168 protein-coding genes and 2 pseudogenes are annotated in these 181,666 nt (G+C 72.2%); 80 read left to right on the forward strand and 90 right to left on the reverse strand.

Going from position 1 to position 181,666, the window contains the following annotated elements; all coding sequences use genetic code 11:
* Together OM076_RS14740 and OM076_RS14745 are read right to left on the reverse strand one after the other, a co-directional pair.
* On the reverse strand, positions 1–1,214 hold a 1,214-nt coding region (locus OM076_RS14740; protein WP_270040760.1), incomplete at its 3' end, for a hypothetical protein.
* A 19-nt stretch (positions 1,215–1,233) separates the two neighbouring features.
* On the reverse strand, positions 1,234–2,373 hold the full coding sequence (locus tag OM076_RS14745; RefSeq protein ID WP_270040761.1) for an ABC transporter substrate-binding protein: 1,140 nt from the start codon (positions 2,371–2,373) through the stop codon (positions 1,234–1,236).
* 117 nt (positions 2,374–2,490) lie between these two features.
* On the opposite strand from OM076_RS14745, the gene OM076_RS14750 reads away from it, so the two are divergent.
* The 4 genes from OM076_RS14750 to OM076_RS14765 are packed head-to-tail and all read left to right on the forward strand — an operon-like array spanning position 2,491 to position 6,064.
* Entirely contained in the window at positions 2,491–3,117 is a 627-nt protein-coding gene (locus OM076_RS14750; protein WP_270040762.1) for a hypothetical protein, read from the forward strand.
* 1 nt (position 3,118) lies between these two features.
* Positions 3,119–4,015: a branched-chain amino acid ABC transporter permease gene (locus tag OM076_RS14755; protein ID WP_270040763.1), complete on the forward strand. Its 897-nt coding sequence runs from the start codon at positions 3,119–3,121 to the stop codon at positions 4,013–4,015.
* Positions 4,012–5,448, forward strand: a complete 1,437-nt coding sequence (locus OM076_RS14760) for an ATP-binding cassette domain-containing protein (RefSeq protein ID WP_270040764.1) — start codon at positions 4,012–4,014, stop codon at positions 5,446–5,448. Before OM076_RS14755 ends, OM076_RS14760 begins: the two co-directional genes overlap by 4 nt.
* Before the next feature lie 43 nt (positions 5,449–5,491).
* Positions 5,492–6,064: an ATP-binding cassette domain-containing protein gene (locus tag OM076_RS14765; protein WP_270040765.1), complete on the forward strand. Its 573-nt coding sequence runs from the start codon at positions 5,492–5,494 to the stop codon at positions 6,062–6,064.
* Here OM076_RS14765 and OM076_RS14770 read toward each other — a convergent pair.
* Positions 6,039–8,846, reverse strand: a complete 2,808-nt coding sequence (locus OM076_RS14770; protein ID WP_270040766.1) for a WD40/YVTN/BNR-like repeat-containing protein — start codon at positions 8,844–8,846, stop codon at positions 6,039–6,041. The genes OM076_RS14765 and OM076_RS14770 overlap by 26 nt on opposite strands.
* 86 nt (positions 8,847–8,932) lie before the next feature.
* Between OM076_RS14770 and OM076_RS14775 the strand changes: the two genes are divergently transcribed.
* A complete protein-coding gene (locus OM076_RS14775; RefSeq protein WP_270040767.1) occupies positions 8,933–9,295 on the forward strand; it encodes a VOC family protein in 363 nt (120 codons plus the stop codon).
* Positions 9,296–9,585: 290 nt separating this feature from the next.
* Entirely contained in the window at positions 9,586–9,954 is a 369-nt protein-coding gene (locus OM076_RS14780; RefSeq protein ID WP_270040768.1) for a cupin domain-containing protein, read from the forward strand.
* On the opposite strand, the gene OM076_RS14785 is transcribed toward OM076_RS14780, so the two are convergent.
* The 5 genes from OM076_RS14785 to OM076_RS14805 all read right to left on the reverse strand — a co-directional run bounded on the left by OM076_RS14785 (position 9,932) and on the right by OM076_RS14805 (position 14,387).
* Complete coding sequence (locus tag OM076_RS14785) at positions 9,932–10,969, reverse strand: alcohol dehydrogenase catalytic domain-containing protein (protein WP_270040769.1); 1,038 nt, start codon at positions 10,967–10,969, stop codon at positions 9,932–9,934. The two genes, OM076_RS14780 and OM076_RS14785, sit on opposite strands and share 23 nt — an antisense overlap.
* Complete coding sequence (locus tag OM076_RS14790) at positions 10,966–11,979, reverse strand: alcohol dehydrogenase catalytic domain-containing protein (RefSeq protein ID WP_270040770.1); 1,014 nt, start codon at positions 11,977–11,979, stop codon at positions 10,966–10,968. Before OM076_RS14790 ends, OM076_RS14785 begins: the two co-directional genes overlap by 4 nt.
* The gene (gene mtnA / locus OM076_RS14795) at positions 11,976–12,929 is read right to left on the reverse strand and encodes an S-methyl-5-thioribose-1-phosphate isomerase (protein WP_272598018.1); all 954 of its coding nucleotides are present in this window, start codon (positions 12,927–12,929) and stop codon (positions 11,976–11,978) included. The genes OM076_RS14790 and mtnA overlap by 4 nt, the downstream gene beginning before the upstream one ends.
* Positions 12,930–12,946: 17 nt before the next feature.
* Positions 12,947–13,447 carry an OsmC family protein gene (locus OM076_RS14800; protein ID WP_270040772.1) on the reverse strand — a complete coding sequence of 167 codons (501 nt, stop codon included), beginning with the start codon at positions 13,445–13,447 and terminating at the stop codon, positions 12,947–12,949.
* A 76-nt stretch (positions 13,448–13,523) separates the two neighbouring features.
* A complete protein-coding gene (locus OM076_RS14805) occupies positions 13,524–14,387 on the reverse strand; it encodes an NmrA family NAD(P)-binding protein (RefSeq protein WP_270040773.1) in 864 nt (287 codons plus the stop codon).
* 76 nt (positions 14,388–14,463) lie between these two features.
* On the opposite strand from OM076_RS14805, the gene OM076_RS14810 reads away from it, so the two are divergent.
* Positions 14,464–15,432, forward strand: a complete 969-nt coding sequence (locus tag OM076_RS14810) for an AraC family transcriptional regulator (RefSeq protein ID WP_270040774.1) — start codon at positions 14,464–14,466, stop codon at positions 15,430–15,432.
* Here the strand turns inward: OM076_RS14810 and OM076_RS14815 are convergent.
* Positions 15,362–16,132 carry a VOC family protein gene (locus OM076_RS14815; protein ID WP_270040775.1) on the reverse strand — a complete coding sequence of 257 codons (771 nt, stop codon included), beginning with the start codon at positions 16,130–16,132 and terminating at the stop codon, positions 15,362–15,364. The two genes, OM076_RS14810 and OM076_RS14815, sit on opposite strands and share 71 nt — an antisense overlap.
* Between OM076_RS14815 and OM076_RS14820 the strand changes: the two genes are divergently transcribed.
* The 3 genes from OM076_RS14820 to OM076_RS14830 are packed head-to-tail and all read left to right on the forward strand — an operon-like array spanning position 16,131 to position 18,420.
* Positions 16,131–16,538 carry an SDR family NAD(P)-dependent oxidoreductase gene (locus tag OM076_RS14820; RefSeq protein WP_270040776.1) on the forward strand — a complete coding sequence of 136 codons (408 nt, stop codon included), beginning with the start codon at positions 16,131–16,133 and terminating at the stop codon, positions 16,536–16,538. The genes OM076_RS14815 and OM076_RS14820 overlap by 2 nt on opposite strands.
* A gap of 39 nt (positions 16,539–16,577) precedes the next feature.
* Entirely contained in the window at positions 16,578–17,351 is a 774-nt protein-coding gene (locus OM076_RS14825) for an SDR family oxidoreductase (RefSeq protein ID WP_270040777.1), read from the forward strand.
* Positions 17,352–17,376: 25 nt separating this feature from the next.
* On the forward strand, positions 17,377–18,420 hold the full coding sequence (locus OM076_RS14830) for a hypothetical protein (protein ID WP_270040778.1): 1,044 nt from the start codon (positions 17,377–17,379) through the stop codon (positions 18,418–18,420).
* Here OM076_RS14830 and OM076_RS14835 read toward each other — a convergent pair whose 3' ends face one another.
* Positions 18,421–19,614 carry a threonine/serine exporter family protein gene (locus OM076_RS14835; protein WP_270040779.1) on the reverse strand — a complete coding sequence of 398 codons (1,194 nt, stop codon included), beginning with the start codon at positions 19,612–19,614 and terminating at the stop codon, positions 18,421–18,423.
* Between the two features lie 57 nt (positions 19,615–19,671).
* Between OM076_RS14835 and OM076_RS14840 the strand changes: the two genes are divergently transcribed.
* Entirely contained in the window at positions 19,672–19,809 is a 138-nt protein-coding gene (locus OM076_RS14840; RefSeq protein WP_270040780.1) for a hypothetical protein, read from the forward strand.
* Here OM076_RS14840 and OM076_RS14845 read toward each other — a convergent pair.
* Positions 19,806–20,390, reverse strand: a complete 585-nt coding sequence (locus tag OM076_RS14845) for a TetR/AcrR family transcriptional regulator (protein ID WP_270040781.1) — start codon at positions 20,388–20,390, stop codon at positions 19,806–19,808. The two genes, OM076_RS14840 and OM076_RS14845, sit on opposite strands and share 4 nt — an antisense overlap.
* A gap of 15 nt (positions 20,391–20,405) precedes the next feature.
* The gene (locus OM076_RS14850) at positions 20,406–21,188 is read right to left on the reverse strand and encodes an oxidoreductase (protein WP_270040782.1); all 783 of its coding nucleotides are present in this window, start codon (positions 21,186–21,188) and stop codon (positions 20,406–20,408) included.
* Positions 21,189–21,257: 69 nt separating this feature from the next.
* Between OM076_RS14850 and OM076_RS14855 the strand changes: the two genes are divergently transcribed.
* From OM076_RS14855 to OM076_RS14865, 3 genes are read left to right on the forward strand one after another with little or no spacing between them, the layout of a single operon-like run.
* Positions 21,258–21,968, forward strand: coding sequence for an SDR family NAD(P)-dependent oxidoreductase (locus tag OM076_RS14855; RefSeq protein ID WP_270040783.1), 711 nt, complete (start codon positions 21,258–21,260; stop codon positions 21,966–21,968).
* A 4-nt stretch (positions 21,969–21,972) separates the two neighbouring features.
* Positions 21,973–22,854, forward strand: coding sequence for an alpha/beta fold hydrolase (locus tag OM076_RS14860; RefSeq protein WP_270040784.1), 882 nt, complete (start codon positions 21,973–21,975; stop codon positions 22,852–22,854).
* A gap of 24 nt (positions 22,855–22,878) precedes the next feature.
* Positions 22,879–23,430 carry a hypothetical protein gene (locus OM076_RS14865; RefSeq protein WP_270040785.1) on the forward strand — a complete coding sequence of 184 codons (552 nt, stop codon included), beginning with the start codon at positions 22,879–22,881 and terminating at the stop codon, positions 23,428–23,430.
* Positions 23,431–23,433: 3 nt separating this feature from the next.
* Here OM076_RS14865 and OM076_RS14870 read toward each other — a convergent pair whose 3' ends face one another.
* Positions 23,434–23,607 (reverse strand): CsbD family protein, encoded by a 174-nt coding sequence (locus OM076_RS14870; protein ID WP_270040786.1) that lies wholly within the window; start codon positions 23,605–23,607, stop codon positions 23,434–23,436.
* A 31-nt stretch (positions 23,608–23,638) separates the two neighbouring features.
* Positions 23,639–24,406, reverse strand: coding sequence for a glycoside hydrolase family 5 protein (locus OM076_RS14875; RefSeq protein WP_270040787.1), 768 nt, complete (start codon positions 24,404–24,406; stop codon positions 23,639–23,641).
* Between the two features lie 6 nt (positions 24,407–24,412).
* Here OM076_RS14875 and OM076_RS14880 point away from each other — a divergent pair, with 6 nt between their 5' ends.
* Positions 24,413–25,204, forward strand: coding sequence for an arginase family protein (locus OM076_RS14880; protein ID WP_270040788.1), 792 nt, complete (start codon positions 24,413–24,415; stop codon positions 25,202–25,204).
* Here OM076_RS14880 and OM076_RS14885 read toward each other — a convergent pair.
* The 7 genes from OM076_RS14885 to OM076_RS14915 form a co-directional block, all read right to left on the reverse strand.
* Positions 25,097–25,822 carry a hypothetical protein gene (locus OM076_RS14885; RefSeq protein ID WP_270040789.1) on the reverse strand — a complete coding sequence of 242 codons (726 nt, stop codon included), beginning with the start codon at positions 25,820–25,822 and terminating at the stop codon, positions 25,097–25,099. The two genes, OM076_RS14880 and OM076_RS14885, sit on opposite strands and share 108 nt — an antisense overlap.
* A complete protein-coding gene (locus tag OM076_RS14890) occupies positions 25,819–26,994 on the reverse strand; it encodes a branched-chain amino acid ABC transporter substrate-binding protein (protein WP_270040790.1) in 1,176 nt (391 codons plus the stop codon). The genes OM076_RS14885 and OM076_RS14890 overlap by 4 nt, the downstream gene beginning before the upstream one ends.
* Before the next feature lie 79 nt (positions 26,995–27,073).
* Positions 27,074–29,392: an LVIVD repeat-containing protein gene (locus OM076_RS14895; protein ID WP_270040791.1), complete on the reverse strand. Its 2,319-nt coding sequence runs from the start codon at positions 29,390–29,392 to the stop codon at positions 27,074–27,076.
* Positions 29,393–29,570: 178 nt separating this feature from the next.
* Positions 29,571–31,253, reverse strand: a complete 1,683-nt coding sequence (locus tag OM076_RS14900; RefSeq protein ID WP_270040792.1) for a copper resistance CopC/CopD family protein — start codon at positions 31,251–31,253, stop codon at positions 29,571–29,573.
* Positions 31,250–31,846 carry a DUF1775 domain-containing protein gene (locus tag OM076_RS14905; RefSeq protein ID WP_270040793.1) on the reverse strand — a complete coding sequence of 199 codons (597 nt, stop codon included), beginning with the start codon at positions 31,844–31,846 and terminating at the stop codon, positions 31,250–31,252. Before OM076_RS14905 ends, OM076_RS14900 begins: the two co-directional genes overlap by 4 nt.
* Before the next feature lie 38 nt (positions 31,847–31,884).
* The gene (locus tag OM076_RS14910; protein ID WP_270040794.1) at positions 31,885–32,478 is read right to left on the reverse strand and encodes a hypothetical protein; all 594 of its coding nucleotides are present in this window, start codon (positions 32,476–32,478) and stop codon (positions 31,885–31,887) included.
* A gap of 2 nt (positions 32,479–32,480) precedes the next feature.
* On the reverse strand, positions 32,481–33,350 hold the full coding sequence (locus tag OM076_RS14915; RefSeq protein WP_270040795.1) for a DUF8832 domain-containing protein: 870 nt from the start codon (positions 33,348–33,350) through the stop codon (positions 32,481–32,483).
* A 19-nt stretch (positions 33,351–33,369) separates the two neighbouring features.
* Between OM076_RS14915 and OM076_RS14920 the strand changes: the two genes are divergently transcribed.
* A complete protein-coding gene (locus OM076_RS14920; protein ID WP_270040796.1) occupies positions 33,370–33,960 on the forward strand; it encodes a hypothetical protein in 591 nt (196 codons plus the stop codon).
* Here the strand turns inward: OM076_RS14920 and OM076_RS14925 are convergent.
* Positions 33,957–34,859 carry a LysR family transcriptional regulator gene (locus OM076_RS14925; RefSeq protein WP_270040797.1) on the reverse strand — a complete coding sequence of 301 codons (903 nt, stop codon included), beginning with the start codon at positions 34,857–34,859 and terminating at the stop codon, positions 33,957–33,959. The two genes, OM076_RS14920 and OM076_RS14925, sit on opposite strands and share 4 nt — an antisense overlap.
* A gap of 58 nt (positions 34,860–34,917) precedes the next feature.
* On the opposite strand from OM076_RS14925, the gene OM076_RS14930 reads away from it, so the two are divergent.
* Complete coding sequence (locus OM076_RS14930) at positions 34,918–35,784, forward strand: SDR family NAD(P)-dependent oxidoreductase (RefSeq protein WP_270040798.1); 867 nt, start codon at positions 34,918–34,920, stop codon at positions 35,782–35,784.
* On the opposite strand, the gene OM076_RS14935 is transcribed toward OM076_RS14930, so the two are convergent.
* The 5 genes from OM076_RS14935 to OM076_RS14955 all read right to left on the reverse strand — a co-directional run bounded on the left by OM076_RS14935 (position 35,721) and on the right by OM076_RS14955 (position 40,416).
* Positions 35,721–36,812: an AI-2E family transporter gene (locus tag OM076_RS14935; protein WP_270040799.1), complete on the reverse strand. Its 1,092-nt coding sequence runs from the start codon at positions 36,810–36,812 to the stop codon at positions 35,721–35,723. The genes OM076_RS14930 and OM076_RS14935 overlap by 64 nt on opposite strands.
* Positions 36,813–36,830: 18 nt before the next feature.
* The gene (locus OM076_RS14940; protein ID WP_270040800.1) at positions 36,831–37,376 is read right to left on the reverse strand and encodes a hypothetical protein; all 546 of its coding nucleotides are present in this window, start codon (positions 37,374–37,376) and stop codon (positions 36,831–36,833) included.
* Positions 37,373–37,861: a hypothetical protein gene (locus OM076_RS14945; protein ID WP_270040801.1), complete on the reverse strand. Its 489-nt coding sequence runs from the start codon at positions 37,859–37,861 to the stop codon at positions 37,373–37,375. The genes OM076_RS14940 and OM076_RS14945 overlap by 4 nt, the downstream gene beginning before the upstream one ends.
* 75 nt (positions 37,862–37,936) lie before the next feature.
* Complete coding sequence (locus tag OM076_RS14950) at positions 37,937–38,587, reverse strand: response regulator transcription factor (RefSeq protein ID WP_270040802.1); 651 nt, start codon at positions 38,585–38,587, stop codon at positions 37,937–37,939.
* Positions 38,575–40,416 carry a sensor histidine kinase gene (locus tag OM076_RS14955; RefSeq protein ID WP_270040803.1) on the reverse strand — a complete coding sequence of 614 codons (1,842 nt, stop codon included), beginning with the start codon at positions 40,414–40,416 and terminating at the stop codon, positions 38,575–38,577. The genes OM076_RS14950 and OM076_RS14955 overlap by 13 nt, the downstream gene beginning before the upstream one ends.
* A gap of 221 nt (positions 40,417–40,637) precedes the next feature.
* On the opposite strand from OM076_RS14955, the gene OM076_RS14960 reads away from it, so the two are divergent.
* The 10 genes from OM076_RS14960 to OM076_RS15005 all read left to right on the forward strand — a co-directional run bounded on the left by OM076_RS14960 (position 40,638) and on the right by OM076_RS15005 (position 49,926).
* Positions 40,638–41,738 carry a glycosyltransferase family 4 protein gene (locus tag OM076_RS14960; protein ID WP_270040804.1) on the forward strand — a complete coding sequence of 367 codons (1,101 nt, stop codon included), beginning with the start codon at positions 40,638–40,640 and terminating at the stop codon, positions 41,736–41,738.
* The gene (locus tag OM076_RS14965; RefSeq protein ID WP_270040805.1) at positions 41,735–42,496 is read left to right on the forward strand and encodes a hypothetical protein; all 762 of its coding nucleotides are present in this window, start codon (positions 41,735–41,737) and stop codon (positions 42,494–42,496) included. The genes OM076_RS14960 and OM076_RS14965 overlap by 4 nt, the downstream gene beginning before the upstream one ends.
* Complete coding sequence (locus tag OM076_RS14970) at positions 42,493–42,879, forward strand: hypothetical protein (RefSeq protein ID WP_270040806.1); 387 nt, start codon at positions 42,493–42,495, stop codon at positions 42,877–42,879. Before OM076_RS14965 ends, OM076_RS14970 begins: the two co-directional genes overlap by 4 nt.
* Positions 42,857–44,023: a glycosyltransferase family 4 protein gene (locus tag OM076_RS14975; protein WP_270040807.1), complete on the forward strand. Its 1,167-nt coding sequence runs from the start codon at positions 42,857–42,859 to the stop codon at positions 44,021–44,023. Before OM076_RS14970 ends, OM076_RS14975 begins: the two co-directional genes overlap by 23 nt.
* Entirely contained in the window at positions 44,020–44,769 is a 750-nt protein-coding gene (locus OM076_RS14980) for a hypothetical protein (protein WP_270040808.1), read from the forward strand. Before OM076_RS14975 ends, OM076_RS14980 begins: the two co-directional genes overlap by 4 nt.
* Before the next feature lie 147 nt (positions 44,770–44,916).
* Positions 44,917–45,963, forward strand: coding sequence for a substrate-binding domain-containing protein (locus tag OM076_RS14985; protein WP_270040809.1), 1,047 nt, complete (start codon positions 44,917–44,919; stop codon positions 45,961–45,963).
* Between the two features lie 3 nt (positions 45,964–45,966).
* The gene (locus tag OM076_RS14990; RefSeq protein WP_270040810.1) at positions 45,967–46,983 is read left to right on the forward strand and encodes an ABC transporter permease; all 1,017 of its coding nucleotides are present in this window, start codon (positions 45,967–45,969) and stop codon (positions 46,981–46,983) included.
* Positions 46,980–47,804 carry an ATP-binding cassette domain-containing protein gene (locus OM076_RS14995; protein ID WP_270040811.1) on the forward strand — a complete coding sequence of 275 codons (825 nt, stop codon included), beginning with the start codon at positions 46,980–46,982 and terminating at the stop codon, positions 47,802–47,804. The genes OM076_RS14990 and OM076_RS14995 overlap by 4 nt, the downstream gene beginning before the upstream one ends.
* Positions 47,805–47,847: 43 nt before the next feature.
* Positions 47,848–48,855 carry a LacI family DNA-binding transcriptional regulator gene (locus OM076_RS15000; RefSeq protein WP_270040812.1) on the forward strand — a complete coding sequence of 336 codons (1,008 nt, stop codon included), beginning with the start codon at positions 47,848–47,850 and terminating at the stop codon, positions 48,853–48,855.
* An 84-nt stretch (positions 48,856–48,939) separates the two neighbouring features.
* Entirely contained in the window at positions 48,940–49,926 is a 987-nt protein-coding gene (locus OM076_RS15005) for a LacI family DNA-binding transcriptional regulator (protein WP_372518044.1), read from the forward strand.
* On the opposite strand, the gene OM076_RS15010 is transcribed toward OM076_RS15005, so the two are convergent.
* From OM076_RS15010 to OM076_RS15025, 4 genes are all read right to left on the reverse strand, one after another.
* Positions 49,923–51,554: an SGNH/GDSL hydrolase family protein gene (locus OM076_RS15010; RefSeq protein ID WP_270040814.1), complete on the reverse strand. Its 1,632-nt coding sequence runs from the start codon at positions 51,552–51,554 to the stop codon at positions 49,923–49,925. The two genes, OM076_RS15005 and OM076_RS15010, sit on opposite strands and share 4 nt — an antisense overlap.
* Before the next feature lie 16 nt (positions 51,555–51,570).
* Entirely contained in the window at positions 51,571–53,715 is a 2,145-nt protein-coding gene (locus tag OM076_RS15015) for a polysaccharide deacetylase family protein (protein ID WP_270040815.1), read from the reverse strand.
* Between the two features lie 87 nt (positions 53,716–53,802).
* Positions 53,803–54,759, reverse strand: a complete 957-nt coding sequence (locus tag OM076_RS15020; protein ID WP_270040816.1) for an NAD-dependent epimerase/dehydratase family protein — start codon at positions 54,757–54,759, stop codon at positions 53,803–53,805.
* A gap of 24 nt (positions 54,760–54,783) precedes the next feature.
* On the reverse strand, positions 54,784–54,978 hold the full coding sequence (locus OM076_RS15025) for a hypothetical protein (RefSeq protein WP_270040817.1): 195 nt from the start codon (positions 54,976–54,978) through the stop codon (positions 54,784–54,786).
* A gap of 811 nt (positions 54,979–55,789) precedes the next feature.
* Between OM076_RS15025 and OM076_RS47125 the strand changes: the two genes are divergently transcribed.
* From OM076_RS47125 to OM076_RS15040, 3 genes are all read left to right on the forward strand, one after another.
* On the forward strand, positions 55,790–56,368 hold the full coding sequence (locus OM076_RS47125) for a methyl-accepting chemotaxis protein (protein ID WP_272598034.1): 579 nt from the start codon (positions 55,790–55,792) through the stop codon (positions 56,366–56,368).
* A 63-nt stretch (positions 56,369–56,431) separates the two neighbouring features.
* Positions 56,432–56,641 carry a hypothetical protein gene (locus OM076_RS15035; protein ID WP_270040819.1) on the forward strand — a complete coding sequence of 70 codons (210 nt, stop codon included), beginning with the start codon at positions 56,432–56,434 and terminating at the stop codon, positions 56,639–56,641.
* Complete coding sequence (locus OM076_RS15040; protein ID WP_270040820.1) at positions 56,638–57,018, forward strand: flagellar basal body-associated FliL family protein; 381 nt, start codon at positions 56,638–56,640, stop codon at positions 57,016–57,018. The genes OM076_RS15035 and OM076_RS15040 overlap by 4 nt, the downstream gene beginning before the upstream one ends.
* Here the strand turns inward: OM076_RS15040 and OM076_RS15045 are convergent.
* From OM076_RS15045 to OM076_RS15055, 3 genes are read right to left on the reverse strand one after another with little or no spacing between them, the layout of a single operon-like run.
* Positions 57,005–58,222 carry an MFS transporter gene (locus tag OM076_RS15045; RefSeq protein ID WP_372518045.1) on the reverse strand — a complete coding sequence of 406 codons (1,218 nt, stop codon included), beginning with the start codon at positions 58,220–58,222 and terminating at the stop codon, positions 57,005–57,007. The two genes, OM076_RS15040 and OM076_RS15045, sit on opposite strands and share 14 nt — an antisense overlap.
* Complete coding sequence (locus OM076_RS15050) at positions 58,186–58,938, reverse strand: DeoR/GlpR family DNA-binding transcription regulator (protein WP_270040822.1); 753 nt, start codon at positions 58,936–58,938, stop codon at positions 58,186–58,188. The genes OM076_RS15045 and OM076_RS15050 overlap by 37 nt, the downstream gene beginning before the upstream one ends.
* 59 nt (positions 58,939–58,997) lie before the next feature.
* Positions 58,998–59,588 (reverse strand): ArsR/SmtB family transcription factor, encoded by a 591-nt coding sequence (locus tag OM076_RS15055; RefSeq protein WP_270040823.1) that lies wholly within the window; start codon positions 59,586–59,588, stop codon positions 58,998–59,000.
* Positions 59,589–59,738: 150 nt separating this feature from the next.
* Between OM076_RS15055 and OM076_RS15060 the strand changes: the two genes are divergently transcribed.
* A complete protein-coding gene (locus OM076_RS15060; protein ID WP_270040824.1) occupies positions 59,739–60,890 on the forward strand; it encodes an HD domain-containing phosphohydrolase in 1,152 nt (383 codons plus the stop codon).
* Between the two features lie 161 nt (positions 60,891–61,051).
* Here the strand turns inward: OM076_RS15060 and OM076_RS15065 are convergent, their stop codons facing one another.
* The 3 genes from OM076_RS15065 to OM076_RS15075 are packed head-to-tail and all read right to left on the reverse strand — an operon-like array spanning position 61,052 to position 63,206.
* A complete protein-coding gene (locus tag OM076_RS15065) occupies positions 61,052–61,549 on the reverse strand; it encodes a GNAT family N-acetyltransferase (RefSeq protein ID WP_270040825.1) in 498 nt (165 codons plus the stop codon).
* The gene (locus tag OM076_RS15070) at positions 61,546–62,739 is read right to left on the reverse strand and encodes a cation:proton antiporter domain-containing protein (RefSeq protein ID WP_270040826.1); all 1,194 of its coding nucleotides are present in this window, start codon (positions 62,737–62,739) and stop codon (positions 61,546–61,548) included. Before OM076_RS15070 ends, OM076_RS15065 begins: the two co-directional genes overlap by 4 nt.
* The gene (locus tag OM076_RS15075) at positions 62,700–63,206 is read right to left on the reverse strand and encodes a methylated-DNA--[protein]-cysteine S-methyltransferase (RefSeq protein WP_270040827.1); all 507 of its coding nucleotides are present in this window, start codon (positions 63,204–63,206) and stop codon (positions 62,700–62,702) included. Before OM076_RS15075 ends, OM076_RS15070 begins: the two co-directional genes overlap by 40 nt.
* 57 nt (positions 63,207–63,263) lie before the next feature.
* On the opposite strand from OM076_RS15075, the gene OM076_RS15080 reads away from it, so the two are divergent.
* The gene (locus tag OM076_RS15080; RefSeq protein WP_270040828.1) at positions 63,264–64,952 is read left to right on the forward strand and encodes a dihydroxy-acid dehydratase; all 1,689 of its coding nucleotides are present in this window, start codon (positions 63,264–63,266) and stop codon (positions 64,950–64,952) included.
* 162 nt (positions 64,953–65,114) lie between these two features.
* Positions 65,115–65,912, forward strand: a complete 798-nt coding sequence (locus OM076_RS15085; RefSeq protein ID WP_270040829.1) for a polysaccharide deacetylase family protein — start codon at positions 65,115–65,117, stop codon at positions 65,910–65,912.
* 29 nt (positions 65,913–65,941) lie between these two features.
* On the opposite strand, the gene OM076_RS15090 is transcribed toward OM076_RS15085, so the two are convergent.
* Positions 65,942–67,117, reverse strand: a complete 1,176-nt coding sequence (locus OM076_RS15090; protein WP_270040830.1) for an ROK family transcriptional regulator — start codon at positions 67,115–67,117, stop codon at positions 65,942–65,944.
* Positions 67,114–68,307, reverse strand: a complete 1,194-nt coding sequence (locus tag OM076_RS15095; protein WP_270040831.1) for an ROK family protein — start codon at positions 68,305–68,307, stop codon at positions 67,114–67,116. The genes OM076_RS15090 and OM076_RS15095 overlap by 4 nt, the downstream gene beginning before the upstream one ends.
* Between OM076_RS15095 and OM076_RS15100 the strand changes: the two genes are divergently transcribed.
* Together OM076_RS15100 and OM076_RS15105 are read left to right on the forward strand one after the other, a co-directional pair.
* On the forward strand, positions 68,288–69,448 hold the full coding sequence (locus OM076_RS15100) for a glycoside hydrolase family 3 N-terminal domain-containing protein (RefSeq protein WP_270040832.1): 1,161 nt from the start codon (positions 68,288–68,290) through the stop codon (positions 69,446–69,448). The genes OM076_RS15095 and OM076_RS15100 overlap by 20 nt on opposite strands.
* A gap of 292 nt (positions 69,449–69,740) precedes the next feature.
* Entirely contained in the window at positions 69,741–72,071 is a 2,331-nt protein-coding gene (locus OM076_RS15105) for a glycoside hydrolase family 3 C-terminal domain-containing protein (RefSeq protein WP_270040925.1), read from the forward strand.
* Here the strand turns inward: OM076_RS15105 and OM076_RS15110 are convergent.
* Together OM076_RS15110 and OM076_RS15115 are read right to left on the reverse strand one after the other, a co-directional pair.
* Positions 72,068–73,525: an LCP family protein gene (locus tag OM076_RS15110; protein ID WP_270040833.1), complete on the reverse strand. Its 1,458-nt coding sequence runs from the start codon at positions 73,523–73,525 to the stop codon at positions 72,068–72,070. The genes OM076_RS15105 and OM076_RS15110 overlap by 4 nt on opposite strands.
* A gap of 86 nt (positions 73,526–73,611) precedes the next feature.
* Complete coding sequence (locus tag OM076_RS15115; RefSeq protein WP_270040834.1) at positions 73,612–74,049, reverse strand: hypothetical protein; 438 nt, start codon at positions 74,047–74,049, stop codon at positions 73,612–73,614.
* An 86-nt stretch (positions 74,050–74,135) separates the two neighbouring features.
* Between OM076_RS15115 and OM076_RS15120 the strand changes: the two genes are divergently transcribed.
* Positions 74,136–75,056, forward strand: a complete 921-nt coding sequence (locus tag OM076_RS15120) for an SDR family NAD(P)-dependent oxidoreductase (protein WP_270040835.1) — start codon at positions 74,136–74,138, stop codon at positions 75,054–75,056.
* A 3-nt stretch (positions 75,057–75,059) separates the two neighbouring features.
* Here OM076_RS15120 and OM076_RS15125 read toward each other — a convergent pair whose 3' ends face one another.
* Positions 75,060–75,617 carry a hypothetical protein gene (locus tag OM076_RS15125; RefSeq protein WP_270040836.1) on the reverse strand — a complete coding sequence of 186 codons (558 nt, stop codon included), beginning with the start codon at positions 75,615–75,617 and terminating at the stop codon, positions 75,060–75,062.
* Positions 75,618–75,725: 108 nt separating this feature from the next.
* On the opposite strand from OM076_RS15125, the gene OM076_RS15130 reads away from it, so the two are divergent.
* Positions 75,726–76,904, forward strand: coding sequence for an ROK family transcriptional regulator (locus tag OM076_RS15130; protein WP_270040837.1), 1,179 nt, complete (start codon positions 75,726–75,728; stop codon positions 76,902–76,904).
* Between the two features lie 141 nt (positions 76,905–77,045).
* Here the strand turns inward: OM076_RS15130 and OM076_RS15135 are convergent, their stop codons facing one another.
* From OM076_RS15135 to OM076_RS15145, 3 genes are read right to left on the reverse strand one after another with little or no spacing between them, the layout of a single operon-like run.
* Positions 77,046–77,657, reverse strand: coding sequence for a LutC/YkgG family protein (locus OM076_RS15135; protein ID WP_270040838.1), 612 nt, complete (start codon positions 77,655–77,657; stop codon positions 77,046–77,048).
* Entirely contained in the window at positions 77,654–79,051 is a 1,398-nt protein-coding gene (locus OM076_RS15140; RefSeq protein ID WP_270040839.1) for a lactate utilization protein B, read from the reverse strand. Before OM076_RS15140 ends, OM076_RS15135 begins: the two co-directional genes overlap by 4 nt.
* On the reverse strand, positions 79,048–79,728 hold the full coding sequence (locus OM076_RS15145) for a (Fe-S)-binding protein (RefSeq protein ID WP_270040840.1): 681 nt from the start codon (positions 79,726–79,728) through the stop codon (positions 79,048–79,050). The genes OM076_RS15140 and OM076_RS15145 overlap by 4 nt, the downstream gene beginning before the upstream one ends.
* Before the next feature lie 78 nt (positions 79,729–79,806).
* On the opposite strand from OM076_RS15145, the gene OM076_RS15150 reads away from it, so the two are divergent.
* Entirely contained in the window at positions 79,807–80,571 is a 765-nt protein-coding gene (locus tag OM076_RS15150) for a DeoR/GlpR family DNA-binding transcription regulator (protein WP_270040841.1), read from the forward strand.
* A gap of 6 nt (positions 80,572–80,577) precedes the next feature.
* Here the strand turns inward: OM076_RS15150 and OM076_RS15155 are convergent, their stop codons facing one another.
* The 8 genes from OM076_RS15155 to OM076_RS15190 form a co-directional block, all read right to left on the reverse strand.
* Complete coding sequence (locus OM076_RS15155; protein WP_270040842.1) at positions 80,578–82,647, reverse strand: bifunctional aldolase/short-chain dehydrogenase; 2,070 nt, start codon at positions 82,645–82,647, stop codon at positions 80,578–80,580.
* Positions 82,644–83,780: an L-rhamnose isomerase gene (gene rhaI / locus OM076_RS15160; RefSeq protein ID WP_270040843.1), complete on the reverse strand. Its 1,137-nt coding sequence runs from the start codon at positions 83,778–83,780 to the stop codon at positions 82,644–82,646. Before rhaI ends, OM076_RS15155 begins: the two co-directional genes overlap by 4 nt.
* Positions 83,777–85,117 carry a rhamnulokinase gene (locus OM076_RS15165; protein WP_270040844.1) on the reverse strand — a complete coding sequence of 447 codons (1,341 nt, stop codon included), beginning with the start codon at positions 85,115–85,117 and terminating at the stop codon, positions 83,777–83,779. The genes rhaI and OM076_RS15165 overlap by 4 nt, the downstream gene beginning before the upstream one ends.
* A complete protein-coding gene (locus tag OM076_RS15170) occupies positions 85,110–85,412 on the reverse strand; it encodes an L-rhamnose mutarotase (RefSeq protein ID WP_270040845.1) in 303 nt (100 codons plus the stop codon). The genes OM076_RS15165 and OM076_RS15170 overlap by 8 nt, the downstream gene beginning before the upstream one ends.
* A gap of 19 nt (positions 85,413–85,431) precedes the next feature.
* The gene (gene rhaS / locus OM076_RS15175) at positions 85,432–86,532 is read right to left on the reverse strand and encodes a rhamnose ABC transporter substrate-binding protein (protein WP_372518043.1); all 1,101 of its coding nucleotides are present in this window, start codon (positions 86,530–86,532) and stop codon (positions 85,432–85,434) included.
* Positions 86,501–87,502, reverse strand: coding sequence for an ABC transporter permease (locus tag OM076_RS15180; protein ID WP_270040847.1), 1,002 nt, complete (start codon positions 87,500–87,502; stop codon positions 86,501–86,503). The genes rhaS and OM076_RS15180 overlap by 32 nt, the downstream gene beginning before the upstream one ends.
* Positions 87,495–88,541 (reverse strand): ABC transporter permease, encoded by a 1,047-nt coding sequence (locus OM076_RS15185; protein WP_270040848.1) that lies wholly within the window; start codon positions 88,539–88,541, stop codon positions 87,495–87,497. The genes OM076_RS15180 and OM076_RS15185 overlap by 8 nt, the downstream gene beginning before the upstream one ends.
* 67 nt (positions 88,542–88,608) lie before the next feature.
* Positions 88,609–90,123, reverse strand: coding sequence for a sugar ABC transporter ATP-binding protein (locus tag OM076_RS15190; protein ID WP_372518046.1), 1,515 nt, complete (start codon positions 90,121–90,123; stop codon positions 88,609–88,611).
* 209 nt (positions 90,124–90,332) lie between these two features.
* Between OM076_RS15190 and OM076_RS15195 the strand changes: the two genes are divergently transcribed.
* The 3 genes from OM076_RS15195 to OM076_RS15205 all read left to right on the forward strand — a co-directional run bounded on the left by OM076_RS15195 (position 90,333) and on the right by OM076_RS15205 (position 93,090).
* Complete coding sequence (locus tag OM076_RS15195; protein ID WP_270040850.1) at positions 90,333–91,100, forward strand: DeoR/GlpR family DNA-binding transcription regulator; 768 nt, start codon at positions 90,333–90,335, stop codon at positions 91,098–91,100.
* A 160-nt stretch (positions 91,101–91,260) separates the two neighbouring features.
* Entirely contained in the window at positions 91,261–92,400 is a 1,140-nt protein-coding gene (locus OM076_RS15200) for an MGDG synthase family glycosyltransferase (RefSeq protein ID WP_270040851.1), read from the forward strand.
* A gap of 3 nt (positions 92,401–92,403) precedes the next feature.
* Positions 92,404–93,090, forward strand: a complete 687-nt coding sequence (locus tag OM076_RS15205) for a polysaccharide deacetylase family protein (RefSeq protein ID WP_270040852.1) — start codon at positions 92,404–92,406, stop codon at positions 93,088–93,090.
* Here OM076_RS15205 and OM076_RS15210 read toward each other — a convergent pair.
* From OM076_RS15210 to OM076_RS15255, 10 genes are all read right to left on the reverse strand, one after another.
* Positions 93,031–94,065 carry a DegT/DnrJ/EryC1/StrS family aminotransferase gene (locus tag OM076_RS15210; protein ID WP_270040853.1) on the reverse strand — a complete coding sequence of 345 codons (1,035 nt, stop codon included), beginning with the start codon at positions 94,063–94,065 and terminating at the stop codon, positions 93,031–93,033. The genes OM076_RS15205 and OM076_RS15210 overlap by 60 nt on opposite strands.
* The gene (locus OM076_RS15215; protein WP_270040854.1) at positions 94,062–95,396 is read right to left on the reverse strand and encodes an NAD-dependent epimerase/dehydratase family protein; all 1,335 of its coding nucleotides are present in this window, start codon (positions 95,394–95,396) and stop codon (positions 94,062–94,064) included. The genes OM076_RS15210 and OM076_RS15215 overlap by 4 nt, the downstream gene beginning before the upstream one ends.
* Before the next feature lie 16 nt (positions 95,397–95,412).
* The gene (locus OM076_RS15220; protein ID WP_270040855.1) at positions 95,413–96,225 is read right to left on the reverse strand and encodes a COG4705 family protein; all 813 of its coding nucleotides are present in this window, start codon (positions 96,223–96,225) and stop codon (positions 95,413–95,415) included.
* Between the two features lie 69 nt (positions 96,226–96,294).
* Positions 96,295–96,954, reverse strand: a complete 660-nt coding sequence (locus OM076_RS15225; protein WP_270040856.1) for a response regulator — start codon at positions 96,952–96,954, stop codon at positions 96,295–96,297.
* Complete coding sequence (locus OM076_RS15230; protein WP_270040857.1) at positions 96,951–98,111, reverse strand: sensor histidine kinase; 1,161 nt, start codon at positions 98,109–98,111, stop codon at positions 96,951–96,953. Before OM076_RS15230 ends, OM076_RS15225 begins: the two co-directional genes overlap by 4 nt.
* Before the next feature lie 41 nt (positions 98,112–98,152).
* Entirely contained in the window at positions 98,153–98,965 is an 813-nt protein-coding gene (locus tag OM076_RS15235) for an ABC transporter permease subunit (protein WP_270040858.1), read from the reverse strand.
* Positions 98,962–99,897: an ATP-binding cassette domain-containing protein gene (locus OM076_RS15240; protein ID WP_270040859.1), complete on the reverse strand. Its 936-nt coding sequence runs from the start codon at positions 99,895–99,897 to the stop codon at positions 98,962–98,964. The genes OM076_RS15235 and OM076_RS15240 overlap by 4 nt, the downstream gene beginning before the upstream one ends.
* Positions 99,898–99,985: 88 nt before the next feature.
* A complete protein-coding gene (locus OM076_RS15245; RefSeq protein WP_270040860.1) occupies positions 99,986–100,765 on the reverse strand; it encodes a COG4705 family protein in 780 nt (259 codons plus the stop codon).
* A 39-nt stretch (positions 100,766–100,804) separates the two neighbouring features.
* Positions 100,805–102,091 carry a sensor histidine kinase gene (locus OM076_RS15250; protein WP_270040861.1) on the reverse strand — a complete coding sequence of 429 codons (1,287 nt, stop codon included), beginning with the start codon at positions 102,089–102,091 and terminating at the stop codon, positions 100,805–100,807.
* Positions 102,088–102,750: a response regulator transcription factor gene (locus OM076_RS15255; protein WP_270040862.1), complete on the reverse strand. Its 663-nt coding sequence runs from the start codon at positions 102,748–102,750 to the stop codon at positions 102,088–102,090. The genes OM076_RS15250 and OM076_RS15255 overlap by 4 nt, the downstream gene beginning before the upstream one ends.
* 94 nt (positions 102,751–102,844) lie before the next feature.
* Here OM076_RS15255 and OM076_RS15260 point away from each other — a divergent pair, with 94 nt between their 5' ends.
* On the forward strand, positions 102,845–103,489 hold the full coding sequence (locus tag OM076_RS15260; protein WP_270040863.1) for a DedA family protein: 645 nt from the start codon (positions 102,845–102,847) through the stop codon (positions 103,487–103,489).
* 240 nt (positions 103,490–103,729) lie between these two features.
* Here the strand turns inward: OM076_RS15260 and OM076_RS15265 are convergent, their stop codons facing one another.
* From OM076_RS15265 to OM076_RS15280, 4 genes are read right to left on the reverse strand one after another with little or no spacing between them, the layout of a single operon-like run.
* Positions 103,730–106,372 carry an ABC transporter permease gene (locus OM076_RS15265; RefSeq protein ID WP_270040864.1) on the reverse strand — a complete coding sequence of 881 codons (2,643 nt, stop codon included), beginning with the start codon at positions 106,370–106,372 and terminating at the stop codon, positions 103,730–103,732.
* Positions 106,360–106,995 carry an ABC transporter ATP-binding protein gene (locus tag OM076_RS15270; protein ID WP_443732131.1) on the reverse strand — a complete coding sequence of 212 codons (636 nt, stop codon included), beginning with the start codon at positions 106,993–106,995 and terminating at the stop codon, positions 106,360–106,362. The genes OM076_RS15265 and OM076_RS15270 overlap by 13 nt, the downstream gene beginning before the upstream one ends.
* On the reverse strand, positions 106,995–107,651 hold the full coding sequence (locus OM076_RS15275; protein WP_270040866.1) for an ABC transporter ATP-binding protein: 657 nt from the start codon (positions 107,649–107,651) through the stop codon (positions 106,995–106,997). The genes OM076_RS15270 and OM076_RS15275 overlap by 1 nt, the downstream gene beginning before the upstream one ends.
* Positions 107,648–108,184 carry a hypothetical protein gene (locus OM076_RS15280; RefSeq protein ID WP_270040867.1) on the reverse strand — a complete coding sequence of 179 codons (537 nt, stop codon included), beginning with the start codon at positions 108,182–108,184 and terminating at the stop codon, positions 107,648–107,650. The genes OM076_RS15275 and OM076_RS15280 overlap by 4 nt, the downstream gene beginning before the upstream one ends.
* Positions 108,185–108,287: 103 nt before the next feature.
* Between OM076_RS15280 and OM076_RS15285 the strand changes: the two genes are divergently transcribed.
* Genes OM076_RS15285 through OM076_RS15295 form a run of 3 tightly spaced genes read left to right on the forward strand, consistent with a single transcriptional unit; the run spans position 108,288 to position 111,277 of the window.
* Entirely contained in the window at positions 108,288–108,953 is a 666-nt protein-coding gene (locus tag OM076_RS15285; RefSeq protein WP_270040868.1) for a response regulator transcription factor, read from the forward strand.
* Positions 108,950–110,215 (forward strand): sensor histidine kinase, encoded by a 1,266-nt coding sequence (locus OM076_RS15290; protein WP_270040869.1) that lies wholly within the window; start codon positions 108,950–108,952, stop codon positions 110,213–110,215. The genes OM076_RS15285 and OM076_RS15290 overlap by 4 nt, the downstream gene beginning before the upstream one ends.
* A 54-nt stretch (positions 110,216–110,269) precedes the next feature.
* Positions 110,270–111,277: an FTR1 family protein gene (locus OM076_RS15295; protein WP_270040870.1), complete on the forward strand. Its 1,008-nt coding sequence runs from the start codon at positions 110,270–110,272 to the stop codon at positions 111,275–111,277.
* Here OM076_RS15295 and OM076_RS15300 read toward each other — a convergent pair.
* The 5 genes from OM076_RS15300 to OM076_RS15320 form a co-directional block, all read right to left on the reverse strand.
* Positions 111,274–111,777 (reverse strand): FMN-binding protein, encoded by a 504-nt coding sequence (locus tag OM076_RS15300; RefSeq protein ID WP_270040871.1) that lies wholly within the window; start codon positions 111,775–111,777, stop codon positions 111,274–111,276. The genes OM076_RS15295 and OM076_RS15300 overlap by 4 nt on opposite strands.
* Before the next feature lie 14 nt (positions 111,778–111,791).
* Positions 111,792–113,261 (reverse strand): ferredoxin reductase family protein, encoded by a 1,470-nt coding sequence (locus tag OM076_RS15305; RefSeq protein ID WP_270040872.1) that lies wholly within the window; start codon positions 113,259–113,261, stop codon positions 111,792–111,794.
* On the reverse strand, positions 113,258–114,019 hold the full coding sequence (locus OM076_RS15310) for an FAD:protein FMN transferase (protein WP_270040873.1): 762 nt from the start codon (positions 114,017–114,019) through the stop codon (positions 113,258–113,260). Before OM076_RS15310 ends, OM076_RS15305 begins: the two co-directional genes overlap by 4 nt.
* Positions 114,020–114,095: 76 nt before the next feature.
* Positions 114,096–114,800, reverse strand: coding sequence for a VIT1/CCC1 transporter family protein (locus OM076_RS15315; protein WP_270040874.1), 705 nt, complete (start codon positions 114,798–114,800; stop codon positions 114,096–114,098).
* Positions 114,801–114,825: 25 nt separating this feature from the next.
* Positions 114,826–115,569 (reverse strand): DUF2231 domain-containing protein, encoded by a 744-nt coding sequence (locus tag OM076_RS15320; protein WP_270040875.1) that lies wholly within the window; start codon positions 115,567–115,569, stop codon positions 114,826–114,828.
* Positions 115,570–115,627: 58 nt separating this feature from the next.
* On the opposite strand from OM076_RS15320, the gene OM076_RS15325 reads away from it, so the two are divergent.
* The 5 genes from OM076_RS15325 to OM076_RS15345 are packed head-to-tail and all read left to right on the forward strand — an operon-like array spanning position 115,628 to position 119,047.
* Positions 115,628–116,281 (forward strand): response regulator transcription factor, encoded by a 654-nt coding sequence (locus OM076_RS15325; protein WP_270040876.1) that lies wholly within the window; start codon positions 115,628–115,630, stop codon positions 116,279–116,281.
* Positions 116,281–117,507 (forward strand): sensor histidine kinase, encoded by a 1,227-nt coding sequence (locus OM076_RS15330; RefSeq protein ID WP_270040877.1) that lies wholly within the window; start codon positions 116,281–116,283, stop codon positions 117,505–117,507. Before OM076_RS15325 ends, OM076_RS15330 begins: the two co-directional genes overlap by 1 nt.
* 38 nt (positions 117,508–117,545) lie before the next feature.
* Entirely contained in the window at positions 117,546–118,133 is a 588-nt protein-coding gene (locus OM076_RS15335; protein ID WP_270040878.1) for a phosphatase PAP2 family protein, read from the forward strand.
* Complete coding sequence (locus OM076_RS15340; RefSeq protein WP_270040879.1) at positions 118,134–118,850, forward strand: hypothetical protein; 717 nt, start codon at positions 118,134–118,136, stop codon at positions 118,848–118,850.
* Positions 118,847–119,047, forward strand: coding sequence for a hypothetical protein (locus tag OM076_RS15345; RefSeq protein ID WP_270040880.1), 201 nt, complete (start codon positions 118,847–118,849; stop codon positions 119,045–119,047). The genes OM076_RS15340 and OM076_RS15345 overlap by 4 nt, the downstream gene beginning before the upstream one ends.
* Here OM076_RS15345 and OM076_RS15350 read toward each other — a convergent pair.
* Complete coding sequence (locus OM076_RS15350; RefSeq protein ID WP_270040881.1) at positions 119,031–120,050, reverse strand: zinc-dependent alcohol dehydrogenase; 1,020 nt, start codon at positions 120,048–120,050, stop codon at positions 119,031–119,033. The two genes, OM076_RS15345 and OM076_RS15350, sit on opposite strands and share 17 nt — an antisense overlap.
* Positions 120,051–120,067: 17 nt before the next feature.
* On the reverse strand, positions 120,068–120,913 hold the full coding sequence (locus OM076_RS15355; protein ID WP_270040882.1) for a MarR family transcriptional regulator: 846 nt from the start codon (positions 120,911–120,913) through the stop codon (positions 120,068–120,070).
* A gap of 38 nt (positions 120,914–120,951) precedes the next feature.
* Here OM076_RS15355 and OM076_RS15360 point away from each other — a divergent pair, with 38 nt between their 5' ends.
* Entirely contained in the window at positions 120,952–121,632 is a 681-nt protein-coding gene (locus tag OM076_RS15360) for an NADPH-dependent F420 reductase (RefSeq protein WP_270040883.1), read from the forward strand.
* On the opposite strand, the gene OM076_RS15365 is transcribed toward OM076_RS15360, so the two are convergent.
* Positions 121,626–122,447, reverse strand: a complete 822-nt coding sequence (locus OM076_RS15365; RefSeq protein WP_270040884.1) for a siderophore-interacting protein — start codon at positions 122,445–122,447, stop codon at positions 121,626–121,628. The genes OM076_RS15360 and OM076_RS15365 overlap by 7 nt on opposite strands.
* A gap of 64 nt (positions 122,448–122,511) precedes the next feature.
* Between OM076_RS15365 and OM076_RS15370 the strand changes: the two genes are divergently transcribed.
* Positions 122,512–122,898: a plastocyanin/azurin family copper-binding protein gene (locus tag OM076_RS15370; protein ID WP_270040885.1), complete on the forward strand. Its 387-nt coding sequence runs from the start codon at positions 122,512–122,514 to the stop codon at positions 122,896–122,898.
* 47 nt (positions 122,899–122,945) lie between these two features.
* Here the strand turns inward: OM076_RS15370 and OM076_RS15375 are convergent, their stop codons facing one another.
* Together OM076_RS15375 and OM076_RS15380 are read right to left on the reverse strand one after the other, a co-directional pair.
* Positions 122,946–123,452: a hypothetical protein gene (locus OM076_RS15375; protein ID WP_270040886.1), complete on the reverse strand. Its 507-nt coding sequence runs from the start codon at positions 123,450–123,452 to the stop codon at positions 122,946–122,948.
* Positions 123,449–123,958 carry a redoxin domain-containing protein gene (locus OM076_RS15380; RefSeq protein ID WP_270040887.1) on the reverse strand — a complete coding sequence of 170 codons (510 nt, stop codon included), beginning with the start codon at positions 123,956–123,958 and terminating at the stop codon, positions 123,449–123,451. Before OM076_RS15380 ends, OM076_RS15375 begins: the two co-directional genes overlap by 4 nt.
* Positions 123,959–124,040: 82 nt before the next feature.
* Between OM076_RS15380 and OM076_RS15385 the strand changes: the two genes are divergently transcribed.
* The 4 genes from OM076_RS15385 to OM076_RS15400 are packed head-to-tail and all read left to right on the forward strand — an operon-like array spanning position 124,041 to position 127,776.
* The gene (locus OM076_RS15385) at positions 124,041–125,249 is read left to right on the forward strand and encodes an MFS transporter (RefSeq protein WP_270040888.1); all 1,209 of its coding nucleotides are present in this window, start codon (positions 124,041–124,043) and stop codon (positions 125,247–125,249) included.
* Positions 125,230–125,631 (forward strand): hypothetical protein, encoded by a 402-nt coding sequence (locus OM076_RS15390; protein WP_270040889.1) that lies wholly within the window; start codon positions 125,230–125,232, stop codon positions 125,629–125,631. The genes OM076_RS15385 and OM076_RS15390 overlap by 20 nt, the downstream gene beginning before the upstream one ends.
* Positions 125,632–125,661: 30 nt before the next feature.
* The gene (locus tag OM076_RS15395; RefSeq protein ID WP_270040890.1) at positions 125,662–126,882 is read left to right on the forward strand and encodes a cation:proton antiporter; all 1,221 of its coding nucleotides are present in this window, start codon (positions 125,662–125,664) and stop codon (positions 126,880–126,882) included.
* A gap of 36 nt (positions 126,883–126,918) precedes the next feature.
* Positions 126,919–127,776 (forward strand): GNAT family N-acetyltransferase, encoded by an 858-nt coding sequence (locus tag OM076_RS15400; RefSeq protein ID WP_270040891.1) that lies wholly within the window; start codon positions 126,919–126,921, stop codon positions 127,774–127,776.
* On the opposite strand, the gene OM076_RS15405 is transcribed toward OM076_RS15400, so the two are convergent.
* Positions 127,726–128,319 (reverse strand): LmbU family transcriptional regulator, encoded by a 594-nt coding sequence (locus OM076_RS15405; protein ID WP_270040892.1) that lies wholly within the window; start codon positions 128,317–128,319, stop codon positions 127,726–127,728. The genes OM076_RS15400 and OM076_RS15405 overlap by 51 nt on opposite strands.
* Before the next feature lie 257 nt (positions 128,320–128,576).
* On the opposite strand from OM076_RS15405, the gene OM076_RS15410 reads away from it, so the two are divergent.
* The 4 genes from OM076_RS15410 (at position 128,577) to OM076_RS15425 (ending at position 131,368) form a co-directional block, all read left to right on the forward strand.
* Positions 128,577–129,248: a D-alanyl-D-alanine carboxypeptidase family protein gene (locus OM076_RS15410; protein WP_270040926.1), complete on the forward strand. Its 672-nt coding sequence runs from the start codon at positions 128,577–128,579 to the stop codon at positions 129,246–129,248.
* 1 nt (position 129,249) lies between these two features.
* Complete coding sequence (locus tag OM076_RS15415; RefSeq protein ID WP_270040893.1) at positions 129,250–129,393, forward strand: hypothetical protein; 144 nt, start codon at positions 129,250–129,252, stop codon at positions 129,391–129,393.
* Between the two features lie 112 nt (positions 129,394–129,505).
* Positions 129,506–130,306 (forward strand): glycoside hydrolase family 19 protein, encoded by an 801-nt coding sequence (locus OM076_RS15420; protein WP_270040894.1) that lies wholly within the window; start codon positions 129,506–129,508, stop codon positions 130,304–130,306.
* Between the two features lie 165 nt (positions 130,307–130,471).
* Positions 130,472–131,368 carry a CE1 family esterase gene (locus tag OM076_RS15425; protein WP_270040895.1) on the forward strand — a complete coding sequence of 299 codons (897 nt, stop codon included), beginning with the start codon at positions 130,472–130,474 and terminating at the stop codon, positions 131,366–131,368.
* Here the strand turns inward: OM076_RS15425 and OM076_RS15430 are convergent.
* From OM076_RS15430 to OM076_RS15440, 3 genes are read right to left on the reverse strand one after another with little or no spacing between them, the layout of a single operon-like run.
* Complete coding sequence (locus OM076_RS15430; RefSeq protein WP_270040896.1) at positions 131,351–132,580, reverse strand: hypothetical protein; 1,230 nt, start codon at positions 132,578–132,580, stop codon at positions 131,351–131,353. The two genes, OM076_RS15425 and OM076_RS15430, sit on opposite strands and share 18 nt — an antisense overlap.
* A gap of 56 nt (positions 132,581–132,636) precedes the next feature.
* Positions 132,637–134,055 (reverse strand): sensor histidine kinase, encoded by a 1,419-nt coding sequence (locus OM076_RS15435; protein WP_270040897.1) that lies wholly within the window; start codon positions 134,053–134,055, stop codon positions 132,637–132,639.
* Entirely contained in the window at positions 134,052–134,753 is a 702-nt protein-coding gene (locus OM076_RS15440) for a response regulator transcription factor (RefSeq protein WP_270040898.1), read from the reverse strand. Before OM076_RS15440 ends, OM076_RS15435 begins: the two co-directional genes overlap by 4 nt.
* 131 nt (positions 134,754–134,884) lie before the next feature.
* Here OM076_RS15440 and OM076_RS15445 point away from each other — a divergent pair, with 131 nt between their 5' ends.
* Genes OM076_RS15445 through OM076_RS15460 form a run of 4 tightly spaced genes read left to right on the forward strand, consistent with a single transcriptional unit; the run spans position 134,885 to position 139,339 of the window.
* Positions 134,885–135,658 carry a glycosyltransferase family 2 protein gene (locus tag OM076_RS15445; RefSeq protein ID WP_270040899.1) on the forward strand — a complete coding sequence of 258 codons (774 nt, stop codon included), beginning with the start codon at positions 134,885–134,887 and terminating at the stop codon, positions 135,656–135,658.
* Positions 135,655–137,526, forward strand: a complete 1,872-nt coding sequence (locus OM076_RS15450) for a glycosyltransferase family 39 protein (protein WP_270040900.1) — start codon at positions 135,655–135,657, stop codon at positions 137,524–137,526. Before OM076_RS15445 ends, OM076_RS15450 begins: the two co-directional genes overlap by 4 nt.
* Positions 137,523–138,947, forward strand: coding sequence for an MptA/MptB family glycosyltransferase (locus OM076_RS15455; RefSeq protein ID WP_270040901.1), 1,425 nt, complete (start codon positions 137,523–137,525; stop codon positions 138,945–138,947). The genes OM076_RS15450 and OM076_RS15455 overlap by 4 nt, the downstream gene beginning before the upstream one ends.
* Complete coding sequence (locus tag OM076_RS15460; protein ID WP_270040902.1) at positions 138,944–139,339, forward strand: GtrA family protein; 396 nt, start codon at positions 138,944–138,946, stop codon at positions 139,337–139,339. The genes OM076_RS15455 and OM076_RS15460 overlap by 4 nt, the downstream gene beginning before the upstream one ends.
* A gap of 10 nt (positions 139,340–139,349) precedes the next feature.
* Here the strand turns inward: OM076_RS15460 and OM076_RS15465 are convergent, their stop codons facing one another.
* From OM076_RS15465 to OM076_RS15475, 3 genes are read right to left on the reverse strand one after another with little or no spacing between them, the layout of a single operon-like run.
* Positions 139,350–139,727: a PIN domain-containing protein gene (locus OM076_RS15465; RefSeq protein WP_270040903.1), complete on the reverse strand. Its 378-nt coding sequence runs from the start codon at positions 139,725–139,727 to the stop codon at positions 139,350–139,352.
* Positions 139,728–139,970, reverse strand: a complete 243-nt coding sequence (locus tag OM076_RS15470; protein WP_270040904.1) for a type II toxin-antitoxin system Phd/YefM family antitoxin — start codon at positions 139,968–139,970, stop codon at positions 139,728–139,730. It abuts the gene before it with no gap.
* 37 nt (positions 139,971–140,007) lie between these two features.
* Positions 140,008–142,230, reverse strand: coding sequence for an FUSC family protein (locus OM076_RS15475; protein WP_270040905.1), 2,223 nt, complete (start codon positions 142,228–142,230; stop codon positions 140,008–140,010).
* A gap of 87 nt (positions 142,231–142,317) precedes the next feature.
* Here OM076_RS15475 and OM076_RS15480 point away from each other — a divergent pair, with 87 nt between their 5' ends.
* The 5 genes from OM076_RS15480 to OM076_RS15500 are packed head-to-tail and all read left to right on the forward strand — an operon-like array spanning position 142,318 to position 157,613.
* On the forward strand, positions 142,318–144,753 hold the full coding sequence (locus OM076_RS15480; RefSeq protein ID WP_270040906.1) for a metallophosphoesterase family protein: 2,436 nt from the start codon (positions 142,318–142,320) through the stop codon (positions 144,751–144,753).
* The gene (locus OM076_RS15485; RefSeq protein ID WP_270040907.1) at positions 144,750–147,959 is read left to right on the forward strand and encodes a DUF6603 domain-containing protein; all 3,210 of its coding nucleotides are present in this window, start codon (positions 144,750–144,752) and stop codon (positions 147,957–147,959) included. Before OM076_RS15480 ends, OM076_RS15485 begins: the two co-directional genes overlap by 4 nt.
* On the forward strand, positions 147,956–150,517 hold the full coding sequence (locus OM076_RS15490) for a hypothetical protein (RefSeq protein ID WP_270040908.1): 2,562 nt from the start codon (positions 147,956–147,958) through the stop codon (positions 150,515–150,517). Before OM076_RS15485 ends, OM076_RS15490 begins: the two co-directional genes overlap by 4 nt.
* Positions 150,514–155,919, forward strand: coding sequence for a hypothetical protein (locus OM076_RS15495; RefSeq protein ID WP_270040909.1), 5,406 nt, complete (start codon positions 150,514–150,516; stop codon positions 155,917–155,919). Before OM076_RS15490 ends, OM076_RS15495 begins: the two co-directional genes overlap by 4 nt.
* A complete protein-coding gene (locus OM076_RS15500) occupies positions 155,919–157,613 on the forward strand; it encodes a hypothetical protein (RefSeq protein WP_270040910.1) in 1,695 nt (564 codons plus the stop codon). The genes OM076_RS15495 and OM076_RS15500 overlap by 1 nt, the downstream gene beginning before the upstream one ends.
* Before the next feature lie 50 nt (positions 157,614–157,663).
* On the opposite strand, the gene OM076_RS15505 is transcribed toward OM076_RS15500, so the two are convergent.
* The 3 genes from OM076_RS15505 to OM076_RS15515 all read right to left on the reverse strand — a co-directional run bounded on the left by OM076_RS15505 (position 157,664) and on the right by OM076_RS15515 (position 166,962).
* Positions 157,664–161,635 carry a glycoside hydrolase family 3 C-terminal domain-containing protein gene (locus tag OM076_RS15505; protein ID WP_270040911.1) on the reverse strand — a complete coding sequence of 1,324 codons (3,972 nt, stop codon included), beginning with the start codon at positions 161,633–161,635 and terminating at the stop codon, positions 157,664–157,666.
* 159 nt (positions 161,636–161,794) lie between these two features.
* Positions 161,795–165,361 (reverse strand): DNA-directed RNA polymerase subunit beta, encoded by a 3,567-nt coding sequence (gene rpoB / locus OM076_RS15510; protein ID WP_270040912.1) that lies wholly within the window; start codon positions 165,359–165,361, stop codon positions 161,795–161,797.
* 164 nt (positions 165,362–165,525) lie between these two features.
* Positions 165,526–166,962, reverse strand: a complete 1,437-nt coding sequence (locus OM076_RS15515) for a long-chain-fatty-acid--CoA ligase (protein ID WP_270040913.1) — start codon at positions 166,960–166,962, stop codon at positions 165,526–165,528.
* Between the two features lie 92 nt (positions 166,963–167,054).
* Between OM076_RS15515 and OM076_RS15520 the strand changes: the two genes are divergently transcribed.
* The 4 genes from OM076_RS15520 (at position 167,055) to OM076_RS15535 (ending at position 171,852) form a co-directional block, all read left to right on the forward strand.
* A complete protein-coding gene (locus tag OM076_RS15520; protein WP_270040914.1) occupies positions 167,055–168,191 on the forward strand; it encodes a PucR family transcriptional regulator in 1,137 nt (378 codons plus the stop codon).
* Positions 168,188–168,952: an alpha/beta fold hydrolase gene (locus OM076_RS15525; RefSeq protein ID WP_270040915.1), complete on the forward strand. Its 765-nt coding sequence runs from the start codon at positions 168,188–168,190 to the stop codon at positions 168,950–168,952. Before OM076_RS15520 ends, OM076_RS15525 begins: the two co-directional genes overlap by 4 nt.
* 79 nt (positions 168,953–169,031) lie before the next feature.
* A complete protein-coding gene (locus tag OM076_RS15530) occupies positions 169,032–170,666 on the forward strand; it encodes a PHA/PHB synthase family protein (RefSeq protein ID WP_270040916.1) in 1,635 nt (544 codons plus the stop codon).
* Positions 170,656–171,852 (forward strand): acyl-CoA dehydrogenase family protein, encoded by a 1,197-nt coding sequence (locus OM076_RS15535; protein WP_270040917.1) that lies wholly within the window; start codon positions 170,656–170,658, stop codon positions 171,850–171,852. Before OM076_RS15530 ends, OM076_RS15535 begins: the two co-directional genes overlap by 11 nt.
* Here OM076_RS15535 and OM076_RS15540 read toward each other — a convergent pair.
* Together OM076_RS15540 and OM076_RS15545 are read right to left on the reverse strand one after the other, a co-directional pair.
* Positions 171,824–172,348: a DsbA family protein gene (locus OM076_RS15540; RefSeq protein WP_270040918.1), complete on the reverse strand. Its 525-nt coding sequence runs from the start codon at positions 172,346–172,348 to the stop codon at positions 171,824–171,826. The genes OM076_RS15535 and OM076_RS15540 overlap by 29 nt on opposite strands.
* 14 nt (positions 172,349–172,362) lie before the next feature.
* A complete protein-coding gene (locus OM076_RS15545; RefSeq protein WP_270040919.1) occupies positions 172,363–172,869 on the reverse strand; it encodes a VOC family protein in 507 nt (168 codons plus the stop codon).
* Between the two features lie 433 nt (positions 172,870–173,302).
* On the opposite strand from OM076_RS15545, the gene OM076_RS15550 reads away from it, so the two are divergent.
* Both OM076_RS15550 and OM076_RS46095 read left to right on the forward strand, forming a co-directional pair.
* A complete protein-coding gene (locus tag OM076_RS15550; RefSeq protein ID WP_270040920.1) occupies positions 173,303–174,460 on the forward strand; it encodes an FAD-dependent oxidoreductase in 1,158 nt (385 codons plus the stop codon).
* Between the two features lie 37 nt (positions 174,461–174,497).
* The gene (locus OM076_RS46095) at positions 174,498–175,421 is read left to right on the forward strand and encodes a universal stress protein (RefSeq protein ID WP_270040921.1); all 924 of its coding nucleotides are present in this window, start codon (positions 174,498–174,500) and stop codon (positions 175,419–175,421) included.
* Positions 175,422–175,464: 43 nt separating this feature from the next.
* Here OM076_RS46095 and OM076_RS15560 read toward each other — a convergent pair whose 3' ends face one another.
* The gene (locus tag OM076_RS15560; RefSeq protein ID WP_270040922.1) at positions 175,465–176,385 is read right to left on the reverse strand and encodes a universal stress protein; all 921 of its coding nucleotides are present in this window, start codon (positions 176,383–176,385) and stop codon (positions 175,465–175,467) included.
* Positions 176,386–176,545: 160 nt separating this feature from the next.
* Between OM076_RS15560 and OM076_RS15565 the strand changes: the two are divergent.
* The 5 genes and pseudogenes from OM076_RS15565 to OM076_RS15585 form a co-directional block, all read left to right on the forward strand.
* A pseudogene (locus tag OM076_RS15565) lies at positions 176,546–177,073 on the forward strand (Rossmann-fold NAD(P)-binding domain-containing protein); the annotation flags it as partial.
* An 88-nt stretch (positions 177,074–177,161) separates the two neighbouring features.
* Positions 177,162–177,389, forward strand: a pseudogene (locus OM076_RS15570) (ornithine carbamoyltransferase); the annotation flags it as partial.
* Complete coding sequence (locus OM076_RS15575) at positions 177,332–179,098, forward strand: bifunctional aminoglycoside phosphotransferase/ATP-binding protein (protein ID WP_505017720.1); 1,767 nt, start codon at positions 177,332–177,334, stop codon at positions 179,096–179,098. The pseudogene OM076_RS15570 and the gene OM076_RS15575, both read left to right, overlap by 58 nt.
* Positions 179,099–179,212: a LuxR C-terminal-related transcriptional regulator gene (locus tag OM076_RS15580; RefSeq protein ID WP_270040923.1), complete on the forward strand. Its 114-nt coding sequence runs from the start codon at positions 179,099–179,101 to the stop codon at positions 179,210–179,212.
* Positions 179,213–179,216: 4 nt separating this feature from the next.
* Positions 179,217–181,595 (forward strand): phosphoketolase family protein, encoded by a 2,379-nt coding sequence (locus OM076_RS15585; RefSeq protein ID WP_270040924.1) that lies wholly within the window; start codon positions 179,217–179,219, stop codon positions 181,593–181,595.
* Positions 181,596–181,666 lie beyond the last annotated feature (71 nt).

Here is a 181,666-nt window from a genome sequence, read left to right on the forward strand (position 1 = left end):
GGAGCGGCTCCGGCGGGGGCGGCCCCGGCCGGCGCCGGCGCGGCCCCGCCCGCTGCGGCGGCCGCCGCGGCGCGAGCCGCGTGGAACGTGTGGAAGTGCCCGCGGACCGTCGCGAGCTTCGGGTTGCCCGGGTTGTGCTGGCGGGCGGCGTTGTCGCAGACCTGGTCGTCCGTCGCCGCGGGGTTGGCGGCGAGGAACTGCTCGTTGATGCGGGCGATCCGGGCGCGGCCGAGTTGGAGGCCGCCGTCGGCGGTCGCCGCGGTCTCCAGGCGCGCGCCGACCGTCCCGCCGGGAGGCTGGCGGCCGACCGCGACGCGCATCCACGCGACCTTGTCCTCCGCGTAGTTGGAGCCGCCGCCCACGGGCCGGTAGGCGTTGATCGTCCCCGCCGGGATGCCCAGGGTCGTGGCGGGCGTGCCCGCGGCGACGGCGTCGACCGCCTCGCGGCGCGCGATGATCGGCGCGAGCGCGTTGCGCCGCGCGTCGGTCATCTGCCCCACCCGCGGCGCGCCCACGCGGCTGCGCTCGCGGGCCGTGGCGAGCGCCCACACGTCCGCCGGCGCCATCGCCGTCAGCGCGGTCGTGCGCGGCGGCACCTCGGTCGTGAGCCGGTTCTCCAGATCCGCCCGCAGGTCGCGGAACAGGAACATGCGGTCGATGTCCGCCCGCAGCAGCCCGGCGGCGCCGATCTGCGTGGCGTGCGCGGTCATGAACGCGGCCGCGTCCGACCCGACCGCGGTCGCCATCGCCGCGTCCCACACCGCGCCCGCCGCCACGGCCCGCGCGTTGGCGTCGCGAAGCTCGGCACGGGTCAGCCCGAAGGCGGCCAGGCGGGTGTCGTCGAGCGCCTGGAGCGCGGAGATCGTCCACCCCGCGGTGGCCTGGACCTGGGACGCGTAGCTGGCGCGCACGCCGGCGCTCGTCCGCATCGCCGACTCGACCGCGGTGCGGCCGGTCTCCTTCTCCGCGATCGCCTGCGTGATGTCCTCGTCGAGGTCGGCGATCTGCTGTGCGGTCCGCGCCGGCGGCGGTGCCTGCTGGCGCGCCAGCGCCCGTCTCGCCGCCAAGGCGCGGCTGACCGCGACGTTCCCCGCGGTCGCCTGCAACCGCAGGACCTGGGACACGCCGCCGCCCACTGCCCCCGCCGGAGCGACGCCTGGCGCGACGACCGGGGCGGCCTCCACGGTCTCGACTGCCGGCGCCTGCTCCTTCATGCCCTGACCATACGCCAGCTCACCCGAGCTGGTTGACAACAGGGAGTGATCCCGACAGCGGATCGTCGGTCACGGGAACGAACGTGAAGCCCTTGAACTGGGCGAAGTACATGTCCTGCGGCGAGACGCCCTCGTGATACTGCGCGTTGTAGCTGCGCTGGTCGCCGTTGGCGCCGGTGATCCGCGCACCGTCGTTGATCGTCTGCAGCATCGGCGCCCCCAGCACGCCGGCCTCCGAGATCGCCTCACGGACGAGCATCAGCGCGTCGTACGGGTACATCGCCCAGTCGGGCGGCTGGATCACGTCGCGGCCGTCCTGCTTGACGCCGACCTTGTCCACCCCCAGCGCCTTCTCGTAGCGCGCGCGGAACGCGTTGAACGGCTTCGGCCCCATCTCGGCCGTGATCCGGGAGGAGACGAAGCGCAGTGACGCCAGCCAGTCGGGATGCGCCACCAGCCGCTGGCGGACCAGCGGGTCCTCGCCGGTCTGGCCGGAGATCACCGGCACGTTCCAGCCCGCGACGTGTATCGCCTGCAGCACCGCGGCGACGTCGGCGGCGCTCGCCCACACGATCAGCTTGTCGGCGCCCGCGCGGCGGGCGGCGAGGATCTGCGGGGCGAGATCCGTCGCGCGGTGCGGGATCACCTGGTCGGAGACGACTTGCACCTCGTCCACCCCGAACGCGTCCCGCAACGCGGCGCGTCCCTGCTCGCCGTAGCCCGAGTCGTCGGTCAGCATCGCGACCTTCGGCCGGGCGTTGGCGATGTAGTCGGCGAGCCGGCGGGTCATGATCGCGTCGGCGGGCGCGAGCCGGAACAGCGACGGGTGCGCCTGCGGGTTGATCAGGTCGGTCCCGCCCTCGAAGAGCACGAACACCGGCAGCTTCGCCGGGTCGGTGACCGAGGCGACGCTCACCGCTCCGGTCCCATCCGTGAGCAGCGCGGCCGCGTGCTTGTCGACCGCCTCGCGGGCGTTGGCGAGCGCGGTCGCGGGCGAGGAGCCGTTGTCGAGCACGACGAGCTTGAGCTTCTTCTTGCCCGCCTTGAGCCCGACGCCGCCGTCCGCGTTGATCTCGTCGACGGCCAATCGCGCGCCACGCTCGATCGATTTGGCGATCCACGGCTCGGTTGAAACCGGCGCGCTGACGACGACGGGCACCGTGTCACCGTCTCCCCCGCATCCGCTCAGCCCGATGAGGAGTATGAGGACTACCAATCCCGCTTTGATCATCGTCCGTCATCATGGCGAGAAACCTTGGGTCCTGGAGGGGTTCTCATGAGTGTTCGACCGGCCACGCTGGCCGCTTTGCTGTTCTCCGTTCTTGCTCTCGCCGTCGCCGCCTGCGGCGGCGACGACACCGAGACCACCGCGAAATCCACACCGGCCGCGACCGAAGCGGCGACCGAGGCCGCGACGGAGACGCCAGACGCAGACGCCGACGCCGACGCCGACGCGCAGAGCGAGGAGAGCGAAGGCAAAGATGCGGACGCCGGCGGCGACGGCGACTCCGAGGCCGAGCGCGAGCGCGAGGAGCAGGAGTCCGAGGGCGCCGCGGACAAGGACTGCGACGAGGTCGGCGACGACCTCACCGGCAATCCGAAGGAGAAGATGCCGTCCGACATCGGCCCGCTCAGCTACGCCCACCTGTACAAGTCCGAAGGGCCGTTCGGCAAGACCGAGCGCTTCTACGCCGTGCTCGACGGCACGCCGGAGGAGCTCGCCTCCCGCCGCGACGACGTCCAGAACGAACTGGTCCAGAACTGGGGCTTCGCGTCGCTGAGCACCGACCAGGAGGAAGGCTCCGAGGCCGAGGCGCACCTGAAGGGCGCCAAGCACACGGTCGACGTCCAGGTCGTCCCGCTGTGCAAGGGCAAGCTGCGGATCCGGTACACGGTTCAGTGATTTGAGCGGGCCGGTCGCGGTCCAGGCGCTCGTGACCGGACTGGCCACGGGCGCCGCCTACGGCCTGATCGCGCTCGGGTTCACGCTGGTTCAGCGCCTGACCGGCGTGCTGGCGTTCGCCCACGGCGACGTGCTCATCGGCGCCGTGTTCGTTGCGGTGCTCGCGGTGATCGGGACGATGCCGGTCGCCGCGCCGCTCGGATTCGGCTCGGTGATCCTGCTCGCGGTCGTCGCCGTGGTAGCGGGCGCCGCGCTCTCCGCGACGGTGTACGCGGTCGCGATCCGGCCGTTCCGCGGCGACGTCCTCGGGTGGGTGGCGAGCAGCTTGGCCGCCGGCCTGCTCGTGCGCGAGCTGGTGGGAATGCCGTTCGCGCAGCAGGCCTACGCGCTGCCCGACCCGCTCGGCTCGCCCGGCTCGATCGGCCTCGGCGGCGGCGTGACGGTGCCGGTGCGGGCGCTGGAGGTCCTGGCGCTGGGGCTGCTGGTGGGTGTGGCGGTGGAGCGGGCGCTGGCCACGACCGGCGCCGGTGCCGTGATGCGGGCGGTCGCCGACGACGCCCGCGCCGCCGCGCTGCTGGGCGTTCCGACCGAGCGGGTCGTGATCATCGCGTTCCTGCTGGCGGGCGCGCTGGCCGGGTTCGCGGGGCTCCTGATCGCGCCGCAGGCGCCGATCGGCCTCCAGGACGGCGTCCTGCTCGGCCTGAAGGGGATGACCGCCGCGCTGCTCGGCCGGCTCGGCTCGCTGCGCCTGGCGCTGGCGGGCGGGCTGGTGCTCGGCGTGCTCGAGGGCTTCATCCTCGCGTCGTCGTCGCTGGGCGCTCGGTGGGCCGACACCATCGTCTTGGCGCTCCTGGCGGTGCTGGCGGCGACGCGGCCGCGAGGGCTGCTGGCGAGATGAGCGTGAGCGAGGCCGCCCGCGACCTCTACCTGCTCGTCGCGGTCTTCGGGCTCGTCCCCGCCGTGCGGCTGGCGGGCCTGCCGGTCCTCGCCGCGAGCGCGTTCGCGGCGATCGGCGGCGTCGGCGCGCTGCAGTTGGAGCGCGCGGGGCTGCCGATCGGCGGTGCCGTGCTGGCGGCGATCGTCGCCGGGGCGGTCGCCGGAGCGGCGACCGGCGCGCTCGTCGCGCGGGCGGCGCCGCCGTTCGTCGCGCTGACGACGTGGGCGCTGGCGTGGCTGGCGTACACGGTGCTGCTCGGGTTCCCGTCGCTCTCCGGCGGTGGGCAGGGACTCACGCGCCCCGCGCTGGACACGGTCGAGACGCCGATCGGGGTCACCTTCACGCTCACGCCCCGGCTCCACCTGGTCTTCGCGGCCGTCCTGTGCGTGCTCGTCTACGCGTTCTCGGTGTGGGTGACGCGGTCGCGAGCAGGGATGGAGGCGACCGCGGCGCGCGACGATCATGCGCTCGCCGCATCCCTGCGGATCCCCTCCCGGCGGGTGGAGACGCTGGCGCTCGCCGGAGGCGCGGCGGCCGCCGCGGGAGCCGGAGCCTCGGTGCTGCTCGGGGTCGCGGCGCCCGCTGACGTCTCCCCGCTGCTCGCGCTGCAGCTGTTCGCCGCGGCGCTGGCCGCGACCCGCAGCCCGCTGCTCGGCGTCGCGGTGATCGTCGCTCTCCCCCACGTCGCGGACTGGCTCACGGCGGTCCTGCTGCTGGCCGCGGTGGCGGTGCGCGGTCGGCCGCGCGTCGCGGCGGGCGCGGATGAGCTGAAGCCGCCGGGCGAGTTGCCGGCGACGAGCGGCGAGCTGCACGCCCGCGACCTGCACGTGACGCTCGGCGGCCGGGAGATCCTGCGCGGGCTCGACCTCGACGTGCGCGCGGGTGAGATCCACGCGCTGATCGGCCCCAACGGCAGCGGCAAGACGACCGCGCTCAACGCGCTGCACCTGACGCGAACCTTCCAGCGCGACGCGGGCTTTCCCGCGCTCACGCCGCTGCAGCAGCTCGCGCTCGTCTCCGACGACCCCTCCACCTACCTCGCGCTCGTCGGTCTCCTCGAGCGGGCGAACAGCGCGCCGGCAGCGCTGACCACCGGCGAGCGGCGCCTGCTCGCGGTGGCGCGCGCGGCGGCGACCGAAGCTCCCGTGCTCGCGTTCGACGAGCCGGCGGCGGGCATGTCGGCCGCGGAGCGCGAGTCCCTGATCGCGGTCCTGCGCGCACTCGCGCAAGCCGGCCGCGCCGTGCTGGTCGTCGAGCACGATCTGCGGCTGGTGGCGGCGACCGCCGACGTCGTCACGGTGCTGGATGACGGCGTCGCGATCGCGCATGGCGCCCCGGACGCGGTGATCGCCGACGAGACGGTGCAGCGCGTCTACCTGGGGGCGGCGGCGTGACGCGCGGTGCGGCCGGACCGACCCGCCCGATCGGGGTGACGGCGTGATCGCGGTGGCTCCCGGCACGATCGTCGCCGTCGTCGGGCACGACGGCGGGCCCGCGCGGGTCGCCGAGCGGGTCGCCTCGGAGTTCGCCGGGCGGCTCGGGCATGTCGCCGCGGGCCGGCCCGTCTTCGGCTCCCTCACCGTGGCCGAGAACCTCGCGGTCGGCGCGTACCGGGACCGAAGCGACAAGCGCCTCGTGGCGGAACGTCTCGCGACCGTCCACGCGCGGTTCCCCCGCCTCGCCGAGCGCGCGCAGCAACTCGCGGGCACGCTCTCCGGCGGCGAGCAGCAGCTGCTCGTGATCGCCCGCGCACTGATGGGCGCGCCCGAGTTGCTGATCCTCGAGGATCCCTCGGCCGGGCTCGCCCCGCCCGCCGTCAACGCGGTCGCCGAGGCCCTGGCGGGGCTCACGGTGCTGATCGCCGACGAACAGCTCGCCCTCGCCCGCCGCGCCGACCGGATCGTCCTCGTCGAGAACGACGCGATCGTGCTCGACCGACCGAAAGCCCAGGCGCTCGCGGACGAGCGCCTGGGCGTCGGCTACATCACGGGTTCGTCGTCGAGAGCGTGAACGTCAGCGTCTTGCTGTAGTTGCCCGTCCGCAGCGGGTCGGTGGCGCCGATGTGCTGCTTGAACGTGACGGTCACCGGGTCGTTGGAGACCGGCGCGTCCCAGGTCGACTTCGACAGGTCCACCGAGAGCGGCGACGGCAGCGCGAAGGTGCCGTTCGTCAGGTGGCCGGGATCGGACACGCTGAGCGTCGCGTCGCCCGCCGAGGAGATCACGTTCGCGGTCGTGGAGGCCGTGTAGTCCTTCTCCACGCCCGGCTGGAACGCGCCGAAGGAGGCCGACCCGCCCACGGTCAGCGCCAGCGTCGCCGGCACGGACCCGCCGGTTCCGCCGCCGTCGGTGGCATCGACGGACAGCGGCAGCTTCCACACACTGCGTCCGAACGTCGCCGCGAAGACGTACTTCCCGTCCCCGCTCAGCTTGACGTCGAGCACGGGCACGTTCGGCAGCCCGACGCTGATCTTGTACCAGGCCGAATCGCCGTCCTTGCGGTCGAACACGCCGACGTCGGTGGCCGCGTAGAGCACGTCGTGGGCGGCGTCGTAGGTGATCATCTCGACCGGCCCGTTGGGCAGGTTCTGCGAGATGTTCGCCCACGTCGCGCCACCATCGTGGCTCTCGTAGACGTTCGCCGCGTCCGAGCCTTCGCGGTAGCCCGAGAACGCCGCGTAGACGTGATTCTCGTCGGCGGGATCGACGACGATCGCGTTCACCCAGCGCTCCGGCACGCCCGTCAGCCGCGTCCAGTGCGCGCCCGCATCGGTCGTCTTCCACACGCGGCCGGTGTCCGTGCCCACGTAGAGCGTCTGCGCATACGGCACCGTCGTCGCCGACTTCGCCGGCGCGATCGAGGTGATCGTCGCGTACTCGTTGGCGTAGAACGGGCCGAGGTCGTTCTCGTCGGCCGGCACCGGGCCGGGCAGCGAGTTCGCGTCATCGGCGGGCGAGATCATCGTGAACGCGCCGCCGCGGTTGGCCGAGCGGCCGAGGACCGTCCCGCCGAGGTAGATCACAGCGTCGTTGTTGGGGTCGACGACGATCGGCGTGTCGGTCGTCCAGCGCTGGTTGGCCGGCCAGCCGTTGTTGGAGATCGTCAGGTTCGTCGTGCCGGTGGCCGTGTCGTGGAACCCACCGCAGGAATGACGCGGCGGCGACGGCTGGAAGCACTCGTAGTAGTAGCTCTGGTCGACGGGATCGATGACGTTCCAGTGCCCGTCGCCGCCGCCGTAGGAGTTCCAGTTCGTCAGCGCCGGGTCGGTCGGCGAGGGCGCCGCCGCGGTCCAGGAGCGAACCGAGCCGTTGTCCTGCAGGCCGGTCGCGAGCCGCTGCGAATCCTGCTGGGACACGGCGAGGTGGTACGACTGGTTCCACGGCTGGTTGGACGCCTTGATCCACGTGCCGGCGCCCACGCCGTTGGTGTCGGAGCGGTACATGCCGCCGTCGTTGCCGAGGTAGACGCGGCCGGGCTGATGCGGGTCCCAGTCCATCGCGTGCTGGTCGGAGTGCGGGCCGCTGACCGCGGTCCAGGTCTGGCCGCCGTTGGTCGACGTGCGGAGGTTCACGTCCGCGTTGAAGAGGTGGTTCTTGTCGAGCGGATCGACCCACAGGCGCCCGAACCACCACTGGTAGCCGCTCGAGGTCTGGTAGGCGCGCCCGCCGACGTGGAAGCTGTCGCCGCCGTCGTCGGAGTAGTAGAAGCCCTTGTCCGGGCCGTACGGGGAGCCCGTGACCACGTAGACGCGGTTCGGGTCGCTCGGCGCGATCGTCACGCCGATCCGGCCCAGGCTCGCGTCCTGCTTGAGCCCGCTCTGCGCGGTGTCATACGCCGGCAGCGGGTCGACGATGTTCTGCAGGCGCTCCCACGTGTCGCCGCCGTCCTTGCTGCGGAAGAGGCCGGAGCCGACGCCGCCGTAGACGCGCGCGCCGTTGTTGCGCGTGTGATCCCACAGCGCCGCGTAGACGATCTGCGGGTTCGTGGGATTGATCGCCACGTCGATCGCGCCGGTCGTCGGCGTGGTCGGGGCGAGGACGAGCTGCCAGCTCTTGCCGCCGTCTTCCGTGCGATAGAGGCCGCGCTGCGCGGCCGAGCGCGAGACGTTGCCCGCGGCCGCCGCGAACACCTTGTCGGGGTTGGAGGGGTCGATGGCGATCCGCCCGATCGACGCGCTCTCGCGCAGGCCGACGTTGGTCCAGTGCGCGCCCTGGTCGGTGGACTTGTAGACGCCGTCGCCGAAGTAGGTCAGGCCGCCGCCGGGCGGGTTGGCCTCACCCGTCCCCGCCCACAGCGTGCCGTTCGCGTCCTGGGCCAGCGCGCCCATCGTCTGGGTCTGGTCGTTGGGCCAGACGGGGTTCCAGTTCACGCCGGCGTCGGCACTGTGCCAGACGCCGCCGCCCGAGACGGCCGCGTAGACGCCGTTGGCCGCCAGCTTGTCGGCCTGGACGTCGACCACGCGCCCGCCCACGTTGTACGGCCCGAGCTGCTGCCACGCGATCCCGCCGGCCGCGGCCGGGACGTCGGCCGCCTGCGCCTGCGCCTGCTTGACCTGCCCCTCGGTGACCGGGCTGGCCGAGCTCTGCTTGAGGTCCAGGTACTCGTCCGGATCGGTCTGGCCGGCGGCGATCGACTCGACCTCCGGCGGGACGACGAGGCCGGCGACGGAGCTCTTCGACGGCAGCGAGCTCGTGGAGCGCGTGAGCGCGAGCATCACCACCGCGTTGAGGAGCACGAGCGCGCCGAGTATTGCCGCGGTCAGCTTGACCTTGGACCGTTTCTTGGTCCGCATTTGCGAGTCCCTCCAGACTGGACCTGTACGTCCGCTTTATGATCGCGAACCCGGATGAGAAATCGGGCCGAGGTAACGTCCCGGCGATGCTGCAACACGTCACGCTCGAGGTCAGGCAGGCACAGATCCGTGATTGCGTCGCCTTCTGGGAGCTGCTCGGCTTCAGCGAGATGGAGCCGCCGCCCATGCTGCGCGATCGCTTCACGTGGGTCGAGCGCGCGGGCACGCAGATCCACCTCGTCCCGGTCGACGCGCCGGTCGTCGCGCACGAGGGCCACGTCGCCGTGCTGGCGGACGACTACGACGCCACGCTGGCGCGCCTGTCGGACAACGGGTTCGAGCTGCGCCCGGGCTCAAACGCCTGGAACGCCCCGCGGACGTTCGTCCTGGATCCGGCCGGCCACCGCGTCGAGGTCATGTCGAAACCGCCCCACCCGCCCTGGCCGTAGCTCGAAAGTGGTGCGCCCGCTGAGCCGGTCGGTCAGGACGAGGGGTCAGCTCGTTCGGGGTCGCCGTTCGCAGTAGGCGGAAACGGGCTTTCGGCTCGCGGGCGCAGAGCCTCTATCCCTCGGATCGACCGCGTTCAAACGGTCGACGCATTCGGACGCGCCAGAACGTCATCCCGCGGACAGTCCGGTACGCTCGCGACATCCGCAGGGCCGCTTTCGATCCCACCGCCTTCCGCTGGGAGGGCGTCGACGCTCGCGCGTACAAGGACGATCCGGGCACCGCTCGCGGCATGGCGTGGCGAGGGCTGTCGCGGCACACGCTGGTGCGGGCGCCCGAGGCGGGCGTGTCGTTCGAGGTGCGCTACTTCGAGATCGCGCCGGGCGGGTTCTCTTCGCTGGAGAAGCACGCGCACGTCCACGTCGTGTTCGCGGCCCGGGGCCGCGGACGCGCCTTGATCGGCGATCAGGTCGTCGACCTGGACCCGCTCGATCTGGTCGAGACGCCGCCGTTCGCGCCGCACCGGTGGGTCAACGCGGGCGAGGAGCCGTTCGGGTTCCTCTGCACCGTCGAGGGCGAACGCGACCGCCCGCAGCCGCTCGACGACGCCGAGTGGGACGCGCTGCTGGCGAACCCGCTCACGGCGCCGTTCGCGTACTGACGGAGTACTTCGCGGGCACGGGATCGTGCAGGCGGCCCGCGAGCGCGGCGGGCAGCTCGTCGAGGGTGATCTCGGGGCCGAGGAGCTCGTGCCACGGGTGCTCGGCCGCGGCGAGTACCTCCAGCGCGTGCGCGAGGTAGCGGGGCGCGTGGTGGTAGGTGCCGAGCAGGGTCACCTCCTCGTAGTGCACGCGTGCCGTCGGCACGGTGAAGGTGCTGTCGCGAGCGCACCCGCCGAACAGATTGACGGTCCCGCCGGGAGCCGCCATCGCGACCGCGAGCTCCCAGCTTTCGGGTCGCCCGACCGCCTCGACCACGAGCTCCGCGCCGCGGCCGGCGGTCAGCCCGCGCACCCGTTGCGCGTCCGCGCTGGCGCGGGTCGCGAGGATCGTCTCCGCCGCCCCGAACCTCGTCGCCTGCGCGAGCCGCTCGGGGTGCGGGTCGAGCACGATCGGCGCGCCGCCCGCAGAGGCGACGAGGGCGGCGAGCATCAGCCCGAGCGAGCCGCCGCCGAGGATCGCCACCGGGTCGCCGGCGCGGAGGTCGACCGCGTCGAGCGCGTGCACGGCACAGGCGAGCGGCTCGGCCAGCGGGGCCAGCGCGAGCGGCACGCCGGCGGGGAGTCGATGGAGGTTCTTCGCGACCACCCGCTCCGGGATCAGCAGCTTCTCGGCGAACCCGCCGAGCAGATACAGCAGGTCCTCGCACAGGCTCTCGCGCCCGCGCACGCACTGGTGGCAGACGCCGCACGGCGCGGAGTTGGCGCAGAAGACGACGTCACCGGCCGCGACCGTGGTCACACCCTCGCCGACCGACTCCACCGTGCCCGCGAACTCGTGCCCGAGCCGGGCGGGATAGCCGGCGATCGACGGGTGCCCGCGCTTGACGCTCTTGACGTCGGTCGCGCAGGAGGTCGCCGCCCCGATCGCGAGCACGATCTCGCCGGGCCCGGCGACCGGCTCGGCGACGTCCTCGATCCGCAGATCCCCGGGGCCGTGGAGCACGGCCGCCCTCACGACGCGGTCACGATCACCTTGATGCCCTCGCGGCTGCGGGCCATCGCGAGCGCGGCGGCCGTGTCCTCGAGCGCGAAGCGATGCGTGATCAGCGGCTCGGCGCGCACCGCGCCCGAGGCGAGCAGCGCGAGCGCGGCGCGGGTGTCGCGCGGGCCCGCGGAGTAGCTGGCCTGGAACTCGAGCTCCTTGAAGAAGAGCGCGTTGATATCGAACGCGGCCTGCTGACCGGGCTTGGCCGGGGCGAAGCACTGGATGACCGCGCCCTTGTCGGCGGCGGAGAGAGCGAGATCCCAGGCCGCGGGCGCGCCGGTGGCGAGGATCACGACGGTGGGTGGGGCGGCCGCGGCGACGGGCGGCGCAGCCGCGACCTCCTCGGGCGTCACCGCGCGGGCGCCGAGCGAGGCGGCGAGCGCGCGGCGCGCGGGCAGCGGCTCCGCCACCGTCACCTCTGCGCCCCGCGCGAGCGCCGCCTGCGCGAGCAGCAGGCCCATCTGGCCGCCGCCGATGACCAGCAGGCGGGTCGTCGCGTCGACCCGCGCGCGGTCGAGCGCGCGGACGCAGCAGGCGAGCGGCTCGATCACGGTCGCCGCCTCGTCGCTCACCGCGTCGGGCAGCGCCAGCAAGTCCAAAGCCGCGTTCAACGCGGGCACGAGGATCAGCTCCGAGAAGCCGCCCGGCTCGATCCGCGTCGCCTTGAACTGCGCGCACAGCGTCTCGTGGCCGCGCGCGCAGTACTCGCACTCGCCGCACGGGACGTGGTGGTGGACGAACACCCGCGTGCCCGGCGCGGGCAGCGGCGCGTCCAGCTCCGCACCCGCCTCGACGACCACGCCCGCCGGTTCGTGGCCCAGCACGGCCGGGGCCTTCTGCGCGACGTACCACTCCATGAGATCCGAGCCGCAGATCCCGCACGCGCGCATCGCGACGAGCACCTCGCCCGGCCCCGGACGCGGCACCGGGCGCTCCTCGATCCGCACCTCGCCGCCGGCGAGGTAGACCGCCGCCCTCAAAGCACTCCCGCGATCGCGGGTCCGAACGGCGCGCGGAGCACGCCCGCGTCGGTGATCAGGCCGGTGATGAGCGCAGCCGGGGTCACGTCGAAGGCAGGGTTCCAGACGGCGGTCGTGACGTCGAGGCCGGCGATGGCACGGACCTCTCCCCCGTCGCGCTGCTCGATCTCGATCTCCGCTCCGGTCGGCGTCGCGGCGTCGAGCGTGGAACGCGGGCCGGCGACGTAGAACGGCACGCCGTGGTGGTGGGCGGCGATCGCCAGCGCGTAGGTGCCGATCTTGTTCGCCACGTCACCGTTGGCCGCGACGCGGTCGCAGCCGACGATCACGGCGTCGATCGCGCCGCGGGCGAGGAGCGCCGGGGCCGCGCCGTCCGGCAGGACCGTGACCGGGATGCCGGCGTCGGCCAGCTCCCACGCCGTCAGCCGCGCGCCCTGCAGCAGCGGGCGGGTCTCGCACGCGAAGACCTCGACCCGCTCACCCGCCTCGGCCTTGGCGTAGACGACGGCCAGCGCGGTGCCGATGCCCGCCGTCGCCAGCCGCCCCGCGTTGCAGACGGTCAGGATCCGCGACGCGCCCGCCAGCTCGGCACGGCCGTGCGCGCCGATCGCCCGGCACGCCTCGACGTCCTCGGCCAGGATCGCGAGCGCCTCGGCGGTCCAGTCCTCGGACGCCAGCACCCGCTCGACCGCCCAGCGCAGGTTCACGGCGGTCGGGCGGGCAGCGGCGATCCGCTCGGCCGCCGCACGGTCGCCGCCCGTCAAGAGCACCCCGAGCGCGCCGGCGACGCCGATCGCCGGCGCGCCCCGCACCGCGAGGCGCTGGATCGCGTCGACGACGTCGTCCACCGTGCGCAGCCGGATCACCCGCTCCTCGGTGGGCAGGAGCGTCTGATCGATGATCTCGATCGCTTCGCCGGTCCAGGCCACCGCGGGTCGCACGGTGACCATCCTCGCGCACCCGCCGGCTACGCGGTCACGGCAAGCCGCCGTTCGACCGGCGTGGCGTTGACGAACAGGTCGAGCACCGGGCAGTGCGCATCGACGGCATCGGCCAGTTCGCGGTAGCGCTCGGCGCTCTCCGGTCCGATCGGCGTGACGTCGAGCCGGATGCCCGTGAAGCCCGGCCGGATGGCTGAGTCGAGCCCGAAGAAGCCGTGGAGGTCGAGGTCGCCCTCGGCGGCCACCTCGAGGCCGTCAAGGGCGATGCCGAGCTTCGCGGCCCAGAAGCGGTACGTGATCGCCTGGCAGGAGGCGAGCGAGGCCAGCGCGTACTCGACCGGGTTGGCGAACTGGTCGGTGCCGCCCAGCACGTCGGGCTCGTCGACCTCGAGCGCGTGGTCGCGGCTGACGAGCTTCACGTGCGTCGGCCCGGCGAGCGAGCCCTCGGTCTTGAAGACGACGCGGGCGCGGCCGGCGTCGCCCCCGATGGCCTCTTCGTTGGCCGAGATGGCGGCGGTGATCGACATGGCGCGTTGACCTCCTGCGAGTGGGCGAAGACCCGAATGACATGAAAGTCAGTCGGATTTAACGCGTACCGTACACCTACGCAGCGCCCACCGCACTCGGGGCGATCCATGCCGACACCGTCGCCGGGTCGGCCAGGTAGTCGTCGAAGCTGCGCGGGGCGTGACCGGTGACGCGCTCGACGTCGTCGGTGCTCGCCGCGTTGGTGCTGGCCCGGATGGCGTCGAAGAGCCAGCCGAGGATCTGTCCGTAGTCGGCCGGGATGCCGCCCGCGATCGCCGACTCGATCCAGTCGGCGACGGGCGGGTCGACGTGGGCGACCGGCTTGCCCGCGGCCACGGAGATCTTCTCGGCGACCTGCGCGAAGGTGAGCGCGCCCGGGCCGGTCAGCGCGTACTCGCCGCGGTGGTGGCCGGCGGGGTCCAGCAGGGTCGCGGTGGCGACGTCGGCGATGTCGTCGGCGTGGACGAACGCCTCCGCCCCATCGCCGGTGGGTGCGATGAGCAGCCCGTCGGCCGCGATCGCCGGCTGGAAGAAGTACTCGTCGAAGTCCTGCATGAACCAGCCGGGGCGAAGGATGCTGTACGTCAAGTCCGACCGCCCTTCGAGGTCCTTCTCGATCGCACGCAGCATCATCTCCTCGGGCGCGAGCTCGACGCCGCGCGCCGAGAGGAATGTGACGTGGCTGACGCCGGCGCCCTGGGCGCGGTCGAGAAACGCCTTGACCGCCGGTGCGGCGTCCAGCCGCAGCGCCGGCGGCACGAGGTAGAGCGCGTGCACGTCCGCGAGCGCCGGGTCGTGGGTCGAGACGTCGTCCCAGTCGAAGTGGACGTCCGCGCCGCTGCGGGCTGCGGTCCGGACGGCGGCGCCGGCGGCGCGCAGGCGGGGAGCGATGCGGCGCGCGGTCTTGCCCGTGCCGCCCAGAAGCAGGATCTTGGTCATGGAGAGCAGTTCAGCGTGCGCAGGTGTGCATTTCCATGCTGGAATCGCGCGTTCACATATGCCATCGTCTTGCGTCGTGGACGTACTCACCGACATGCTGGAGCGCTCGCGGGCGCGTGGCGCCGCGTTCTCGCATTCGCAGATCCGCGGCCCGTGGGGGCTCTTCTTCGACGGTGTACCGGGCCTGGCGGTGCACACGATCGTCGAGGGCGAGCTGTTCCTGTGGACCGAGGACGAGACGCTGCAACTGCTGCCGGGCGACATCGTGCTGGTGCGCGGCGGGCTCGATCACTCGCTCGCGAGCGAGCCGCACCGCCGCTGCATCCCGCTGACGGAGTACATGGCGCAGGCGCGGGTGGCGGGCTCGCCGCGACGGTTCGCGTCGGGCGCGGGCGGCGAGACGTCCGAGTTCTTCTGCGGCGCCTACGTCTTCGAGGGCGACATCTGCGAGCGGCTGCTCTCGCTGCTGCCGGACACGCTGCGCCTGCGCCCGGGCGCCGGAAGCGCGCTGCGGGCGACGATGGACCTGCTGGCACGCGAGATGGACCAGGACGATCCCGGGCAGCAGACGCTGCTCGACCGGCTGCTCGACGTCGCGCTCGTGCAGGTGCTGCGCGAGCACTTCGGCGCGGTGGGCGAGGCCGCGCCGGCGTGGTTTCGCGCCTCCGCCGACCCGCAGATCGGCCCGGCGCTACGGGCCCTGCACGCAGACCCGTCGCGCCGCTGGACGGTCGAGGACCTGGCGGCCGAGGCGACGCTCTCGCGCGCCGCGTTCGCCCGCCGCTTCAGCGCGCTGCTCGGCGTCGCACCGCTCGCGTACCTGACCGGCTGGCGGATGGCGCTCGCACGCGAGCGGCTGCGCGACTCCGACGACGGGATCGCCGGAGTCGCCGACGCGCTCGGCTACGCGTCGGAGTTCTCCTTCGCCGCCGCGTTCAAGCGCCACCACGGCGTGGCGCCGGGACGCTGGCGGGTCAGCGCGCGAAGACCAGCTGACTCACCGAGAACACCGCTCCTTGCGGATCGGCCAGCACGGCGTTCCTGAAGCCCGGCGTGTCGAACGGGCCTTCGATGACGGCGCCGCCGAGGCTCGCGGTCAGCTCGGCGGTGAGGTCGGCGTCGGAGATCTGGAAGTTCACGTTCCAGTGCGGTGGGATGTCGGGGGCGGGCGGGGCCATCACGGCGACCACGTCACGCGGGACGGGCTGCTTCGCGCGGCCGCCGATGTAGCCCTCGAGGCGCAGCAGCGTCATCGAGCCCCGCGGCTCGGACTCCCAGCCGAACAGCGCGCCGTAGAACGCGCTCGCGGCGGCGGGATCGGGGGTGTGGAGCGAGCTCATCGTCCACGTCCCCGCCTCGTTGACCAGCTCCGCGCCCTCGCGCTCGCGCGCCTCCCAGATCGCGAAGGCCGCCCCGGTGGGGTCGACGATCACCGCGAGCCGGCCCGCGGGCAGCGCGTCCATCGGCTCGACCAGCACCGTGGCTCCGTCCTCCGCCGCGCGCTCCGCGGCGGCGTCGACGCTCTCGACACGGATGTAGGTGTTCCACGACGGCAGCGCCTGCGCGACGCCGAGGCCGGCCACATCGCGGCCCATGACGCGGGCGACGCGGTAGCCGTTGGGTCCGGGGTCGGTGAAGTCCCAGCCGAACAGGTCGCCGTAGAACGTGAGAACGGCGTCGGGATCCGGGACGAGAACGTCGACCCAGCAGGGAACGCCGGCGGGGTACTCGTGTCGCTCGCTCATGGGTCGGCACGTTACGCTCGGCGGCGAGATGGTGCGGTCGTTCGTGGTCACCGGCGGAACACGCGGGGTCGGCCGCGCGATCGCGGAGCGCCTGCGGGCGGAGGGCCGGGTGGTGGTCGTCGATCTCGCGGGCGGGGACGTGGTGGGTGACGCGTCCGACGACGCCGTCCTCGAACGGGCGGTCGCACTGGCGAGCGAGGGCGGCGCGACGCTGAGCGGGTGGGTGAACAACGCGGCGGTGTTCCGCGACGCGGCGCTCCACGAGGTGCCGTCGGAAGCGCTCGTCGCGCTGGTCGCGGCGCATCTGCTCTCCCCCGCGGCGTCGTTCGTCAACGGCGCGGTGGTCCCGGTCGACGGCGGGCGGGCGGCACTGGGAATCGATCCGGAGGCGACCAACGTCGTTTGACGGATGCTCACGGCGTCGCGCTTTGCGAGGCTGCGGGGCATGGACATGGAACTGGCGGGCAAGCAGGCGGTCGTCACCGGGGCGAGCAAGGGGATCGGGCTGGCGATCGTCGAGGCGCTCGTCGCCGAGGGCGTGAGCGTGATCGCCGGTGCGCGCCACTTCGGGGCGCTGCCGGAGGGTGTGCACGCGGTGCCGGTCGACCTTTCCACCGCCGAGGGCGCGATCGAGCTGATCGCCGCCGCCGGCGAGGCCTTCGGCGGCGGGCTGGACGTGCTGGTCAACAACGTCGGCGCGGTCACGCCGCGCACGGGCGGGTTCCGCTCGGTCACCGACGACGAATGGCTCGCGACGCTGACCCTCGACTTCCTCTCCGCGGTCCGTGTCACCCGCGCCGCGCTGGACCTGCTGGAGGCGCGTGGCGGTGGCACGATCGTCTCGATCAACTCGGTCAACGCGACGCTGGCCGACCCGCTGGTGATCGACTACTGCACGGCCAAGGCCGCCGTCGCGAGTTTCAGCAAGTCGCTCGCCAAAGAGGTCGCGCCGCTGGGGATCCGCGTCAACACGGTCTCTCCCGGCCCGGTCGCCACGGACCTCTGGCTGGGCGGCGGGGGCGTCGCGGAGTCGGTGGCCAAGGCGGTCGGCGGTGACGCGTCCGACGTCGCCGCGGGCGCGGCCCGCCAGTCGCCCACGGGGCGCTTCACGCAGCCGGCCGAGGTCGCGGATCTCGTCGTCCTGCTGGCGAGCGGGCGCGCCGGAAACGTGACCGGCGCGGACATCGTCATCGACGGCGGACTGATTCCCACGCACTGATCCGGCGGCGGTATGTTCGGTGCAGATGCGACGCCGAACCGCCGAACGCGAACGCCAACCCGAACGCGAGGACGAGGCGCCCGCCACGGCCGTGGCGCCTCCGGCCGCCGTGATCACCCGCCTGCAGCAGACCGCGGGCAACCACGCCGTGGCCGCGTTCCTCACTCGCCAGCCGGCCGAGGCGACCGCCGGACCGGCGCCGGGCGAGCTGGACACCGAGCCCCACGAGGGCGGTGACGCCTCGGGCCTGCTCGCGCTGCTCGGTCCGCAGGAGGACTCGACCTTCGACGCCGTGCCGGAGCTCGCCGACCAGGCCGATCAGGCCGCGGCGCCGCAGCTCGAGGCCGACCCGGTCGCCGACTGGATGGCCAAGGCGCCCACGACCAACGCGGAGTACGCGCAGTGGATCGTCGACGGCGTCACCCACGGCTTCGTGCTGTGGACGGGCAAGGACTCCAAGGCGCAGATGGAGAAGCTCGCCGCGGGCGAGAAGGTCGGCTCGACCGACCCGTCCAAGGCCGAGATCCTCGGCGCGCTGAAGACCATCCGCGCGCTCGTCTCGGCCAAGGCCACCAAGTGGACGGGCGACAAGACCAAGGCGAAGGAGACGATCGGCGTCGGCAGCTTCATCCGCGGCGCCTCGCCGCACGACGGCCGCGCGATCGACATCAACAAGCTCGACTGGACCGGCACCAATGGGCCGGTGCAGGTCGAGGAGGCGCTGCGCGCGCTGCCCGCCGGGTCCTACGGGATCGGCCTCCCGTTCCAGGGCCAGTTCTTCCCCAAGGACGAGTGGCTCGACGAGCGCAAGAAGGCCGCGGTGGCGGCGGCGGGCGAAGGCGGGACGCCGGCGGCGATCACCGAGGCGTCGCTGCAGAAGTGGGTCGGGACGCGCTACACGGCGACGTACGCCGACGGCAAGTGGGTCGACGCGAAGACCAGCGGCCAGGCGATCGACCGCCTCAAGAGCGCGACGCTGAAGGCCGCGATCACCGAGCTCAACGGCAAGGGCTACAAGATCTACGTCTTCCCGGACAACGACAACCACATCCACATCCAGAACCCGTGATCAACGGCTGAGAGCACGGCCGAGCGCCGAGCCGACGAGCACCCCGAGGGCGATGGTGACGATGACCGCGATCGCGCCCGAGGCCGTCGCGAAGCCGTCGCCGGTCTCGGTGGCGAGCTGCGTCGTGCCGATCAGGCCGAGGCTGCCGGGGACGAGCAGCCAGAACGACGGGAGGAAGACGACGAGCGTGGGCGGCCCGCCGCGCCAGCGGATGACGGCCGCGCCGAGCGCCGCGGTCAACCCGCCCGCGAAGCCGCCGAACGGCGCACCATAGGCCTCCTGTCCAGCGGACTGCGCCAGGAACGTGAGCGCGAGCAGCGCGAGGATGTAGGGCAGGACCGCGCTCGGCGCGCTGAGGTTCAGGCACACCCCGACGCCGAGCAGCACGAGCCCCACCCACGCCGCCCAGTTGCCCAGCTCCTCGACGCGCACATTCGCCAGCTCCCCCGCCGGCACGCCGACGACCCGCGCCGCGGCCAACACCCCGGCGGAGAACAGCAACAGCTGCACGGTGCCGAAGACCAGCCGCGACGTGCCCGCCACCATCGCGCCCGCGGCGAGCTCGGACATGCCGGTGACGATCAGCGCGCCCGGCAGCAGCACCGCGAGCGGAGCGAGCAGGGTGCGCAGCGGCCCGTCGAGGAGGTCGGCGCGCGCGGCGAGGAAGATCGCGCAGCCGACGGTGAACGCCGCGACGACCGGGAGCAGCGTCAGCGCCAGCCGCGAGCGGGTCGCGACCTCGATCAGCACCGCGACGAGCACGCTGCAGAGCACCGCGGCGAGCAGGTTCTCCGGCGCCGGCTGGAGGATCAGCCCGATCCCCGCCGAGACCGGGATCAAGCCCGCCGCGGCCGCCCAGCGCGGCACCAGCGGCGCCGCGGCGAGGACGGCATCGAGACGCTCGATCGCGTCGTCGGGGTCGCAGCCGCCCGCGAGCACCGCGTCGACGATCCGTGAGACCCCCGAGGATTGATCGAACCGCAGCGGCGCCCCGACCGCGTGGAAGCCCGCGGCCTCATCCGGGCCCAGCGAGACGAACAGCCCGGTCGGCGTCGCGGCGCACTGCACGCCGGCCTCGCCGAGCGCCCGCCCCATGCGTCGCAGCTCGGACTCGACCTCGTCGACCGGCCGCCCGCTCGCGAGCCCGGCGGCGCCGAGCAGGAGCAGACAGCGCCGCACGTGGGCTTTCGGCATCGCGGCAGTCTCCCAATCGCGTCAAGTTCAGCGACGGCCGGCCGACCATTCGGGGCGATGATGAACGCGCTCGCACGCACCGTGAAGATGGTCTTCGCCGGCGTCTTCCTGGCCGCGGGGCTCGCCCTGGGCGGCGAGCTGGCCGCCGTCGGCGGCCTGATGGCCGCCGCCTGCTTCTTCGGCGCCGTCGTCTAGCGCGATCGCAGCGAGGCCAGGAAGGTCTCGACCAGCGTCCGCAGCGCCGGCTCCTCCGCACCGCCGCGGCCGAGCGCCTCGGTGCCGCGGTGCACCGCGAGGATGAGGTCGCCGACGGCGCGCGGATCGGTGGACGGGTCGAGGTCCCCCGCCCGCTGAGCGCCCTCGACCGCGCGCGCGAACACCGCGCTCAGGCCCTCGTAGGCGCATTTGGCCCGGGCGGCGACCTCCGGGTCCGCGTTGGCCAGCTCGGACGTCCCGCGCGCGAGCAGGCACCCGCGCGGGTTGCCGGCCGAGCCGCTCGCGTTGGCCAGCAGGTAGGCGCGGATACGCTCGAAGGCGCCCGCGTCGGACCCGTCGAGCTCGGCCTCCGCGCTCTTCACCGCGCCCGTCGAGTACTCGTCGAAGATCCGCATGAAGAGCGCGTGCTTGTCGCCGAACGCGCCGTAGAGGCTCGTCTTGCCCACGCCCGTGGCCTCGGAGAGGTCGGTCATCGAGGTGGCGGCATAGCCGGCGTCCCAGAAGCGCTCGCGGGCTGCGCGCACCACCGCTTCCTCGTCGAATTCGCGCGGGCGGGCCATGATCGACGGTTGAGGCTAGGCAGTTTCTCCGCCGTCGGCGACGAAGTTCGCGCCGGTGACGAACGAGGCCCGGTCGGAGACGAGGAACGTGACGAGCTCGGCGAGCTCGGACGGCAGCCCGATGCGGCCGAGTGGGTTGCCGGCGTTGATCGCCTCGACGGGGATGCCGAAGCGGTCGGCGAGGGCGTCGCGGACCTCGTTGCCACCTTGCGTGGTGACGTTGCCCGGCGTGACGGTGTTGACGCGGATCCCGGCCGGGCCGAGCTCCTTCGCCAGGCCGGCGCCGTAGGCGATCAGCGCGGCCTTGGCCGAGCCGTAGTGCAACAGCGGGCCGGGCTTGGCCAGCGCCGCCGTCGAGCTGAGGTTCACGACGGCGCCGCCGGTCCCGCGCTCGATCATCCCCGGCAGCAGCGCGGCGTTGATCCGCACGGCGGAGAGGAAGTTGAGGTCGAGCGCGTCGATCCACTCCGCATCCGGGATGGTCAGCGAGCCGTCGACGTAGGTGCGGGTCGCGGCGGCGTTGTTGATGATGATGTCGATGCCGCCCAGCGCCTCGACGGCGCTCGCGGCGATCTCGCGGGCGCCGGCCTCGGTGCTGACGTCGCCGTTGAAGAACGTCGCCTCGGCGGGTGCGGAATCAGGCGTGGTGCGGGCCGTGCTGACGACCTGCGCGCCGGCGTCGAGCAGGCGCTGGACGATCGCGGCGCCGATGCCGCGGCTGCCGCCGGTAACGAGGGCGCGCTTGCCCTCGAGGTCGCGCGGTGCGATGAGGGTCTGCGATGCAGAGGTGGTTGCCATGCGAACTACCGTAGCACTGTTTTGTTCTGGTCGGACAAGAATAGATATCAACCGGTAGCGTCCCGCCGCGTGAGCATCGCCTTGATCACCGGCGCGTCGCGCGGCATCGGCCGTGCGACCGCGCTCCGACTCGCCGCCGAAGGCCACACCGTCGCCGCCGGCTACGGCGCGAACCGTGAAGCCGCTGAAGGCCTGGCCGCCTCGCTCCCGGGGGCGATCGCCGTGGGCGGCGATCTGCGCGACCCGGCCACGCCTGCCCGTCTGGTCGACGCGGTCGAGGCCGGGCTCGGCCCGGTCGAGATCCTGATCGCCAACGCCGGCATGGGCAGCCCGCCGCGCCGGCTCGAAGAGATCCCGCTGGCCGAGTGGGACGACCTGCACGCGGTCAATCTGCGGGCCTCGTTCCTGCTCGCGCAGCGGGTGCTGCCGGGGATGATCGAGCGCGGCTTCGGCCGGATCGTCTTCGTGTCGTCGGTCGCCGCGTTCACCGGCGGCATCATCGGCGCCCACTACGCCTCCTCGAAGGCCGGATTGCACGCCCTGGCCCACAGCATCTCCCAGCAGGCGGCGGCGCACGGTGTGACCGCGAACGTCGTCGCGCCCGCCCTGATCGAGAGCGACATGCTGCCCGCCGGAAGCCGTGAGGCGCTGGCCGCAAAGCTGCCCGTCGGCCGGCTCGGGCGGGTCGAGGAGGTCGCGGACCTGATCGCCGCCGTCGTGGCCAACGGCTACCTCACCAACCAGTCGATCGTCCTGGACGGCGGCTGGCACCCGTCATGATGGTGTGACGCCTTTCGTAGCCCACGAGCTCTCGCTGCACGGGCAGTCGGTGACCTACAGGACGGCGGGCAGCGGCCCGGTCCTGTTGCTGCTGCATGGGATCACGAACTCCTCGGAGACCTGGGAGCCTGCCGTCGGCCCGCTCGCGGACCGCTTCCGGATCATCGCGCCCGACCTGCTCGGGCACGGCCATTCGGCCACGCCGCGCGGCGACTACTCGCTCGGCGCGCACGCCAGCGGCGTCCGTGATCTGCTGAGCGCTTTGGACGTCGACCGCGCGACCGTCGTCGGCCACTCGCTGGGCGGCGGGATCGCGATGCAGTTCGCCTACCAGTTCCCGGAGCGCTGCGAGCGGCTCGTGCTCGTCTCCAGCGGCGGGCTCGGCCGCGAGGTCCACCTGCTCCTGCGCGCCGCCGCTCTCCCGGGCGCGGACTGGGTCCTGCCGCTGCTGACCTCGCGCGGCGCGCGCGGGCTGGGCAACGGGATCAAGGCCACGCTCCGCCTCGGGCGCATCGCCCCGAGCGCGGACGTCGAGGTGCTCACGAGCGGGTTCGGGTCGCTGGACAATGCGGGCTCGCGGTCCGCGTTCCTGCACACGGTGCGCTCCGTGATCGACACCCACGGCCAGCGGGTGAGCGCCCAGGACCGGCTGCACCTCGCCGCGGTGCTCCCCACGCTGATCGTCTGGGGCGAGCAGGACTCGATCATCCCGGCCGATCACGGCCGCGCCGCCCACGACGCGATGCCCGGCAGCCGGCTCGAGCTCTTCCCCGGCGCCGGCCACATGCCCCACCACCAGGACCCCGAGCGCTTCGCCGCCGTGCTGGCCGACTTCTGCTCGACCACCGAGGCGGCCACCCTCACCGCCGACCACTGGCGGCCGTGAGCAGGCATCATTCGAATGACGACGATGGATCCAGGACCGTTCATCCAGACCCTGTCAGGGCGCCGGATCAACCCGCTCGACGCGGCGCCGGAGGACATCGATCCCGGGGATATCGCGGGCGCGCTGGCGAACCTGTGCCGGTTCGGCGGGCACAGCCGCGGGTTCTACTCGGTCGCGCAGCACTCGCTGATCGTCTGTGACCTGCTCGACCAACAGGGCGCGACGCCGGACGAGCTGATGGCCGCGCTGCTGCACGACGCGGCGGAGGCCTATCTGGGCGATCTGCCGCACCCGATCAAGCACCGCAGCGACCTGGGCGCGGTGTTCCGGGTGGCCGAGAAGCAGCTCGAGGCGGTGATCGAGGCGCGGTTCGCGCTGCCCGACGCCTCGGCCCGGATCAAGCCGCTGGACCGCGCGCTGCTGGCCACCGAGCGGCGGATCTTCAGCACGGTCAGCTGGGAATGGCCCGAGCTCGACGGCGTCGAGCCGCTCGAGCTGGAGATCGAGCCGTGGCTGCCCGACCGGGCGCGTGAGGCCTTCACGCGCCGGTTCGAGCAGCTCGAAGCGCTGCGCTGAGCGTCAGTCGCGGCGGATGGCGTCCTTGAGCTTGTCGCTCGCGTCGCCGACCTTGTCCTTCACCGTGCCGGTGGCGCGGTCGACCTTGCCCTCGCGCTTGAGGTCCTTGTCGCCGGTGAGGTCGCCGGCGGCTTCCTTCGTGCGGCCCTTGAGCTCGTCTGCCGTTCCATCGCCCATGTTGATTCTCCCTTTCGAGTGTGTTCCGGGCCTACCCGAACAGGGCCGCTTTCAAGGGTTCCCGCCATTGCCGGGTGGTCAGATCGAAGGCACCGAAGTCGGTCGCGAAGTCCCAGTAGGCCCAACTGAGGCCGAGCCGTTCGGCCTCGGAACGCACCGTCTTCGTCCAGGCGGCGCGATCGGCCATCGGGGCCGTCTCGAGCGTCCCGAACTCGCCGAGGAACAGCGGCCGGGGGTGCGCCCAGGCCACCGCGGCTTCGAGTTCCTCGCGGACACGCGCGCGTGCGGGTTCACTCCCCCAGCCCGTCCCGACCCATCCATCGGCGCCCGCAATCCAGCTCGCACCCTGGTGGGTGAAGCGAAACGGCGAGTAGTAGTGCACCGTGACGATCAGGTCCTCGTCGGGCGGGAGCACCAGCGCGGGTAGCGCACCGACCGTGTTCCAGCGTCCTGGCCCGACGATCACCGGCCGACGCGGCACGACTTCGAGCACCCGCGGCAGCAGCGCGTTCCACCACTCCGCGTCCACCGGCTCGTTGAGGAGCTCGAAGGTCACGCCCTCGAACCGCAAGCCCAGCTCACGCCAGAGCGCGACCAGGGCAGCTCCATCCCCGGCGAAGTGGTGAACGTCGAGCACGACCTCGAACCCGCGGCGCAACGCCGCCTCGACCGTGCGCTCGACCTGCGCGCGGTCGGCGACCTCCCAGCGCACCGGCAGCCGCACCAGGTCGAACCCCGCTTCGCCGACGATGTCGAGGTGCTCCTCGTGAACAACGCCGGAGAGGTTGATGCCCTTCATCCTCTGATGATGCATCTCACGGCCGTCGAGGCGAGGATCTCCGAGGACACGCCGCGCGACCTGCGCGGCGTGCGGGAGCTCAAGCAGCGTCTCGCGCGCGTGTATGGCGTCGAGCCGGTGACGGTCAGCGGGCGCCAGGGCCCGTTCGAGCGCACGCACTGGCGCGATGACCTCGCCGCGTCGGAGGCCGTCCTGCGCCAGGCGGGCGAGCTCATGGCAACCGCCGGCGAGCGCGCGATCACGCTCGCCTCGGACTGCGCGCTCGCGCTCGGCACGCTCCCGCGCACGACGGCCACGATCCTGTGGCTCGACGCCCACGCCGACTACGACACACCCACCACGCAGACCTACGACTTCCTCGGGTGCATGAGCCTCGCTGGCGCCTGCGGTGCCTGGCCGAGCCCGCTCGGGAGCATCGATCCCGGCCGCGTCGTCCACGTCGGCGCCCGGTCGCAACCCGGAGACTTCGACCACGCCGGCCAGGAGCAGGGCCGCAGAGAACTGCGCGCGATGCTGCCCGCGGACACGCCGACCCCCCAGATCCTCGAAGCGGTGGGCGATGGCCCAGTCTACGTGCACTTCGACCCGGACGTCCTGGACCCGACGGTCAACCCGATCCCCTACGGGCGGCCGGGCGGGATGTCCCTTGAAGGCGCGCTCGCGATCGCGCGCGCCATCGACCCCATCGGGCTAGAGGTCTGCGCCTTCCACTCCGCCGACGACGCTCCCACCCGCGGGCGCGTGGCCGACCTGCTGGTCGACCTCGTGACGGCCTTCCTTCCGCCCGCGCCGGCGTAGGAGCAGGAGCCCGCCGCCCGCCAGCACCAGCACCACCACCGCTGCGCCGAGGATCTTCGGCAGCGGCGACGCGAAGCTGGCGCCGTGCAACTCGGCGAGGCGCTTGACCGCCACGTCGGCGGCCGCGGCGTAGTCCTGCCGCGACTTCTCGACGGTCGGGAGTGATCGCAGCAGCTTCTCGTCGGCGCCGGCCGGCGCTCCCGCCTCGCACGGGTCGGTGTAGCCGCCCGCGCGCTTCTTGCCCACGCAGTGGTAGATCCCGTAGCCGTTGGGCATCACGATCAGCACCCAGTCGGCGTTGAACTGCGCGAGCTCCTGGGCGAGGAACTTCGCGTAGATCTGCGGCTTGCGGTTGAGCAGGCCGACGGAGCCCATGTCGAACTCGTCGGCGATCATCGCCACGCGGACGGAGTAGCCCTTCCCCTTCGCGGACGCGATCGTCTTCTCCAGCGCCGACGCGGAGGCCTTCGGAACCTTGGCCTGGTACGGGTAGAAGACCCGCTCCTTGATCAGGATGTCGCTGGCGGGGTCGCCGTCGGCGCGCGCCAAGGCCGGCGCCCAGAGGACACCGACCACCAACAAGAGGAAGAGCGCGGCCGCGCGCCGGCCGTAGCTCACCCCAGCGAGTCTGTGCGCAGCGACCGCTCCCAAGTGAAGGCTCCGTTCTTCACCTTCAGGATGACGCGGTTGTCGTAGAGCAGCGTGTGATCGTGGGCGAAGCGCACGACGCCCAGCGAGTTGACGAAGTTGGCGTCCAGCGTGGTGATCTGCTTGACGACCTTCGGCCCGGCGGTGGACTTGGCCTTCTGGATCGCGTGCGCGAGGACGCGGACGGAGTCGTAGGCCTGCTGGGCGTCGAAGCCCGGCTCGCGCTGGTAACGGGCCTTGAAGCTCGCGCCCCAGCGCTCGGCCATCGGGGTGTTGGCCGCGGTCGAGGTCGCCAGCACGTAGGCGCCGTCACCGGCCGCCCCGGCGGCGGTGAGGAAGTCCGGGGACTCCGACGCCGCGGTTGCGGTGAACGTGCCCTTGAAGCCGGCGGCGCGCAGCGCCTTGACCAGCTCGCCGCCCGGGCGGGCGGCGCCGGTCCAGAGGATGAAGTTCGCTTTAGAGGCGACCGCCGCGGCGGCGATCGTCTTCATGTCCTGCCCGCCCGGCTCGACGGTCTGCAGCGAGACGAGCTTGGGCGTCCCCTCGATGAGCGCGACCGCCTCGCGCGCGAGTGCCTTGGACTCGGCCGAATCGTCCTGGACGACGGCGAGGCGCTGGGCCTCCTTGTAGTTCATCCAGTACGTCGAGGACAGCCCCTGCTGATAGACGCTGCCGTTCATCGTGAACGTGGACTGCAGGTCCGCGGAGACCAGGCCGTTCTGCGTGGCGGAGGTCACCAGGAACGGGATGCCGGTCGAGTCGACGACGCCGATCTCGCGGTCCGCGGCGGCGTCGCACATGCCACCGACCACGCCGGCGGTCTGGTTCGCGCCATCGGAAAGGAACGTCTTGGCGGCCTCGTAAGCGACCTGCGGGTCGCAGGCGTCGTCGACCGCGTCGAGTTCGACCTTCTTGCCGAGCACCCCGCCCTTGGCGTTGAGCTCGTCGACGGCCAGCTGCGCGCCGTCCATGAGGTCCTTCGCGCGCACGCCGAGCTCGCCCTGGTGCTCCGTGGGAGCGAGGACGCCGAAGGAGAGCGTGCCCTTCAGCTCCGGCTTGTCCGCCTGCTTCTTGCCGCCGCAGCCGCCGACGGCCAGACCCGCCGTCAGCACCAGCGCCGCGATGGCGCCTTTCCGTACCACGTTGCACCTTCTCCTTACTGCCTTCACAAAGAAACGCGGGCCGCTCCGTTTCGGAGCGGCCCGCGCGCACGTCAGACGTCTACGGCGTCGTGGTCGACAGGGTAAACGTCAGGGTCTTGTTGTACGCACCCGTGCGGAGCGCGTCGTTGGCCGAGACGTGCTGGCCGAACGTGATCGTCGCCGCGTCGTTGCTCGTCGGGCCGCTGTAGGTCAGCAGCTTCGTCGGAGCGGCGGAGCCGCCGACATCCGCGAGCGCGCTTCCGACGCCGGCCGCGCTGGTGGCCTTGGCCTGCAGCAGCGACGGCAGCGAGAACGTGCCGTTGAGCAGGTGACCGGTCGCCGTCGCCGACGGGTCGGCCACGCTGAGCGCGGCGTCACCGGCGGTCGAGATGACGTTGGCCGTCGTGTTGGCCGTGTAGTCCTTCGCGATGCCCGGCGTGAACGCGCCGAACGTGGCCGGCGTGCCCATCGTCAGGGCGAGCGTGGCCGGAACGGCGCCACCGGCGCCACCGGTCTGGACGTCCGCGACCTTCGGCGGCGTCTGCGACTTGTCGCAGGAGTTCCAGCAGACGAGCGGCTGCACGACGCCCTTGATCGGGTCCGTGTAGCGGAGCACGTCGATGCCGCGGGTGTAGTCGGCGACGTAGATGAAGCCGTTGTGCCAGTAGGCGGCCGACGTGTTGTTGGCCAGCTGCGCCGGGGTGCTCCCCGAAGCCGCGATGGCCGGCACGCGGAAGTAGCCCGCCTGCTTGATGTCGGTCGGGTCGGACACGTCGAGGACGCGCGTGCCCTGGCCGTAGAAGCCGATCGCGACCATGTCGCCGACGACCGAGAACCAGTGTGCCGAGCAGCCCGCGCTCGGGTTCGCGCCCGGCTGGCCCGTCGGCGTGTAGTCGTCGAGCTTCTCGAGGAAGTAGCGCTTGGTCGGATCCGTGGCGCTCCACTGCGGGTCCCAGGCCTTGCCGCCGTAGCTGCCGGCGAGGCTGGTGGTGACGAAGCGGCCCGCGCCGCCGCCGCTGGTCGACGTGCAGCTGACCGTGTTCTCCTGCGTGACGTACTGCAGGTCGGTCTTGTTGATCGTGCGCCCGCCGGCCGTCGTGACCGTCTTCGGGGACGTGTCCGAAGGCGCCTGCGTGCGGTGGTAGGAGTTGTGCTCGAGGCTGAACTGCGCGTACTGCGCGTCGGACTCCAGCGAGACGACGCCGCCGCCCGCGTACGGGATCGGGTCGGTCGCGGTCGCCCAGCGATCCGTGTTCGACACGACGTCGTGATGGAAGCCGTTGGTGTAGTAGCCGCGCACGCCGCCGAAGCCGGAGGTCCAGGCGAGGCCGTCCTGATCGACGTCGACGGAGTGGGTGTACGCCGTCGTGTTGTTGTTGCGCTTGGTGTCCACCGGGTTGGCGTACACGTACGGGTGGTTCGGGTCACGGACGTCGGTGACGAACGTCGGGACGCCGGTCCACTCCGGGTGCAGCACGCCCGCGGCGTCCTGCGGCTGGCCGTTGACGTGCGAGCCGTTGTTGGCCGGGCCGACGCTCCAGAGGTAGCGGCAGTCGTTGATGCACGTGGCGGTGTGGCCCGCGGGGACCCAGGTGTAGCTGATGACCTGCGGGTGCCACGGGTCCTTGACGTCCACGATGTAGAGGCCGGTGCGGCCGTTCGGGTGGCCGCTTGAGCCGAAGGAGCGCGGGTCGCGGGCCAGGAAGGCCAGCTTGCGGCGAGAGTCGACGGTGGGGTTCTCACCCTCGTAGAAGCGGGCCTGCGTGTCGGCCGGGCCGTGCGAGTCGGCCGGCTGGACCAACGACGTGGCGGAGACGCCGCCGACGAACAGCGGCTTGTCCGGGCTCTTGAGCGACCAGATCGACAGGCCGCCGGTGCCGTCACCGAGCAGGAAGTCGTAGCCGAGGTTCTCGAAGTGCATGAACGTCGCGCCGGCGTAGTTGCCGTTCGCGGCGGTCGGGTTGGTCGCCGAGTTGGAGAGACCGCGCGAGTTCGAGACCCACTGCATGTTGTCGCTCTTGACCGCGCCCTCGGCGGTCTGATGCGCGTCGGTCGGCAGCGTCGGGTTCACCGGCTCGGTGGCGATGCCGCCGTTGACGCCCGCCAGCGAAGCGGACTCCTTGTCGGCGTTCGCGGTCGCCGTCGCGCACTTGGCCGCGTCGGCGGCGGCGGTCGCCTGCTTGGCGACGTTGCCCGGATCCGCGGCCGCGGCGGCGGCGGAGGCCGTCGCGGCGTCGCACGCCAGCTTCTTCAGGTCATTCGCGCGATTGACCGTGGCCTGCGACGTCGCCGCCTGCGTCTCGGGCGCGTCGCCCGGCCCTTCCGGTGCTGTCTGCGCGAGCGCCGACCCAGCGCCCACGGTTCCCAGCAGGATCGCTGCAGACAGCAGCGATCCCACAACCCTACGACCCTCCATGCAATTCCCCCTCGTACGACCCAAGAACTGTCATCTGAGCCTAATGGGAGGCTTAAGCGCGGTCAATGAAGCGCCGTGTTGAGGAGGCTCAACGCGACGATTGCCGCAATCACGCCTACACAAAGGGCGAGCAAAGCAAGCAGGAGTCGCGTCCGGACGCTCATCCGTTTGCCATGTCGAGGAGGGTCACGGTGAATGGCGCGCCGTCGGGCGGCTCGACGTCGAACGTCAGGCCCCAATGGCCGACCATCACGAGCGCCGGAGCTTCCCGGCCGTAGGTGCCCGGCGCGGTCTCCTCGAGCTTGTAGGACTGCGTCCCCATCTCCATGTCGAGCATGGCGAACCCGGTCGTGATCGTCGCGCCCTCGACCGGCCGGCCGCCCTTGGTCAGGCGCACCTGGAAGCGGTTGGGCACGGCGGCGCGGTTGGGCGTGACGTCCAGCGCGAGCTGGTAGCCGGAGCGCGTGACCGTCTCCTTGACGGCGCCGGGCCCGACCTTCGCCGCGGGCTTGCCGAGGTCGGCGACGGCTTTGGCCGGAGGGGCGAGGCTCGTGAGCACGGCGGCGGCGAACACGGCGCCGGCGACGACGATCACCTCTCCCCCGACCAGCCGGCGCAGCAACTGCGCGGCGGGAGCCTGACGGGCGAGCAGCCGCGGGCGGGTGCGCAGGAGGTTGACGGCGGCGAGCAGCAGCGCCACGCACAGCAGCCCGATCTTGATCAGCAGCGCCTGGCCGTAGCCGGTCTGCCACAGCGAGGAGAGCGTCGGGAGCTGCAGGATCGCGGCGACGGTGCCGGTCGCGATCAGCGCGAGGACGGACCCGAACGCGACGTTGGAGAAGCGCGGGACGACGACGCGGAGCCCGTCGAGGCGCCTCGGCATCGCCCACCAGAGGACCAGGAGCCCGATCAGGCCGCCGATCCAGACGGCGCCGGCGCTGAGGTGGATGACGTCGAGCGCGACCGCGAGACCGCGCGGCGAGGTCTGGCTCGGGTGGCCGGACACGCCGGGGATCAGCAGCACGGCGCCCGCCGCGAGCAGCGCCCCGGTCGTGGCGAGGATCTCGGCCACCGAGCGTCTCGCGCGGTCAGGGCGATCGACCGCGACGGCGATTCCCGCAGCGACGCCGAACAGCGCCAGGCAGAGCTCGAGGCGCAGGTAGCCGCGCCCGAACGCGCTGACGTCCAGCAGCGGCGCCAGCGCGCTGAAGTCGGTCGCCTTGCGCAGCGAGAACTGGGCCGTCGAGAAGAGCAGGTACACCGGAGCGGCGACGAGCGCGGCGACGACGGCGACGCCGCACGCGACCGCCACGGCCTTCAGACCTTGCCGGGCCGGGCGGGCGATCAGCATCCGCATGACGAACAGGCCGATCGCGGCCATCGCGGCGAGGATCGTGATCCAGCGCGCGGCGACCAGGCGCGGTGTGGCCGCCGTTTCGGAGATCGAGGGCACGACGAACTGCGGCGCCGGGCCGGCGTTCGGGCCCACCGCGAACGTGAACGCGCCGCGGACGGGATGCCCGTCGACCGAGATCACGCGCCAGTAGACGAGGTACCAGCCCTCTTGGAGGTCCTTGAGCGGGATCGTCACCGTGGTCGGGTCGCCGGCCTTGCGGCGCGGGTTGCCGTTCGTGACCGGGTTGCCGTCGGCGTCGCTGATCGAGACCGCGGCGAAACGCGGCTCGATCGGCTCGCTGAAGGTCAGCGCGACCTCCTTGGGCGCGGGCGTGACGATGCCCGCCGCCGACGGGACGGTCCGCACGAGCGCGGCGTGGGCGAACGCGCTCGTCGCGGGCAGCGCGAGGAGCAGGACCAGCGTGGCGGCGACGACGCGCCGGATCACGCCAGCTCTCTCCCCTCGCCCGCCTTGAGCAGCAGCGCGATCGCGGCCGCGACCAGCGCCAGCGTGGCGATCACGAAGGCGATCGTCGCCAGCGTCGAGCTCCCGCCCCCGCCCAGCGAGGTCTTGGCCTCGATCTTGGGGGCGGGCGTGTCGCTGCCGGTCGCGCCGGTCCAGTCGACGACGGTGCCGTCGGAGTAAGTCTGGCGGACCTTGAAGACGTAGTCCTTGGCGGCGCCGACGTCGCCGACGAACTGCAGCAGCGCCGCCTCCCCGGTCGGCACCGTCCCGCCGGACCAGGTCACCTTGCGGATCTCGACCTCTTCGCCCTCGCCGCTCTGGTCGGTCTTGCGCGTCCAGCCGGGCGCGGCCGCGAAGGAGTCGATCCCGAAGCCGGCCGGGGGCGTGAGCTCGATCTGGACCGTCGTCGCGCCCTCCTTCTCGGTCGGCACGGCGAGCGTGAAGACCTGGCTCGTGCGGGCGAGGACGGTCGACGGCGAGATGATGGCGTGCGCGGAGGCGCTGTCGGTGAACGCGAGCGCGGCGACGACCGGCAGAAGCGCCAGCCAGCGCCCGCGCGCGAGCGGGCGGTTCAAGTTCGTTGGTCCTTTCGGGAATACGGGTCGTTCGTGGGTTACGCCACGACGACCGGCGGCCCGCGGGCGCCGTGCGGCCGGCTTGGAGCGCGGCCAGGTGATGCGGTGTACGCGAAGGTCGGCACGGCGCGGCGCTTCGGCGCCGGGCGGCGGTCGCGGCGCAGGGCGGCGATCGTCCGCCGCATCCAGGCGATCACGTGATCCAGTGCCGCGCCGAGCGCGGTCGCGATGACCGCGAGCGAGGCGAGGATCGGCAGCGCGTCGCGGTGCACCGGGCCGAGCAGGCAGCTCAGGCCATGGAGGCCGAGACCGGCGCGGGCGTGCAGGTAGGACTCGAGCACCGTGAAGACCAGCGCGCTCGCGGTGAAGTGCGTCGCGGCCTTGCGCGGAAGCGTGGTGAGGCGCAGGCGCGGCGCCCGCGCTCGCGGCTCGAGCAGGCGGCGCTCATTGACGCCGAGGGCGGCGAGCCAGAGGACGGCGGCGGCGATCGCGAGGGCGAGCGCGCCGCTGATCAGCGCGATCAGCGGCAGCTCCGGTCCCCCCGTCGCGTGGGCGAGCGGGTCGTCGACGAGCGCGTACGCCAGCGCGCGGCCCGTCAGCACGATCAGCGCGACGGCGGCCGCGGTTCGCATCTTCAGGTCACGGTGAGCGTGAACGGCGCCGTCAGCACCTTGCCGCCCACCTTGGTCTGGATGAACAGGCGCCACGTGCCCGCGACGGGCAGCAGCACGCCGATCTCGAGGTCGCCGGGCGTGGCCGAGGTGCCGGTCACCGACGCGCCGCCGAGCTGGCTCGTGCACCCGGTCGCGCCGGGGGCGCAGACATGGGTGTGGAAGTAGTCGAGCGAGTCGGCGCGGAAGAAGATCGCGTGCGCCAGCGCCCCGTAGTAGGGCGTGAACGTGGCCGGCTTGCCGGCCGGATCGGTCACGGTGACCTTCAGAAGCGTGGCCTGGACGGCCTTCAGCTGCGGCGATCCTTCCATCTTGAACGTGTAGCCGCCGACCTTCTGGGTGGCCTGGAACGGGGGCAGCGGCGCTGTCTTGGCGGCGCCGGCGACGTCCATGAAGCGGAAGAGCTGGAAGTTCTTCAGCGACCCGGTGGCCTTCGGGTAGGCGTCGACGACGACCCGGTAGCGGCCGGGCTCCTTGAAGGTCACCTTGTCGTCGATCGTCCCGTCGGGGTTGACGGGCGGATGGCGGTGGATGATCGTCGAGAGGTCGTCGCGGACGAACAGCAGGTGCACGCCGGTGTGCGGGCCGCTGCCGGTCGCGTAGTCGGTCAGCGCCTTTCCGCTCGGCTGCTTGATCTCGAACGACACGTCCGCCGGAGCGCCCGCCTTCGGCGCCTGACCGGGCTGGAAATCCGCGAGCGCGAACTGCTTCGCGGGCTCGGCCTGCGGCAGCCGGACGGCGCCGCCGTCGTCGCCGCTTGAACCGCAGCCGCCGACGGCCAGCACGACGCCGACGACCGCCACCGCGGCAAGCCGCTTCGACCAAGACCCCATCGCTAGCAACAATAGCCTCGTGTCGCGCGCCCGGACAATCGCCGCTCTCTTCGCGCTGGCCCTCTGTACAGGGTGCGGCCAGACCCCTGTCGCGCCCGAGCCCGGCCTCGACCCGGCCGTCGCCGCCCGCGAGGGTCTGCTCCCCACGTCGATCGGCCGCGGGCCGGAGTTCGTGCCGGCGGCGGGTGCGGTCGGACCGTGCTCGGCGGGCGCCGTCCAGGGCCGCTACCGCGCGCACCTCGAGCTCTTCGGCCGCCGCCACGCGGTTGTGATCCCCGCCGGGATCGGGCTCCGCCCGCCGCTCGCCCGCGAGCAGCACCGGATCGTCGATGCCTCGTGTCGCGGGGTGGCCCGCACGCTCGAACCCACGGGCGTGATCGACTTCGACCGCACCGGCCTGACCCTCGGCGATCTCTTCGCCGTCTGGGGCGAACCGCTGTCCTCGCGGCGGATGGCCGGGTTCGCGGGACCGGTCAGCGCGTTCGTCGCGGGCCGGCGGGTGAGCGGGGACCCCGCGTCGATCCCGCTGCGCGACGGGGCCCAGATCGTCCTGCAAGTGGGCGGGTACATCCCGCCCCACCGGCAGTTCCGCTTCCCACCGCGCGGCTAGAGCGCCGCGGCCTCCTCGCGCAGCGCGGTGATCGTCGCGGCGGCCGACGGGGAACGGTCGGCGCGGGTGACGGCGACGGCGACGCGGCGGATCGGGATCGGCTCGTCGACGGCGACGAGGGCGACGCCGGGGCCGACGGTGGTCGCGTGCATGCCCGGGACGACGGCGATGCCGAAGCCGTTGGCGACGAGTGCGAGGCGAGCGGGCCAGTCGCGGACGGAGTGGGCGATGCGGGGCGATTTCAGGCCCGGCCAGGCCCCGAAGGGCGAGTCGCCCGCGCCGGAGTCGCCCACGATCCAGGGCTCCGTCGCGAGCTCGCCGACGTCGACCGTGCCTCGCTGGGCGAAGCGGTGGGTCTCGGCGACCGCGAGCAGCAGGCCGCCCTCGTAGACGACATCGGCGCTGAGGTCCTGCACGGTGTCGAGGGCGTCCGGGTCGAGGGCGACGACCGCCAGCTCGAGGCGGCCGGCGCGGACGCGGCGCAGGTGGGTCGGCGTCGTGCCCTCACGCAGGGTCACGGTGATCGCCGGGTGGGCGGCGCGCAGGCGGGCGAGGGCGCGCGGGACGAGCACCGCCAGCGCGGTCGGATAGGCGCCGAGCGCGAGCCGGCCCTCCAGGCGGTCGCGGAGGCCGCCGAGCTCCAGGCGGGCGGTGTCGACGCGCTCGAGCACCGGCCCGGCGTGACGCAGCAGCACGGTCCCGGCGAGCGTCGGCCGCACGCCGCGGGCGTGGCGCTCGAACAGCGGCGCGCCCGCCGCGGCCTCCATCGCCGCGACCTGGCGCGAGATCGCCGACTGGGTGTAGCCGAGCACATCGGCGGCCGCGGTGAACGAGCCGCGGGCGGCGACCTCCTGCACGACGCGCAGGCCGGTGAGCGTCAAGTCATGCGTGTTGCGCATGGTAGACGTGCGAGACCGTCGCTTGTGGAATCGCTCGGCGAGCCTACCGTGACCTGGCATGACGAAGACCTGGTTCATCACCGGCGCCTCCCGCGGCTTCGGCCGCGAGTGGACCGAGGCCGCGCTGGAGCGGGGCGACCGCGTCGCCGCGACGGCCCGGAACACCGACACGCTCGGCGACCTCGTCGACACCTACGGCGACGCCGTCCTCCCGCTCACCCTGGACGTCACCGACCGCGCCGCGGCCTTTGCCGCCGTCGAACGCGCCGCGACGTATTTCGGGCGCCTCGACGTCGTGGTCAACAATGCCGGCTACGGCCATTTCGGGATGGTCGAGGAGCTCACCGAGGACGAGATCCGCGCGTCGCTGGAGACCAACTTCTTCGGTGCCCTCTGGGTCACGCAGGCGGCATTGCCGATCCTGCGCGCCCAGGGCGCCGGCCACATCGTGCAGGTCTCAAGCGTCGGCGGCGTGACCGCCTACCCGTCGATCGGCGCCTATCACGCGGCCAAGTGGGCGCTGGAGGGCCTCACCCAGTCGCTGATCGGCGAGGTCGAGCCGCTCGGCATCCACGTCACGATCGTCGAGCCGGGAGGGTTCTCGACCGACTGGGCCGGGCCGTCGGCCTCACGCAGCGCCGAGCTGGCGGACTACGCGCCCGTCCGTAACGGATTCGCGGATGACTGGGCCGACGCCCCTGGCGACCCGACCGCCACCCGCGGCGCGATCCTGAAGGTCGTCGACGCGGCGCGCCCGCCCCAGCGCATCTTCTTCGGCCGGTCCGCGCTCGCGACGGTCACCAAGGACTATCTGCAGCGGCTGCTGACCTGGAACGAATGGCAGCCCGTGTCGGTGGAGGCCTACGGCGCGCCGTTGGAGACCATCACGCCGCGCCGCGCGGGCGGCCGCGACAGCGCGACCTGATCGCGTCGGTCGCGCCAGTAGCTGAGCGCGGCTGAGCAGACGGTCGCGACCGGCACGGCCAGGAACGCGCCCGAGATTCCCGCCAAGGTCCCGCCGAGCGCCACGGCGAGCAGCACGACGATCGGGTGCAGGCGCAGCCGCGGGCCCACCACCACCGGGTAGAGGACGTTGCCCTCGATCTGCTGGACGAGGACGATCGCGGCCAGCACGATCAGGGCCGATGTCGGGCCGTTGGCGACGAGCGCGACGAGCACGGCCGCGGCGCCCGCGGTGACCGCGCCGACGATCGGGAAGAACGCCGCCAGCCAGGTCAGCACGATCAAGGGCAGCGCCAGCGGGACGCCGACGAGCAGCAGCGCGGCGCCGATCAGCACCGCGTCGACGGTGGCCACGAAGACGACGCCGCGGGTGTAGGCGGTGAGGACGGTCCAGGCTCGCTCCCCCACCTCATCGACCGAGTCGCGCCGTGACTCCGGCAGCAGGTCGACCACGTACCGCCAGAGGCGGCGGCCGTCCTTTACGAGGAAGAAGGACAGGAACGCGATCAGGACGAGGCTCGCGAGCGCGCCGGCGGCCGATGTGACGCCGGCCATCGCGGTCCCGCCGAGGCGGTCGCGGACGCGCGTGACGGCGTTGTCGATCGTCCGGTCGACCTCGCGGTGGCTCATCCCGGCGACGCGGTCGCCGACCTCATAGGCGACCCGGTGCGCTCCCTCCTGGACGCTCGTCCCGAGCTCGGTGAGCCGGGAGATGAACGGCGGCAGGATGAGCGTGAGCAGCAGCGCGAGCACCACGACGGCGAGCCCGACCGCGGCGATCGCCGCCAGCGCCGGCCGGACGCCGCGGCGCTCGAGCGCCGCGGCCGCCGGGCGCAGCAGCGTCGTCAGCAGGATCGCGATCACGAACGGCAGGAAGACCGCCATCAGCCGCCCGAGCGCCCACCCGGAGACGAGGACGAGCGCGATGATCCCGAGCAACGCCCAGGCGGTCGTGCCGGCCCGGGTGAGGGTGCCGCTGGAAGGGGCCATGCCGCGGGTCTTCCCCGCTCACGGTCGCTTCACGCGTGCGCCGTCACCGTCCCTTGACGAGGGCTCGGCGGTCGCGGCGCGGAACCACTCCAGGAACGCGGGGTCCTTGCCCAGCGTGGCCGCGTCGAGCTCGACGAAGCGGATCAGGAGCTCGCGGTCGGGCGCCCACGAGAGCACCTGCTCGAGCAGCTCGAGATCGCCGCCGCGACGGTGCCAGACCCAGTACGGCGCGTCGTGGAGCGCCAACGTGTCCGCGATCCGCTTCGGACAGCCGTGGCGCTCCGCGAAGCGCTTGGCGAGCTGCGCGTGGTCCGTGTCGGGGGAGTACGGCAGGCCCTCGCGCGCGTTGACCTTGAACGTGTCGTGCAGGAGGGTCAGCAGGCGCAGGTCGCGGCGGAGCGGGTCGTCGGGCGCGATCTCGTCGAGCATCTGCGCCACGTGCCGCCCGACGGCGCCTTCGGGATGGCCGTGCCTGGGGCTCCCCCACGCCCATCCGCGCTGGAGCTCAGGGTCCTCGAGGAGCCGGTGCTCCAGGTCGGATTCAGGCACGAACCATTCGATCACCGCACCGATTTTGACGCGCGCAGCGTGATCTTGGCCACGACGTCGGAGTCGTTGCTGTCGCCGACGGTCTTGTTCGAGACCACGCGGCCGGTCGCGCCGAGGTACTTGCCGGCGCCGCCGATCACCACCGCGGGATCGCCGTGGAAGACGAGCAGCGAGCCGCCCAAGGCCACGTGGGACGTGCAGTCGGGCTCCGGCGAGGCGGCGGTGAACAGGCAGACGACGTGCTCGGAGGCCGTGGCCTTCTTCGCGTGGCGCTTGTGGTCGCCGGCGAAGTCGGAGGCATAGATGTCGAGCCGGTCGCCGGCGACGGGCGGCGTCGACAGGTCCGTGACGACCGTCCCGTCGGCGTGGGTGTGCGTGATCTGGTCGGTCTTGGAGAAGAAGCGCAGCGTCTCGGTCTTGCCCGCGGCGGAGGCGGAAGCGGCCGGGATGAGTGCGAGGGCGGCAGCGGCGGCGACGGTGCGAAGGGTGTGATTTAGCATGCTGCGGACGCTACGTTTGGCTCTGGCCCGCCGCATCTGGGCCAGCACCGGTTTTCTGACGGCCGCCTTTGAGGGCTAGCCCTTAAGGACGCGCAGGTAGGCGAGGACGGCGAGGACGCGACGGTGATCGTCGTCGTTCATCGGCAGGCCGAGCTTCATCAGGATCGTGCGGACGTGGGACTCGACCGTCTTCTCGGTCAGCCACAGGCGTTTGGCGATGCCCGCGTTGGTGCGCCCCTCGGCCATCAGCCCGAGGACCTCGCGCTCGCGCGGCGAGAGCTCGTTCAAGGCGCTCACCGGCCGCGGCGCGCCGATCAGCGTCGCGACGACCTGCGGGTCCAGGGCGGAGCCGCCGTCGGCGACGCGGCGCGCGGCGTCGAGGAAGTCGTCGACGTCGAGCACGCGGTCCTTGAGCAGGTAGCCGAAGCCGCCGCCGGCGGTCACGAGCTCGACGATGTGGCGGGTCTCGACGTGCTGGGAGAGCACGAGCACGGCGGTCTCGGGGTGCGTGGTGCGGATCGTCGCGGCCGCGCGCGTGCCCTCGTCGTCGTAGCCGGGCGGCATGCGGACGTCGACGACCGCGAGCTCCGGCTCGTGCTCGGCGACGAGCGCGAGCAGCGTCTCGGCGTCGCCCGCCTTGCCCACGACCTCGTGGCCGGCGTCCTCGAGCAGCCCGGCAAGCCCCTCGCGCAGCAGCACGGTGTCCTCCGCGATCACGATCCGCACGGCAGCTCCACGGCGATCCGCGTACCCGAGCCGGGCGGGCTCTCGATCGCGAGCGTGCCGCCCTGGGCCGCGACGCGATCGCGCATGCCGGGCAGTGCCACCGCGCCGCCGACGCCGTCGTCGGCGATCGTCATCCGCAGCACGTCGTTCTCGCGGGCGGTCTCGACGACCACGCGCGACGGCGACGCGTGCTTGACCGCGTTGGTGAGCGCCTCGCACGCGACGAAGTACGCCGTCGCTTCGATCTCCGGCGGTGCGCGGTCTTCGGTCGCGGCGACCTCGACCGGGATCGCCGCCCCGCGGGCGAGGTCCGCGAGCGCGGCGGCGAGGCCCTCGTCGAGCCGTGGCGGGCGGACGCCGGCCGCGATCGTGCGCAGATCGGCGATCGAGGCCGCGACCTCGTCGACGGCGGCGTCCAGCGCCGGGACGAGCATCTGCGCCTCGCGCGGGAGCGAGCGCTGCAGGCGCCGGAGCACGATGCCGAGCGTCACGAGCCGCTGCTGCGCGCCGTCGTGCAGGTCGCGCTCCAGCCGCCGCCGCTCCTCGTAGCCGGCCTGGGCGATCCGCGCCCGCGAGGACTCGACCTCGGCCAACTGCAGGCGCAGCTCGACCCGCAGGCGGGCCAGTTCGACCGGCACCGCCGCGACGTCGAGGACGCTGCGCAGGAGGTCGGGCGCGGCGGGGGCGTGGAGCAGGACGCCGAGGTCGCGCCCGATGACCGACCGCTCGCGGCCGTCTTCCGGCAGCTCGACGATCCGGCCGTGGCGGTCGGCGTAGGCGGCGGTCTCGGGCAGCCCGAACAGCAGCGTCGCGCCGGGGTCGCCGAGCGCGAGCGCCAGCACCGCGCCCACGTCCTCCGGCTCCGCGTGCCCGTCGCGCACCTCGTCGAGGAAGTCGCGCACCAGCCGCACGGCCTCGAAGCGCCGGCGGGCGAAGCGGCGGTCGACCAGCGTCTGCAGCCGGTCGCGCAGCGGCAGGAAGGCCAGCGCCGCCGCGACGGTCGCCAGCGAGGCGGTCAGCTTCGAGCCGCCGATCAGCAACCCAGCGAGCAGGAGCGCGAGGGCGTACGTGGCGACCAGCAGCGCGGTCAGCGCCACGTAGACGAGCGTGCGGTTGACGAGCCGGTCGATCGAGTAGAGCCCGTGGCGGGTGATGGCGATCAGGACCGCGATCGCCGGCCACGCCTGCAGGATCGTGAGCGTGACGGCGTCGGTCGCGTCGCTCGAGAACCCGATCACCCCCAGCAGCGACGTTCCTCCGAGCCAGGTCGGGATCAGCAGCGCGCCGTAGGCGAGCCACAGCACCTGGCGGCGCAGAAGGTCGTCGCCCGCCTTGTAGCGCGCCCGCATCGCCGCCGCGCCCGCGAACAGGGACAGCAGCAGCCCGGCCCAGAAGACCCAGAAGATCGGGATCGCCCAGTCGCCGATCCGCAGCGGCAGCGGGCTGGGCAGGTCGCCGCCGTCGACGTAGTGCGTCTCGGCGAAGATCAACAGGAAGACGATGCCCGCGCCGTCGAACGCCGCCGCCCACGCCACCGGCCGCCACCGCCGCGACGGCAACGCCCCGTCCGGGAACACGAACGCGAGCGCCAGCGGCCAGAGGAAGATCACCGGCCACGGCGCCGCGACCGTCGCCGCCCACCGCCCCAGCGTCGTGTCCCCCTCGTGCTCGGCGACCGCGCTGGCGATCATCACCACCGCCACCGACAGCGACCCAAGCAGCAAGATCCACGCGACCGGGTTCCCGGGCCTGCGCAGCGCGACGAACAGCCCCACCACCGCCGGCGTGAGGATCCCGGCCACCAGGAACGGAACGAAGACCCAGGACACGCCACCGATCCTCTCCGATCCCGCACCCCCTTGCCTACGGTGCTACCACCGAACCTAAAGGGACTGTCCCTTTAGGTTCGCGGGGATGCCGGGCGAGGGCCGGGCGGGGCCGGCGAAGATAAAGGGACTGTCCCTTTAGGATCGCCCGCGTGATTCCGGCTTGTGGGCATCGGGCGTTGTATGCGGCGTTTGATCGGTTTCCGTCGCGGAAGGGCAGCGCGGTGCACATCGACCGGTTCGCGCGGGCGTTGTTCGAGCAGGCGGGTGGTGGGCTGCTGTATGTGCTGGGTGGGGACACGCTGCCCGCGTATCAGCGCGAGGGGGACGTCGAGATCGTGCGGTACCTGCGGGAGGCCGAGCACGTGCTCGAGCGGGCGGCCGGGTACGGGGCGCGGTTGGCGACGCTGCTCGACCGGCTGCCGGACCTGGAGCTCGTGCACTTCCGCGACCCGTGGGGCGGGGCGCCGATCGTCGAGCGCCCGAAGCGGCGCTACACCGCCGTGTATGAGGTCAACGGGCTGCCGTCGATCGAGCTGCCGTTCCTGTATCCCTCGATCCCGCCCGTGCTGCTCGAGAGCGTGCACGCGCTCGAGCAGCGCTGCCTTGAAGGAGCCGACGTCGTCATCACGCCCTCCGACGTGACCGCCGCCCGGCTCGCCGAAAGGGGCATCGCGGCCCAGGTCATCCGCAACGGCGCCGATCTCCCCCAGCCGGCGCCGCCGCCGGACGGCCCGTCGAACTACCTCCTCTACTTCGGCGCGCTGCAGCCGTGGCAGGGCGTCGACACCGCACTGCGCGCGTTCGCCCGCCTCCAGGACCTCGACGACCTCGACCTCGTGATCTGCGCCTCGGTCCACCAGCGCCGGGCGAAGGCGTACCGGAAGTTCGCCGAGAAGCTCCAGATCGCCGACCGCGTGCACTGGCACTTCGCGCTGCCCGAGCACGAGCTCGCGCGCTGGCGCGAGCACGCGCTGCTGAGCCTCGCCCCCCTGAAGGACTGCAGCCGCAACGTCGTCCAGGGCTGCGCGCCGCTGAAGATCCTCGAGTCGATGGCGTCCGGGACGCCGGTGGTCGCCTCCGACCTGCCCGCGGTGCGGGAGCTCCTGACCGACGGCGAGCACGGCCGGCTGGTCGCGCCCGACCGGCCCGGCGAGCTGGCGCGCGCGATCCGCGTCCTCCTCGACTTCCCCGACCGCCGCGCGAGCATGGGCGAAAGCGCCCGCGCCCACGTCGCGCAGCACCTCAGCTGGGAGCGCAGCGTGGGCCAGCTTCGCGACCTCTACACCGCCCACGGGCTGCAAGCTGATTGGATTGCGGCGTGAGCGACGTCAAGTCCGCCTTCAAGGCGCTCACCGCCGAGCAGCAGGCGATCGTCCGTGAGCGCCGGGTCGCCGGCGAGCGCAGCCCGGACGACTGGCTGGCGCTGCTGGGCCCGGTGGCCGAGTACGACCGCCAGGCCGACGCCGTCCGGGAGGGCGGCGGCGGTTTCTGGGCGCGCCGCTATGCGCGCAAGCACGACGTGCCCAACGGCCTGCGCTGGTTCGCGGTGCCGCTGACGTTGATCCTGCGCGAGGACCAGGACCCCGAGAAGCCGCTCGCGCTCAAGATCGACCTGTCGGGCCCGATGCAGCCGCAGAAGCTCGTGACCACGAGCGACCCGTACAAGAAGGGCGCCTACCACAAGGTCGTCGACTCCTTCTACGACGACGTCTGGCTCGAAGGCCACGCCCACTTCGCCGACGGCGCGGACGTCCACTTCACGGTCACCGACCACGTGCGCACCTCGAACAAGACCAAGCGCAGCGCGAGCGGCAAGACCAAACGCAAGACCAAGAGCAAGAAGAAGAGCGAGCTGAGCGTCACGCTCTCGGTCCCCAAGCGCAACTACACCGTCGCCGCCGCCACGGGCCGCGACGTGCCGAAGGAGACCGTCAAGGACGGCGAGAGCCGGACCGTCGTCAAGCTCGCCGGCACGATGGTGCAGCCCAACGCCGACGCCGTCCCGCCGATCCGGATGCTGCTCGAGCTGATCTCGGGCGCCTACGAGCGCATCGAGCCGGCACGCAGGAAGAAGCTGTGAGCGCGCCCCTCGGCGGTCTCGACTGGTGCGCCTGCAAGCGCGGGTTCTTCACGCTGCGCAACTGCACCAACGCCGCGGTGACGAGTTGCACGAGCTGCACCCGGCGCATCTGCCAGGAGCACACGGCGCCGGAGAACCTCTGCGTCGAATGCGCCGCCAAGCGCGACGAGGAGCGCGACGTCGACTCACCCGACCGCGTCGATCTCTCCCCCACGCGCAGCGCCGTCCGCTACCGCACCCACTGGTACTCCTCCAGCGGCTACGAGCCCATGTACTGGGGCACCTACGACTCCTACTACAACGACACCGACTACCGCTGGTACGACGACCCCAACGCGAGCGACGACAACGACGACGACGGTGGCGGGTTCGACGACTCCTGAACCGCTGCGGGCGCTCTGGCTGACCGAGACCTACCCGCCTTCGCGCGGTGGGATGGCGACGTCGTGCGACCGGATCGTCCGCGGCCTGCGCCGCCGCGGAGTGCTGGTCGACGTCCTGCACTTCATGCCGCAGCCGCGCGCCGGGCGGCCGTGGGCGATCGAGACCCAGGCGGGTGGGCGCTACCTGGCGTGCCCGATGGAGGACGATCCCGCGCACGCCCTCAACCGCGCGTGGAGCACCCTGCAATCCGCCCCGCAGGCCTACACCCACGTCGTCGCCTTCGGCGGCTCGCGGCCGATCATGGCCGGCCCGGTGTTCGCCGCGTGGCTCGGCGTGCCGCTGATCACGTTGATCCGCGGCAACGACTTCGACGCGGCGGTCTTCTCCACCCGCCGCCGCCCGATCCTCGACCAGGCCTTCGCGGCGAGCGAGCTGATCTGCGCCGTCTCGCGGGACAAGGTCGACAAGATCGCGGCGCTGCATCCCCGCGCGAACGTGCGCTGGATCCCGAACGGCATCGACCGCTCCGACTGGGAGCTCGCGCCGAGCGACGCCGCCCGCGCGGCGCGCTGGCGCGCTGAGACGCTCGGCGATGGCCGGCGCGTCCTCGGCCTCTTCGGCCAGCTCAAAGCCAAGAAGGGCGGCGTCTTCCTGCTCGACGCGCTGCATCGCTCCGGCGTCGCCGACCGCTTCCACGTGCTGCTGGCCGGGTGGATGGCGCCGGACATGGAGCGGTGGCTGGCCGAGCACGAGCTCGAGCACACCACGCTCCCGTTCCTGGACCGCTTCGAGCTGCTGCCGTGGTACGCGGCGTGCGACTGGCTGGCGATCCCCTCCTTCTACGACGGGCTGCCGAACGTGCTCACCGAGGCGGCGGCGCTCGGCGTGCCGATGGTCGCCGCGCGGGCCGGCGGGATGGTCGACGTGCTCGAGGACGGCCGCACCGCGTTCCTCTTCGACCCCGGTGACGAGGCCCGCTGCGCCTGGGCGCTGCAGGCCGCCGCACGGCTGGACGAGCGCCGGCGCCTGGAGATGAGCGCCGCCTGCCGCGCGCTCGCCGAGACCGAGCTCGATGCCGCGCTCGAGATCGACCGCTACGTCGAGGCGCTCACGCAGACGAGCCGCGCGCGCCTCGCGGCGTGATCCTCTACTACGCGCTGGGCGGCGGCCTCGGCCACCTGACCCGGGCGCGCAAAGTGCTGGAGGCGCTCGACCTCACCCGTGACGCCGTCCTGCTGACCGCGAGCCCGTTCGGCGCTGACCCGCGCGTGACCGGCGCAATCCCGGTTCTCAAGGTCCCGCGCCGGCTCGGGCATGACCGCGACGCGTTCCGCGCGTGGCTGGCCCCACTCCTGCGCGAAGCCGACGAGCTGCTGGTCGACAGCTTCCCCGCCGGCATCCTCGGCGAGCTGTCGGGAATGACGCTCCCTCCCGCCCGCCACGTCGCCCGCCTGTTGCGCTGGGACGCCTACGCCACCCGCCTCGACGGTCCGCTCCCGAGTTACGACGTCATCTACGCGCTCGAGCCGCTGACGCACGACCTCGGGCCGACGCAGCCGCTCCAGCTGCCGGAGACCCCGATCGGCGAGCCGCTGGTCGAGGAGCCGCACTGGCTGGTGGTGCACTCCGGTCCCCAGAGCGAGATCGACGAGCTGCTCACCCACGCCGAGGGCGCGCCGAAGCTGGTCGTCGTGAGCCCGCGCCACACCGACGTCTACCCCGTCGCGCCCCACCTCGCCCACGCCGAGCGCGTCATCACCGGCGCCGGCTTCAACGCGGTGCATGAGAACGCGCGCTGGAGGGAACGTCACACCCCGGTGCCGTTCGCGCGTCCCTTCGACGATCAGTTCGCGCGTGCGGAAAAGGTTCTCAGACATAAGGCGCTTTAGCTCGCAGTAGAACTAAGAAACCTTCTTGACAACGTTTTCTCAGAGGAGTACCTTCACCGCTGTCTACAACGGTCTGTAGATCCAGAGCGAGAGCAACTGGCGGCGCGGTTTGAGGGACCACCCCGACGCGGCCGAAGGAGGAGAGTCATGAGCACGTCTCGTCTGCGCCTCGGGCGTATGTCGTCGCGCGTCGCCGTCGCCGGTGCCGTGGGTGCTATCGCGGTCGGCATCGTCGCCTGCGGCAGCGACAGCGGATCCGACAGCAGCAGCGGCAGCAGCGGATCGTCCGGAGGTGGCGGCGGCGACAAAGTCGTCGTCGGCCTGATCACCAAGACGGAGTCCAACCCCTTCTTCGTGAAGATGAAGGAGGCGGCGCAGAAGGCCGCAGATGCCAACAACGCGGAGCTCGTCACCGCGGCGGGCAAGCAGGACACGGACAACCAGAGCCAGGTCACCGCGATCGAGAACATGACGACGCGCGGTGCCAAGGGCATCCTGATCACGCCGGCGGACTCCAAGGCGATCGTGCCGTCGATCAAGAAGGCCCGCGACGCGGGCGTGACGGTGATCGCGCTCGACACCCCGACTGAGCCGCAGGACGCCGCCGACGCGCTCTTCGCCACCGACAACATGAAGGCCGGCGAGCTGATCGGCGCCTGGGCCAAGGCCAAGTTCGCCAAGGACAACAAGCAGCCCAAGATCGTCACGATCGACCTCGCCCCCGGCATCTCCGTCGGCGTGCTGCGCCACAACGGCTTCCTCAAGGGCTTCGGGGCCACCGACAAGGACGTGCTCGGCCACGCCGACGCGATCGGCGACCAGACCAAGGCGCAGGCGGCGATGGAGAACCTGCTGCAGAAGGTGCCGGACGTGAACCTCGTCTACACGATCAATGAGCCGTCGGCGTTCGGCGCCTACACCGCGCTGAAGGCGGCGGGCAAGGAGAAGCAGGCGACGATCGTGTCCGTCGACGGCGGCTGCGAGGCGATCGCCAAGGGCATCAAGCCGGGCGTGATCGCCGCGACGTCTCAGCAGTACCCGCAGAACATGGCCAAGCTCGGCGTCGAGGCCATCGCCAAGGGCGAGAAGGTCTCCGGCTACAAGGACACCGGCGTGACGCTGATCACCGACGATCCGCAGGACGGTGTCGACTCCAAGGACTCGACGTTCGGCGCTGCGAACTGCTGGGGCTAGACGATGGCCACGCAGATCGAGTCGGCGGCGCAGATGGCGCCGCCGACTCCCGGCGAAGACAAGAAAGGCGGACTGTTCAGCGGTGAGCGGTTCGCCACGCTCGGGCCGCTGCTGGCGCTGCTGCTCGTCTGCGCGTTCTTCACGACGCAGAGCGATCGCTTTCTCTCGGGACAGAACTTCTCGCTGATCTTCCAGCAGGTGATGGTGATCGGCACGCTGGCGATCGGCCAGACGCTGATCATCCTGACGGCCGGTATCGACCTGGCGTGCGGGGCGATCATGGCCTTCGGCGGGATCGTCATGACCAAGCTCGCGGTCACGGGCGGCGTGCCGCCGTTCCTGGCCCTCCTGATCGGCATCGCGGCCTGCGGCGCGTTCGGCCTGCTGCACGGCGTGCTGGTCACGCGGGTGAACCTGCCGCCGTTCATCGTGACCTTGGGCACGTTGAACATCGCGTTCGCGCTGACGCACATCTACTCCAAGGACGAGACGATCTCCGATCTCCCGTCCCTTTTCACGGCGCTCGGAAACTCGTTCAAGATCGGCTCGACCTCTATCACCTACGGCTCGCTGCTGTGCCTGGGGTTGTTCATCCTCGCCTGGTTCGTGCTGTCGCAGACGACCTGGGGCCGGCGCATCTTCGCCATCGGCGACAACCCCGAGGCGACGCGCCTGATGGGCATCAACGTCAAGCGCCACCTGGTCATGATCTACCTCGTCGCCACCGTGATCTACGGCATCGCGGCGCTGCTGCTGATCTCGCGCACGGGCGTCGGCGACCCCAACGCCGGCCAGACGGAGAACCTCGAGGCGATCACCGCGGTCGTGCTCGGCGGCACTTCGCTGTTCGGCGGGCGCGGCACCGTGATCGGGACGCTGATCGGCGCGCTGATCGTCGGCGTGCTGCGCAACGGCCTCGTCCTGATGGGCGTGGCCTCGATCTACCAGGTGCTGATCACCGGCATCCTGGTCATCCTCGCGGTGACCGTCGACCAAATCGCGCGAGGGAGGGCCAAGTGACCGCCGCTACGGAAACGCGTCAGCCGATCCTGCAGGCCAAGGGACTGGTCAAGCGCTACGGTCACGTGACCGCCATCGACGGCGCGGACTTCGAGCTCTACCCGGGCGAGATCCTCGCGGTCATCGGCGACAACGGCGCCGGCAAGTCGAGCCTGATCAAGGCGCTCTCCGGGGCCACGATCCCGGACTCCGGCGAGATCTTCCTCGACGGCAAGCCGGCGAAGTTCCGCTCGCCCTTGGATGCCCGCGCGGCGGGGATCGAGACGGTGTACCAGGACCTCGCGGTCGCCCCCGCGCTGGACATCGCCACCAACCTGTTCCTCGGGCGCGAGCAGCGCCGCAAGGGCCCGCTCGGCTCGGTGTTCCGGATGGTCGACAAGCCCGACATGAAGAAGCAGGCGGCCGAGCACATGCAGCGGCTGCAGATCGGCATCCGCTCGATGAGCCAGGCGGTGGAGACGCTCTCGGGCGGCCAGCGGCAGGGCGTCGCGGTGGCGCGCGCGGCCGCGTGGGCGAAGAAGCTCGTGATCATGGACGAGCCGACGGCCGCGCTCGGCGTGCGCGAGTCCGCGCAGGTGCTGGAGCTGATCCGGCGCGTGCGCGACGCCGGGCTGCCGGTGATCCTGATCAGCCACAACATGCCGCACGTGTTCGAGATCGCCGACCGGATCCACATCCACCGGCTCGGGCGACGCGCCGCGGTGGTGGATCCCAAGACGCACACGATGCACGAGGTCGTGGGGATCATGACCGGCGCCGTAGTGCACGACCTCGAGCACCCCGACGCGCCCAACGGCGGCAAGGCCAAGACCTCCGCCTGAGACCGACCGGCGGGCGGCACGCGCCGCCCGCCGACCAGCTCCCATGAGTACTCGCCGGCCCACGATGAAGGACGTCGCGGCGGTGGCCGGGGTCAGCCTCGCCACCGTGTCGCGGGTCGTCAACGACGTCCCGGTCGACCCGGTCCTCGCCGGCCGTGTGCAGGATGCGGTCACCCGGCTCGGCTACCGCCGCGACGCCGCGGCGGCCGGGCTGCGCCGGGCGAACCGCAGCTCGGCCAGTATCGGGATCGTCCTCGACGACGTGGCGAACCCGTTCTTCTCGGCCGTGCACCGCGGGCTCGAGGAGGTCGCGCGGGCGCGCGGCGTGCTGATCTTCTCCGGCAGCTCCGACGACGACCCCGCGCTCGAGCGCGACCTCGCGCTGTCGTTCAGCGCCCACGGCGTCGACGGGCTCGTGATCGTCCCGGCGGGGACGGATCACCGCTACCTCGAGCGTGAGCGCGCCGCCGGGATCGCGCTGGTCTTCGTTGACCGCCCGCCGCAGCGGATCCTCGCCGACGCGGTGCTCACCGACAACGCCGGCGGGGTCCGCGACGCCGTCGCGCACCTGCTCGCGGCCGGCCACCGGCGGATCGGCTACCTCGGCGACCGCAGCCACATCTTCACCGCCGCCGAGCGCCTCGGCGGCTACCTGGCGAGGGGCGAGGAGTCGCTGGTGCGGATGGACCTCGTCGGCAGCGAGGCCGCCGAGCGCGGTGCGCTCGAGCTGTTGCAGGGCCCCGACCCGCCGACCGCGCTCATCTGCGGGCAGAACCATCTGACGATCGGCGCGCTCTACGCCCTGCGCGCGCTCGGCCTCGAGGCCGAGGTCGCCCTCGTCGGGTTCGACGACATTCCGCTCGGCGGGCTCGTGCGGCCGGGCGTGACCGTCGTCGCGCAGGACCCGGTGGCCCTGGGCCGCCACGCCGCCGAGTTGCTGTTCGCCCGTCTGGAGGGCGACGACTCGCCGCCGCGGCGGATCGTGGTCCCGACGCGGCTGATCGCCCGCGGGTCGGGGGAGATCCGTCCGAGCGACCGGATGAGATCCTGAGCCAAGAGTGAGGTCCGCAGGCGGCTCGCCTCCGCTACGGTCGCGCAAGTGAACCTGGTCCCTCCAAACGGCCGCAGGCCGACGATGAAGGACGTCGCGGCGATGGCGGGCGTTAGCCTCAGCACGGTCTCGCGCGTCGTCAACGGCAGCCCGCCGGTCGCACCCGAGCTCGCCGTCAAGGTCGAGCGGGCGGTCGAGATGCTCGGCTACCGGCACAATCACACCGCGGGCACGCTGCGCCGCGCGAACGGCCTGTCGGGCTCGCTCGGCCTGATCATCGAGGACGTCTCGAATCCGTTCTTCTCCGCCGTGCACCGCGGGATCGAGGAAGTGGCCCGCACGCGTTCGGTGGTCACGTTCGCCGGCAGCTCCGACGAGGACGCCGAGCGCGAGCACGCGCTGATCGAGGCCGTGCTCGCGCGCCGGGTCGACGGGCTGATCGTCGTCCCGACCGCCGCCGATCACACCTACCTGCTGCGCGACGTCGCCAACGGCCTCGGCCTCGTGTTCGTCGACCGCCCGGCGCAGTCGATCGACGCCGACAGCGTGCTCAGCGATAACCGCGGCGGCGCGCAGCGGGCGGTCGAGCACCTGCTCGCCCACGGGCATCGCCGGATCGCCTTCGTCGGTCCGCCGCCGACGCTCTACACCGCCCGCGAGCGGCTGGCCGGGTACCGCGCGGCGCTCGCTCCGGCAGGGCTCAGCGAGCTCGTGCGCCACGCGGTGGAACCGGCCGACGCCTACGGCGCCGTGCTCGGGCTGCTCGACTCAGACCACGCGCCGACGGCGCTCTTCACGAGCCAGAACCTGATCACGATCGAGGCGCTGCGCGCGCTGCACGGGCGCGGCCGCCAGCATGAGATCGCGCACGTGGGCTTCGACGACATCGTGCTCGCCTCCGCCATCGATCCCGCCGTGACCGTCATCGCGCAGGACCCGGTCGGCCTCGGCCGCGCCGCCGCGGAGCTGCTGTTCTCGCGGCTGGACGGCTTCGTCGGCCCGTCGCGGCGGGTCGAGCTCCCCACTCCGCTGGTCGTGCGCGGGAGCGGGGAGCTCCGACCGCCGGGCTAAGGGCTCGTCGTCGACAAGGTGAACGTCAGCGTCTTCGAGTACACGCCCGTGCGGAGCGGGTCGGCGGCGTCGACGTGCTGCGCGAAGCCGATCGCGACGGCCTCGTTGGCCACCGGTGCGGACCACGCGGTCTTGGCGAGCTTCACGATCAGCGGTGACGGCAGCGCGAACGCGCCGTTGACCAAGTGGCCGGGATCGGAGACCGTGAGCGCGGCGTCGGCCGCGGTCGAAGTCACCGTGGCCGTCGTCGAGGCGCTGTAGTCCTTGGTCACGCCCGGCACGAGCGTGCCGAAGGACGGTGCCGGGCCGAGGGTCAGCGCCAGCGTCGCGGGCACCGCGGCCCCGACGGTCGTCGCGGGCGCGCTGATCGGGAGCGAGGGATCGTCGAGCCAGGTGACCGCGTCGGCGAGGGCCTTCATCCCTGTGTCGTTGGGGTGTAGGTGGTCGCCGCTGTCGTAGGCGGGCAGCAGCCGCAGCGGATTCGCCGGATCGGCGAGCGCCGCTTCGAAGTCGACGATCCCGTCCCAGTAGGGAGCGGTACGGATGAACTGGTTGATCGCCATCCGCTTGGCGTCCTTCTCGACGCTGTAGTAGCCCGCGAGGGTGGCGTTCTGAAACGGCGTGAGCGTGGCCATGATCACCTTCAGGCCCGCGCGGTGCAGCCGGTCGGCGAGCTGGCGCATGCCGTCCGTGATGTCGTCGACGACGACGGTCTCGTTCGAGTAGTTGCCGATGTCGTTGATGCCGAGGGCGACGATCACGGTGCTGACGCCGTCGTGGGAGATCACGTCCCGGTCCAGGCGCGAGAGGCCGCTCGGATTGCCGCCGCAGCAGTTGTAGTCCTTGAGCACCGAATTGCCGCTGATGCCCTCGTTGACGACGCCGCGCACGCCGACGCGGTTGCCGACCGCATTCAGCCGGGCGGCGAGATAGTCGGGCCAGCGGTGATTGGTGTTCGAGGTCGAGTTGGCGCCCTCGGTGATCGAGTCCCCCAACGCGACGACCGCGCCGATCGAATCGCCGGTCTCGACGCTCACCGCGTCCAGGAACCACCAGCTGTTGGTGATGCTCGTGAACCCGGTCGCGTCCATCTGCGCCGCGCGGTCGCCACCGCCGGCCGGCGTCATGTAGGAGCGCTGACGCGCGCCGCTGTGGTAGCTGGCATTGGGCGTCGTGCCCGGGACGAAGATCGAGATCGCGAGGTTGTCTCCGTCGCCCACCGGCAGTGCGACCGGGTCCGACACGACGTCGCTGTCCGGTGAGATCTTGACCGTCGGGCGCCCGCCGAACGTGACCTGCGTCTGCGTCCCGGGCACCACCGCGGCGGTGGTCCCGGACTGGCGCCCGACGTAGACGCTGCCGATCTGCAACGCCGTCGCGTCCAGGAAGGCGTCGCCGGCCGCGGCCGGGTAGGCGCCGAACGCGTTCGAGATGCGCAGGCGCACCTTGCTCCCGCCCACGCTGATGTGGACGATCTGACGGATCGTGAGGTTGGTGAGCGTGCGCCGGGAGTCCGGCTGCGTGCTCGCGCCCCACGTCGTGACCCAGTGCGTGCCGGCGGCATGTGCCGGCGCCGCGGCGAGCAGCGTGGTGGCGGCCGCCAGCGCGGCCGCGAGCTTGACCTTCATCGACGTTCTCCCCCGGTTACGGCGTCGTGGTGGACAGCGTGAAGCCGAGCGTCCGGCTGTAGGCGCCCGTGCGCAGCGCGTCGGTGGCCTCGACTCGCTGCCTGAACGTGATCGCCACCGCCTCGTTGGCGACGGGTCCGTCCCAACTGGCCTTGGCGAGCTCGACGCGCAACGGCTGCGGCAGCGCGAAGACCCCGTTGGTCAGGTGGCCGGGGTCGCTCACGGTCAGCGCCGCGTCCCCCGCGCTCGACGTGACCGTGGCAGTGGTGGACGCCACGTAGTCCTTCGCCACCCCTGGCGCGAAGGCCCCGAAGGTGGGCGGCGCGCCGAGTGTGAGCGAGAGCGTCGCCGGCACCGACCCGCCGACGTCGCCCGGCACGGGTGCCGCCGTGCTGATGCGATCGGCGGCCGTGTCGACCCACACGTTGCCGCTGCGGCCGGTCACCTTCGGCGCGGTCGTCAGTACCGGACCGGCCGTGCTCGCGACGCGGACGCCGATGGCGATCGGCGGGAACGTCGCGCCCGGCGCGAGGACGTCGTTGCGGGTGCACGTGATCGTCGCGGTGCCCGTGCACGTCCACCCCGTCCCGTTCGCGCCGGTCGCGGTGAGCCCGGCGGGGATCGCCTGCGTGACCGTCGTCGTGCTGCCGTCGGTCGGCCCGTCGGTCGGGTTGGACACCGCCAGCGTGAGCGTCCCGGTCTCGCCGCGCACGAACACCGCGGGGCTGTGGGTCGCGGCGAGCTTGAGCGGCTGCGGGACCGTGACGGCCGGCGCCGGAGCGCTGCCGGGATAGGCGAGCGGCAGATACGGGACCGGGTTGGTGACGGTGGGGATCGGCGCGCCGGAGGACACGTAGCGGTTCGCGACGACCTGGCCGGCGCGGTCGACGGTGCCGAAGCAGTACCCGCGGGCGCGCGCGGCGTCGATGATCAGCGGCACCGCGTCGACGGTCGCCTGCCCGGCAGGCGAGTCGACCGGACCGTCATGGAGCAGGATCGCGACCCCCGGGCGCAGCGCGTTGACGATCCCGTCGCGGATCTGCGCCGCCGAGCGCGCGGGGTCCCAGTCGGTGGCGGAGATGGGATTCGGCGTGACGGTGAAGCCCATGGCCGCCAGCGCGGCCGTCGTGGCCGCGTTGACCGAGAGGAACGGCGGCCGTAGGACGTTGAACGAGTACGGCGCGCCGTTCGCCGCGAAGCGCGCGGCGGTGTCGGTGACCTCGAAGGCCAGGACGTTCGCGGGGATCGAGCCCAGGTTGGGGTGATCCCAGCTGTGGCCGAGCAGCGTGTGGCCCTCGGCGAGCTCGAAGCGGCTGAGCTGCGGATTGGCCTCCAGCCGCATGCCGACGTCGAAGAACGTGACCGGGACGCCCTTCGCCCGCAGGTGCGCCAGGGTCTGGGCCCGGTAGACGGACGGTCCATCGTCGAAGGTCAGGGCGATCCGCGTGTTGCACGAGTTGTCCGGTCCCGCGGTCGGGGCCTTGATCGCGGCGACGATCGCCGCCGCCGAGCTGCCCGGGAACTGCGCGGCGATTTCGTCGACCCTCGCGACGAATGCGGCGTCGTCGGCGAACGGCTCTCCCTCCCACACGAGGTCGAGCAGCGTGCAACCGTCCGGGCGCTCCGGGTTCAGCGGTCCGCTCGCCCACCCGTTCGGGCACGCGTCGGCTGCGACGGGGATGTCGTCGGTGGCGCTCGCCCCCGCCGCGTCTCCGCCGCCGGTGAGCGTCGGCGCGGTGCGCACGGTCGTCCCGGCGGAGCTCGCCACCGAGACCGTGATGGTGATCGGCGGGTAGCCGCCTCCCGGTGCGAGCACGTCGCTGCGAGTACAGCGGCTCGTGGTCGTGCCGGTGCATGTCCAGCCCGGCCCTGACGCGGCGGTGGGCCCCGCTCCGGCGCCCGGGTTGTTCGTCAGCGCGCCCAGTCCGGCCGGCAGCGTCTCGGTGACGGTGACCACGCTTCCGTCGGTCGCATCGGCTCCGCCATTGGTGACGCGGAGGGTCAGGGTGCCGGCGTACAGCGTCGTGTTCGGTGCCTGTGCCCGTAGGAACGTCGGGCTCGCGTGCGACGCCGAGAGCGTCAGGTCAGGCGCCGCCGCAGCCGGCGCCGCGGGCAGCATCAACAGCGCTGCCGTGACCCACAGCGCGCGATGAGCGTTCATTGAAGCGTCCTCTCCTCCGCTTGACGCGAGTGAGGCTAAGCACGCGATTTATCGGTGTCAACAACAAATCGATGCCCATCGAATGTTTCAGGGGTCGATCGTCCCGCTGGAGAGCAGCCAGCCAAGCGCTTCGTGGAGCGCGTCGAGCGAGCTGTAGCGCGGGGCGTAGCCGAGTATCGACCGCGCGCGGTCGATACTCGCCGCGATGCCACGTGCGACGTGGTCGTGGGTGACGCGGGCGTGCTCCTCCCCCACCCGGCGCTCGTACTCCAGCCAGTCGACGAACTCGAGGTTCGCCTCGCGGCCGAACCAGCGAGCCACGCCTTGAGCAAGCCCGCGCAGGGTCATCGCCTGCGCGGAGACGACGTGGAAGCTGGCGCCGATCGCGGCCGGGCGGGTGAGCGCCTGCTCGAACGCCTGGGCGACGTCGTCGGCGTGGACGTGGTGCAGGACGCCGAGGCCGAGATCGGGGAGCGGCAGCGGCTCGCCGTGCGCGAGCTTGTGCCACGTCGAGGGATCGAGGTTGCCGGCGGGGGTGATCACCGGCCAGCCCGGTCCGGTGATGTGGCCGGGGTGCAGGATCACGCTCGGCACGCCGCCGGCGAGCGTCTCGCGCTGCAGCAGCGCTTCGATCTCCGCCTTGCCGACGCCGTAGTCGCCGTAGGCGGTGCGTGGCTCGTCCTCGGTGACCGGCACCCGCAGCGCCGGCCCGTGGACCCAGATCGTCCCGCAGTGCACGAGCAAGGGCCGGGTCGGGCGCAGCGCATCGACGAGCTGCCGCGCCGAGGCCGCGCCGAAGCAGATCATGTCGATCACCGCGTCGGCGTCCAGCGCGGCGATCCGCTCGCCGAACGTGCCGGCGGCGTCCTCGGCCTCGCGGTCGATCGCGATCCGCTGGACCGCCCGCCATTCGGCCGCGGGCGAATACGGCTCGCGCTCGCCGCGGCTGAGGGCGATCACTTCATGGCCCGCGCGGACGAGCCGCGGGACGAGGTAGGTGCCCACGTGACCCGTGGCACCGATGACGACGATGCGACGGCGCATCGCCGGAACGCTACTGCGCGGGGCTCAGCGGGTCCTGAACCGCGTGCCGGCGATCGGCAGCGCGTCGTGCGTGCGGCCGTAGCGATCGTGGATCAGCACCGAGGCGGCGCCGTGTCGCCACGCCGCGCGCTCGGCGTCGGTCGCGGTGGTGTGTTCGGAAAGGGGCCGGCTCTCCGCTTCGTCGTCCAGGACGCGCCAGTGTCCCTGCGCGTCGGCCACTACGTGCAAAGTCGCGGTCATCGACACTTCTTTGTACACCTCTGGCAATGAGATCTCAGCGGGTGTGGTCCCCACAATGACCACTGATGGTCGCACCGTTCGGGGCGGGGGTTCTTTCCATCTCGTTACCAAGCCGCGACGGTGAAAGAACGCTGACCGTCGGCTCAAGCGTGAGCGGGCACGCGCCGAGAAATCCCGCGTGTCCCTCCTCCGCCGCGCTTCTGCACCCGTCGCCTCCGCACCTGATCCAGTCGCCGCCGAGCTGCGCTCGCGCCTGCAGAGCCTGAACGATCACTGCCTCACCAACCTGGTCGCGGGCCTGGACGCGATGAACCGCGGGGACCTGACCGTGCACGTCGCCCCCGCGACGCAGCCGATCACGACGAAGTCCGAGAACCCGGAGACACAGGAACTGGTCGCGCTCTTCAACTCGATGCTGGCGAAGGCCCAGACGGCGCTGGAGGGCTACAACGGCGTGCGCGAGACGATGCGCTCCGCGCTCGGCGACCGCTCGTGCCTCGACGACCTGCAGGATCGCCTCAACAGCATGAGCGACCATTGCTTGACCGGCCTCGGCGAGGGGCTCGTCGCGATGGCCGACGGCGACCTGACCGTGATCGTCCACCCCGCCACCACGCCGCTGCCCACCGCGCGCGGTGCGCAGCTCGGCAGCCTCGGCGAGACCTTCAACGTGATGCTCGGCAAGGCCCAGGGCGGCCTGGAGGCCTACAACGCGACGCGCACCAGCGTCGCCACGATGATCGAGCGCATCAGCGAGACCGCCGGCCAGGTCGCCGGCGCCTCGGAGGAGATGTCGGCCACCACCCAGGAGACCGGCGCGGCGATCGAGAACATCGCGCGGCTCTCGTCCGGCGTCGCCGAGGGCGCCAGCCGTCAGGTCCAGAGCATCGAGTCCGCGCAGCAGATCAACCGCGAGGCGGAGGCGCTCGCCCAGCAGGCCGGCCGCCTCGCCGAGTCCGGCGTCGCGCTCACCAGCCAGATCTCCGCGATCTCCGACCAGACCAACCTGCTCGCGCTCAACGCGGCGATCGAAGCCGCCCGCGCCGGGGAATCCGGCCGCGGCTTCGCGGTCGTCGCCGACGAGGTCCGCAAGCTCGCCGAGTCCTCCAGCGTGACCGTGCGCGAGACCGAAGCGGCCTTCCACGGCCTCGCCGAGAGCATCACCAACGTGTCGGTGTGCATCGAGCGGATGTCCGCCGCGACCGGCGACGTCGTCGGCATCGCCCGCGAGGCGGGCGACGCCACCGCCGACGTCTCGGCCGCCACCGAGCAGTCCTCCGCCTCCACGCAGCAGATCGCGGCCTCCAGCGACGACCTCGCCCAGATGGCGTCGACGCTGCAGGGCCTCGTCGCCACGTTCCGCCTGTAGTACATCCGCCGAGCCGTGCTCGGCGGGGCGATGCCTCCGTGCGCGGGCGGCCGAGAAGGGGATATGCGCTCGATCAGCATCGCGACGTGGCTCTCGCTCGCCACCGGCTGGCTGGCCGCGGCCGCGGCGATCGCAGTGATCGCCGCCGCGCCTGACAACACGCCCGACCTGCTGTTCCTCCCGGCGCAGCCGCCGTCGCAAGCGCCGCTGGAGCCGACGCTCGTCGGCCCTGACCACGCGCTCGTCACGCTCTCGACCGGGTCCGTGCGGTGATCAAGAAGCTGGTGCTGGCGGCCGCCGTCGCCGCGCTGCTCACCGGCGCCTACAAGCTCACGCTCGGCAAGCCGTCACCCGCCGTCGCGCACGAGCGCGTCGCCGTGATGAAGCACCAGGTGATCGTGGACCTGGCGGGTGGGCGCTACGCGGCGGTGACGCTCGGGCTCGAGGTGCCGGAGAGCGCCGATGAGGAGATCGTCGAGTCAGAGGCCGTGCAGGACGTCGTCACGCGCGACCTGACCAGCCTCGATCCCGCCGACCTACTCGTCCGCGAGCGTCGCGAGCGGCTCAAGGTCCGGCTGGCGCGCGACATCCGCGCGCAGACCGACGTGCCGGTCGCCCGCGTGCTCCTGACGGACTTCACGATTCACTGAGCGCCGGGCGCCGGTGCGGCTCCGGCTTCGGCTGCAGCACGCCGGAGATCAGCACGCCGAGCGTCACCATCGCCGCGGCGGCGGTGAGCGCGCGCAGCGTCCCGACCTGGTGCCCGAGGAAGCCGACGAAGGGCGGCCCGGCGAGGAACGCGAGGTAGCCGATCGAGGAGACCACGCTCACGCGCCCGGCCGCGTGGCGGGCGTCGTCGGCGGCGGCGCTCATCCCCACCGGGAAGCCGAGCGCGACGCCCAGGCCCCACAGCGCCGCGCCCGCCATCGCGACGAGCAGTGACCCGCCCCACACGACGAGCATCAGGCCGGCGACCGCGCACAGCCCGGTCACGCGGATCAGCGGGACGCGGCCGTAGCGATCCAGCGCGCCGGGGCCGAACCAGCGGCCCAAGGTCATCGCGGCGAGGAAGATCGCGAAGGTGAGCGAGCCGAGCGCGGCCGCGGCGTCGTAGCCGTCGATGACGGACACGCCGAGCCAGTCGACGCCGGTTCCCTCGGTGAACGCCATACAGAACACGAACAGCCCGATCAGCAGCGTGCGCGGCTCCGTCCAGGCCTTCAGCGGGCTGCGCCGCGGGCCGGAGGCCTCCTCGTCGTGCGGCTCGATCGGCAGGAAGCCGCGGACCGCGGGTGTGGCCACGAGCGCGACGAGCAGCGCCACGGCGGCGAGGTGCACCGTGACCGAGACACCGAGCGCGATCATCGCCGAGCCGAGCAGCGCGCCCGCCACCGTGCCGACGCTGAAGCCCGCGTGGAAGCGCGACATGATCGAGCGCTGCATCCGCCGTTCGACCTCCGCGCCCTCGACGTTCATCGCCACGTCCCAGGTGCCGCTGCCGAGGCCGAGCAGGAACAGGCCCGGGATGACCGGCGCGACGCCGTGGCGGAAGCCGACGGCGGCGATCGCGAGGCCGCTCGCGCCGATCAGCGACATCACGGTGATCGTCCGCGCGGCGCCGAGGCGGGAGATGACGACCCCCGCCAGGGGCATCGAGACCAGCGACCCGATCGCGATCGCGAGCAGCACGAGGCCGAGCTTCTGCGGGTTCAGGTCCAGCCCGTCGCGCACCTGCGGGATCCGCGAGGCCCAACTGGCGAACATGAAGCCGTTGAGGATGAAGACGGCGTAGACCGCGTACATCGCCTTGCGGGCGGTCATGGCGTGAGCACCTCGATGCCGAGCCTGCCGTATTCCGCGGCGAGCTCCGGTGGGGCGTCGGTGACGAGGACGTCGACGCGGTCGACGAGGGCGACGACGTACGGGCCGGCCGCGTGGAGCTTGTCCTCGGTGGCGATCGCGACGACCCGGCGCGAGCGCTCGATCATGGCGCGCACGACGTCCGCCTCCGCGCGCTCGCGCAGCGTCACACCGTGCTCGAGATCCAGCCAGCAAGGGCTGACGACGCAGACGTCGGGTCGCACGGTGCGCAGTTGCTCAACCGTGGCGGCACCGGTGAGGGTCTGCGACGCGCGGTCCAGCCGGCCGCCGAGCACGTCGACCGTCACGTCCGGGTGGGTGCGCAGGGCGAGCGCGACGTCGGGGCTGGACGTGAGGACGGTCGCGCGCAGGTCGCGCCGCAGCGCACGGGCCCATTCGAGCGCAGTCGTCCCGCCCCCGATCGCCACGAGCTGATCGTCGGCGATCAGCGCGCCGGCGCGCTGGGCGATCGCGGTCTTGCCCGGCGCATCGTCCTGGATGCGGTCGAGGAACTCCGGCTTGCCCGGCAGCGGGCGGACGGCGCCCCCGTGGACCCGCCGCAGCGCGCCGAGGGCTTCGAGCTCGTGCAGGTCGCGGCGGACCGAATCGACCGAGACCCCGAGCTCGTCGGCAAGCGTCGCGGAGACGACGCGCCCGTCACGCTCAAGCCGCGCAAGGATCGTCGTCTGGCGTTCCGGGATCGACTGCATCGCCTCCGATGGTAGCGAAGGCTGCAGAAAACGGCAAAAAGCCGCAGAAAACGGTAACGTCAGCCGCGCTTGAAGTGCAGAATCCCGACCTCCGTCGGGAACACGTCGTCCGAGCCGCGCGCAGCGCTCTCGGATGCGATCGCCAGCGCCTGCTCCTGCGTGCGGGCGAGCAGCTTGTTGAGCTTCTTCCAGCCCTTCTCGTCGAGCTCGAGCGGCGTCCGGCTCAGGACGAGCGCCGGGTCCTCGAGCTTGCCGGCGTCCGCCGCCTCGGCGAGATCGCCGACGAGCCCCTGGATCGTCTCGCCGATCAGCTCGCCGCGCAGAGTCGTCGGCAGCGTGCGCCACTGCCCCTCGTCGAGGTTCGGGCGTGCGGTGGCCTTGTAGAAGTGCTGCAGCGCGCCGCGGACCGGCTCGGTGCGAACGAGCTCCACGCAGTCGTAATCGCGGAGCATCCGGACGTGGTAGGAGACCACGCCGAGCGGAGCGTTCAGCTCTACCGCCAGCTCGCCGGGGCTGGCCACCCGCTCGCCGAGCCGTTGCAGGATCCGCGCGCGGAGCGGGTGCGCCAGCGCCTTCGCGATCCGGGCCTCGGAGGTCTCGCCCTCGGGCCGGTGTCCATTAGTGGATGAGGTCGATGCAGTGATGGGCATGGTCAATCCAAAACGTTAGATGAGAAAGATGGGAGAGAGATGTGAGGCTACGGGTTCGTCTCATGTTGGTTGCAACATGCTGGAACCAGATGAAGCACCTTCGCGACGGAGGCGTCCGGCGGGTAGCGTCCACCCGAGAGGATCTACGACATGGAGACAGGCTCCCACCTGCAGCGGATGAGTGGCCACTGCGCCCTGATCGCGGAGCGACTGCAGTTGGACCCTGACTCCGTGCGCGCGGCGAGCCGCCTGCACGACGTGGGCATGTCGAGCTTCGGTCCCGCGGTGCACCAGCGCCGCCCGCTCAGCGGCCGCGAGCGCGACGAGCTCACCCAGCACCCGTCGATCGGGCACGTGATGCTCTCCGGCTCCGGGATCGCGCTCCTGGACGTGGCCGCGGACATCGCGCTGACACATCACGAGCGCTACGACGGCCGCGGCTACCCACGCGGTCTGCGCGCGGACGCGATCCCGCTCGCGGGACGGATCGCCGCCGTCGCCGACACGTTCGACGCGCTCACCACCGCTCGGCCGTACCGGCCGGCGACCAGCATCGACCGCGCCGCCGACACCCTGCGCGCAGAGCGCGGACGCCAGTTCGACCCCCAGGTCGTCGATGCCTTCCTGGAGGAGCTCGACGCGGCCGCCGCGGTGTTGTGCCGACACCCGGAGGAAGCGGCCGACGACACCGCGCTCCTGCAGGCGCCGCTGCTGCCGCTCCATGTCGCCGCCGCGATCCTGGCGATCTCCCCCAGCCGACTGCGTCGCTGGGCCGACGACGGCCGGATCGAAAGCGTGCGCACCGCGGGCGGGCATCGCCGCTTTCCGTCGGACGCGGTCAGGGAACTCGCGCAGGCTCGCGGTGTCCACGCCACCGTGCACCCGCTCACGCCGCCCAACACGCCGCTCCCGCTGCTGGCGCGGTGCTTGCGGACGCACGGGATGCGGATCACGATCGCCGCCGCGGCGGCCGTCTATCGCGACGACGCCCCCGGCTGGTTCGCCTCGCCGAGCGCGACCCCGGCGCTCGCCGACTTCACCGAGACCCTGGCCGAGGCGTGCGCACGCGGGGAGTATGCCCCCGCGCTGGCCGCGCACCACGACCTGATGGGCATCGCCGCCGCGGGCGGTGCGGTGCTGCTGGAGCGCCACACGTTCCTGCAGCGCTTCGGCCACTTCGCGATGCGCACGCTCGTCAAGGCCGGCGGCAAGCCGGAGGAGGTCGCCGGGATGCGCCGGTTGCTGACCGCGTTGCAGGAGACCGGGCTCCGCGACGCCGACCAGCGCGCGCAAGCCCGCTAGTGGCTTGAGTCGTGAGTTCGCACGTGCATAGCGGCCCGCATCGTCGTGGCTGGCGTGCGGCGGCGAGCTGGCTCGTACCGGGCGTACTTGCGAGCTCGCCGTCGCCCGCGAGGCGCGGCGATGCGTCCGGTAGGCGCCTGCGAACTCCCGACTCAGGACACTCAGTGCGAGAGGCGCCGCTCCCACACGACTTCGTCGCCCGCGCGGCGTGCGGTGCGCTCGAACCCCGCCGCCACCGCGACGCGGACCGAGGGTGCGTTGGCGTCGTCGATCTCCGCCGTCAGCGTCTTGACGCCGAGCCGGTCGTGCAGCCAGCGGGTGAGCGCGCGCAAGGCATCGCTCGCCACTCCCGCCCCACGCTCGGCCGGGAGCAGCGCGTAGGCGACGCTCGCGCTCTCGCCGAAGACCGTCGCCTGGACCCAGCCGAGCGCCCGCCCTTCGCGGCTCTCGCGCACGACCCAGTTCAGCCACGTCTCGGCGCCGTCGGGCGAGCGGCGCGACTCCCACCTCGCGAAGCGCGCGCGCAGCGCGTCGAGATCCTCGACGCTCAGCCACTCGCGGAGCTGTTGCTCCTCGAGCAACCCCGCGAGGTCGTCGGCGTCCTCCGCGCGGAGCGGGATCAGCACCGCGCGCTCTGACGGGATGTCCTCGAGGTTCACGCACCGGAAGCTACTCCGACGCTCGCGGAGACCTGCGCGCGGCTGAGGATCGCGGCGCCGGCCGAACACGCGCCGATCGAGACCAGCGCGGCGCAGAAGATCGCCGACGCCTGGCCCTGCGTCAGGGTTCCCGCGGCGAGGCCGAGCGCGATCGCGGCCGCCGGGACGCCGATCTGCGCACTCGCCAGCAGCCCCGCCGCAGCGGGTAGCCGCAGCGCGACGGCGGTCAAGCAATGGACGGCTATGGCGGCGGCCGAGAGCAGGAACGCGAGCAGCACGTCGTCGCCGCCGCTCAGCTCGCGCAGATTCAGCTGGGCGCCGAGCAGGACGAAGAACAGCGGCACGAGGAACCCCTGACCGAGGCCGAGGACTTCACGCGACAGCCGCTTGGGACCACCGATCGCCGCCACCACCAGGCCGGTACCGAACCCCGCGATGAGGACGCTCGCGCCGACCTGTTGGGCGACGAAGGACAGCGTCACCAGCACGGTCAGCGCCAAGCGCAGGTCGATCGCCCACTCGCGCCGCTTGCCCTCTTTGCGGATGTGCTTGACCAGGGGCTTGCGATGCAAGTGCCGGGCCACGACGAAGACCAGCGCGACGAGCGCCGCGACGAGCAGCGCGCCCAGCGCCGCGTGGCCCGCCCGTGCCGGGTTGATCGTCAGCGGCAGCGCCACGGTCGCGACGACGTCGGCGATCGTGATCCAGGCGATCGACGTCAGGATCGTCTGCCCGTGCAGCCGGTTCTCCGCCATCACCGGCAGCGCCACCGCCGCCGAGGAGGACACGACGACCACGGCGTAGATCAGCGTCGGGCCGCCGCCGGCGAGGTGTGCTCCGGCGGCGGCGGCGAGCGCCAGCGGCGCCGCCACGCCGAGCGCGAGCATCCCGCGCCGCAGCGACGAGCGCACGCGGGGGTCGTGCAGCGGGATGTGCATGCCGACGGTGAACATCAGCGTCGCGAACCCGAGCGTGTACAGCAGCTGCAGCCCGGCGTCGTCCGTGTCCAGCACGCCGAACCCGGTCTGGCCCAGCACCACACCCGCCAGCAGCTGACCGACCACCGCGGGCACCAAGCCGCGGGTCGCCAGCGACAGCGCGGGCCCGAGCAGCCCGGCGGCGCAGATCAGTGCGATGACGCCGAGATCGGTCAGCCGAACAGGGATTCCTGGGTGAAGCCGGGCGCGCACTCGATCTCGAGCATTCGCCGCTTGGTCGTGATGCCGCCAGGCGCGGAGAACCCGTGCAGCGCCCCATCGGCGGCGAGCACGCGATGGCAAGGCACGATGATCGGAAACGGGTTGCTGCCCAGCGCGGCGCCGACGCCGCGGGCGGCGGTCGGCGCACCGATCGCGCGGGCGATCTCGCCGTAGGTCGCGGTCGCGCCGGGGCCGACGGCGCGCGTCGCGGCGTAGACACTGCGCCGGAACTCGTCCAGGCCCGTCTCGTCGAGGGCGATGTCGCACAGGTCGCAGCGCTCGCCGGCCAGCAGGGCGACGATCCCGGCGACACCCGCTCGCACGGCCTCCGGCAACGCTGCCGGATCGCCCAAACTCGCCGTGGCCAGCCCACGGCTCCCGGGCATCACCACCTCGGTGATCCCCGCCTCGCTCCACCGGACGCCGCAGCGCCCGAGCGCCGTCTCGAACACGAACATCGGACTTGTAAACGCTACTCCGCGGTGCGGACGGCTCGTCTGGGAGCATTCGGCGCGATGACCGAAGACGCACGGCGCCAGGCACGCGAACAACTCCGTGACGGGGCCGAGCGCGTCGGCGCCCGCAGCCACTACCGCGCGATGGGGATCGATCCCGAGCGGCTCGGCAACCCGATCGTCGGGATCGCCTCGGCCTGGACGCAGACGATGCCGTGCAACCTCAACCACCGCGACCTCGCCGCGGCGGTCGGGCGCGGCGTCGCCGAGGCGGGCGGCGTCCCGATGGAGTTCAACACGATCGCGGTCTCCGACAACCAGACGCAGGCGACGCCCGGCATGCGCGCCTCGCTCGTCTCGCGCGAGTTGATCGCCGACTCGATCGAGCTGATGGACATCGCGCACGACTTCGACGCGCTCGTGTGCATCGTCGGCTGCGACAAGACCGTTCCGGCGGCGCTGATGGCGCTCGCGCGGATCGACAAGCCCTCGGTCGTGCTCTACAGCGGTCCGATGCGCGCCGGGCACTGGCGCGGGAAGACCGCGACGATCCAGGACGTCTGGGAGCAGCTCGGGGCCTATCGCTCGGGCACGATCACCCGCGAGGAGCTCGACGAGCTGGAGCGCTCCGCCTGCCCCGGGCCGGGCACCTGCGCCGGCCAGTTCACGGCCAACACGATGGGGCTGGCGGTCGAGTTCCTGGGCCTGACCGCGCTCGGCAGCACGATGGTGCCGGCCGATGCGATGGAGGACCGCGAGCGCGACGCGGCCGCGATCGGCGCGCTGGCCGTGAGCGTCGCCGGCGGGGAGCGCACCGCGCGCGACTTCCTGGACCGCCGCGCGCTGCTGAACGCGATGGCCGGGATCGGCGCGACCGGCGGGTCGACGAACGGCGTCCTGCACCTGCTGGCGATCGCCCGCGAGGCGGGTGTCGAGCTGTCGCTGAGCGAGCTGGTGGCGGTCAGCCGGGCCACGCCGATGATCGGCAACCTCAGCCCGTCCGGCCGCTACGTCGCGACCGATCTCGACGAGGCGGGCGGCGCACCGGTCGTGATGCGCGAGCTGATCGCCGCAGGCCACATCGACGGCGGCGCCTTCGCCGTCGAGGGCGGGACGCTGGGCGAGCGCAGCGGCGGGGCCGCGGCTCCCGACGGCGCCGTCGTCTTCCCCGCCGCGGCGCCCTACAAGCCCCAGAGCGGCCTCAACGCGCTGTTCGGCAACCTCGCGCCCGACGGTGCGGTGGTCAAGGTCGCCGGCACCGAGCGCCGCGCGCACTCCGGGCCGGCGCGCGTCTTCGAATCCGAGCGCGACTGCACCGTCGCGATCGCGGCCGGAACGATCCAGCCCGGCGACGTCCTGGTCATCCGCAACGAAGGTCCCGCGGGCGGACCGGGGATGCGCGAGATGTTGAGCATCACGGCGGCGGTCGTCGGCGCCGGGCTCGGCGAGTCGGTGACGCTGGTCACCGACGGGCGCTTCTCCGGCGCCACCCGCGGCCTGATGGTCGGCCACGTCAGCCCCGAGGCGGTGCGCGGTGGGCCGATCGGCGTCGTCCGCGAGGGCGAGCGGATCACGATCGACGTCGAAGCGGGGACGCTGGCGGTCGACGTGCCCGACGACGAGCTCGCCCGCCGGCTCGCCGAGTACGCGCCGCCGGCACCGTCCGCCACGCGCGGGGTCCTCGCCCGCTACGCCGACCACGTCGGCTCCGCTTCGGAGGGAGCCACGCTGCGGCCCGCGCCGCGCTGACGCACCGGTTTTGAATGAACGGTTGCGCGGGTCGAATTCGCCGCGCGCGCCATTAGCCTGGGCTGGACGCCCATGGTCGAGCGTCGCCTACATACGCCTGAGTCCCTCCGTGCCCGTCGGGGGCAGCGACGGCGGGCCCATCTGCGGCGGCGGGCCGTCGCGGTGGGCACGCTCGCGCTCCTGCTGATCCTCGGCCTGGCCGCGATCCGGCGCGGCGGGAACCACGCCTCGGCGGCGGAGATCACGCCCGCCGCGACGATGCTGGTGGCCAAGCACGCCGCCCTCTTCCCGAAGGCCGACCGGGTCGCGCGGCTGCCGTACGTCGCGGTCGCCGGCCGGGGCCATCGCGAGATCGCGCTGACCTTCGACGACGGGCCAGGGCCGTACACGCTCGAGGTCGTCCGCACGCTGCACCGGCTGAACGCGCCGGGCACGTTCTTCCAGGTCGGCACGACCGAGCACTACTTCACCGACGCGCAGCAGGCCGAGCTGGCCGACCCGCTGGTCACGATCGGCGACCACACGCAGAACCACCGCCGGCTCGACCGGCTCTCGCGGGCCGATCAGGGCAAGGAGATCGACGCCCAGGCCGCCATCCTGCGCGCGGCGGGCGCGCCCGCGCCGACGCTCTTCCGGCCTCCCTACGGCGCCTTCGACGCGACCACGCTCGCGCTCCTGCGCGAGCGCGGGATGACGATGGTGATGTGGAGCATCGACAGCGAGGACTACCGGCGCCCGGGCGTGGACGCGATCGTCGCCAATGTCCTGTCCGCGGCGAAGCCGGGAGCGATCGTCCTGCTCCACGATGCGGGCGGCGACCGCAGCCAGACGATCGCCGCGCTCCCGCGAATCGTCAAGAGCCTGCGCGACCGCCACTACACGCTGGTCAGCGTCCCGCAGTTGCTGCGCGACGCGCCGCCGCCGATGAAGCAGCCCGTGATGGGCATCGGCGCCGGCTAGAGCCCGCCCAGCGCAGTTGACGTTCGTCCCTAGAGCCGCGCCACGACATGCTCGAGCGCCTCGCGCGAGCGCACGATCAGGCCCGCCCCGCCGAGCGCCCCGGCGTGCTTGCCGAGTTGCGCGGGCACGACCGCGGTCGTCTCGGCCGTGAGCGGGAGGACGTGGTCGTGCAGTCCTTCGCGCAGTCCCTCCAGGAACGGCTCCGTGCCGCCGAGCTCCCCGCCCGCGATCACCGCGTCCGGGTTCAGCGCCAGGCACACGCCGGCGAGCGTCGACCCGATTGCGCGCCCGCTGTCCTTGAGCACGCGGAGCGTGCCGGTGTCGTGGGCGGCGGCGAGGCGGACGATGTCCTGCAGGCTCACGGGCGCTCCATGCGCCGGCTCCAGGAGCTCGCGCAGAACGTGGCCGGAGGCGACCGTGCCGAGGCAGCCCCGCCGCCCGCAGCCGCATGCGTCCCCGTCCTCGACGACCTGGATGTGGGCGAACTCGCCGGCGAACCCGCCGGCGCCGCGATAGAGCTCGCCGCCGAGCAGGATCGCCCCGCCGATGCCCCATGAGACCTTGACGTAGACGGCGCCGGACATCCCGCGGCCGGCGCCGAGGGTGAGCTCTCCGAGCCCTTCGAGGTTTGCGTCGTTCTCGATCATCACCCGCGTCCCGAGCCGCTCGGCCAGGGTCTCGCGGACGGGACGGCCGCTCCAGCTGGCGAGGATCCGCGCGTCGACGTCGCCGGTCTCGAGGTCGATCGGGCTCGGCAGCCCTACTCCCACGCCGATCAGCGCACCGCGCTCCGCCGGGCCGTCGGCGAGCGCCTCACCGGCGAGGTCCAGGATGAGCTCCAGCAAGGTCTCGGCGGGCGTGTCGAGCGCGAACTGGGCCGAGCGATCCGCGAGCACGGTCAACGAGAGATCGACCAGCGCGACCCGCAGCTCCTCGCGCTCGACCGAGATCCCCAGGGCGGTGCCGGCCGAGGGATGCAATCGAATCAGCGTCGCCGGGCGGCCCGGAGCGCGCCGCGCCGTCGTGCTGTCCTGGTACTCGACGACCAGGCCGCGGCGGTCGAGCTCCTCGATGATCGAGGCGATCGTCGGGCGCGAGACGCCGGTGCGCCGGGCGAGCTCGGAGCGCGTCAGATTGCCGTCGCGTCGCAGGGCGTCGACCGCCGCGCGCAGCCCGCGGGCTCGCAGGTCGTCGGGCGCGCTCACGCGCGGGTCCACTGCCGGGCGACGGCGACGAGGTCGGCCGAGCGCAGCCATTCGGTCTCGTCGAGCGCGAGCGTGATCGCACCGAGGACTTCGGCACGGTCGCCGAGGGTCGCCGCGTGCAGGACGACGTCCCCGGTCGGCGGCAGTGCCGTGCGGCGCAGCTCGGCCCGGATGGCGTCGCGCAGGGGTGCGCTGCCCGCGCCGAGGTCGCCGCCGATCATGATCGCCGCCGGGTTCAGCGCCGTGCAGAGCGCGCCGAGCACCGCGCCGACCATCGTGCCGGCCCGCTGAAGCGCGGCCAGGACCGTCGTGTCCCCCGCGTCGGCCAGCGCCAGCAATCGCGCGGTCGTCAGCCCGGGTCCGTGGGTCGGAGCGAGCACGTGACGGAGGCCGTAGCCGGAGGCGACCGTCTCCAGGCAGCCCCGGTTGCCGCAGCGGCAGATGACGCCGAGCGGGTCCACACCGAGGTGGCCGATCTCGCCCGCGATGCCGGTCGCGCCGGTGTGCAGCGCGCCACGGAGGATCATCCCCGCGCCGAAGCCGGCGGACAACTTGACGTACAAAAGGTCGGAGAACCCGCGTCCGGCGCCATAGGTGGATTCGCCCAGCGCGCCGAGGTCGGCGTCGTTGGCGACCCGCACCGGCAGCCCGAGGCGGTGCGCCAGCTCCTCCGCCGGGCGGATCGGCTCCCAATTCGCGAGGATCGAGGCAGAGGGCATCCGCCCGCTGCGGCGGTCGATCGGCGCGGGGATGCCCATCCCGGCGCCGAGCACCCGGTCGCCGCCGACGCCCGCCTCGGCCATCAGCGTCGCCGCCAGCTCCGCGGTGGTGTCGAGCGCGGTCTTCGACCCGGCGTCGACATCGAGATCGATGCGGCGCTCGGCGATCACGGTCGCCGAGAGATCGGCGAGCGCGACGCGCACGTGCCGGTGCCCGAAGTCGACGCCGAGGACGGTCGCGGCCGAGGGATCGAGCCGCAGCCGGTTCGACGGGCGGCCCGGCGCCCCGTTGCGCTCGGACTCCTCGACGATCGCGCCGCGAGCGACGAAGTCGGCGACGAGCGTCGCCACGGTCGCCCGCGACAGGCCCGTCTGGCGCGCGAGCTCGGAGCGGTCGGCGACGCCGGCTCGGCGGAGTTCCTCGAGCAGGCGCAGGCGATTGACCTCGCGGATGTCGTTCAAACCGGCCAAGGCGGCGGCATTCTCGCAGCCCGAAGGCGTGTGCGAGAACCGTCTTCATGAGCATTTCTCCGAGCGGTTTCATATTGCGGTTGGCAGTCGGCGAGAGATAGACATAGCCTCCGGCCGAATCCATGTCGGCGTGTCCTGTCGCCTGTCGGGACACCGAAGAGAGAGGTCGCCCTTGTCCGGGTCCGGTCGGGTCCGCCGAAAGGCGGAAGGGTGGTGTGCGCGCGCGGGTCTGGGGCTCGCGACGCTGATCATGGCGGCGCTGGTGGCGCTGCCCTCCGTGGCGGCGGCGGAGGTCCCGCCGTACTCGCTGCCGGTGACGTTGCCGGTGCCGAAGCAGTCACCGGCGGTCGACGCGAACGCGCCGTACACGTCGGTCGTGCTCGACCTGATCCATCAGCTCGAGCCCTCGAGCCCGCCGACGCGTGACCAGCTGGCGAACGCGAGCAAGCTGCTGCACGACGGCGCGAACGGGGCCTGCCACAACGTCGGGCCGGTGAGCGCTCCGACGGGGACGAACCCGAGCATCGCGCCGATCTGCTGGACCGACGCGCAGGGCGTGCTCAACACGTCCGGCCCGAACACGCGCGGGTCGACCGGGCCGATGACCCTGATGGGCCTCGGCTCGACGTTCGACCGCTCGCTCGGCAACGCGTGGGGCCAGACCGAGGGCACCGAGTCGCGCTCGTTCATGGTCACCGGCCTCTTCGGGCCGCAGACCGACCTCGACCGCTTGCCCAACTGGGGCCGCAACCTGACGACGACGGGTGAGGACCCGTATCTGAGTCACGAAATGGTCGCGGCGCAGATCAACGGCATCCAGGGCGTCGGGGCGATGTCGCAGATGAAGCACTTTCGCCGTCTACAACGGCCAGAACCAGAACCTCAACACCGACATCTCCGACCAGCCGCTGCACGAGAACTACCTGCTCCCGTACGAGGGCGGGTTCGTGGACGGCAAGGCCGCGGCGACGATGTGCTCCTACCAGGTGTGGCGCGACACGTCGACGCACCTTCCCGTCTCGGTGTCGGCGCTGACGCAGCCGAGTCCGTTCCAGTCCGGGCTGGTGCCCGCGACGTGGCCGCTGAACGAATCGCACTTCTCGTGCGAGCAGCCGCTGATCCTCAACTACGTGCTGCGTGACCTGTGGGGGTCGAAGGCGTTCGTCGGCTCCGACTATCCCGCGACGCACTCCACCTCCGGCATCCTCCAGGGCGAGGACCAGGAGATGCCGACGCAGACCGGCTTCTTCAGCGCCTCCAACACACTGACCGCGGCGCAGCAGACCGACGCGACCGGCAGCACGTGCTCGGACGCAACCGGCACGACGATGCTCTCGTGCTCGACCAGCGGCGCGCTGCACGTCGGCGGGTATCCCGGCCCGGGCTGCCCGGTCGGCGGTTGCACGCTGGTGGACGCCGTGATGAACGGCTCGATGCCGCTGGCCGTGTTCAACCAGTCGCTGGCGCGGATCCTCTACCAGGAGCAGCGCTTCGGGCTGCTCGGCTGCGATCAGACGCCGGTCTCCTCGTCGTGCACGAACCCGGGCGGCATCGGGTCCGATCGCACGGGCACCGCGCCGCTGCCCGCGGGCTCCAGTTCCGGGACGCCGGTGCTCGGCACCAAGAACGGCGACGCCGCGATCGTGGAGCGCTACTCCGAGGAGGGCGCGACCTTGCTCAAGAACGACCAGTCGGCGCTCCCGCTGACCGGTCTCAACGACGGTGACGTGCTGGTGACCGGCGCGAACGCCAACCACCTCGTCGCCGATCCCACCAACGAGGCGTCGACGGGCTTCATCGACCGCGACGCGATCAACCCGCTGCAACAGCTCAAGGAGTTCAGCGGCAAGCCGGGCGCCTTCCAGTTCGCCCCGGCAAACGATCCCACCGGCTACCCGGTTCCGTCGTCGGCGCTGTCGCGCTCGAACTCGACGGTGACGGGCAACCTGGCCCGCACCGGTCCGGGCGCGGGGAACGACAGCTCGCTCGACTTCACGTCGGTCTCGGCGGCGGGCCAGCTCGCTCCCGGCGTTTACTCGTGGACCGGCTACGTCTACGTGCCGACCACCGACACGTACACGTTCGCGGTCCAGCAGAGCGCGAGCGTGGCCGCCGGCAATGTGACCGTGACGCTCGACGGCACCACGCGCACGCTGGCCAACGCGGCCAACGTCTACGGCGCCACGACGCCCGGAACGCCGACGAACGCGGGCTACACCGAGCCGCTGCTCACCAACCGCACGTTCTCGGCGGGGTCGCTGACGGGCGGCACGTTCCACCCGATCACGATCACCTTCAACAACGACACGGCGGGCGCGGCGAGCTTCCGCTTCGCCTACTCCCGCGCTCAGGGCGACATCGACGACGCGGCGGCGGCCGGCCGCGGAAAGAAGGCCGCGATCGTCTTCGTCAACGACGGCGTCGGCGCCGTCTCCACCACGCCGAACCCGGACGTCCCGGGCACGACGATCTCCGCGCCCGTGCAGCTCTCGGACGCGAGCAACAAGCTCGTCAGCGCGGTCGCGGCGGCCAACCCGAACACGATCGTGGTCATGAACACGGCGAACCCGGTGCTGATGCCGTGGTTCGACAACGTCAAGTCGGTGCTGGAGATGTGGTTCGCCGGCCAGGAGGGCGGCACCTCGACCGCGCGGCTGCTGCTCGGCCTCGCCAACCCCGGCGGGCACTCCTCGATGACGTGGCCCAAGAACGCCACCGACACGCTCTGGGGCTACAACGAGCCCGCGGGCGCGCTGTATCCGGGCTCGCCCGGCGGCCGTCATCCGGAGCGCCTGAACGGCAACGGCGGCTGCACGGTTCCGACGGGCAGCACCGCGACGTGCCCGGCCGCGACCGGCACCGTCGAGAGCGAGGGCATCTACGCCGGCTACCGGTACTTCGACAAGCTCGGCATCACGCCGCAGATCCCGTTCGGCTACGGGCTCTCCTACACCACGTTCGGCTATTCGAACCTGAGCGTGGCGCCCAAGACCGACGGGACCGTCGACGTCAGCTTCGACGTCAAGAACACCGGCACGCGGGCGGGTGACGAGGCGGCACAGGTGTACGTCGGCCCCGGCCCGGATCATGCCGGCATCCAGCAGGCCACCAAGGCCCTGCGCGGGTTCCAGCGCGTCTCGCTGGACCCGGGTGAGACCCGGCACCTCACCATCACGCTCGACCAGCGCTCGTTCCAGTACTGGGACGAGACCACCCAGCAGTGGCTCGACAACTACGGCAGTCGCCGGATCTGGGTCGGCGACTCCTCGGCCGGCGCGAACCTGCCGCTGACCGCGACGACCACGCCGATCCCGGCGGGCTCGGGCGCCCAGGCGCCGGTCGGCGGGACCGTTCCGGCGACGCTGTCGCTCTCGCTCGGCACGCCCGCCGCCTTCGGCGCGTTCACGCCGGGCATCACGAAGGACTACACCGCGGCGACGACCGCGACGGTCGTGTCGACCGCCGGCGACGGCACGCTCTCGGTGTCGGATCCGAGCTCGGTGGCCACCGGCCATCTGGTCAATGGGACGTTCTCCCTGCCGCAACCGCTGCAGGCCGGCGCCACCAGCCCCGCCGGCAATGGCGGCGCCTTCGCGCCCGTGGGCGGCTCCGCCAACCCCACGACGCTGCTCAGCTACGCGGGCCCGGTCTCCAACGACCCGGTCTCGATCGCGTTCAAGCAACACATCGACGCAACCGACGCGCTGCGGACCGGCGCCTACAGCAAGACCCTGACGTTCACCCTGTCCACCACCAACCCCTAGCCGTTCAGTCGGCGTAGCGACGCGGCGATCGCCAGCATCTGTGCGTTCGAGAGCTTGCGATTGAGCGTGTTCGTCACGTAGTAGACGGCGCTCGGCGTCCGCCAGGCAACCTGGCGGAGCCGGGCGCCGTCGAAGTACTCGAGCAGCGTGCGGCCGCCCTGCTTGCGGATGCCGTCCGGGTTGGCGAGCAGCGGCGGGTCCGTCCACGTCATGCCCTGGACGCCGTAGAACTCCCCGGCGGCGCCGGTCTCGATCACCAGCCGGTAGGCGCGGAACGGGCGCCCCTGCGTGTCGCGATCGGTGTAGATGCGCGGGCTGCCGGGGGCGTAGCGTGAGCCGGCCAGGCGCGAGCGCGGGAAGTAGAACGGAAGGCCGCCGAGCTTGGGGGTGGCGACGACCGCGAGATCCTCGCCGAGGCGCTGTGCGTCCTCGAGCCCGGTCGAGGTGGGCTTGGGCGTGTGTGGCGTCGCCGCGCGCTTGGGAGTCGCGACCTTGCCACCGGTCATGAAGGCGTCGTAGGCCTTGCGCACCTGCTCGTCGGAGACGAAGAGCCGCGTGTCGACCGTCGGGTCGGCGGCCTCGGTGATGCCCTGCAGCGCGATCTGGTCGACCGGCGCGTGATGGACGGCGAGCGACAGCGAGGTCTTGACCAGCCCCGCCACGTTCTTGCGCGACAGGAAGTCCTGGTCGAACCGGAAGTAGCGGACCATCTCGCCCAGGAAGTCGCTGCCCGCACCGAGGCTCTTGAGTTGCTCGACCGCGGGCTGGCGCACGGCCTGGCGCAGGAACTCCTGCTGGCGCGCGTTGCGGAAGAGGTCGGAGTCGGTGTGGCGGTAGCGGACGTAGGCGAGCGCGTCGGAGCCGGTCAGGCGCTGGTAGCCGGCCTGCAGGTGGATCGCTGAGAAACCGGTCCCGGCGGGGTTCTCGTAGTCGCGGTCGACGTCGACATAGACGCCGTGCAACTCGTTGACCGCGCGCTGGAATCCGTTGAAGCTCGCGTCGATCACGCCGTTGACCGGCAGCGTGCGTCCGGTCGCGTGGCGGAACAGGCCCTGCAGCGTCTCGAGGGTCTTGCCGGCGCCGCCGTGGTCGTAGGCCTCGTTGATCTTCCGTTCGCCGCTGTAGCCCGGGATCTTCACCGCGAGATCGCGCGGCAGCGAGAGCACGGCGATGCGGTTGCGGTCCGGGTCCAGCCGCAGGAGCACGATCGTGTCCGAGTGCGGGGTCTCGGCCGAGCCGTTGACCTTCGCGTCGAACGAGCTCGCGGCGCGGCGGTCGGACCCGAGGATCAGCAGGGTGCGCGGGCCGTGCGCGTCGGGCAGCGGCGGCGTCGGGACCGGCGGGCCCGGCGGCTTCGGGACGGGGATCAGGAGGTAGCCCACGCCCGCCACGCCCGCGCCGATGACGAGCAGCACCGTGAATACGCCCGCGAACGCTCTGACGAGCACGGCCATTCCCACGCGCGGCGGCCGCTGCCCTCGACCTGACCCCCGGAACATGGTCGCCAAGCGTACTGCGTGGTCCGGAACTCTTGACCGCGTCAGCGCGCGAGTGCTGCTTTGGCGACCTGGATCGCGGCGCGGCGGGCCGCCGTGGCGGCGTGGGGCTTCAGCACTCGCACGGTCACGAGACGGCGGCCGTCAGTGCAGACGAGCTCGCGCGGGGCCTTGACCCAGAACGCCCCCTGGCCCACCCCGTTGACCATGACGGGCTGCTGCGCGGGGATGTTCGCCCACTCGCGCGTGGTCTGCGTCCGCTCGACCTGGGCGCGCTGCCAGCGCACCAGCGCTTGCGGCGCCGTGTCGACGATCACCCGGAACGCGCCGCCCTTCGCCGTCAGCCGGCACGTGAGGATCTGCGGGTCGTTCGCCGCGACGGTCCCGTGCCCGCCGGCCGTGGTCGCCATCCTCGCGCAGGGGTCGACCGCCCGCTGGACCGGCGCGGGCGTGGTGCCGCCGCATCCGGCGAGACCGAGCACGCAGGCGAGGAGCGCAAGACGTGGGATCTGGGCCGTGCTGCGGAGGTTAGGTCGCGGACGAGAGGCGCTCATGAAAGGCTCGCGCGATGACCTGGCACGCGCGCGGCCTGGGGCGACTGAGCGCACGCACGTTCGTCGTGACCGGCGCCAACAGCGGGATCGGCTTCGCGGCCGCGCGCGCCCTGGTCGAGCGGGGCGGGCACGTCGTGCTCGCCGTTCGCGACACGGGCAAGGGCGAGACGGCGGCGGCTCGGCTCGACGGGCCGGGGACGACGAGCGTCGTCGAGCTCGACCTCGCCGACCTCGATCAGGTCGAGCGGTGCAGCCGCTCGCTGCTCGCCGCAGGCGGCGACCTCTCCGCGCTGATCTGCAACGCGGGCGTGATGGGCGGGCCGTATTTGCTGAGCGCGCAGGGCTACGAGCGCCAGATGGCGACGAACCACCTCGGTCACGCGGCGTTGATCGCCGGGCTGTGGCCGCGGCTGCACGCGAGCGGCTCGCGCGTGGTCGTGATGGCGAGCACCGAGGCGCGCGCCGGCCGGCTGTCATCCCAGACGACCCGCGAGCACCTCGTCGACCCGACCCCGTACGACGGCCGCCAGGTCTATCGAGACACCAAGCAGGCCAACCTGCTGTTCGCGCAGGAGCTGCACCGCCGCTGCCGGGCAGCCGGGTCGCCGGTGAGCGCGGTGGCCGTGCACCCCGGCGCGAGCGCCACCAACCTGTTCGCTCGCCAGCTCGCGCAGGCCGGGCATGACCGGCTTGCTTCCGTCAGCAAGCTCGTCACCGGAATGGTCCTGCAGTCCGCCGCCGCGGGCGCGCTGTCCACACTGCGGGCGCTCGACGACCGCACGCCGAGCGGCGCCTTCATCGGCCCCTCCGCGCTCGGCCAGTCCCGCGGCCGGCCGAAGCTGCTGACCGTCTACCCCTCCGGCGCGGACCCGGCGACCGCCGCGCGCCTGTGGGTCCTGACCGAGGAGATCCTGCAACAGCGCCTGCCGATCTGAGGGTCAGCAGACGACGAGCAGGTGAAACGACGGCCGCAGGGGCTGGAAGAACGAGCCCTTGAGGTCGCGGACGAAGACCGTGACGACGTTCGGGTTGCTCGCGCGGCCCTCGACGCTGAGCAGGACGGGCGAGAGCGAGCCGCCGCGGCGGGTCTTGCCGGGCGTCGCGCTGTAGACGCACTGCGAGACGTCCTGGTTGAAGCCGACGTCGTAGATCACGCCGCCGCCGACCTGCTCGATCTTGTGGGTCAGGGACTGGTTGACGTTGACCGATTGCCCGCTGGAGACCGTGCCGTCGCCGTCGACCGCGGCGGTGAAGACCGGGTTGCTGAGCTCCCGGTTGGTCACGGCGGCGTCGCCGATGTCGTTGCGGTTCAGCGTGTCCTGGGCGACGTTCGCCGAGGTGACGGCGCTGAGGCCGAGCTTGGGACCGGTGACGACGCCGTCGGCGAGCTGTTGCGGACTGCGGATCAGAATGCCCTGCGCGACGGCCGTGCCGCCGGTGGCGACGATCAGGGCGAGGATGGCGACGATCAGGGCGGGTGTCGGGCGTCTGGTCATGCCAGACATCACGCCGGCCGCGCGGCGGGCATTCCGGGGGCGCCCCGCGCCTTCCCCCTCTCCTCCCCTTCACATTCGCAGTTCCGGCGCTGCGTTAGGTTTGCGGCCGTGAGCCACCGTGACACCGACCCGCTGGCCGGGACAGAGACGATCCTGCGACTGATCCGCGACGGCGAGGGCACCGTGACCCGCGCGGAGCTGATGGAGCAGACCGGGCTCGCCCGCTCGACCGTCGGGCTGCGGCTCGCGGAGTTGATCGCCCAGGGCCTGGTGTCGGAGGCCCGCGGGACCACGTCGACCGGCGGGCGGCCACCGCAGATGCTGGTCTTCAACGCGGCGGCGGGTGTGGTGCTCGCGGTCGACGCGGGTGCGAGCCGTGTCGCGCTGGCGATCTCCGACCTCAACGGGGAGATCCTGGCCGAGCGCTCGGAGGTGCGAGACATCGACATCGGGCCGCGGGACACGCTTCGCTGGGTCTGCGAGGGCCTCGACGCGCTGCTCGCCGAGGTCGGTCGTTCGCACGCGGACGTGCGCTGCGTCGGCGTCGGGCTTCCCGGCTCGGTGGACTTCTCGACCGGCCGCCCCGTCAGCCCGCTGCTGATGCCCGGCTGGGACGGGTTTCCGGTCGCCGACACGCTGCGCTCGCACTTCGGGGTCGACGTCCTCGTCGACGGCGACGCGAACGTGATGGCGCTCGGCGAGGCGCGGCAACTCGGCGTCGCGGAGCACCTCGTGGTCGTCAAAGCGGGCACCGGCGTCGGCCTCGGCTATGTCTCCGGGGGCGTTGTTCAGCGGGGCGCCAAGGGCTGCGCCGGCGAGATCGGGCACATCCGCGCGCCCAGCAGCGACGACATCCACTGCCGCTGCGGCAAGTACGGCTGCCTCGAAGCGGTCGCGGGCGGCGCGGCGATGGCGGAACGGCTCACCGCCGCCGGCATCCCCTGCTCGGGTGCCGGCGAGGTCGCCGCGCTGACCCGGGCGGGTGTGCCGGAGGCGATCGCGATCGTCCGCCAGGCCGGACACGCGATGGGGTTCGTCCTCAGCACGGTGGTGAACGTGCTCAACCCCGCCCGGCTCGTCGTGGCCGGGGACCTCGCCAACGCGCACGACTTCCTGATGAGCGCACTGCGCGAGACCGTCTATCGCGAGTCCAACACGCTCGCGACGGTCGACCTGGAGATCACGCGCGCCCGCACCGGCGTCCGCGCCGGGCTGATCGGCACCGTGACGATGGGCCTCGAGCACGCGCTCACGCCGGACGCCATCTCGGCGTTCGCGCGCGGCTAACGACGAACGTCAACTGCCCTCGACGCGAGCGTCGAGTTTCTCGCGCTCTGCTCACGAAAGTCGACGCTCGCTCACCATCCCAGGTCGGCGTGCGTGAAAACACACATGGTCGACGGCGAACTCCGGACTCTCGCGGTACGCCTACGCGACGACGATCACGTCGAGCACGCGGGGGCCGTGGACGCCCTCGACGCGGTCGAGCTCGATGTCGGACGTCGCCGACGGGCCGGACACGAACGTGATCGGGCGGCCTTCTGACGCGGCCGCGGCGAGCTGCGCGATGGCGTCGGGCACCGAGGGGACGATCGTGCCGGCCTCGACGATGCAGACGTGGCGGTCAGGTACGAGGGTGAGCGCGCGGCGGCCGGACCGCGCGCCGGAGTCCAGGACGATCGTGCCGGTGTCGGCGATCGCGAGGGCGGAGCCGGTGACGACCGCGTCGAGCGTGTCGAGCTGGGCGGTCGTGAGCGCATCGTCCTCGATCACGTCGATGCCGAGCGGATCGAAGCCGAGCGGGACACCGACGCGGGCGGTGTCGCCGAGGATCGCGCGGACGGTCGTGGCGAGGTCGGCTGCGGCGACGCGATGCACGGTCGCCTGGTACTCGGCGACGTTCTCGCAGAACGCCTCGACGATGCCGGCGGTGGGGAGCGACCCGGCGGCGCGGTAGGCGCGCGGGATCTCCGGCACGGCGGGCGCCGAGCCGAGCGCCTCGCGCACGCGCGCGAGGACGTCCTCCTTGGCGGAGCTCACGACGCCGCCTCCGGCGGCGCCGGGCGCGCCTCGCGGGCCTTCCACCAGTCGCGGAACGTCTCCTTCGGCGGATCCGGGAGGTCGCGCATCGCGGTCCAGCCCGGGACCATCGCTTTCGCGAGCGGCCCGCGGCCGAGGCGCGCCAAGCGCTGCGCGCCCTCGTAGCGCCGGCGCGAGCCGAACGCCGCGGCCATCCCCTTCATCGCCAGCGCCTCGGGCGTGAGCTTGGACTTCTGCTCGCGGACCACGCGCCCGCGCAGGTGCACGAGCACCGACGGGATGTCGATCTTGACCGGGCAGACCTCGTAACACGCCCCGCACAGCGACGACGCCCACGGCAGCGACGGCGCGGTCTCCAACCCGTTCAAAAGCGGCGTGAGGATCGCCCCGATCGGGCCCGGGTAGACGGATTCGTAGGCCTGGCCGCCGACGCGCGAGTAGACCGGGCACACGTTCAGGCACGCCGAGCAGCGGATGCAGTGCAGCGCCTGCCTGCCGACCTCGTCGGCGAGCACCGACGTGCGGCCGCCGTCGAGCAGGATCAGGTGGAACTCCTGCGGACCATCGCCCTCGCGCACCCCGGTCCACAGCGACGTGTAGGGGTTCATCCGCTCCGCCGTCGACGAGCGCGGCAGCAGCTGGAGGAAGACCTCGAGGTCCTGCCACGCCGGTAGGACCTTCTCGATCCCCATCAGCGTGACCAGGACGCGAGGCAACGTCAGGCACATGCGGCCGTTGCCCTCGGACTCCACGACGCCGATCGTGCCGGTCTCGGCGATCCCGAAGTTCGCGCCCGAGACGGCGACCGGGACCGAGAGGAACTTCGAGCGCAGGTGCACGCGGGCGGCCTCGGCGATGGCGGACGCCTCGTCCCCCAGGTGCTGCCCGCGAGCGATCGTGTTCTCGAACAGCGTGCGGATCTCGGCGCGATTGCGGTGGATCGCGGGCACGAGGATGTGCGATTGCTTGTCCCCCGGCGACAACTGGACGATCAGCTCGGCGAGATCGGTCTCCAGCGCGTGGATGCCCTCGGCCTCGAGCGCCTCGTTCATGCCGATCTCGTCCGTCGCCAGCGACTTGACCTTGATCACCTCGTCGGTGCCGTTCTCGCGTGCGATCCGCGCCACGATCGCGTTGGCCTCGGCGCCGTCGCGGGCCCAGTGCACCACCCCGCCCGCGGCGACCACCGCCGCCTCCAGCCGCTCCAGCTGCTCGGGCAGCGTGGCCATGGTGCGCGCCTTGATCGCCTCGCCCGCGTCGCGCAGCGCCTCCCAGTCGGGAAGCTCGGCGACCGCGCGCTCGCGCTTGCCGCGGATCAGCGTCGTCGCCTTGCCGATGTTGGCCCGCAACTGGGAATCGGCGAGCGAGACCTTCGCCGCGGCCTGGAAGCTCATTCCTGCGCCGCCAGGATCTCGGCCAGGTGCATCGTTCGCACCCCGGTGCGCTGCCGGCGCAGCGCCCCGCCGATGTGCATCAGGCACGACGTGTCCGCCGACGTGCAGACCTCCGCGCGGGTGTCGAGCACATGGCGGACCTTGTCCGAGAGCATCGCCATCGACGTATCCGCGTTCTTGACCGCGAACGTGCCGCCGAACCCGCAGCACTCGCGCTCCTCCCCCAGCTCGACCAGCTCGATGCCGCGCACGGCCTCGAGCAGCCGTCGCGGGCGATCGCCGATCTGCAGCAGCCGCAGCGAGTGGCACGTGGGGTGAAGCGTGACCCGGTGCGGGAAGGACGCACCCACGTCGACCACGCCCAACTCGTCGACCAGGAACTCGGTCAATTCGAAAACTCGATCGTGCAGCGACGGGATTCGCTCACGAACGTGAGCGACGCAGGAGGCCGACGGTGAGACCACCGCGTCGTATTCCGCAAAGACGCGCTCAAAGCGCGACATCATCCCGCCGGCCTCATGCTCGTAGCCGGAATTGACGTGCATTTGGCCACAGCACGTCTGTTCCAGGGGGAAGTCGACCGTGCAGCCCACCCGCTCGAGCACCTCGACGACGGCCTTTCCCGCGGACGGGAACAGCGTGTCGTTGAAACACGTGATGAAAAGGGCGACGTTCATCGGTACCTTCTCGGCACACTAACGATCACAAAGGAGCCCGAAATCAACCGTAGTCGTTCAGACCGACCGATGCTGGCCATGGCCCGCCGGTCGGCCATCGCCGACCTGCTGCGTGACTCGGGTGCCGTGACCGTCACCGAAGTCGAGACGCGCTTCGGCGTTTCGCCGATGACGGCGCGCCGCGACCTGGCCGAGCTCGAGCGCCAGGGCGTCGCCCGCCGCACGCACGGCGGTGCCGTCCTGCCGTCGATCTCCGCGCAGGAGGACTCCTTCGCGCAGCGCGTCGAAGTCGCCACCGAAGCCAAGTCCAACCTCGCCGAAGCCGCGGTGGCGATGATCTCCGCGCGCGAGACGATCTTCCTGGACTCCTCGAGCACCGCGTACTTCGTGGCGCGCAAGATCGTCGACCTCGGGCTGGGCGTGACCATCATCACCAACAGTCTGCCGGTGATGGAGGCGGTTGCCTCGCGCGAGACGCCGAACGTCAACCTGATCGGCATCGGCGGCACGCTGCGGCCGCTGACGCGTTCGTACGTGGGGCCGTATGCCGTGCACACCGTGCTGGGGCACTTCGCCGATCGCATGTTCATGTCCGTGAAGGGGGTCACCCGCGACGGCGTCCTGACCGACGCCGACGAGCTGGAGGCCGAGGTCAAGCGCGCGATGATCGCGCAGACCGAGGAACCGGTGCTGCTGCTCGACGACTCAAAGCTCGGCGCCCGCGGCCAGAACGCGATCGCCCGGGTGACCGAGGTCTCGAGCGTGCTGGCCTACGGGACGTCGCCCGCCGCACTCGAACCGCTGCGCGCGACGGGCGTGGAGCTCAACGTGGTCGATCAGTAGGCGGCCTCAGCGCGAGTAGGCCGCCGGCACGCCCCCGTCGACGTTGAGGATGTTGCCGGTGCTCTTGCCCGAGCGGCGCTCGGACGAGAAGTGCATGACGGCTTCGGCGATGTCACCCGGGAAGATCGAGACCTTCAGCGTGTTGCGCTGGCGGTAGTGCTCGTCGAGCTCCTCGGGGTCGAGGTTGTAGGCGGCGGCGCGCTCCTCGCGCCACGACGAGCCCCAGATCTTCGAGCCCTGCAGGACCGCGTCCGGGTTGACGGTGTTGACCCGGATGCCGTCCGCCCCGCCCTCTTCGGCCAGGCAGCGGGCGAGGTGCAGCTCCGCGGCCTTGGCCGAGGAGTACGCGGCGGCGTTCTTGCCGGCGACCAGCGCGTTCTTGGACGCGATGAAGACGATCGCCCCGCCCGAGTTCTGCTGCTTGAGCACCCGGAAGGACTCGCGGCCGACCAGGAAGTAGCCGGTGCCGAGGATCGCGTGGTTGCGCTGCCACTCGGCCAGCGACGTCTCCTCGATGCTCGCGCTGGAGGCGATGCCGGCGTTGGAGACGACGATGTCGACGCCGCCGAACGCATCGACGGCCGCGGCGAACGCCGCTGCCACCGCGTCCTCGGAGGTGACATCGCCGCCGACGGCCAGCCCGCGGTCGCCGTACCCGCTGACCGCGTCGGTCGCGCCGTCGGCGTCCAGGTCGAACGCCACCACGCACGCGCCCGCGGAAGCGAGCGTGTCGATGATCGCGCGGCCGATGCCACCCGCGCCGCCGGTCACCAGCGCGACCTTGCCCTGCAGCTCACCGGGCGCCGGCGCCTGCGCGAGCTTGTACAGCTCGAGCGGCCAGTACTCGATCGCGAAGCTCTCGGCGGCGTCGAGTGACACGAACTCACCGAGCGCCTGCGCGCCCGCCATGACCTCGATCGCGCGGTGATACAGGTCACGCGAGATCTTCGACAGCTTCGTCGTCGTGCCGGAGGAGACGAGCCCGAGGCCCTGGACGAGCACGATCCGCGCGTCCGGGTCCCCCGCGACGTCGCCCTCGCCGGCGTTGGCCTCGAAGTAGGCGCGATAGTCGGCGCGGTAGGCGTCGGCGCGCGCGGCGATCCGCGCGCGCAGCGTCTCGGCGTCGTCGGTGTCCGGGTCATACGCGATCCAGAGCGGCAGCCGCTTGGTGTGCACGAGGTGGTCGGGACACGGGGCACCGACGGTGACGAGCTGCTCGGCCTCGACGCTGGAGACGAACTCCAGCGCGCGATCGGACGTGTCGACGGTGAGCACCTTCGCGCGCTCGCTCGACACCGCGCCGCGGATCGCCGGCAGCAGCTCGTGCAGCAGCCCGCCGCCGTTCTCGACGCGCAGCTTGCGCCCGCCGAAGCGCGGCACGTCACCCGTGCGCTCGTTGACGAACGCGACGGCCTGGTTGATGACCTCGATCGTCTTGCGGTACGCCTCTTCGGCGGTGTCGCCCCAGACGATCAGGCCGTGCTTGCCGAGCACGATCAGCTTCAGGTCCGGATTGTCGCGCACGGCCTCGCCGACCTGCTTGGAGAGCGTGAAGCCCGGCCGGATGTACGGGACCCAGGCGGCAGCATCGCCGAAGCACTCCTGCACCAGGCGCTCGCCGTCGCGCGTGCCCGCGAGGACGTTGATCCCGTCCGGGTGGGTGTGGTGGACGTGCGGCGCCGGGATGAACGCGTGCAGCAGCGTCTCGATCGAGGCGCGAGGCGCCGCGGGGTTGAGCTGGGAGCGCGCGATGTAGGCGACCATGTCCTCGTCGGACATCGAGTCGCGGTCCATCAGCGGCAGCAGCTCGTCGAGCTTGAGCGGCGTGAAGTGCTCCGGGCCCATCGTGGCCAGGTCGGAGCCCGAGCCCTTGACCCACATCGCGGTGACCTCGCGGCCCACGTGATCGGTCGTCGGGCCCTTCGCCGACGTGTTGCCGCCGCCGAAGTTGGACACGGCCCGGTTGGCGCCCAGCAGGTGCGATGCCAGGACGACCTGCCCGAGTGTGTCCTCGGGCACCCCATCCTGCGGCCAAAGGTCCTCTACATGGTCGATCAACGGTGTCACAGTGCTCATCGGGTCAACTCCGTCTGGGTCTCACGTTCGGTGGCCATCCGCTCGGCGTAGCCGGACTCGCGGAGGGCACGGATCGGGTTCTCGGCGGCGCCGAGCGCCACGCGCGCCTCTGCGCACGCGGGCCGGACGTCCGTGTTGAAGGCGTCGAGCAGGACCTCGTGGCCGCCGAGGACGTCGGCGGACTCCTGGGCGGCGCGCAATGCCGCGCGGTCGACCAGCAGGGCCTTCGCGTAGGCCTCCTGCAGGTTGACGACCGACAGCGTCATCGCCTCGACCTTGGCCTCGATGTTGTGCGACTGATCGATCGTCAGGCGCGGCAGGCGGCCGACGGCGGTCAGCTCGACGAAGATCAGGAACAGCTCGAACGGGTTCACCGAGCCGACGATCAGGTCGTCGTCGGCGTACTTGCGGTTGTTGAAGTGGAACCCGCCGAGCCGGCCCTCCGCCTCGAGGAAGGCGACGATCTGCTCGATGTTCGTGCCCTGCGCGTGATGGCCGAGGTCGACCAGCACCTTCGCGCGCTCACCGAGCTTCAGGCAGGTCAGCAGCGCGCTGCCCCAGTCGGCCAGATCGGTCGCGTAGAACGCGGGCTCGAAGAACTTGTACTCGACCAGCAGCTCCTGCTCGGCGGGCAGCGCCTCGTACACGCGGCCGAGGCAGTCGAGCATCCGCCGGCGGCGCTCGCGCAGGTCGTCCTGGCCCGGGTAGTTGGTCCCGTCGGCGAGCCACAGCGACTGCGCAGTCGCGCCGAGCCCGGTCGCGATCTCGACGCACTCGAGCATGTGCGCCACGGCCTTCTCGCGCACGACGGCGTCGGGGTGCGTGACCGAGCCGAGCTTGTAATCGGGGTCCTGGAAGAGGTTCGGGTTGACCGCGCCGACGCGCAGGCCGCGCGACTCGATCTCCCCGCGCAGCTCGTCGTAGTCGTCGACGGCGTCCCACGGGAAGTGCAGCGCGACGGAGCCGGCGGTGCCGGTGAGCCGGTGCACCTCGGCGGCGTCGTCGAGCTTCTCGAACGTGTCGCGGGGCCGGCCCGGCTGCGGGAAGACGCCGAAGCGGGTGCCCGAGTCCGCGTAGCCCCACGAGGGGGTCTCGATCACGAGCTCGCGGAAGGCTTGGGTCAGGTCGGTCACGACGGGATCTCCTCGGGGACGGCAGATGGGGCGTAGTGGACGGGTTCGAAGGACGCGGCGGACACCGCGCGCATGTCGGCGAGCGAGCCGAGCTCGCCGGAGGCGCGGGCCTGGACGAGCACGTTGCCGAGCGCCGTCGCCTCCACCGGGCCGGCGAGCACCTCGCGGCCGGTGACATCGGCGGTGAGCTGGCACAGGAGCTCGTTCTGGGCGCCGCCGCCGATGACATGGATCGTGCGCACGTCCCGGCCCGATGCGGCTTCCAGGCGCTCGAGCACCAGCCGGTACTTGTAGGCCAGCGACACGTAGATCGAGCGCACGATCTCCCCGCGGGTCATGTCCCGCCGGCCGCACGCCTGCTCGATCATCGCGGGCATGTCACCGCCGCGCAGGAACTGCTCGTCGTCGGGGTCGAAGATCGGCACCGTGCCGGTGACGGCGCGTGCGGCGGCGTGCAGCTCGGCGAACCCCGCGTCCCACACCCGCGCGCACTCCTGCTCGAGCCACAGGCCCATGACGTTCTTGAGCAGGCGGATCGTGCCGTCGACGCCGCGCTCGTTGGTCAGCGCGGAATCCGTGAACACCGGCCCGGGGAGTTCGACCCCGAGCAGCGACCAGGTGCCCGACGACAGGATCGCCGAGTGCTCGTCGCGCAGCGGCGTCGCCGCGTAGGCGGAAGCGGTGTCGTGGGAGGCGACGGTGTAGACCGGCGCTTCGAGCTCGTGGTGGGCGAGCGTCGGGCCGAGCAGCGTGCCGGGCTCGATCAGCGCGCCGAACGGCCGCGACGGCAGGCCGAGCTCCGCGATCAGCCCGCGCGCCCACTCCCCCGTGCGCGCGTCCAGCAGCGCGGTGGTCGAGGCGTTGGTGATCTCGTTGGCCAGCTCGCCGCTGAGCCAGTAGGCGAGCAGGTCGGGCACGAGCGCGATCGAGTGGGCCTCGCGCAGCGCCACCGAGTCGCGCTCGGCGAGCAGCTGGTAGACGGTGTTGATCGGCATGTCCTGGATGCCGGTGACCGCGTAGCCGTCGACGTGGGCGATGCCCTCCGTGCGGTCGTCGCGGTAGTGGAACGGGAGCCCGAGCACGCGGCCGTGCTCGTCCAGCAGCGCGTAGTCGACACCCCACGTGTCGACGCCGATGCCGTCGAGCTTGCGCCCGCGCAGGCAGCCGATCGCTTCGGTGAAGAGGTGCAGCAGGTTCCAGCGCAGCCCGTCCGGGAGCCGGACGGGGCGGTTCGCGAAGCGGTGGCACGGCTCGAGGACCATCACGCGGCCGTCGAAGCGCCCACACACGACCCGGCCGCTCGAGGCGCCGAAATCTATGGCCGCATATTCAGTCAAGGTGGAACACCTCCTCCACGCGCTCGAAGGTCAGCTCGGACTCGAAGAACGGCGCCATCTCCGCTTGCCAGCGTGCGTTCACTTCAGTCTCCTCCATCGCACGCTGGGCGGCCGCGAAATCCTCGGTCTCGAGGTAGCCGATCAGCAGGCCGTCCGGGCGCAGGAACAGCGAGTAGTTCGTCCAGCCCGCCGCGCTGAGCGCCGCGAGCATCTCCGGCCAGACGGCCTGGTGACGCTCGCGGTACTCGTCGAGGCGGTGCGCGCGCACCCGGACCACGAAGCAGACACGTTCCATGGTGCGCGCGGGGTTCGACTTAGAAGTCGAAGTTGTCGATGTTGGTCTTGTCGAAGACGGTCGGCGGGCCGAGCAGGACTTCGCCCTTGGCGCCGACGGTCTTCTCGCCCAGGTCGCCGGCGTCGAACTTGTCGCCCTCGGCGCCCGTGATCGTGCCCGAGGCCAGCGCGGCCGCGGCGTACCCGGCGAGGTAGCCGAGTTTGCCCGGATCCCACAGCTCGAAGCCGTCGACGGTGCCGTCCTTGACGAAGTCACGCATCTGGTTCGGCGTGCCGAGACCGGTCAGCTTGACCTTGCCCTTGTACTTCGAACCCTGCAGGTAGCGCGCGGCGGCGGCGATGCCGACCGTCGTCGGGCTGATGATGCCCTTCAGGTCCGGGTACGCCTGCAGAAGGCCCTGCGTCTCCTCGAAGGACTTCTGGTCGTCGTCGTTGCCATACGCCGTCTTGACGAGCTTGAACTTCGAGTACTCCGGCTTGGAGAGCTCGTCCTTCATGAACTTGATCCAGGTGTTCTGGTTGGTCGCGTTGGGCGTCGCCGAGAGGATCGCGATGTCCCCGCCGCCGTCGCCGATCTGCTTGGCCAACAGCTGCACCTCGGTGCGCCCCAGATCCTCAGCCGCGGCCTGGTTGATGAACAGATCACGACCCGCGGGATCGGTGTCCGAGTCATACGTGACGACCTTGATGCCGGCCGCGCGCGCCTTCTTGAGCGCCGGGACGACCGCGTTGGGATCGTTGGCGCTGATGGCGATCGCGTCCTGCTTCTGCGTCGTCAGCGTGTTGATGTAGCTGACCTGCGACGAAGCGCTCGCATCCGACGGACCGACCCGCTTGAACTCACCCTTGAGCGCGTTGACGGCGTCCTCGCCGCCCTTGTCGGAGATCGTGAAGTACGGGTTGTTGATCTGCTTGGGCAGGAACGCGATCTTCAGGCCCGACTTGATCGCGCCGCCGGCGTCGGCGGCCGGTGTGCTCGCGGTTGATGCCCCTGAACCACTGGAGGCTTCCTTGTCGGTGCTGTCCTTGGTGGAACCGCACGCGGTGACGGTGAGCATGCCGGCGAACGTGAGCGCCGCCAGGCCCGCCTTACTGGACTTGAACAACTTTTCCCTCCTCACGGGATTTGGTGGTTCGTAGGGCCTCACGAACCCGCGCGGTGACGCTCGGGCCGAGGACGGAGAGCAGCAGCAGGCTGCCCGTGACGATGGTCAGCACCTCAGCGGAGACGTCATTGATCGTCAGCGCATTGCGGAGCGTCCCGAGAAGCAGCACGGCGCAGATGACGCCGAGCAGATTCCCGCGGCCGCCGAAGATCGAGACGCCGCCGAGAAGCACGACGGCGACGACAGAGAGCTCGAGGCCGTTCGCGTTGTCCGCTCGCGCCGAGGCGAAGCGGAAGGTGAAGATGATGCCGGCGAGCGCGGAGATCATGCCGGTGATGACGAAGAGCCAGAACTTGATCCGCTTGACGCGCACACCGGAGAAATGCGCGGCCTCTTCGTTGGCGCCCATCGCGAAGATCGAGCGCCCGATGCCCGTGAAGTGCAGGACGACGCCGAAGACGACGGCCAGCACGATGAACACGATGAACGGATTGGGCAGCTGGGTGCCGGCGAACGTGCCGAAGCCCCAGTTGGTGAATTCGGACGGGAAGTCCGCGACGGCCTGGTCGCCGAGGATCACGTACGCGAGGCCGCGGTACATGGCCAGCGTGCCGATCGTGACGGCCAGAGACGGCAGTCCAAGGCGTGTGACCAGCACGCCGTTGAGTGCTCCGGCCAGTGCCCCGGCGACCAGAACCGTCGGGATGATCATCTCCATCGCCCAGCCGTGGTTCCACAGGTAGCCCATCAGGGCGCTGGTGAGGCCGAGGACCGACGCGACCGACAGGTCGATCTCGGCGGCGATGATGATCAAGGTGAGCGGGAGCGCGATGATCGCGATCTCGACGATGTCCGAGAGGATCGAGTTGAGGTTCCCGCCGGTGAAGAAGTCCGGCGACGAGGTCGTGCCGTAGATGATCGAGGCGATCAGGAGGAAGACCGTGACGGTCTCCCAGCGCGCGAGGCGCGTCTTGAGCTCAGACACGGTGGGAGGCCCTCTTTCGCAGTTCGCGGGCCAATCGCTTCGCCAGGAAGGCGTCGAGGCCGATCGCCAGCAGCAGCAGCGCGCCGTTGATCGCCTGCTCCCAGAACGGGTTGACCTGCAGGATCACCAGCGCGGAGCGGATCGTGGCCAGGAGCAGGGCGCCGAGCGCCGCGCCGTAGACCGTGCCGGCGCCGCCGAAGATCGCCACGCCGCCGACCACCACCGCGGAGACGGCGGAGAGCTCGATGCCGTTGCCCGCGGCCGCGTCGAGCGTGCCGTAGCGCGCGGCGTAGAGCACGCCCGCCAGGCCGGCGATCGCCCCGCTCGCGACGAACGCGCCGAGCACGCGGCGGGTGGTGCGGATGCCCGCGAGCAGCGCGGCGTCGGGGTTGGAGCCGATCGCGTAGAGCTCGCGGCCCATCCTCGCGCGGCCGAGGACCGTGCCGACGATCAGCATCGCCGCGAGCGCGAAGAGCGGCAGGATCGGAACGCCGAGGATCTCGGCGGTGCCCAGCTTCAGGAAGCCGTTGGGCATGTCGGACGCGTTGATCTGGCGCCCGTGCGCCCACGCGTAGTCGATCCCTCGGATCACGTACAGCGTGCCGAGGGTGATCACCAGCGACGGGACTCTGGCGAACGCGACCATCGCGCCGTTGATCAGCCCGAAGAACGCCCCGAACAGCATCCCGAGGATGAAGACGAGGACGATCGGCATGTGATGGTCGGCGAACATCACGCCGGTCGCGAACGCGGTGATGCCGAGCACCGAGCCGACCGACAGGTCGATGTTGCGCGTGACGACGACGATCGTCTGCCCGACGGCGAGCAGCGCCACGATCGTGACGTTGAGCAGGATGTCGCGCAGGTTCTGCGCGTTCAGGAACCGCGGCTCCTTGATCGAGACGCCGAGCACGAGGATCGCGAGGACGCCGATCAGGCTGACCTCGCGCGCGCGCACGACCGTGTCGATGAAGGAGCGTCGCTGTGCCGGCGGCGCGTCGTTGGCCGGCGCCGGCGCGCTGGCGGTTTGGGCGCTCATCTCGTCACCGGTCCGTGGGTCCCTGGGCCATGCGTGTGGACCCTTGTCTGCGGGTTGCCAGGGTCGCTCACGCTGCCACCCCGGCGCCGGTCGCGGCGCGCACGACGGACTCCTCGTCGGCCTCGGCGCGCGAGAGCTCGCGGGCGATCCGGCCCTCGTGCATCACCAGCACGCGGTCGGCCATCCCGAGCACCTCGGGCAACTCGGACGAGATCATCAGCACCGCGAGGCCTTCGCCTGCGAGCTCGGACATCAACCGGTGCACCTCCGCCTTCGTGCCCACGTCGATGCCACGCGTCGGCTCGTCAATGATCAGGACCTTCGGGCCGGTGGCGAGCCACTTCCCCAGCACGACCTTCTGCTGGTTGCCGCCCGAGAGGAAGCCGACGGGGTCGGCGAGCTTGTGGTACTTGAGCTGGAGCTTGGTCGCCCAGTCCGCGGCGAGCTTCGCCTCGGAGCCGGTACCGATCACACCGAGCCTATTTCGCAGTTGTTGCAGCCGTGTGAGGCCGATGTTGCGCTCGATCGAGAGCTCCATCACGAGCCCCTGCTGGCGGCGATCCTCGGGCACGAGGCCGATGCCCGCCTTCATCGCCGCCGCGGGAGAGCCGCGCTTGAGCTTGTGGCCGTCGACGAAGACGTCGCCCGCGTCGGGGGTGTCGACGCCGAAGATCGCGCGGGCGACCTCGCTGCGTCCGGCGCCCACGAGGCCGGCCAGCGCGACGATCTCGCCGCGGTGGACGTCGAACGAGACGTCGATGAACACGCCCTCGCGCGTGAGGCGCTTGACCTCGAGCACCTTCTCGCCGATCTTCGCTTCCTGCTTCGGGAAGAGCTGGTTGAGGTCGCGGCCGACCATCCGGCGCACGAGGTCGTCCGTGGTCATCCCGGCGGTCGTGCCGTCGTGCGTCACCTGACCGTCGCGAAGCACGGTGACCGTGTCGCAAATCGTAAAAATCTCGTCGAGCCGGTGCGAGATGAAGAGCACGGCCGCCCCGCGCTGGCGCAGCGTGCGCACGACGCCGAACAGGCGCTCGACCTCGTGGCCGGAGAGCGCCGCGGTCGGCTCGTCCATGATCAGGACGCGGGCGTCGAAGCTCAGGGCCTTGGCGATCTCGACCAGCTGCTGGTCGGCGATCGAGAGCCCGCGGACGGGCTGCTCGGGGTCGAGCTTGACGCCCAGGCGGTCCATCAGCTCCTGCACCGTGCGATGTAGCGCGCGGCGGTCGATGCGGCGCATCGAGCCGAGCGGGTGCCGCCCCATCATCACGTTCTCCGCGACCGAGAGGTCGGGGAAGAGCGTCGGCTCCTGGTAGATCACCGCGACGCCGGCGTCGCGGGCGTCGGCGGGACCGTGGAACGTCACCGGCGCGCCGTCGACCAGCACCTCTCCCTCGTCGGGACGCTGGACGCCGGCGAGCATGCGCACGATCGTCGACTTCCCGGCGCCGTTCTCACCCGCGAGCGCCCGGACTTCTCCGGAGCTCAGCGCGATCGAGACGTCCCGCGAAGCACGAACGGCTCCGTAGGACTTGCTGGCGCCCTTCAGGGCGATGATCGGTGTCGACGACTCAGCTGTCAGTTGCTGGTTGATTTGAGGCTCCTCCCCCTCGAAACAACAGAACACGATCAAAACAGAGCGATCTTGGTCTGTCAAGAGCGAACTGCGAGTTTCTGTGATCGTTTGGCGATCGTTTTCGCGCAAATCCTTGACAAAGCGATCACGCATTGGTTGTCTGAACGCCGGAGGAGATACCAATCGCACGTAGACGATCAGATGAGACACCCGGTGTGCTGGCAGAGACGCGCCGGCGCGAGATCGCCGACCGCATGCGCACGACCGGCGCGGTGACCGTCGCGGAGGTCGAGGAGCTCTTCGGCGTGTCGCCGATGACCGCCCGCCGCGACCTCGCCGAGCTCGAACGCCGCGGGGTCGCGCGCCGCACGCACGGGGGCGCCGTATTGCCGACGATCAGCGCCCACGAGGACTCGTTCGCGCGCCGCCTGGACGTCGATGCCGACGAGAAGGTGCGCCTCGCCGAAGCCGCCGTGGGCATGCTCACCCCCCACGAGACGATCTTCCTCGACTCCTCGACGACGACCTACTACGTCGCGCGACGCCTGGTGGAGACCCACATGGCGGCCACCGTCCTGACCAACTCGCTGCCGGTCATGGAGCTGCTGTTCCGCGAGAGCGGGCCGGAGCTCGAGGTGATCGGGATCGGCGGCAACCTGCGCCGGCTGACGCGCTCGTTCGTGGGCCCGTTCGCCGTCCGCACCGTGCAGGGCCACTTCGCCGACCGCCTGTTCTTCTCGGTCAAGGGCATCGCGGCCAACGGCATGCTCACCGACGCCGAACCGCTCGAGGCCGAGCTCAAGCGCACGATGATCGAGCAGGCCTCGGATTCGGTGCTGCTGATCGACCACTCCAAACTCTCGGTGCGAGGCCTCAGCGTGATCGCACCGATCGCGGACGTCACCACGATGGTCGTGACCGACCTCGACGAACCGCAGGTGGACGCCCTGCGGCTCGGAGGTACGACGGTTCTGACCGCCTGAGGGCGCTACACGCCGCGGCGGCCGCGACGGCTGTAGCCGAAGCCGCCGAAGAGCAGGAGGAGAACGATGATGATGAGCAGGATCGTGAGCACTTCGGGGCCAGCCTTTCGGTTCGTTGGGCGGGTGCTACCCGTGGCGCTCCGCAATCAGGCTCGTCAGAATGAGAGCCGCGAATCCTCACCGTGCGTCCGTATCCTCCCGCCGTGAGCTGTCCGTTCGCGTCCTGATCCTCACCGCCGACATCGGCGCGGGCCACGATCTGCCGGCGGCGCTGCTCGCGGAGGCGATCCGCGAGCGCGAGCCGGACGCATACGTGGTCGTGGCCGATGGGCTCGAGGCGGGTGGGCGCGGGGCGCAGGCCGTGGCGCGCTCGGGGATGGAGACGATCCTCCAGCACGCCCGCCCGGTGTTCGATCTGCAGTACTGGCTGATCGCGCGGTTCGCGCCGACACGCAAGGCCGGAGGCGTCTTGGCGATGGCGCTCGGCGCGCGCGGGCTGCTCAAGCGCATCCGCCGCGAGCGGCCGGACGTGATCGTCTCGACCTACCCGGGGACCTCCGAAGTGCTCGGGCGGCTGCGCCGGATGGGCCGGTTGCCGGTTCCGTGCGTGGCGGCGATCACCGATCTCGCGGCGCTGTACTGGTGGGCGCATCCGGGCCTCGATCTGCATCTGCTGATCCACGAGGAGTCGCGTGAGGAGGTCGAGCGGGTCGCCGGGCCAACGGCGGACATCCGGCACGTCCGTGGGTTCTCGCGGCCCGAGTTCGACGCCCCGCCGACGCGGGCGGCGGCGCGAGCGGCGCTCGGCCTCCCAGCGGCCGGACCCGTCGTCGTCGTCTCCGGGGGAGGCTGGGCCGTCGGCGACCTCGCGGCGGCGACGGAGACGGTGCTCGCGCGCCCCGGCGCCATCGCGGTGTGCCTGTGCGGCACCAACGCGGGTGTCCGGTCCCGCCTGAGCGAGCGCTTCGCGCGCGAGCCCCGCGTCCGCGTCGAGGGGTTCACCGACCGCATGTGCGAATGGCTGTCCGCGGCCGATGTGCTGATGCACTCGACCGCCGGGTTGACGATGCTCGAAGCGCAGCTGTGCGGCACGTGGGCGATCTCCTACGGCTGGGGGATCGGCCACATCCGCCTCAACAACCGCGCGTACCGCCGGTTCGGGCTCGCGGCGGTCGCAACCGACCCGCCGGAGCTCGCGGTGGCGCTGGACACCGCGCTCGCGGCGCCGCGCCCGCGCTTCGAGGGCTACGCCTCATTGCCGACCGCGGCCGACGCCGTCCTCGCGCTGGCCGGGCGCTGACGGATGCGGGTAGCGCTCGCAGCCGGAACGGTCGCCGCGGGCGCATGGACGGTGCCCGCGCTCGCGCCCCTGACCCCCCTCGTCTCGCGGCCGCTCGCGATCCGGACGACGATCGAGCGCGGGGTCGCGCTCACCTTCGACGACGGTCCGCACCCGCAGGGCACGCCCGCGATCCTGGAGATCCTCGCCGCGGCCAACGTGCACGCGACGTTCTTCCTCGTCGGTGAGCAGGTGCTGCGCTCGCCCACGGTCGCCGCGGAGATCGTCGCGGCGGGCCACGCGGTCGCCGTCCACGGGCACCGCCATCGCAACCTGTTGCGGATCTCGCCCGCGGGCGTGGCGAGCGATCTCGACCGCGCGCATGCGGTGATCGCCGACGTCACGGGGCAAGCGGCGAACGTGCACCGCCCGCCGTACGGGATCTACTCCTGGCCCGCGCTGAACAACGTCCGAGCCCGGGGTTGGACGCCCACGCTGTGGTCGCGCTGGGGGCGCGACTGGACGCGCCGGGCCACCGCGCACAGCATCGCCTCGACGGTCGCCGACGGCGTCCGCGACGGCGACGTGCTGTTGCTGCACGACGCCGACGACTACAGCGCGCCCGGCAGTTGGCGCGCCACCGCCGCGGCGCTACCGCGCGTGCTGGAGGCCGTCGCCAGCGCCGGCCTCGACTTCGCCCAGCTCGATTGAGGGGTGGTAGTACAACGGCACGCACCAGTGGTTGGTGGCGACCCAGTCGCTGTTGGGGAACTCGCCCGCGGCGCCCATGATGCGGTGGCAAGGCGCGTCGTAGACCTTGCCGGTGGACCGCTCGATCGGGTCGAAGACGACGTACTTGTAGAACCCGGAGACCATGCCGTCGGGCAGCCGCAGCCGGCCGGGATGCGCCGCGTCGAGCTCACGCCGCGCCGCCTCGTTCTTGAAGCGCACGATCTCGGGCATGCGCTCGGTCTGCACGAGCCCGAGCGCCGCGGTGAACTCGCTCAGGCGGAAGTTCAGCCCGCTGATCGCGTGATCGGGCTTGCCGTAGTTGCGGAAGCCGCGCGCGAACTCGAGCAGCTCCGGCGAGCGCGCGACCAGCATCCCGCCCTCGCCCGTGGAGACGGTCTTGGTGGCGTAGAACGACCACACGCCCGCGTCGCCCCACGTCCCCGGCCGCCGGCCGTGCCACTCCGCGCCGTGCGCGTGCGCGCAGTCCTCGATCAGGAAGATGCCCTCGGCGCGGCACAGCGCGGCGATGCGCTCGACGTCGAATGCGATGTGCCCGCCGATGTGCACGAGGAACACCGCCTTCGGCCGGTGCACCGCGATCTTGGCCTCGAGGTCGGAGAACGACATGCAGAGGTCTTCGCGGTTGCAATCGACGAACTCGACCTTCGCCCCCGCATGAACCGCGGCCAGCGGCGTGGCCATGAACGTGTTCGACGGGCACAGCACGGTCTCGCCGCGCACACCCGCGAACTCCAGCGCCGCCAGCGCCGCCCCCGTCCAGCCCGAGAAGGCGACCGCGTCCAGCCCGTTCCACGCCGCCCACGCGGCCTCGAACTGCGCGGTCAGCGGCCCTTCAGACCAGCGCTGCGAGGTGATGACGTCGTCCCACAGCGCGTGCAGGCGCGCTCGATCGCGCTCGTCGAAGCCGATCGCGAACTGCCCGAGGCCGCTCACCCGCCGGACGCGCCGAGCCAGGTGGGAAGGGCGATCCGGGTCTCGACCAGCCGCTCCGCGCCGCCGGCCGCCACCGCCAGCAGCACGAGCAGGGTCGCGTGGCCGGAACCGACGTCGACCGCCGCGGGCCACGGCACGAGCGCGAGCGCGAGGCTTACGACCGCGGCGCCCCACAAGCCCGCGCGCAGGCGCGACGCCGTCGGTTCCTCCCATCGGAACCCGCCCGCCAGCCACAGCGGGAGGAGCAGCAGGAGCACGCTGAAGAACGTGTTGTAGCGATTCAGGTCGGAGTCGAGCGGGATCAGCACCGCGAGCCCGACGAACAGGACCGCGGTCACGAGCGCCCAGCCGAGCGCCCACGCGCTGCGGCGCATCAGCGCGGTCACGACCCGCTCGCGCGCGGGAACCGTCACGACCACCGGTGTCGCCGCCTCCTGGCGCCACGCCACGTAGCGGCGGACACCGTCCTCGAAGGCCGTCGTCGGGCGCCAGCCCAGCTCCTCCGCCGCGCGCTCGCCGCACACGGGCGCGCCGGCGAAGTCCCCGGTGCGGCCGGGCACGAAGTCGATCTCCGCGTCGCCGACCACGGCGCAGACGGTCTCGGCGACCTCGCGGATCGTCACGTCGCGATCGCCGACGAGGTTGTAGGTCCGGTTCACCGCAACGGGGTCGAGCGCCCGCACGACGCCGGCCGCCAGATCCTCGACGTAGACGAACCGGCGCGACTGCGAACCGTCGCCGGCGACCGTCAGCGGCTCTCCCGCCAGCGCCCGCCCGACCATCGCCGGCACGACCGCCGCGGGCCGCGCGCGCGGGCCGTACGGGATGCCGAACCGCAGGATCGTGTACTCCAACCCGTAGAGCTCCGCGTAGCTGTGGCAGTACAGCTCGCCCGCGAGCTTGGTCGAGGTGTAGAAGTGCGCCGGCGGACTGAGCGGCATCGATTCCTCGTGGCGATCGGCCGTCGTGTCCGAGTAGGTCCAGATCGTCGAGGCGTAGACGACGCGGCCGACGTCGCAGCGGCGGGCGGCCTCGAGCACGTGCAGCGTGCCGCGGACGTTGCGGCGCTCGGCGTCCACCGGGTCGGCGAACACCTCATTGACGTCCGCCGACGCCGCGAGGTGGATCACGGCGTCGCACCCACGGAGCGCCGCGCACACGCCCTCGAGATCGTCGAGATCGCCTTCGACCGCGTCGACGTCCGGGTGGTAGGGAGACGGGCGGACATCGAAGATCCGCGGGCGGTGGCCCGCCGCGAGCAGCCGATCGACGACGTGCGAGCCGATGAAGCCCGACCCGCCGGTGACGAGCACAGAGGAGCCACGGAGCATTGCCGCCACCCTAACGTCAGATCGATGAGCCGGAGCCGAGCGGATACGAGATGTTCAGGTTTCGATCACGCGCCGGCTGGATGTCGCGCTTGGTCACCGCCGTATAGGCCACCAGGGCGACGAAGAGGATCAGCGCGAGGGCGCTGACGGTTCCGTCGCCCAGCCCGAGACCGGTCTGGGCGTGCGGCTTTCCGAGCCAGTCGACGACCGAGGCGCCGAGCGGGCGCGTGATCACGTACGCGCTCCAGAACGCGACGATCGGATTCAGGTTGCCGCGCCACCAGGCCAGGCCCGGGATGACGATGGCGACAGCGAACAGGAACACCGAGTCGAGGAAGCCCAGGTGCAGCGAGATCGCCGTGAGGTCGCCCGCGGCGGTGCCGAGCGCGAACGTCGAGAGCACCGCGCACCAGTAGAAGCGCTCACGCCGGCGGGTGAGGATCGTGTGGATCGAGAGCGTGCCCTCACTGCGGTGCCAGCGGAAGAAGACGTACGCGGTGAGAGCGGCGAAGACGGGGGTCGTCACCGCGTACGAGACGCCGGTGCCGTCCTTGAGGACGTCGGCGATCATCGTGCCGAAGATCGCGACCATCATCACGGCGAACCAGTAGACCGGCGCGCGGTACTCGCGCTGGCGCAGCTGCAGCCGCATCGCGTACGCGAAGCCGAAGACGCCGATCGCGCCGCCGATCGGCACGCTCTTCTGCCCGAGGAAGTCCGACATGGCCTCGCCCATGCCGGTGGTGAGGATCTTCAGCACCCAGAACATCAGGGTGATCTCGGGCACTTTGGCCGCAAGCGGTTCTCGGGACGTGGTCGTCCGTGTCATGTCCATCGCGTCACCGTCGCGACGGACGGTGAGAGGACGCCGCGATCGGCGCGTCCGTTCAGGTTGCGTTCAGCCGCGCGCGGGCACGAGGCCGTGGTCGTACGCGTAGATCACGATCTGCACGCGGTCGCGCAGCTCGAGCTTGGCGAGGATCCGCCCCACGTGGGTCTTGACCGTCGCCTCCGAGAGGACCAGCGCGTCGGCGATCTCCGCGTTGGAGAGCCCCCGGGCGACCGCGAGCAGGACCTCGCGCTCGCGCGGGGTCAAGGTCGAGGCGGCCAGGTCGAGCGGCTCGGCCGCGGGCAGCTGGTGCGCGATCGTCGCCAGTAGGCGCCGCGTGGTGCTCGGCGCGACGACCGCGTCGCCGCTCGCCACCGCGCGGATCGCCGACAGCAGGTCGGTGGGCTGCGCGTCCTTGAGCAGGAAGCCGCTCGCTCCCGCGCGCAGCGCCGCGTGGGCGTACTCGTCGAGATCGAACGTCGTGAGGATGATGATCCGCGCGCGGCATCCGGCGCTGACCAGCGCCTGCGTCGCCTGCACGCCGTCCAACTCCGGCATCCGTACGTCCATCAGGATCACGTCGGGTTGCAGCGCCTTGGCGAGCGCGACGCCCTCCGCCCCATTGGACGCCTCACCCACGACCGCGAAGTCGTCCTGCGCCTCCAGGACCATGCGAAAGCCCATGCGGAGCAGTTCCTGGTCGTCGACGAGCAGGATGCGGGTGGTCATACCGGCGCGCCGGATCGAAGCAGCGGAACCGTGAGACGGACCTGCCAGCCGCCGTCGCGTCCCGGCCCGGCCTCGACGAGCCCCTCATAGACCGCGGCGCGCTCGCGCATCCCGCGCAGGCCGGCACCGGAATCGCCCGGCGGGTGCGGGGCGGGACCGTCGGCGGTGTCGACGACCTCGACCTCGATCGCCTCCGGGCCGTGGTGCACGCGCAGCCGCGCGCTCGCCCCCGGACCCGCGTGCTTGAGGGTGTTGGTGAGCGCTTCCTGGACGATCCGGTAGACCGCGAGTTGCAGGCCGGGCGGGAGCGGCGCCTCTGGGCTGCCGCTGACCTCGTAGCTCACCGGCAAGCCCGCCGTCCGGACGTCCTGGAGCAGCTCGTCGAGCTCGCGCAGCCCGGGTTGCGGAGCGAGCTGCGCCGGGTCGTGATCCTCGCGCAGGACGCCGAGCAGGCGCCGCATCTCGGTCAGCGCCTGGCGGCCGGTGCGCGACGCGGTCCGCATCGCGTGCTCGGCCCGCTCGGGCTCGTGCTCCATGGCATAGGTCGCCCCGTCGGCCAGCGCGATCATCACCGACACGTTGTGGGCGATCACGTCGTGCATCTCTCGCGCGATCCTCGCCCGCTCCGCGGCGGCGGCGAGCCGGCCCTGCTGATCGCGCTCGCGCTCGAGGCGCTCGGCGCGCTCGTGCAGCGAGATCAGCAGCGCGCGGCGATTGCGGGTGCTGGTCCCGAACACCGCGGCGGCGGTCGCGAGCCCGGAGAGCCCGACGAACGCGTAGAGATGGCCCGGACCCTCGCTCCAGCGCAGGACGGCGAGCAGGATGCCCGCCTCCACGACCCCCACGGCGGCGACGGTGGTGCGGGTCGGTTCGGCCACCGCGACGCTGTAGAGCGCGATCAGCAGCGCCGCGTCGCCGAACGCCCGGACGTCGCACAGCCACTGGATGAACGCGATCGCCGCGATCGCCGCGAACGCGAGAACCGGCCGGCGCCGGCGGACCAGCAGCGGGAGCGCGAGGGCGATCGTGAAGGCGCGGCTCGCCCCCGAGTCGGGGATGTCTCCCCCGCCCGACAGCAGGCCCACCGCGAGCAGGCCCGCCACCAGCGCCGCGTCGCCGATCAGCGGGTGGCGCCGCAGCAGGGTGGCGAGACGCATGATCGCGGACGACGCTCGCTGCGGCACGCTCCCCACGGTACTTACGCGTCGCGCCGGACGAGCAGCACCGCCGCGGCGCCGACCACCACCGCCGTGTACCCGCAGAACACCGCGAACCCGGCCCACGGCGACAGGTGATGGGAATCCTCGAAGGTGCTCGTCGCCACCGCCATGGCGGCGTTGAGCGGCAGGTAGGGGTTGATCGCGTCCGACGTCGTCGAGGGCAGCAGCGCGGTCACGCCCGGGAGGACGAACAGCAGTGCGACGAAGGCGCCGATGCCGCCGGCGGTGTTGCGCGTCAGTGCGCCCAGCCCCATGCCGAGCGCGCCCAGCACGGTCAGGAAGAGCGCGGTGCCGACGACCGCCCGCAGCGCGTGCGGATCGCCCAGCGTGCGATCGAGGTGATGCCCGGCGACGATCGCCTGCACCACGAAGAACGACACGAACGTCGCGGCGAGCATCAGCACGAACGTGACGGCGGCGAAGATCGACAGCTTGGCGATCAGCACCGGCAGCCGTCGCGGGACGGCCATCATGCTGGAGCGGATCATCCCGGTCGAGTACTCGCCGCTGATCACGAGCACGCCGAGGACGCCGATCGCGAGCATGGCCAGGTGGTATCCGCCGACGCCGGTGTCGATCGCGTCGAAGTGTGCGCGTTCCTCGGCCGAGATCGTGGCCCAGCGGTTCATCTGGACGGCGGCGATGACGATCCCGGGCGCTGCCATGGCCAGCACGGCGGCGAGGAGCGACCAGCGCGTGGAGCGCAGTGACCAGAGCTTGGTCCACTCCGAGCGCGCGACGCGCACTTGGGTGACCCGCCCGCGGAAGGTGGTGGCGGCGAACGCGCTCATGCCACCAGCTCCAGCGACTCGTGGGTCGAATGTGTGCCGTACTCGACGGCGTCCGCGGTCAGGCGCATGTACGCGTCCTCCAGCGAGGCCAACTGCGGTGTCAGCTCGTAGAGCACGAGCCCCTGCTCGGCGGCGCGCTCGCCGATCCGCTCGGCGGAGAGCCCGCGGATCTCCAGCACGCCGCGCTCCGCGCTGCGGATGTGGACGCCTTCGGCCGCGAGCGCCTCGCGCAGCGCCGTCGCCTCGGGCGCGCGCACGTGGACCGCCGCGTCGGCCGAGGCCTGCGCGACGACCTGCTCGACCGTCGTGTCGGCGATCACCCGCCCGCGCCCGACGATCACCAGGTGCTCCGCCGTGACCGCCATCTCGCTCATCAGATGCGAGGAGAGGAACACGGTCCGGCCCTCCCCGGCCAGGCGCTTGAGCAGCGTCCTGATCCACAGGATGCCCTCGGGGTCGAGGCCGTTGGAGGGCTCGTCGAGGATCAGCGTTTGTGGGTCGCCGAGCAGCGCGGACGCGATGCCCAGCCGCTGCCCCATGCCGAGCGAGAACCCGCCCGCCCGCTTGCGCGCCACGCTGGCGAGGCCGACGATGTCGATCACCTCGTCGACCCGCTGCCGGCCGATGCCATGCGTCTGCGCCATCGCCAGCAGGTGGTGGTAGGCCGAGCGTCCCGTGTGGATCGCGCGCGCCTCGAGCAGCGCACCGACCTCGTGCAGTGGCGCCTCGAAGGAGCGGTAGCTGCGGCCATTGACCCGGACCCTCCCACTGGTGGGAGCGTCGAGCCCGACGATCATCCGCATCGTCGTCGACTTGCCCGCTCCGTTGGGACCGAGGAAGCCGGTCACGACGCCTGGCCGGACGACGAAGCTGACGTCGTCGACCGCGAGCTTCTCGCCGTAGCGCTTGGTCACATGGTCGATTTCGATCATGGCTCAAGCGTCACGCGTCACGCCGCCGCGCACCATGCGCCGCGAGGATGGACTTTGCGGCTTCAGGGTCATCCGGAGGTCGTAGGCGTCAGGCCGATGCCGGGAGCTCGGCGGGAGTCTGGTCGCGCTTCGTGAGGCTCAGGAAGACGACGAGCGCGAGGATGCAGCCGAGGAAGAGGTAGCTCGTCCCGGTCGTCCCCAGCCCGAGCCCGCCGTTCTTGGAGGACTGCGACAGGCCGTCACCGATCGAGGCGCCGAGCGGGCGGGTGAGGATGTAGGCCAGCCAGAAGGCGAGCACGGCGTCCATCGCCAGCCAGAAGTACGCGGCGGTGATGAGCGCGATGACGCCGCCGAAGATCAGCGCCGAGACCCAGAACCCGAGCGCCAGCTTCTCCGCGAACAGGTCGCCGGCCGCGGTGCCGAGCGCGAACGTGAACAGGATCGCGAGCCAGTAGAACGCCTCGCGGCGGGTGGTGACGATCGAGTGGATCGAGAGCGTGCGCTCGCTGCGATACCAGGCGGCGAACGTGGCGGCGAGGGCGATCGCGAAGACGACCGTGCTGATCACCAGCGAGACGTTGAAGCGATCGGTCAGGTTGTCGGTGATCAGCGTGCCGAAGACGCTGATGAACACCACCGCGAGCCAGTAGACGGGCGGGACGTAGCGCGGCAGCCGGAACTGGATCACGAGCAGCACCCCCAGCAGCACGCCGGTCACGACCGTCGTCCACGTCAATCCGAAGCCGAGGTTGTCGTTGAGATAGTCGGCCGCGGTCTCTCCGACCGTCGTGCACATGATCTTGATGACCCAGAAGTAGAGGGTGACCTCTGGGACCTTGTTGAGCATCTGGCGTGTGGTCATCCGCATGCGCCGCAGCGTCGCGCGGAGTACCTGACGGGATCCTGACTACTGGAGCGCCGTGCTCGGAAGGCGCAGCTCGAACGCGGAGCCCGCGACGATGACCTCTCCCCCGGCGGCACGCGCGAGGCGGCGCGAGAGCGCGAGCCCGAGTCCCGCCCCGCCGGCGCTGCTGAAGCCCGGGGCGAAGATCCGCTCGGCGTCCTCCTCGGCGACGCCCGGGCCGTCATCTGAGACGACGATCAAAACGTCCGCGCCGGCGCGGCGCACCTCGACGCGCACGTCGTGTTCGGCGTGACGCAGCGCGTTCTCGACCAGCGGCTGGACGGCGGCGATGACGAGGTCCTGATCGGCACCGACGGTCACCGGTCCAGGCGGCGCGATGACCTCGACCTGCGCGCTCGCGAGCTGGCGGATCGTGGCGGCGGCGTCGGAGGAGCCCGGCGGGCCCGTGGCCTCGCTGCGGGCGGCGGTGAGCAGGGTGTCGATGACCGCGGCCATGCGATCGGTGCCGGCGAGCACGCGGTCCAGCGCCGCGCGCAGCTCGGCGTCGCTGCGGTTGCCGCGCAACGCCAGCTCGGCCTCGCCGCGCAGCCCGCTGAGCGGCGTGCGCAACTCGTGCGCGACCTCGGCGGAGAAGCGCTGCTCGTGCCGCAGCGCGGCGTCCAGGCGCCCGAGCAGGCCGTCGAGCGTCGCGGCGAGCGAGGTCAGCTCGTCGCGGGGATCGCCGAGGTCGAAGCGGCGGTGCAGGTCGCGCTCGCCCCATTGCGCGGCCTGCGCGGTCATGCTGGCCACGGGTCGCAGCGCGGCGTCGACCGCGCGGCGGGCGAGCAGTGCCCCGGCGGCCAGCACCAGCAGCGACAGCAACAGCGTTCCGGCCGCGACCAGATGCTCGGTGCGTTCGTAGGCGGCGAGCGAGATGCCGACCACGACCGTCCCGACCCGGCGCTTGCCGTCGCGGTCGTAGGCGGGGACGCCGAGGAGCCGCGCGCGCTCGTCGATCGAGCGCTCCGTCGGCGTCTTCACGCGGCTCAGCGCCCGCGCGGTCGCGTATTCGCGATCATCGCCCGGGGGCCGCTCGACGACGCGCCCGTCGAGGTCGAAGACCCAGGCCTGCTGGTCGAGCACCGCGTCCCCCGTGACGTCGTGCACCGCGAGGCGCGGCCCGCTCGTGTCGAGCGTCGCCAGCTGGGAGGCCGCACGCTCGCGCAGCACCGAGGATGCGTCCGCGCTCAGCCGGTTAGCCAGCACCAGGTTCAGCGTCACACCGACGATCGCCAGGCCCACGCCCAGCACGCCGAGCGAGGCCAGCGTGACGCGGTTGCGCAGGCTCACCGCAGGACGTAACCGACGCCGCGCACGGTCACGAGCTCCTCAGCGGCTCCCAACTCGCGCAGCTTGCGCCGCAGGCGCCCGATGTACGCATCGAGCGTATTGTCGTGCACGATCGCGCCGTCGGGCCATGCGGCCGCGACGAGCTCACGCCGGCGGAGCACTTCCCCGGGCCGGCCGGCGAGCGCGGCCATCAGGCGAAACTCGGTCGGCGTCAGCGCCTCGGTCCGCTGGGCGAGCGAGACCCCGTGCTTGGTGGGATCGAGCCGCAGGCCGCCCGACGGGCCGCGGGCTTCGCCACCGGGCGCGCGCTTGAGCAGCGCGCGGATGCGCACGATCAACTCGGCGAGTGCGAACGGCTTGGTCAGGTAGTCGTCGCCGCCCGCATGAAAGCCCGATAGCCGGTCGGTGAGCTGGCCACGGGCGGTGAGGAAGAGCACCGGCGCGTCGACGCCGTGGGCGCGCAGGGCCTGGCAGACGTCGCGGCCGTCGGCGTCCGGCAGCCCGATGTCGAGCACCAGGAGGTCGGGCGGATCGGCGGAGAACGCGCGCACCGCCTCGCGGCCGCCGGAGGTGGCCAGGACCTCGAACTCCTCGTCGCGCAGCGTGCGCGTGAGCACCGAGCGCAGGTCGTCGTCGTCCTCGCAGATACCGATTCTCATCGCTGACACCGCTGACCATCATGGCGCGGGAACCGCGACCGCGGGACCGCTGTTCAGGTCGCGTTCAGGCGCCCCGCGCCAAGGTGAGGGTCCGATGACCGCTCAATTGACCGATTGGATCGCCGCCCACGGCGTCCTCGCCGTCTTCCTGCTGATGGCCGTCGACGCCGTTCTCCCCGCCGGAGGCGAGCTCGTGATGCTCTTCGCCGGCGCGCTCGCCGCGGGCGCGATCTCCGGCGACCGCATCACGGTGTTCGGCCACACGCTCTCCACCGGCCTCGAAAGCTTTCTGGTGATGGTCGCGGCGGGCACGCTCGGGTACACCGTCGGCGCGCTGATCGGCTGGTGGGTGGGTGTGCGGGGCGGGCGCGAGTTGGTCGACCGCCACGGCGGCAAGCTGCATCTCGGCCCGGCACGGTTCGCCCGCGCCGAGCGCTGGTTCGCGCGCTTCGGCCCGGCCGCGGTGTTCCTCGGCCGGCTGACGCCGCTCGTGCGCTCGTTCGTCTCCATCCCCGCCGGCGTTCTGCGCTTCCCGTTCTGGCCCTACACGGTGCTCACGCTCGCCGCCTCCGCGATCTGGGCGTTCGCGTTCGCGGGCGCCGGCTGGGCGCTCGGCGACCAGTGGGAGAAGGTGCACAGCGCGTTCCGCTACGCCGACTACGCGGCGGTGCTCGCGATCCTCGTCGTGGCCGCGGTTGTGCTTCGCCGCACGCTGTCAGGCCGCGCCCGCACGCGCTAGACCGTCGCGAGTCAGGGCCACGGAGACAGAAAGGGCGTTCTCACGCGCGCCGATCACCCCGCCCACGGCAAACGTGACACGTGGATGGTGAGCGAGCGTCGACTTTCGTGAGCGGAGCGCGAGAAACTCGACGCTCGCGTCGCGAGCGCGAACCTGATCGACCACGGCGACCGGGACACGGCGTGTGCGCTGCTCCCCCTTCCCCACCCGGCGCAGTTGACGTCCGTCCCTCAACACGGATCACAGGTCGCGGAGCGTTTCGATCGAGGGGCGGCGAAGCGCGCGCAGGGTGAGCGTCGCCGCGATGCCGGTGGCGGCCAGCGAGACAGTGGCCGCTGCCACGAGGTAGAGCCAGGGAACCGCGAGCGTGTCCGGCGGTGGGTCGAAGACGCCGGTCAGCACCTTCACCAGCACCACGCTCAGGCCGCTCGCGATCGCGGCGCCGAGGGTGAGGCCGACGCCGGTGACGAACGCCGACTCGCTCCACACGAACGCGCCGAGCTGGCGGCGGCGCGCGCCGAGGGCAGCGGCGATCGCGAACATGCGGCGACGCTCCTGGAAGCCGAGCGCGAGCGCGAGCCCCGTCGCGGCGATGGCCAGGATCAGCGCGAAGCCGAGCTCGACGCGAGTGAGGCCGGAGAGCTCGACCGCGGTCAGGTTCGAGCCGACCACGCGGCGCGAGTCGGTGATGTCGCTGACCTGGGCGTCGGTGACCTTGCGGATCCGCTGGGCGACGGTCCTCGGGCTCGTTCCGTCGGTCTGGACGAGGAACGAGCCCACGACGTCGCTCCCGGTGGCCTGGGCGACATGGTCGGCGTTGGCGACCAGGAAGGAGTCGGTCGGCGCGGTCGGGAACTCCTTGACGATCCCGGCGTAGTGGAACGTGACGGTGCGCAGGGCCTTGGTCCGCCCGTCCTGGAGCCGTAGGCGCAGCTGATCCCCAGGCTGCAGCTGGAAGTCGTGCACGGTCTCGGCCGCGACGAGGATGGCGTCCGGCCGGCCGGCGAGGGTCTGCATCAGCGCTGCGGCCGTCCCGCCGCCGAACCACGCGTTCTGGAGCTTGCCGGCCGTGCCGATCGAGCCGGGACGGACGCCGTAGAGGTCCTGGAGGTCCGCGCCGACGTAGGCGAAGCGGTGCTGCAGCGGTTCGACGCTGCTCACGCCCGCGACGTGACTGAGCCGGCCGGCGTACGCCGGCCCCACGCCCGCGCCGGGCGATTCGACGACGGTGACATCGGCGCCGTTGGTCAGCCGCGCGTCGACCTCGGCCTGCTGCTGGTAGGTCGCGTTGAACACCGCCGTCGAACCGGCGAACGCCGCGGTGAGCGCGACCAGCGTCACGGCGCGCGCGAGCAACCGGCTCGGGCGCCCCATCGTGGCGGCGACGGTCGGTGCCAGCCCCGCCGCGAGGGGGCGTACCGCTCGCGAGAGCCCCGCGCGGCCGCGCCGCAATGCCAGGTCCGCGATCCGGAAGACGAGCAGCCCGGCGCCGAGCCAGATCAGCACCGGTGCGAGCAGCGCGTACCAGTTGACCGAGACCTGGGCGACGCCCTCGGGCGCGAGCACGAGGTTGTAGCCGCCTTTGGATGCCTGCCAGAAGACCAGGCCGCCGAGCACGAGCGCAATCACGTCCACGAACCCGCGCTGCCACCACGGCGCCCGACCCGCCCGCCCGACGACCCGCCGCTGGCCCGCGACGGTCAGCTCGCGGGCGTCACGCCACGCGGGGATCGCGATCGCGCCGGCGGCCACGAGCAGTCCCGCGAACGCGGCTCCGCCCGCCCACAGGACCGCCGCGAGCGTCCCCGCCCCAAAGCTCGCCGTGCCGAACGTCGTGGCACCGATCGCCCGTGCGGCGGCGAGACCGGCGAGCACGCCCATCACGCCCGCCAGCGCCGCCTCGGCGAGCGCCAGCCGCAGCAACTGGCGGGTGGTGGCGCCGCGGGCGCGCAGCAGTGCGCCGTCACGCCGTCGCCGGCCGGCGCCCGCGACGGCGATCGTCGCCGTCACCAGGGCAGCGAGGATCACCCCCGGAAGGCCGAGGAAGAGGAACAGCAGCTGCGCGTAGAGCGCGTCCTTGCGGGCCTGGTCGAGCGCGGTACCGAGGTTGTCCCCCACGCGCGCGCCGCCGGCGAGCCGCGTCTCGAGGTTCAGCGTCCGGCCGTTGACCGTCGAGTAGGCGGCATTCGGGCTGCCGGGCAGCGAGGCGTGATCGACGAGCGCGTGCACCTGGGTCGTCGCGCCGCGCCGCGCGAGCCGGTCGAACGTCGCCTTCGGCAGCAGCACCACGTTGTCGGGCGGGGCCGACGCCTGCGCGCCGGGCGGCGCGCCGACGGTCTGAAACAGCGAGTCGGCGGTCGGCAGGTCGACGACCCCGTCGACGCGCACCTGCGCCGCCGGGGCACCCGGGCGGCCGATCGAGATCGTGTCGCCGGGCGCGGCGTGGAGGTTCGCCGCCGTCTGCTGCGCGAGCAGGACGCCCGTCCCGGAGCCCGCGAGCGTCCGCAGCGTCCCGGGGAACGTCGCGCCGTAGCCGTCCGGAAGGCCGAGCACCTTGCCCGGGCCGGTGCGCTGCGTGGAGCCGCCGGTCGTCGCGGCCAACCCGGTGGTCGACCCGTAGCCGACCGGGAGCGAGCGCTTCACGCCCGGCGAGCGCTGGACGCCCTGCTCGACCGCCGCGAGCGACCCGCCCGGCTGCACCTCGACCTGCCAGTCGACCGGCACGCGCGCCGCGGCGCGAGAGGTCATCTTCGCGCTCGTCGACGCGAGGAACGCGCCGATCGAGGCCACCAGCGCAACGCAGACGGCGACACCGGCGGCGGTCGCGGCCAGCCGCGCGCGGCGCTGGCCCAGCAGGCCGCGAAGCCAGGTCAGCGTGGCCATGTCGGCACCTCCAGGGAGAGTCGCCCGCTGGCCATCTTCCAGCGGGTGTCCAGGCGGGCGGCCACGACGGGGTCGTGGGTGCTGACGACGAGCGCGGCGCCGGCGTGGTCGGCGGCGGCGAGCAGCACGTCGATCACCCGCTCGGCGGAGACGTGGTCGAGCTGCCCGGTCGGCTCGTCGGCCAGGATCATCCGCGGCCCGCGAACGAGCGCGCGGGCCACGGCGACGCGTTGCGCCTGGCCGCCGGAGATCTCCTCGGGCAGCTTCTCGGCGAGGTCGCGCAATTGCAGCCGCTCGAGCGCGGCGAGCGCTCGCGCACGGGCGTCGTCCTCGCCCGCGAGCAGCAGCGGCAGCTCGACGTTCTCGACGACGGTCAGGGGGTCGAGCAGGCTCGGCCCCTGGAAGACGACGCCGATGGGATCGGCGTCGCGGTGCACGGTGCCGACGGTGGGCGCGTCGAGCCCCGCCAGTAGGTGCACGAGCGTCGACTTCCCCGAGCCGGACGGGCCGACGAGCGCGATCCGGTCGCCGGCGCGCACCTCGCAATCGGTCGGTTGCAGGGCGACGGTCGCGGCGGCGCCGCTGCCGAACGTGCGGGCGGCGCCTTCGCAGCGCGCGAGGATCACGGCTGCAGCTCTCCGTCGTGCAGGCGTAGCTCGCGGTCGGCGGCCGCGGCGACGGCGGGCGAGTGGGTGATCACCACGACCGCCACGCCCGCGTCGGCCTGGGCGCGCAGGAGCGCGAGGATGCCGGAGGCGGTCGCCTCATCCAGCTCGCCGGTGGCCTCGTCGGCGAGCACGAGCGGCGGGTCGTTCGCCAGGGCGACCGCGAGGCCGGCCCGTGCCAGCTCACCGCCGGAGAGCTGGCTGGGACGCGCGCGGGCGCGGGCGGCGATCGCGCAGCGCTCCAGGACGCGGTCGCGGCGCGCCGGATCGGGCGTTCCGTTGAGCTGCTGCGCCAGCGTGACGTTGCGGGCGACCGAGAGATGCCCGACGAGGTTCGCGTGCTGGAAGAGCAGGCCGACCCGCGCCGCCCGCACCCGCGCGCGCTCGGCCTCCGGGCGCCGCGAGAGCCGTTCGCCGGCGATGCGCACCTGCCCGCCGTCGGGCTCGTCGAGCCCCGCGAGGCAGTTCAGCAGCGTCGACTTGCCGGAGCCGGACGGCCCGGTGATCGCCACCAGCTCGCCGGCGTCGACGGCGAGCGAGACGCCGCGCAGCGCGAGCGTCTCCTCGTCGCCGGCGTGGTAGAAGCGATACAGCCGCTCGGCCTCGAGGATCATGCCGTCCACCGCAGCGAGTCGGTGACGACCCGCCAGGGATCGACGTTGTCGGCGCCCTTGGGCCCTTTGAGCGTGAGCACCGCGTGCTCGCTGCCGCGAGTGAAGACGTAGCGCTCGACCGCGTTCGTGCGGGTCTTGCCGGTCACGGCATCCGGCTCGCTCTGCTGCTCGAACGTCGCCCGCTCCGCGCTGCCCCCGGTGCGCTTGACCGTGGAGGTCTTCGCCCCGGCCGGCGCGGCGGACGGCGCGTTTCCCCACGCCAGCTCGATCGAGTTGAGCTTGTCGGTGAACGTCACGACGCTGCCTCTCTCGGTCTGCGACCACCCTTCGGGAACCTTGACCGAGTAGGGCGCGCCGGGCGCATGGAAGGTCACGTAGGCCTGGTTGTCGGGGATATCGCCGGCGGGGCTGACCTCGGTGGGCGCGGGGGTCGGCGTGGACGTCGATCGCGCCTTCGGGGTCGACGCGGCGCCGCACGCGGCGAGCGCGAGCGCCGCCCCGGTGGCGAGGACTGCGAGCAGGCGAGATGGCATGCCGGCGACGCTAAGCAGGACCGGTCACCGTCCCGTCGGCGCCAGGTCAACGCCGGGTCAAAGTTCGGCGGCGGGGTCGTGGCGCAGGGCTACGGTGAGCGACATGATCCTGCTGGTGGAGGACGATGACGCGATCGCCTCCGGGCTCGTCCGGGTGCTCGAGAGCCAAGGGTTGCCGGTCCGGCGGCTGGCTCGCGGCGCGGGTGCGGTCGCGGCCGCCGACGCGGGCATCGAGCTCGTGATCCTCGACCTCGGCCTGCCGGACATCGACGGCATCGAGGTCTGCCGGCGCCTGCGCCGCACGCGCCCCGAGCTCGCGATCTTCATCCTCTCGGCGCGCGACCAGGAGCTCGACATCGTCGCGGGGCTCGACGCCGGCGCCGACGACTACCTCGTCAAGCCGTTCCGGCTCTCGGAGCTGCTGGCCCGGGTGCGCGCCCACCTCCGGCGGGTCGCCGAGCGGGCGCCGGCCGAGGAGGAGGAGCCGCTGCGCGGCGGCTCGGTCACGATCGACGTCGCGGCGCGGCGTGCCTGGAGCGCCGACGAGGAGCTCGCCCTTCGCCCGAAGGAGTTCGACCTGCTCGCGGTGCTCGTCGAGGATGCCGGCCGCGTGGTCACCCGCGAGCGGATCATGCGCGAGGTCTGGAACACCGAGTGGCTCGGCTCGACCAAGACGCTCGACACCCACATCCTCTCGTTGCGCGGGAAGCTCGGCACCGACACGATCACGACGCTGCGTGGCATCGGCTATCGCTTCGAGGCCGGATGAGGCGGCGCCTGATCATGGCGATCGCCGGCGTCGCCGCCATCGCCGTCGTGCTGTTCGCCGTGCCGCTGGGCCTCGTGCTCGGGCGCTCGTACCGCGACGAGGAGCTGCTGCGGCTGCAGCGCGACACGATCGCCGCGACCCGCGCGGTGGACTTCTCCACCGATCGAACAGACCCGGTTGAGTTGCCGCCGAGCAGCGACGCGCTCGCCGTCTACGACCTCGCCGGGCGGCGCCTGAACGGCCGCGGACCGGCCCGCGCCGACGCGGTCGTGCAGGCGACGCTGCGCTCCGGGCGCCCCTCCGACGAGGCGCGTGCCGGCCGGCTGTACGTCGCGGTGCCGATCGTCGTGGCCGAGCAGGTCTCCGGCGCGGTGCGCGCGCAGCGCAGCGATGCGGCAGCGTCGCATCGCACCGCCCGCGCGTGGGCCTTGCTCGCCGCGGGCGCGGGAGCGCTGGTCGTCTTCGCGATCCTCGCGGCGCTCGTCCTCGCCCGCCGGCTCGTCGCCCCGCTCGATCGCCTGGCGAGCGCGGCCGAGGGGCTCGGTGAGGGTGACTTCGCGGCGCGCGCGCCACGCTCGGGCATGGGCGAGCTCGATGCCGTGGCCGACGCCCTCGATGTCACGGCGGCGCGGCTCGGCGAGCTCGTCGCGCGCGAACGGGCGTTCAGCGCCGATGCCTCACATCAGCTGCGCACGCCGCTGGCCGCGATGCGGATCGAGCTCGAAGCGCTCGAGTTGCGCGGCGAGGAGCTTCCCGCCGCGCTGGAGCAGGTCGGGCGGCTGCAGCAGACCGTCGAGACGCTGCTCGCCGTGGCGCGCGACGCGCCCCGGCGCGACGGGACGACGAACCTCGCCGGGCTGGTGGACGAAGTGACCGCGCGCCGGCGAGGAACGCTGGCCGCCGACGGCCGTCCACTGCAGGTCCGCGCCAGCGCTGCTGACCCCGTCACGAGCGCCTCGGCGCGGGTCATCGGCGAGGCGCTCGAAGTGCTGCTCGACAACGCGGGCCGCCATGGTGCGGGAGCGGTCACCCTCACGATCCGCGACGCGGGGACGTTCCTGGCGATCGACGTCGGCGACGAGGGCGCGGGCTTCGCGGGCGACCCCGAGGAGGCGTTCACGCGGCGCGCCGGCGCCGTTGACGGCCATGGCATCGGCCTTGCGCTCGCCCGCTCGCTCGTCCTGGCCGAAGGTGGGCAGCTGCTCGTGACGCGAGCCGGCCCGCACCCGGTTCTCACGATGCTGCTCCCACGCCGCACCTGAACGCAACCTGAACGCCTGCTGGTACTTCGGGAGACCGTCGTTAGGGTCACCTAAGTGGCCTCCACCGTCTCCTCCCGCCGGCGCCGTTCCCTGCTCTGGATCGTCGCCGCGGCGATCGTCGTCGGTCTCGTCTACCTGATGGCCACCGCGTCGACCGGCCCGGTCGATCCGACCGAGGTCACGCATGCCCAGAGCAGCGCGACGATCGTCTTCAACGCCGGGATGATCGTCTTCCGCGAGGGCCTGGAGGCGGTGCTGATCTTCGCCGCGGTCACCGCGAGCTTCCAGGGCGCCAACAAGACCCGGAGACGCCCGGTGATCCTCGGTGCCGCTTTCGCGTTCGGCGCGGCCGTGATCACGTGGTTCGTCGTCCAGGCCGTGCTCGACGCCGCGTCCTCGCTCGGCCCGCGTCTGGAGGCGATCACCGGCTTCCTGGCGATCGTCGTCCTGCTGCTCGTCCTGAACTGGTTCGTGCACAAGGTCTACTGGTCGCAGTGGATCGGCCGCCACCACCGGCGGCGTCGCACGCTCCTGGCGCGGGCGGGGTTCGGCGCCACGGTCGGGCTCGTCGCGCTCGGCTTCACGAGCGTCTACCGCGAGGGCTTCGAGGTCGTGCTGTTCCTGCAGAACCTGCAACTGCAGGACGGCACCGGGACCGTGCTCGAGGGGGTCGGCATCGGTCTGATCGCGACCGCGATCGTCGGCGTGCTCACCTTCTGGCTGCACGCGCGTCTCCCCTACCGCCGCATGCTGATCCTCACCGGCGTGCTCGTGGGCATCGTGCTCGTCGTGATGATCGGCGGGACCGCGCTCAGCTTCGTCGAGCTCGGCTGGCTCCCGCGCCACGACACGCCGTTCACGGTGCCGGAGTGGATGGGCGCGTGGTTTGAGATCTACTCCGTGTGGGAGACGCTCGCCGCCCAGTTCCTCGCCGCCGCGTTCGTCGTTGGCTCTTACTACGCCGCCGAGTACGTCAAGGTCAAGCGCCCGCAGCGCCGCGGCGAGACCGTGACGGCCACCCGCTCGACCGCCGCACCCGAAACCGAGCAGGTCCTCAGCTAGCCGAACGGCCCGTGGTCGTGCTCCTCGACGTCCGGGATCGTCGAGCTGCCGCGGGAGCCGTCGGCGGCCTTGAAGCCGAGCTTGTCCAGCGCGGATTGCAGCGAGGCCTCATAGCTGGCACTGGTGATCGTGGCGCCGCTGACGGCATCGATCGCCGCGGTCTGCTTGGTCAGCGCGCTCTGGCGCAGCAGCGGCTCCGCGCTGGAGCTGATCTGCACCGACTTGGGGTCGTTGCCCTGCAGCTGGAGCGCCTCGACCTTGGTGATCTTGCCGCCGGACACGGTCACACGGACCTGGGCGTTGCCGTAGCGGGTCGGGATCGAATCGCCGGTCGCGACCTTCGCGCCCGCGCTGTTGGAGGGCGCCGGAGTGGCCGCGGCGGCCGGGCTCTGGCCGGCGGACGCGCTCGCGGTCGGAAGCGCCGGCTCATGGGCCTTGAAGTGCAGGACCGCCGCCAACCCGGCGGCGGTCGCGGTGAGGACGATCGGCGAACGGCGCATCGGACTCCCGGGCTTTAGAGGGCGAAGGATTCGTGGTGGATGCGTGCCGCCGGGACGCCCGCCGCGCGGACGGCGGCGACGAAGGCCGCGGTGAAGCCGTCCGGACCGCAGACGTAGACGTCCCGGTCGGCGAGGCCGGGAGCGAGCGCCGACAGCGCGGCGGCATCGAGGCGCACCCGCTCGCGCGGTCCCACCAGCTCGCGCAGCCGGCCGCCGCGGGCCGCGACCAGCTCGGCGATCTCGTCGCGCAGCACCAGATCCTCGCGTCTTGAGCCGCGCAGCAGCACGACCACGTCAGCGGTGCGCGGCAGTTCCTCCAAGAGCGCGCGAACGGGCGTGATGCCGACGCCGGCGCCGGCCAGCAGCACGCGGTCGCCGCGGCGGGCGTCGGCGGTGAACGCGCCGTAGGGACCTTCGATCGCGACCCGCGTGCCGGGCCGCAGGCGCGCGAGCGCGGCACTGTGGTCGCCGAGGTCCTTGACCGTGATCCGCAGGCGGTTGTGGCGCGGCGCGGCGGAGAGCGAGTACGGATGCGCCTGCCACCAGAGCCCACGCCGCAGGAACCGCCACTGCAGGAACTGGCCGCCCGCGACGGGCAGCTTGTGCAGCCTGCGGCCCTTCAACAGGACGGAGAACGTGTCGGGCCCTTCGCGCTCGACCGCTTCGACGGTCAGGCGGTGCGCCAGCGAGCGCGAGACCGGCAGCAGGATGCGGCAGGCCACGACGAGGACGAGCGTCCCGACCCACAGCGCCGTCCACCACGTCTTCGCCCACGGATGCCCGACGAACGACGCGCCCGTGTCGACCTGGTGCGAGAACGACAGGAACAGCGCGAGGTAGGTGTAGAGGTGGACCGACCACCACGTCTCGTACGCGAGACGCCGGCGGGCCAGCCGGTACGACGTCACCCCGGCGGCGATCAGCGCAACGAACCCGACGGTCGCCGCCAGGATCCCGGGGTACGTCCACAGCAGCTGCCCGAACTGGTGCAGCAGCCCGTCGTGCGCGGCCTGCGCGTAGCCGACGGTGATCAGCACCCCGTGCGCGACGAGCAGGTACAGCGGCCACGGGCCGAGCTTGCGGTGCCAGCGCACGAGCCGGTCCTGCCCGACGGCGCGCTCGAGCGGCCCGCAGCGGGCGACGAGCACGACCACCACGACCATCGCGTACGCCGCGGAAAGGCCGGCGATCCTCCCGAGCGCGGTGGCGATCCCGCCGGCGGCGCCCAACGAGCCCGCGCTCTCCGCCGAGACGCCGAGGGCGAGCGTGATCCCGAGGCCGAGTCCGGCGAGAGCCGCCAACGTGTCGACGACGAGCGCACGCGGGCGAGCGGGCATCCGCCGCCGCACGATCCGCACCCGCTTGCGGGCGACCGCCGCCGGGCCGGTCGGAGGCGAAACGCCGGCGGCCGGCGCGCGATCCTCGCCCTGCCGCCTCGCGTCTTCCTCGCCTCCGCGGCCCGCCCACAGGGCGCCCGCGCTCACTCGTCCTCCTCCAGGAGCGGGAAACCCGGCGTCGACAGGACGGTGCCGTCGGCGAGGATCGTCATCGCCTCGTAGCCGTCGAGGCCGAGCGTCCACGCCGGGCCGTCCGCGCCCATCGCGAACGCCGCGGTGCTGTAGGCATCGGCCGCTCCGAGGTCGGCGCCGGCCACGGTTACCGACAGCACGCCGCCCGGAGCGGCCGCCGTCCACGGGTCGATGATGTGTTCCCCGCGTTCGTAGGTGCCCGAGGTCGCGATCGCGAGGTCGCGCGCCCGCACGCGCGCGGCGACGGCATCGGGGTCGAGCGGGTGCTGGATGCCCACCCGCCATCCGCGCTCCGGGAGCGCGTCGCCGCGCGTGATGACGTCGCCGCCGGCGTTCAGGCAGAAGTCGGTGATCCCGCCGTCGTGCAGGATGCCGGCGACGCGCTGCGCCGCCCAGCCCTTGACGAGCGCCGAGGGATCGAGCCGGCCGGTCGCGTAGGCGTCGAAGAACCCGCCGGTCTGTAGCCGCAGCGCCGCGCAGCGGTCCAGCACCCAGCGCAGGTCCGCCGAGATCTCGGCGACCTCGCCGCGCTCGAACCGGCGGAGCTCGCTGTCGGCGCGAAACGGACTGAAGCGCACGTCAGCCTCCTGCAACGAGGCGAACGCAGCGCGCAGCACGGCCGGGTCGGGCGCGGTGGTGCGGACGTCCAGCGAGACGACCGTCCCCATCACCCGCTCGACGAACACAGATCGTGGGAGCGGCACGGTCGGCATGCGATGAACGGTGCGGGCGTTGCGTAAGCGTTGGTTGCAAAATCGCTGGGAAGTTGCTGAGAGACGCCCCGCGCAACTAGACGACGCCGCCCGTCGCGACCCCGATGGCATACGTGATCGCCATCGCCAGCGATCCCCACAGCAGGACACGCCCCGTGGCGAGGAGCGGCGGCGCTCCGCCGAGCCGGGCGCCGGTCGCCCCGAGCAGTGCCAGCGCCAGCAACGTCACGACGACGACGGCACCCTCGCGGATCGATCCGGAAGCCAGCGCTGCGGCTCCCAGCGGCAGGATCGCGCCGGCCGAGAACGCGGCCGCCGAGGACCCCGCGGCCTGCAGCGGACGCGCTCGCCGGCTCTGTTCGAGGCCGAGCTCGTCGCGCGAGTGGGCCTCCAAGGCGCCGTGCGCCGTCAGTGCCGCCGCGACCTCTTGCGCGAGGTCGGCGGGCAGGCCGCGAGCGCGGTAGATCCCCGCCAGCTCACGCAGCTCGCCCGCGGGATCCGCGGCGAGCTCGCGCCGTTCGAGCCGGAGGTCGGCCTCTTCGGTGTCGCGCTGGGAGCTCACGGAGACGTACTCACCCGCGGCCATCGAGAGGGCCCCGGCGACCATCCCGGCGATGCCGGCGGTGAGCACCGCGGCGCTCGATCCGCCGGCGCCCGCGACGCCGAGCACCAGGCTCGCGGTTGACAGGATGCCGTCGTTGGCGCCGAGGACGGCGGCGCGCAGCCAGTTCGACCGGCTCCCGAGATGGACCTCGCGATGCCGGCGACGGGACGCGCTCATCACCGAGCGAGTCTCCCAGACGGAGTCACCGGGATTCGCGGCGCGCATCGGGAAGCGTCCTCAGCCAGGCGTTGATCGCCGCGAAATCGGCGTTCTTGACGACATCCGGCGGGAAGAGCCCGTGGCCGTGGACCCCGCGGAACTGCTCGAGTTCGACACCACCGGCGAGCGCCGGCCCGCGCTGGCCCTGGGCGTGGTCGCCGTGGCAGGACGCGCAGCCGAGGCCGTCGGTGGAGAACGCCTGGCGGCCCGCCTCGGCGGGTGGCGCGCCCGTGGCGAGCGCGACCTCGAGCTGCGCCGTCCCGGAGGCGGTCTGCGCGAGCTGGCCGCCGGAGTCGATGCCGACGCCGTGCTCGTAGGTCATCCGCCCGCCGATGTAGCCCTGCGCGAGCACGGCCACCAGCGCGAGCAGGCCGCCGGCGACGAGCTCGAGCCCGTGCGTGTGGCGGTCGGTGTCGGCGCGGCGATAGCGCCATGCGGCGACGGCCACGACGATGACGGCGAGTGCGATGCCGAGCCAGAAGTGCACCGTGCCGAGCCGGCCGCTGTTCCCCCGCAGCTCCGTCTTGGACTGACCCCAGACGAGCAGCCCGGTGAGCCCCGCGAGGGCGACGCCGGCGACGGCGGCGCCCACGACCCACGGCTCGGCCGCGGCCAGCGGCGTGCCGCCACGGCCGCTGCGGCGGACGAGCAGGATCAGCAGGTAGACCGGGACGGCGACGACCGCGAGGTGCGTCGCCGCCCCGTGAAGCTCCGAGAGATGCGGCATCGCCGCAGGGTCCCGACCCACAGGTAATGGTTCGGCAAAGGCGCCTACGATCGGACCGGTGACCCGCCTGCTGCTCGTGGAGGACGATGTGGACATCGCCGAGCCGCTGGCGCGGGCGCTGACCCGCGAGGGATACGAGGTCACCTCGGCCGGGGACGGGCGCGTCGCGCTGCAGACCGTGCTCGACGGCGCGCCTGATCTGATCATCCTCGACATCGGCTTGCCCGGGATGGACGGCCTGGATGTCTGCCGCCATGTCCGGGAGGTACGCCCGCAGGTGCCGATCCTGATGCTGACCGCGCGCGACGGCGAGCTCGAGACCGTCGCCGGGCTCGACGCCGGCGCCGACGACTACGTGACCAAGCCGTTCCGGCTCTCGGAGTTGCTCGCGCGGGTGCGGGCGATGCTCCGGCGCAGCTCGCCGCCCGAGCTGCTCGCCGGCGACGTCCGCGTCGACGAGGCCTCGCGGCAGGCCTGGCGCGGTGACCGGGAGCTCGATCTCTCGCCCAAGGAGTTCGACCTGCTGGCGCTGCTCGTGCGCGAGGCGGGCAAGGTCGTCACGCGCGAGCGGATCATGGATGACGTCTGGGACGTCAACTGGTTCGGCTCGACCAAGACGCTGGACATGCACATGTCCTGGCTGCGCAAGAAGCTCGGCGACCCGCCGCCGATCGCGACCGTGCGCCGCGTCGGGTTCCGCTTCGAGCGCTGATGCGCCGCCAGCTGATCGCCACCACGGCGCTGATCGCGCTCGCGGCGATCCTCGTGCTCGGCATCCCGCTGGGCATCGTCGAGAGTGCTCGCGCCCGCGGCGATGCGCTCGGGCGCCTGGAGCGCGAGGCCGACGGCATCGCCGCGGCCGTCGACGACCGCACGCCGGCACGCTTGAGCGCCGCCGCGCTCTCCCCCTGGCTGCGACCCGGGCACGCGGCGCTCGTCGTCGCGGACAGCACCCGCGTCCGGCTCGGCCGGATGCCGACCGGCAGCGTCCTCTCCGCCCGCTCCGGCGCGACGCAAGGCGTGCGCGTGACGGTCTACGCCTCCGCGGCGGAGGTCGCCCATCGCCGTCGTCAGGTGTGGCTGCTGGTCGGCGGCCTGGCGATCGTCGGGACCGCCGCCGCGGTGGCGCTCGCAGTGCTGCAGGCGCGCCGGTTCATCCGCCCGCTGCAGCGACTCGTCGCCACTTCGGACCGCCTCGGCGCCGGTGACTTCTCCGCCCGGACCGGCCGGCTCGAGCTCCCGGAGCTGGACCGCGTCGCGGCCGCGCTGGACGCCGCCGCGGTGCAGATCGCCCAGCTCGTCGGCCGCCAGCGCGAGTTCTCGGCCAACGTCTCCCACCAGCTGCGGACACCGCTGACCGCCATGCGGCTGCGCCTCGACGAGCTGGCCACGCTCGAGGACCCAGCCGCCGCGCGCGAGGAACTGGAGGCGACCCTGCGCGTCGCCGACCGCCTCGAGCGCACCGTCACCGACCTGCTCGCGCTGGCCCGCGCCGGCGACATCGGCCGGCCGCGCGACGTCGACCTCGCCGACCTCGCCCGCGAGCACGCCGCCGCGTGGCAACCCGTCTTCACCCGCGCGGGCCGGACACTGCGCGCGGACGTCGACGCGTCGCTGCCCGCCCGCGTCAGCCCCGGCGGCGTCGCGCAAGCGCTCGACGTCCTGCTCGAGAACGCGCTGCACCACGGCACCGGAGCGACGCGCCTGCACGCCGCCGCGCTCGACGGCCGCAGCGTGCTCGCGGTCGAGGACCAGGGCGCAGGCGTGCCGTCGGAGCTCGAGCACGCGATCTTCGATCGCCACGTCTCGACCGCCGGCTCCACCGGTCTCGGACTCTCGCTCGCCCGCGCGCTCGTCGAGGCGGACGGCGGCCGCCTCGTCCTCGCTCGCCCCGCGCGGTTCGAGATCATCGTCCCGCAACGACGTGTTGACACGTAGTCAGGTCGCGTTCAGGTGGTCCGCGCGACGATCGGGCCATGCAGATCGACTACAGCCTGTTCAAGCTGGTCAACGGGCTGAGTGGAAACGCGATCGCCGACCGGAGCTTCACGTTCCTCGCGCAGAACCTCGCGACGCTCTTGATGGTGCTGGTCGCGCTCGCGTTCCTGGTGCCGTGGAAACAGCGGCGCGACGAACGGCGTCGAGGAGCGGTGATCGGCACGGCGGCGGCCGGTCTGGCGCTGCTCGTCGCCCAGCCGATCGCCCACCTCGTCGCCCGCGCCCGTCCCTACGCCGACCACCCGGTCCATCTGCTGATCGCGCGCTCGCCCGACCCGTCGTTCCCGAGCGACCATGCCACGGGGGCGTTCGCGCTCGCGTTCGGGCTCTGGCTGTATGACCGGACGCTCGGTACCGTCCTGCTCGTGCTCGCGGCACTGCTGTCGGTGAGCCGCGTCTACGTCGGCACGCACTATCCGGGCGACGTTCTCGCCGGTGCGCTGCTGGGTGCCGGGATGGCCGGCGCGCTCTACCTCCTGCCGACCCGCAAGCTGGTCGAGCTCGTGGTCCGCTTCGCCGGCGCGCTGACCGACCGCGTACTCGTGCGCCCGCATTCGGCGGCCTGATTGACGTTCGTCCTCGTCGCGCTCGGCGCGGGGGTGGCGGTCAGCGTCGAGTTGCTGGAGGCGCTGGCGATCGTTCTAGCGGTGGGCGTGAGCCGGCGCTGGAAGGACGCGTTGGTGGATGCGGGCGCGGCGGTCGTGGTGTGCGCGGCGCTGGCCGTGCTCGTCGGTCCGGTGCTGCTCGCGAACGTCCCGCTCGACACGCTGCGGGTGATCATCGGCACGCTGCTGTTGCTCTACGGCCTCGAATGGCTGCGCAAGGGGACGCTGCGGCTGGCGGGGCGACGCGCACGCGCTTCGTCGCTCGCCGAGTACGTGGAAGCGCAGGAGGAGTTGCAGGAGGCGCCGCTGCCGCCGCCGGGCACCGCGGATTGGGCCGGGCGGGTCGTGGCGTTCAAGGGGGTGCTGCTCGAGGGCGTCGAGGTCGTCCTGATCGTCAGCGCACTCGCCGCCCGCCCCAGCGGCCCCGCGCCCGCGCTCGCCGGTGCCGCGCTCGCCACCGTCGTCGTGCTGGGCGCCGGCGCCTGGCTGCGCAAGCCGCTCACCCGCATTCCCGAGACCGAGCTCAAGTGGGGCGTCGGTGTGTTGTTGAGCGCCTTCGGGCTGTTCTTCGCGGCGGAGGGCATGGGCGCGCACTGGCCCGGCGGCGACCTCGCGGTGCTCTACCTCGTGGCCGCGCTGGCCGCCGCGAGCCAACTGCAATCGCACCGGCTCGCATGAGGACGCTCAAGAAGCTCGTGCTCGGCGAGACGTGGTGGCTACCGCTGGGGATCGCCGTGGTCCTGATCATCGGCGGCCTCGTCATCCGTCCGCTCGCTCCCGCGCTCTGGCATGACGCCGGCGGCTTCCTGCTGCTGGCGGGCGTCCTCGCCGTGTTGCTCTCGAGCGTCGCGCGCAGCGCTACGCGACGAGAATGAGCTTCGTCGGCGGCTCCGCGAGCGCCGCCGGCGCGTCGTCGAAGGCGACCACCGCGCTGGTGACGAGCGCCGGGTCCAGGCGCCCGGCGGCGACGAGCGCGAGCACATCCGGGATCACGGCACGGGCGTGGACGCGACCGGTGTGCAGCGTGCAGCCGCGGGTGTAGAGCTCGAGCAGTGGCACCGGCGTCTCCGGCTCGAAGTAGATGGCGACGCTGGTGCAGGTGCCGTCGGGCGCGGTCGAGCGCAGCGCGGCGTGCAGACCGGCGTGGTCACCCGACGCGTCGACCGTGATCGGGAAGCGCCCGAGCTTCTTCGGCCACTCGGCGACCGCCACCGTCTCGGCGCCGAGCGCCGCGGCGCGCTCCAGCCGCCCCTCGTCGGTGTCGGCGTAGACGACCCGCGAGGCATCGAGTGCGAGCGCGCAGGCCGCGGCGTAGAGGCCGATGCTGCGCGCCCAGCCGCCGACGATCAGCACCTCCTCGCCCGGGGCGGCCGCGAGCGGGCCGGCGACCGCCCGGTAGCCGTCGGCGACGTTGTCGGCGACGCTCGCGAGCTGGGTCGGCTCGACCCCTTCCGGCAGCGCGACGAGCATCGCGTCCGCGTACGGCACACGGAGCACGTCCGACAGCGCGCCGCCCCAGTCGCCGCCGAGCGGCCGCATCCCGTAGGCCGACCCGCGCGGCACGGTCCGGCAGCTCGCGGTGCGCCCGGCCGCGCACGCGGCGCAGGTGCCGCAGGAGATCTGAAACGGCACCACGACCCGGTCGCCGGGCACGACGGTCTTCACCGTATCCCCCACCTCGAGCACCTCGGCGACGCACTCGTGGCCGAACGGGAACGGCTCGGCGATCGGGATCGCTCCTGAGAGGAAGACCGCGTCGAGATCACACAGCGCCACGGCCAGCGGGCGGACGAGCGCTTCGCCGTCCCCACCCAGCACCGGCGCGGGCGCCTCGCGCCACTGCACCGTGCGCGGCCCGGTGATCTCGAGTTGCCGCATCTCCGGCGCCGACTATCTCAGACGATGTGCTCGTCGCGCGCGCCGCGCCCGGTGCTCGCGGCGCTCACGGTCACGTCGTCGAGCGCGACGGTCACGGTCAGCTCGTCAACCCCGCGCAGGACGCGCAGCGAGAGGTCACCCGACGCGGCGTCGATGGCCGCGTAGAGGTCGGCGATCGAGCGCAGGTCGTGCAGCACGTCACCGGTCCGCAGGCCGGCGGCGAACGCCGGCGAATCCGCCTCAACGCCCCGGACAAGCAGTGCCGGGAGCGACGGTAGCCCGACCGCGTCGCGCAGTGCGATGGCGGCGTGGGCGGGCGCGAGCGTCAGCCCGAGACGCGGGTGGGCGGCGGGGCGCGAGCCCTCGAACGAGACCAGCAGCTTGCGCAAGAGCCCGGCCAACGTCTGCAACTCGTCGTCGCCGAGCGCCGCGAGCAGCCGCCGCTCGTTGGCGAGATGGGCCGGGACGATGCGCTCGAACAGCTCCCGCCCACGCGCGGTCAGGGTGATCAGCGTCGTGCGCTTGGACTCCGGGTCCGGCTTGCGCTCGATCAGCCCGAGCTCGACCAACCGGTCCATGCGGACGCTGATCGTCCCCGACGTCAGCCCGAGCTCGTCCATCAATTGGCGCTGGCTGACCCCGCGCTCGTCCCCGATCCGGGCCAGCGTGACGAGGACGCCGAAGTTCGCCGCGCTCAGGCCGTGCGCCTCGAACAGCTCGTTCAGCTCCCGGTCGACGTGCCCGCGCACGCGCGCCAGCCGCGAGATCACGCCGACGGGCGCGAAGTCGAGCTCAGGCCGCCGCTCATCCCACGACGCGAGCAGGGCGTCGACGGAGTCACGCGGCACGCAGTTCGCATCCATCGACCTCAAGCGTATGCCACAATGCCATCCACAATACCTTGGACTCAAGCATTGACAGGGAGCGTTCGTCGATGGACATCGCGATCATCGGAGCAGGCAGGATCGGCGGCAACATCGCGCGGCAACTCGCCGCCGGCGGGCACCGGCTGGTGTTGAGCTACTCGCGCGACCTCGCGGCGCTGGAGGCGCGCGCGGCCGAGATGGGTGCGACGGCGGCCGCACCGGACGACGCCGTCGCGGGTGCGGAGGTCGTCGTCATCGCCGTGCCGTGGAGCGTCCTGCCCGACGCGCTGGGCGCGATCGGCTCACTCGACGGGCGCATCGTGATCGATACGACGAACCAGTTCGGCGCGGGGCCGATGCCCGCCGAGGGACAGACCGCGGCGGCGTTCAACGCGGGGCGGATGCCCGGTGCGCGCTACGCGAAGGCGTTCAACACGCTGACCTCGGCGTTCCAGGTCGAGACGGCGCATCGCGAGCCGCGCGTCGTGCAGTGGCTGTGCGGCGACGACCAGGCGGCCAAGGACGTCGTCGCCGGGCTGATCCGCGACGCGGGCTACGCGCCGGTCGACCTGGGCGGGACCGCCGGCTGCGCGGTCATGGAAGCGCCGCGCCGGAACGGCGCCGTCTACGGCGAGGAATACCGGTTGGCCGAGGCGCTCGCCGTCGTGGACGCGGTGCGCGACGGCCGCCCGATCCCTCCCACACCCGCCTACTGAGCGAGGTCCTCCTCGACCTGGCGGTTCCATTCGGCCTTGTCCTCGCGCCAGCCCTCCTCGGTGCGGGTGCGCTTCCAGTAGCCGGAGGCCGAGAGGGCCTCGCGGGGAACGCCGCGCTCGACGAGCAGGTGGCGGCGAACGGCGCGGACGGTGCTCGCCTCGCCGTGGACGAACGCGTGGACCGGGCCGTCGGGGAAGTCGAGCGCGCCGAGCGCGTCCACGACCGTGCCCTCGGGCAACCACTGCACCCGCAGATCGCCAGGCGAGGTGAGCGACTGCTCGTCGGCCGGATCCTCGACCTCGAGCAGCGCGTGGACCGGCACGCCGGCCGGAACGCGGGCGAGTGACGCGGCGATGGCCGGGATCACGCTCGCGTCGCCGACCATCAGGTGCCAGGCGGCGGCCGGGTCGGGCGCGTAGGCGCCGCCGGGGCCGTTGAGCTGGAGCAGATCGCCGGGCGCGGCGGCCGCGGCCCACGGACCCGCGACGCCCGTATCGCCGTGGTAGACGAAGTCGATCGTCAGCCGCACCCGCTCGGGGTCCCAGTCGCGGACGCTGTAGGTGCGCGTGCGCGGCCACTGCTCGCGTGGGAGCCGGGCACGGATGTCCTCGACGTCGAACGGCGGCGTGTACGGCGCGCCCGCGGGCGGGAGCTGCAGCTTGACGTAGTGGTCGGTGTACTCGCCGGCGCCGAAGCCGGCCAGATCCTCGCCGCCGACGACGACGCGGATCATGTGAGGGCTGATGCGGTGGGTCTCCTCGACCCGGGCGATCAGCGGCCGGCGTGTCCGGCGTGCGGTGGCGGGAGCAGTCATTAGGGTGCCCTAATTCTAGGACGCGCGATTGATCCGCCTGCGCCGACGTGGCGATAGAGGTGGTGTGCACGCCGTTTCACGCATCGCTCTCCTTGCCGCACTGACCCTCGTCGCCGGGTGCGGTGGTGGGGAGCGCCCGGCCGCGGCGATCGCTCCGCCGGAGGCCGCAGCGCCGACGCCCGCCGTGACGGCCCAGCCCGTGGCCGACGTCGTGGCGAAGATCGCGGACTTCGAGTACAAGCCCCGCACGCTGCGGATCGCGAAGGGCACGCGCGTGACCTGGAAGAACGTGGACACGGCCAATCACACGGTCACGTTCGCCCGCGGCCCGGGCGATCTGGGGAACATCAGCGAGCGCGGCAGCCGCTCCGCCCGCTTCCCGCGCGCGGGGACGTTCACCTACGTGTGCGAGTACCACCCGAGCATGCACGGCAAGGTCATCGTCTCCTAGTCACACGAGGTCGGGGTCGGTGTGGCGGGCGATGCGCAGCTCCATGCTCAGAACCGGTCCTGGGGCCACGGGTTCGCACTGCCGTAGCGCTCGATCGTCGGGCCGCACGGCGGCGGGACGCGCCCGAAGAGCCCGGCCTCGACCCGCAGGATGCGCGCATCGAACACGCGAGCGAACGGGTCGTCGCGCAGGCGTGGGGCCCCCGCGCCGCGGACGACCGTGATCGCGCCCTCGAAGTGCGACGCGTCGCTGAGCAGGGTCGAGATGGCGTCGGCCCATGGGTCGCCCAGGACGTTGCGCCGCGCCTGCTGCACGGCGAGGTCGTCGAACGGCAGCCGCACGCCTCGCGGCGGGCGCACGAGCGAGATCCACGCGGGCGCGCCGCCTGGGTCGACGATGCGGTCGTCGATCCGGCGGGCCTCACGGGTCGGACGCGCGCGGGTGCGCCACGCGGCGAGCCAGCCCGCGGCGCTCCCGTCGGCGTGGAACGCCGCGGCCTGGGCCGTGGCGGTGTCCGACGGGGCATCGAGGAGATCGAACCAGCACCAACTCATGCCGTCGGCGCTTCCCAGTCGGTGCGGATCGAGCGCTGGATCGAGCGCAGGTCGCCGCGGAGCTCCTCAAGCGTCGGCCGCCCCCAGAACCAGTAGCCGTTGTAGGCGTTGTGGATCGTCAGGTCCGGGAAGAGCGTGAAGACCGCCGGGACGTATGGGTCGTGGACGGTGTCGGTGGTCTCGCGCAGGCCGAGCTGCGCCTGAACGGAACGGTCGGCGTCGGAGAGGAACGTCCAGCGCGCGCCGAGCCCGGCGCGGAACGCGGCGGACACCTCGGGAGGATCGACGCTGACCGAGATCACGCGGGAGTAGGCGACCTCGACCTCGTCCTGGAACGCCACGAGACGGCGGAAGAACGCCTGCTCCTTCGGGCACCACCAGCCGCGGTAGAAGTGCAGCACGGCGGGATCGCCGGCGACGAGCTCGGCGAGCGTGCGCCGGTTGCCGGCGTGGTCGGTGAGCGCGCAGTCCGGGAAGTGCGAGCCGGGGACGAGTGTGTTGGGCACGTCGGTGACCGTCCCACGAACCGCGTGATCGTTTCACGCAAGCCGAGCGGTGCGCGAACGCTCGCCCTCCAGGATCGCCGCCATGACGATCCCCCGCAGCCGCGACCTCCGCCTGCTCGCCGGTGCTGCCGGCGTCTCCGCGCTGGGTGACTTCCTCGCGCTGATCCCGCTCGTCCTGCACGTGCAGGAGCGCACCGGCTCGACGTTCGCGGTGTCCGCCGTGTTCTTCGCGCTCTGGGCCCCGGTGGTGCTCGGCGCAGGGCTGGCGGGCACGATCGTGGACTCCTTCGAGAACCGCGCGCTGCTGGTCGGCGTCTCGTTCGCGCAGGCGGCGATCGCCGTCGCGCTCGCGCTGTGCGTGAACGCGCTCTGGGCGGTCCTGCCGCTGGTCGCGCTGCTCGGCTTCACGGTCGCGGTCAGCCAGCCGGCGGAGTTCGCGCTCGTGCCGGCCGCCGCCGGCGATGTCGAGATCGCCCGCGCCAACGGGCTGATGGAGACCGTGCGCGCCGTGGGCTTCACGGCCGGACCGCTGCTCGGCGGCGTCCTCGGCGCGGCGGGAATGCTGCGGCTCGCGCTCGCGATCGACGCGTTGTCGTTCGTCGCGGTGGGCTTCGCCGGGCTGGCGCTGCGAGCGCGTCGCCGGCCGGCCGCCGCAACCGCGCCGGGTGAGCGCATCCGTGCGCGCGCCGGCTTCGCGTTCCTCGTTCATGACCGCGCCCTCGCGCTCACGCTCGGCGGCGCCATCGCCGCCCTGACCGTGTTCACCATCTCCGTGACCGCGGAGCCGTTCTTCGTCACCGACGTCCTGGGCGCCGGGAGCTTCGGCTACGGGCTGCTGATCACGGCGTGGACGCTGGGGATGCTGATCGGCGCCGCGGGGCTTCCGCAACGCGTCCCGGCGGCGGCCGTGGCGGTCGCCGCACTGACCGCGATCGTCGCGCAGGGCCTCGGGCTCGTCGTGGCCGCGCTCGCGCCGGTCCTGTGGACCGCCCTGCTCGGGTTCGCCTTCGGCGGCGTCGCGCACGGGCTGAAGAACGTCCTGCTGCGAACGCTGATCCACGAACGCGTCCCCGAGGCGCTGCGTGGCCGCGCGTTCGCCGCCTACAACGGCGCCCGCAACGGCGCCGAGCTCGGTGCGCTCGCGCTCGGCGGCCTCGTCGTCGGCGCCTTCGGCGCCCGCACCGGCCTGCTCGTCTCCGGCCTCGGGCCCGCCGCGATCGGCCTCACTTGCCTGCTCTACCTCACCACGACCCTCCAAAGGAGGACGTTCCATGCACGTGTCCAAGGCTGACGTTCCACCCACACTGCCGGGCTTCGCCGCCCGCGCCGTCGGCGATCTCCCGACGCTCTGGGAAGGCTTCGCGAAGCTCGTCGGGGTGGGCCTCGACATCACCGCCTTCGGCGTGAACATCATGGATCTGCCGCCCGACTACGCGACGACGCCGCACGACGAGTCGGAGACGGGCCAACAGGAGCTGTACGTGGCGCTGCGCGGCGCGGGGGCGGTCGTGATCGACGGCGAACGCCACCGGCTGGACGGCGAGCACCTCGTCGCCGTCGACGCCGGCACGGGCCGGGTCCTCTCCTCCGGACCCGAAGGTCTGCGGGTGCTCTGCATCGGCGGCGTGCCCGGAGGCGTCTACGAGCGGCCGGCCTGGACCTCCGACGCGTAACACCCGCTCGTCTTGAAGGACCTCCCCGCCATGCCTTCCTTCTCCGGTCTGCTGATCATCACCGCCGTGGCGTTCGGCGCGCCGTTCGTGCTCGGCCTCGCTCCACGGGTGCGGCTTCCCGCGGTGGTGCTGGAGATCGTGGCCGGGATCGTCGTCGGGCCGAGCGTGCTCGGTTGGGTGCACGTCGATCAGACGATCGCCGTGATCTCCACGCTCGGCCTCGCGTTCCTGCTCTTCCTCGCGGGATTGGAGATCGACTTCTCCCGCCTGCGCGGGCGGGTGCTGCGGCTCACCGCGCTGGGCTACGGGCTGTCGTTCGCGATCGCGCTCGTGGTCGCCGCCGGCCTGAAGGCCGCCGGGCTGGCCGACGCGCCGCTGCTGGTCGCGATCACGCTCGCGGCGACCTCGCTCGGCGTGCTGATCCCGGTGCTCAAGGATGCGGGCGAGAGCACCTCGACACTCGGGCAGGTCGTGATCGCGGCGGGATCGATCGCCGACTTCGGCGCGATCATCCTGCTCTCGATCTTCTTCACCGGCGAGGGCGGGACGGGCGCGACGCTGCTGCTGATCGGGTCGCTGCTCGGGCTCGCGCTCGTGGTCCTGATCGCGGTCCGCGGCGCCGAGCGCTCGATGCGGATCCGCGCCGATCTCCTGCGCCTGCAGGACACGACGGCGCAGATCCGGGTGCGTGGCGCGATGGTGCTGCTCGTCGGCTTCGCGGCGATCGCGCAGTCGCTCGGCTTGGAGGCGATCCTCGGCGCGTTCGCCGCGGGCGCGATCCTGACGCTGCTCGACGCCGACGAGGTCATGACCCACCCGCAGTTCCGGCGCAAGCTCGAAGCGATCGGGTTCGGGTTCTTCATCCCGGTCTTCTTCGTCACCACCGGCGTGCGCTACGACCTCGACGCGCTGCTGGCGAGCGCCTCGACCGTGGTCATGGTCCCGATCTTCCTCGCGGCGCTGCTGGCCGTGCGCGGGCTCCCGGCGTTGCTCTATCGCCGCCTGCTCGGCCCGCGCCAGGCGCTGATCGCCGGCCTGCTGCAGTCGACGTCACTGCCGTTCATCGTCGCCGCCACCGCGATCGGGCTCGACCTCGGCGTCGTCGACGCCGCGACGAGCGCCGCTCTGATCGCCGCCGGCCTGCTCTCGGTGGTCATCTTCCCGGCGACCGGTCTCGCGCTCCTGCGCGCGGGAGCGGAGCCGCGCACGCCGCCGCCGGTCGCCGAGGAGACGCCGCTCGTCGCGATGTGAGTGAAACGCCGCCGGCAGACGCGAGACTGACCGCCCATGCCGCTCTTCTGCGATATCACGCTGGCCGAACGCATCGAACGCGCCGAAGCCCGATTGATGGCCAGGGTGTGCGAGCGCGGGTCCGGGTTCGCGATCGAGCTGGCCGGCGGCATGGCGACCTTCGCCGGAGCGGGCTCGCCGTACAACAAGGTGGCGGGGCTCGGCTTCGGCGGCGTGCCCGCCGACGGCGCGCTCGAGGACGTCGAACGGGCCTACGCCGCGGTCCGCTCCCCCGTGCAGATCGAGCTCTGCCACCTCGGCGATCCGGCGCTCGCCGCACGGTTGACGGAGCGCGGCTACCGGCTCGCGGGGTTCGAGAACGTCCTCGGCATCGCCCTCGACGGCGAGCGCGAGCGCGTGACGCCACCCGGGATCGAGATCCGCTCCAGCGGCGACGACGAGCTCGAGCACTGGCTGCAGGTCTCCGCCGATGCCACGGTGCTCCCCGACACCGACGGCGTCCCCTCCCACGAGGAGTTCTCGCGCGAGGATGTGCTGACGGCGATGCGCGCCTTCGCCACGGCCGACGTCAAGCGCTACCTGGCGCTGCGCGACGGCGCCGTCGCGGGCGAGGCGAGCTTTTACCTCAACGGAAGCATCGCGCAGCTGACCGGAGCGGCGACGCTGCCCGCCCACCGCCGCCGGGGCATCCAGACCGCGCTGTTCTCGACGCGCCTCAGCGACGCCGCGGCGGCGGGCGCGGCCATCGCGGTCGTGACCACCCAGCCGGGGTCCAAGTCCCAGCAGAACGCGCAGCGCCAGGGCTTCAGCCTGCTCTACACCCGCGCGATCCTCGTCAATCCGCTACCCGGCCGGGGCGATGCGCTCCGCCGCGGCATCGGCGACCTCGCGTAGCCATTCGGGCAGTCCCTGCTGAGCAGCGGCCGCGGCGCTGCGCCAGCGCGCCGCGTGATCGGACGGAACCTCGACGCGCACCACGACCGCGGGCTTCGCGGCCTCGGCTCGGCGCGCGAGGCGCTGAGCGGAGAGCTGGCGGCGCAGCTCATTGCGCGACCATTCCTGCGCCTCGGCGCGATGCAACCACAGGTCCTGCTCGGCCGCCGGCAGCGCCGCGACCTCCGCGTGGTGCTGGAAGCTGAGACCCTCGCGACGGCGAGCCGGCGCGATGCTCCGCGCCACCCACGCGTAGTTGCGCAGCGTCTGGTAATCGAGGTTCGTCGCTTCCAGGGCCGACCGGTAGCGCTCGCCGTACCGCCGTTCACCGAACAGCAGCCAATCGCCGAGCGCCCAGGCGGCGCCACCGCAGATGCGCGCGATCCGCGCTCCGACGTCGGCCCAGTCGTCGAATGACATGTCCGAGCCGAGCTCGAGAACGAGGCGCCGCGACGGGGCGGCGACGGTGGTCGGGAACTTGGTTTCGAGTGCGGTAGCGGTCATCGGCGAACGTCCCTCTGACGGTTACGGGTGCGCCCGGGCGCACGGGCACTTCGCATCCTCGACGCATTTGAACGCGCCCGTCAACACCGATCAGGATCCGCCCACCGGCGCTTCCTGGGCCAGGAAATCAGTTTGTCGTCACTCTGACATTCTCCGACTGCCGCACAGACGAGCGGGAACGTCGCTGACTGGATCCCGAACCCTGTCTCGGTTAGCGTCGGCCCAGCGACAGAATTCACCAACATCAGGGGGTGAGCATGGCCGCAAATGGCATGCTGCAGGAGAGCGATCTCTCACCGATCCCGGGCGGGCAGCTGCGCGAAGACGCGGCCGCAGCGTGGCTGGCGATGCGGATGCACATCGCCAAGCAGCACAACGTCTGGATCAGTCCGACCTCGCGGCGCACCGCCTACCGGTCGCTCGCCGACCAGGAGTACTTCTGGAATCTCTACAAGTCCGGCCGAGGCGCGCTCGCGGCACACCCGGGGTCTTCGAACCACGGCTGGGGCATCGCGGTCGACACGCCGACGCCGGCGATGCAGGCCGGGATCCGGGAGGTCGGTCACCAGTTCGGTTGGGGCATCAAGGGCGGCCAGCTCGCTTCGGATGCACCGTCTGAGGAGTGGCATTGCACGTTCCACGCGGGCGTCTTCAAGGCCCCGCCCAGGCCGGCCCACGTGCACCCCTACCGGGTGATGAACGAGGCCGAGCGCGAGGCGCGGGACATGCTCGTCCGCCAGCGCCGCGTCGCCCGCCGGGCCGGCGGCTGGTCGAAGGTCGATCCCGTCCACCTCAAGCGGGCCGTGCAGGCCAAGAAGGACCTGCGCCAGCGCGCCGCCGACATCCGCTCCGCGGCCAAGGACGGCGGCTGGGAGAAGAACCACCGCAAGGCTCGCTACGACTACATCAACAAGCTCATCGGAGACTGACATGGAGACGACGCCAACGACCTTCGGTCCGCCGGACGCGGACTTCGACGACATCGCCGACGAGCCCGATCCCGCCTTCGGCGAGGTCGCCGAGGACGATGACATCGAGACGCCGGATGACGGCGAGCCCGACGCGAAGGACTGAGCCCTTCCTATTCACGAGGCCGTGTGTCCCGCCGGCGGGACACACGCGCCCTTGACGGCGCCGCCGAGATCGAAGAGACCTCCACGTACACATAGAGCAGGAGGCCATCCGAATGAGCGACTGGACGATCGACCCCGACGCACTACGGCACGTGTGCCCGAACCTCGATGCCGTCGCGGCGAGGCGGATCGCCGATGGCCTCGGCGAGGCGTTCATGCGCTTCGAGATCAACACGCCGCGCCGCGCCGCGATGGCCGTGGCGCAGTGGGGCCACGAGTCCGACCATTTCAAGACCGCGACCGAATACGCCTCCGGCTCCGCGTACGAGGGCCGCAAGGACCTCGGCAACACGCAACCCGGCGACGGCCGTCGCTTCAAGGGCCGCGGCCGGATCCAGATCACGGGGCGGGCGAACTACGCGGCGATCGCGAAGGCGTTGGAGCTCGACTGCGTGAACAACCCCGACGTGCTGGCCGAGCCGCCCAACAGCGAGCTGGCGTCGGGCTACTGGTGGTTCTCCCACGACTGCAACGGCTTCTGCGACCGTGACGATTTCGTCGGCCTGACCAAGCGCATCAACGGCGGCACGAACGGGCTCGACGATCGCCGCCGGCTGTACGCGCTCGCCACGCAGGTCGCCGAGAAGCTCGTGCCGGTCGACCGCTGGGGCGTGCTGACCGACGACGAGCGCGAATGGATGGAGACGCTGGCCAAGGAGCGCAAGATCGCCAAGCGCAACGGCGGCTGGAAGACGATCGACCCCAGCCACCTCGCCCGGGCCAACGACGCCAAGCAGCACCTGGTCGCGCGCGCCAAGGAACTGGAGAGCAAGTCGGCCGCCGAGCCGAACGGCTGGCGCCGGTTCGGGCGCCAGAAGCGCTACGACCTGATGAAGGAAGCCACCGGGAAATAGCGCCGACATGCCGTCGGTCCCGAAACCGAAGGCGAGCGCGGGCGCCAAGTGACGGTCTGGACGACGCCGCCGCCTCCACGACACTTGGCCGGCTTCTGAGCCGCGAACTTAGGATCACCGGCTACCGTGCTCAGCGCCCGCCCGGTCAGTGGGTTCCGGTCGATCATGTCTCGCCGTCTCCGCCGTCTGTCCGCGACGCTCGTCGCGCTCTGCATCGCCGCCTCGGTGCTCTACCTCGCTGCACAGACCGAGACGACGGACCGCGCGGTGGCGGCCGTGGACTGCCAACCGGTGGCGGGCGATCACACGCTGCCCGGCGACGCCCTGCTGCACGTTCCGCGAGGGGCGAGGGCGCCGCTCCCGCTCGTGATCGCCTTCCACGGCGCCGGCGGGACAGGCCCCGGCATGGCCGACTACAGCGGCCTCTCCGACACCGCCGACGCCAAGGGCTTCGCGGTCCTCTACCCCACCGCCGCGACCAAGCGGCACTTCTGGAGCCTGAACGCGAGCATGCCCGGCGACGACGTCAATCGCCTGCGCGCGCTGCTCCCGCAGGCGATGGCGGCGGCCTGTGCGGATCCGTCGCGGGTGTTCGCGACTGGCGTCAGCAACGGCGGCGGGTTCGCGGCACGGGTCGGGTGCGAGCTGGCCGGGACGATCGCGGCGATCGCTCCGGTGGCCGGCGGCTACAAGGCGCTTGACCGCTGCCCAGACGGCCGCCAGACGTCGGTGCTGGAGATCCACGGCACCGCCGACCACGTCGTCCCCTACGCGGGCCGACCGTCCGACAGCGCCGGCGCCGTGGCGGGATTCCTCGCTGGGTGGGTGCACCGCGACGGGTGCGATGAGAAGGCCACGCGCTCCAATCCCCGGCACGCGGTGGTGCGCTTCACCCACCGCGGGTGCGACCCGGGCTTCCAGGTCGAGCACCTGCGCCTGGCCGGGACCGACCACGGCTGGCCGGGCGCCGATCCGCCGTGGCCGCGCCACAACCCGTCCCAACTCGAGGCCAACGACGAGGTCTGGGCGTTCTTCGCGCGGGTCTCAGCGCACCAGCACTGAGGCGCGCAGCGGACCCGACGGGAAGCGCGTGGCCGTGAACGAGAACGCCTGGTAGGTGCGGCCGCCGAAGTCGACCGCCCCGTGGGACGGCAGTCGCGCGGGTCCGGGATCGAGCGTGCTGGAGGGAATCTCCGCATTTCCGGCGCGGAGAATCACGTCGGCGCCGGTGAAGCGGTGGACGAGCTTGATGAAGCCCGCGTCGTCCTGGATCGACGCCGTCACGCGCCCGACGGTGCGGCCGTGCAGGCGGACCGCGGCCGAGGCCGGTGCGAGGACGTACGGGCCGCCGACGTCGTTGACGAGCGCGCCGCGCTCGGTCCGCGCGCGGATGCGGACCACGTGCAGCGCGGGATCCTGGAAGAAGCGGACGATCTGGGCGCGCAACGCCGCGGGATCGTCGGCGGCCACCGCCCGTGCGAACCGGGGGTCGCGCGCGATGTGCCGGAGGACCTGGCGGGTCCGGGCGCTGCCGCGCTCGCCCTTGTAGATGCGCTTCGCGACGGCGCCGAGCGTGTTGGCCTTGGTCGCGGCGGGCGTGGGCCCGCACCACGCCGAGTCGGCGGCCGGGCTGAGCAGGCTGATCCGCAGCGGCCCCGCGGGGAACGCCGTCGCCGCGAGTGAGGCGACGCTGTAGGTCGCGCCGTCGGCTGAGACGGTGCCGGACGCGGGCGGCGCGACCGTCGGCGGGTGCAGCGTGGTCGCCAGCTCGCGCCCGCCGCCGACGATCACGACCTGGGCGCCGGTGAGGCTGTGGACGAGCGATGCCACGCCGTCGACCGTCGACGTCGAGAGCGTGAACCGTCCTACGGGCGCTCCGGCGCTGTCCGTGATCGTCCCGCCGACCGGTCCCAGCGCGGCCACCTGGCCGCGCGACACGAGCGTTTGGTCGCCACGCGTGATGACGATGCGCTCGACCTGGCTGCGCAGCAGGGGACGCAACGCCGCGCTGACCGCGGCCGGATCGTCACGCGCGACGGCGTCGCCGAGGCTCGTGGAGCGCGCGATGCGGGCCGCGGCGCCGCTGACGGTGCGCCCGCTCGCGGCCTGACCGGCCACGCGCTGGGCGACGTCGCGCAGGGTGGCGCCGATGGTCGCCGGACACGACGCGGTCGGTGCGTCGGCTTCGGCGCTTCCCAGGTCGACGTGCGCGCAGCCGGTCAGCGCGACGCCGGTCGCGGCCAGTGCTGCCACGTGTGCGATCCGCGTCGGCATCGGCCGAGCTTCCGGCGAGCGGCTGTGGCCGAGTTCAACGCTGTGTTGGGAATCCGTCAAGCCGCCGGCAGCACGAGCACCAGGCGGCCGCCGGAGCTGGACGGCTCCGCCGTCAGCTCGCCGCCCATCGCCCGCGCCAGCCCGCGCGCGATCGCGAGGCCGAGCCCCGCCCCACCCGGCCCGCCGGTCCCCGCCTGCCCGCGCGCGAACCGGTGGAAGACGTGCTCGCGCTCCTCCTCGCCGATCCCCGGGCCTTCGTCGCGCACTTCCAACCGGACCTTGCCCGGCTCGGGCGTGATCGCGATCGTGACCGTCCCGGCGCCGTAGTGGGCGGCGTTGTCGAGCACGACGCGGAGGATCCGCGCGGTGGCGACCGGGTCGGCGGCGGCGAGCGCCGGACCGCCGTCGATCTTCAACGTGCGCCCATCGGTGCGCAGGCGGGCGCCGAACTCGCGGCCGATCAACGCCGCCAGCTCGGCCAGCTCGACCGGCTCGTCGCGCAGCGGGGCGCCGCCGTCGACGCGGCTGATGTCCAGCAGGTCGGTCGCCAGCGCGGTCAGCCGGCCGGTCTGCCGCAGGGCGAGATCCATGCGCGCGGCGGTCGTTTCCGGGTCGTCCGCTCCGCGGCCGATCTCCTCCTTGAGCAGCTCGAGCGTGGCCTGCAGCGAGGCCAGCGGCGTGCGGAGCTCGTGGCTGGCGGTCGAGAGGAACTCCTGCCGTGACGCCTGCTCGTCGAGCAGCCGCTCGCGCATGCCCTCGAGGGCGCGCGCGACGACGGTGACCTCATCGCCGCCGGTGACCGCGATCGGGTGCTCGAGCCCGTCGGCCCCGAGCGCCTCGGCATCCGCTCGGAGGCGGCCGAGACGGCGCATCAGGCTGCGGCTCAGCAGCAGCGCCAGCAGGATCGCCACGAGCAGCCCGGCGGCCAGCGCGAGCGGCAGCGCCGCCCGCATGACCGACGCGGCGGCGCGGCTGTCGGCGAGCCGCTTGGAGATGACGAGCGTGAGGCGATTCGGCTCCTTGCCGACGACGGTCGCGGCGAAGGCGAACTCGCCCCGCCGGCCGGCGACCACGCCGCTGCGGCGCCGCAGCGCGCCTTCGCGCAGGCTCGCGGGCGGGCCCAGCGCCGGCTCGGCCGCCTCGGTCGTCTCGGTGTCGGCCAGCTCGGCGCTCGCGCTCGAGTAGACGACGATCCTGCCGCCCGTCCGCCGCTGCAACTGCTCGATGAGCTGCTCCAGTGCCGGCGAGCCGCGGCGACGGTCGCGCTCGGGCAGCGCGGCCAAGGCGGGGCGGATCGTGAACGCCAGGCCGCGCAACTCGGTGAGGCGGTCGGCGACCACGCGGCGCTCCAGCGGCGGCAGCACGACGAGCGCCGCGGCGGCCAGCGTCGCGAGGCTCGTGACCACCAGGGCGAGGACCATGCGCCCGCGCAGGCCGGTGAACGGCGCGCGGGCGCGCTCGCGCAGCGTGCTCACGGACCCATGCGATAGCCCACGCCGCGCACGGTGATGAGCCAGCGCGCCTCGCCCCCGGCGCGCTCGAGCTTCTCGCGCAGGTGGTGAACATGGACGTCGACGGTGTGCGGGTCGCGGAAGGCGTCGTCGCCGTAGATCGCGTGCAGCAGCTCGGGGCGGGAGCGGACCGCGCCCTCCGCGCGCAGGAGCGCTTCGAGAACGGCGTACTCCGAGCGGGTGAGCGCGAGCGACTCGGCCCCCACGGTGGCGGTGCGCGCGGCCGGGTGCAGCGCGATGCGCTGGTGGCGCAGCGGTCCGTTGCCGCTGGCCTCACGCGCGGCCGGGCGCGAGAGCCGCCGCAGTGCGGCCCGCACGCGGCTGCGCAGCTCGGCGACGCCGACCGGCTTGGTGACGTAGTCGTCCGCGCCCGCCTCCAGCGCGAGCACCACGTCGGCCTCGGTGTCGCGGGCGGTCAGCATCATCACGTAGACGTCGGCGTCGATCGTGCGCACGCGACGGCAGACCTCCACCCCGTCCGGGCCCGCGCCGAGCGCGATGTCCAGCAGCACGAGCTGGTGGCGGCCGGTGCCGGCGATCGCCTCCAGCGCGGCGTGGCCGTCGGCCGCGGTGTCGATCGCGTGGCCGTCGGCGATCAGCGCGCCCGCCATCGTCTCCCGGAGATCGGCGTCGTCTTCGACGAGCAGGATGCGTGCGTCCATCGTGGCCGGTAACCGTACCCGCCGTACGGCGGGCGAACGGTTTCCCAACAGAACACCAACGTGACCCTAGATCGGCGCTGATCTCGGCGGACGAGGATCGAATCGACCCTTCACAAGGAGCCTTGCCGCCGATGACCGCCACCGACACCGTGACCCCGGGCACCCGCCGTGCCCTCTCGTCGCTTTCGATCGTGCTGCCGTGCTTCAACGAGGCGCCCAACGTCCTCGCGGCCGTGACCGAGGCGCGCCAGGCCGCCGAGCGCTTCGCGCACCAGCACGAGATCGTCGTCGTCGACGACGGCAGCAGCGATGACACGCTCGCGATCGCCGAGGCGCTCGCGGCCAAGGACCCGCGGGTGCGGGTCGTCGCCCACGACGGCAACCGCGGGTACGGCGCCGCGGTCCGCTCCGGGATCGCCGCCTCGCAGGGCGATTGGGTGCTGCTGACCGACGGCGACTTGCAGTTCGATCTGAGCGAGCTCAGCCGCTTCCTCGACCTCACCGCCGGCCACGAGCTCGTCGCCGGCTACCGGCTGGGCCGCGCCGACCCGCGCTGGCGCCTGCTCGCCGCGGGGGCCTGGAACGGGCTGATGCGCCACAGCTTCGGCATCGGGGTTCGCGACGTCGACTGCGCGTTCAAGCTGGTCCGCGGGCCGAGCCTGCGCGCGCTGGCTCTGACGTGCGACGGCGCCATGGTCTCGACCGAGTTGCTGGTCCGCGGGCGGATGGCGGGCTGGCGGTTCGCCGAGGTGGGTGTGCAGCACCGTCCGCGGTTGGCCGGCGAACCCACCGGCGGCGACATCCGGGTGATCCTGCGCGCGTTCCGCGAGCGCCAGGCCTTGCTGCGCCGCCTGCGCGCGGAGCGGCGTTCGGCTTCCGCGGCCCAGCGCACCGCGGTGGCGTGAGCGCTCCGCTCGTCCTTGACGGCGGCGCCGCTCTGGCGCTCGCCCGGCCTCGTGCCCGCACCGTCGAGCGCGTCGCCGTCGGAGCGGTCTTCGCGCTCGCCGCCGCGCTGCGGTTCGCCGCGCTCGGGCGGACGCCCGTCGACCCGTTCTATGACGCCGCGGTGCGGAGCATGGGCACGTCGTGGCACGCGTTCTTCGTCGGTGCGTTCGACCCGTCCGCCGGGCTGGCGATCGACAAGCCGCCGTTCGACCTGTGGTTGCAGGTGGCGAGCACCAAGCTGTTCGGGTTCGGGCCGTCGGCGTTGCTCGTGCCCGCCGCCGTGGGCGGGACGCTCACGGTCGTGGCGCTGTACGACCTCTTGCGCACGCTTTTCGGGTCGCGCGTGGCGCTTCTGGGCGCGATGGCGCTCGCGGTGCTCCCGATCGCCGTGATCACGGGGCGCAGCGACACGATGGACTCGGTCATGGCCGCGCTGGTCGTGACGGCGTTCGCGGTCGCGGCCCGCGGGCTGCGCTCCGGACGCTGGGGGTGCGTCGTGCTCGCCGGCGCGCTGCTCGGGCTCGCGTTCGAGGCCAAGCTGTTCGAGGCGCTGCTCCCCGCGCTGCCACTGGCGTTGTTGTGGTGGTTCGGCGCGCGTGCGTCGCGGGGAGCGCGCGTGCGAGCTTTGCTCGCGGCGGGCGCGGTGGGTGCCGCGGTCGGGCTCGCCTGGCTCGTCCTGTTGACCGCCTTCGGAGGCCCGCAGCGGCCGTGGGCGTTCGGTTCCAGCGACGGCTCGGCCTGGAACGCCGCGTTCGTCTACGACGGCGTGGGGCGGGTGACCGCCGCGCAGCCACCCGGCGTGGTCAAGTCAGCCGCGGCCGCCGCCCGCGGCGCGTCTCGGATCCCGGCGGGTCCGGGCCCGCTGCGGCTCCTCTCGGCGCAGGACGAGCTGCGGTCGCGTCTCGGGATCGAGCTCGCGGCGGCCTGGGCCTCGGTGGCGCTGGTCGCTGTCACGGGCGCGTGGCGCGGCCTGGACCGTCCCGGCCGCGCGGGCCTGGCGGCGCTCGCGACGTGGCTCGCCCTCGGCACCGTCCTCTTCAGCCTCCAAGGCGCACTCCGCCCGCGCTACCTCGAGGCCTTCGACCCGGCGATCGCCGCGCTGCTGGGCGCGGCGGTCCTGCTGACGACCGCTCGCGCCCGGGACGGCGAAGCGGCCGCCGCGGGACCCCGCGCCCGCACAGCGGCGCCCGACGACCGCGGCGACGCCGCCTGGCGTCCACGCCGCGCGGCACACGACCACCACGACGGCGCCCGGCGCGTTCTCGTCGGCGGCGCCGTCGGTGTGGCACTCGTGGCCGTGCTGCTCTCGTCCGCGGTCACGAGTGTTCGCGCTGTCGTCGCGCACGTCCAGGACTCCGGGACGGTCGGCGCGTTGCCCGCCGCGCGGGTCGACCGCGTGAGCGCGTATCTCCGCGGCCACCAGGGCCGCGCGCGCTACGAGTTCGCTTCGCTGGCGACGTCGCCCGCCGCGCCGCTGATCGTGCATGACGGGCGGCCCGCGCTGGTGCTCACCGCTGCCGGGCGCGACGTCGTGAGCGTGCCGCGGTTGGCGCGGCTGGTCGCTGCCGGCCAGGTGCGCACCGCGATCGTCGGCGGCGGTTGCCGCACCGCGGGGTGCACCGATCTGGCCGCGTGGATTCGCGCCCACGGCGTCGATCGCAGCCTCGCCGCGGGCGAGCCGCACGCACGCACGCTGTACGCCCTCGACGCGACGCCGGCGGCGGGCGAGCCGCGGGCAGCCGCGGTCCACGCGCGTGACGTGATGCACGCGGCGGGCAAGCCGCACGCACACGTGCTGTACGCCCTCGACCCGACCGGAGCGACATGAACGCGACCACGCTCGTCCAGCCGTCCCGCGTCGCGGCCGCCGGGCTTTCGCGCGCGCTCGGCGCCGTCGTCGCGGCCGGCGCGCTGCTGGCATCGCTCGGCGCTTCGCTGTGGCTCGTGCTCGCCGCCGCGGAGCGCCCGTCGGTGCTGTCGCCGCCGACCATGCGCGCCGCGGACGCCTGGCTGTTCGGGCCGCTCCACGGGCTCCTGCCGCATCTCTCGACCGACCCGCTGCGCCTGCGCGCCGACTTCACCGTCGCGCTCGTGATCATGCTCGCGGCGTGGCTGATCGCGTGGGTGAGTGCACCCTCACTCCCCACGTCCGTCGTGGCCACTGCGGTCGCCGCCGCCCAGCTCGTGTGGGTGCTCGGGCCGCCGCAGCCGCTGACCGACACGTTCAACTACCTCGTCTACGGCGGGATGGCCGCGCACGGGCTCAATCCGTACACCCACATCCCGCTCCAGGCCCCGCACGGTGCCGCCTATGCGCTCTCGAACTGGCATCACCTCGAGAGCCCCTACGGCCCGCTGTTCACGCTGCTGACCGAGCCGCTCGCCCGGTTGCCGCTGCCCGACGCGTACTGGGCCTGGAAGCTGATCGTCGTCGGGTCCGCGCTGGGAGCGCTCGCGCTGGTGTGGTGGCTCGCAAAGCGGTTCGGGCGCTCGCCGCAGCGCGCGCTGGCCTGCGCCGGCCTGTGCCCGGTCACGCTCGCGGTCGGCATCGGCGGGTTCCACAACGACATGCCCGCCGTGCTCTGTGTGCTCGCCGCCGTCGCTTGCCTGCTGCGTGGGCGTGACCACGGCTGGGGGTGGGACGCCGGCGCGGGAGCGCTGGTCGTCGCCGCCGCCGGGCTCAAGCCGTCCTTCGCGGTCGTCGCCCCGCTGATCGTCCTCGGCGCCGACCGGCGCCTGATCGCGGCCGCCGGCGCGGCGGGGGCGACGCTCGTCGTCGGCCTCGTGGTCCTCGTCATGTTCGACGGCGCGCTGCCGTCGGTGGGCGTGCAGGATCAGCTCGTCAACCCGCTGAGCCTGCCGAACATCATCGGCGCGCTCACCGGCCACGGCGGCGCGGATCCGACGATCCGCGGGTACGGCCGCGACGCGCTGGCGGCGGCAGTGCTGCTCGCCTGCGCGCTCGTCCTGTGGCGGCGCCGGTGGGCGGTCGGCGCCATCGGCCTGGTCCTGTTCGCGAGTGTGCTCTCACTCTCCTGGGTGATGCCGTGGTACCTGGCGTGGGCGCTGCCGTTCGCCGCGCTCGCGCGCCCGCGCGTGCTCGCCCCGCTGGCGATCGTCGGGTGCGTGTGGCTCGGCGTCGCCGGGGCGCCGCAGATGCCGCGGCTCGTCCACGCGATCGGGTGGTATCCGACGCGCTCGGCGACCGGGCACGCCAACCACGTGTTCTCCGGGCGGTTGGTGTCATGAGCGCCGAACTCTCGCGGTTCGTGCGCTTCGGCCTCGTGGGCGCGATCAACACGGCGCTGACCCTCGTGACGTTCGCGCTGCTCACCCACCTCGACGTCGCCGCCGCACCCGCCTCCGCGCTGGCGTTCGCGACCGGCGCCGTGAACGGCTACCTGCTCAACCGCACCTGGACGTTCCACGCGCAGGGCGGGGCGGCGACGCTCACCCGCTACGTCGCCGTCCAGGGCCTCGGCGCGCTCTGCAGCGGCGCCGGGATCGCGCTCACCACCACCGACCTCGCACTCCACCGGCTCCCCGCCGAATGCCTCGTGATCCCGTTCGTGACGCTCTTGACCTACACGCTCGCCCGCCGCGTCGTCTTCCGCCCCGGCGGCACTCGACCCGTCATGTGACCGTCGCGAGTTAAGGCGCGCGAGCGTCCACCAGGTCGTCGATGATCTGAAAGTCCGCGCCGTTGTGCGTGAGCAGAGGGACTTTGTGGACGTTCGCGGTCGCGGCGATCGCGAGGTCCATCGCGCGCCGGCGCGGTTGTCCTCCGCGGGTGCGCACCGCCGCGGAGAGCCGTCCCCACTCGCGCGCCACCGCGGCGTCGATCGGCAGCGGCTCGAAGGTCGACTCGATCACGCCGAGACGCAGCCCACGGCGGGCGCGCTCGTCCGGGTCCTGTGCGACTCCGAGGCCGAAATGCAGCTCAACCAAGGACGCGGCACTGATGGCGCCCTCCAGCTCACGGGGCTTGTCGGCACCGATCAGCACCGACGTGTCGAGGATCGCGCGCACCTACGCGAACGGGTCGTCCAGCGCGCCGGGGAACTGCTCGAGTTCCTCGTCGAGCGTCTCCGGAGCCGGCGTGTCCCAGACCTTGTCGAGCTCCGGCCCGCTGACCCACTGACGACGGCGCGCAGGCCCGAGTTGCGCGACCGGCCGCCCGGCCACCGTGATCGTGAACTCCTCGCCGGCCTCCGCGCGACGCAGCACGTCGGCGACGTTGTTGCGAAGTTCCTTCTGCGGGATCACCGGCACCCGACCGACGGTAGCAGAACTGCTACCGTCCGCCCGTCTACGCCGTCGTCGCCGCGCGGGCCGGGCCGACGAGGGAGTCCTGGAGGCGCCGCGCGGCGTCGAGGTGGTCACCCGTCCAGATCATCCGGACTGCCGTCGCGGTCCCGCCGCCGTTGCCGTCGCTCAAATCGTTCTGCACCGCGGCGACGAGGCGGCGGTCGGCGAGTGAATCGCGCGGCTGCGGGTCCGGCACCGCGCCGCGACCCACGAGGCTCTCGGCGAACCCGCCGTACCAGCGCGTCATCCGCTCCGTGTTCCCGAGCAGCTCGGCCTGGGCGGCGGAGCGATCGCCGTGGGAGACCGCCTCGCGCTGCCACAGGTCGAGCACGGCGTCCGCGGCGAGCCGGAGCCCGACGACGCCGGTGACGAGGCTCGTCACCTCGGCCAGCGCCGCGGGCTTTGACCCGCGCTCGGCGAGGTAGTTGCGGAAGGTGTCGTCGAGCCGCCGCGAGGCCGCCGCCGCGCGGATCGCCTCCGCCTCCGGCGCGCGTGCCGGGGGCGCAGTGGCATCGCAGCGGGCGATGCCGAAGCGCACCGCTCCGGCGAGGTAGTTCGCGCTGTCGACGTAGGCCTCGGCGAGCGCGGTGCCGAGCGCGGTGGCCGCCCCGCGCGGCCAGAACAGCAGGCCCACCGCCAGGCTCACCGCACTGCCGATCGCGACGTCCTCGATCCGGACGAGCCCGATCTTCCAGCCTTCCGGCGCGATCAGGTTGAAGAGGATCAGCAGGGTCACGGTGAACGCGGCCTGTCCCGCCGCGAAGGAGATCGTGGCGGGGGCGAGCCCGGCGAAGAGCACCGCGAACGGCAGCAGCACCCAGAGCACGGTGGTGTTGGTGCCGATGAGGACGATCAGCACCCCGCCGACGGCGAAGCCCACCGTCGTCCCGACCAGCCCGCGCACGGCGTTCTGCCCGGTGCTCAGCGCGTTGGTGCGCAGTACCGCCAAAGCGCCGAGCACGACCCAGAACGCGTGCTGGGCACCGCTGAGGTCGGCGACCAGCACGGCGAGCCCGAGCGCGACGGCGCCGCGCACGCTGTTCTGCAGCCACAGCGAGTGGCGCTCCACGTGCGCGCCCGCTCGCTCCTGCGCCGTCGCCAGCCCGCCGCTGGCGCCCGCGGGCCGGCGGCCGAGCAGCTGATCGAGCCAGCTGCGACGCTCGGCCATCACCGCGAGATCGACGTTGCCGGCGATCTGGGTGACGATGAAGCTCAGCTCCTGCGCGCGGAAGCTCGGGTCCAGCGACGTGATCGCGTCGTCGCCGTCGGGAGGCGTGCTCGTCGCGTGCTGCTCCAAAGCGCCCAGCGCGGCGTCGAGGTCCGCGAGCGCGGTGTGCAGCGGCGCCGCGGCGCGCTGCGGCGCGTCCAAGGCATCCGCGGAGCACTCCAGGACCGAGGCGGCGGCCACCTTCACCGCACACGCCCGCCGATCGACCTTCCCGGCCGGCCGCGGGGCGGCCTGCGCGACGATCGCGTCGAGCCACTTGAGCTCGTCGACGAGCCGCACGATCGCCCGGGCGGCGGTGCTCAGCCCCGTCGGCCGGTAGGGCGTCGCGAAGAACGTCGCCTGCAGCGCGGCGAGCGCGCCGTCGGAACCAGCGAGCGCCGCGTCGTGCTCGGCCGCGGAGCCCTCGCCGAGCACGTGGGCCACTTCGGCGCGCAGGCGCGCGGCGAGCGCGCGGCACGCCGCGATCGCCCCGCTGCGCACCGGGTCGCGCGCCGGCGCCGGCCACAGCAGCGCGATCGCGAGCAGCGCGACGACGGACGCCAGCCCCCAGCCCGCCAGCCGATCCGGGATCGACGACACCGGCCCGGGGATCGACACGGGCAGGATGAACGCGAGCAGCAACGAGGTCGTGGCGCCGGCCAGCACGGAGCTCACCACGCCCGCGAACAGCACGCCGAACGCGACGAGCGTCATCGCCGCGGCCGCCACCCACGCGGAGTTGGACACCAGCGTTCCGAAGCACACGAACACCGCGCCCGTCACCGCGAGCGCGGCCTGCGCGCGCAGCCGGTTGCGCATCGGGCCGGCGAAGTCGACCAGCAGCAGCATCGCGAACGAGCCGAACGCCGCGAACGTGGCGAGCGTCGGGTTGCCGATCACCTTGTCGCCGAACGCGAACAGCGACGGCATGACCAGTGCCGTGCGCGCCGAACGGCGCAGCGCGGCGAAACCGCGATCGCGCGTCCGCAGCCAGTTCAGCGCACGCGCGCTAGCCATGTTGACCACACCACAATTCCGGGCCGCCTAAGTTCAGGGTCGAACCCTGATTGTCACCGATGTCCGGTGAGACGTACGGTCGAAGGCATGGCTTGGGCTTCCTTGAGCAACTCGATCGGGTCCAAGCCGCGCGTCCTGGCCGGCCCGATCCTGCGCAAGGTCACGCCTGAGACCGCCACGGTCTGGCTGGCCATGCGCGAGCCGGGAAGAGTGACGCTGAAAGTCTTCGACCCCAGCGGCCTCCGGATGCTCGAGGGCACGCGCCACACGATCGCGCTGGGGACGAAGCTGCACATCGTGGCGGTCACGGCCACGCGCCAACCGCCCGCGGCGCCGCTCGTCGAGAACGTCGTCTACCGCTACGACCTGGCGTTCGCCTTCGACGACAGCCAGTCGATGAACCTCGCGACCGCCACCGGCAACGCGTCGCTGTCCTACGCCCCCTTCGACAAGCCGACGTTCTGCCTGCCGCCGAAGGACATCAATCAGCTGCGGATGATCCACTCCTCCTGCCGGATGCCGCACGGCAACGGCAAGGACGCGCTGCCGCTCGTCGGGCAGCTCATCTCCCAGACGGCGCAGACCCCGCTGCAGCGCCCGCACCAGTTGCTGCTGATGGGCGACCAGATCTACGCCGACGACGTCGGGGCGGCCATGCTGATCATGCTCACCGACGCTTCCGACGTGCTGCTGGGCTGGAAGGAGAACCTGCCCGTGCCGGAGCGCTACGAGGGGCTCGAGCAGGCCAACAAGCTCCCGCCCTACATGCGCCGGGAGCTGCTCAAGGGCGCCAAGTTCACCTCCGAGGACCTCGACGCCCACCTGCTCGTGCTCGGCGAGTACCTCTGCATGTACCTGTTCGTGTGGTCCCCGGTGCTGTGGGACGCGAGCACGGTCCCGCTGTTCGCCGACGTCGTCGCCGCCGTGCGCAAGGGCCTCGGGGTCGAGCACGTGCCGCCGGGCGTGCTCCCGCCGGGCGATGACATCGAGAAGCACATCAAGAACCTGCAGAGCTTCGCGGGCGGCCTGACCGACGTCCGCCGGGTGCTGGCGAACATCCCGAGCTACATGATCTGCGACGACCATGAGGTGACCGACGACTGGAACATGACGCTGGACATCTGCGTCGGGATGTACGGCAACGCGCTCGGCCGGCGCGTGATCAAGAACGGCATCGTCGCGTACTCGCTCTGCCAGCACTGGGGCAACGTCCCGGAGCAGTTCGCCGAGGCCGACGCGAGCCTGCCCGGCACGACGTTGCTGTCGTTGCTGGACAAGGGCAATGCCGCCACCTACGAGACCAACGCGGCGAAGATCGACCCGATCGTCTCGGTGCACACCGACGTGCAGATCAAGGCCAAGGGGGCGGTGTTCCACGACCCGAACTCGCTGATCTTCAACTACACGATCGAAGGTCTGGGCCACCAGGTGATCGTCACCGACACCCGGACGTGGCGCAGCTTCCCGCGCGGCGGGGGCGAGGCACCCGACCTGCTCTCGCCCGATCAGTTCGCCGCGCAGATCGAGCAGATCCAGCCGAAGACCGCGGGCCGGGCGCTGCTCGTCGTGATCTCCACCAACGCCCCGCCGGTCGAGCCCATCCGCAGCGCGACGCGCCACGACTGGATCGCGAACCACGCCGCGCACTTCCCCGACGTCCACGAGGCCTGGGACCTGCCCGCGACCGCGTTCGACCACCTGATGAAGTCCGTGACCGAGCGGCTGACGGTGGTGGGCAACGAACGCAAGGGGCCGGTGATGTTGCTCTCAGGCGACGTGCACATCGCCTTCGCCTCGCGCATGCTCTACAAGGCCACGCGGCGCTTCGGCGAGGCCGCCGGAGCCCCGCCGACGACCTCGGTCATCGCCCAGCTGGTCGCCAGTTCGCTGCGCAAGCAGACCGACTCGACGCTCGACCTCGGCACCGAGGGCTACACCTACGCCCCGCACTGGTACGTGAAGCCGATGATCGGGCCGCACGTCGAGGAGTTCTACGCCGGCTGGAACGTCCCGGCGGGCGGGAGCCTGAAGGCGGCCAAGGTCGCCGTCGGCACGCGCTTCGGGACGCGCTTCGTCGACCGCCGGCCGCTGCGGGCCTCCGGGACGCTGCGCATCGACGAGCAGGTCAAGGTGGCGATCCCGCCGGACTACATCTACCAGCTGGACTACCTGGTGACGACGAAGTCGGCCACCGTGCCGAACGTGCCGAAGCCGCTTCCGGCGCTGCCGCCGGGCGCGACGGCGGACCAGCGCAAGCAGGCGCTCGGCTGGTTCAACACGGTCACCGGCAACTACCGCCAATACAACCTCGACCCCGGTGTGAAGCGCCAGATCATCGGCCTCAACAACGTCGGTGAGCTGACGTTCGAGTGGTCCAACACGGACCAGAAGAAGGTCATCCACACGATCCGCTGGACCGACCCGAGCACGTCGCTGGTGCTGTTCGTCGACTACGTCGTCAATCTCGATCCCAACGACACGAAGTTCCCGTTCCAGCCCGGCCAGTTCAAGGTCGTCCCATGAGCGACTCGCTCTTCGCATCGCTCGCCAACGAGTTCGGCGCTCTGCTGTACCCGCTGGAGCGCGCGATGACCGTGCCCGGCGCGCTTGAGGGGATGCTGGCCGAGCTCGGCGCCCTGCCGGACACCGACGCCGCGCCGCTCGCGACGGCGCTTGAGGCCGTCGTCGCCGAGAAGCGCGCGATCGACACCCTGGCCGAGGAGGCGACGCCGTCCTTCGATTCGATCGCCGACGTCCTCACCGGCGCGGGTCGCGCGTTCGCGGCGATCGAGGCGTTCGGCTCGGGCGACGGCCAGCTCGGACAGCTCGGCGACTTCGGGCGCGACGTCGGCGAACTCCTGTTGAGCGCGTGGCTGACGGTGCTGCATCCCGTCGTCCATCAGGTGCTCGTGCTGCTGACGATCCTCGAGCCGTTGGAGGACCAGCCGCTGTCGGAGGTGCAACTCGACGCGACCCAGAAGCCCGTGCGGCTCGGGTATCGCATCGATCGCCTGCATCCCAGCCGGTTGGTCGACCTGCTGCGCGATCCAGAAGCGGTGATGCGCGCCGAGTACGTCACGCCGCTGGCGACCGTCGCCGACGCCGACGCGATGGCCGACAAGCTGTTCCCGCGCGTCGTCGGCCTGCTGCGCGAGCTCGGCGTGCCGTGCCGCTACGGGATCAACCCGGATGACACGGCGCTGCTCGCCGACTCCGCGTCCCCGCTCGCGCACTCGCTCGCCGTCTATCTCGACCACCCGCTCAACGTCGGCGCGACCGCCGAGGCGGGCGCGGTGTTCTCGTTCTCGTCGGCCGACCGCGGTGACCTCGGCCTCGTCGTGACCCCGTTCGGCGCGCTCGCCGCGTCGCGCGGGATCGGGCCGTTCACGATCACCGTCGACTTCGGCGCGGGCGTCGGGGGCGTGGCCTACGGACGGCACGGGCTGTCGCTGCTCACCGACACGGGCACCGCAGGGTTCAACGGGAAGATCACCGCCGAACAGGTCGTCGCCGACGGGGCGAAGCCGTTCGTCATCGGCTCACCCACCGGCACGCGCCTGGAGCTCCTCGGCACCAAGTTCGGGGTCGAGACCGCGCTGTCGCAGGCGCGTCAGAGCCTCGCGCTCTCCGCCGACGTCCCGAAGGGCTCGCTGGTCGTCGCACCCGCCGACGGCGACAGCTTCCTCGCCTCGATCCTGCCGGCGAACGGGCTGCGCGCCGACTTCAGCACCGGCCTGACCTGGTCCAACGAGCACGGCCTGACCTTCCGCGGGAGCGCCGGGCTCGACGCGACGCTGCCGGTGGGCCTGTCGGCGGCGGGCGTGTCGCTGCCCGACGTGCACGTCGGGCTGCACGCCACCGACGGCAAGGTCGACGCGGTGATCTCCGCCGGCCTGGAGGCGAGCGTCGGACCGGTCGACGTCTCGATCGACGGGGTCGGCGTGCGCGCCACGCTGACGTTCCCGGACGACGGCGGCAACCTCGGCGTCGCCGATCTGGACCTCGGCTTCAAGGCACCCACGCAGCTCGGGCTCTCGATCGACGCCGGACCGGTGGTCGGCGGCGGCTTCCTCGCCTATGACCCCGACCGCGGCGAGTATGCGGGCGAGCTGCATCTCGAGTTCGAGGGGATCGGCGTCCGCGCGGTCGGGCTCCTCAGCACCCGCCTACCGGGCGGCAAGCCCGGCTACTCGCTGCTGGTGCTCGTGTCCGCCGACTTCCCGCCGGTCCAACTCGGCCTCGGGTTCATGCTGGTCGGCGTCGGCGGTCTGCTCGGCATCAACCGGACGGTGTCGGTGGATGCGATGCGGGCCGGCCTGAAGAGCGGCGCGCTCGGCGCGGTGCTCTCGCCGCCGGATCCGAAGGCGAGCGTCGGCCAGCTGATCGCGAGCCTCGCCGGGCTCTTCCCGCCCGCGCCCGGACGGCACGTCTTCGCGCCGACCGCCCGGATCGTCTGGGGCTCGCCCACGCTGATCACGATCGAGCTGGCGCTCGTGCTCGAGCTGCCGGCGCCGGTGCGGCTCGTCGTGCTCGGGCGCCTGAAGGCGGTGCTCCCGGACGAGCACGAGGCGATCGTGCGGATCCAGGTCGACCTGCTGGGCGTGATCGACTTCGACCGCGCCGAGGCGGCGGTCGACGCGACGCTGGTGGACTCGCGGCTGGCGCAGTTCGCGCTCACGGGTGACATGGCGCTGCGGATGAACTGGGGCGAGACGCCCTCGTTCCTGCTGGCGGTCGGCGGCTTCCACCCGCGCTTCGCCGCCCCGCCCGGGTTCCCTGCCCTGGACCGCGTCGCGGTCGCGCTGGCGAGCGGCGACAACCCGAAGCTGCGCCTGGAGGCCTACCTCGCACTGACCTCGAACACCGTGCAGTTCGGCGCGCGCGTCGATCTCGGCGCCCGCGCGGGCAGCTTCAGCATCGCGGGCTTCCTCTCCTTCGACGCGCTGGTGACGGTGTCGCCGCTGTCGTTCGTCGTCGACATCGCCGCCAAGCTCGCGGTCAAGGCCGGCGGTCACACGCTGCTGTCGATCTCGCTGGCGCTCACGCTCAGCGGCCCGCGCCCGTGGCGGGCCCGCGGGCGCGCCTCGTTCTCGATCCTCTTCTTCGACGTCTCCTTCGGCTTCGATGTCACGATCGGCGACGATGTGGCACCGGCGCTGCCCGCCCCGGTCGACGTGGCCCCGCTGCTGCTCGCCGCGCTCGCCGACGCGCGGTCGTGGAGCGCGCAGCTGCCCGCCGGGGCGGCCGGTCTGGTCTCGCTGCGCGCGCTGGAGCCGGGAACGGCGGTGCTCGCCCACCCGCTCGCGACGCTCCAGGTGCGCCAGCGCGTCGCCCCGCTGGACCGCACGCTGGACCGCTTCGGATCGAGCGTCCCCAGCGGCGCGAAGCGCTTCCGGATCACGCTGGCGACGATCGGCGGCGTCCGCACCTCGCTGGCGCCGCTGCAGGACCGCTTCGCCCCCGCCCAGTTCACCGCGCTCAGCGACGACGCGAAGCTCTCGGCGCCGTCGTTCGAGGAGATGACCTCCGGCGCCGCGCTCGGCGCGGACGGCTTCGCCGCGGGCGCCGCCGCGACCGTCAGCGTCGTCTATGAGCAGCTGATCGTCACCGCCGAGGGCGTGCCGGAGCCGAAGTCCGCGAAGGTGGCGATCCCCGGCGACGCGTTCCTGACGCTGACCGCGACCACGCCGGCCCGCCCGCCCGCCTTTTCTCTCCGGGAGACCGCATGACCGCTCCCCCGCTCGCCACGTACACGTTCCTGCCGTGGGTGCAGGGCGGTGTCGGCCGCTCGATCGCCGCGCTCGACGAGCCGGGGGTCGCGCTGACCGCTCGCGTGAAGCTGCCCGTGTCCGTCCACGTCGACGGCGCCGGCGACGTGCCGGCCTCCGTCCAGCTCTACGGACCCGGCGATGTCACTGGCCTGGACCCGGCGCAGATCGTGCGGCGCGATCCCCCGCCTGGCACGACGCGCTTCGAGTCGGGCTACATGCCGGGCATCCAGTTCGCCCGCGCCGACCTGCCATGGCTGTTCACGCCCGCCGCGCCGGGGACGGCCAAGACGCGGCTGCGGCCGTGGCTGGTGCTCGTGACGATCCGCCGCCAACCCGGTGTCACACTCGGCTCGAACCCCGGCGGGCCGCTGCCGGTGCTCCAGCTCGCCGCGCCGGCCGATCCCGCCGCCGAGCTGCCCGACCTCTCGCAGTCGTGGGCGTGGGCGCACGGCCAGATCGCCGGGCTCGGCGCGGGTGCGCGGCCGACCGACATCCTCATGTCCGACCCGGGGCGAGCGTGCTCGCGGCTGGTGTGCCCGCGGCATCTGGAGCCCGACACGGCGTACCTCGCCTGCCTCGTCCCGGCGTTCCTCGCGGGCGTCAAGGCAGGGCTCGGCGACCCTGTGACCGCCGACGATGAAGCGCGCCTGGACCCGGCGTGGACCGCGACCCCGGCGCCCGGCCTGCAGCTCCCGGTGTACCACGCGTGGGAGTTCTCGACCGGCCCCGCCGGGAGCTTCGAGACGCTCGTGCGGCGCCTGCATCCCAGCCCGCTCGATCCGGCCACGGCGCACCCGCCCAAGCTCGACCTCACCGCCGCGGGCAGCGGCCTTCCGGCGGGCGGTGTGATCGAGTTGCAGAGTGCGCTGCGCGTGCCCGGCCCCGATGCGCCGCCGCCGTGGACCGACGCGCAGCGCGTGCCGTTTCAGACGGCGCTCGAAAAGACCCTGTCCGCCGCGCCGCCGGACGTGCTCGCACCGCCGGTCTACGGGCAGATGCAGGCGGGTGCGAGCGCGCTGCCGGTGGCCGGCGGGCAGCCCGGCTGGCTGCGCGAGCTCAATCTGGACCCGCGCCTGCGGATCGCGGCCGCCGCCGGCACGCGGGTCGTGCAGGAGCGCCAGGAGCAGTTGATGGCGCGCGCGTGGGAGCAGGCGGGCGCGGTCAACGACGTCAACGCGCTGCTGCGCCGCTCGCAGGTCGCGCGCGAGCTCGGCAACGTGGTGCTGGACCGGCATCTGCAGCCGCTCTCACCCGCGGGGCTGCTGGCGATGACCCAGCCCGCCCATGCGCAGATCCAGCTCGCGACCGAGACCGTCGACGCCGAGCTGCGGACCAGCCGCGTGCCCGAGGCCGTCGTGTCGGGGGCGATGCGCCGGCTCGCGAGCCCGCAGGGTCTGCTCGCGCGGCGCGCCGGCCCGGCCGCGCAGATCAACCTCCTGACCGCCGTCGACGACGCGGCCATGAAGCCGCCGCCGGCGCCGCCGAGCGGGATGGTCGTGCTGCCGCCGGTCGCGGCGTTCGCGAGCGCCGCCGCGCCCGTCGCCGACGTCGACACCCGCCCGGCGCTCTCGGCGGACGCGCTGCGCGCCCAGCTGCTCGAGCGGCTCGCTCCTGACACCACCGTGCTGGCGCGCGCGGAGGCCCGCGTCGCCGCGCCCGCGGGCACCTGGACGCGGCCCGATCCGCTCGCGCCCGTCGCGACCGAGCCGCACTTCGACGAGGCGATGTACGACGGCCTGCAGCGCATCGCGCCCTGGCTCTTCCTCCCGGGTGTGCAGGACGTCGAGGCCGACGGCGTGGCGCTGCTGGAGACCACGCCGCGGGTGATCGAGGCCTACATGGCGGGCCTCAACCACGAGCTCAGCCGCGAGCTGCTGTGGCGCGAGTACCCCGCATCGCTTTCCGGGACGGCGTTCCGGCAGTTCTGGGACGTCAGTGGCCAGCCCGGAAGCCGGGAGGCGCTCGCGGACATCCCGCCGCTCGCCGACTGGGCGGTGGCCCCGCTCGGCAACCATCTCCGCGGCGGCACCGGCCAGCTCGTGCTGCTCGTGCGTGGCGAGCTCCTGCGCCGTTACCCGACGACGACGATCTACGCCGCCCGCGCCCTCGCGGGCGGCGCACTGGACCCGGCCACGCGGCTCGCGCCGATGTTCCGTGGCGCGCTCGCGCCGGACATCGTGTTCGTCGGCTTCGCGCTCAGCGAGGAGATGGCGCTCGGGATCGATCCGGCCGGCCCGGGCTGGTACTTCGTCTTCGAGGAGTACCCGGGCGAGCCGCGCTTCGGCTTCGACGAGGTCGCCACGCCGGGCGTGCCCAAGACGCCGGACGCGCTCGCGTGGGCGCACGTGCCGGTCACACCCTCCGGCCACGTCGACGTCTCCAAACCGCTGGCCGCCGCCGCCAACCTGCAGGCACTGTGGGGGCGCAACGCGGCCAACCACGCGTCGCTGAGCTTCCAGCAACCCTTCCGCGTAGCGCTGCACGCGTCGCGCTTGATCAAGAGGAGCGCGACATGACCGACCTCGCGGCAGTCGTCGCCGCTCGCACGAAGGGGCAGGCGGCCGAGGCCGACGCGCTCGTCCTGGCCGACCGCCTGGTGGCCGCGAAGGTCGACCGCGCCAAGCTGCGCGCCGATCTCGCCCAGCTCCCGCCGCGGATCGCCGCGCTGCAGCAGGCCGTCACCGACGCGCAGGCGCGCGTGTCCGCGGCCACGGCGGCGCGCGACAACGAGGTGGCGGCGGCCAACGCCGCGGAAGCGGCGGCTGAAGCCGCCGAAGCCGCTTCCGCAGCGGCCGACGCTGCGGTGGAGGAAGCGCGCCAGGATCTCATCGACATCATGCAGGAGGACGGCGGGCATCCGCCTCCGGGCCTGCTCAAAGCGGCACAGAAGCGTGTCTTCGACGCCGAACGCGCCGCGATCCCCAAGCGCACGCAGGCGCAGGCGGCGCGCACCGCCGCCAACGCGCACAACGCGCCCGTGGCGGCGGCCAATGCGGAACTGCAGGCGGCGCAGGCGGCGCTGACCGCAGTGACGGCGCAGCTCACCGCGGCCAATGCCCAGCTCGCGGACGCGCGCGCCCGGCAGGCCGCGGTGGAGGCGCTTCCGCCCAAGCTGAGCACGGACATCGCCGCCGCGCGCACCCGCGTCACGACCGCGTGGCAGTCGTGGGACGCGCTGCTGGTCGCCGCGCAGGGCGCGATCACGGCCGCGGCGGCGCAGGTCGCGGCCGCCACGACGCCCGCCCAGGTGGCGACCGCGACCGCCGAGCTCGAGCGGCTGCGCACCGAGCTGGTCGCGAGCGAGAACCCCGACGACCTCGCGGCACTGATCGCCGCCGACCTTCCGCTCGCGCTGCTGCCGGTGCGGCTCGAGACCCGCTTCGACACGGGCAACCTGCTCGTGCGGGTCTATCCGGACACGCTGCACGTCGACGGCCACGAGCCCGAGCTGACCGCCGACGAGCTCGCGTGGGGCACCAGCTACCTCGCGCGTGAGAAGGCCGGCGGCGCCACCGCCCCGTCCACGCTCGAGGCGTGGCGGGCGCTCGTGGACCGCTTCGGCACGCCCCGCGCCGCGTGGATCGCCCGCGCGGCGGCCGCCCCGAGTCCGCCCCAGCGCGCCGCGGCGTGGACCCGGGCCGCGCGCACCAACGTCCTCCCCGACCGCTGGATCGCGCTCGGCTATCGCGGCGGCGAACGCCGCTTCGCCGTGCTCGGCAAGCCGATCCCCGACTCGCTGGCCGTCGGCCCCGATCCCAGTGATGTCAGCGCAGGAGATCCGGCGGCGCCGCTGGGCGCTGCCGCCCACTGGCTGGTCGACTTCAACCGCGCCCTCGACCGCGGCATGGCGCTGAAGATCCCTCTCGCCGCGGCGGATTCCGGCGGCTTCGACCGGCTCGTGGTGCTCGGCCTGCGAGCGACCGCCGACGGGACCGAGAGCGCCCGCCGGATCGCTGCCCTGCTCGACGCCCATCACTACACGGACGGGCTCGCGATCACGGCGGCCGGCACGCCGACCAACAACACCGACGCGGTGCGATCGGCGTGGACGGCGGCGGGCGAGGACGCGGCGGTGAGCCTGCGCAACGAGCGCGGCGCCGCGCTGACGGCGAGCAGCTCCGACGGCACGGTGCTCGCGCGGGCGCTGGGCATCGCGCTCGATCCGTTCACCCACGTCGCGGGCGCGGGCGGGGTCGGGATCGCGTTCGAGCGCGCGCTGCGCGTCGCCCTCTGGCCGGCGACCTGGGGCTACATGCTCGACCAGCTGTTGGGCGCGGTCTCCGACGACGCGATCGCCGCGACGCGAACGCACTTCCTCGCGAACGTCACGTCGGGGGGCGCGGTGCCGACCATGCGGCTCGGCCGCCAGCCGTACGGCGTGCTGCCGGTGACCTCGCTGCGGCGCTTCAAGCTGCTCGATCCGCCCGACCTCGACGCGCAGCTCGCCCCGCTGCTCAACGGCCTCGCCCCCGCGTGGCGCGCGGCGCTCGGCGGCGTGCCACGCGTGACTCCGGGCGTCGACCTCGGCGCGATGCTCGCGACCGCCGTCGCGATGGGCCCGGTCTCGATGCACTACAGCGCGCGTGGGCTCTCGCTGCCCGCGCCGGATGCCGCCGCGTTCACGCGCGTCGCGCAGGCGCTGCAACCGCTGCAGACGCTCGGGCTCGCGCTCGATCCGGCGCTCGCGCACGCGGTGTTCGAGTCGCTCGTCACGCCGCTCACCGGCCCGACGGTCGCGGTCCAGCCGTCGGAGACGGCGCCGCTGCCGACCGCGCAGAGCTTCGTCAACTGGCTGGTCTACAACGGGCTCGAAACGCTGCGCACGGGCACCCCTCCGGGCGGGTCCAACGCGCTGCTGTTCGCGCTGCTGCACCACGCGCTGCTGCGCGCCTACACGACCACCGCGGTGCGCATCCTGCGCGCCCGCGGGCTGGCCGCGCCGGGTGAGGGCGACGAGCCCGGACTGGGCACGCCCGCACCGACGCCGTGGAGTCGCCTCACGGCGCCGCTGGACGGCGTGACCGCGGCCGGGCAGACGCTCGCCGGGCACCTCGACGCGGTGCGCTCGGCCAACAGCACGGCGGGCTCGCCCGTCGCCGCCCAGCTGACGGAGTTCATGGAGATGCACGCGGCGCTGCGGCAGCTGCTCGCGGTCCCGGCCGCGCCGCTGGCACGCTACGCGGGCGGCGTGCTGGACCTGGCCTCGCACCGCCTCGACGCCTGGGTCACCGGGATGGCCACCCGGCGCCTGAATACGCTGCGCACCAAGAAGGCGCTCGGCGTCCGGCTCGGTGGCTACGGCGTGCTCGAGAACGTGCGCCCGACCTCGGCCGCGCAGGCGGCGACCCACGGCTACATCCACGCCCCGTCGCTCGGGCAGGCGGCGACCGCGGCGGTCCTGCGCTCCGGGCACCTCGCACACGTCGGCGGGCCCGACGCTCCGCTCGCGCTGGACCTCTCCTCGCGCCGCGTGCATCTCGCGCTCAACCTGCTGGAGGGCGTCCGCGCCGGCCAGCCGCTCGGCGCGCTGCTCGGCTACCGCCTCGAGCGCGGCCTGCACGAGGACCATCCCGAGCTCGTGCTGGACCGCTACGTCGCGCCGCTGCGGGCGCTCGCGCCGCTGGACGCGATCACCGCCGCCGAGCACGACCTCGGCGTGGCGACCGCCCGCGCACAGGCGGCCGCGCAGATCTTGAGCCAGCTGCGCCTCAACGACGACGCCGCGAAGGCAGCGGACACCGCCGTACGCAACCAGATCAACGCGGTGCAGCCGCAGTTCAACGCCGCGCAGGCGAACGCGAACAGCCTCACTTCGCAGCTCGCCTCCGAGCAGGCTCACCTGGACTTCCTGGTCACGCACCGGCCCGGCTTGTCCGGACTCTCCGCATGGCTGCAGGACAAATTGGCGACCGAGGCGCGAATCGCGAACCTCCAGCCGCAAGTCGTGGCCGCCAACCAGGCCTTCAATGCGGTGGCCGCAACCATGAACGTCCTGCACGCGCAGCAGCAGTCCACCGCGATGCAGGTCCTCGCCGCCGACCAGCAGGTCGCCAACCAGCTCGCGGAGGTCGACGCGGCGAACGCCGCCGTCACCGCGGCCCAGGCGCTGCTCGACGAGCTGCGCGCGAGCCAGCCGCGCGTGTCGGAGGCGCTGCGGGCGAGCAACGTCGCCGACGGGCTCAGCCTGCGCCGCCGTTGGCGCGTGGGCGTGGCCACGGGCCACTGGGACGACCAGTCGATCCCGTTCGGCACCGCGGGGCTGCCGGCGCTCGGCAGTCCCGAACAGCGGGCGCTCGACACCGAGTTGCAGTCGCTCGACGACGCCGTCGACGCGCTCGCCGACGTGCTCGTCGCCGAGAGCGTCCACCAGCTGGTGCAGGGCAACGCCCAGCGCGCGGGCGCGACCGTCGACGCGCTCTCGCGCGGCGACGCGCAGGCACCCGACGTCGAGGTCGTGCGGACCCCGCGCTCCGGCACCGCGGTCACCCACCGGCTGCTGGTGCTCGCCGACACCACCGCGACGCCCGCCGGCTGGCCGACCGATGCCACCCAGGTGCGCGCCAAGGTCGAGCCCGCTCTGGAGGCGTGGGCGGCGAGCGCGCTGGGCCCCGCCAACCGCGTGCTGGTGCGCGTCCGCTCCACCTCGGCGGCCGGCGCCGTGACCGTGACCAACGCGGATCTGAGCGTGCTGAAGCTCTCGGCGCTCGACGCGCTCGCGATGACGCCCGCGGGCGGTCCGGCCGGAGCGACCGACATCGAGCTGGCGCTGCTGGATCGGTTCGCGAAGCCCGGCACGACCGTCGAGCTGGTCCTCGACCGCGATCCCGCGTGGACGCCGGCGCAACTCGGCCTCGGCGAGTTCCTCGAGCTCGCGCGGGCCGTCCGCGAGCTGCTTGAGGGCGCCCGGGCGCTCGACGCGCGCGACCTCGCGTTGCCGGGCCCGAGCACGGACCCAGGGATCGACGCCGCCGACCTCGCCAAGCGCACCGCGATCGCCACCGCCGCGCTGCAGGACGCGCGCACGCGCTTGAAGGCCGCGCTCGCGCCCGGACAGTCCGCCGACGCCGTGCGCGCCGCGCTGGGCCGGGCGGCGAAGCTCGGCGTCATGGCGCCGCCGGAGGCCGCGGGCGCCGCGCTCGAGGAGCTCGACCGCCGCTCCGCCGCGGTCGCCGCCGCGGCTGACGACCGCGCGCGCGTCGCCGCCGCGCTAGGTGACGGCTTCCGGATCCTCCCGCGCGTGACCGCCGCCGCCGGCAGCGAGTTCGTGGCCTCGCTCGCCACCAGCACCGACCTCCAGGCAGGCGACCCGCTCGCGGCGGTCACCTGGCTGCAGCGCGCCGCCCACGTCCGCGACGGTGCGTCACGGCTGGAGACCGCGCTGCTCTACGGCGAGGCGAGCGGCGCGCAGCAACCGCTGCGCCTGCGCGTCGCGCAGTTGCCGCGACGCACGGGCGACCGCTGGAGCGGGCTGCCCGCCACTGCGGCGCAGCCGATCACGAGCGGGCGGCTGTCGCTGGTCGTGCAATCGACGGGGACGAGCGGACCCGCCGCCGGTGCCCCGCTGGCCGGGCTCGTCATCGACGAGTGGACCGAGGTGATCCCGGACCGCACGCAGCTCAGCGGCCTGAGCTTCCACGTCGATCAGCCGGTCGCCCGCGCGCCGCAGACGATCCTGCTCGCCGTCGCGCCCGACGAGGCGCACGTATGGAGCCTCGCGAACCTCGAGGCGACCCTGCTCGAAACGCTCGACCTCGCGCAGCTGCGCCTGGTCGACGGCGAAGCGCTCGCCGCACCGAACAACACACCCGCCGTGCCGCGCCTCGGGCAGTACCTGCCCGCGATCTACCTCGCCTCCGCGCCGGCGGCCGACACCGTCACCACCGACCTGGGGAGTGTCATGGCCCCCGCTGGTTCCTGATGCCCGGCGAGCCGATCCGCTGGGCACGCCTCGAGCCCGCCGCACGCGACCGCGAGCTCGCCCCCGGCCTGGAAGCACGCGTGCACGACCCGCTGTGGCTGCTCGCCCGCCAGTGGCAGTTCGGCGAGTTCGCGGCCGTCGACGGCGGCAGCGCGATCGTCGCGCAGGTGAGCGCGTCCGTCGCGCCGATGGCCAAGCTGCGTCCCGGCCGTCCGAGCCCCACCGCGCGGACGAGCAACTACTCGGTGCCCGCCGTGCCGCTGGAGACGCTCGTCGAGGCCGACGACCTGCACGCGGCCCCCACGGCGCGCATGCGGGTCCGCGCCGGGCAGCACTTCGAGCGCATGCTCGCGGCGCGCAACCTCGGCCAGTACGCGGGGCCCTTCCGCACCGCGTACCCGATCGCGGCGACGACGCCGCCCGTCGCCGACGCCGCCGGCCGGCGCTTCCTCGCGCTCGTCGCCGGGCGCGCGATCGACGGCGAGAAGCTCTACAAGGACCTCAAGGTCTCGCTGCGGGCCACGCCGCCGGCACTGCCCGCCGCGCCGGTGATCCCGGCCGCCGACGCCGCCGCCGTGATCGCGGTGGCGCAGGCCTGGGTCGCGTGGTTCGACGCGCTCGCCTTCACGCCCTCCGGCGGACCGGCCGCCTGGGTGCAGGATCGCCTCGAATACGCGTTCGGGACCGGTACTCCCGACGGGATCGCGCTCGAGGCCGACGAGTACGCCGACGGCCATCTGGACTGGCACACGTTCACGGCCGCCGGCACCACCGCCAACCCACCCGCCGGGCGCTCCACGCTCGGGCCGGTGACCGTCGTGCCGACCGCCGTCACCTACCCCGGCATGCCGGCCTCGCGCCTGTGGGAGTTCGAGGACGGGCGCGTCAACTTCGGCGCGGTCTCGGCGGAGCCCGAGGACCTCGGCCGCATGCTGCTCTCGGGCTTCGCGCTCGTCTACGGGGCCGATTGGCTGATGGTCCCGCTCGAGGTGCCGGTCGGCACGCTCGTCCGCATCACCCGCCTCGACGTCAAGGACACCTTCGGGCGCACGACCACGGTCGGGCCGACGGCGCCGGGCGGCGAATGGCGGATGTTCGAGCTCTCGCGCGCGGAGGGCGGCTCCGAGGACGCGCTGCTCGTCGCGCCCGCGCTCGGCGCGAGCCTCCAGGGCCGCGACGTCGAGGACGTCCTGCTCCTGCGCGATGAGGTGGCCAACCTCGCGTGGGCGGTCGAGAAGGCGGTCGAGGGCGAGGACGGGCTGCCCGCCGACCAGGCGCGGGCCGCCGGCGAGGCCGCTGCTCCCGCTCCGCCGGTGCCACCCCCGGACGGCGCCGTGCCCTATCGCCTGCGCACCGACCCGCCGCCGTATTGGTTCCCGCTGATGCCACAACGCGCAGTGGCGACCAACCCGTCGATGTCGTTCCGCCTCGGTGCGCTTCCGCGGGTCAGCCCGAGCGGTCCGGTGACGCCGCTGCGCCCGCGCGGGCGGCTGCTGACGCCGCTGTCGAAGGACCCCAAGCTCCTGTTGCGCGAGGACGAGGTCCCGCGTGAGGGCGCACGGGTCACCCGCGCCTACCAACTCGCGCGCTGGATGGACGGCAGCACGTTCCTCTGGCTCGGCCGGCGCAAGACGGTCGGGCGCGGCGAGGGCTCCAGCGGGCTGCGGTTCGACACGACCGAGCCGCCGACGTGACCGAGGAGCGGAGCCGCGGCTGACCAGGCCGCGGCTCCCCCGTACCCCTGCTACGGGGTCGTCGTCGACAGCGTGAAGGTCAGCGTGGAGCTGTAGCTGCCGGTGCGGAGCGCGTCAGTGGCTCCGATGTGCTGGCTGAACCCGATCGTCGAGAGCCCGTGGGTCACCGGGCCCGACCACGTCGAGGGCGTGATCGTCACCCCCAGCGGCGACGGGAGCGAGAACGCGCCGTTGGTGAGGTGGGTGGGACCCGAGACGCTCAACGTCGCGTCTCCCGCGGTCGAAACCACGTCGGCCGTGGTGGCGGCGGTGTAGTCCTTCGCCACGCCCGGAGTGAACGCGCCGAAGCTCGCCGGCGCGCCCAGCGTGAGGCCGAGCGTAGCGGGCACGGTGCCGCCCACGCCGCCCACGGGACCGGTGGCGGTGGCGGAGGTCGCGATCCGGAAGTAGTCGAACCCGACCGTCAGATCCGTGCCGGTCCCGGCGCGATTGTAGGCGAAGACGCCGACCTTGACGTTGCTCAGGCTGTCGCCCTCGTCGTAGACGAACACCCAGTTGGTGCCATCGACCGAGTAGTACGTCTTGTAGCGCTGGCCGGTCTTGATCATCTTCAGCCACAGGTTGCCGCCGGTGACGCCGAGGCTCGCCGTCGGGACGCTCGCGAGCACCGTGGCGATCGGCGTGGTGTACGCCGGCGCCGGGGTGAACGAGAAGTCCTCCTGCGTCTCGACGAGCTGCGCCGTGTTGCCGGTGAACTCCCAGTCCAGCTTGAGGTAGTCGTTGTCGTCCTGGTAGGCGATGATCCCGCCCTGCTGCGTCGCGGTGTGCGGCGTGACGTTGAAGTTCAGCTTGGACTCCATCGTCCAGTCGCCGACCACCGGCTGCAGGAGCAGGTTCTTGGCGGTGTTGGTGGTCGAGTTGAGGTCACCGGCCTCGGGCGTGATGTTCAGCGCGCCGCCCGACTCGCTCTCGGTCGCCGGGTTCTGGCGCACCCAGCTCCACTGCGGACCGGGAGCGGCGTCGTTGAACTCGTCGCTCTTGCCCGCGCCGCCGAAGTTGACCGTGTAGGTGAACGGCGTGCCGTCCGGGCCGGTCGCGACGACGGTCGCCGCCCCCGGGAACCCGGTCGCCTGCGTCACGCTCACGGTGGCCGACGGGTCATCCGACGTCGCGGTGACGGTCGGGATCGCGCTGCCGTCCGCCAGCACGACGTCGTAGCTGTACTTGTCCGGGCTGAAGCCCGTGAGCGGCTGCCCGTCGACGGTGATGCCGCCGAGCTGGGCGACGACCTTCACGACGAACGTGGTCGACTTCGTCACACCGGCCTGGGTCGCGTTGACCGTGACCGTGGCGACGCCGTTCGAGACCGTCTTGATCGTCGAGCCGTCGACCGAGACGACGCCCGGCCGGTTGCTCGAGTAGCTGAGCGACATGCCCGCCGGGAGGTCCTTGTGGGCGCCCTTGGACACGTAGCCCCAGAGCGTGTCGTCGTTCATGGCGACCGTGGCCTGCGGGTCGATCGTCGCGCCGACCGGGAACTCCACGCGCGTGGCGATGTCCCGCGCGGCGTCGGACTCCTTGATGACCGGCTTGACGGTCACGACCGACGGCTTGGGCGTGATCGCGCCGCTGACGTTGATCGTGTCCTGCGCGGCGATGTCGGCGTCGGCGCTGGACTGCGAGATCTCCACCCCGTAGCGCCCGTCGTCGACCACCCACTTGCCGTTGTCCGAGAATGCCAGGTCGGGCACGTTGACCTTGACCTGCACGGTCTTGGTCTGACCCGGGTCGAGCGTCACCTGGGCGAAGCCCTCGAGGCGCTTGACCGGGCGCTGCTGGGCGGCGGTCGCATCGGGCGTGGTGACGTAGAGCTCGACCGTGTCGGTGCCCGCCGTCGTGCCGGTGTTCTTGACGTCGACGCTCGCGGTGAACGAGTCATTCGCGTCGAGCGTCTTCTTGTCGATCACGAGGTTCGAGGTCGCGAACGTCGTGTAGCTGAGGCCGAAGCCGAACGGGTACGAGACGGGGCCCGTGAAGTACTGGTAGGTGCGGCCCTTGCCACCGGCCGCGGTCGGCCGGATCGTGTAGTCCGTCGTCGCCGGCAGGTCGTTGATGTCGGCCGCCCAGATCGACGGGGTGCGGGCGGACGGGTCGTACTTGCCGAGGACGACGTCGGCGAGCGCGTCGCCCTTGCGCATGCCGTTGTAGGAGCTCCACAGCAGGGCGGAGGTCGTCGGCTCGAATGGCCGCACGTCGACCGGCCCGATCGTCTCCATGTAGACGATCGTCTTCGGATTGGCGGCCTCGACCTGCGTGATCAGCGAGCCCTGGGCGCCGGGGAGCGTGACCGCGGTGCGGTCGATGTCCTCGGTCGCGGTGCCCGCATCGGTGCCCGCGTAGACGATCACCGCGTCGTAGTTGGCGGCGGCCGCGACGGCGGCGGGGTCGACGGCGGTGAGCGCCGCCGCGGTCGTGCCCGTGCCGGTGAAGCCCTTCATGTAGTCGACCGTGGCGTCGGGATCGATTGCCGTGATCGCGTTCTTGAGGCCGTTGTAGCCGTTGATCTCCTTCGCGACGCCGGCTGCGCCTTCAGTGGCCGAGTAGCCGCCCAGGTACATCGACGACGGGTTCGCGAAGTAGCCGAGCACGAGCACCTTGTACGCGCCCGAGGTCGGGGGCTTGAGCGGCAGCAGGCCCTTGGTGTTCTTCATCAGGACGATCGACTTGTCGGCCGACTCGCGAGCGAGATCCAGGCGCGGCTGCGTGACCGTCACGGCGTTGTTGGCGTTGCTGTTGACCCAGCTGCCGGCGGCGACGGCCGAGCGGGCCTTGGCGACCCACGGCACGCTGTCGGCCGCGTCGAACTCGCCGGTCTGCATGCGCGCGGTGAAGAGGCGCACGAGCGCGGCATCCATGTCGTTGACGTTGAACGTGCCCGTCTGCGTCTGGATCGCCGAGTTGGAGGCGACCGGGGCCGAGTCGAGGTAGTTGTAGCCGTCCTTGTAGCCGGCGTTGCAGTCCAGGTCCTCGCCCGCGGTGATCGTGAAGGCGTTGCGCTCGATGTTGTTCAGCGGGCGCGTCCACGACGGCGGCTGCCAGTGGTGGCCGGCGACGACCTCGTAGGTCGCGTCGCAGTCAGACGTGAAGTAGCCCTCAAAGCCGAACGTCTGGCGCATCAGGTTGTCCATCAGATACGGGTCCGCCGCGGTCGGCGTCCCGTTGATGGAGTTGTAGGAGGACATGACCGAGCCCGGCTGGGAGTCCTCGACGACGCCGCGGAAGGCCTTCGTGTAGTACTCGCGCAGCGTCCGGTCGTCCATGTCGGAGGACCCGGTGCGGCGGTTGACCTCGCTGTTGTTGGCGGCGTAGTGCTTGATCGTCGTGATCGTCTTGTGGTAGCCGCCCGACTCGGGCAGGAGCTTGCCTGACTCGTCCTTGCCCTCCATGCCGTCGACGAACTGGTCGACCTCCTTGTTGACCAGCAGCGGGTCCTCGCCGTAGGCCTCGTCGTTGCGGCCCCAGCGGGGGTCGCGCTCGAGGTTCATCGTCGGCGAGTAGAAGTCCAGGTTCTCCGAGTTGCCGGTCGTCACCTCGCGCGCCTCGTCGCCGATCTGGCTCGCGACGCGGTAGATCAGATCCGGGTTCCAGGTCGACCCGAGTGACTGGTCGATCGGGTACGACGTGGTGTTCGTGAGCGTGGTGGCATTGCCACTGGTCGCCGTCTGCGACCGGGACACGCCGTGGAGCGCCTCGTTCCACCACCCGTAGGCGGGCACGCCGAGGCGTGTGATCGCCGGCGACTGGCTCGAGACCATCTGCGACGCCTTCTCCTGCAACGTCATGCGCGAGACGAGATCCGCCGCGCGCTCCTGAAACGAGTACGACGTATCCAGGTAGATCGGGGTTGGCGCCGCCGCGGCCGGCTCGGCCCCGGCGGCTCGCTGGATGTTCGACGCGCCCGCGACCGCGACGACGCAGATGCTTCCGGTCAGGGCGATGAGCCCCACCCGACGCTGTTTCATGCCTCTCCTCCTGGCTTACGACACCGACTTGCCTTAAGGCAACGGCCAGTATCACCTCGAAGCCATCGGAATGCATGAGATTGCGTAATGTGGCCCGATCGACACCCCGTGACGGGCCCTTACGCAGAATCTTTCCAAATAGTTCGTGGAGCGCCCCGTTTACTCGACGGGCTCCTCCCCATCCACGCCGGCGTCGATGTAAGCGGCGTCGGTGGCTTCGTCGTCGTCGGTCTGGCCCTCCTCGCCTTCCTTGATCTCGAGGTCTTCGCTCTCGTCGGCGGCCTGGCCGTCGGTCGCGCGCACGCCTGTGAGGTCGATGCCGAGCTCCTCTGCCGCGCGCAGCAGGTCATCGTCCTCGTCGCCCATGTCGGCACGGGCCCCGTCGTCGGAGACGACGTTGACGTCGAGCGCCAACGACTGCATCTCCTTCAACAGCACCTTGAAGGACTCCGGGATCGACGGCTCGGCGATGTTCTCGCCCTTGACGATCGCCTCGTAGGCCTTCACACGCCCGACCGTGTCATCGGACTTGATCGTGAGCATCTCCTGCAGCGTGTAAGCGGCGCCGTAGGCCTCCAGCGCCCACACCTCCATCTCACCGAAGCGCTGACCGCCGAACTGCGCCTTGCCACCCAGCGGCTGCTGCGTGACCAGCGAGTACGGACCGGTCGAACGCGCGTGGATCTTGTCGTCCACGAGGTGATTCAGCTTCAGGATGTACATGTAGCCGACCGTCACCTGCTTCTCGAACGGCTCACCCGTGCGGCCGTTGAACAGGGTGAACTTGCCCGAAGCCTTCTCGCCGGCGCGGCGCTTCTCGTCGATGTCCATGCGGATCGCGCCCTGGTGCCCCTTCTGCCACTGCACGAGCGCGTAATCGACGTCCTCCAGCGTGGCGCCGTCGAAGACCGGCGTGGCGACATAGACCTTGCCCTTCTCCTCGGAGCCCCTGGCCTTGTAGGCCTCGGTGCCGTCGTCGTACCAGCCCTCGGCGGCGGCCCACCCGAGGTGGGTCTCCAGGATCTGGCCGATGTTCATCCGGCTCGGCACGCCCAGCGGATTGAGGATCACGTCGATCGGCGTGCCGTCCTCGAGGAACGGCATGTCCTCTTCCGGAACGATCTTCGAGATGACGCCCTTGTTGCCGTGACGGCCGGCGAGCTTGTCGCCCTCGGAGATCTTGCGCTTCTTGGCCACGAACACGCGAACCAGATCGTTGACGCCCGGCGACAGATCGTCACCCGCGGCGCGCGAGAACGTCTTGACGTCGATCACGACGCCCGACGAGCCGTGCGGCACCTTCAGACTCGTATCGCGGACCTCGCGCGCCTTCTCCTTGAAGATCGCGCGGATCAGCTTCTCCTCGGCCGTCAGCTCGGTCTCGCCCTTGGGCGTGACCTTGCCCACCAGCAGATCGCCCGACGCGACCTCGGCGCCGATGCGCACGATGCCGCGGTCGTCGAGGTTGCGCAGCGACTCCTCCGAGCGGTTCGGGATGTCGCGCGTGATCTCCTCGTCGCCCAGCTTGGTCGTGCGGGCGTCGACCTCGTACTCCTCGATGTGCAGCGAGGTGAGCTCGTCGTCCTTGACCAGGCGCCGCGACAGGATGATCGCGTCCTCGAAGTTGTAGCCCTCCCAGGACATGAAGGCGACGCGCAGGTTCTTGCCCAGCGCCATCTCGCCCTTGTCCGAGCTCGAGCCATCCGCGAGCAGCTGACCGACGCCGACCGGCTGACCGACCTTGACCACCGGCTTGTGATGGATGAGCGTGCCCTGGTTGGAGCGCATGAACTTCTGCAGCTCGTACTCGTCACGGTCGCCGTCCTCGGTCGCGACGACGATCCGCGTGGCATCGACGAAGTCGACCGTGCCGGCGTTGCGTGCCAGCAGCACGTCGCCGGAGTCGAAGGCGGCGCGGCGCTCCATACCGGTGCCGACCAGCGGCGCGTCGGTCTTGAGCAGCGGCACCGCCTGGCGCTGCATGTTCGAGCCCATCAGCGCCCGGTTGGCGTCGTCGTGCTCCAGGAACGGGATCATGGCCGTCGCCACCGACCAGATCTGCTCCGGCGAGACGTCGATCAGGTCGACCTCATCCGGCGTCACGTAGACGTATTGCCCGGCCTGCGTGCGGCAAAGGATGCTGTCGCCGGTCAGCGCGCCGTCGGCGTCGATGGGCTCGTTGGCCTGCGCGATCAGGAGCTCCTGCTCCTTGGTCGCGTCGAGGTGCACGACCTCCTCGGTGAGCTTGCCGTCCTTGACCACGCGGTAGGGCGTCGTGACGAAGCCGTATTCGGAGATCTGCGCGTAGGAGGAGAGCGAGCCGATCAGGCCGATGTTCGGGCCCTCCGGCGTCTCGATCGGGCACATCCGGCCGTAATGGGTCGGGTGGACGTCGCGAACCTCGATCGGCGCGCGCTCACGCGTCAGGCCGCCCGCCCCTAGCGAGTTCAGGCGACGCCGGTGCGTCAACCCGCTCAGCGAGTTCGTCTGGTCCATGAACTGGCTCAGCTGCGAGGAGCCGAAGAACTCCTTCAACGCGGCCACGACCGGGCGGATGTTGATGATCGTCTGCGGCGTGATCGTGTCCGCGTCCTCGGTCGTGAGGCGCTCGCGCACGACGCGCTCCATCCGGTACAGACCGATCCGGAACGCCTCCTGAATCAGCTCGCCGACCGTACGCAGACGGCGGTTGCCGAAATGCTCGTACTCGTCCAGGTGCTCCTCGACGGCCTCACGCGGACGCGACAGCGCCTCCGCGGCGTAGTCCTTGAGATCCTCGTCGAGCTCCTCGGAGATCCCGAGGATGTTCGGCAGCCGCACCAACTCGCGCACCAGGGCGAGGATGTCGTCATGCGTGAGCGTCCGGACATCGAGATCGATGTCCAGACCCAGACGCGAGTTCAGCTTGTAGCGACCGACGCGCGTGAGGTCGTAGCGCTTGGGATCGAAGAACAGCTGGTTCAACAGCGCGCGAGCGTTATCCACTGACGGCGGCTCACCCGGACGCTGCTTCTTGAACAGCTCGATCAGCGCGCCCTCCTCAGAGCGCGTGACCTCCGTGTCGGCCTCGATCGTGTTGCGGATGTAGAGGCTGTCGTTGAAGAGCTTGAGGATCTCCTCATCTGTCGAATACCCCATCGCCCGCAACAGCACCGTCACCGGCAGCTTGCGCTTGCGATCGATCCGGACGTAGACGCGGCCCTTCTTGTCGATCTCCAGCTCCATCCACGACCCACGCGCCGGCATCAGGTTCGCGACGAAGACCTGCTTCTCCGGATCCTTGGGCTCCATCAGGTAGGCGCCCGGCGAACGCACCAGCTGCGTCACCACGACCCGCTCGGTGCCGTTGACCACGAACGTGCCGCGCTCGGTCATCCACGGGAAGTCGCCCATGAACACCGACTGCTCGCGAATCTCACCCGTCTCGCGATTGATGAAGCCCACCGTGACGGTCAGCGGCCGCGCGTAGGTGAGGTCCTTCTCACGGCACTCATCCAGCGAAGCGACCGGCTGATCGAACGTGAACTCCCCGAACTGGACCGCCAGGTTGCCGGTGTAGTCCTCGATCGGAGAGATGTCGTCGATGGTCTCCCGCAGGCCACCCCCCTCCGGCTCGACCAGCCAGTCGAACGACTTCTTCTGGATGTCGATCAGGTTCGGAACCTCGACGGACTTGTCGAGGCGCGCGAACGTGCGACGCGTGCGGGAACCATCAACAGAAGCCAAGACGGCGACTCCTCAGGAGGTCGAGGTGGAGCGGGCGAGGTGCGCGGAACGGACCCAAAGACAACAAGCGCGACCAAGCAAAATAGCACGACAAAAAGCGCCTCCCGGCCAAAGGGGCGCCCGGCAGTCACCTCTCTGCCGGGACCCACTATAGCGGCGGCCGATTAAGCCGCAGGCGGCACGATCGCCCGCTTGAGGATCTTGCCCGTCGGGCCCTTGGGCAACTCGTCGAGCAGCCACACGATGCGCGGGTACTTGTAGGCGGCCACGCGCGCCTTGACGAACGCGCGCAGCTCGTCCGGCGAGGCCGTCACGCCCGCCTTGAGCGAGATCGCCGCGCCGACCTCCTCGCCCAGCGACGCGTGCGGGACGCCGACCACGGCCGCCTCGCGCACCGCCGGGTGCTCGTACAGGACCTCCTCGATCTCGCGCGGGTAGACGTTGTAGCCACCGCGGATGACGAGCTCCTTCTTGCGGTCGATGACAGAGAAGTAGCCGTCGTCGTCGACGCGGCCGATATCGCCGGTCCGGAACCAGCCGTCCTCGGACAGGACCTCGGCCGTGGCCTCCGGCTTGTTCCAGTAGCCCTTCATCACGTTGTGGCCGCGGATGGCGATCTCGCCGTCGTCGAGCAGTCGCAGTTCGACGCCGTCGATGGGCAGCCCGATCGAGCCGGGCTTGCGCTCGCGGTCGGGGCGGTTGAACGAGGCCACCGGCGACGTCTCCGACAGCCCGTAGCCCTCGAGCACCGCGCACCCGAAGCGGCGCTCGAACGCCAGCATGACCTCGACCGGCATCGCCGCACCGCCGGAGACGCACACGCGCAGCGAGCTCGCATCGCCGAGCTCGTGCAGCAGCGCCGTGAACATCGTCGGGACGCCTTCGAACACGGTCACCGCGTCGCGCTCGAAGATCTGCAGTGCCTTGGCGGCGTCGAAGCGCGGCAACAGCGTCAACGTCCCGCCGGCGGCGAGCGTCGCGTTCAGCGCGCACGTCTGACCGAAGGCATGAAAGAACGGCAGCGCGCCGAGGGTGACATCCGTCTCGGTGATCTCGAACAGCGCGCGCATGACCTCCATGTTGCGGATCAGGTTCGCGTGCGTGAGCTCCGCGCCCTTCGGCGTGCCCGTGGTGCCGGACGTGTAGAGGATCACGGCCGTGTCGGAGCCCGCGCGGGGCACAGAGTGCGTGACCGGCTCGCAGCGGGCCGCGAGCGCCTCGAGCGCGCCGGGCTCGACGAGCACGCAGTCGGCGCCGGCCTGCTCGGCACCGGCGTGGGCGGCGTTGGCGGAGTGGTGCCACGCGAAGAGCACCTTCGCGCCGGAGTCGCCGAGGTGGAACGCCACCTCGCGCTCCTTCAGCAGCGGGTTCAGCGGCACGACCACCGCACCGGCGCGCAGCGCGCCGTAGTAGGCGATCGGGAAGTACGGGACGTTGGGCAGCATGACGGCGACGCGGTCACCTGGCTCGATGCCCTTGGCCTGCAGCAGGCCGGCGGTGCGGGCGACGGCGTCGTCGAGCTGGTCGTAGGTGAGCTCGACGTCGTCGAGCTTGATGGCGACGTTGCCGCCGCGGGTGAAGAGATCGGCGAGATTGGGCATGAGCCACAAGCTACGTTCGCCCCAACGTCGCGTCACGGGCTCCGGCACCCAATCCTCGCCGACGCGATTGTGAGTCGATTACAATCGCCAGGGTGCTGCTCGCCGACATCCTGGACGCCCGCAGCGACGAGCTGATCGCCGCCGCGATGGAGCGCATCCAGGCCCGGGTGCCGACCTACCGCGACGCCGACCCGGCCCTGCTGGAGGACGTCCGCCGGCACGTGGCCGAGCATCACGCGCTGATCTGCACGGTCCTGCGCCGCGACGCTCCGCCGCAGCCGCGCGAGCTGGAGTTCGTCGCGCGCCATGCTGCGCTGCGCGCCCGCCGCGGCGTCCCGCTCGCCGATTTCATGGAGGCGTTCCGCGCCTACAACGCCGTCCTGTGGGATGCCCTGGAGGACGGCGGCGAAGCGCTCGGCGCCGCGCGCGCCGCGAGCCTCTACATCGATCTCGCGGCGACGACGGCCAGCGGCGCCTACCTCGAGTCCGAGCAACTGCTCGCCGCCGGGCGCGACCAGGTCCGCCGCGACCTGCTCGAAGACCTGCTCGAAGGAACGCCGCCCGCCTCGGCGGCGAGCCTCGCGGTGGCGCGTGACTGCGGCCTGGAGGCAGACTCGCGCTGCCTGCTCGTCGCCGCGCTCCCCGTCACCGCGCCCGAGGACGAGCGCGACCTGCACGGCGCGGCCACGGCGCTCGGCAACGCGGCGGGCGGGAGAACGGCGGTGCTCGCCGTCGTCCGCCACGGCGAGATCGTCGTCGTGCGCGCCGTCGGAGCGACGGAGCGCCCGTCGCTCGCCGACGCGTTGCGGCGCGTGAAGGGTCTGAACATCGGCGTCAGCACGGTCCAGGACAACCTGGCCGGCATCCCGGACGCCTATCGCGAGGCGTCGCTGGCGGCGGGCCGCGTGTCCGGCGGCGGCGTGCTCTCGCTCGCCGACCTGACGCCGTTCGAGTTCCTCACGCTGCGCAGCAGCGCGGTCGCGCGGCGGCTCACCGACCCGGTGCTCGCCGAGTTCGTGCGCGAGGACCGCGCGAAGGGCGGGATGCTGATCAAGACGCTTGAAGCCTATGTAGCCGCGGATTTGAACGTAAAGGCGACGGCCGAGGCGCTGCTGGTCCACGTCAACACGGCACACCACCGGCTCGGCCGGATCGAGGAGAAGACCCGCCGCGACCTGCGCCATGTGATGGACATCGTCGATCTGCTGATCGCGATCCGGCTCCCATGATCGTCAGCGCGGGAGGCTTGAAGCTGCGCGTCGACCGGCGCGGCGAGGGCGCGCCGCTGCTGCTCATCACCGGGATCGGGGCGCACCTGGACATGTGGCGCCCCTTCCAGGCGGTCGCCGGCGAGCGCGAGCTGATCTCGTTCGACGCGCCCGGCGTCGGCCGCTCGCAGCGTCCGGGGCGGCCGATGCGGATGCGGGCGCTCGCGCGCCTGGTGGCGGAGCTGCTGGACGCGCTGGCGCTCGAGCGCGCCGACGTGCTCGGCTACTCGTGGGGCGGCGGGCTCGCCCAGGAGCTCGCACACCGCTACCCGGATCGCGTCCGACGGCTCGTTCTCTGTGCAACCGCACCCGGGCTCGGCGGCGTCCCACCGCGGCCGCTCGCGGCGCTGATGCTGGCCACGCCGGCGCGCTACTACCACCCGAAGCTCGCCGAGTGGAGCCTGCCGCTGATCGCGGGTGGGAGCGTCGCGCCCGGCCATGTGCGGGACCGGCTCGCGGCGCCGCCGAGCGTGCTCGGGTACGGGTTCCAGCTGTACGCGACGGCCGGCTGGTCGAGCCTCCCTTGGCTCCACACGCTCCCGCACGAGACGCTCGTGGTGGCCGGCGACGACGACCCGGCCGTCCCGTTCACCAACGCCCGCATCCTCGCGGCGCGAATACCCCACGCCCGGCTGGAGCGCGTGCGCGGCGGCGGTCATCTGTTCCTGCTCGACGACCCCGAACGCGCCGCGGCGCCGATCCGCGCCTTCCTCGACATGTGATCCGATCACAACTCGGGGCCGTGAAGTTCGGGCTCCGGACGCAATGACACCGCGGTGCTGTGAGTGGACACTGACGTCCATGAGCGATGCACCGATCCAGGCCGCCCTCGACGTGATGCTGACCGACGGCGGCGGCCCCCACCTCGTCCCGCCCGTCGGCTTCGCCACGGGCCTGGCCCGCCGGCCGCACAAGGCCGCCCGCCGCATCGGCGGACTCGGCGCCGAGCTGGCCCGCGTGGCCGCCGGGCGCTCGACCGCGGCGCCCGGCAAGCGCGACCGCCGCTACGCCGATCCAGCGTGGAGCTCGTCCTGGCTGTACCGGCGGATCCTGCAGGCCCACCTCGCGGTCGGCGACGCCGCCGACGGGCTGATCGACGACGCGCAGCTCGACTGGCGCGCCGAGCGCCAGACCCGCTTCGCCGTCGGCAACCTGCTCGACGCGCTCGCGCCGAGCAACTTCCCCCTCACCAACCCGGCCGTGGTCAAGGCGATCGTCGACCAGGGCGGACTGAACCTCGTGCGCGGCGCGCGCAACTTCGCCGGTGACTTCCCGCACCTGCCGTCGACCGTCGACACCGCACCGTTCGCGGTCGGCGAGAACCTCGCCGTCACGCCCGGCCACGTCGTGCTGCGGACCGAGGTCTTCGAGCTGATCCGCTACACGCCGCAGACCGAGCAGGTCCACCCCACGCCGGTGCTGTTCGCGCCGCCGACGATCAACAAGTACTACGTGCTCGACCTCGCGCCGGGCCGCAGCCTCGTCGAGTACCTCGTCGGCCGGGGCCACCAGGTCTTCGCCATCTCGTGGCGCAACCCGGACGCCGAGCAGGGCCACTTCGACTTCGACACCTACGCCGCCGCGATCCTGGAGGCGCGCGACACAGCCGCAGCGCTCACCGGCAGCGCGGCGGTCCACCTCAACGCGGCCTGCTCGGGCGGCATCCTCACCGCCGGGCTGCTCGGGCATCTGGCGGCCGAGGGCCGGCTCGGCGAGATCGCATCCGTGACGCTGATGGTCGCCGCGCTGGACAATGCCCGCGCCGGCACGACGTCGGCGTTCACCTCGCGCGAGGTCGCCGCCGCCGCCGTCGCCGACTCCGCCCGCCGCGGCTATGTCGCCGGCGAGGCCCTGAGCGGCGTGTTCGCGTGGCTGCGCCCCAACGACCTCGTGTGGAACTACGTCGTCAACCAATACCTGCTCGGCAAGCAGCCGCCGGCGTTCGACGTCCTCTTCTGGAACCAGGACACCGTCCGCCTCGCGGCCGGTCTGCACCGCGACTTCATCCGCCTCGCGCTCGACAACGCGCTGGTCGAGCCGGGAGCGATGCAGGTGCTCGGCTCCGCCGTCGACCTCGGCGCCGTCGACCTCGACAGCTACGTCGTCGCCGGCCTCACGGACCACATCATCCCGTGGGAGAACGCCTACCGCAGCACGCAGTTGCTCGGCGGCGAGTCGCGCTTCGTCCTCTCCACCTCCGGCCACATCCAGGCGCTCGTCAACCCTCCCGGGGAGGAGTCGCGCGCGAGTTATCGCGTCGCCGGCGAGAACCCGGAGACCGCCGAGGCGTGGTCCGCCCAGGCCGCGACCGTCCCGGGCAGCTGGTGGCCCGACTACGACCAATGGCTGGCCGCCCGCTCGGGCGTGCCCGTCGCCGCACCGAAGATCCGCAATCGCGGGGCCAAGGCCCCGGGGAGCTACGTCCATGTCCGCTGAAGCCGTTCCCTACACCCACCTCGGCGACGCGCTCGCCACCGACTACTTCCGTGTGCGCGAGCAGTTCACGCCCGAGCAGTGGAAGCACTTCCTCACCACCCGCCGCTTCGTCGACGAAGAGGTCCTCCCCGTCATCAACGACTACTGGGAGAAGGCCGAGCTGCCCTGGCCGCTGATGCGCCGGCTGGCCGATCTCGGGCTCTACGGCGAGGACATCGAGGGCTACGGCTCACCCGGGATGTCGCCGCTCGCGCGCGGGCTGGTGACCATGGAGCTCCACCGCGGCGACGGCAGCCTCGGGACGTTCCTCGGCGTTCAGTCCGGGCTCGCGATGAAGTCGATCGCGATGCACGGCTCGGAGGAGCAGAAGGAGCGCTGGCTGCCGGCCATGGCCCGGCTGGACGCGATCGGCGCCTTCGCGCTGACCGAGCCCGCGCACGGCTCCGACAGCGTCGCTTTGGAGACGACCGCGCGGCGCGACGGTGACGGCTGGATCCTCGACGGCACCAAGCGCTGGATCGGCAACGGCTCGATCGCCGACGTCGTGGTCGTGTGGGCGCGCGACGTCGAGGACGGCAAGGTCAAGGGCTTCCTCGTCGAGACCGCTCAGGACGGCTACACCGGCGTGACGCTCGGCGGCAAGGGCGCCAGCCGCGCGATCTGGCAGGCGCAGATCACGCTCTCCGGCGCCCGTGGCGAGTGGCTGCCGGGCACCCGCTCGTTCAAGGATGCGGGCCGCGTCCTCGTCACCACCCGCGCCACGTGCGCGTGGGGCGCGCTCGGGCATGCCGTCGCGGCCTACGACGCGGCGCTCACCTACGCCAAGCAGCGCGTGCAGTTCGGCAAGCCGCTGGCCGCCTTCCAGATCGTCCAGGACCGCCTGGTGAAGATGCTCGCCGAGGTGACCGGCATGCAGCTCTATTGCATGCAGCTCGCGCGGCTGGAGGAAGAGGGCCGGATGACCGACACGATCGCCGGGCTGGCCAAGCTCAACAACACCCGCAAGGCGCGCGCGGTGATCGCCGAGGCGCGCGACCTGCTCGGCGGCAACGGCGTGCTGCTGGAGAACCACGTCATCCGCCACATGGGCGACATCGAGGTGATCCACACCTACGAGGGCACCGAGACGATGCAGGCGCTGATCGTCGGCCGCGACATCACGGGCTTCGGCGCGTTCGCGGGCTGAGCGCCGCGAGCAGTGTCTCGGGGTCATAGGCCCCGCGGTGCACGACACCGTCGATGAACAGCGTCGGCGTGCCGTTGACCTCGCCCGAGGCCAGCCCACCTTCGACGTCACGCACGATGTGCTCGCGCACCGGCTCTCCGGCCCAGTCGAGCGCAAAGCGCGCGACGTCGAGCCCGAGCTCGCTCGCATAGCGGCGCAGGTCGTCGTCCTCGAGCGCCTTCTGGCGGTGGAAGAGCAACGAGTGCATCTCCCAGAAGCGGCCCTGGAGCGCGGCGGCCTCGGCGGCGATGGCCGCCGAGGCCGCGTGCGGATGGATCTCGGTCAGTGGAAAGTGTCGGAACGCGAACCGCACCTCGTCGCCCAGCTGTTGCTCGACGCGCTCGATCGCACGGAACGCCTGCCGCGAGTACGGGCACTCGTAGTCGCCGTACTCGACGATCAGCCGGCCACCCGGCGCGCCGCGGACGTGGTCGTGCGACGCGTCGAGCGGCTCCATCGGCACAGGCTCGTCTAGTCCTCGACGCGCCCCGGCAGGCGGGTCGTGATCTCCTGCAGCAGCCACGTGTTCCCGTCCGGATCGCTGAAGCTGGCGAAGGAGCCATAGGTGGCGCGTTCCGGCGCCGGGCCGCTGACACGCGCCTCGGGATTGAACCGGTCGCCGAGCGCCCCTTCGTGGAAGGTCTCGCTGACGTCGATGCCCTTGGCGATCAGGTCGGCGCGTGCCGCCTCGAGGTTGTCGACCACCAGATACACGCTCTCGGCCGAGCCGGGCGCGGCGGTCGTGACCTTCGAGCCGAACTGGATCGAGGCCGGCGATCCGGGCGGGGTCATCTGGACGATCCGGAAGCCGGCATCGTCGGCCACGTCGGCGTCGAGCCGCCACTCGAGCTGCGTGTAGAACGCCTTCGCGCGGTCCACGTCGGTGACCGGGATGACGACGACCTCGAGTTTCAGAGCGACCCTCGTCCCACCCGCCTTCGAGGTCGTGCCGCTGCTGCTGACGTCCGTCGTGCTCATCGCGCGCTCCTAGAGTCGTGTGTCACCGCACAGCCTTTCGCATTCACCGATCGTTTGCGCCCGGGCACTCCCCGGTCAGACCCCTGGTCCCGGCTCACCGAGCCGACGATCGTCCGGGGGAACGGCGCGTCAGGAATGTGGGAAACCCGCAGTCCGTCCGCGTCATGCGGCGGATGGAGCACTGGCCGAGCGGACGTACGGTGCGTTCATGCCGGACCCCACACCTGCTCATCGCGGGCGGAGGACCCGCCGCGCTGGAGGCGGCGCTCGCCGTGAAGCCTGCGCCACGCCGCGCACGATCGCGGACTCGCGACCGACGATGCGCCCTGGTGGCCGCCGCACAAGATCGCCGGCGCGAGCTCGCCCCCTACCTCACCGCCCACTCCGAGCTCCGGCTGGAGCCCGCCCAATCCACCGTCGTGAAGGTGTAGCCATGCCCGCGTCCGTTCCCCCGCTCCGCGTCCTCGTCGCCGGCGGCGGCGTCGCCGCCATCGAGACGGTGCTCGCGCTGCACGCCCTGGCGGGCGACCGCGTCGCGATCGAACTGCTCGCGCCGGGCGACGAATACGTCGAGCGGCCGTTTTCGGTGCGCTCCCCCTTCAGCGGCGAGGCGGAACCGCGGGTGACGCTCGAGGGCCTCGTCGCGCTCGGCGTGGTTCACCACCACGGAGCGCTCGCGGCGGTCGAGGCCGAGCGACGCGAGGTGCGCACGACCAACGGCGGCCGGCTCGGCTACGACCGGCTGGTCGTCGCCCCGGGCGCTCATGCCATCGACGGCGTGCCGGGCTCGGTCACCTTTCGCGGCCCGATCAGCTCGGGCCTGGTCGAAGGCGCGATCCGCCGCGCCGAGCACAGCCTCGTGTTCGTCGCCCCGGCGGAAGCCGGCTGGATCCTGCCGCTCTACGAGCTCGCCCTGATGACCGCGCACGAGTTCCCCGACGGACCTGACATCCGGATCGTCACCCACGAGCCGCGCCCGCTCGACGTGTTCGGGCCCATCGCGTCCGATGCCGTGGCGCGACTGCTCGAGCGCGCGGGCATCGAGTTCATCGGCCGCGCGCGGGCGGTCGAGTACGTCGGGAACGCATTGGTCATCGGCGAGGGCGACGTGATCGTGGCCGACGCGGTCGTGTCGCTGCCGAGGCTCACGGGACCGCGCATCGAAGGGATGCCGGCCGACGCGAACGGCTTCATCCCGATCAACGCCAACGCGCGAGTCGTCGGGATGTCCCACGTGTTCGCCGCCGGCGACGCGACCACCGAGCCGATCAAGCAGGGCGGGCTCGCGACCCAGCAGGCCGACGCGGCCGCGGAGATGATCGCCGCCGAGGCCGGCGCGGTGCTGATCCCGCGACCGTACCGGCGCATCCTGCGCGGCGTCGTCCTGACCGGCGAACGGCCGCTGTATCTGCGCCGCGACCTCGACGAGGCGCAGGAGATCATCCGCCCCCTGCGCGGCGTGCCGCCGGGAGTGTCGAGAACTCAGCTGTGGTGGCCCGAGGGCAAGATCGCCGGTCGCTATCTCACGAGCTTCGTCGCCTCGGGTGGGCACCTCGGCGCCCCGCTCTCCGACCGGCCGGCGGTGCCATGAGCGAATCGCCATTCATCCCCCACCGCAAGGAGCCATCGTGAGCACCATCCTCATCGGCGTCGAGTCCTCGGAGCGATCCGAGGACGCGATCGCCTTCGGGCGCCGGCTCGCCGACGTCGCCGGCGCGTACGTCATCGTCGCCAACGCCTACCCGTACTCGGATCTGCCGAGCCGGGCGTCGAACGCGTCCTACCGCGAGGCGCTGCGCGAGGAAGCGCTCGAGACCGTGGGCCAGATGCGTGATCGGCTCGAGCCGATCAGTGGCGACCGGACGATGATCCGGATCATCGCCGACCCTTCACCGGCGAAGGCCCTGCACCGCGTCGCGCACGCCGAGCAGGCCTCGCTCGTGATCGTCGGGTCATCGCACACCGGTCGGGCCGGTCGCGTCCTGCCCGGTTCCACCGGCGAACGCCTGCTGCACGGCTCCCCGTGCGCCGTCGCCATCGTGCCCCGGGACTATCGAACGCACGCCGATCAGCCGATCCGCCGCATCGGCGTCGCCTACAACAACACCGAAGAGGCGCGCGCGGCCGTCGCGGCCGCGGTGCCGTTGGCGCGCGCGCTCGGAGCCGAGCTCGAGATCATCGGCATCGCCTCGACCGAGTACCTCACGTCCCCTGCTCTGATGGGCGCCGCGGACATCGCCACGCTGCGCAGTGACATCGAGCGTCACGTCCAGGAGGCGCTCGACGAGGTCGCCGGGAACGTCGCCGCGGACATCGTCACGCACACGCGCCGCGCGACCGGGGATGCCGAGGGGCTGCTGACCGCGCAGACCCAGACGCTCGACCTGCTGGTGATGGGGTCCCGCGGATACGGGCCGCTGCACGCGGTGATCACGGGCGGCGTCAGCGGTCGCCTGGTCCGCACGTCGCATTGCCCGGTGATCGTGATCCCGCGCGGCGTCGAGGCGCCGTTCGAGACGCTCTTCGGCCCGGCCACCGCCACGACCGCCTGAGCGTCCGCGGCTCGATTTCGGGCGGCGCGCCCAGCAATTGGCGTCACGCGTGCGCCACGGCGTCGCCGGCGACTCCCCGCTTGGATTCCGCGTGGGCGCCACGGGGGACGATCACCACCGGGCAGGCGGCGCGGTCGATCAGCGGTGACGACACGCCGCCCAGCAGCGCGCGCCGGAACGGGCCGAAGCGCCGCGAGCCGATCACGAGCACGTCGAGGTCGTGCGAGGCCCGTTCGAGGCATTCGACCGGGTCGCCTTCGACGACCACGATCTCCGGCGTCACCGCCGGCGCGACGGCGGCGACGGCCTCGCGGGCGACGCGGTGTCCGGCATCGAGTTGGTCGTGCCGCCAGCGTTCCCGGCTGGCCTCCGCCTCGGCGTACATCGGGTGGAGCGGCGCGGCGACGTGCACGGCAGTGACCAGCTTCAACGGCGCGCGGGCCCAGTCCGCGAGACTCGCGGCGAGCGCCAGCGCGTCGCGCGACTCATCGGAGTCGCTCACGCCGACGCCGAACGTCAGCGGGACGTCCGGCGGCTGTGGGCGCCAGTCGTGCGGCGCCACGGCGACGGCGCATGGCGCCCCGTGAGCGACCGCGCGGGCCGTCGAGCCGCTGAGCAGGCGTCCGAGCGGGCCGTGCCGGTTGGAACCGAGCACGATCATCTGCGCCTCCTCGAGGCCGGCGAGCTCGACGAGCCCGTGGGCCGGGCTGTTGGACATCATGGTCTCGCACGTCCATGGGACGAGGTCGCCGAGACGGCGCGAGGCCTCTTGCAGCCAAGCCGCGGCGTCGCGCTTCGGCGGCCAGATGACATCGGAGAACGCGCCGGACTGGTGTCCGCAGACGGCGGCGAGCAGCAGCGGCGAGCCGGCGAGCACCGCGAAGGCCTCAGCCAGGGCCAGCGCTTCGAGTCCGGAGGCGGTGCCATCGATCCCGACGAGCACCGGACGAGGCGATTCGGTCATGGCCGGAAGGTCGCAGCGCCAACACCCGCCCACATCCGCAGAGGTCCGCCGCAGCGAACGTAGTTCTCCGCGGGATCGAGCGGACTCGGCCCGATGGCGGCGGCGCCGAGGCGCGACAGCATCCAATCACCACCCGTCCAGTCGAGCGAGAGGAGCTCCCATGACGGCCCTGCGGACCCCCGTGGTCCGGCACGTCCTCCGCGTCGCCGACCTCGATGCGCGCCAGTTCGCCGCGCTGCTCGATCTCGCCGCCGCGATGAAACGGCACCCGCTGGCGTGGCACGACGCGCTCAAAGGCCGCGCCGTGGCGTGCTACTTCGCGAAGCCCTCGACACGCGCGCGGGTGTCCTTCGAAGTGGCGATCAATCGCCTCGGAGGGCTGCCGGTGATGCTGCGGCCCGACGAGCTCCAGGTCGGCCGCGGCGAGCCGCTCGCCGACACCGCCCGCGTGCTCTCGTCCTACTGCGAGGCGCTCGTCATCCGCACGTCCGCCCAGCGCGAGGTGCGCGAGCTCGCAGAGCACTCGAGCGTGCCGGTCATCAACGCGCTGACCGACGACCACGATCCCTGCCAGGCGCTCGCCGACTGCCTGACCCTGCTCGAGCACTTCGGCGGCCTCGACGGGCTGACGCTGGCCTACGTCGGCGACGGCAACAGCGTCGCCCACTCGCTGATCGAGGCCGCGCCGCTGACCGGCATGAACCTGCGCCTCGCGACGCCTCCCGGCTGCCTGCCCGACCCGTCGATACCTCGCCGCCGCCGGGCGATCGGTCCGGATCCTCGAGACACCGGAGGAGGCCGTCGCCGGCGCGCACGCGATCTACACCGACGTGTGGGTCTCGATGGGCAAGGAGGCCGGCGGCGAGCACCACCGGGCGCAGCTCGAGGGCTACCGCGTCACGCCGGCGCTGATGGCGCTCGCGCGCCACGACGCCGTCTTCCTGCACTGCCTCCCCGCGCACCGCGGCGAGGAGGTCGACAGCGCCGTGATCGACGGCTCGGCGTCGCTGGTGTGGACACAGGCGGCGAACCGGCTGCCCGCCGAGCAGGCGCTGCTGTCGGCACTCATCACCGGAGATTGGGAGGTCTGAGTCATGTTCGTCGTCATCGCCCTGAGCGGGGTCGTGGCATGACCGCCCCGGCCGCCACTCGCCGCCTTCCGGACGCGCTCTTTGACCCGGCGGCGTTCCCGCACGGCCCCGCGTCCGTCGAGCTGCGCGAGACGCACATCTCGTGGGTCTTCCTCGCCGGCAGCAAGGTCTACAAGGTCAAGAAGCCGGTGCGGTTCCCGTTCTTGGACTACTCGACGCTGGAGCGCCGGCGAGCGCTCTGCCACGCGGAACTCGAGCTCGGCGCCCGCTTCGCGCCGTCGCTGTACAACGGCGTCGTGGCGCTGGTGCCCGATGGGCCAGACGGCCTGCGCGTCGCGCCCGAGCACGACGCGCGCGCCGTCGAGTACGCCGTCGTCATGGGTCGCTACGACGAGTCGGCGACCCTTCGCGCCCAGCTCGCCGAGCGGCGGGTCCCGGCCGCGGACGCTCGCGCGGTCGGCGCCACGGTGGCCCGTCTCCACCAGCGTTCGCCGGTGGTGTACGCCGACGGCACGCCTCGCCTCGCGGCGGTGATCGAAGAGACCGTGGCCACGCTCACCGAGGCGGGCGCCCCGGCACGCCGGGTCGAGGAGCTTGCGCGCTTCTGCCGGTCGGCGCTGATCGCGTTCGGACCCGAGCTCGACGAGCGGTCGCGGCTCGGGCACGTGCGCGACGGTCACGGGGACCTACGCGCCGAGCATGTCCTGCTCGGCAAGCCGGTCCAGACGGTGGATGCGATCGAGTTCGACCCCGAACTGCGGATCGCCGACGTCGGCTACGACCTCGCCTTCCTGCTCATGGACGTCGCCCGTACCGACGACGACCTCGCGCGAGCGCTCGTGCGCGGCTACCGCGCCGCGGGCGGCGATCCGGGCTCGGATCGGCTGCTGGCGTTCTTCAGCGCCGTGCGGGCGCTCGTCCGCGCGAAGGTCGACCTCCTGCGCGCCGCGCAGTTGACCGGCGCGGCGGAGCAGGCCCGGACCGCCCGTGGGCTGGCGCTGCTGGATCTCGCCGATCGCTTCGCCTGGCGGGTGCGGCTCCCGCGCCTGGTGTGCGTCGCCGGGCCCGCTGCCAGCGGCAAGTCGACCGTCGCCGAGGCGCTGGCGACGCGAGCGGGACGCCCGGTGATCTCATCGGATCGGATCCGCAAGCTGCAGGCCGGCATCGACCCGTACGAGAAGGCGCCTCCGAGCGCGTACGGCGACATTCAGAGCCGCGCGGTGTACGCCGAGCTCGCCCAACGCGCGGCGATCGCGCTTCGCGAGAGCGGCGGCGCGATCGTCGATGCGACGTTCCGCCGCAGAGCCGACTCGGACGCCTTCGCCGCGACCACGCCGCTCGCGGCCTCGGCGGGCTGGATCGTCTGTGAGGCGCCGCCCGCGGTGCTGCTCGAACGGGCGCGCCGGCGCGCGCTGAGCGATTCCGTCTCCGACGCCGGGCCGAACATCGTGGCGGCCGAGCTGACGGTGCACCACGGGCACGTCATCACACCCACCGCGCCGCTCGCCCGGTTGGACACGACCCGGCCTGTCCCGGAGCTGCTCGCCGACCTCGCGCGCTCGCTGGATGAGCGCATGGCAGCAGAGGACCATCACCAGTCCTCCGCCGAGGCGGGTCGATAGTTGTCGACGCGGACGGTCGAGACCCACCGCGCCCATATCCAGCAGAAGCTCCACCGCACTTCTCGCGCAGAGCTCGTTCGTTACACGCTCGACCGCGGTCTCCTGGAGACTTGAGGCCATGGCCACGATCGACACCGCGCGCCCGCTCACGACCGACGAGCTCGCGCGCCTCGACGCTTTCTGGCGCGCCGCGAACTACCTGTCCGTGGGGCAGATCTACCTGCTGGACAACCCGCTGCTGCGCGAGCCGCTCACGCTCGAACACATCAAGCCGCGGCTGCTCGGCCACTGGGGCACCACGCCCGGGCTGAACTTCATCTACACCCACATGAACCGTGTGATCGCGCGCGACGACCTCAGCGCGATCTACGTCGCGGGCCCCGGCCACGGCGGCCCGGGGCTCGTCGCGAGCACCTGGCTCGAAGGCTCCTACAGCGAGCTGTACCCGAACATCTCCCGCGACGAGGAGGGCATGCGCGCGCTGTTTCGCCAGTTCTCCTTCCCCGGGGGCATCCCGAGTCACGTCGCGCCCGAGACGCCCGGGTCGATCCACGAGGGCGGAGAGCTCGGTTACGCGCTGGCGCACGCCTACGGCGCCGTACTCGACAACCCCGAACTGCTGGTCACGTGCGTCGTCGGCGACGGCGAGGCCGAGACCGGGCCGCTCGCGGCCAGCTGGCACTCGAACAAGTTCATCAACCCGGCGCGGGACGGCGCGGTGCTGCCGATCCTGCACCTCAACGGTTACAAGATCGCCAACCCGACCGTCCTCAGCCGGATCTCGCACGACGAGCTCGACGCGCTGATGACCGGCTACGGCTATCGCCCCTGGTTCGTCGAAGGCCACGAGCCCGAGGCGATGCACCAGGCCATGGCGGCGGCGCTGGACGAGATCACGGCGGAGATCCGCCGGATCCAGGACGCCGCGCGCGAGGGCGGGACGACCGAGCGGCCGCGCTGGCCGATGATCGTCCTGCGCACGCCGAAGGGCTGGACTGGGCCGGCGGAGGTCGACGGCCTCCCGGTCGAGGGTACGTTCCGCGCCCACCAGGTCCCGCTGTCGAAGCTCGCGGAGAACCCGGAGCACGTGCGCATGCTCGAGGCGTGGATGCGCTCCTATCGCCCGCACGAGCTCTTCGACGAGCACGGCCGCCCGCGGGCTGACGTGCTCGCGGGCGTGCCCGAAGGCGAGCGTCGCATGGGCGCGAACCCGCACGCCAACGGCGGCCTGTTGCTGCGCGACCTGCGCCTGCCGGACTTCCGCGACTACGCGATCGACGTCGCCACGCCGGGCGCACACTCGAGCGAGGCCACCCGCGTGCTCGGCGAGTGGCTGCGTGGCGTGGCCCGGGACAACCCGGAGACCTTCCGCGTCTTCGGGCCCGACGAGACCGCGTCGAACCGGCTCGGCGCCGTGATCGAGGAGAGCGGACGCGCCTGGATGGCCGAGCGACTGCCGACCGACGACCACGTCTCCCCCGGCGGGCGCGTGATGGAGGTCCTCTCCGAGCACCTCTGCCAAGGCTGGCTCGAGGGGTACCTGCTGACCGGCCGCCACGGCGTGTTCAACTCCTACGAAGCCTTCATCCACATCGTCGACTCGATGTTCAACCAGCACGCCAAGTGGCTGAAGAGCACCCGCCAGATCCCGTGGCGCCGGCCGGTGGCGTCGCTGAACTACCTGCTCAGCTCACACGTGTGGCGCCAGGATCACAACGGCTTCTCCCACCAGGACCCGGGCTTCATCGACCACGTGGTCAACAAGAAGGCCGAGATCATTCGCGTCTACCTGCCGCCGGACGCCAATTGCCTGCTGTCGGTGGCCGACCACTGCCTGCGCAGCCGCCACTACGTCAACGTCGTCGTCGCCGGCAAGCAGCCCTCGCTGGACTACCTCACGATGGACGAGGCGATCGCGCACTGCACGCGGGGCATCGGCATCTGGGACTGGGCCTCCTCCGACAACGGCGGCGAGCCTGACGTCGTGCTCGGCTGCGCCGGGGACATCCCGACGCTGGAGTCGGTCGCCGCCGCCGCGATCCTGCGCGAGCGACTGCCGGAGTTGAAGGTGCGGGTGGTCAACGTCGTCGACCTGATGCGCCTGCAGGACGAGACCGAGCACCCGCACGGCCTCTCCCACGGGCTCTTCGACGCCCTCTTCACCACCGACAAGCCGGTGATCTTCGCCTACCACGGCTACCCGTGGCTGATCCACCGGCTGACGTACCGCCGCGCGAACCACCACAACCTCCACGTGCGCGGCTACAAGGAAGAGGGCACCACGACGACCCCGTTCGACATGGTGATGCTCAACGACATGGACCGCTACCACCTCGTGATGGACGTCATCGACCGCGTTCCGGGCCTCGGTCAGCGCGCGGCGCTGCTGCGCCAGGAGATGGTCGACGAGCGCCTCCACATCCGCGCCTACACGCGCGAGCACGGCGACGACCCCGCCGCCGTGCGCGACTGGGTGTGGCCAGGCGCGAGCACGTAGTTCGCCGCAGCGACTCGGCGCCGTTTCCCGGAGGCCGAAGCAACCGCCGAGCGATCGAATGGTGGCAGTCA

The sequence above is a fragment of the Solirubrobacter ginsenosidimutans genome, assembly GCF_027587205.1.

Excerpts from the sequence above, each read along its gene's own strand:
- OM076_RS15375 (WP_270040886.1), bottom strand. The coding sequence starts at position 123,452 with ATGAGTTGGTGCTGGTTCGATCTCCTCGATGCCCCGTCGGACACCGCC.
- OM076_RS15080 (WP_270040828.1), top strand. The coding sequence starts at position 63,264 with ATGACCGAAGACGCACGGCGCCAGGCACGCGAACAACTCCGTGACGGG.
- OM076_RS15385 (WP_270040888.1), top strand. The coding sequence starts at position 124,041 with ATGACGATCCCCCGCAGCCGCGACCTCCGCCTGCTCGCCGGTGCTGCC.
- OM076_RS15410 (WP_270040926.1), top strand. The coding sequence starts at position 128,577 with ATGGCCGCAAATGGCATGCTGCAGGAGAGCGATCTCTCACCGATCCCG.
- OM076_RS14945 (WP_270040801.1), bottom strand. The coding sequence starts at position 37,861 with ATGCTAAATCACACCCTTCGCACCGTCGCCGCCGCTGCCGCCCTCGCA.
- OM076_RS15415 (WP_270040893.1), top strand. The coding sequence starts at position 129,250 with ATGGAGACGACGCCAACGACCTTCGGTCCGCCGGACGCGGACTTCGAC.
- OM076_RS15430 (WP_270040896.1), bottom strand. The coding sequence starts at position 132,580 with ATGCCGACGCGGATCGCACACGTGGCAGCACTGGCCGCGACCGGCGTC.
- OM076_RS15475 (WP_270040905.1), bottom strand. The coding sequence starts at position 142,230 with ATGGCTAGCGCGCGTGCGCTGAACTGGCTGCGGACGCGCGATCGCGGT.
- OM076_RS14760 (WP_270040764.1), top strand. The coding sequence starts at position 4,012 with ATGAGCGTGAGCGAGGCCGCCCGCGACCTCTACCTGCTCGTCGCGGTC.
- OM076_RS15315 (WP_270040874.1), bottom strand. The coding sequence starts at position 114,800 with ATGAGCGCGTCCCGTCGCCGGCATCGCGAGGTCCATCTCGGGAGCCGG.
- OM076_RS15000 (WP_270040812.1), top strand. The coding sequence starts at position 47,848 with ATGAGTACTCGCCGGCCCACGATGAAGGACGTCGCGGCGGTGGCCGGG.
- OM076_RS15170 (WP_270040845.1), bottom strand. The coding sequence starts at position 85,412 with ATGGAACGTGTCTGCTTCGTGGTCCGGGTGCGCGCGCACCGCCTCGAC.
- OM076_RS15455 (WP_270040901.1), top strand. The coding sequence starts at position 137,523 with ATGAACGCGACCACGCTCGTCCAGCCGTCCCGCGTCGCGGCCGCCGGG.
- OM076_RS15200 (WP_270040851.1), top strand. The coding sequence starts at position 91,261 with ATGAGAGCCGCGAATCCTCACCGTGCGTCCGTATCCTCCCGCCGTGAG.
- OM076_RS14880 (WP_270040788.1), top strand. The coding sequence starts at position 24,413 with ATGATGCATCTCACGGCCGTCGAGGCGAGGATCTCCGAGGACACGCCG.
- OM076_RS14750 (WP_270040762.1), top strand. The coding sequence starts at position 2,491 with ATGAGTGTTCGACCGGCCACGCTGGCCGCTTTGCTGTTCTCCGTTCTT.
- OM076_RS14815 (WP_270040775.1), bottom strand. The coding sequence starts at position 16,132 with ATGAGCGAGCGACACGAGTACCCCGCCGGCGTTCCCTGCTGGGTCGAC.
- OM076_RS15215 (WP_270040854.1), bottom strand. The coding sequence starts at position 95,396 with ATGCTCCGTGGCTCCTCTGTGCTCGTCACCGGCGGGTCGGGCTTCATC.
- OM076_RS15500 (WP_270040910.1), top strand. The coding sequence starts at position 155,919 with ATGCCCGGCGAGCCGATCCGCTGGGCACGCCTCGAGCCCGCCGCACGC.
- OM076_RS15290 (WP_270040869.1), top strand. The coding sequence starts at position 108,950 with ATGAGGCGGCGCCTGATCATGGCGATCGCCGGCGTCGCCGCCATCGCC.
- OM076_RS15110 (WP_270040833.1), bottom strand. The coding sequence starts at position 73,525 with ATGGCCGTGCTCGTCAGAGCGTTCGCGGGCGTATTCACGGTGCTGCTC.
- OM076_RS15035 (WP_270040819.1), top strand. The coding sequence starts at position 56,432 with ATGCGCTCGATCAGCATCGCGACGTGGCTCTCGCTCGCCACCGGCTGG.
- OM076_RS15220 (WP_270040855.1), bottom strand. The coding sequence starts at position 96,225 with ATGACACGGACGACCACGTCCCGAGAACCGCTTGCGGCCAAAGTGCCC.
- OM076_RS14930 (WP_270040798.1), top strand. The coding sequence starts at position 34,918 with ATGACGAAGACCTGGTTCATCACCGGCGCCTCCCGCGGCTTCGGCCGC.
- OM076_RS15515 (WP_270040913.1), bottom strand. The coding sequence starts at position 166,962 with ATGCCCAATCTCGCCGATCTCTTCACCCGCGGCGGCAACGTCGCCATC.
- OM076_RS14870 (WP_270040786.1), bottom strand. The coding sequence starts at position 23,607 with ATGGGCGATGGAACGGCAGACGAGCTCAAGGGCCGCACGAAGGAAGCC.
- OM076_RS14780 (WP_270040768.1), top strand. The coding sequence starts at position 9,586 with ATGGCGTGGCGAGGGCTGTCGCGGCACACGCTGGTGCGGGCGCCCGAG.
- OM076_RS15445 (WP_270040899.1), top strand. The coding sequence starts at position 134,885 with ATGACCGCCACCGACACCGTGACCCCGGGCACCCGCCGTGCCCTCTCG.
- OM076_RS15400 (WP_270040891.1), top strand. The coding sequence starts at position 126,919 with ATGCCGCTCTTCTGCGATATCACGCTGGCCGAACGCATCGAACGCGCC.
- OM076_RS15255 (WP_270040862.1), bottom strand. The coding sequence starts at position 102,750 with ATGAGAATCGGTATCTGCGAGGACGACGACGACCTGCGCTCGGTGCTC.
- OM076_RS14775 (WP_270040767.1), top strand. The coding sequence starts at position 8,933 with ATGCTGCAACACGTCACGCTCGAGGTCAGGCAGGCACAGATCCGTGAT.
- OM076_RS15335 (WP_270040878.1), top strand. The coding sequence starts at position 117,546 with ATGCAGATCGACTACAGCCTGTTCAAGCTGGTCAACGGGCTGAGTGGA.
- OM076_RS15420 (WP_270040894.1), top strand. The coding sequence starts at position 129,506 with ATGAGCGACTGGACGATCGACCCCGACGCACTACGGCACGTGTGCCCG.
- OM076_RS15310 (WP_270040873.1), bottom strand. The coding sequence starts at position 114,019 with ATGCCGACCGTGCCGCTCCCACGATCTGTGTTCGTCGAGCGGGTGATG.
- OM076_RS15060 (WP_270040824.1), top strand. The coding sequence starts at position 59,739 with ATGGAGACAGGCTCCCACCTGCAGCGGATGAGTGGCCACTGCGCCCTG.
- OM076_RS15015 (WP_270040815.1), bottom strand. The coding sequence starts at position 53,715 with ATGAACGCTCATCGCGCGCTGTGGGTCACGGCAGCGCTGTTGATGCTG.
- OM076_RS15125 (WP_270040836.1), bottom strand. The coding sequence starts at position 75,617 with ATGACCAGACGCCCGACACCCGCCCTGATCGTCGCCATCCTCGCCCTG.
- OM076_RS15320 (WP_270040875.1), bottom strand. The coding sequence starts at position 115,569 with ATGCCGCATCTCTCGGAGCTTCACGGGGCGGCGACGCACCTCGCGGTC.
- OM076_RS14985 (WP_270040809.1), top strand. The coding sequence starts at position 44,917 with ATGAGCACGTCTCGTCTGCGCCTCGGGCGTATGTCGTCGCGCGTCGCC.
- OM076_RS15280 (WP_270040867.1), bottom strand. The coding sequence starts at position 108,184 with ATGCCATCTCGCCTGCTCGCAGTCCTCGCCACCGGGGCGGCGCTCGCG.
- OM076_RS15460 (WP_270040902.1), top strand. The coding sequence starts at position 138,944 with ATGAGCGCCGAACTCTCGCGGTTCGTGCGCTTCGGCCTCGTGGGCGCG.
- OM076_RS15560 (WP_270040922.1), bottom strand. The coding sequence starts at position 176,385 with ATGACCGAATCGCCTCGTCCGGTGCTCGTCGGGATCGATGGCACCGCC.
- OM076_RS15525 (WP_270040915.1), top strand. The coding sequence starts at position 168,188 with ATGATCGTCAGCGCGGGAGGCTTGAAGCTGCGCGTCGACCGGCGCGGC.
- OM076_RS15055 (WP_270040823.1), bottom strand. The coding sequence starts at position 59,588 with ATGCCCATCACTGCATCGACCTCATCCACTAATGGACACCGGCCCGAG.
- OM076_RS15140 (WP_270040839.1), bottom strand. The coding sequence starts at position 79,051 with ATGAGCTTCCAGGCCGCGGCGAAGGTCTCGCTCGCCGATTCCCAGTTG.
- OM076_RS15205 (WP_270040852.1), top strand. The coding sequence starts at position 92,404 with ATGCGGGTAGCGCTCGCAGCCGGAACGGTCGCCGCGGGCGCATGGACG.
- OM076_RS15145 (WP_270040840.1), bottom strand. The coding sequence starts at position 79,728 with ATGAACGTCGCCCTTTTCATCACGTGTTTCAACGACACGCTGTTCCCG.
- OM076_RS15275 (WP_270040866.1), bottom strand. The coding sequence starts at position 107,651 with ATGATCCTCGAGGCCGAGCGGCTGTATCGCTTCTACCACGCCGGCGAC.
- OM076_RS15245 (WP_270040860.1), bottom strand. The coding sequence starts at position 100,765 with ATGCGGATGACCACACGCCAGATGCTCAACAAGGTCCCAGAGGTCACC.
- OM076_RS15495 (WP_270040909.1), top strand. The coding sequence starts at position 150,514 with ATGACCGACCTCGCGGCAGTCGTCGCCGCTCGCACGAAGGGGCAGGCG.
- OM076_RS15020 (WP_270040816.1), bottom strand. The coding sequence starts at position 54,759 with ATGCGCCGTCGCATCGTCGTCATCGGTGCCACGGGTCACGTGGGCACC.
- OM076_RS15550 (WP_270040920.1), top strand. The coding sequence starts at position 173,303 with ATGCCCGCGTCCGTTCCCCCGCTCCGCGTCCTCGTCGCCGGCGGCGGC.
- OM076_RS15300 (WP_270040871.1), bottom strand. The coding sequence starts at position 111,777 with ATGCGCCGTTCGCCGATCGTCCTCACCGCGACCGCCGCCGGGTTGGCG.
- OM076_RS15050 (WP_270040822.1), bottom strand. The coding sequence starts at position 58,938 with ATGCAGTCGATCCCGGAACGCCAGACGACGATCCTTGCGCGGCTTGAG.
- OM076_RS14840 (WP_270040780.1), top strand. The coding sequence starts at position 19,672 with ATGATGAACGCGCTCGCACGCACCGTGAAGATGGTCTTCGCCGGCGTC.
- OM076_RS14935 (WP_270040799.1), bottom strand. The coding sequence starts at position 36,812 with ATGGCCCCTTCCAGCGGCACCCTCACCCGGGCCGGCACGACCGCCTGG.
- OM076_RS15005 (WP_372518044.1), top strand. The coding sequence starts at position 48,940 with ATGAAGGACGTCGCGGCGATGGCGGGCGTTAGCCTCAGCACGGTCTCG.
- OM076_RS15545 (WP_270040919.1), bottom strand. The coding sequence starts at position 172,869 with ATGAGCACGACGGACGTCAGCAGCAGCGGCACGACCTCGAAGGCGGGT.
- OM076_RS14825 (WP_270040777.1), top strand. The coding sequence starts at position 16,578 with ATGGACATGGAACTGGCGGGCAAGCAGGCGGTCGTCACCGGGGCGAGC.
- OM076_RS14830 (WP_270040778.1), top strand. The coding sequence starts at position 17,377 with ATGCGACGCCGAACCGCCGAACGCGAACGCCAACCCGAACGCGAGGAC.
- mtnA (WP_272598018.1), bottom strand. The coding sequence starts at position 12,929 with ATGGTCACCGTGCGACCCGCGGTGGCCTGGACCGGCGAAGCGATCGAG.
- OM076_RS15355 (WP_270040882.1), bottom strand. The coding sequence starts at position 120,913 with ATGGATGCGAACTGCGTGCCGCGTGACTCCGTCGACGCCCTGCTCGCG.
- OM076_RS14820 (WP_270040776.1), top strand. The coding sequence starts at position 16,131 with ATGGGTCGGCACGTTACGCTCGGCGGCGAGATGGTGCGGTCGTTCGTG.
- OM076_RS15235 (WP_270040858.1), bottom strand. The coding sequence starts at position 98,965 with ATGAGCGCGTTCGCCGCCACCACCTTCCGCGGGCGGGTCACCCAAGTG.
- OM076_RS15225 (WP_270040856.1), bottom strand. The coding sequence starts at position 96,954 with ATGACCACCCGCATCCTGCTCGTCGACGACCAGGAACTGCTCCGCATG.
- OM076_RS15535 (WP_270040917.1), top strand. The coding sequence starts at position 170,656 with ATGTCCGCTGAAGCCGTTCCCTACACCCACCTCGGCGACGCGCTCGCC.
- OM076_RS15155 (WP_270040842.1), bottom strand. The coding sequence starts at position 82,647 with ATGAGCACTGTGACACCGTTGATCGACCATGTAGAGGACCTTTGGCCG.
- OM076_RS15105 (WP_270040925.1), top strand. The coding sequence starts at position 69,741 with ATGCCGCTGGCCGTGTTCAACCAGTCGCTGGCGCGGATCCTCTACCAG.
- OM076_RS15395 (WP_270040890.1), top strand. The coding sequence starts at position 125,662 with ATGCCTTCCTTCTCCGGTCTGCTGATCATCACCGCCGTGGCGTTCGGC.
- OM076_RS14805 (WP_270040773.1), bottom strand. The coding sequence starts at position 14,387 with ATGACCAAGATCCTGCTTCTGGGCGGCACGGGCAAGACCGCGCGCCGC.
- OM076_RS15345 (WP_270040880.1), top strand. The coding sequence starts at position 118,847 with ATGAGGACGCTCAAGAAGCTCGTGCTCGGCGAGACGTGGTGGCTACCG.
- OM076_RS15330 (WP_270040877.1), top strand. The coding sequence starts at position 116,281 with ATGCGCCGCCAGCTGATCGCCACCACGGCGCTGATCGCGCTCGCGGCG.
- OM076_RS15285 (WP_270040868.1), top strand. The coding sequence starts at position 108,288 with ATGATCCTGCTGGTGGAGGACGATGACGCGATCGCCTCCGGGCTCGTC.
- OM076_RS14875 (WP_270040787.1), bottom strand. The coding sequence starts at position 24,406 with ATGAAGGGCATCAACCTCTCCGGCGTTGTTCACGAGGAGCACCTCGAC.
- OM076_RS14845 (WP_270040781.1), bottom strand. The coding sequence starts at position 20,390 with ATGGCCCGCCCGCGCGAATTCGACGAGGAAGCGGTGGTGCGCGCAGCC.
- OM076_RS15390 (WP_270040889.1), top strand. The coding sequence starts at position 125,230 with ATGCACGTGTCCAAGGCTGACGTTCCACCCACACTGCCGGGCTTCGCC.
- OM076_RS14915 (WP_270040795.1), bottom strand. The coding sequence starts at position 33,350 with ATGGGGTCTTGGTCGAAGCGGCTTGCCGCGGTGGCGGTCGTCGGCGTC.
- OM076_RS15260 (WP_270040863.1), top strand. The coding sequence starts at position 102,845 with ATGACCGCTCAATTGACCGATTGGATCGCCGCCCACGGCGTCCTCGCC.
- OM076_RS15075 (WP_270040827.1), bottom strand. The coding sequence starts at position 63,206 with ATGTTCGTGTTCGAGACGGCGCTCGGGCGCTGCGGCGTCCGGTGGAGC.
- OM076_RS15185 (WP_270040848.1), bottom strand. The coding sequence starts at position 88,541 with ATGAGCGCCCAAACCGCCAGCGCGCCGGCGCCGGCCAACGACGCGCCG.
- OM076_RS15490 (WP_270040908.1), top strand. The coding sequence starts at position 147,956 with ATGACCGCTCCCCCGCTCGCCACGTACACGTTCCTGCCGTGGGTGCAG.
- OM076_RS15230 (WP_270040857.1), bottom strand. The coding sequence starts at position 98,111 with ATGCGTCTCGCCACCCTGCTGCGGCGCCACCCGCTGATCGGCGACGCG.
- OM076_RS15505 (WP_270040911.1), bottom strand. The coding sequence starts at position 161,635 with ATGAAACAGCGTCGGGTGGGGCTCATCGCCCTGACCGGAAGCATCTGC.
- OM076_RS15350 (WP_270040881.1), bottom strand. The coding sequence starts at position 120,050 with ATGCGGCAACTCGAGATCACCGGGCCGCGCACGGTGCAGTGGCGCGAG.
- OM076_RS15485 (WP_270040907.1), top strand. The coding sequence starts at position 144,750 with ATGAGCGACTCGCTCTTCGCATCGCTCGCCAACGAGTTCGGCGCTCTG.
- OM076_RS15265 (WP_270040864.1), bottom strand. The coding sequence starts at position 106,372 with ATGGCCACGCTGACCTGGCTTCGCGGCCTGCTGGGCCAGCGCCGCGCG.
- OM076_RS15530 (WP_270040916.1), top strand. The coding sequence starts at position 169,032 with ATGAGCGATGCACCGATCCAGGCCGCCCTCGACGTGATGCTGACCGAC.
- OM076_RS15120 (WP_270040835.1), top strand. The coding sequence starts at position 74,136 with ATGACCTGGCACGCGCGCGGCCTGGGGCGACTGAGCGCACGCACGTTC.
- OM076_RS15010 (WP_270040814.1), bottom strand. The coding sequence starts at position 51,554 with ATGAAGGTCAAGCTCGCGGCCGCGCTGGCGGCCGCCACCACGCTGCTC.
- OM076_RS15240 (WP_270040859.1), bottom strand. The coding sequence starts at position 99,897 with ATGATCGAAATCGACCATGTGACCAAGCGCTACGGCGAGAAGCTCGCG.
- OM076_RS15425 (WP_270040895.1), top strand. The coding sequence starts at position 130,472 with ATGTCTCGCCGTCTCCGCCGTCTGTCCGCGACGCTCGTCGCGCTCTGC.
- OM076_RS15480 (WP_270040906.1), top strand. The coding sequence starts at position 142,318 with ATGGCTTGGGCTTCCTTGAGCAACTCGATCGGGTCCAAGCCGCGCGTC.
- OM076_RS14800 (WP_270040772.1), bottom strand. The coding sequence starts at position 13,447 with ATGTCGATCACCGCCGCCATCTCGGCCAACGAAGAGGCCATCGGGGGC.
- OM076_RS14865 (WP_270040785.1), top strand. The coding sequence starts at position 22,879 with ATGGATCCAGGACCGTTCATCCAGACCCTGTCAGGGCGCCGGATCAAC.
- OM076_RS14910 (WP_270040794.1), bottom strand. The coding sequence starts at position 32,478 with ATGCGAACCGCGGCCGCCGTCGCGCTGATCGTGCTGACGGGCCGCGCG.
- OM076_RS15540 (WP_270040918.1), bottom strand. The coding sequence starts at position 172,348 with ATGGAGCCGCTCGACGCGTCGCACGACCACGTCCGCGGCGCGCCGGGT.
- OM076_RS14990 (WP_270040810.1), top strand. The coding sequence starts at position 45,967 with ATGGCCACGCAGATCGAGTCGGCGGCGCAGATGGCGCCGCCGACTCCC.
- OM076_RS14835 (WP_270040779.1), bottom strand. The coding sequence starts at position 19,614 with ATGCCGAAAGCCCACGTGCGGCGCTGTCTGCTCCTGCTCGGCGCCGCC.
- OM076_RS15100 (WP_270040832.1), top strand. The coding sequence starts at position 68,288 with ATGTCGTTCAAACCGGCCAAGGCGGCGGCATTCTCGCAGCCCGAAGGC.
- OM076_RS15440 (WP_270040898.1), bottom strand. The coding sequence starts at position 134,753 with ATGGACGCACGCATCCTGCTCGTCGAAGACGACGCCGATCTCCGGGAG.
- OM076_RS15585 (WP_270040924.1), top strand. The coding sequence starts at position 179,217 with ATGGCCACGATCGACACCGCGCGCCCGCTCACGACCGACGAGCTCGCG.
- OM076_RS15365 (WP_270040884.1), bottom strand. The coding sequence starts at position 122,447 with ATGACTGCTCCCGCCACCGCACGCCGGACACGCCGGCCGCTGATCGCC.
- OM076_RS14770 (WP_270040766.1), bottom strand. The coding sequence starts at position 8,846 with ATGCGGACCAAGAAACGGTCCAAGGTCAAGCTGACCGCGGCAATACTC.
- OM076_RS15150 (WP_270040841.1), top strand. The coding sequence starts at position 79,807 with ATGGCCCGCCGGTCGGCCATCGCCGACCTGCTGCGTGACTCGGGTGCC.
- OM076_RS14925 (WP_270040797.1), bottom strand. The coding sequence starts at position 34,859 with ATGCGCAACACGCATGACTTGACGCTCACCGGCCTGCGCGTCGTGCAG.
- OM076_RS14850 (WP_270040782.1), bottom strand. The coding sequence starts at position 21,188 with ATGGCAACCACCTCTGCATCGCAGACCCTCATCGCACCGCGCGACCTC.
- OM076_RS15405 (WP_270040892.1), bottom strand. The coding sequence starts at position 128,319 with ATGACCGCTACCGCACTCGAAACCAAGTTCCCGACCACCGTCGCCGCC.
- OM076_RS47125 (WP_272598034.1), top strand. The coding sequence starts at position 55,790 with ATGTCGGCCACCACCCAGGAGACCGGCGCGGCGATCGAGAACATCGCG.